The organism is Butyricimonas synergistica DSM 23225 (genome assembly GCF_000379665.1).
Taxonomy (GTDB): Bacteria; Bacteroidota; Bacteroidia; order Bacteroidales; family Marinifilaceae; genus Butyricimonas; species Butyricimonas synergistica.
Genome location: NZ_KB903367.1, coordinates 1 through 230,686, shown reverse-complemented (window position 1 = coordinate 230,686; position 230,686 = coordinate 1). Strand labels below are relative to the sequence as shown.

Genomic DNA, 230,686 nt, shown 5'->3' with positions numbered 1-230,686 from the left:
AAAAACTATACGACAATAATACTTGTGCTTTCAACTCCGGTATTATTTGATACCCCACGCTAGACTGAAAGGTAAAAGAATTCTGTTTCGTTATAGTCGAAGAATTTGCCATATCTTCCAATATGTTCTTCGGGTAATAATAAGTTTCCCCGTCAATCTCCTTTTCGATTTGATAATACCAGTAACTGCCATCATCATTACGTGCCGGTACGGCTCGGCTCGTGTTATAAGCAAATTCTGTTACGCCTACATCTTCGGGAATATACTTCCTTTTAGAAACACTTCCCTGTAACCCGAAACGTACTGTAAACTTGTCAAAGTTACCTGTTAAATTAACATTGGTCGAATACACCCGATTGCTCTCGCCTTTTACACTTCCCGAAACATCATTCAAACCGAGAGAAGCATAATATCTCAAAGTTGAAGAACCACCGGAAAGACTCAACGTGTGTTTATGCGAAAAAGCATCCTGCATGAGAATGTCAAACCAATCGGTATTCATTGTCTCGTATTTATCTACCAATGATTTATATTCGGTATACCCGATCTGACCTTCAATATAATCCCGATATGCTGCTTCATATCCCACCCATGAAGTAATCTTGGGATAAGCCAACCGATTCTCTATCATCTCTCGTGAAAAAGCAACACGTTCTTTAGAATTCATCACGTTCACGCTCCTGTCACTATATCTCGGACGCTGGGTAAAAGATCCTGCCACGGAATATGTCACGGAAGGAGGTCCTTGTTTACCGGCTTTCGTGGTTATCACGATAACCCCATTTGCGGCTTTCTTGCCATAAATAGCCGTAGCCGCCGCATCCTTCAACACGTCGATTTGCTCAATATCCTCCGGGTTCAATCCGGAAATAGCGTTACCTAACAAGTTCACGAAATCCAAATCATTCAGGGTCTCCGGATCCACATTTACCGGGTCTTCCTGTATCACACCATCAATCACCCAAAGCGGTTCCTGTGATCCTAGAATCGTAGACGTACCACGAATACGCAAACGAGGAGCAGCCCCAATCTGTCCCGAGTTCTGCATAAAGATCATTCCCGGCACGTGTCCTTCCAACATCTGGTCGATCGTTTGTAAACCGGGAGTAATAATGTCTTCCGCCCGGATAGAAGTAATCGCACTGGCATTCTTACGGGCATCAATCCGATGGTATCCCGTGTTTACCACCACTTCCTCCAACTCCGACACGGTTTCTTTCATCACCACGTTGATCGTATCTTTTCCCGTGTATTTTACTTCCTCGGTTTCCATTCCTATAAATGAAAAGAGAAGTGATAGATTATCCGTCCGGGGGAGGTTCAACGAGTACTGACCTTTATTATCAGTACTTGTCCCCATCGCCAAGCCCTTGACAATAATCGTTACACCCGGTAATACCACCCCTTTCTCGTCTTTCACCGTACCGGTAATACGAACCGATTTGACTTCAGTATCGGGTCCCACGGCAACTCTTCCGTTTCGCTCCGAGCAAGCCAATCGGGTTCCTTTAAGACACTCCTGTACAGCTTGCAAGACCGTTACATTCTTCAAGTCAACTGTAATTCTTTTCGTTTCCCGGGTTACTTCTTCACGCTTGAAAATAACATTGTTCTGGCTCAGTTTATTGATTTCCTCTAACGCCTGCAACACGGTTGCATTCTCCAATTTTAAAGAAATTACCCGTTGGTTTCTCTCTTGTCCGAGAGCTGAACTTGTCGTGAGCGAAACTGTTGTCCATAACATGCAAAATAATGTTAAACAACACCTCCACCAAACACGAAAGTTCAGAAAAAACTTTTTGTTCAGTTCTTTTTTCATAGATTTGTAAAATTAAAATGAAACACTATCCTTGTTTTTACAAGGTCTTTGTAAAATGGAGTGGTCCGCGAAACCTCTCCATTTTTTGTTTTCAACTTTCTGTTTTTAGATTTTATCTTTCACGTATACTACATTTTTTCCCATTATAAATCGGGGTCCACCCGTGTAAGTCAATGTTTCCAGTATAGATTCTAAAGAATCGTCCTTACTCAAACAACCACTAAAAGTATGCTTTCGGGAACAACCTTCATTATAAATAAATTTCAATCCATACCATCTTTCCAGCACCCGGGTCACCACCGTGATATTCTCATTGTCAAACATAAACTGCCCTTGTTTCCAAGCCACGTATTTTTCAGCATCCACCTTCTTCATCTCCATCACGTGCTCGTCTTTCTCCCATTCGCATTGCATTCCGGGTGTCAATATTACCGATTCGTTCTCATTAACCGCGGATACTTCTACTTTCCCAGTCAACAAGGTAGTATATACACTCTCTTCATTATCATACGCTTTTATATTGAACGAAGTCCCCAATACTCGAGTTCGAACCTCTTTCGTTTCCACGATAAAAGGATGCGCCGCATCCGGCTCTACCTCGAAATACGCCTCGCCTTTCAACTTCACCACCCGCTCTTCTCCAATAAAGTCTACCGGGAAATCCAATTCGGATTCCGCGTTCAACCATACCTTCGTCCCATCACTCAAGATGAAGAAATAGTCGCCGCCGACCGTAGTGATAATCCGATTACGCTCTTCCTCGACATGCGCTCCTAAAGTATCCTGCTTCCTCTCGTATGTCAATTGAGCATCTTTTTTTATAATAGTCGCCTGCCCGATGTATATACTGTCCGTACCTTGATGAGCAAGCCCAATAGTTTTTCCATCTGAAAGTACTAACATCACTTTCTCGTTCATCATTCGCTCCGGCTTATTCTCAACCAGAGTATCCGGCTTATCCTTCCCGTTATTCAAAAAGAAGAAACCAGCCAAAACAATCCCGACCAAACAAGCCGCACCAACCATCGCGTACCATTTCCGAAGCCCGCGTCGTGTACGCATCTTATTCTCTCGAATTTGTTTTTGAACCCGTGCAGAAATCATTTTTACATTGACATCAGCCTTTACTTCCGTTTCTGTCTCCAAGTACTCGATCATACTTTTCCCCGAAACAATCTTCTCGTACAAAAGCCGATGTTCTTCTTTCTCTGCCATCCACTTCTCAACCTCACGTTTCTCTTCTTTTGAAGCCGTTCCGAAGCGAATTTTCAAGATGATCTCTGCTAATATTTTTTCCTTATTATAGTCCATCATTCCACTGATATTTCCTTAAAGACACCAAGGGTATCCGATTTGTATGAATCGAAACACGATTTTTTTTCAAATTTTATTTGGAATGAAAAAAAATAACTATAATTGCATAGATTTCCTGTGACTGTAAAATTGATCTTCAATACAAACTAACCGATGAACGATCCTATTGAATTAGAACAATTTATACAAAAGCACTACACAACTATCTGTACGATCGCCCTGAAATTTGTCGGTTCATCCGACATCGCACAAGACATCGCACAAGATGTTATTGTCAAGTTCTGGGAAAATCGGAAACAATATAAAACCTTAGATTCCGTCGAAAATTTTTTGTTCATCATGACAAGAAATGAATCCCTCAACTACATCCGAAGTGTAAAAAGAGAGAACGAACGCTACAAACAAATTTACCCCGGCGAACATGACAACTCTGGTATTCTGGAAAGAATCATCGAGGAAGAAGCCAACCAAATATTAATCCACGCTATCCGACAATTGCCACCCCAAAGCGAACGTATCATCCTTCTAACCCTCGCTGGCAACAACGTGAAGGAAATTGCTGAAATCATCGGCGTTTCCGTCAACACCGTGCGCACCCTCAAATACGGCGCCATCCGTAAATTGCGAGAATACTTCATCGCCCGAAATTACAGGGCTGAATTTTAACCCAATTTCCGTCATTTACAAACAGAAATCAAGAAACAACCAAGTTTTGCCTTTTCAATAACATTTAAGCAACACTTGTCCCGTCAGGTGTTAGACAGGTGTTGCTCAAATGTTATACTGGAGTTGTAGCCCGTTCTCTCCCTTTTCTCGACCCGTTTTCGCCTTGTTCTTCCCGGGAAGCCCTCTCGCTCCCGAACCGTTTCAAATAATAAATCCATAGCATTTAATTTTTGATTACGTGACAAAAGTAAAGCGCCATACCCCTCGATACAACTATTCTATCCCGTTCACCGCGTCAACCGACCCGTTGCCTCTTTCAACCGACCGAACAATCCGTTTTCGCGGCGCGTTACCGACACTTGTAAAATTCAATTCTAATCACTAACTTTGTGATTGTTGAATGACTAACAAATAAAATGACACCATGAAATACTTGGATCCAAAGGCTGACCTGCCATTCAAATGCGTGTTCGGGGAACATCCCGACCTGGTGATGAGTTTACTCAACGCCCTGCTTCCTCTCGCTCCCGGGCAAGAGGTCACGGACATCGAGTACCTCCCCGCCGAGATGGTGCCCGATAACCCGTGGAAAAAAAACAGCATCGTTGACGTGCGGTGCAAGGACAAAAGGGGAAGGCAATTCATCGTCGAGATGCAAATGATCTGGTCGCAGGAATTCAAGTACAGGGTGTTGTTCAACGCCTCGAAAGCTTACGTGAGACAAATCGGGAGCGGGGAAAATTACCACCTGCTGCAACCCGTTTACTCCCTCAACCTCGTGAACGAGATTTTCGAGCCGGGGATGAAAGGATACTACCATCACTACAAGCTCGTGCACGACAAGGATTCCAATAAAGTCATCGACGGCTTGCAACTCGTCTTCGTGGAGCTGCCCAAGTTCACCCCGCACACGTACGCGGAGAAAAAAATGCAGGTCCTCTGGTTACGATTTCTTACCGAGATTGACGAACGCACCGTGTCCGTGCCCGAGGAGTTGTTAGCCAACCCCGAGGTCAACAAGGCTGTCAAGGCAATCGAGGAGGCGGCGTTCACCCCCGCGCAACTCCTCGGCTACGAGAAATTCTGGGATAGCATCAGTACCGAGAAAACCCTGTTCTACAGTGCCGAGCAGAGAGGGTTGGTCTGTGGAAGAAAAGAAGGGAGAGAAGAAGGGATAAAAGAAGGGAGAGAAGAAGAAAAAAGGACGATCGCTCGTAACATGAAATCATTTGGCATGACCCCGGAAGCCATCGCCCAAATGACCGGGCTATCCTTGGAAGAAATCGAGGCAATATAGTTTCAATAAACCCGAATCGCGAACCTATTCCGGGAGGATGTTTCCTGGGACGGGTTACACATGATTATTTGCTGATTTTGAAAGATTTAGATTTATGCAATCCTTTCACTTTACCTAAAAAACGAAAGCGGGAATGAAGGTCGTCGCGGTAAGCGGAACTTACCGGGAACTCCTGCTTGCCGATGTAAATCGTGTTGCCGATCACCCGGTCCACGAGGTCCAGGCAAACGGCGTAACCACGGTGAACCCGGGCGAATCGCTCGGGAGGAAGTGCCGCCAGCACTTTCTGCAACGGGTGTATCACGATGATTTTGGTACCATCCTTGAAATGAATGTAACAATAAGCCCGATCCGCTTGCAACCAGGCGATACTCGAGAACAAGACCAAGCGGTACGAGTCATTACTCCAAACGAAAATACGATCGTTCATCAAACGATCACTTACCACGGCGGCAGGTTCTGCCGGGAGGCTATTTTCTATCTCTATGTTATTTTGTTCCTGTGTCATAATCTTTTAATATTATGCCCCAGGAAACAAGCCTCCCGGCAGGTATCTTCCCCGGCTACTTTTCCCGAGTGTAAAAGAAGAACTCCCTGTAAACTAATTCGCCGGTTTAAACACGATGTCGGTGAGATCGCTCTCATTCCAGAACGATTGCATGAAGGAGAGGAAGCCGGCAGGGGTCAATTTGTCCACTACCTCCTCGAATTCCCTCGCGTCCGCCTGGTTCAGGCCGGTCTTGTAGTACAACACCAGTTTTTCCTGCCAGTAGACGTTGGTCTCGCGTGCCTCGCCCTCTTTCTTGCGGATGGAGTTCAACGCCATCATCAACTCGTCACGGGTAGGGGCTTGTTGGCACAGGCGTTCCAACTCGCCGAGAACGATTCCTTTCAGCCGGGCGGCGTTCAACGGGTCGCACTGGAATTCCACGGTCAGGTAATAGCGTGCCACTGGCTCGTGCACCACGCTCTCGTTGACGTTCACCGCGTAGGTGCCGCCCTCCTTCTCCCGGATGACGTTCATGCAGCGGGTCTGCAGGATGCTTTTCAACGCTTGCAGGCAAACGGCGTGGCGGATGTTATCCTCCATCTCCTTGCTCGCGCTCAACACCACGAACGAGGTGGGAAGCCCCATGAACTCGATCACGCGTTCCTGTTTCCCGCAGAAAGGTCTTATTCCCCTATCAATCCATTTCTCCCGGTCACTCGTTGACGGCAGGGCACCGAGGTATTTCTCCACCAGCGGCTTCAACTCCGCGACGGGAAGGTTTCCCGTGATGAAGAACGTGAAATCGCCGGCGTTCGAGAAGCGCTCCAGGTACACTTGCCCGACCTTGTCGAGGTCCACCTTCCCGAGGTAGGCGGCGTTCTTCAACAACGCACGCGGATGGCAACCGTTTTGCAAACGCTTCACGGTGTCCTGCAACACGTTCCTCCCCTGCATCCGGGATTGCATCAACTGTTGCGCCATCACCTTCCCGAACGCCTCCCGGTCAAACCGCGGTCGGGCGAAAGTCAGGTACACCAGTTGCAACAAGCTCTCCGCATCCTCCGGCAGGGCGGAAGCGGTCACGTACTCATTCAACTCCCCGAGGCTCGCCTCGCACTTTACCCCCTTGCTTGCCATCCACCGCTTCAACGTCACCGCATCGTGGTCACCCAACCCGCACGCCCACGCAAGCGGCACGGCCATTTCCACCGTAGGAAGCATGTCGAGGTCGTACAGGGAGGTCCCACCCGGGCTGTAAGCCTTCAACGACAACTTGTTGCACTCCAGGTCACTCTCGCGGTACACCACCTTTACCCCGTTCGCCAGCGTCCATTCCACGGCATCGAAGCCCGCCAACTCGCATTCCGAGGTCACCGGGCTGCCCGACGGTTGTTCCGCCAGCAACGGTTGCTCGTCGCCCGTCGCCGCTCTCTCGTGCCGGTAAGGTTCCACCACCCCGTTCTTCACCTCCGCCATGATGTCCTTCACCTCCTCTTCCATCAGGTGCCACGCCATCTCCGAACCGGAGATCACCACCGTCTTGTTGCCCGGGGTGTCCCACTCCGGCACTTTCGCGTTCACCTCCTCCACGGTCAGCGCCGGGATCAAGGTTTTCAGGAAGGCGTACTTCTCGTCATCCGCCACCAGCGGGGCGCCGTTCAGGTAATGATCCCTCATCGCCTGGCAGTAAGCGTCATGCTTCACCTCCCCACGGGCACGGTACCCCAGTTCCAGCTCCTTCAACAGCGACGCTTTCACCTCCTCCAGCTCGCCCGCCATGAAGCCGTGGCGCCTCACCCGCTCGTTCTCCATCAGCAACGCACGCAACGCCGCCTCGTCCTGCCCCGGCTTGGGCATTCCCCCGAGCTGGTAACTATAATACCCCCGCTTGAACGGGATGAAATTAATCCCCCCTCGCACCAGCGGGCAATCCGGCTGTGCCAACAGTCTCGCGAAACGTTTCCCGGTCATCGTGTTGAAGCACCGGATCAAGATCTCCTCTTTCAGGTAGGCGTAAGTGTTCTTCTCCTCCCGGGAGGGCTCGGGCACCATCGTGATGACGTTCAGGGTCGTGTAGTTGATCCCCGGGTCCGTCGCCAGGCAGTAGTACATCTCCTCGTGCGCCGGGATCTCGATCTCCGGACGGGGGGGGCGTTTTTTTCACCGCCGGGATCTTGGAAAGAATCTTCTTCACCCGGCGTTCCATCTGCTTCACGTCTATGTCGCCAACGATCACCACGGCGGTCAGGTCCGAGCGGTACCACTCGTGGTAGAACTCCCGGAGTTTCCGTGCGTCGATCGCCCGGATCGCCTCCGGTGTCCCCAGCGCGTCCCGGTCCGCATAAGGGGAGCCTTGCAGCAACACCCGCGCAATCTGGTCCTGCGCCCTCTTCTCGGGCGTGTTCAGCATGTTCCACTCCTCCTCTATGACTTTCTTCTCCCGGTCTATCCGGTCCTCGTCGATGGTCAGGTAATAGGACCAGTCGCGCAGGATCATCACGCAGGTATCCAGGAATCGCTCGTCGCCCGTGGGGACGTTGTTAAAAAGGTAAACGATGTGGTTGTCCGAAGTCACGGCGTTGATGTCGTGCCCGTACAGCACCCCGTGACGTTCCAGCGTCTTGATCATCTCCCGCCCGGGGAAATGCTCCGACCCCTGGAACGCCATGTGCTCCAGGAAATGCGCCACGCCACGCTGCCCGTCACCCTCTTCCAGCAGGAAGCCCGCGTTTCTCACCAGATAAAAGTTCGCCTGATTCCGAGGGCGGTCGTTGTGACGGATATAATACGTCATGCCGTTCGCCAAACGCCCCACGACCATTTCCGGGTCACGGGGTAATTTCTTTTCCAAATCCACTTGTGCCGACAAGCCCGCCATGAAAAGCAAGCTCACGACAAACAACAATATCGCTTTTTTCATGTCTGTTGATTAATTTTTCAATCTATGACAAGAGGAACGGGAGAGAAAGAAGGGGTTATAAAGTTTGTAAGGTCGAAAGTCCATAAAGTCAAAGGTCAGGGGAGTCCTTTGACTTTATGGACTTTACGGACCTTATGGACTTTCGACCTTACAGACCTGAATCGAAGGTTCTACTTTATGAACTTTACAAACTTTATAAACTCAGCGGACCTTCGGTTCCACCTCGTACTCCTCGACCGTGCCGGTTTCGGAGGAGAAGCTGACGCCGATGCGGTACAACCGGCGGGGGTCGTTCAGGTAGGGACGGGCGTAGCCTTTCTCCTCGATCTGGCGAAGGGCGTCGGCGGCGGTGCCGTCCAGCTTGAATTCAAAGATGTAGATGTACCGGTCTGTTTCCACGATGCAATCCACCCGGCCCTCGCTCTGCTGTTTCTCGGTGTACACCGTGTAAACGCTCACCAGGCGCAAGATCAGGTAGAACGTGTAATGGAAGTAACGTTCCCGCTCACGCTCGTTCTCTTTCCGGCGCATCGTGTAAGGGATGTCGCTCAGGAACGAGGTCAACAACACGCCGAACTCTTCCGGCTTTCCCTGCCTCAAGGCGACCACGACATGTTGCACCCAATTGTTTATATCCGTCCGGGGCTTCAAGTAATCCGAGGCGATCACGCTCAGGAAACCGTTCTTCACCTCGTTGTTCGGGAAGTCGAGCAGGAAGGTATTGTATTCGCGGTCATACCCCTTGATGGTCAGGTAACCGCTCTGGTAGATCATCGGTAACGGCTTCTCCACGTCTGCCTTGTAATCCACGAATTCCGGCGTTCGGTAATAACGCCCGGTCATCTCGTTCAGGTTTTCCCGCGTGTGACGCAACAGGCGAATCAAATAGGTCGGCGTTCCGCTTTTGAACCAGTAATCGTCTATCCGACCCGAATCGAAAGCGTTCAACAGGCTGAACGGGTTGTATATATCCACCATCTCTTCACCGAAATGATACCCGTCATATTGAAATTTCAACTGTCGTTTCATCTCCTCCGCACTACACTGCCTTCTCGCGGCAATGGCTGCTATCGATTCCGCGAAGTAACTTTCCATCTCCTTCTGGGTTATCCCGCAAAGCGACTCGTAACGGGGGTGCATGCTGATGTCTTTCGGTTGGTTGAAGCCGCTGAACACGCTTACCTGCGAGAATTTGGTCACCCCCGTCAGCAAGACGAATTGCAGGTGCTCGTCAGCGGCTTTGAATACCGAGTAGAAACCTTTCAGGATTCCCCGGTTGCGGTCTTCCAACGACATCCGGTTTTCCCCGACAACCGTTTCCAGTCCCGTGTCGAGGACATCCAAAATAGGCTTGTCATACTCGTCGATCAATACCACGGCACGACGTCCCACCCGCGCGTGAGCCTCTCTCAGTACTTGAATGAATCGCATTCCCCGATCTCGGCTTTGATCCGGAAGAATGGCGTAAGCCTTTTCCCAAGCAGAAATATGCTCCTCGATCACCTTTTCCAGCGTACCCTCCTCTTGAAAATCGCTCCCGTTAAAATCAATATGAAACACCGGGTATTCCAACCAGTCTTTTTCCAAGCGGTCGATTGCCAACCCCTTGAAAAGTTCCTTTCGCCCGAGAAAATAATTCTTCAAGGTCGATACCAAGAGGCTCTTCCCGAAACGACGGGGACGGCTCAAGAAATAGATTTTTCCTTCCTTCACGAGCGAGTAAATCATCTCGGTTTTATCCACGTAAACGTAACCATCTTCTATGATTTGGTCAAAACTTTGGATGCCTATCGGGTATTTCATTGCTGTACGAGTTTTTTATCTTGCAACAAAGGTACAATTTTTTTTGATTGAGGGGGGAGGACAGTTTATAAAGTTTATAAGAGCGAACCGAAGGTTCGGGTCCGTAAAGTCCATAAGGTCCATAAGGTCCATAAGGTCTGAAGGTCTGAAGGTCCATGGACCCTGCGGGCGCCTTGTTCACGGCAGCAGAGCTGCCGAAGACTCTGTCCGAAGGACTCCCGTGATCTTTAGACTTTACGGACTTTACAGACCTTATGGACCAGAACCGAAGGTTCTATCTTCGGTTCGCTTTTTCTCTCTCGTCCCAATATGTCAAAGAACTTGTTTATGCTTCGTTATTTTCTTTATAAAGACAATACCTTTCGGACAGGGATAAACCAAGTCGCAAAAATCGGTTGTTTTCCCGGCTCCGAAGCAATGTTTTTCAATTTCCCCATGTCAATCTTCATCTTCATGATTTTCCGGTACATGGCATTGACGTCCTGCTCTTTGATGCAAGTTTCAAGAGCTTTGTTGAATTTGATTTCGGCTTTAAGGATTTTGCCTTCCGGATTGAAATAAAGGTCGATACTCAAGCTGGTCTCTCTTTCTAGTCTTTCTATAAGCCTCCTTTTAAAAGAAAGCGTATCGGGAACCACTTCACGGGCAATACCAACGTCGGAGCGTTTTTTTTCTTGAAACTTCTTCAAAAGAATCGTTTTCAACGTATCGGGAATCACTTCACGAACAATTTCCTCGGATATCTTTCGTTCCTCGACACTGTCTATCTCAAAAGTAAACACTCCGGGGGAATACCAACGAAGAGAATCTCCCTTAAGCCCGTAACTAATGTACCCAAATACACTCTCCTCCTTTTCCAAAACTTGCGCCTGAAGCTCCGGCATGATACTCACGAAAAGAATAATGCAAAATAAAAATTTTAAGGTTCTCATGGCAATGGAATATAGGAAATGAACAATAAAAAAGTTTTTTATGGTCCGTAAGGTCGAAGGTTTATGGTGCTTTGTTGACGGCAGCAGGGCTGCCGTAGACTTTGTCCGAAGGACTCCCGTGCCCTTTGACCTTATGGACCTTACAAACTTTATTTCAGCAGCTCCGCCACTTTTTTCTGGAGTTGGGCGCCGCGGAGGTTCTTGCCGACGATTTTGTTGTTCTCGTCAAGCAGGAGAGTATAGGGGATGCTCATGAGGTTGTACATGCTGGCGATGGGAGAGCCTTGGGCTTTCAGGTCGGAGAAATGTTTCCAAACCATGCCGTCTTCCTCGATGGCTTTTTTCCAGGCGCGGGGATCGTTATCCAGCGAGAAGCTGATGATTTCCAAACCCTTGGACTGGTACTTCTGGTAGAGTTTCAAGATGTTCGGGTTTTCCTGCCGGCAGGGGTTGCACCACGATGCCCAGAAATCCAGCAATTTCAATTTGCCTTTCACCTGGTGCAGGGAGAGGGTGTCTCCCTCCGGGGTCATTGCCGTGAAATCAGGAGCGGTGCCACCGACCTCCAGCGACTCGTACAAGGCAATTTGTTGCGCGATCAATTTCCCGTAGGGACCGCCCTTGACCTCGTCCGTCAGGTAATTGTAACGTTCCCGCAGGCGTTCCAAGCCCACCTGCCTCATGGAATTGGTTATCACGTAAGCTGCCACGAACGATCCGCCATTGGCTTGCAGCAACTCGGTTTCCTGCTTCTGGGCCTTCTCCACGAATTTCTGGAATTGAGACTGGAGTGCCTGCAATTTAGGCATATTCTGTTCCTGGTAAGCTTTTTGCGCCTCGCTTTGCATCCGCTGTTGTTCTTGCTTGACGCTCGCGTTGATGGCATCAAACTGGCGGAGCAATTCCTGCGCCGCACCACCGCCGTCCACGTAGACCATCTTCTCGTTGGCGATCACGTTAAACACGGCGTTCTCGATCATCAGGGGAATTCTCGCTTTCGCGTCCGCCGTCATGATATACGCCGCCATCGCGCGGTCCACCCGCCCGGTGAACTCGAACTTGCCGCCCACCATATTGGTTGTGGCGAGCGTGTCGCCCCGTTCGCTGATCAACAACATTTTCCCGTCCGGCACCCCGGAGGTTTCCGCCGTGATTTTAAATCCTTCCTGCGCCCGGCAAAACGCGAAGGACGCCAATACCATTCCTATTAATAATACTATTTTTTTCATTTCCTTTTTTACCTAAAAAAATCATGTTCCAGTTGTTATTTTGCACGCACCCCGGGAGGGGGTGCGGCAAAATAAACCTATTTACAAACACACTATACGTCAGAAAGGAATCACGTCACCAAGCACGCAACCCGTGTTATTCCTATTGTAGCGGTCTTTCACCGTCAGGCGGATATAGCGGACAGTCTGTTCCTCGGCGAAGTTCAGCAGGCGTTTTTCGCCGCTGTTCGTCCCCAGGGTGTTCTCTTCCATGTGGCACGGGTACGTCCACGTCTGTCCGTCCGCGGACACCTGCACGATGACCGATTCCGGGAGGTAACCCTGCAAGGTATAGTCCACCTGTCCCTGCACGATTTTCAATCCATGGATCGTCCGGGCCTCCTGCATGTCAATGGTCAGGTTGTACGACCGCTGCGTCTCGCCGGTATTCGGTACCCACCGCGTCTTGGGATCATCGTCTAACAACATCTCCGCACGGAACCCTTCCGGGGTCTCCCCGGCGGGAGTAATGTCCACCGTCCAGCCCTCCGTGTCGAGCAACGCCAAATCCGGCCACAGTGCCGCCCCCATCTCGTTCACGGTGCCCTCGTACTTGTTGCCGCTGTAATCGGCTTGCACGAAGTTGTAACAGTCCCCGTAACCGGTGGTGTACACGTCGATGTCCATCCCGCCGTTCAGCTCGTTCAACACGTTCGCGCAGAAATACATCCGCTTCACCTTGGAATTATCGGTCAGCCGGACTGCCATTCCGTTCGAGTAATAACGGTTTTTGCCCAACACCAGTTTCTTGAGGTTCGGGAAGTAAAGGATGTCTTCCATCGACGCCAGGTCATAATCCAGTTCCAGCTCCTCCATCTCCAGCAGCTCGGGAGTAATCTCCCCGTAGCGTTCCATCAGCAGGTTCCTGAAATCCCCCATCATCGTCACGTTGCCTTTCGCCAGGGTACGTTCGGGGAAGGTGATCAGATCCGGGCAGCCTTCCAGGTATCCCTGGCGCGTCAGGACGATTTCTTTCGAGGGATCCACATCCCGCAGCAGGTAGTCCCCGGCGTCGAACGCCTCTTTCAGGTTGAAATCCTTCGCCTTGCCCTCCGTGTCCGTGTAGTGCAGCGTGAAATTCGCCATGCGCTCCCCATTCCACTCGTTCATGAACAGCACCAGGTTGTTCCTAATGAACACGTGTTTCAGGATACCGGTCGTGAACCCCTGCACCGATTCGTGGCCAAGGGAATAGGGCCGCCCCGTCGCTTCCAGGTTATTGGTGAGGGAGGTGTCCCCCGCCACCGACAGCGCCGCTACCGACACCGTGTAGGTGGCATCCGGCAATCCCTTGATTTCACACGCTTCGGCATCCGCCGGCACGATCGTGTCAAACGCGGACAATTCCGAAACGCAACGCACCAGAATCTTCTCCCGGTTGGGGTCGAGGGCATTCTTCCAGAACACGCGCAGGCACTCCCAGCCGCTTTCCACCTTCACGTCCGAGCAACGCGCCATGTAGCGCACGGGACCGTCACCCGCATAGTCGTCGTAAGTGTCTTTCAAATCTTCGCAGCCCGCGGCAAACAGCAGGGCAAGCATTCCCAATATGCAAATATATCTATGTTTCATCGCTTAATCTTTTTGTACGTAAACTTCCAATTCCTGGTAGGTAAAGATGTTCCTGAAGTTTCTGAATTGATCATTCCAAGTCGAATAATCGAAATGGTCCAGGCACTGCACCTTCACGTATTTATATTCCGTGCCGTCAGTCGGACAGGTCAAGGTCATGAACACGGGATCCGCCCGGTTCAGATTATCTTCCGTCAAATCCCCGATGGAGGAATGGCAGCTCCAGATATTCTCATACTCTGAATCAATCGGCTGATAAAAATCCGCCAGTTCATCCCAATGCTCCATGTCATTGGAACCGAACACCTTCACGTGAGAAGGGAGATAATCCTCCTGATTGACTACCGGATCAGGCAAATTGCCAGAATTCGTTCGCAACATGGCATACAGGCGCACGTTAGCAATCACTTTCGGTTCTGCCAGCGTAAGCACCACGTAACTGTTTTTGGAGTCCGCTTTGGTCATGTACGTGTAAAAATCATTTAACTCGCGATTTTTCAATCTTCCGTATCCTTTCACATCCCCGTCGATCAAATACTTGATTCCCAGCTGCCCCGCTACACTCCAGTCATCCGACGAGCCGCGCTCCTCGCTAAAGTTTCCCGGGTCGGAAACCGCCAGCTTCGTGCGCGGATACGGCTCGGTTGCCAAAATCTTCACGCCGGTGAACACGCGCGTGCGCACGTAATAGCCGTTGGCATCCACGGTCTTCACTACAATGGTGTTCTCGTCCTCTTCGCTTTCCACCTGGACAAACTGGTTCAGGCGTTGGGCGACCTTACAATTGGACAGGAACAAGGTGTCCCGCTCCTTCGTGAAAGGATTGATGCCCACCCGGAAGATGTCGATGCCCTCCCCTGCCGGCATTCCTTCATAATTCGCCTTCAGCATAAGGCCGTTCCAGACGTTCTCCACCCGGATGCTGTCGGCAACCGCGAACGCCGCAGAGGGCAAGGTGGAAAAGGTGCACTCCCGGGGGTCGGACTCCACGTTGTTGCGGTCCACCACCGTAATCCGCGCCGCCACTTCCTGCCGCGGGGCATTGAAACCGGACAGGACGAGCGAATCGCCATAAACACTCCCGTCCTTCATCTGTTCTTCGCCCTGTTCATTCACGTAGCGCACGCGCACGGCGTAGATGTCCGTGTTTTTCGGCAAGGCATAGCGCATCACCGCCCCGCCGCTCACGGGAACGAAAGTAATCCCCTCCGCCGGCACCGATGCATCGAAAACCGCCGCGTCATCCTCGCAGGCTGCCCAGGCACCCCACAGGAATAATATCGATAACCATTTGTATTTCATATCTTTTTTATCTTTTTTTGTTTATACTCCATTTTACCATCCCGGATTCTGTACGACGCCCGACACCATCACCTCCTGCGATTTGATGGGGAAGAAGTAATCCCGCGGCGCGATGAATCCCCGCAGCGACCAGGCGGGCACCGGTCCCTTGTAATCATTGTAGAAGCCTTCCTCCGAGTCGGCGACGATATTCCAGCCCATCTGCGGCTCGTTCAACACGTCGGCTTCCAGCCAGCGGCGGAGGTTCCAGAAGCGCTGCCCCTCGAATGCCAGCTCGATGTTCGTCTCGCGGCGGATAATCTGGCGCATGCCCACTTGGGTCGTGGCAAGTTCCGGATTAAGGGAATGCTCGCCCCACGCCTTTTTCACGTCCGGGATGCCGGCACGCGTGCGTACCTTGTCGATACCGGCATAGACGCGGTCGTCCGGGGTTTCGAGGTACTCGTTCCATGCCTCCGAGGACATCAGGTAGAGCTGCGCCATCCGGATAAGCGGCATGGGCAGGTCGCCCTTGGCATTCACGTTGCCGAGATAATTATCCACCACCAGGTCGGTGTAGATGTGCTTGATCAACCAATAACCGGTGAGGTTCTGGTTCGCGCGGGTACTCCGGAAGGAGAGGTCCGTCCCGAAATATTCGCCCTTGCGCGCCTCGATGACCCTCGGTTGCTGCTTTTCGTTGGCGTTGTCCTTGATGCATCCCCGCCAATTCATGCGGTCGCCGAGGATGCTGGCGTAAAAGCGCGGTTCGCGTTTCAGGTGCAGGTTGAGTACCTTTGTCCCTCTCGGGATAACCCGGTCGTATTTCGAGCGCGGCTCTTCGCCCATCTGGTAGCGTTTCGCGAACTCCCAATCCTTGTCCATGTCGATGGGCAGGCCGTTCTCGGTGTAATACATCTCCACCATCTTCATGGAAGGCGACATCGAACCGTCCGAAGGAGCCCGTTGCACCTTGTCGTTATAACCGGAAGCATTGAGGATGATCGGCAAAGTATGGGCGTGGAAAAAGTACCAAGCCATCATATCGGAATGCTGCGTTTTAGTTTGGAATACAATCTCCTTGCTCACGCTGCCGGGCGCCTGCACGGACTGTTCGATGTCCTTGAGCGTGTTGAGCAGCGGGGAGGCTTCTCCCGTGTTGCCCCGCACCAGCCCCCAGCCGGCATCCTCGCACACGCGGATTGCTTCATCGCACGCCTCGGCGGCACGACGCCATTTCTCCTTGTCGACCGACGTGCTGAACAGCGGTTCGCCCTTCCGGTTGCGGAAAGAGGAGTACGCCGAATTGCCGTTGAAGAGGGGCGATGCCTGGTAGACCAGCACCATCGCCTTCAGGGCGAGCGCCGACTCCTTGTGGAAGTATCCCTGGCGGGCAGCCGTTTTCTCCGCCCGCAGCGGGAGCACCTCTATCGCCTCGTCGAGCAACCGGACGATTTCATTGAAACAGGTGTCCACGTGGCTGCGCGGGAGTTTCATCTCCGATACACTCTTCTCCACCCCGATGGTCGTGGGCAGCAGGATGATCGGCCCGTATTTGCGCAACTGCTGGAAATAGAGGAACGCCTTGACCGCTTTCACTTCCGCCGTCCACAAGTCCTTCTCCTCCTGCTCCATGTTCAGCGTGTTGCCGATGTTCTCGAAAAAGGTGTTGCAATACTGGATGGTGGAATAATAGGAGGTGTTCGTCCAGGAATCGCTGATGGGGTTCAACGCCGACTGCACCCCGTCGCCGATCCGGAAACCGACGATCGGAGGGTTGAACGAACCCATTCCCTCCCGCAGGATATCGTTCCCGACCAGCTCATCCGCGCCGGTAAAGGCGAAATTGGAACAGAGGTTCGCCATGCCGGACATGTTCCGGTAACAGGTCGCCACCCAGCCGTCCACTTGGGCGCGCTGCTCGAAGATGGTCTCGACCGACTTGACATCGTTCTCCGGCACGATGTCGAGGTAATCGCATCCCGTCCACAGGAAGGCGGACAGGCAGGCGATGCTGATAATTTTTTTCATATAATTCATTTTCATGTAATTTGTTTTCAAGTTAGAAGCTAAAATTCAAGCCAATAGCATAGGTTTTCTGGATCGGGTAATTGAAACCTTCACCGCCCAACTCGACATCCCACAACTTGAAGTTGGTGATGATGAACGGGTTGTTGGCACGCACGAAAACCTTGACATTTTGCATCCGTATCTTGCGCTTCCAGGCGTCGGGCAGGTTGTACGCCAACTCCAGTGCCGTGCAGCGCAAGAAACTGCACTCGCGCATGAAATAGGTGCTCTTGTAAGCCGTCGGTGAACTGTAACTTGCCTCGTAATTTCCCTCTTCCTGGTTGTGGTAGGCAATGTTTTGAACCGACAGGCGGGGCCAGAGGGGATGGTTTTTCATGTTCCCGGGCGTCCAGTGGTCGTCGGCAATCGCCTGCAACACATTTCCACTATAGAACGGGGAGATGCTCCTCGGGTTGATGAAGAAGCCGCGCTTGCCGGAACCCTGGAAAGCGAAGTTGAACTCCCATCCCTTGTAGTTGATGAAGCCGCTGAAACCGTACGTGATCCGCGGGGTTTCGGGGAAGCCGATATGCACGGCATCCTTGATGTCGATGATCCCGTCGTTGTTCACGTCCCGGTAACGGATATCGCCGGGACCGTACTGCCCGCTCTGCGTGGGGGCGGCGGCAACCTCGGCGTCGTCGCGGAACAGCCCCTGGTCGATGTAACCGACCTGCTGCGAGATTTCATGCCCCGTCTTGCGTTGCCACTCGGGCGTGTCGGATGCCTCCTCGAGGCTCATGTAAGTCGCCTTGTTGTAGGTGAAGGTTCCGTTCAGGATAATCCACAAGTCGGGCGAGAAGGCGTGCTGGATCTTCCCGGAAAAATCGAGCCCCCGGGAACGCACCTTGCCGATGTTGTCGAGCTGCAAGCTCTCGACACCCACATGGGCGGGAATGACCGTCCGGTAGGAGAGGATGTTGTGGCGGATCTCCTGGTAAACGTCCAGGGTGAACTCACCGATGCCCTTGAAGAGTTTTGCCTCCACGCCGACATTCACCTGCTCGGCGATTTCCCATTTGATGTTCTCGTTGGCGTAATTCATGATTTTCCACCCCTTGGTCGAAGTTTCTCCGGGCTGCTGGGAATTTACATCGGAACTCACAACCTCCGGCAAATGGACAAAACGGGGTGTATTGATAATCCCGTCGTTCCCGACTTTCCCGTAAGAGGCACGCAATTTCAAGAAAGGCAGCCAATTGGCGGCACCCGCCATGAACGGCTCGCTGGAAATCACGTACGCCACGCCGGCGGCGGGGAAGAATCCCATCTTGTTCTTTTTGGCGAAACGCTCGGAACCGTTGTACCCGAAGCTCGCCTCCACGAAATAGCGGTCCTTGAACCCGTACGTTCCACGCATGGAGAACCCTAAATTCCGGTGTTCCACCGCCTCGAGGTACTTATTCGGTGCGGAACTCGTCGATTCCATGGCGTTGAGCACCGCCGTGAGGCTGGTCTGGTGGTCGCCCCACGCTGCCGTGTGGTAAGCGCGCAACTCGTAGGTCAGGCGGGTATCCATGTAAGATTGCTTATCACTGTCGAGCAAATCGATCGTCCGGTCACCCGAGGAAGGGTTCAGGGCATAGAGCTTGTGCACGCCCGTGGACTCGTCGAAACTTTGCAGCCGGTAGAAATAGGGTTTGGTAGAGAAGGGCATCGAATAGTAGCCCGACTGGCTCAACGCCACGCGGGCGCGCAACTCCAGTCCCTTCACCAGGGAAGAGAGGTTGTGGATGTATTCCAACTGGTTGGTCGTGCTGTACCGGTTCCGCTCCAGGTAACCCGCATGGATCTGCATGTAGGGGTTTTCCTGTCCCGTCACAGAGAACGCGCCGAAAAGGATATGCTCCCAGTTATGCTCCAGGTCGGCGGGATAGGTCGGGGCGAACCTCACGGGATCGGCTTCCAACGCCATTTTGTAAGCCTGCGCCACACTCTCCATGGGACCGTGGTATTTGTCCCAATTGGTCTGGCTGTTGTAGAGCAATTTGATGTTGCGGTGCAAGTTCACGTTCAAGTTGACGCGGAACGAGAGTGTGCTGTTCTTGATATTCACGTCGAACTCGTTCAAGCGGTCGGTCTTGAGCATACCCATGTCCCGGACATAGTTGACCGACGCGTAGTATTGCATCACCTTCGAACCACCCCGGATGTTGACGCCCAAACGGTGGTTGACGGACATATCCTTGAAGAGGATATCCATCCAGTCATTGGCGGGATAAGCCCACGACGGGAAACTCTTGCTCTGCCGGCGGCTGATGTCCAAGGCGGAGTAACGCGGCGTGGCAAGCGGGTCGCGCGCCATCAGTGCCTCGTTGTACATGCGCATGTAGGTCACGGGGTCAACAATGTCCAGTTTCTTCGTCGGCATGGAAGCCACTGCCTCGTAGCGGACGGAGGTATAGACGCTGCCTTCCTCCCCTTTCTTGGTGGTCACGAGGATGACGCCGTTCGCCCCGCGGGCTCCGTACATGGCTGTCGCCGCCGCATCCTTCATCACGGAGAAACTCTCGATATCCTCCGGAGCCATACGCGCCAGATCCAGCTTGGAGGACTCCACGCCGTCGATCAGGATCAACGGGTCGATGTTCGCCCCCGTCTGGAACGAGGTAATACCCCGGATGTAGAACTTGGTATTCATCTCCTCCTCGGTCAACGCACCGGGAAGACCACCCGTCTGCCACCCCACGATACCGGCGATTTTACCGGCAAAGCTAGTGGTCAGGTCACTGCTCGACGACTTCAAGTCCATCGGGCGCACCGTGGTAATCGCCGACACGACGCTCTCCTTCTTCTGCTGGCCGAAAGCCACGACCACCGTTTCGTCCAACTCCTGCACGTCCTCTTCCATCGTGATGCGCAACGTGTCTTTCGCCATCTTTTCGGTAAAGTCCAGCGTCTTCTTCTTAAACCCAATAAACGTGAACTCCAACGTTCCGCTCGTCATGGGCAAATCCAGGGCGAACCATCCTTGGGCATTCGTCGACGTCCCGATGGTCAGCCCGGAAACTTTCACCGTCACCCCCGGCATGGATTGCTTCTGCTTGTCGAAAACGTACCCTTTCACCCGCACGGATTTCGGTTTCTCGTCGTCGACCTTCTCCCGGATCACCACAACGTTCCGGTCAAAAGTAAATGCCAATCCCAACCCGGGCAACAACTCTTCCAACACCTTCCCGAGTTCCCGGTTTTCGGCTTTCACGCTGACCATCCCTTTCGTCTGCATCAAAGCGTAATTGTAGAAGAAATCACACTTCGACTGCTTCCCCAGTTCTTCCAACACCGTGGTTAATGCCACGTTTCGCATATCCACCGTCACTCTCGCATTTTGCGACAGCACACTGGCGCTCACTGACATACACACACCAAATAGTAAAACACTCAACAATTTCATAAACATTAACATTTTTCGCCATGACTTCCCATGGCATCGCCAAGCGCAATTTCGCCTTTTTTTCATAGTTTTGTATTTATAATTGTACATGATATACTTCCCTATCGGTGCAAATGAGTGGGAAAGTATATTTGATTAACGGCAGGTTGAAGATTGATCAGGTCTTCAATCTGTTTTTCTTTGCACGGTTATCGTGTTTCCTTTTATTATAAATTCAACATCTTGAGTTTCCTCCATTTTCTTCAACAGATAACCGATATCGTCATAACGCTTCAAGCGTCCCCCGAATTCCATGCGTTTCAAATCTTGGTTCTGGTAAAAGACATTCAAATCATACCACCGGGAAAGCACCTCCATGATATTCTCCAGCGGTTCCCGCTTGAAATAATAATACCCGTCTTTCCAAGAAGTGTACACCTCGGTATCCACCACGTTCACCTCCGCCTTCCCGTTTTGCTTGTCATACACGAGTTGCATACCGGGTCGTATCACTTGCTGCCCCGCTTTATAATTCACCTGCACGCTACCTTCCACCAGCGTCGCGGCAACGGTTCCCCTCTCCGGGTAAGCGTTCACGTTGAACGCCGTCCCTAACACCCGCACGTCAATCTCGCCCGCCTTCACGACAAAGGGACGGGCGGTATCTTTTGCCACCTCGAAATATCCTTCCCCGGTTAAAACAACTTCCCGCCGCTCCCCCGCGAACCGGACGGGATAACGCAACGAGGATCCCGCGTTCAAATAGACCTTGGAACCATCCGCCAACTGCAAATTATATTCCCCGCCACGGGGTACCCGAATCGTGTGGTACTCCACCTGCTCGTTCTTCTCTTCCGCACCATAAATTAGCATATTCCCGTTGCTCACCACCCGCGGGTTCAAGCTATCGGCAGCGAGCACCACTTGGGTGGTGGAATCCAAATGAACCACCTCTCCCCTCGGCAAAAGCAACTCCGCCCGCACACTCCCGGGAGTGATCCTCGCGGCAATACCCTGCGCGGAAGTCCCCTTTTGTCGCTCTCCTGCAAGCATAAAATAAGCCGCCATACCCAAGAACAAAGCAAAACCTGCCGCGACCGACAAGTGTCGAACCAACCGGACTCTCCCCCGTTGTTTTCTCACGATTTGCTCCACTTGTTCAAAAACAATCGCATTCTTCCGCCGCTGATGCAATTTCGCACCGGAAGAGGCTATTTCCCGAATCTCCCGTTCAAAACGAGAATTCCGCCCGGAAGCCTTTTTCCAGTTTTCCAAGATTTGCCGATCCTCCGCGGAAATACACTCCCCCGCAACAAGGTCTGCCAAAATCCGATCTATTTCATTTTCTTTCATTCTCATTATTATGGGTCGTTTACTTATATATCACCACACTTTTCATTTAGGGTGAAAAGAAAATGAATTTTTTTTTTGCGGCAAGGCAAAAAAAATTAATTAAAACACGCCCTCCACGAAGAAAAGCAAAATGGAAGAAAAAGATTCTTTATTCAAATGTTCCCGCAAAAACCGGAGGGCTATTTTCATTTGAGTTTTCACGGTATTCACACTGATCTGCAAGGCGTCGGCGATCTCTTGGTATTTCATATCGTCAAGAGCTGCCATCAAAAATATTTTCCGGCATTCGTCCGGCAAGCGATTTATCGTACGATACAACAACTCAATCTCTTGTCCCGCTTCCTCCTCCCGGAGAATACCGGGTAAAATATAATCATCAACGGAAGAATCATCGTGCATTTTACCCCGGCGATGTTTATCCCGGATATAATTAATCGTTCGAAACCTCACCGCCTGAAACATAAACCGGTCCAAATCCCCCTCAAAACTTTGCAATCGCCGGGAGAACCACAGGTGCACGAAACATTCTTGCACGATGTCTTCCGCTCCCTCCGCATCATGTACCATACGGTTGCAATACAATAAAAGAGGGTCGTAATAAACATCAAAAAGCAACTGCATCGCCACCTTCTCATCTCGTTTATACAATGACAATATTTTTTCACTACCCACCATGCCAATTCATGTTTAGTGCAAAATTAGCATATATTTTTATATTTCATTCAATATTGCCAGTATATCTAATGGAGATTCCGCGATATGGCAAGCCCCATTTGCCAGCAATTCCTTGCGATCCCGGAAGCCCCAAGTCACACCGACAGAAGTCACACCACTATTCACGGCTGTCTGCATATCCACCCCGGAATCACCCACGTAAAGCACTTCCTCTTTCCGGACGTCTGCCGCTTTTATAATATCATAGACAATCGTCGGATCGGGCTTGATAGGCACTCCCTCCCGTTGCCCGAACACGAAATCGAAAAGTCCTTCTCCAAAATATGCGGGGATAAGGGCTATGGTTGCTTCATGATATTTATTGGATGCCACGGCTAATAAAATACCTTGTCGTTTCAATTCCCCCAGCAACTCGGGAATCCCGGCATAAGGAGCCGTGAAATCCGCTTTATGCACGGCATAATACGCCACGAAATCCTCCTTAATCTTCATCACATTTTCCGGAGTCCGGGCAGTTTCCGGCAAAGCCCGTTCAAGCAATTTATCAATCCCGTTCCCCACGAAATAGCGATAGGCAGGCAACTCGTGTTCCGGGTACCCGTGCCGGCGTAATGCATAATTCGTACTTGCCGCCAAATCTTCCAGCGAATTCAATAACGTCCCATCCAGATCAAAAATCACCAATTTTATCATATCCTTTCCATACTACTAACCAACGCGAAAATAACATTAAAAAAAAGAAATCGCTATATTTGTAACACTTAATGCCGCTATATTATGAAATCTACATTTATGAAAGTGCTTCGCGTACTGGTGCTTGGTGTCGTTATTATCTTGTGCACAATCGGCTACCTCTTTAATGAACACACGTTGGTCAATTGGTTTACGCCCATACTAATATCTTTGATGATCGCCGTTCTCTCTACACCCTTCTATAAAATGTGGACATGGTTGACAGCGGGAGAAGATAAAATTCTCAATTTGCTTTGTCACGTGATTTGCGTGGGAGCTTTAAGCTATGCCTCGCTCCTCGCGGGCAACTATTACTGGGCTGACCCGGCATCCGAGAAAAAAGAGGAAGTAGTCGTGCAGAATAAATACCAAAAAACACGCCAGAAAACACGGCGGGTAGGCAGAGGCAGGTACGTGGCAGACGGGACACGGAAAGAATATTACCTGGACGTGGTTTTCGCCGACGGGATGAAAAAAAACTTGCACGTATCCCTCTCGACTTACAACAAAACCTCGGTAGGAAAAACAAAGGTACTGGCTTTGCAGAAAGGTTTCTTCGGACTTTCCGTAATAACAAAGGGATTATAAAACCACCAAGTGTTATATTAGCACGCCCCCATGAACCTTATAAACTTTACGAACTTTATAGACCTTATGAACTAAGGGCTGTGTTTCGACACAGCCCTATCTGCACGGGAGGAGAGGTTCGAACTCCCGACCCTCGGTTTTGGAGACCGATGCTCTACCAACTGAGCCACTCCCGTTTTTCGTGCTGCAAAATAAGGGAATTTTATCGAGAAAAACAACAGGGAGGGCAAATTAATGCTTATTTTTGTTTCCCAAAATAAGCAATATGACAAAAATTGTGGTAGGTCTTAGCGGAGGGGTAGACAGCTTCGTGACAGCTCTCCTGCTACAAGAACAAGGGTTTGAAGTAATTGGCGTCAATCTCAGGCTATGGGATTCCCCGGCATCCTTGGCACAAGAAAACGAATTGGATAATCTTTGCCACGCTACCGGGATAGAATTACTCCGGGTCGACGGCAGGGCTCTTTTCGCCCGTCAGGTTGTAGACCCATTCGTTAAAGGTTATCTTTCCGGAGTCACCCCCAACCCTTGTGCCATCTGCAACAGCTTTGTAAAATGGCATCTGTTACGCGTACTTGCAGATGATTTAAAAGTACATCATATCGCAACAGGGCATTATATCCGAATATTATCCTACAACCAGCATTATTACGTACATAAAGGCATCGACCCGAACAAAGACCAATCCTACTTTCTATGGGGTATCCGGGAAGAGATTCTCGCCCGTACGATTACCCCGCTGGGTGATTACACAAAAGCACAGGTAAAAGAAATCGCCGGACAACATGGCTACACCCGGTTAGCCACCAAACGGGAAAGCATGAGTATCTGTTTCCTTGAAGGCGGGGATTATCGGGATTTCATCGCCCAGCAACCCGACACGGCATCCTGTTTCCAAACGGGAAAGATCATGGACGAAATGGGTAACATGATTGGCGAACACGATGGCATTGGGAATTACACAATAGGACAGAAAAGAGGCATCCCTTTAAAAAATGGAAAAACGCAATATGTAGCGAAAATCGATGCCCGTAACAATCAAATTATCGTGTGCGATAAATCCTCTCTCTACCGCACGGAACTTCTCGTGAAAAACATCCATCTCATAGACCCTCAAGAGATTCTCGCGACAGACATTGAAGTAAAAGTACGCGGACTGGGACTAAACCCGCAAGGCTACGCTCAAATTTTCACACACCCGAGCAACTTACTTCTCGTGCGCCTAGCCGAACCGGCATGGGCTGTTGCCCCGGGACAACCTGTGGCATTCTACCGGGGCGACAGGGTTATTGGAGGCGGAATCCTAAGCGAACAGTAAAATTAACAACTGTGCCGTCAACACCCGCAAAAACATCGTGAGCGGGTACACCGTGGCATAACTTACCGAAGGCGCATCATTCCCCGCAATCCCGTTAGAGTACGCCAAGGCGGGTGGATCTGTCATGCTTCCGGCTATCAATCCCGTCAAAGTAAAATAGTTGATCTTGTATATTCCCCGAGCCACGATTCCCATGATAATCAAAGGAACGATCGTGATAATAAAACCATAACCGATCCATGCGTAACCGCCTTGATTGATTATCGTTTCCACAAAACCTTCTCCCGCACGCAACCCCACACTGGCGAGGAATAAAGCGATTCCCACTTCACGCAGCATCAAATTTGCACTCATCGTGGTATAAGTCACCAGCCCATACTGGGGTCCGAAACGGCTAACCAAGATGGATACAATCAAAGGACCTCCCGCTAATCCCAACTTCACGGGTTGCGGAATTCCGGGGAACGTAAACGGAATACTTCCTAACACAATACCCAGGAATATACCCAAGAAAATCGGCACAAGGTTCGGTTCCCGCAAGCGCCGCAAAGAATTTCCCAATACTTTGGAAACATTAGCGACAGCGGCTTCCGGTCCTACCACGGTCAAACGGTCACCGATCTGTAATTGCAGGTTAGGTCTTGCCACCAAATCCACCCCCGCGCGGTTCACCCGTGTCACGTTCACCCCGAAGCAATTCCTTAACCTCATATCCCCGAGCATCTTTCCGTTCACCTCGGCTTTTGTAATCGAAATTCTTCTGGACACGAGCTGTTTATCCAGTTTCTCCCACTCGACCTCAACCCGTTCGCCCAAAAAAGCAGTAATCGCATCAATATCTTGCAAAGCCGCCACGACAAGCAACTTATCCCCCGCTTGTAAACAAGTTTCAGAAGAACCAATCTCAATCCGGTCATTCTCGTGGCAAACACGGGAAAACACGAACTTCCGGTTAATCAAACGGGTCACTTCCATCAAATCCTTACCAAACAATGCCGGATTCGTCACCCGCACGGAAAATTGTTGCGCTCCGCTCCCTTTATCTCCATCTTCCCGTTCGAGGGCTTCATTTTCATTCTCCATTTTCACCCGGAAAATAACACGCATCAACATAATTGAACCAATGATTCCGACCACTCCCAAGGGATACGCGACGGCATATCCCAAAGCGATCGTGGGATCTTCCACGCCGGACGCATCCATATAAGCTTGTTGCGCGGCACCCAATCCCGGTGTATTGGTTACAGCCCCGGACAAAACACCTACCATTGTCGTGATCGGCAATCCGGTTACCACGTGAATAACATAAGTAGTTACCACCCCGAGCAACACAATCCCCATCGCCAACATATTTAAAGTCATCCCTCCCTTCCTGAAAGAAGAAAAGAATCCCGGACCGACTTGCAACCCGACCGAATACACGAACAGGATCAACCCGAATTCTTGCATGAAATGCAGAATATGCCCGTCCACCTGCATCCCGAAATGACTGCATATAATACCAACAAAAAGAATCCAGGTAATTCCCAATGAAATTCCCCAGATTTTTACCTTACCTAGTACGATTCCCAAAGCGATAACGATTGCGAACATCAACACGGAATGTGCAACCCCTTGCCCGAAAAATAAACTTCCTAACCAAGACATATTAATTTTAGATTTTAGATTGGATGATTGAAGATTGCCAGCTACCACGAATCACGAAATCGATTTCTTTTTATCTATTGAACGATGAAATTCTATATCATCCCGGAACAATTTCCGATACGTGATATACGTTTGTGATTGTTTCGCCCCGATATAATGCATCAAATGCATCATCTGAGGGTTGAAATCACCTACCCAGCTCAATTCCAACCAATCATATCTCTTTTTATCCTCGATCATTCTTTTACAGAAAGCATAGATCATGGCAGCCTCCACCCCTCGTCCCTGGTATTCCGCAGCAACTCCAAATATCAATCCCAAGGCAACACGTCCCGGTTTAAGATAGCGATAATACAAGAATTTCAAAATCCCCCAACCGCTAATTTTCCCATTCACGTGCTTCACGATATAGTTTAATTCGGGAATCGTGATAAAGAATCCTATCGGTTCACCCTTATAATAAGCGAAATAAAGCAAGTCAGGATCCAACACGGGTTTCAATGTTTTAAACAACACATCTACCTGCTCTTTCTCCATACCTGCCACCCCGTGCACATCTAAATTCCACGCCTTGTTATAAATAGTGAGAAAAGAAGATTTCGCTTGCTCCGGCGTCATCTCCCGGTAGGATGTAATCCGGTAATCCCCATTTTTCAACAACCTTTCGGATTTCCAGATTACCACCTCGGAAAGACTCTCTTTCACCATCGGCGTGCGATAAATATATTGCTTGAAATAATCACGGAACCCGTAATTCTCGAAGAAAGACACGTAATACGGGTGCGTGTACGGCATTTGAAACACGGGAGGTTTGAATCCATCCACCAATAGCCCCCACCATTCGTTGCGCTCCCCGAAATTCTCGGGTCCTTCCATTGACTCCATACCTCTTTCCTCCAACCACGTGCGACAACGGTCGAACAGCATAAAAGCAGCCTCCTGATCGTTGATACATTCAAAGAAGCCCATGCCTCCCACGGAATAAGTATCTAAATGACAAGCATCCCGGTCAATAAACGATGCTACTCGCCCCACGCATTTTCCACTTTCGTCCCGAAGCAGCCAGCGGGTGCATTCTCCATGCTTAAAGAAAGGATTCTTCTCTTTATCAAACACTTTCGTTATATCATTATCTAAAGGTCGTACCCAATTCTTGTCATCCTTATACAAGGATACCGGCAGAATCAAAAATTCTTTTGCTTGCTTCTCGTTCAATACCTCTTCAATAGTGTACTTCATATATTTATAGACTTACATTTTCTACCTTAACAGGCGGATGCACATGCGCCCGCAAACTATAAATTCCCCGTCGAATCCACACCACAATCATTGCTAACACGATCCGGGGAAGTATCAACCAACCGACAGGCAATCCCATCACCATAAACAACAAGGGATCTTCCAGTTGCGAATGGGAAATTGCCAAATGATGATTTAACAAATCTGCTTCCTGATGTGCCAGCTTTCCTTCCTTCGCACATTCCAACATGATCGCTGAACCGTAAGCTAATCCAACCGTGTTGCCCACGAGCCACAGGAAAGCCACATCCGGGTTCAACCCGAACACCCGCATCAACGGTGATAACATCGAGGAAAGAATCTTCAACACCCCGAATTCTTCCAGCACCCGCTGCAATATCATCAACCCGGTAATCACCAGCACAATCTTCACGCACAACAATAAACTACTCTCTAACCAATGGACAAGAGTTTCACTCAAGTTCATCGCGACCGCCGTTTCCGACAGCACCTTACCGCTCATCTCTGGCAATATCCAATTCAACACGATAGCCGCCACGAAACTTCCGGCAACACGCAAGAATATCATTCCCCGTGCCGACGACCCGGTCTTCTGCAAGACCAAAGTTTCCACGATGAAATTATGCGAAATCAAGCACATCGTCGCCATAATCAGGCTTTCCCTCACGGAAAAATCCAACGTGGCAAGCAACGCGATCACCGTGTATATATTGGTAAATATACTGGTTACAAAAACCAATGCAGCGTCCCCCGGTAAACCGATCAACGTGAACAAAGGTGCCGCAAAAGAAGATATATAAGGCAGAATATCAAAATACGAAAGCAATGTCACGAAAAGAGAAACCGGCAACATGATTTTCAAAAACCATATCGACGTCTTCATCGCCACAGGTACTGCCTTTCGCACACACTTCCAAAACCTCATAACAATTGAAAATTATCTCAGTTCGTCTGTCAACAAACGAATCTCCACCGTGGGACTGATTCGCTCGTACAGGATGTTATACACGGCATTCGTGATTGGCATATGCACGTTGAATTGCTCGTTTATCTCGTGAATGCCTTTCACCCCGAAATACCCCTCGGCAATCATCAACATCTCCATTTGCGCGGACTTCACGGAATATCCTTTCCCGATCATCGTTCCAAAGGTACGATTCCGGCTGAACTGCGAATAGGAAGTCACGAGTAAATCGCCGAGATAAGCGGAAAACTTAATATCCCGTTGCATCGGATGCACCGTGTTCACGAACCGCTCCATCTCCTGAATAGCGTTAGAAATCAATACCGCCTGAAAGTTATCCCCGTAACGCAAGCCGTGGCAAATACCCGACGCGATAGCGAACACGTTTTTCAACACGGCACCGTATTCCGTCCCGTAAATATCATCAGAAATAGTCGTCTTCACGTAAAAACACTCGAATAATTGAGCTACCGACCGGGCAACCCGTAGATTCTGGCTGGCAAACGTGAGATAAGACAAACGTTCCAAGGCTATTTCTTCCGAGTGACAAGGTCCGGAAATAATCACAATCTGTTCCAGCGGCACCTCGTATTGCTTGTGAAGAAACTCCCCTATGGTCAGATTCTCTTCCGGGATCAGTCCTTTAATCGCAGACACGATCACTTTGTCTTTCAAGGGGACGTGTAGCCTGGAAGTCACGACATTCTTCACGAAAGCACTCGGAATAGCAAACACGATCACGTCGGAATTCATCACCAGCTTGTCCAAATCGTCCGTGAAAGAGATTCGATCCAAATCGAACTCCACCTCGCACAAGTACCTCGGATTGTGCTTTAATACTTTAAAGGCTTTAATTGATTCGATATTTCGCATGAACCAATTGATATGCCCGTTATTCTCTGTCAGCATTTTTGCGATCGCGGTAGCCCAGCTACCTCCGCCCACGACACCAATCCGTGGTTTATTCTCAATTTCCATGATTAAACCAATTCTTTACTTCGTCTTGTGATAAAGTCTTTAAACCGAGTTTCATTTTTTTGTTCAACCCGCTTAATTCTTGATGCAATTTATTCGGATTCTCCACGGCTTTCAACGCCTCCACGGTTTGGAATCCGGCTTTACGCACCACGTCCACCCACTCGGCGGGGATACCCAACTCCACGAACTTCTCGTCCGGGTCGTTCACGACTACCTTCTCCGGTTTCATCTGCGGGAATAACAACACATCCTGAATAGAAAGACTATTCGTCAGGAACATACACAAACGGTCGATACCGATACCCATTCCGGAGGTCGGCGGCATTCCGTATTCCAACGCGCGCACGAAATCGTAGTCAATAAACATCGCCTCGTCATCCCCTCTTTCCTGAAGAGCCAGCTGGTCTTTGAACCGGTTCAACTGATCGATCGGGTCATTCAATTCCGAGTAGGCATTAGCCACCTCTTTCCCGTTCACGAACAACTCGAAACGTTCCGTCAATCCCGGATCGTTACGGTGCATTTTGGTCAACGGGGACATCTCCACCGGGTAGTCATAAATAAATGTCGGTTGGATATAATGTGCTTCGCACTTCTCCCCGAATATCTCGTCGATCAATTTTCCTTTTCCCATCGTCTCGTCCACCTTCAAACCAATAGACAAGCAGAATTCCCGAATCTCGTCTTCACTCTTTCCGGTAATATCAAACCCGGTATATTCCATGATAGCCTCGGACATTTTCACTCGCTTGAACGGAGGCTTGAAATCCACCTCGTTCTCCCCGAAGGTTGCCTTCGTCGTTCCGTTCACGGCAATAGCGGCAGCCTCGATCATTCGCTCCGTGGAGTCCATCATCCACAAGTAATCCTTGTAAGGCACATACACCTCCATACAGGTAAATTCCGGGTTATGCGTCCTGTCCATACCCTCGTTACGGAAGTTACGGGAAAACTCGAACACCCCGTTAAATCCCCCCACGATCAGACGTTTCAAGTACAACTCGTTGGCAATTCTCAAATAGAACGGTATATCCAACGCGTTGTGGTGCGTGATGAAAGGACGTGCCGAAGCACCTCCCGGTATCGCTTGCAACACGGGGGTTTCCACTTCCAGGCATCCCATTTCCGTGTAGAACTGCCGGATAGCGTTAATCATTTTCGACCGCTTGATAAAAACATCTTTCACCTGCGGATTCACGATCAAATCCAGGTAACGTTGGCGATAGCGCAACTCGGGATCTGTAAAAGCATCAAACACTTTACCGTCTTTCTCTTTCACGATCGGCAGAGGACGCAATGACTTCGACAACATGACCAATTCTTTCGCATGCACGGAAATCTCACCCATATTCGTGCGGAATACAAATCCTTTCACTCCTACGATATCCCCGATATCCATCAATTTTTTGAACACCGTGTTATACATCGTGCAAGCTTCATCCCGACTCACATCATCCCGACTCACGTAGACCTGAATCCTACCTTCGGCATCTTGTAATTCAAAAAATGAAGCCTTGCCCATGATGCGTCTACTCATCATTCGCCCGGCAATCACAACCTCTTGTAATTCTTCCGGTGATTTCTCAAATTTATCAAGAATCTCTTTAGAAAAGTGAGTTACTTTAAATTCCGGTGCCGGATAGGCATTGATTCCCAAATTTTTCAACTCGTTCAAAGAGTTCCGGCGAATAATTTCCTGTTCGCTTAATTCTGCAAGACTCATTCTTATATGCTTTAAAAGGTTATTTTACTTCAAAAATTAATGCGCAAAGATAATAAATAAAGCACAATAAAGAAAGGAAAAATGCAACACCTCCCAATATTCACATCTTTCCTCCTTGTTGTTAAAAAATCACTTTTCATTTTTAGCTTCCCCGTTATAAAACTGAAACACAAACGCATAGATTAACACACCGGAAAGCTGTTAAAAAATATAATCTTGTTTCTTTTGAAATCCCGAGGAAATTCTGCTTCTTTGTAGCAGAATAGGAGAAAGCAATAATGAAGAAAAGATGGGTTATCAACACCCCACCCGAGTGGGCAAAAATTGACACATTAGCTAAAGACTTGAATTGCAGTTATGTCATTGCAAACCTGTTACTTCAACGGGGAGTGAATACTGCAGAAGAGGCTCATGCTTTCTTCAATCCTACCCTCAATATGTTACACGATCCGTTCCTGATGAAGGATATGGACAAAGCAGTCACCCGGTTGGAAAAAGCGATCGGCAACGAGGAAAAAGTCATGATCTATGGCGATTATGACGTGGACGGAACGACTGCCGTTTCCTTACTTTACAAATATCTCAAGAACAAGTGCGAGAATCCGGAATATTATATCCCGGATCGTTACACGGAAGGATACGGGGTTTCCATACGGGCTATCGATTACGCGGCTGCAAACGGGATATCACTCATGATTGTCACCGACTGCGGGGTAAAAGCCGTGGAAAAAGTACGTTACGCCAAATCAAAAGGCGTGGATGTCATCATCTGCGACCACCACACGCCGGGGGATGAACTTCCCGAAGCCGTGGCAGTACTCGATCCGCAACGGAAAGATTGTAATTATCCCTACCGCTGGTTAAGCGGGTGCGGGGTCAGCTTCAAATTGGCACAGGCATACAGCCTGCGGCACAACCTCCCGATGTCCGACTTGTACAAGCTGCTCGACCTGGTTTGTGTCAGCATAGCCAGCGATATCGTGCCCATCACGGGCGAGAATCGCATCCTTGCCCATTTCGGGCTATTACAATTGAACCAAAATCCCAGCTTGGGACTGAAAACAATATTAAAGTTCTCCGGTATCGATAAAAATTTAACCATCAACGATATCGTATTCCGCATCGGACCAAAGATCAATGCGGCTGGTCGGGTTGAATCCGGAAACAAATCCGTAGAACTCCTGATTGCCGATGATATAAAAAAGGCCGCGGAAGTAGCGGGAAGTATCAACAATTTTAACGACCAACGCAAAAAACTCGATCACGACATTACCGAGGAAGCCTTAGAATATATCAACCAATCACACTACGATCAAACCCAAAAAGCGACCGTACTCTACAACCCGAACTGGCACAAGGGCGTCATCGGGATCGTGGCTTCGCGACTAACAGAATACTATTATCGCCCCACGGTAATCTTGACAGAATCGAATGGCTTGGCTACCGGTTCCGCCCGTTCCGTGGAAGGATTTGACTTGTATTACGCCATTTCCCAATGTAGCGAGTTCCTTGAGAATTACGGGGGCCACAAATATGCGGCAGGTCTGACTTTGAAACTGGAAAACATCGAACCTTTCAAGGCTAAATTCCAACGCATCGTGAGTGAAACGATCACGGAAGAGATGCTGACCCCTCAAATCAATATTGACGTCCAAATCAAGTTGAACGACATCACGGCAGACCTCTACGCCATGATTCAGAAGTTCGCCCCGTTCGGTCCGAACAACACAATTCCGGTATTCATGACCGATAACGTGACCAATTTCATGGGTTCGAAGCAAGTGGGCAAAAATAACGAACACCTCAAACTGGTAGTAGTCGATGACACACGCCTATGCAACGACCGGAGCGGCATCGCCTTCGGTATGGGTGAAGATTTCTCCCGTATCAGCAAAGGAGAATATTTCGATATATGCTACACCCTGCAAGAAAACGAATTCATGGGCAGGAGCGATATACAAATGATGATCCGTGACTTAAAATTCAAAGAAGAGGAGTAAAAATGCAATCTTTATCGTCCAAACTACTGGAAAAAGCGGTTGAACAATTTGCCTCCCTCCCGGGGATAGGGCGTAAAACAGCCTTACGCTACGTGTTGCATATGCTCCGGCAAAGCCCGGAAGACGTGAAGCAATTCACCGACAGCATTACTGCCCTAAAAGAATCCATCCGGGAATGCCGGCAATGCCACAACATCTCGGACGAAGATATTTGCGAACTTTGCTCCGATCCCAAACGGGACGCCCACACCATCTGTGTCGTGGAAAACATCAAAGACATCATGTCCCTTGAAGCCACGGGGCAGTACCGCGGGCTTTACCACGTCCTCGGGGGCATCATCTCGCCCATGGACGGCATCGGACCTTCCGACCTGCATATCACAAGCCTGTTGGAAAGGGTTGCCCATTCTGACGTGAAAGAAATCATCTTTGCCCTCCGTGCCACCATCGAAGGCGACACCACGGGATATTATATCTTCAAAAAACTTCCCCGCCGGGACGAACTACTGGTCAGCACCCTAGCCAAAGGCATCGCCGTCGGCAACGACCTCGAGTACACCGATGAACTCACGTTGGGACGCTCTATCGTGAACCGGGTAAAATTCGATTTGAACGGGTAAAAAAAAGTGGGTGTGTTTTGGCACACCCACATTCCACGATAAACACCCTCTAGTCCCCTATCACGATTTCCTCCTTATTTCCATCATCCCAATTACTTTCCATTCCGCCTGGTCGGACAAAATCTTCCCGCTCACCGATCTCCACGTCCTCGGTATTCCCCGTTTGCCAATCCCCCGGGAACACCTCGATCGTCACATCGGTTTCCTTGACTTCAACCTTATCCTTCGGCAATTCCTCCGTCTTCCCGGTTTCATCTTTCGTTTCCACCTTATTCACGGTCGATTCGAGTTGCCCGTCGCCGGAAGCACTCTCTTTCACCTCCACGCTCATAGAAACCTCCGTGTCCGGTTTAGTTTCCGCGACGACATTCACCACTTGAGCCAAAACCACCTCTTGCGACTCGTCCCTCGCGATAATATTACATTGGATATTATTGTCCTTCCCGGCACCGCTACCTTCATTCACCACGGCAATATTCATCGTTACTGAATAATTCTTGTCTTCACTATCCGCACGAGCCAAGCCACCTTTCGTCATCGTCACGAACACGGTTCCCGGTTCCTTCCATTCCGTGTCGCCGAAAGCCAGCGTCGTTCCCACGTTAGGCACAAGCACCCCCGCCTCGGTGATTTTGCCCGAATAGTCGGTCACCTGCACTTTCGTCGTCGAGAGCGTCCGCTTCACGGTAAGCTCCACCTTCGTGTCCTCGCCCCCCACGGTCAACGTATTTTGGGCAAAAAGCACGTCACCCAGCGGGGTAAAATTAGCCGCACCGTCTTTCCGTGTCAACTGAATTTTCATATCGGCAAGCGCCGTACCTACCGTGTTACCCGATATATTCGCATCATCGGGCACATTCCCGACAAAAGCTACCGTGTAACTCCCCTCGTCCATCTCCACGCTCTTAATTTCCGCCACGGAATTATACTTGTAACTGTTTTTTAATTTTCCCGACTGGTCGAACACGAACAGCCGCACGTGCGAAATAATCCCCTTCAAACCGGCATCATCCAAACTATTAATACCGCTCTTCAGTGCAAACTCCACCTTTGCAGGTCCTCCTTCCGGGGTATCCGGCACATCCGGTTCATCCGGTCCATCACTTCCCCCGGAACCGCCACAACCGCAAAAACCAAGCGCCAGCGATAACATCATAAATATATAGATAAACTTTTTCATACATCACATTTTAATGATTACTACTCGAATCATTTCCGATAGCCATTTATCGTAATTATTTTCTCCCGACCGGAATATCGTGAATTCAAATGCATCAATATTCGGCAAGATTCCTCGTTATCTAATAGTTCTAGACGTCCAGTAATTCTTCCGCTTCCGGCAAAATTCCCAGCATCCAATTCCACCACATTTCCACCGCCTTCCACGCATTCCCAATACACATCCCATTCCGTGTTTGAAGTTATCGTAAACGAGAAAGTTTCCCCGTTTGCCACATCAAGCGAATCCATGCTCGCATTGAATACTTCCTCTTTTTCTTCCTCTTGCTCAACGTACACCCGAGCCACATTACGCTCGCTCACGCTCACCTCGACCTCGCCATTTCGGGACCACCTCCCATACATATTCGGCTCCACTTTCACCTTCAACTTGGCGTTCCCTTTACCCGTCAACTGCCCTTCAGACGAAGAAAGGCTATCCCCATATAAAATTGTACCTTCCACCGAAGTCACCATCAAGAATCCTTCCTCGTGAACATACGGCAATCTGCAACGCCATTCGTTTTCTGTTTCAATCTCTATAAAATACTCTCCGCCACCCGAGGCAGCAAGAATACGTTCCGGAGTAACTTTCAATTTCGTTCCGTCCGGCTGGAAATTCTCAGATTCCGGGGCATAAACATACAAATTACCGGCATTATACCGCCTCAACAACACGGGAGGCAACTTCCCGGACAAATCAGGATTACGCGGCATATCCAAATCTCGCAAATTCACCAAACCGTCAAAAGAATCCGGAATAGAAGTAATTCCGCAATCATACAACATCAAATACTCCAGGCTACTCATTCCTCCCAACCAAGCCGGAAGTCCGCTCTGCCCAAAAACAGGAGAACTAATATCCAAATCGCTCAATTTCAAATTCTTTATATTCTCTATATCCGCAGATTGCATCGTGGTATTTATCAATGTCAATTCCTCGAGAACACTCCACTTGCTTACCGAAACCGGCACTTGGATTCGGCTAAAACCACAAAGCCCCAACTCACGCAAGGAACCGCCCGGTAAATCCCATACTCCACTCGGTAACTCGCAATTCGCCGCACCAACAAGGTACAAAGCTTTCAACTCTGTCAATTTATTGAAGCCCATCTCTATTGACGAAACACTCGCCAATGAGTACGCGGGGAAATACTCGCTATCATATACCTCATCATCTACGTCCTCCGGCACAGAAATAATCAACACCTGTAATTGAGTCAAATCTCCGATATGGGCAGGCACCTGTTTCAATGTTGTACTCCTGATGTCCAAATATTTTAACCCGGCAGGCAATTCAGGTAACGTGGTACTATTCACAGGAACACCTAACTCTTCCAAACTAGACATCTCTTTTATAAAAGCGGGGATTTCCGCCAAAACGCCATAATCAGGTTCTTGATCTGCACAATTGAAATACTTTAACGCAGTCAGATTCTTAAACGACTCCGGCAACCTCCAAACAGCCTGCACGGCAGACGCCCTTGCCCTTGTCCTCGACATGGTTTTCGACGCCACTTTCGCGGAACGGCTCCGACCATAATCATCCTCGTAATCATCCAAATCGGAATAACCGATGCCAACAACACGACCTTCGGCATTCAACTCTACCTCATACCACAAATTGATATTATCCGATTTCCAACTCCTAGACAACTCGACCCCAGCCGCTTTCATCACCTCCCGCAACTCCAGCAATGCAGCCTTGTCACTCTCTGCCACCTCGAGCATTGAGGGCAAAACCACATTCACAATTCCCGTGGTATCGATCACTACATTTTTCACCGGAGCGGGTAAAACATACAAACGGTTCCACTCCGCGTCTACTACATCAATATTCTGAACCGTGAAATTTCCACACTCCTGCCCCCCAAAAGAAGATAGGACAAGAGTATCCCCAAAAAACTCAAGTTTCTCCCATTCATCCCCTTTTCTTCCACGAATACCAAAAATCTGACCTTTTTCAGACATAAAACTGACAGAAACCTCCTGTATTTGATCCAAATCCTCGAACATGCCTCCCGTCGCCAATCTCACCGTCCATCCATCGACATAGAATTTTTCATTCGCGATAAGATCCTCACTTTCCGAACCTCCCCATTCTTCCACGCTCATCTCGATCTCCACGTCAAAAATATCACCAGTGACATTCACTTTCACGTTAATCGTGTGAATTTTATTCGCTTCTACCTTATTCTTCAACTCGGACACGTGTGTTTCGGGCACACCGTTCTTCACGACCACAAACTCCAAACGAGCCAAAGAATCGACACACGTGGGAAACGCTACCGCTTGCCCCTGCATCAATTCTCCGTTCTTGCTCATCGGTACCACCAACCGTGCTTTCGTGTCCCCGGGAGTCCCGTTGAAATTCACGGATTTCGGGGAACCTAACAAAGTTACGCTTTGTAACTCCACGCCGGCTTTCACCCCACTCACGTTTACATCCAGACGCCCCACCATACGGTTCAGCGCGGCATCACTCACCTTGTCCTCTCCCACCGTGATTTTATCCACGCCGGAAAAAATACTGCCGGGCATCACCACCTCGCCGTTTCCATCCGTTTGTAACGCAACAACAACATCATCCAACGAAGCTCCTTCCGACAACCCGCTGATCTGTTCCCGCCCCACGTTGAAAAGATAAGCAAACGTGTAGGTTCCCAAAGGCAATTTCACCGGAGCCACGTCCGCCAACCCGGCAAACTCTTTCTGTTGCGAGAAACTGCCGTCCTCGTTAAAAATCAACAAATGTAACGTTTCGACCTCCTTGCTCAACGCCTCTGCTGACAAACCGGCAGCCCTGCCGCTAAAAGTCAATGCAACTTCCTTTCCCGGGACGTTGCCTTCCAACTGATCTTCCCGGCAGCCCGTGAAAAACACGGCAGCCAATACAACAAGCGTATATAATATCCTTTTCATCTCTTTTGCTTTTAAATTTACAAATCCGAAACCGTTTCCTCGCAAATCACCGTATTCACGGCTTCCAGCGACCGAGCTTGGGCAGTAGCCTTATTCAAAGTCAGATTCAATTCCAACTTCTTATTCCGTTGTATACAATTCTTCGCCTCAAACCCGAACCTATATTCATTCCAGTTCTCGTCCCAAGCAATAATTTCCCCGAATACCGCTTTTTTAGTCGGGAACAAATAAAAACTTTCACCCACCTCCAAATCTGAAGAGTACATTTCCGGCATCAAAGAATAATCACCCAATAAAATGGGTTCTACCTCATAATAACACTGCATATCCAACCTCACGTCCATCCTAACAAACTCCGACGGGTTCACCACGTTCACTTTCAACTCTCCAACCAAACGCAACATCTCCACGGTCATTTTCTCGCTCGCCCCGTCAACCTTAATAAGACCTCCGAAAAGCTCGGGTAAACGACCGCCATTTCGCCAACGAAATTGAATGTCTTTGGGCGCATATGAATTAATAAACAATTCACATTCATCCTCTTCCATCACGTTCCCCAGTACAAGAAACGTGTGCTCACCCGGTTGTAAATCCTGGTAAACAATCTCCTCTCCTGCCTCGAAATAGTTCATTTCAAAGCTACCTCCCACGGGAACCCCCGTAAGTTCACACACGGCAGCAAGCATGCCCGTGATAATCATACTATCAACAGACCGCACTCCTAGCGCCAACCGACTCCCGGAAACCTCCGGTTGCCCTTCTTCATTTCCCCGGGAACAAGCCCCCAAGAGGAATAAACACAAAATTGCAACTAGAACTTTTCTCATAATTTTACGATTAAATTTAAATTTATAATTTACACAATATCAATCACTTAACAAATAAACTAACAAACAAAAAACACTTATTTACCGTAGTCGATCACCTCTCCCTCACGCTATCAAAAAAAGATCGTTTAATGATCGTTCGACTTGTAACAATCGACTCTTGTCGACAAAATCACAACTACCTGATTGTGAATTTTGAAAATAGAACCGGAAGCATTTACAAATAACAAAAAAAGTCATATATTTGCACATTATTAAACGATCTTTATTTGATTCTCAATAAAATAGCGGGTGTGTCATTGACACACCCGCTAACCTATAAAATTATAAGGTCATAAAATTCATAAAATCAAATGAATGCCGCCCAGCCCGACCTCACGAACCTTATAAACTTTTTATAACCTTTCTATCAACTGTTCCAATTGCATTTTCAATTTCGGGTCAGAAGGTCGCTTGGCATAAGCATCCACAATCTTACCCTCTTTATCAATAACAACAACCCGGGGAACCCCACGGATCAGGTAACTCTTCGCCAGAGCCGATTTAAAACCGTCCGGCACATTCAAATGATACTCATTCCCCTTCTTATCCTTCACCATTTGCCTCCAAGTCGCTAACAATTCGTTCCCAGAGTCCAAAGACATCGCGACAAACACGATAGGCTGCCCCTCCAACTCATCCGCCAATTTCTCCATGTAAGGCATCTCGGCACGACAAGGCACACACCCCGTGAACCAAAAATCCAACACCTGCACTTTCCCTTTAAAATCGGCAGAAGAATACTCCTTCCCGTTCACGTCCACAGCCTTAAACTCCGGCGCAGACATCCCCCGCACAATCATTTGATTCGCTTCCAGTGCCTCCCGGTAGCGGGCTTCAATCCTCGGCAATTGGGCAATTGCCACCGAATCGGTTATCAATCGCCGCACACTCATCACATAAGCGGGAAACTGATCCGAATACCCCTTTTGCAGCATCAAATCCAACAAATTCACCAGGAACAAGGAACGCACCTTCTCGTCCTCAATCCGTTTCCCGTAAACCTCCATAAAATGCTCCAACGACACCTCCAACATCCCCTCCTTTTCCATTCGCTCGAAAGCACCCACCATCACTTGAAACCATTTCGGCACCCGGGTAATCTGTGGATCATCAAACTTCAAATCCTTCAAAAAATCATAATAATCATCCGGCAACCGCACGGTCCTGTTCATAAACATAGCCATTAATGCCGGTCCCTCCAGCAATTGCTTGTAAACCCCGAACCTATACTTCAACTCCTGTAACTGAATAAACTCCCGCGGCAACCCGGACTCCCGCAACTTACCTATCATGCGCTCCAATCCCTGCCAATTCGCGCTCACCCACTCGGCAGAATACTTCTCCACCCCTTCCTCGGCTTCCCCGACAAAAGGATTCTCCGCCAAAAAAGCATTCTCCGCCGCGTGGTCACCTTTAAACGACACCCCGTCCTCGTTCTCCACGATCTCCACTCGCGAACCGGGAGTCAGGTACACGGAATAAAAAAACTGTTTCGTACTCACGTACCGGTAATACCCCGGTTCCTTCAACTCAATCTTCAACACGAGATTTCCCAAGGAATCCGGCACCACCTTCTCGTATCCATCCTTCTCCTCCGGCTGGAAATAAATATCCCCGCCTACCGATTTCGAGAACGTCACGCTCGTTCCCCGGGTATCCTCTTTTTGACAACTGGTTCCGGCAAAAGCCAGAACCAGTAACACAAACAACACTTTCACACCACAACTCATAAAGTAGTATTTTGAATTAAATCACTTGTTTCCATAGCATTTTTCGGGAAAGGCCATATCAACAACGGAGAATTCGGCTTCAACGTATAGGTCTTTATCGTCGTTTCCCCCGTGGTGGCATTTTTCATCACGTACTCTTTCGTCAACGTTTCGTTAAATTCCGCGCAAAAACGACGCATATCAAAGAACCCGTTGGAAGTAAGCAACAACTCCCGTTTCCGTTCATCCCGAATCAACCGGAATGCCTCCTTGGCATCCGCAGCCTCCGAAGCCTTGTATCCCGCGGGCAAGAATCTCATCTTCCTCAACTCGTCCAAATAGAACAACGCGTTCGTCTTGTCATCCTTCCGGGCATAACACTCCGCCACCATTAAATACACCTCGGACAAACGGATTCCACCGCAATTCCAATTGACTTTCGAGCACATGATCGACATCGCGTCTATTTCCGCCGTCTTGGGCTTTGAACCAGACACACACATCACATAACGCAAATCATTCGACTTGTCATACAGATCGACTAACGGCTTACGAATCATAGAAGGCACAGGATCAAATTGATTCAACCCGAACTGGTACAATAAATTCTCCGGGTCGTCAATATTCTTATATACACTCGTCATAAACATCGAAGGCATCATGCCAAGCAAAGGATTCTCCGCCACCAATTCCGCGTACAGAGCGGGCATATCCCACAACTTGTGATAATCCGATTTCAACGCCTCCAACCCGGCTGCCAGCGCCTCGTCAATCTCCCTCTTGAACAAATGCACCTTGGCTTTCAAGGCATACCCGAAATACTTGTCCGGCAGGAAAGCATTCTTCGCGCGCTCCGGCAAATCGGGCAATGCCTCCATAATATCACGTTCAATGACCTCGTACACCTGAGCCACCGTGTGCTGTTTGCTCTTCGCTTCCAGGTTCAACTCCTCGTGAATAATAATCCCGTTGTCAGTAGCCGCCGTATTTTTGTCATAGAACTTGGCAAACTTGTTCACCAGGAAAAAATAATTATACGCCCGCATGATTTTCGCCTGCGCCTTCCCCGTCACTTTATCCTCCGCGTTGCCCTCCGAATCATCGATATTCGATATAACCACGTTATACCGCATGATACGTTTATAACACGCGTCATACAACTCGTCCGTTTCCATGTAATCCGCCCGATTTTTGGTTTCATCCCAAAAGAAACCGATAGCAGACAGCGGGTCCTGGTAAGCCTCCAACGCGGGCATATTAGTACCACCTATCTCATTCGCCATGTACCAGAGATTTCCCATGTCATAATTCGGGCTCACCTCTTCCAGCAGACCGAGATAATCATCCGTGGAATTCAACACGGCCTGTCCTTTAGGCACTATATCCAAATAATTGTCACATGCAGCAAACAGCATGGTCAAACACAAACAGCCTATCGCAATATATCTTTTCATATTTCTCTCCCCTTAAAAATTTATATTCAAACCGAAAACATAAGTTGTCACTTGTTCCTGCGCGCGAGTTCCCTCGTTAGCATTGAAAGCCTCCGGGTCGATCCCCTCTTTATTCTTTGCCCAATAGAACGGGTTGTTCACCTGGGCACGCACGTTCACGTTCTTCAACTTCAACATACGCGTCCACTCTTGCGGCAAGGTATAAGAAAGCCCGATATTGCGGCACTTGATAAATGAAGCGCTCAACACGTGCATGTCGGCATACTTCCAGTGCATCTCACGGTCTACCGCCAACCCGTTCGGTCCCATAGACGGCACATCCGTGTTCGTATTCTCCGGAGTCCAGCGTTTCGCTATATCTTTATGCATATACCCCGTGATGTCACTATAAATAGAATACAACTTCGGCACATCATTACGCAACGAGTGACCTAAATAATACACGAATTTTGCGTTCAACTGCAAAGACTTCCACCTCAAATTCAACCCTAAAGCCCCGTTCCATTTCGGAGCCAATTGTCCTTTCGCCACCAAAGCCCGAATGTCATCCACAGCGGTATTCGACCGCACCTCGCCATTCTCGTCATACACCGAGGGATCGCCCGTTTCTGTCAATCCCGCATAACAATACGCATACACCGTCCCGTAAGTATCTCCCTCCAAATAATAGGAATACGGGGATTTCAACATGTAATCCGCGGCTGTCGGCGTGCAACCGACCTTCTTGATCTTATTCTTATTATATGCAGCTGTAAACATCGTGTTCAACGACCAGTCTTTCTTTTTCAACCAATCATAAGACAAACTCAGCTCCACACCCGTGTTCTTCATCTCCCCGTTATTCACGGTCGCTTCCGAGAAACCGTAAGACGGATCCAGGGACTTCTTCGCCAACAAATCGGAACTATATCTCCGGTACACGTCTAACGAACCGTTCAACCGTGCAAAGAACGAGAAATCAATCCCGACATTTAAAGACGATGTCTTCTCCCAGCGCAACAACTTGTTCGGAGCCACAAGAATATCCGTAATGTTCCCGTTACTCCAGGGAGAATTCAAATACACACCCAACAAATAAGGAGAAGAATTCTGATCCACGTTACCCGTGATTCCATACGTCAGGCGCAACTTCAACAAATCAAGGTAATCGGCATCCCGCAAGAAAGACTCGCCCGACACGTTCCAACTAGCGCCCAACGACCACAAAGGTCTATACCGGTATTTCGGGTCCGTACCAAAAAGGTCTGCCTGGTCCACGCGAATACTTCCGTTCAGCGTGTAACGTCCCAGGTAAGTATAACCGGCATTAGCATAAGCCGACACGTAACGATGCTTAGTATCACCATTCAAAATAAACTCGCTTTTCTTTCTCGGTGTAGCGCTATTCAACTGTCCGATCACCCCGTTTTGGGTCAAAGTCAACCAATCCACCTGCGCGGCAGTCAACTTGTCTTTATCATACCCGTACACCTCGCTCCCGGACGAACGCCAATGATCTTGTCGCACCTCGCCACCGACCAACACCGTGATATCATGGTCTTCACCTATCGTGGTCTGGTAATTCGCCTGTACCCGGAAATTATAAAACTCGCTCCGGTTGCTCTCTTTTCTGATATGTCCCCCATCCGGAATATTATACACGAAATTATTATACATGTTCTTGGTGGCAAACTCGTTGATCGTCTTACGCATCATGTAAGAATCCTGCTCGTCGTACCGGTCTTTATCCGTGTAACTTCTCTCGTACTGGAACTTCATACCTAAATCCAACCCCTTCACGATCTTGAAATCCGCGTGAGTGAACAACTTTAAATAAGTATCCCTCGTGGTTTGCATATTTTGGGTAGACGCCTCCAGCTCGTTGTATCCCATGAACTTCAATCCTTCCGTTTCATTTATATCCTGTGACAAATAATAATTGTGGAAATAATGGTACACCATATTCCCGTCATCATCTTTCAACCGCTCGTAAGGCATAATCTCGTCCGAACGATCCACACCCAAATCATCCACCGACACGGATTGTTTCGTCCGGGTGAAATAAGCATTGGCACCATAAGTCAACCGGAACCACTTCTCCAAATCCATTTCGCTCTTCAAGTAAACACTAAACCGCTTGCTATCTGAACTTTTGGCATACTGCCCGTAATCTTGGTAACGGAACGACACGAATAAATTGGAGTTCTCTCCTCCCCGGGCTATCGACAAATTGTAATCCTGCGTCACTGCCGTTTCCAACAACGCTTTCCGCCTCTCCTTTCGATAATCGTATTTGCGCATTTCATCCAACTTTTGCTCCAACTGCGCTTCGGTCAGATTTCCCAAAGACATCTCGTAATACAACTGCTCCACTCCCGTCAACCGGCTCGGGGTCGTCGGGTCATTCTTACTCGCGAAATAATCGGCAGGATTACTCTTGTAAGTAGGATCGCTCAACAGGAAGTCCCGCTCGAAATCAATAATATCGCCGGTAGACGCGTAATCCTGATACCCGAAACTCGGGAGCGGATACACGTAAAATCCGGCAGAAACATTCACGTCCGTGGTCTTATCTTTTGCCCGTTTCGTCACGATCACGATCACGCCATTGGAAGCCCGCACGCCGTACAACGAGGTAGCGGCAGCATCTTTCAACACCGTGAGCGACTCGATATCATCCGGGTTAATCGCGCTCAAGTCGACATTCGCCACCTGCCCATCCACCACCACCAGCGGAGTGGAAGACACCGCGAAAGACGACCGCCCGCGAATAGACATGATCCCCCCGTAATTCATCAATCCCGGGGTAATACCTTCCAGCTTCGTCATCAAATCGGTAGATTGCACCTGTCCCAATTTCTTGGAATTAACGATCACTGCCGAACCGGTCGACCTCTCACGCGAAATCGTCTGGTAACCCGTGGCAACCACCTCCCCCAACATCTCGGCTTCCTCCTCCATCACCACGTCCAACGCCTTGTCCGCATCTGCAATCACTTCTTTCGTCTTCATTCCCACGAAAGAAAATACTAGCGTCACGTTGCGTTCCTTCACCCGCAACTCGAAACGTCCATCGGCATCGGTAGCCATACCCGTGGTTGTACCCTTCACGACAACGGTCACCCCCGGCAATGGCACACCCTGCTCATCCTTCACTACACCTTTCACCCGCAATTCCTCGTCCTTCCGGGCGTCCTCTTTATACGAGATCACAAAAAACTCGCCCTCGCGATTATACTTGAAAGGCTTATCCTTCAACAAAATATTCAGGCATGCCTCCACATCCGCCCCATGCAACCTGGCAGTCACCTTATAGCGGTTCAAATCATCGTAATTAAAAATAAATTTACAACCGGAAGCCTCACTTAATTCCTTCAACGCCTGGGACAAAGACACCTCCTCGAAAGTCAGGTTCACCTCCCTATTTTGTGACGCCACCGACGCCACACTCGTGAAAATACACGAGGCCAACACGAATTGAACAAACACAATCTTCTTGATGATCCCGCCAATCCCGCGATTGCCAGAACCACTACCGTTCCATTTTTTCATCATAGGTAAGAATTAATTTAGGTTTCTATAATCCTGTTTTTGTAATAATTACACAATCATTTGCCCCTCTCGGACACGATCAAAGTGCGTCCGTCCAATCTCACGCTCACCCGGTTGGTTTTCGTCAACAAGCCCATGATCACATCGATGTCGCTATCCCTGCCGGACCAAAGTTCAAACCTGAGATCCTTCACGCCACTACCAACATACACGACATCAAAATCATACCACCGCTTCAAATCGTTCACGATCACCTCCAGGCGTTCATTCTCGTAATAGAAATACCCCTCCTTCCAGGCGATATATTTATGCACATTCACCTTCTCGATCAAGGGAACCGCCCCCGCCTCCAGGTGAGCGTTCTGTCCCGGAGTCAAAGCATACTCCGAATCATCACTCGCCCGCTTCACGGCAACCTTCCCCTCCACCAGCGTCACATCCACCTTGTTGTCCGCGTACGCCTTCACGTTGAACTCCGTGCCATACACCTTCGTCCGCACGCCCGACGCCACCACAATAAAAGGCTGGCGTTCGTCACGCGTCACGGAAAAATACCCCTCGCCCTTCAATTCCACCACTCGCCGCTCGCCCGTGAACACCGTGGGATACCTCAACTCGGACTCCGAATTCAACCACACTTCCGTTCCGTCGCTCAACACAATCCGATACTCTCCCCCTTTCGGGACTCTCAGCGTGTGGTAACGCACCTCGCCAACCTCCGTACCCGAGTACCTCACACCCCGCGTACTGTCGTCCGTCACGTTGACACCCCCTTCCTCCATAACCCGCATGCCGGATGACATTCCCAGAACAATCTCCCGTCCCGTTTCCGTGACCAGCACTGCCTGATTCTTTCCCGGTACCACGGCAGACCGCATCCCTACAATCACCTCCCGCCCGCTTTCACGCGACGGCATCTCGTTCATCAACCACCAACCGCTCGCGACAAGGATCACCACAACTGCCACCGCAGCAGTCCAACGATACAACACACGAGTCGGTGACGTCATTCTTCTCTTGAATTTCTCGAATTCACGCCTTACATCCACGGAATCGCCCACCTCCAACTTCAACCCCGCTTCCAGGTAAAGACGACACTCCTCATACAACTTTTTGTTCTCCGCATGGCTCAACCATTCCCGAACATACTCATCTTGCAATAATTCCGGATGATTGAGTACATTCAAGACAAATTCCAGTTGATCATTCTTCTCGTTCACTTTCATTTTTGTGCTTTTATATATAACACGTGAAGCACCCCGAATGATGTGGGTTAAAAACTAGATTTTTTTATTTTTTAACAAACAAAGTGTGTAACAACACGATTTCCTCACCCGTCAACTTCTCCCGTAACAGACTCATAGCCTTCGTTATATGCCACCTCACCGTGTTAATAGAAATATTTAACTCGTCCCCCGCCTCCTGATATTTTTTCTTTTCAAAAAAACACTTGCGAAATACTGCCGCCGTCTGCGCCGGCATATTCTCGATGACGCGCATTGCCTTCGCGAGCAACTCCTCGTGCTCCTCGTACTCCTCATCTGCCTCCGGTAAGGTTCGTTGGTACGCCAAAAACTTCTCCTTGGATTTCTCTCGTCGCAAAAAATCGAGCGACCGGGAACGGGTCAACGTGTACAACAAAGGACGTAATGAAGCAGAAGCATCCAGCCGCATAAAATTCTTCCACACGTACTCATACACGTCAGTGACAATATCCTTCGCCTCCTCCTCGTCCCGGACAAAACTCAAGGCATACACGTACAAATCTTTATAATAAGTATTGAACAAGTTTTCGAATATGTCTTTTTTCTGTTTATTCATAATGCGACTTTTCCCGTTCAAAAATAACAATTCCGGCATTCAATTCCAAATCATACCCTTTTCTTCCCCAAGAACTAAAGATTCGGGTGGGTTGTAGGCGAGTTGTAGGCGGGTTGTAGGCGGCATCGCCTACTCTTAGCCTACAGTTTGCCTACAGTTCGCCCACGTTTTAACAAGAAATAAGAAAATTTAATTCCCTCGAGTACCACGCCTCCCGGGGCAATAACCACCCTATCGCATACCGACCAGCTCCCTATACCCGAGAATTACGGTCAATGCACCTCTAATTTAAAAGCAAAAGGCAATAGCAGGCTTGCCTTCACCAGCAGGGTGCGCTTCTTCCCGACAAGAATCACGTCGAAGTCCGCGTGATAACGTTCGATGACCTCATACATGACTTGCCGGCAAGCCCCGCAAGGCGTAACGTACTCGTCAATCTCTACCCCTTTATCCCTGGCGGCAATAGCAATGGCAGCCACCCCGGTTTCGGGGTAAGCGGAACAGGCATAAAACAAAGCGGTACGCTCCGCGCAAAGCCCGGAAGGATACGCCGCGTTCTCTTGGTTCGAGCCGCAAACCACCTCCCCGTTATTCATCAACACGGCTGCCCCAACAGCGAAACCCGAGTACACGCAATAGGCATTTTCCGTGGCTTTCAAGGCAGCACGACACAATTCTTCGTACCCTCGCGGGTAAGATTCCCGGTACAGAAAGTAATCTATCTTGAATTCCGCTTTCTCCATTCTATTTTTTTTCGTAATTTTACCGCCAATATAAAACATTATCACGAATCATGAGCAAGATTTACGTCATTTTATTTCTTACTTTTACATGTGTCAACATATGCGGTGCATCTAACGATAGTCGAAAGGCATTCATCAAAAAATACAAATCCATCGCTATACAGGAGATGGATCGCACGGGGATTCCCGCCAGCATCAAGCTGGCTCAAGGCATACTGGAATCCGGCTGTGGCAATTCAAAGTTAGCGATAAACGCGAACAATCACTTCGGCATCAAATGCCACAACTGGAACGGCGCAAGCTTCATCATGGACGATGACAGCCGGAACGAATGTTTCCGCAAATACAGGAACCCGGAAGAATCATGGGTCGACCATAGCGAATTTCTGGTATCCCGCCCCCGGTACGCATCCTTGTTCAAACTTTCCAAGACGGACTACAAGGGTTGGGCAAAAGGTTTGAAGAAAGCGGGCTACGCCACGGCACCCGATTACGCGCAGAAATTAATCAAGATCATCGAAGAAGAGGAACTATACCAATTCGACAAACCCGGGAAAAGGAATCACAAAATCCCCAACGAATTGAATTACAAACTCGGCGATACCCAAAACTATCAAAGCCGGGTAGTCTATATCAATAATATTCCCAGCATCAAGGTGAAAAAGGGTGACACTTTTGAAGGCATCGCCCAGTATTTCGGGATTCCCTTGAAACGACTTTTGGCTTACAATGATAAAAACGAACTCTCCATACGCGAAGGGATGCACGTTTTCTTGAAAAACAAGAAGAACAAAGCCCCCAAGGGATACACCTTCCACAAGTGTCGCCCGGGGGACACGATGTACATGATCTCCCAGATATACGGGATCAAACTGGCAAAACTATTGCAATACAATTACATGGAGAACGGTGATAAGCCCCAACCCGGAGAAATGATCTCTCTAAGAAGGGCGGCACAATTATATTGAAAGGAACTCTAAATAATGGAAAAGACGAACGAATCATTCTTGAAACCCAACACGCTATTCGGCGGGCTGATCGGTGCCAGTTTTATTGTCGCTTCCCTGCTCTTCGTGTACGCGGGGAAAGGCATCGTGGCAAACCCGCAATTCAACAATATCACCATGATGTTGACCATATTCGGCATATTCATCGGGGTGAAAAAATACAGGGACGACCACCTCTCCGGCATCATCTCTTACGGGAAAGCCCTGTCTACCGGGATATACATCCTTGCCATCGCGGCATTGTGCAATGCCGTCTACACGTTTATCCTTTACTCCGCGGACGCGGAATTGTTAGCCATGTACAAAAAGGTTACACTCACGATCTTGAACGAGGTGTACAAAAACATGAATTTGCAAGAATTACTCAATAACAAATTAACTGAAATATTCTTTTCGCCCATCGTGATCGCGGTCGGTGAAATGTTCAATCGAATATTCATCGGGGCTGCCTTCACCCTCTTTATTGCCGGACTGGTAAAAAGAAAAACACCCCCGATTAACCCTCAACAATTCTAATCATGGATATATCTGTTGTTGTCCCGTTATATAATGAAGAAGAATCGCTACCGGAACTAGCGGCATGGATCAACCGGGTGATGGAGGCAAACCATTTCACCTATGAGATTATCATGGTTGACGATGGCAGCAATGATTCTTCCTGGAAAGTGATTGAAAAACTTTCCGCCAAAGACAATCGAATACGGGGGATTAAATTCCGCCGCAATTACGGGAAATCAGCCGCCTTGCATTGCGGATTCGAGGATGCCCAAGGCGAGGTGGTCATTACCATGGACGCCGACTTGCAGGACAGCCCGGACGAGATACCAGAACTCTACCGGATGGTTACGGACGAAGACTACGACCTCGTGTCCGGGTGGAAACAAAAGAGATATGACCCCATCACCAAAACCGTTCCCACGAAACTCTTTAACGCCACAGCCCGACGTTTCTCGGGAATCAAGCTGCACGACTTCAATTGCGGGTTGAAAGCGTATAAATGTGCAGTGGTCAAAAATATCGAAGTTTACGGGGAAATGCACCGCTACATACCGATACTGGCGAAACAAGCCGGATTTACCCGTATCGGGGAGAAGGTGGTACACCATCAGGCGCGTAAATACGGGGTTACCAAATTCGGGTTGAACCGTTTTATTAACGGATTCCTGGATCTGCTTTCCGTGACCTTTATCACGCGTTTCGCCAAAAAGCCCATGCACTTGTTCGGGGCGCTGGGGACATTGCTGTTCATCATCGGCTTTTGCTCCGCCGCGTGGATTGGCATCGAAAAATTAATTGCCCTTGCCGACGGGCTTCGGGCACCCCTCGTGGCGAACAATCCTTATTTCTATATCGCACTGACTTGCATGATCATAGGGACACAACTCTTCCTAGCCGGATTCCTGGCGGAATTGGTTTCCCGGAGTGCCAGCGACAGGAACGTGTACAGAATTGAGAAAAAAATTTAAAGATTTTCCATATTTTATTTTACCTTTGAGCGTTTGTGTGCAAAATCAACTTTTATAAATAAATCATTATGGTAGAAAAAATTCAACAAACTCTTAGAGATTCGGCAGCCATGCGCTGGATGGTTCTCTTGCTTCTAGCTTTTGCCATGTTCTGTTCTTATATCTTTATGGACATTTTATCGCCCATCAAAGACTTAATGCAGTCCACCCGGGGGTGGGACTCTACTGCATTCGGAACAATGCAAGGATCGGAAACATTTCTGAATGTCTTCATCTTCTTCCTCATTTTCGCGGGAATCATCCTTGACAAAATGGGGGTTCGTTTCACGGCAATCCTTTCCGGTGTCGTGATGTTGGTTGGCGCCACCATTAACTGGTACGCCGTGACCGAAAGCTTTCAAGGCAGCGGATTAGACACTTGGTTTACCAACAACTTGAATTACATCCCCGGTTTTGACGAATTGGGCATCTCGCCTTTCTACAAAGGAATGCCCGCGTCAGCTAAATTCGCGGCGGTAGGCTTCATGATCTTCGGGTGTGGTGTTGAAATGGCAGGTATCACGGTTTCACGCGGAATCGTGAAATGGTTTAAAGGTCGCGAGATGGCTCTAGCCATGGGATCTGAAATGGCATTAGCCCGTTTGGGAGTAGCCTCCTGTATGATCTTCTCGCCGGTATTCGCCAAATTGGGCGGCAACATCGATGTTTCCCGTTCAGTAGCTTTCGGTGTTATTTTGTTGCTCGTTGCGCTTATCATGTTCATCGTCTATTTCTTCATGGATAAAAGACTTGATGCACAAACCGGAGAAGCTGAAGAGAAAGATGATCCATTTAAAATCAGCGACTTGGGCAAAATTATGTCCAGTATGGGCTTCTGGTTGGTAGCTTTACTTTGTGTACTTTACTATTCAGCCATTTTCCCCTTCCAGAAATATGCCGTAAATATGTTGCAATGTAACCTGACTTTCACCTCGGTTGATCCCGATTCATTCTGGGCGACGAACACGGTGACGGTAATCCAGTATTGTATAATGCTTGTCGTTGCTGCCGCAGCTTTTGCCAGCAACTTCTCGAAAAGCAAAGGCATGAAATATGGTTTACTAGCATTAGCCGTCGTATCATTGATTATATTCTGTTACATGGGCTATATGCGCCAAAGTGCGGAAACCATATTCGCAGTATTCCCGTTGTTGGCTGTAGGTATCACTCCTATCTTGGGTAATTACGTGGACCACAAAGGTAAGGCTGCCTCCATGCTTATCATGGGTTCCGTATTACTTATTCTTTGCCATCTTACTTTCGCCTTTGTTTTGCCGGCGTTCAGAGGGGATGCCATTGGAGGAGTTATCGTAGCCTATATCACGATTCTCGTTCTCGGTGCAAGTTTCTCCCTAGTTCCTGCCTCTCTTTGGCCTAGCGTGCCGAAACTGGTGGATGCTAAAATTATCGGTAGCGCCTACGCGTTGATCTTCTGGGTACAAAATATCGGGTTGTGGTTATTCCCCTTGCTCATCGGTAAAGTTTTGGATAACACAAACCCTCAACTAGTAGCCGATTTACAAAGCGGTAAAATCACGCCTGAACAAGCCGCTATTTCTTACAACTACACTGCCCCGCTGGTGATGTTGGCTTGCTTGGGTGGAGCAGCCCTGATTTTGGGATTCGTGCTCAAAGCAGTAGACAAGAAGAAAGGTCTTGGATTGGAATTACCGAATATCCAAAAATAAACGAATTATCTTAAATCATATAAAGCCTTCGTCCTTACCGGCGAAGGCTTTTTTATTCTCTTCCCGGAAAGCTATCCAACTATTTTCTTAAATTTGCATCAATAAAAAGTAAACACATAACTTATTATCGATCATGGAAAATAGAATTACGAAACTTTTCAATATAAAATACCCGATCGTTCAAGGGGGTATGGTATGGTGCAGCGGATGGCGATTAGCTGCCGCTGTTAGTAATGAAGGCGGATTGGGACTTTTGGGTGCCGGATCGATGCACCCGGAAACTCTCGTGGAGCATATCCACAAGATGAAACAGGCTACCGACAAACCGTGGGGAATAAATGTGCCCTTACTCTACCCGGAAATAGACCGACTCATGGAAATCATCATCAACGAAGGCGTGAAAATCGTATTCACCTCCGCGGGAAGCCCCAAGAAATGGACTTCCCTGTTGAAATCACACGGCATCACGGTGGTACACGTGATTAGCAGTGCCCTGTTCGCCAAGAAATGTGAAGAAGCCGGAGTAGACGCTGTCGTTGCCGAAGGATTCGAGGCGGGAGGACACAACGGGCGGGAAGAAACAACCACCTTGACATTGATCCCGAACGTGGCAGAATCAACTTCATTGCCCGTGATCGCGGCAGGAGGTATCGCCTCGGGAAAAGCGATAGCAGCAGCCATGGCATTGGGAGCCGAGGGAGTACAAATCGGGACTCTATTCGCTATTGCCACGGAATCATCCGCCCACCCGGCATTCAAACAACGAGTGATTGACACGGACGAAGGCGGCACGATGCTGGCATTAAAGAAACTAGCCCCCACCCGACTCATTAAAAATGAATTCTTTGAACAAGTGAAAACATTGGAAGACGCCGGAGCCAACGCCGCACAATTAACCCAACTACTCGGGAAAGGCAGGGCTAAAAAAGGTATATTTGAAGGAGATATGGTAGAAGGAGAACTTGAAATAGGACAAATTGCTTCTATGCTTCACAAGGAAAAAACAGTTGCCGAGATGATACGCGACCTTATTGCCGATTTCAACGATACCATGGAAAAATTTGAAAATGTAAAAATGTAAAGATGATAAAATACACCCGCCATACCCTAGATAACGGCTTAACCGTTATTTGCAACACGGACACGAGTACCCCTTTCGTATCCGTGAATATTCTCTATAAAGTGGGGGCAAAAAACGAGGATCCAAACCGAACCGGATTCGCGCATCTTTTTGAACACCTGATGTTCGGGGGCTCAAAGCATATCCCGAATTACGACTACCACGTGCAGAAAGCCGGAGGGGACAACAACGCATTCACGAACAATGACTACACGAATTATTATATCACGATCCCGGCTTCCAATATCGAAACCGCCTTATGGTTGGAATCCGACCGAATGATGGCACTTGATTTCTCGCAGAAGTCACTTGACGTGCAAAGAAACGTGGTGATCGAAGAGTTCAAACAACGGTATTTCAACAACCCTTACGGGGATCTCTGGTTAAAACTCCGCCCACTGGCATACAAGGTACACCCGTACCAATGGCCCACAATCGGTAAAAACATCGACCACATCGCTGGAGCCACACTTGAAGAAGTGAAAGATTTCTTTCATCGTTTCTACGCTCCCGATAACGCGATTCTTAGTATTAGCGGGAATATCACGGATGAAAAAGCGCTGGAACTGGTGAAGAAATGGTTTGGGGACATCGCTCCTGCCAATTACACAAGGCAAGCCGTACCCGTCGAACCACGACAAACCGAGGAACGCCGCCTGGTCAGCGAGCACAACAAGGTCCCCGCTGACGCCATTTATAAAGTCTACCATATGGGCGACCGCCGTTCCGACAATTTTTACGCTTGTGATATCATATCGGATATCCTGTCGAACGGTCAATCCTCCCGTTTGTATATTAACCTGATTAAAAACGGGAAATTATTCTCCGAGATTGATGCCTACATCACCGGGGATATGGATCCCGGACTATTTGTTTTCTCCGGAAAACTATCCGAAGGCGTGGCAATCGAGGAAGCCGAAGCCGCTATACAAAGCGAAATCAATCATTTTATCGAAGACCCGATCACCGAACGGGAATTGCAAAAAGTGATTAACAAAACAGATGCCCGCATCTCGTACAGCGAAATCAATTACCAGAATAAATCGGCAAACCTCGCTTTCTTTGACTACCTCGGGGACATCGAACTGATTAACTCGGAGAGCAAGCGGTATCAAGTACCATTGGACACGTTAAAGCAAACAGCAAAAGAACTGTTTTCGATCGACAATTGCTCCACGTTGTGGTATCTCAAAGAAAAATAACATTAGCGCATTTATCATGAATAGAAATATAGAACCGCCTATTACCGAAATATCCCGCCCGACATTGTGGGAACACCGGCAAACCAAACTCTCCAACGGACTCGACATCGTGTACCTGCACGACCCGAACCAGGAAGTATTCAAAATTGACGTGATTGTCCCTACCGGAGGGTATTACCAACCCCAACCGATCGTGGCATCCACCATGCTAAGCATGCTTAACGAGGGAACCCGGTTACACACGTCTACCGAAATTGCAGAACTTTTCGATTACCACGGGGCATACGTAGATTTCAATTGCGGTATGCACAAATCGGAAATCAACATGATTTCCTTGAACAAGTATGCCAGAGAAACGATTCGTATGGTGGCAGAAATGGTGCTCGAAAGTATCTTCCCGCGAAAAGAACTGGAAATTTACATTCGCAACAGGAAGCAACAGCATTTGGTAAATATCGAGAAGACAGCTTATCTGGCACGCATGGAATTTATTTATCGCCTTTACGGGGATACACACCCTTATGCCAATCGCTTCACGCTCGAAGATTTTGACCGGGTCACACCCGACATATTGATGAAGTACTATAAAGAACGCTTTCAAGCATCCCATTGCCGCATCATGCTTTGCGGTAATATCAACGATACCGTTATCCGGGAGGTCAGCGAGGCTTTCGCACCCATGAGCAATCTTCCCTTGCCGGATACACAGCTATTTGATATACATCCTTACGCCCCGGGGAGATACCATGTAACGAAACCCGACGCCGTACAAACAAGCATCCGCATCGGCAAAGCGGGCGTTTCATTGCTTGACGAGGATTACACGAACTTCCAGTTGCTCAACATGGTGCTAGGCGGTTATTTCGGTTCCCGGTTAATGTCGAATATCCGCGAAGAGAAAGGCTATACTTATGGTATCGGTTCTTACAACGTCACCATGCCATTAGCCGCCTACTGGATGATTGCCACGGATGTCAATGCCGATCAAGCCGAAGCAACCATCGAAGAGTGCATGAAAGAAATCCGACGCCTCCAAACAGAACCTGTCCCGGAAGAAGAATTGCATCTCGTGAAAAGCTATTTCAACGGGGAACTATTGCGGGAACTTGATGGAGCCTTCGCCCAGTCGGATGCCTTGAAACACAAACTCAATTACGGGATCGACAACACGTTTTACCTTCGCACCATCGATCGCATCCGTACCTGCACGGCAGAGGACATCATGCGTATGGCAAACAAGTATCTCCAACCGGAAGATATGTATATCGTCACAGCGGGAAAATAAAAAAAAGAGGCTGAAAATTGTCTTTACAATCGAACAGCCTCTTCTATATAAATTCATTATTGTAACCGGAAATTAATCGGTACCGTATACGATACTCTCACCGGTTCTCCTCTTTGCGTTCCCGGAATCCATTTAGGCATATTTTCCACAACTCTTATTGCTTCCTTATCCAATAACTGATGAACAGAACGAAGAACTTTCACATTTGTGATTGTTCCATCTTTTTCCACAATAAACTGAACAGTTACACGCCCTTGAATTTTTTCTTTTTGTGCCTTCTCTGGATATTTTACATTTTTCCCCAAGTATTTATTCAAATCTCCCGGAAATTTCGGCATATCTTCCACGACTTGAAAAACATCATCATAATTCTTTGCCGCAGTAGTATCTAATGAAACCGAACTAGGATCTTCTATATCATAAACGGCATTATTCATCTTTATAATTAACTTTTTCTCGTCCTTCACTTCACGAAGCACCCCTCGTTTTCCGACATAAGAAAAATACAATTCTGCACCCGGTTCTACCATAATGGTAAACTCTCCTTTTTCATTCGTAAACGTTCCGATATTCGTTTCACGAATAACCACGATTGCATTTTTCAAAGGCTTATTATCGTGATCTACCACAATTCCTTTCACTGTAATAGAATCTTTCCCTATCATGCTCGAATATTCCTGGTTCAGTTGCACAATGGCCTGAACGTTACTGGATAAAACAAGTAATCCTACTACTGGAAATAGCAAAGCATACTTGAACAATCCCATTTTTGATGTCCTTTTTTTATTCATCATCATAATACGTTTTTTTAAAGGTGTCACGTTGAATTTATTAACTATTTGAGCTGCAGCCGAAGTACAAGTGAGGCGGAGAAGATGATACTGGTATGCTTTCCGGTCAAACCCGGCAGCCACTACCCGTTTATCCGCCAAGAATTCCAAATCACGCCGAATCTCCCGTTTCAATAACCATACGGCGGGATTGATCCAAAACAGAGCACACAACAATTCGGAGAACATCACGTCCAAAGAATGACACTGGTCCACGTGCGTCTTCTCGTGAGCCAGAATCTCCTGCAAATCATGTGATTCATACAAGGTCGGATTAATAAATATCCACTTAAAAAAAGAGAATGGAGTTGTATGATCCGGCAAAGCAATAACGGGAAGTGAATAACAAACCACCCGTTTGCCCTTACGAATCAACCGGAATATAGAAAATAATTGTATAAAAATTCGGATTGCCAAAACACCCACAACCAAGCAATAGCACCAGCACAATACATCAACAACAGTAAATTGAAGGCTAGGTTTATCCGGCTTTACGGTAATCTCCGGCAAAAAGACCGTGGTATATTGAGAAACCGCCTCTTGAATAACCGCTTTCTGTTCCTCTCCGAAAGTAAAAGGAATTAACGGGTAGCACAATGACAAAAAAAGAATGGTCAGCAAGCACACCCGACGAATCGTGAAGAAAGTATCCCGGCTAAACAAGAGCCGATAGAAAAGATAAAACACGATAAACGCTAAATTTATCTTCACCAAGTAGATGAATGTATCGCTCGTGAACATGGCTTCATGTATTTCATTGTTTTTCGATCAACCTGATAATCTCTTGCAAATCCTCTGTCGAAATTTTTTGCTCCTTCGCAAAAAAAGTCACCATCTCTTTGTATGAATTCTCAAAATAGTTCCTCACGACCCCCGACATAAACTTTGTTTTATATTCGTTTTCGTCCACAAGAGGGATGTACTCGTAGATGTTCCCGTGTTTCTTACTTGTCAGAAATCCCTTTTTCTCCAAATTCTTAACGATAGAAGCAACTGTCGTGTAAGGCGGCTTCGGTTCTTCCATCCGATTCAAAAAATCTTTCACGACGCCACTTTTCACTTGCCAGATAATCAGCATTACCTCTTCTTCCTGATATGTCAACTTTTCCATACGTTACTTATTTACGATTCTTTCGCAAATCTACGAAATTTTCGTAATACTCCAAATGTTTCGTAAATAAAAATCACGTATTATTTTTAATACTCTACAAATCAAACCAAAATGAATAGCGAAAAATATTATTGCCACTCGTACGAAAGATTTCTATCCATCAATCTAATCGGAAACCGACTGGTATCGTGTAAGAAACTCTAACCCGTTTACCTCTCTGAATCCCGGGTATCCAGTTTGGCATATTTCTTATTACCCGAAGAGCTTCAACATCTAATAAAGGGCGAACCGAGCGAAGTACCTTCGCATTCGTTATACTTCCATTTGTTCCTATAATGAATTGCACATAAACCCTACCTATTTTTTGCTTCAGGGCTTCCGCCGGATATTTTACAGTTTTACGGAGACATCTATATCACTCCACTTTCACCCATTTCACGGCATCGGCATAAAGCATCTGTCCTGCAGCCAATCCATTGTCATGTAAAACAAGTTTTACATCGCCGGGAGCAAGAACATATTTACCGACCGGAATCCAGTATGAAAAAGATTCAGCCTTAGCTTTTTCTTCACCTCCATCAGCATAACGAATCGTAACATTTCTTTCTATTCCCTTGGGTTCAAGAAAAATATCGTCTTTTACTTCCCCATGATGAAACGTGTAATGATGTAATGGCTGATTAGCAAACCATACCGGATCATTCAGAGCCCATTGATAGTAAACAAACAACTCGTACATACCTCCTTCTTGAATAGAAGCACTCCATTCCAATTTTGCTTTCCCCCCTCCAGCTCCCTTGCAATAAAAACTTCGCACAACATCACCATAAGACTCCCGATCAATAAAAAGAGCCCAACGGGGCAAAGGAGGGGAATGCTTACTATATTTCCGCTTTTCTAAACTACGAGAAAATAATAATTGTTCCTCAAAAATCCGAAATCCGGGATCTTCATTATCCACGATAATTATTCCGGGAGGGGGTAAAAATAAAGAAGTATCTAACTCAAAAACACCTGTATCTTTTGATGACGGGAGGGGGCGTAACTGAGACTCAAATCCATAATCTCCAGGATAATTTCCCGAAAAAATATAAGATAATTTATAACCTCTCCCCATTATCCCAAAATAATTTCTGGCATCATTTATTACCATCGGTAACGTGTCCACGGGAATACAAATATCCATACCTTTACCCAAAGGGATGAAAATACTTTTAAAAATCCATTCTTTCCAGCCATTTTTACGGTGAAAAACAAAAATCCGGTCAAAATCATGTTTGTTCTCTAAAAAAAATGAAGGACTAAATCCATCTTCTTGCCATAAAGAAACACAACCATCAAGATTTCCTTTATTCCAAATCTTAAAACTCAAATAAACAATTGTTTCCTCTCCCGAAGATGTAAAATAAGTATTCGGTTCTTGTATCACGAAACGAGGAATCCCTTTCTCATTATAACATTTATTCATCCACGGTAAAATATCGACTCTAGTTGACTCATAAAAATCCTTACACAATGTTTCCCCATCGATATTTTGATAACGATATTTATCAACAAAACCAGACATAAAATTCGAGAGTGTGTCCCAAGTCGTTTGTGTCAATATATACTCTCGCAATTGTTCACTCTTCAATTGAATAATGACATCCATCATATCAAAGGCATCCGGATCACGGATAGCTTCCGCAAGACTGTTGCGAGATAAATACTCCAATGCCTCCATCTCATTTAAAACTCGTGATCGATCGTGACGCTTAAAACGGGGATCCCAATCAAAAGCTGAAATAATCCCGTTCATGAGGGGATAATCTTTAGACAGAATAGAAAACAATTCCTGGGGTATCTTTGGAAAACGAGCACGAAGAAAAGGACGAAATTTTTCAAAAAAGAACTCTTCTTCTATTTTTAACAAATTATCATACACTGTACTTTGAGCTAACATTTCATTGAAATTTACTCTTACCCGATCCTTCTTTTCCGGGAAAAAATAAACCTCAGGGCAAGCGTAATTGGATATTGATTTCCACGGTCGTTGGAAAGACATATAGCCTAAAGGATGTTCCACCAGTACCATTTTATCAAACGGGTATTTCTCACGGCTAACGGTCAATTGGGGGATAAATCTCCACACCCTTTCCACTCCCCATTTTTTACCTTCATCCGACACATCCTGAATTCCCTGTAAAAGAGCCTTACCTTTCGTGTAGTAGCACTCGAAACGCCCGGAATCCGACTCAATACACATCCTCTCCAAATCCCCACAGACAAGGGATATGCCAACAAGAGGAAGATCATTATAAAAACAAATCGTATCACCTTGTACATTCTTCTTTCCCGGGGAAATAACCATTTGTCCGAATGGATTAATTACTCTCAAAGTATATATCGTGTAATCCGAAACTGCCAAATAAGGTTGAGTCATATTGACGACAGGTGCAGAAGTCGGATACCACAAGACCTCCGGTGTTATCAAAGTATAATCGGAAGTCAAGTACATATAATGACGTCCCGGGTTAAGAAAGAAATCCATTCTATCCAAACGATAAAAATTATCATCGGGAATGTCCGGATAACAAATATCAGAGGTAAGAGCCCCCCCGTAGTCCATCTCTAAAACACATTTCTCTTTTGTACCTAACGAATAAGGAACCAGCACGATCTGCTCATGTCGCCGAAAAGAATAATTCTTTCCTGAAATCCGTAACCCCGAAACATTCAGCCCCGGATTCAGGTAAAATAACAATGTATCAATAGTTTTCTCGTTCATATTCTCGATCTCAAGGCGACTAGAGGCAAGATATCTGTCTTTTTCTTGTCGAAAAGTAATATCATGAGTTCGGACACTTACTTTAGGCAACGAGTCATAATACTTATAGATTTCCACATAATTTTTCCGTACCTTATTCATTTGATAAAAAGGATACAAAAACAACCATGTACACAAAACAATCATACCCCCGGCAATTATTCCTATTTTACCTGTCCGGGATGACAAAAAAAGAAAATTACTCGCCCTTGGATATTTTCTAATAATAAAAACGATACAACAAAATGAACACGATACAAACATAAGTCTTTGTACCAAATAACTCCCTAACGCCGGATGTCCCACGATAGCGGAAAAGGTATTCGGGATCCCTGCCGCCAAAAAATCAAATGCCCCATGCAAAAAATGAGGGAGCAAGAGTACAGTACCTCCCCAGAAAACAAACAAAAAGAATAAACTCAACGCCTGATTTTTTATATATACCCTCACGAGAATAGTGAAGGCTGCCACAAAAAGAGTAACAGGCAAAGTCAAGGTCAAAAAATAAAACACGTAATACCCAAAATTACATACAGCTTTACTTGCAAAGAGATTTATAGCCCAAGCAATACCTCCTATCACCACTGCTAGCATCAAAAAGAATTGTACCAATGCCAAAAATTTACCCAAGATATATTCGGCATTCCCTATCGGACGAGAAAAAAACACGTCATTCGTATTGTATTTAATATCCCGCTTCAGAAAATCTCCTCCAAGAAACAACAACGCAAAAGACTGAAACACACAAAACAAATAGGCATTCACGTAAGGCATTGCTGCTGGAATATCTACCTGAAAAGGAAACGTTCTCCAAATACTATGTGCGAACAAATGAAAAGCGGATATTCCGATAATCCCAACAAAACACAAAAGCATAAAAGTAAAACTCCGGTTTATCAATCTACGCTCGTAACAAGCAACTAGCAATATATCTTGAAAATCCATGGTTACGTTTTTAATTTTACAATTACAAAAAAAAACGAAATAAAACAACCTTCCTAGAAAATATTCAGTTGTAATTAATCCTCCTTAATCGCCCACAATTTCAAATTTATTAAATAATTATTCTCAAATAAAGGTGAGATCGGTGCACCCAATTCTATAAGAATAGGTGAAGTGCCCGGTGAGGGTGATGAGCGATAAGTCCCATCATCTAGATACGTCAATTCTACCGAAGCATTCACTGTCACACTAAAACACACAGCAATGACAACAAACAATATCTTTTAATTATCAATCCTCTTTCCATATTTTTTGTTATTAATGGTACTAATAATTGTTGTTCTATCTCGTTTATTATAAAACACGAAATACCTAATAGCATACTATCATACAAACAAAATATAATAATAATTAACACATTATATATACAAAACCATTTCCCCTCTTTCCCGTATACCCTCTCAAAACGGGAAACATGAAAAGACTATTATTTATCACCGGACTATTACTTGCTATAACAATCATTCCGGTCAAGGCACAAAACAAAAAAGAAAACCGATTCGAGAAAGAATTTCAAAAAACATTAGCACTCGTCAACAGTGACAAATTCACCGTGAAGTTCTACATTGCCACCCCCACGGTACAAACCCTCTTTACCCCTCCCGGAGCGGGAAACAATATTGATATTGACCCAAAAAACTGTTATTTATGGGTACAGGACTCTCTCGTGAAAGCAAACCTTCCCTATTTCGGTGAGGGAAGCGTGAAATCCGGTTCACAACTAGATACCATCTCATTCCAAAACATCCTGTTTAGCCGAACCGTGAAAGTCTATTGGGAAGGGAAGAAAAAAGCAATAGCTTACCAGCTTACCATCGTATCCGGAGGCGATGTCTATTATTTGAATATGCACATTCAATATGACGGTACATGTTATCTCTATTTCAGCGATCGGAAACGCTCACCAATCAGCTATGTCGGTCAGATCGTTAAGCGAAAAACAGATATGCCATCACCAGGGCTGCAATAATTCCCGCTAAATCGGCAATCAACCCGCAAGGAATAGCGTAGCGGGTATTCTTAATGCCGACAGCACCAAAATAAACAGCTATAATATAAAAAGTTGTATCAGTTGCCCCTTGGAACGTCGAAGCTAGTCTTCCCGCAAAAGAATCCGCCCCGAAGGTATTCATCGTGTCGATCATCAAACCGCGAGCACCACTACCGCTCAAGGGTTTCATCAATGCCGTCGGTAACGCCGGGATAAAATCGGCATCCAAGCCACACGCCAGGCACAAACGTTCCAACCCTCCCATCAACATATCCATAGCCCCGGCAGCACGGAACACGCCCACAGCAACAAGTATCGCCACCAGATAGGGAATGATCTTCACCGCAATCGAGAAACCTTCCTTAGCCCCGTCGATAAAAGCATCGTAAACATTAATACGATGCCAGGCACCCATCGCGATAAAAGCCACAATAATAGAGAACAGGATCACGTTGCTGGCAACGGCAGACACCGTGGTAATCGTTTCTTTATCCAATCCGGAAAAATACCAGATCAACCCTCCCACGACCAGAGTTCCGCCGATCAAGTAAGCCATAACCACCCGGTTGAACAAATTCAGTTTCTGGTAAATCGCAACCGCTATCAGTCCCGCAAGCGTGGAAACATACGTGGCTAGAAGTATCGGAATGAATATATCCGCCGGATTGGCAGCCCCCATCTGCGCCCGGTAGACCATAACAGACACGGGGATAATAGTCAGACCGGAAGTATTCAGCACCAAGAACATAATTTGTGCATTAGACGCCCTATCCTTATGCGGGTTCACCTCCTGCATCTGTTGCATGGCACGCAACCCCACGGGTGTGGCAGCATTATCCAGTCCCAACATATTCGCCGCGATATTCATCATGATAGAACCGTATGCCGGACTATCGGGCGGTAACTCGGGAAACAATTTACGAAAAAAAGGACTAATCAACCACGACATCACCTTCACCGCACCCCCACGCTCCCCGATTTTCATGATTCCCATCCATAAGGTCAACACTCCCGTCAGTCCCAGCGAAATCTCAAACCCAGTCTTCGACATATCGAAAGTAGCTTTCACGATAGCAGAAAACACCTCCGTGTCACCCATGAAAAGTAATTTGCACAGAGCCACCAAAAATGCCGCTCCAAATAAGAATATCCAAATGTAATTGAGAACCATGATATCAATTGAAAATTGAAAATTGAAAATTGAAAATGACTTTCCCAGTCATTCTAATTCTCAATCTTCAATTATTTAATGTTTTGCCTTACAAGCCTTCACCGTGTTTTGCAACAAGGTGACAATCGTCATCGGTCCCACACCACCGGGAACCGGGGTTATATAAGAACATTTCGGAGCCACGTGATCGTAATCCACGTCACCCACGAGTTTCCAGCCTGTTTTGGTCGTTTCGGAAGGTAAACGATGAATTCCCACATCGACCACCACGGCTCCCTCCTTCACCATATCTTCTTTCAAGAAATGAGGGACACCGATTGCCACAACCAATATATCCGCCTGCAAAGTAATCTCTTTCAAGTTTGCCGTCCGGCTATGACACAAAGTCACTGTACAATTCGCATGCTTCGACTTGCGCGACATCAATATAGCCATCGGGGTTCCGACAATGTTGCTCCGTCCGACTACCACGCAATGTTTCCCTTCCGTTGGGATTTCGTAGCGGGCCAACAACTCGACAATTCCTGCCGGGGTTGCAGGCAAATAAGTCGGTAAATCCAACACCATGCGTCCCACGTTACAGGGATGGAAACCATCGACGTCCTTATCCGGATTGATACGGTTCAAAACTTTTTCTTCGGAAATATGCTTCGGGAGAGGCAATTGCACGATAAACCCGTCCACATCCGGGTCGTCGTTCAACTTGTCGATCACTTCCAGTAACTGTTCCTCGGTAATATCATCACCATACCTCAGTTCCGAACTTTTCATCCCGACCGCTTGACAAGCTTTCACCTTACTAGCCACGTAAGTCTCACTTGCCCCGTCATTTCCAACAAGCACAGCTACCAAATGAGGGACTTTCTTCCCTTCCGCCACGAAACGAGCGACCTCGTCTGCTATCTCCTGCTTGATCTGTGCTGAAATTTTTTTACCGTCAATAATTTCCATCGATCTTCTAAATTTATGATTATTTGATTCTGTGATTGGCGATTCAATGATTTAGTGATTTTCTATTTCCAATCACTAAATCGTAAATCACTGAATCACTTAATTCTTAGCGTCTTTTCATCGGTGCTTTCCCCATCATCTTACCGCCTTTTGACAGCATCCGCATCATCTTCTTGGATTCATCAAATTGCTTCAACAAGCGGTTCACATCTTGGATGGTGGTTCCACTACCCGTGGCTATACGTTTACGACGGGAACCGTTCAGCAATTCGGGATTCTCTCGCTCCGCCGGAGTCATGGAATGGATGATAGCCTCGACCCCCTTGAAAGCATCGTCGTCAATATCCACGTCCTTCAATGCTTTACCCACGCCGGGAATCATGGATGCCAAATCCTTGATATTACCCATCTTCTTGATTTGTTGTATCTGGCTCAGGAAGTCATTGAAGTTAAACTGGTTCTTGGCAATCTTTTTCTGCAATTTCTTGGCTTCCTCCGCGTCAAATTGCTCTTGTGCTTTCTCCACCAAAGAAACGATATCACCCATCCCCAAGATACGGTCAGCCATACGATCGGGATGGAAGACATCCAGCGCTTCCAATTTCTCGCCGGTTCCGACAAATTTGATCGGTTTGTTCACCACCGTACGAATAGAAAGGGCTGCACCACCGCGAGTATCACCATCCAACTTCGTCAGAATAACCCCGTCGAAATTCAAGCGGTCGTTAAACTCTTTCGCCGTGTTCACCGCATCTTGTCCGGTCATGGAGTCGACCACGAAAAGCGTTTCTTCCGGCTCTATCGCTTTCTTGATAGCAGCGATCTCGTTCATCATCTGCTCGTCAATAGCAAGACGCCCGGCTGTATCGACTATAACCACGTCTTTTCCGGTAGCCCGGGCTTCCTTCACGGCATTCAAGGCAATCTTCACGGGATCGTTATTCCCCACCTCGCTATACACAGGCACCCCGATCTGCTCTCCCAACACTTTCAACTGCTCGATTGCAGCCGGACGATACACGTCACAGGCTACCAGCAAAGGATGCTTTCCCCGTTTCGTTTTCAACAGATTTGCCAGCTTACCGGAAAACGTCGTTTTACCGGATCCTTGAAGACCAGACATCAAAATAACGGCTGGATTGCCCTTTATATTAATATCAACATTCGTACCGCCCATCAACTGAATCAACTCGTCGTGAACGATCTTCACCATCATCTGTCCCGGCTTCACGGCGGTCAACACGTCCATCCCCAAAGCTCTTTCCTTAACCGTATTAGTAAACTCTTTCGCTATCTTATAGTTTACGTCGGCATCCAGCAATGAACGTCTTACCTCTTTCAACGTTTCTGCCACGTTGATTTCGGTGATTTTCCCCTGTCCTTTTAAAATCTTAAATGATTTCTCTAACCTCTCCGATAGATTCTCAAACATAATTATCAATTGAAAATTGAAAATTGAAAATCGAAAATGCCAAGCATTAACAATCTCAATAATTCATTATTAAACTCCTAGATTATACATTCTCCGCAAAATTAGTATTTTTACCGGAAAACTCATCTATTTCATTTTCAATTTTCAATTTTCAATTCTCAATTACTTCCGGCTGATATTTTTTAAAACAACAAACGTTTTATCTATTAACGAGTTATCCACGACAACGGTAAACTCATTCGTCGAGGAAATCACCTCGGTCAAGTTGATTCCTTCCCACGACAACTCTTTCATGATACAATAATAAAAACCCGGTTGCAGGATATTCCCCTTGGGCAGTTTCAACGTCACGGATGAGAGTCCGTTCTGCTTGAAGATACATTGCTCCTCCTTGAAATACTCGTCCACCACGTTCTCCATCACCTCACTCACGACAAGGTTGGTTTCAAAAACACCCTGTACCATCGTGTAAAACACTTCCTCCCGCCGGGATATGGATTTCAGCACCCGTATATGACAATCGACCAACGTGTTAGAGTTCTTAAACGTGTAATCACACAGGTTACTCCGCAAAATAATGTCCCCCATGTTGTTCAACAATTTTTTTAACTGCACCTGCTCCCGTACTTGCAAATAAGGAGCCAACCGATTCAATGCCATCACGATAGCCCCTGCGTTCAACGGTTTACCCAACATCGTTTCCAACTCCGGCTGAATCTGTCTTGCCAATGCCGAAATATTGATAATCCCGGATGCCAGAGCTTCCGACAAATAAGGCTTATGCTTTACAACTCCTTCTACTGCTTGCGCTACACTCATCATATTAATTGAAAATTGAAAGTTGAAAATTGAAAATACTTTCTTGCACGACGAAATCTTAATATAGTTCAATCCACTCGTAGGAATTACCCGTGTAATCCATATAACGGATAAAATCATCCAGTTTTATTGCCAAAGATGCGTGATTGTCATTCGGGTGAAATGACAACTTTTTTGCCTCTTGCAAATGTTTGTCCAGAAACACATACACATGATGTTCCGCATCGTTCAACAAACCGAAAGGACTTACCGAACCGGGACGTACGCCCAGGTATTTTTCCATCCGTGCTTCCGAGGCAAAACTCAATTTTCCCTGCTTCAACATCTTTTCCATATCATGAATCGCCATACTATGGTCACAATGCAAGATAACCAAATAATGCCTGTCTCCTTTATGATTTCTGAAAAACAAATTTTTACAATGCGTACTGTCCAAATTCTTCCAGTACTGTTTTGCAATCTCTATCGTCGGTGCGGCAGGATGCTCCTCGTAATCAAACTCAATCCCCAATGCAGCCAACGTTTCGTATACTTCCTTTTGTCCAACCCGATTCATATCATTTTTGATTTATGATTTCCGATTTTAGATTCCTCCAATCGGACCAACACTCCATTTAACTTTAAACTCTAAATTCTAATCTTTTCGTTTCCCCTGCCATGTATCCAACACCCTTAATCGTTTATCCAACTTTGCCGTGAACTCGAAATTCTTCACTCCCCACTGTGGGGCGACTAAATATTCCGGCGGAGATTGATTCACAAACCTTTCCAGATACACATCCGGACGGATTCGCTCAATCACCTCTACCACGAAATCCAAATACTCTTCCAACGTGTATAAACGGAAGCTTGATGGATTCTCGGCATATTCTTCTGCCATACGGGTGCCCTTCACGATTTGCAACTGGTGCAACTTCAACACTTGTATAGGCAACTCACTCAACCGTACGGCTCCCTCCAACATCGATTCACGGCTTTCTCCCGGCAGACCGAAAATCAAATGTGCACCAATGGCTATCCCCCGGTTCGCGGTAGCGCGTATCGCCCATTCAGATGCAGCGAAATCATGTCCCCGGTTCACCTGTCGCAAAACCTCGTCGTTTGCCGACTCCACGCCGTATTCGACGCAGACATAATGATGCCGGGCAATCTCTTCCAGATAATCCAACACCTCATCATTCACCACATCGGGACGTGTGCCAATCACCAATCCCGCGATCATCGGGTGTGCCAAAGCCTCCTCGTATCGCTGTTTCAGCACATCCAAAGGAGCATACGTATTAGAATACGCTTGAAAATAAGCCAAGTATTTCTGATCCTTATATTTGCGCCCGAAAAACTTCACCCCCTCCTCTATCTGCCGGGTAATCCCCTCTACCGCCCGGCAATAATCAGGATTAAAACTATTATTATTACAGAACGAGCATCCCCCGGTTCCCTTACTTCCATCCCGGTTGGGACAAGTAAATCCCCCATCTATCGACAATTTCTGAACCCGCCCTCCAAAAAACGTTCTGAAATAAGTCGGGTAATCGTTGTATCGTTTTTGCTCTCGTTCAAACATCATTCTTTCCAAATAATTAACAGCCCGCAAAAATACACATTTATTTGTTTAAAATTTAACAGCAATCTCCATTTTTTATTCACCTCCTCGAAAATTTCTCATTCCAGCTCAACAACAAACGTTCGCGTAAATTTTAACTAAAACTCTCTATTCCTTTATTCAAGAAAAAAAATTATCTTTGCACTTTTAAGATAGGAATTTTAACAAAGAATGATCATATAAACAAACACTCCTGAATGTCAGGAGGTAAACGCAAAAAATCTAACAGAACTATGAGTACGAAGTACGTTTACACCTTTGGCGACGGAAAAGCAGAAGGAAAAGCAGACATGAAAAACCTGCTTGGAGGTAAGGGCGCCAATCTTGCCGAAATGAATCTCATCGGAGTTCCTGTACCAGCAGGATTCACTATCACGACAGAAGTTTGCACACTTTACAACCAGGAAGGACGTGACGCTGTTGTGAAATTAATTGAGAATGACGTGAAAGCCGGTATCGAGGCTACCGAAAAATTAATGAACGCTAAATTCGGTTCAAAAGGAGAGGCATTCCCTCTTTTGGTGTCCGTGCGTTCGGGAGCCAGAGTATCCATGCCGGGTATGATGGACACGGTGCTTAACCTCGGTATGAATGACGACGCCGTTAAGATCGTGGCAGAGAAATCAGGTAACGCCAGATTCGCCTGGGATTCATATCGCCGTTTCGTGCAAATGTACGGTGACGTGGTAATGGGTGTTGCTGCCGGAAAAGGAGAGCACAACCCGTTTGAAGTAGAAATCGACAAATTAAAAGCAGAGAAAAATATTACTAACGACACGGACTTCACGGCTGAAGACCTGCAAGAACTGGTTCGCCGTTTCAAACTTGTCGTTAAAACTAAAACCGGCAAAGACTTCCCCACTTGCCCGTGGGAGCAATTATGGGGAGCAATCTGTGCCGTGTTCGATTCTTGGATGACGGAACGTGCCGTTCTATATCGCCAATTGAATCAAATCCCGGAAGAATGGGGTACTGCCGTGAACGTACAAGCTATGGTTTACGGTAACATGGGTAACAATTCCGCAACTGGGGTTGCCTTCACTCGCGACGCCGCTACCGGAGAAGACATTTTCAACGGAGAGTACTTGATCAACGCACAGGGAGAAGACGTGGTTGCAGGTATTCGTACCCCGCAAGAGATCACGATAGAAGGTTCTCGCCGTTGGGCAAAAATGCAAAATGTTTCAGAAGCAGACCGCGTTGCTAAATATCCTTCCCTAGAAGAAGCCATGCCGGAAGCTTACGCCGAACTGAATGCCGTACAAGAAAAGCTGGAAAACTATTTCCACGATATGCAAGACCTCGAATTTACCATCCAAGACGGTAAATTATGGATGCTGCAAACCCGTAACGGAAAACGTACCGGTGCTGCCATGGTAAAAATGGCTGTCGATATGCTGAAACAGGGAATGATCGACGAACATACCGCCTTATTGCGTCAGGAAGCCAACAAGCTGGATGAACTTCTCCACCCCGTGTTCAACAAAGAGGCATTGAAAAACGCCCATGTTATCACCAAAGGACTTCCCGCATCTCCGGGAGCAGCTTGTGGTCGCGTCGTATTCTTCGCCGACGAAGCGGAAGAATGGAAAAACAGAGGAGAGAAAGTTATCCTAGTTCGTCTTGAAACCTCCCCCGAGGACTTGAGAGGGATGAACGTATCCGAGGGTATCTTAACCGCTCGCGGAGGAATGACTTCCCACGCTGCCGTTGTTGCTCGCGGAATGGGTAAATGCTGTGTTTCCGGTGCAGGTGAAATCATTGTTGACTACGCGAAACGCCACTTCAACGTGAACGGCACCATCGTTAAAGAAGGTGACTGGCTCTCTCTTAACGGCTCTACCGGTGAAGTTTACCTCGGCAAAGTCGCCACGGAAGACGCCACCTTGAACGAAGACTTCACAACCATCATGAATTTGGCAGAGAAATACACCCGTATGCACGTGCGTACCAATGCAGACACCCCCAAAGACGCTCGTAAAGCGCGCGAATTCGGGGCAAAAGGAGTTGGACTTTGCCGCACGGAACACATGTTCTTCGAGGGTAACCGCATCGACGCCATGCGCGAAATGATCCTTTCCGACACCGTAGAAGGTCGCCGTGATGCACTCAACAAAATATTACCCATGCAAAGAGGCGACTTCGAGGGCATCCTCGAGGCGATGAACGGCTTGGGCGTCACCATCCGACTGCTCGACCCGCCATTGCACGAGTTCACCCCGAACGAACCCGCTTCACAACAATATATGGCGCAGAAACTCGATATGCCGGTAGAACGCATCAAGGAAAAAGTAGACGCCCTTCACGAATTCAACCCGATGCTTGGTCACCGCGGTTGCCGTTTGGGTATCACCTATCCCGAGATCACCGAAATGCAAGCCCGTGCCATCATCGAGGCAGCCTGCAACCTGAAACTCCGTGGTCTTGATCCTCGTCCGGAAATCATGGTTCCGCTCGTGGGCAGCGTTAAGGAATTACAACAACAAGCCGGTATCATCCGCCGTGTTGCCGATCAAGTATTTGAGGAAAAAGGCGTGAAAGTCAACTACCTCGTGGGTACAATGATCGAGATTCCACGTGCAGCCATCACTGCCGACCAAATCGCAGAAGTAGCAGAATTCTTCTCGTTTGGAACCAACGACTTGACCCAAATGACTTTTGGATTCTCTCGTGACGACGCTGGTAAATTCCTTCCCGACTACATCAAGAAAGGTATCTTGAAAACCGATCCTTTCGCCGTTCTCGATCAGGAAGGTGTTGGTCGCTTGGTAGAAATGGGTGTGAAACTAGGACGCCAAACCAACGAAAACCTGAAAGTAGGTATCTGTGGAGAACATGGTGGAGAACCCTCATCCGTGATCTTCTGCGACAAGATGGGCATGAACTATGTATCCTGCTCTCCTTTCCGCGTACCCATCGCACGCCTGGCTTCGGCGCAAGCTGCCATCATGCACGCTAAAAAATAATATACATTATTGATATTTTAGGAAAAAGTGCCTCGAAACGAGGCACTTTTTTTTATCCGACAAACTCGAATATTTCCGCCGAGAGAAGGCATAATAATAAACATTCCCGACTTGTAACTTGTCAACAATAACCCTATCTTTGCATCAAATTAAATAAAAACGATATGCAACAAGATATAGAACATCCTGAAAATGACGCTTGCTACGAGGGATTAGCCGTCAACAAAGGAATAGAACAACCTGATCCGGTGAATCCGGCAATTGCAGAAAGACTGAAGCATCTCAAGAAAAAAGTTTTATCTGTCGACGAGTATATTGCCGGTATCCTAAAAGGAGATATCAACATCTTGAGCCAGGCAATCACGCTTGTTGAAAGTGCACGTATAGACCATCAGGCGATGGCTCAGGAAGTCATCAACCGCTGCCTCCCCAACACGGGAAAATCCATACGCATCGGTATCACGGGAGTTCCCGGTGCCGGGAAAAGTACCTTTATCGAAGCGTTCGGTAAATTCCTCACGAACGAGGGACACAAAATTGCCGTGTTGGCAATCGACCCGAGTAGCGAACGCTCCAAAGGAAGCATCTTGGGTGACAAAACCCGCATGGAAGAACTTGCTTGCGACCCTCACGCGTATATACGTCCTTCCCCATCGGCAGGCTCATTGGGAGGCGTTGCCCGTAAAACTAGGGAAGCAATGCTCCTGTGCGAGGCGGCAGGCTTTGACATCATACTGATCGAAACCGTGGGAGTCGGTCAAAGTGAAACAGCAGTGCATTCCATGGTCGATTTCTTCCTGTTGGTACAAATTGCCGGAGCGGGCGATGAATTACAGGGTATCAAAAGGGGTATCATGGAAATGGCGGACAGCATCATTATTAATAAGGCTGACGGCAATAACATCACGCGTGCCGAGCTGGCAAAAGTACAATTACAGAATGCCCTACACCTCTTCCCCCCTCACGAGTCGGGAGTGGAACCCAAGGTGATGACTTGCTCGGCTTACGAGAAAACCGGTATCCGGGATATATGGGAAAACATACTGCATTATTGCAGCGAAACCCAACAAAACAAGTATTTTGACGCACGCCGCAGCGAGCAATCCAAATACTGGATGTACGAAACTATCGACGAACAATTGAGAAACCGTTTCTACCAAAGCCAAAAAGAACAGATCAAGCTGGCAGAAGAAAAAGTACAAAATAACGAGGAAAGTTCCTTTGCCGCCGCATTCCGTTTGCTGGACAACTATTTCAAAAACGATACCAAAACACACGGGTAATCCTAAAGTGAAATTATTACTTTTCTATATCAAAATAACATTCCCGCAGTTTTAAAACTGCGGGAATGTTATTTTCGTCCACTTGCTCTCGGGGATGCTATTCGATGTAATTTACTTATAACAAGCAAATTAACACATCACCAACCGTAACAATAACAAATACCTACAACTCCGACACACGAAAGACAAAACAAAGACAAACTGGCTGAGGGAAAAAGTATTATCAAGTATTAAAAAATTTCTTTAAACGAACGATTAATTATCGTTTACTCTTCAGCTTCCGAGTAAAGATGTCAATAATTTTCTACAAATGCGAGTATTTGATTACCAGGTTAAAATAATATAGAATATTTTGCATGAATCTCATTAAAAATGTTTACATTTGACTGTCATTAATCGTTCATTTAATGATATGGGGATGGCGTGCAGCCTTCAGTAAAAAATAGAGCCCGCCTCTGGGTTGGTTGCGAATTTGTATGGGAAAAGAACATTTTATATTCTCACGGTATTGCTCAGTGATTCCGTGAGAATGTTCTATATCAACCAAACTAAGCCAACACGTAAATTTTACAAAAGAAACATAAACGCCTTCTATATCCGAATTTCCCGTGAATTCATACAAAATTCAACAGAAATCAACCATTACTATCCCCAAATAAAAATTTCAAAACCTTTTACTTAGACTTACGGAAATGAAGGAGAACAGCAGCCTGTTGGCAAGTAGCCCCACAAGTACTGATGATGTTTTATCTATAACCCAAATAATTAAAATACGAATAGCGTATCACTTCCGATACAATAGCATAAAAAAAGTTGTAGGTTCGCTGTAGATTCGCTGTAAGTTCGCTGTGAAAATACAGCGAACTTACAGCGAATCTACAGCGAACCTACAATTTACTATACGGTATTCATATGGAAGTGATATGGAAGTAAAATTGGAATAATAGGTGTAATCCCATTGTCAAAATCTGATGTTGAATACATTTTCTTATCTTCAACACGCATAATGGAATAAAATATTATACACGTATCGAGGAAAACTTTTATGTAGTATACAGAGAAAAACCTTGTTACATCCCGAAATCCGGGATATCCGCTACAATTCGGAAGCCACTCTCCGATGAAATCTCACCGCAAAAATGCTCGCAACCGTTTGTTATTGCCACGAAACGTGCCGCAAGAGATCGGTTGTACTGGAAGACTTGATCGAAAACAATTTGAGATAACGGTACGGAAGGCGCTTTACACTCCACGATAAGATAAGGATTCGCCTGGCGATCATAGCACACCAGGTCGAAACGCCGTTTCATGCCACACACTTGTATCTCTTTTTCCACAGCAATCAATTGAGCCGGATAATGCTTATATTCTATCAAAAAATGAATAAAATGTTGCCTTACCCATTCCTCCGGCGTCAGCACGACGTAGCGTTTTCGGATCATATCGAATATCCAGACCTGTCCGTTCTGCTTTTTCACCTTGTAATCAAAAGGAGGAAGGTTCAAACTTTTCACTTTATTCCACTTTTTATTTTTAACAAACTGCTATCCCCGTAACTCAGGAAACGGAAATCGTGCGTCAATGCGTAATGATATACCTTTCGCCAATCCTCCCCGATAGCCGCCGCAACTAACAACAGCAACGTACTTTGAGGCTGATGGAAATTGGTAAACATCGCCGTGATGACCCGATACGTGTACCCGGGTACGATGATGATCGTGGTCTTTGCTTTCAATAATTCTGTTTCCTGTTCATCAAACCACTCCAACAAGGCACTCATGGATTCCTGCACGCTATAAGACGAGGGCAAGGAATAAGCTTCCCATTGCCCCAAGGAATTAAAACCGGCATCACCCGATATTCGTTTTACCCCCATCCAGTAAAGACTTTCCAGTGTACGTACAGAAGTCGTTCCCACGGCAATCACCTTTTCCGGGTGGTTGAGCAAATGCGCCACGACTTCCCGCCGAACAGATATGTGCTCCGTGTGCATATCATGCCCCCCGATCGTTTCGCTCTTCACGGGGCGGAATGTCCCGGCTCCCACGTGCAAGGTCAATTCCTCTATCGTCACGCCCTTTTCCCGTAAAGCATCCAACACGGAGAGGCTGAAGTGCAATCCCGCCGTAGGGGCAGCCACGGAACCTTCATTCTTGGAATAAACGGTTTGGTAACGGATTTTGTCATCGTCTTCCGACTCCCGGTTCAAGTAGGGAGGAATAGGGATTCGCCCGCAGTATTCCAACACTTCGCTGAAACTAAGCGAAGTATCCCATGTAAACTCGACGATAACATCATTTTCTTCCCGTGATTTCCGGGTGGCAGCCAACTGATAATCTACCCCGTTCACCTGGTAGTAGCAATATATCGTTCCCTCTTTCCATTTTTTCAGATTCCCGACCATGCACTTCCACTCGCAGCGCCCGTAAGCGGCGAAACTCTGCACATAATCGGCAGGCAAATAAGGTTCAAGGCAGAACACTTCAATAATGGCACCTGTCGTTTTCCGGAAAAGCACACGGGCATAAATCACCTTCGTGTTATTAAATACCAGCATATGATCGGGTTGCAGCATTTCGGGAACATCACGGAAATGCCTTTCGCAGATCTCCCCGTCGTCATAAATCAACAATTTCGAGGCATCACGCCGTTCCAGGGGAAACTTGGCTATCCGTTCCTCCGGGAGATCGTACGTGTAATCTTCTATTCTAATTTCCTTCAAATTCTCGATTATTTCCGGAGAATTTTCAGCTGGCATTTTTTTTGTCATTCGGTAATAATATCTTACTTTTAAGGCAACAAAAGTAAAGATAAAAGGTAAAAACTAAAAGGCAAAAACTAAAAGTTTGATGAAAACGAAGAAAGATATTGTAGATGACTGGTTACCTCGTTACACGGGACGTCCCCTGGAAGATTTCTCGAAGCATATTCTGCTCACGAATTTCGACTATTACCTGGAATTGTTCGCGGAAAAATACAACGCTCCCATCTTGGGTGAAGACAAGAATATGCCCAGCGTGTCGTGCGACGGGATCACGATGATTAATTTCGGCATGGGAAGCCCTAACGCCGCCACGGTGCTGGATTTACTCACGGCGATAGAGCCGGAAGCCGTTCTGTTTCTCGGGAAATGCGGGGGACTGAAGACAAAGCATCACGTGGGCGACTATGTTCTGCCCATCGCCGCCATCAAAGGCGAAGGCACGTCAAACGACTACCTGCCCCAGGAAATCCCGGCACTCCCGGCATTCAGCATACAGAAATCCTGCTCCAAAGCCATCACACAGCACGGCAGACAATACTACACGGGAGTTATTTATACCACGAACCGAAGAGTGTGGGAATTTGACGAGCATTTCAAAGATTATCTCGTGAGTACCCGGGCTTTAGCGATAGACATGGAGACCGCCACGATCTTCACCGTGGGGTTCGCCAACCGTATCCCAACAGGGGCATTGCTCCTGATCTCGGACCAACCCATGATCTCGGACGGGATAAAGACAACGGCATCAGACAAGGTGGTCACCCAAAACTTCGTGCGGGAACACCTCGATATCGGAATAGAAACGATGAAAAGCATTCAAGAGAAAAATTATTCAATGAAGCACCTCATTTTTTAATAATTATATAGTACTTTCGTCGGCAAAATGGGAAATATGCTGAAAAGAATATTTTACGTGTTTTCGGGTATCGTTTTGTTGCTCTGCTCCTGTGAAAACAAAGCAAAAGAGAAACAACAAAACGTGAATCCGACAAGTGATCAGACCATCACGAATGACTCGACCACCAGGGCTAAATTCGAGATAAAAGACAAGTCTTTTAATTTCGGAGACTTGGCGGAAGGCGAAATCGTCACGCACACGTTCCATTTCAAAAACACGGGTAAAAAAAGCCTCGTGATTCAGAATATCGAAAGTAGTTGCGGCTGTACCACCCCGAAATACGACAAGAAACCTATTCCGCCGGGAGGCGAAGGAAAAATTGAAGTTGAATTCAACTCTTCGGGCAGATATGGTAAACAATACAAAGTTATTAATATCTTTGCAAACGTTCCTGAAAAGGTCGTGGAACTAAAAATAATTGCAAATATAAAAACTCAATAAAAAGTAGATTTATGAACACAATTTTTATGCTGACACTACAACAAACAGGCGCACAAGGTGGTGGCGCAAGTATGCAAATCATTTTTCTGATTCTTATCGTGGTTGTTTTCTGGTTCTTTATGATTAGACCGCAAATGAAAAGACAAAAAGAATTAAAAAAATACCGGGATGAATTGAAGAAAGGCGACAAGATCATGACTACCGGAGGCATCTTCGGGAAGATCGTGGAGATCAGCGATTTCACCGTGATTATTGAAGTAGAAAGCCAAGCCAGATTAAAAGTAAGCAAGGAAGCCATCATAAAAGACATGACGGACGTTCCGGTCGCTAAATAATACGATTATGCAAGTTACAAGTTCAAGTAAAAACCACAACTTGTAACTTGCAACCTGTAACCTGCAACAATAATTAAGTATGCGTGGTATTATTGATAAGATTATCGGCTTTTTCAAATCCCATCACGAGTTGCATATAAAACGCAACGTGATTACTTACGGGGTATGCCTTGTTATTGCCACGATTTTATGGTTCTTGAATACCTTGAACAAAGAGTACTCGACAGAACTTACCTACCCGATAAGATACGCCGACCTTCCCAAGGGAAAACTATTGGTTTCCGAACCTCCCAAGGAAATGACGTTGGAGGTAAAAGCACACGGTTTCACTTTATTGCGTTATAGCATAGGTACATCTTTTTTGCCCATCGTGGTCAACGTGAGTTCGCTTGTCGACAAAAAAGATTTACTGGAATACACGATTAACACGGAAGATATAAAAGAACGTATCGCCTCGCAATTAAATTCCGATATCAAGTTGATAAAAGTAAAACCGGAAACGATCACGTTCAAGTTTTCACAATTCGGAAGCAAGAAAGTACCCGTGATCCCGCAAGTCGACTACACGCTGAAACGGCAGTATATGCTAAAAAACAATATTTCAGTGATTCCCAACGAAGTGGAGATCAGCGGTCCCGCGTCTATTCTTGACACACTGAAAGGAGTTTATACCTCTCCGTTAAAGTTAAAAGAACTGTCGAAGGATGTGACCAAAAACGTTTCTTTTGAAGAAATTCCCGGGACACAAATCTCCGAAAACGGCGCAAAGGTAAAAATTGAAATAGAACGTTTCACGGAAGCAAAGAAGAAAAGCACTATTCACGTGAAGAATCTGCCGGACTCGTTATTGATTCGTTTGTTTCCTCAAAACATCGACTTCACTTTTGACGTCGGTCTAAGCCGTTACGAGTCGATTTCCGACACAAACTTCTCGTTTTCGGTGGATTACACGCAAATCGCTAACAACCCGGCTGCACTCAAGGTGACCGTGGATAAACAACCCGCACACATCAAGTCTTTAGTACTTATGCCCGAATCGGTTGAATACTTAATCGAAAAGAAAAAATAAGACCATGCTTAAAATCGGACTGACAGGAGGCATCGGCAGCGGAAAATCAACCATCGCCAAGATTATTGAAATATTGGGATACCCCGTGTATATCAGCGACCTAAGGGCAGCATGGCTGATGAATTGGGATTTGGAGGTTCGAGAAGCTTTAACGTCATATTTCGGGGATGAGATTTATTTACCGGGAGGCAGGCTAAACAGGCAACGACTCGCTTCCATCATCTTTAACGATAAAAACGCGATCACGGAAGTAAACCGAATTGTTCACCCGGCTGTCACCCAAGATTTTCTTGAGTGGTGCAGGGAACAAAAGAAGGACATTCTATTTTTTGAATCGGCAATCCTTTTTGAATCAAAGCTCGAAGGGCTGTTTGATTACATCATTTCAATTTCCGCGGACATGGAAACCCGCATCAAACGAGTGGTAGAGCGAGATGCCACGAAACGGGAGAAAGTAATTGAACGTATCAACAATCAAATGCCGGATAGCGAGAAATTGTCGAAATCGGATTTCGTGATTTACAACAACGATGACGATCAAATCGTAAAACAGATTTTGGCGATCATTCATCAACTAAACAACCTGAATAAAAATAGATAACACATTATGGCAAAATACGGAAAATGGATAGGCGGCGGATTAGGTTTCGTGATGGGAGGTCCCATCGGCGCACTACTGGGCTTTTGGATCGGCTCTTTTTTTGATTCCGCCACCGTTATCACAAATCAACAAACGTCACAAGACCCCGCATCCCGCCCGACAGGCAGGGGAGATTTTCTTGTCAGCCTCGTGATACTGGCAACTGCCCTCATGAAAGCGGATGGGAAAGTGACAAAGGGTGAACTGGAGTACGTGAAACGATTTTTCAGGGATAATTTCGGGGAAGAAGGTGAACGGGAAGCCCTTGCCATCATCAAAGACTTGTTGAATAAAGAAATCTCCATCGAGCAAGTCGCCATGCAAATACGCATGAACATGAATATTTATTCCCGCACGCAATTACTTTATTTCCTGTTCGGGCTAGCAAAAGCCGATGGCAACGTGTGTAACCACGAAATAGCCTTGCTGGACAGGATTGCCAATCTCCTGGGAATAGACTCGAACACGTACCAATCCGTCAAAGCAATGTATTATGACGATTCGGGTTCGGCTTACCAAATTTTGGGCATACCGGCTTCCGCCACGAATGAAGAGGTGAAAAAAGCATACCGGAAAATGGCTATCGAGAACCACCCGGACAAAGTTGGCTACATGGGAGAAGATATTCGCAAAGCCGCCGAGAAGAAATTTATGGCAATCAACGAGGCTTACGAGAAGATCAAAAAACAAAGGGGAATTAATTAAGACGAAAGTTTAGGAAAATATGCAAGATATCATAAATACACGTTGCGGTTGGAGCGGAACAGACGAACTATATATAAAATACCATGACGAAGAATGGGGCAAACTCGTTACCGATGACAAAGCTCTATTCGAGTTTTTGGTACTCGAAAGTGCTCAAGCCGGATTAGCCTGGATCACGATCCTCCGAAAACGGGAAGGATACCGGGAAGCCTTTCATCACTTTGACGTGCAGAAAGTAGCGCAAATGACATCGGAAGACATCGAACGGTTGATGCACTTTGATGGAATCGTCAAAAACAGGCTAAAAATCAATAGCACGATCAATAACGCAAAACTATTTATGGCTATTCAGGAAGAGTTCGGTAGTTTCTACAAGTACATCTTATCATTCTTTCCCTATCAGCCTCCTATTATCAACCATTTCAAGACCTTGAGCCAAATTCCCGCCACATCTCCCGAATCGGATGCCATGAGCAAAGACATGAAAAAACGAGGCTTCAAGTTCTTCGGTTCAACTATCTGCTACGCTTTTTTGCAGGCAGCCGGCTTTGTGAACGACCATTTGGAAGGCTGTTTCTGCAAAGCAAATCATACTACAAAGGCGTAACCGTTTCATGGCTTCCGGATTTGTACATTTTGCCCGTGTTCTTATTTTCGATTAGTCATTTACGTTTTGGACTTTAGCTTGTTGAAGTGGCACACAAGGAGTTTACCTGTTTCATCGTGTAAGTGCATCCCGTTTCCTTCACAATATCGGAACATGGAGCAATCGGCACACTCCCCCTGCCTAGCCCATTCTCTGTCACGAAAAGGTGCGAAACGCTCATTCCACACTTGCATAAAATCATCCTGATAGATATTTCCTTGATTATAATTCGCCCGAATGCTGGGACATCCCGAGATGGAACCGTCCACCCGGACAGAAGCGACAGAAATACCAGCATTACAATGGTAAAAATAATCCCGGACTTTCGCTTCATACCGACCGAGAAATCCTTCGCAAGCGAAGTTGAGTTGTATTTTATTCTCCCGACGGGTAGATTCGATAAAATCCAATACCGTTACAAATTGTTTGTCAGAAAGTTGTAACTCGGGAATATCCGCAGCACGACCAACCGGGAATATGGTAAATATACGCCAACGCCTCACACCTATCCCGATGAGATAATCCCGCAAGGCGGGCAATTGGTCGATATTGTTTTGATTTACGCAAGTCACCACATCCCAAATAATCTCCTCCTCACGGGCAAGCATCCGGATTGCCCCCGTTGCCTGTTGGAAACTTTTCGGGTGGCGACGAAGCCAATTGTGGGCTTCTTCCAATCCGTCGAGGCTGACCGTAATGGAGTGCATCCCGGCTTTCAGCAAAGAATCCAAACGTTGACGGGAAAGGTATAGACCATTGGTTACGATACCCCAAGGATATTCCCTGTTGTATAATTCACGCCCGCAAACTTCCAGATCATCCCGCATCAAAGGTTCGCCTCCGGTAAATATGACAAACACCTTGTGCGGGTTCACGTGTGGAGTAATGGAATCGACCACCCTCAAGAAATATTCTCTCTGCATATCTGCCTGCTCAACACTCGCCCGGCAATCACTGCCACAATGACGACAAGCAACATTGCAGCGCAGCGTGCACTCCCAAAATAATGTACGCAGTTCATGCGCCTCTTTTTGTTGCTGCCGTTTTGCCCGGAAGACCTCTAATCCCAAACGTTGACGAATTCCCGGTTTATTACTCATCTTTTTTCTCTTTTAAAACCACGGTGATTTCCTTTTCCGCATGTCCACGATACCACTCCCCATCATCTTTACTTGTCTTCAAATCTCCACGCAAGAAAGTAACTTTTAATGTATCCGGTTCATATGGAGGGATACCCGGTTGTGGGGTGATATCGTAAAATTGCATCTCGTAGCGAACTGTATCCGCGGGAAAATCATAAAACACACGTTCAAAATGACCTTCTCTGTCCGTGTACAAGGTATCCCGAATTTCCACAGTCATGATAGGTTGATCAGGAATAAAATTCTCCGTGGCAACTTGATAAAATTCACACTTAGGGATAACCACCCGAACTCCGGACAAAGCTTGTCCAACCTCGTTTTGTACTTTTCCTTTAATTGAAAAGGTTGTTGTCGGACTTCCATACATACACTCTCCTCCCGTGTCATCATCACAAGCTGTAAAGCCAAGCACTACCAGAAAAGAAGAAAGCAACCAACCCCAACTTTTACTCCAATAATTCTTTGATAATTCCATATCCTTTTATTTTTATATTAAAAGTTCAATCGTAATCCCAGCTGTCCCGTAAAATTGAAAGCATTTTCAGAACGCTTCGTTTCAACAGTTCCCTTGTAATCGAAATAGTAACAAATTCCTCCTTCCGCATATACCGAAACAAAACGGATAAGCGGGTAAGCAACCCCAACACGGGCATACGTCGTCCATAGCACTCCCGGGATACAAATATGTTCGTACCCGTACGAGTTTTTAAGTTTTCCGGCAAGGTTCACCTCTGCCAGTATTCCCGCATTAAAATAACAATATGGACGGGACCAATTGGTTAATCGATAATTCACAGAAACCGGCATGCCCAAGAAATGCAATGATTGTTTCTGAACAACCCGATCGCTCGATACATATTTCCATTTGGAACGCAAGTATGTATATGTCAATCCGGTTTGAAAACTCCAACGTTCGTTTATCGGGTAAGACAAAGATACCCCGAACGAAATAGGCATGGAATGTTTTACCCGGGTAGTTCTCTCCGGCAAATAACTAGGAGTCGAAGTTGCCCGGGATAAAAGGGGCTCATCTTCATCATTCGGATTGGAATTATCATTCCATACGTTATCCATCGCTGCCATATCACCACCATTATTTAGAGAAACTCCTGCTAATCCCATATTCCCACTGCCCACGCCAATACGCCATTTCCGAGGTGACTTCTTTACCAAAGGGGCATTAACATGACTAACTAACGAAATAAAGGATTTTTCCTCTTCACGAGGTGACAAATACAAGGTGCTATCAAGCGATGTGATAGTACATTCCTGCACAAATTGTTTCGATAAAACTTCTTTCCCGAGCACATAAGAAGGTAACTCGCTCACGCTTAAAGGTGCCACGTATAATTTGGCATCAGGTATTGAGAATAGAGGTATTGAATTACTCTTTTGTACCGCAGCAAGACCAGCTATATCATCTTCATCCGTGTACCACCAAAATAACACACCCCCTACCGCCAACAAGAATAAAGCGACCACGGCAGCGACACGACGTATCCATCCATGAACAAGCCGACGACGAGGAAGCCGGGCGGAAATTCCTTCCCAAGCAACTTCCGTCGGGCTATATTCCACATCGTACAGCCTTTCCCGGAAAATATCATCAAATCGCTCTCTCTTATCCATAATCAGTACATCTTTTTAATCATTTCCTGCAAACTCTGCCGGGCGCGGGCATATTGCGAGCGGGAGGTTCCTTCCGTAATATGAAGCATCTCTCCGATCTCTTTATGCGAGAACCCTTCGATAGCGAACAAATTAAACACCGTACGATACCCCTCGGGCAACTGCCGGATCATTTGCAGCATCTCCTGCTCTGTCAACGTTTCCAAAACCGAAGGTATGGTATCCTCGACATCAATCTCTCCCTCTATCACTTTAGAAAAAATTCTTTCTTTGCGAATCTTTTCCAAAGCGCAATTGATAAAAATCCTCCGCACCCATCCCTCCAAACTTCCGGCAGCGGTATATTCATTCAATCGGGTGAAAATCTTCACGAAGCCGTCTTGCAATAAGTCCCCAGCCGCATCCCGATTTCCGGCATAACGGATACACACGCCCATCATTCTGGGAGCGAAATATTCATACAGAAACTTTTGTGCTTTCGGATTACCTTTCCGGCATTCCTCAATCACCCACGCTTCGTCCATTAGTCTCGTTTATTTTCCTTTTCACAGGCAAGATGCAATTTTTTATTCAAACGTTGCACGAGGGCAATAAAAAATAAACAATTCATTGTTTTTACTTTTAAACATTGATTCGTATTTTTGCCCCTCATTAAAACACAAAAAGAAAGCAATATGTTGAAAGAAATTTTATCCATCTCAGGAAAACCGGGATTATACAAATTAATTAGCAATACATCGAACGCTTTAATCGTAGAATCATTACTTGACGGAAAACGCTTTCCTGCTTATTCTAACGCAAAAATTATTTCTCTTGAAGATATTTCCATATACACGGAAGATGAAGATATGCCCCTGAAAGAGGTATTCAAAAGAATATACGAGAAAGAAGAGGGCAAACCGGCAATCAATCACAAGGAATCTGCCGCGGACATCACGAACTATATCGACTCTGTCGTGCCGGAATACGATGCAGACCGGGTATATGTATCCGATATGCGGAAAATGATCCAATGGTATAACCTGCTGTTGGAAAAGAATATGCTGAACCTCGAAGAGGCCGAGGAAAAGAAAGAAGAAGAGAAGAAATAGTTTATAAAGTTTATAAGGTTTATTAAGTTTGTAAGGTTCTTTACTTTATCACTTTATAAACCTTATAGACTTCACGAACTTTATAGACAGCCATGGCAAACGATTATTTCCAATTCAAAAAGTTTATGATCCGTCAGGATAAATGTGCCATGAAAGTAGGTACAGACGGTGTTCTTTTGGGTGCATGGGCAGATCTGACGGCAGCACATCGTTTACTTGACATTGGAACAGGTACAGGGCTGATAGCCATCATGGCGGCACAACGCAATTCGACGATACAAATAGATGCCGTAGAAATTGACCCAGTTGCTTGCGAACAGGCGAAAGTAAACGTGCAAAACTGCCCGTGGAAAGAACGTATCCGACTTTTCCAAGGAAGGGTACAGGATTTCAAACCGACTTACCTGTACGACGTTATCACGTGTAACCCGCCTTTCTTTATCAACTCCACCAAAAATCCGGAATTAAACAGGGCACTCGCACGCCATTGCGAAACTCTCACTCACGAGGATATTTTAAACGTCGCGGAAAAATTATTGACCCCGGAAGGAAAACTTTGTGTTATTCTGCCGGTTCCCGAGACGGAGCATTTTATAACATTAGCCCAACCTCGTAAATGGTTTGTTAACAAATTTACAACAATTCATCCGACCCCGAACAAACCTCCGAAACGCAAATTACTGGAAATTTCAAGAAAGCAGGAACCGACTGAAAATAAAACTATTATACTCGAAATAGAACGTCATTTTTACCACGAAACCTACGCTCAATTAACAAAAGATTTCTATTTGAAACTATAAATCCGGGAGGGCATTTATTACATTTTGTTTGCCAGATTTAAATCTATATACACAAAAGATTAACGATCTATTAACTATTAAATCATGGAATACGCCCTATCTTTGTAATGTAGAAAACAGATAGAAGACACAGTTTTTTTTCATAAGTTTGTATGTTTAGGTTAGTAGTTAGTAATTAAATAAGAGATCGCCCCATCGGTCTCTTATTTTTTTATTACCTTTAACCGCATTTTAGGATGCAAATCATGTTGTTGTCAAATTTATATATTATTTATGCAAACCACTGTCTCTTTAGGAATAGATATTGGCGGCACCAATATCGCATTCGGAATCATCGATAAAAATGGGAATTGCCTGGCAGACGGCTCTTTACCCACAACAGCGTATAATACCCCTCAAGATTTTGTCCTGGATTTACACAAAACGGTAAATAAAGAACTATCCAAACTGGAGGTCAAATTGATTGGCATCGGCGTCGGCGCCCCTAATGGAAATTATTTCAACGGAACCATTGAAAATGCAGCTAATTTGAAGTGGAAAGGTACTATTCCTATGGTCGAATTGCTAGTAAAACAATTTGGCGTACCTTCCTTTATCACTAATGACGCAAAAGCTGCAGCAATCGGGGAAATGATATATGGCGGGGCAAAAGGGATGAAAGATTTCGTGATTATTACACTGGGAACCGGATTAGGTAGCGGTATCGTGGTAAATGGAAAACTTGTTTACGGACACGATGGACTGGCTGGAGAAGTCGGGCACACGCTCGTGTGCGGAGGCGACAGATACTGCAATTGCGGTCGCCGGGGATGCCTCGAAACTTATGCTTCGGCAACCGGAATCAAACGCACGGCTTGCGAATTGCTCGCCCTTGAAAATACACCGAGTGCTTTAAGAGATATTCCCTACACGGAAATCACGGCAAAGAAAGTATATGATGCAGCTCAAAAAGGAGACCCCATCGCACTCGAAGCTTTCAAGATTACCGGTGAACAATTGGGCAAAGCACTAGCAAACCTGGTTGCCATTATCAGCCCAGAAGCTATATTCCTGCAAGGAGGGGTTGCAAATGCCGGAGAATGGCTTTTCAAAACCACACAGGAACAAATGGAAGCCAATATGTTGTACGTATTCAAACAAAAAGTAAAAATATTACGCTCGTCCCTTCCCACGAATGCCGCTATATTCGGGGCATCCGCACTTGTATGGAATGAATTAAACGCTTAGAAATAAACATCATGAAAACACGACTCCTTATACTCCTGCTCTGTTCTATCGGGACGTTCACGTCCTGCCGAAAAGAAAAAGAAACTCGAGTTACGGACTACGTTGATCCATTTGTTGGAACTGCCGGGCAAGGGCATTGCTTCCCGGGAGCCGCCATACCATTCGGAGGCATCCAACTCGGTCCGGATAACCCACGTAGCGGTTGGGAGTGGTGTTCCGGCTATCATTACAGTGATAGCATTATTTCTTCGTTTTCACATTCACACCTGAGCGGTACCGGAATCGGAGACCTGCAGGATATTCGTCTTCTGCCGGTCACGGGTAGACCGCAACCAGGAGAAAGTGCCATCGACTTTATCACGTCCGGGTACGCCAAGTTCTCCCATGCTAACGAGATCGCGGAACCGGGATTTTATAGTGTGACCTTCGATAATGGCATAAAGACTGAATTGTCTGTCACTGCCCGTTGCGGTATGCACGCTTACCAATACCCGGCAAATTCCGTTTACGGGGTGACCTTGGATTTAACCACGGCTAGAAATTGGGATCGGACAGTGATGACCTCCATCAAGAAAATAAATAACCGCACGATACAAGGGTACCGTAAATCCACCGGTTGGGCGAGAGAGCATAACGTCTATTTCTTCATGGAATTTTCGCAGGACGTTGATGTTTGGGCGGGTAGCGATTCCTTGCAACTACTGAAGAACGGGCAGAAAATCGTTTCCGACAAAGGATACGCGTGGATAGATTTCGGAACTGTAACCAACAAAGTATTGGTAAAAGTCGGTATATCCTCTGCCAATTGCGAGGGAGCTGCAGCTAATCTGGACCGGGAACTTCCTCACTGGAGTTTTGACAAAGTGCGCCGGGAAGCCAAACAACAATGGAAACGGGCTTTATCTCGAATCAAAGTTGAAGGCGGAACAAAAGAACAAACACGAACATTTTATACTGCCCTTTACCACGCTTACCTTGCCCCCTACCTGTTCTCGGACGCACACGGGAATTACAAAGGTCCGGACGGGGAAATCCATAGTGTAGGCAAAGAAAACCAATATACCGTATTCTCGCTGTGGGATACGTTCAGAGCTTCGCATCCGTTATTCACCATCACGCAAAAAAACAGGGTAAATGATATGGTTAACTCGTTTATCCGGCATTACGAGGCCTACGGGTTATTGCCGAACTGGGAATTAATGGGTAACGAGAGCCATTGCATGATCGGCAACCACGCCATTCCGGTCATCACGGAAGCTTACTTGAAAGGCATACGGGGATATGACGTTGAAAAAGCTTACGAGGCGATGAAGGAAACTTCTCTTTCCAAGGGACACGGGTTGGGAGTTTTCCGGGAATACAATTATATACCTTGTGACTTGGAAAAAGAATCGGTATCCAAAACCCTTGAATTCGCATACGATGACTGGTGTATCGCGCAAATGGCAAAAGCTTTGGGCAAAGAAGACGACTACCTTTATTTCATGGAATCATCCAAAAACTACAAGAATGTGTTTGATCCCTCGACCGGACTCATGCGAGGCAAATTAGCCGACGGCAGTTGGAGAACCCCCTTCTCTCCTTTCTCTTCCACACACCGGGATGATGATTACACGGAAGGAAACGCTTGGCAATACTCGTGGTTTGTACCCCATGACATTGAAGGGCTCATCGCTTTGCACGGGGGAAAGGAAAACTTTGCACTCAAATTGGATAGCCTGTTCACACTTCCTTCTGTCATAGAAGGCAGTAATGCCTCTCCCGACATCAGTGGATTGATCGGACAATATGCCCACGGAAACGAACCTTCTCATCACGTGGCTTATTTATTTAACCACACGGACAAACCTTACAAAACGCAATATTATGTGGATAAAATCCGCCGGGAACTCTACACGGATCGTCCGGACGGGCTATGCGGCAACGAGGATTGCGGGCAAATGTCTGCATGGTACGTCTTTTCCGCATTAGGATTCTACCCGGTCAATCCCTGTGACGACAAATATCAGTTAGGAACTCCGATGTTTGAAAAAGTAATTATCAAACTTGGACAAGACCGCCGTTTCGTGATAAAAGCCAACCGGGAAAACGATCAATATATTTACGTGAAAAAAGTATTATTGAATGGAGAATCCCTAGATCGTACATGGATCACCCATGACGAAATCATGAATGGCGGAGAACTCGAATTTGAATTAAGTACACAAGAAGAAATTGAAAATTGAGCATCTGCATTTTCAATTTTCAACTTTCAATTTTCAATTGTTATGAAGAACATTGGGGTAATTCTAGCCGGAGGTTCCGGACGTCGCTTAGGCAGCGAACTACCAAAGCAATTTATTATTATTGCCGGGAAAACGGTATTGGCTCACACGTTGACAACATTCGAGGAAAACGAGCATATCGACGAAATCGTTATTGTCGTCCATAAAGATTACTTGAATGAAACACGGAAAATCGTCACTGCCGAAGGTTTCCACAAGGTAAAAATGATTATTCCCGGCGGAAAAGAACGCTACCACTCTACTTTGGCTGCTTTAAACGCCTACCCGAACGAAAAATGCAAATTTATCATCCATGACGCAGTCCGGTTATTCGTCACCCAGCACATGATCGACGATACAATCGAAGCCCTCGATCATTATCCGGCTTGTACAACAGCCATTCCTTCCACCGATACGATTCTGCAAAGTGATACATCCGGTCAATTCGTGAACAAGATTCCCGATCGCTCTACCCTATTTCAGGTACAAACCCCACAAGGTTTTCTAGTGGAAACATTACGCGAAGCTTATAATCAAGCATTAACAGACCCCCATTTCTTCAGCACGGACGACTGTGGAGTGGTAAAACGCTATTTGCCGGACACGGTGATCAAAATCATCGAAGGGTCGCCTTCTAATGTTAAATTAACTTACAAAGAAGATATTTCCATCATAGAACGACGTCTTTTAAGTTAGAAAAAGATACATTTGTCGCTGAAGAAGTATAGACGTGTATTAGATCGGCGCCATGAGAATTTTATTTGTAGGCATTCTTGTAATCTTGTTTTCTTTATCAGGGCAAGGACAAAAACGAGATATTGTATATAACGCATCATTATCGGGATTCGTTTCCACACAAAAGACATTACCCTTTTGGGCTGTAAGCAACCGGCATGGACTCATGCCAAACGGGAACGGTACTCTCCTCGAACTGGGGCTATATTCCGATTTCACGAACAAACATAAGATTCAATTCGCATATGGGATATCTGCCGGAGGGTATTTATCCCGCCCGGGAAACAAGATCATCTTAGACCAACTTTTCGCCAGTGCCCGTTGGCGCAATCTTCGTCTTGACCTTGGTATGATTCACCCGGAAGAGCAATATAACGGCGTTTCCTCCACCAATGGAGATTTCGTCCGATCAGGTAACTCCCGGACATTCCCCGGGTATAACTTGAGAAGTGAATTTATTAAAGTGCCCTTGACCAAAGGAATTATCGCCTTCAAATTCAATTGGGCTGATTACATGATGATTGACGATAGTTACATGAAAGACATCCGCCTGCACAATAAATCTCTCTACGTGAAAATCAAGCCTCATCATCGCCTGGAAATCATTGCCGGACTTGAACATTGGGCACAATGGGCTGGTAAACATCCTACTTTGGGCAAACAACCGGGTTCTTTCAGTGATTACTCTCGGATTATTTTCGCCGAAGGAGGAGGTGCGGGATCTACTGTTAGCGACTCGATCAATGCCTTAGGGAATCACTTGGGGAGGGAACATCTAAGAATTAATTATTTAGCAGACAATTACATCTTATCATTCTATCACGATATTCCTTTTGAAGACGGCTCAGGCACAGACTTCCGTTCCTTCCCGGATGGCACATATTGCTTTTATTATGGCTCAAAGAACCCCGAACAATGGATTTCTGATGTAATATACGAGTTTTATTACACGAAATATCAATCCGGTTCCCGGCATGATCGCCCAGCAACACCGGATGAAATTGCAAAACAAGACCCGAATAGTCATTTTTATGGCAGAAAAGTACTCGGGGGATGTGACAACTATTTCAATAACGGAGAATATGCCAATGGCTGGACGCTATACGGGCAAGTCATCGGTAGCCCGTTCATGACTCCCGGTTTAAGCGGTAATCTGATTAGAATTATCAACAACCGGGTCATCGCCCACCATATCGGAATAAAAGGTATGGCATGGAAAACCACTCCTTACAAGCTAATGCTCTCGTATTCCAAAAACTACGGAACGTATAAGGATAAATTCAATAAAGACCAATTCTCCGGAGCTTTAGAGGTAACCCTTCCCTTCCACAACTTACCATTCTCGGTAGAAACAGGTATTTATGGGGATTTAGGAAAACTTTTCAAAGACAATTTCGGATTCACTGTCAAACTCAGCCGAAAAGGGAAATTGCTTAAATAGAAGAAGGTTTATCACGGGAGAGATCATTTTCCAATTGAAAAAATATATCCCCGTAAAAATAAAACATCGCAAAAAATATCAACATCAAAGCTCGTGAATTTGCCCACGATAGAGTAACACATGAATTACTCACAACCAGGAATACACATATTATAGCAAGTATCAAGAACGAAAATTTCTTTCTCTTGATCATTCGATAAATCGACGCAAAAAACACAAAGAGGATAACCGACAATCCGACAATTCCTCCTGTAATCCAATATTGAAGAAAAGCGTTATTCACGTTATTGAATTGCGCAATATTTAGATCAGACGCCTCGTACCACGCTTTAATCCGATGTTTCGTCATGACTCCCAATCCCCATAATGAAAACTCGTCTAAATGCTTGAAGCTTTCTTTTATAAATGCTAATCTTGGAGCCAAAGTTCCTCCCACGAATTGACCATCCCGAACATTCCGCATCTCTATTTCCATCTCCTCTATCCGCTCCTCATACTTTTTCAAATCCGAAAGCAATACAAAAGTCAATACAACCAACAAAGTTCCTCCAAAAACCCAAACACGCCGCCAAAAGGAAAACTTTTTGAACAAATATATATTCATGACTAAAAAACCAAGTAAAAAGCCGAATATAGCTGATTTAGTAACCGTGAAAGAAAGGAATAACACGAACATCCAAAACATACAGATGACGCATATCTTTCTATTCCATCGCTTTTCTATGATTGTTAGGAAATAAGTTATTAACGCAGATACTGCCAAAAGCATAGCTTGAACCTCCAACCAATATTTACTTCCCAAGACAATCCTATTTTCCCCGAACCGATTATCATACAACATTCCCAAAGCCTCGCCCGGGGCTGTAAACAAACGGGTACCCGTTATCATGAGAAGAATATACAGATTCAACAATAAAGACCCCACGCAAAAATAAAAAAGGAAACGCTTCACCAAAGCCGGCGTCAACCAATCTTTCCATGTCACAACAAAAATAGGGACCAAAACAAAATTAAGAGCTAAAGCTTCAAACGTTCCGTAACTAGGCTTAGCGATAGGATTCCCCTTTAGTAAAACGATAATCGTATGCAATGAAAAGTAAAGTAAGAATGCCACGTTAACCCCAATGTACAATCGTTCTGACATTAAATTCGTCCATACCTGCTTTCCATTCTTCCACCACAATAACAGAACAAATATCAATAAAAGGAAATTGAAGACATTACCATACAACGGGGCAACACTTCCCAACAGGAAAGCAACAGAAAGAAAAAAATAGCTCTGAAACTTCACCATCCAGCTCATAATATACATTTGGCATACAAATATACAAGATATATCTATCTTATAGCATCTGAACGCCAAAAATATTAAACACGTATGAATTATAGAAGCCGTTATACAATTAAATTTCTTGGCACATAGGCAATTATTCATAATCCTGCACTTTTGTACCAAGCGCATCTAAATGTCGTTGTGGAACAAAAGGCGTTACGGAGGAACATTTGCACATAAAGATATCGCATTTGAATTCGGTTCTGCTATCAGTGTGCCTTTTAAGCTATATACACACCAATGCCATCAAGCACAACCTTGTTCCGGCAGAAGTCATTTCGGCGCAGGCAAGTATTATCTACGCCAACGAAACCGACGGGTTGAACGTGGCAATATTCGACATGACAGCAAAGCAATAGCGGGAAGAAAATCTCTGATTCATGGTCAAGTTCAGTAGAAAAGGGAAATAGCTTAAATAGAAGAGGGCTTATCACGGGAGAGATCATTTTCCAACTGGGAAAATATATCCCCGTAAAAATAAAACATCGCAAAAAATATCAACATCAAAGCTCGTGAATTTGCCAACGATAGAGTAGCACTCGAATTACTCACGACGAAGAACACACATAATATAGCAAGTATCAGGGACGAAAATCTCTTTCTCTTGATCATTCTGTAAACCGACGCAAAAAACACAAAAAGTACCGTTCCCAACCCGACAATTCCTCCTGTTATCCAATATTGAAAGAAAGCGTTATGCATATTAGTAAATGGTTCCAGATTCCAATCCGGCGTCTCAAACCACGCTTTAAGCCGATGTTTCGTCGTGACTCCCAATCCCCATAATGAAAACTCGTCCAAATGCTTAAAACTCTCTTTTATATATGCCAATCTCGGAGCCAAAGTTCCTCCCACGAATTGCCCCTCCCGCACATTCCGTATCTCGACCTCCATCTCCTCTATCCGTTCCTCGTATTTTTCCAAATCCGAAAGCAACACAAAAGCCAATACAACCGACAAAGCACCCCCAAAAACACAAACACGCCGCCAGAAAGAAAACTTCTTGAATAAACATATATTCATAACCAGGAAACCGAGCAAGAAACCGAATATAGCCGACTTGGTGACTGTAAAAGAAAGGAATAGCACGAACATCCAGAACATGCAAAGGGCACATATCCTTTTATTCCATCGCTTTTCCACGATTGTCAGGAAATAGGCAATCAATGCAGATATTGCCAGAAGCATCGCTTGAATATCTAACCAATACCTGCCTCCCAAAACAAATCGATTTTCCCCAAATCGGCCATCATACAGCATCCCCAAAGCCTCACCCGGAGCGGTAAACAGGCGGGTACCCGTCATCATCAAGAGAATATACAGATTCAATAGCAAAACCCCCGCGCAAAGATAGAAAAGGAACCGTTTTAGCAGCTCCGGTGTCAGCCAATCCTTCCACATCACGACAAAAATCGGGACTAAAACAAAATTAAGTGCCAATACTTCAAACATCCCATAACTAAACTTAGCCATGGGATTCCCTTTTAGCAAAACTATCACTGTATGCAATGAAAAGTAAAGCAAAAATACCACACTAACCCCTATATACAGCCGTTCCGACATGATATTCGCCCATACCTGCTTCGCATTCTTCCAGCACAACAACAGGAGAAATGCCAATAAAAGAAAATTGAAGACATTACCATACAACGGGGCGACACTTCCCAAAAGGAAAGCGACAGAAAGAAAAAAATACCCCTGAAACTTCACCATCCAACTCATAATATGCATTTTCCGTTTCAAATATAGTATATATCTATCTTATAGCATCTAAACAATAAAAAATAGTAAACACGTATAACATAAAGAACACGATATATAGATATTAACATAAAGAAGCTGGTATACGCTCTACTATTGATCTCTCATAATTATCATTTTGAAGCCTTTTTCGATGGGATATTTCATTCTTCTTGGCTTCATTGACATATTTCCCTTCAATTTGTATCTTATCCTTTGCTTTACGCAAAAACCACTCATATTCAATGTCAACGTGCCCAATATCGATTGCCCAATAACCTAACTTCGCCAAATCATAACTCAACACAGTTGCTGCCTGTCCCAATGCTATAAGGATCAATTTTTTGTCCCCGTATTTTACCGCCGCATTCATAATATCATCGTATTTTTCGTACGCATCTATCGCAGGACACAAAATACGTTGCATTGAACACACATGGTCAAAAAGATCATTATTTACCCCCAAACGGCTATACTCCCCCTCTATCAGGAGCACATCCTGCCCCGACCATATACGTTTGATTTTTTCCAGATAACCGTTACATCCATCCTTATTCTTGTACGTGAAATAGAATCGTGTAAACGAGGCATCATAATACACCCGCCCAGGTTTTACATACCGGGCAAAAACATCATATGCCTTTGTAAAATGGGCGAGCCAAAAAACTTTTGTACGTAAGTTCAAATTTTCTTGTGAAACGAGGGCATAAGGCAAACCTACAATATGATTCGGCAGTTCTACTGTCAGTACTTCTTGCAATCTTTCCGACAAAGAAACATTGTAATGACAGAAACCATTTCCTTTACCACGTATAAGGTTAAACTCTCCATCTCCATACCGACTGACTGAACAATGCTCCCGAAGTATTTTGTCCAAAGTTTCATCCGTTGACCTAATATCAGGAATAAAACCTAACGCTTCCTGCTTTTTTCGGAAACGTCGTCGATACTTCAAAAGACGAAAACTTAATTCCAAGTAATAGAAAATATTGTTCATCACACATCCTCCGACTTCTCATCTTTTAAATATTGATCTATTCCACTCTCACACCACGTTGCCTTTTCTGCCATCTTTTCAAAATAATATTTGAAATTTTTATCTCTATTTTGCATGAATTTATCCTCATGCCACAAATGAAAACCGATAGCCGCAAACTTCAAGGCTAATTTTTTACAACCAATATTCAATAGACGGATGCTAAAATCATAATCTTCCCCTCCCCAGCCGACATAATATTCATCATACCCGTTTATTTGCAACACGTCTTTTTTCCAGAAAGAAGTATTACACCCCAATCCCGGACGAGTTTTACGACGTGGGGCAAGATATTTCGCAAGCCATAGACAATGAATAGAATTTTCCCTCCGGGTCACACCCAAGGTGAAAAATCCCAACGAACGATATGTGCCGTTCCGACACAATCGCTCTGTTTCTGCTCGCGTGAGATTTACCCGTCCCCCTTTTATATAATATCCTTCTCGAGCACACGAAATATGATCCATTACAAAATAGGGATGTAAAACCATATCTCCATCGATTTGGATAATATACTCATACTTAGCCACGGCTATACATTTATTACGGATTTTAGCCACACGAAATCCGTCATCTTCCTGCCAAATATGCAACAGCGGAACCGGAAAATCTTTCTGAAAGCTTTCGATCAAAATTTTTGTATCATCTTTTGAGCCATCATCACCAATAATAACTTCAGCAGGAAGTTGTTTCTGCCTCTTTATACTCTCCAAGCATAACGCAAGAGCTGCAGGTCTATTATAAGTGGATATAATAAGTGATGTTTGTAACATTGATAACTTGAATTAACGATACAGTATGTTTTTAGCCATTTCTCAACCGATCAATAAACGATCGTTTAATGATATTAACATATGAAATATTCTGAATTTCCCGACAAAAAACCTAAACATCTAATTATTAGCACGTAAAAAATATCATACAAAAGGCTGACATGACGTAAAAATAATATATATTTGTAACGCATTAAACGATCGTTTAATCAGCTAACGACGCAAACAGAGCACAACAAAAACTTACGTATGAAAAACTACACGATCGGCTTCTATCTCGAAAAGTTATACTACTCTCCACAATTCGAACCTGTCATCAGAGAACTTATCAAACGGGAAATTCCTTATGTAGTGATTATCCCGAAAACAAGAGATCGTGACGAAATAAATCAAAGGGAAGAATCCATCAACTATTGTAAGCAAAATAACTTCACGTATTGCCTTGAGGAAGAAGATTGTTTTTGCAACGTACTCGTCTTCGGCAATACCCCCCGTCATATACACACGCAATTCAACAAATCAGCATTTATCAATCATGGTGTATGGGGAGGTAAGACTATGAACATAGAACCCGGTTTGAATGAAGTGGACATACGTTTTCTGGATGGCAAATTCTTAGAAGAATACCTATGTGAACTTTATCCCGAGAAAAAGCACATCTTCTACGCATCCGGTTATTCCAAACTGGATAATTACTTTAAACTAACGGATGATGACCGGAAAAAATTCCTTCTGGAACGTCATCTGGATATCAACAAAAAAACAATACTTTACGCTCCGACCTTTTACCCGTCTTCAGTGTTAAAAATGGGGAAAAAGTTCGCTGAAGACTTTGCCGATTGTAATATTATATTGAAACCTCATTCACATCTTTTCCTGCGTAAAAAATATCGAAAAGACTTGCACCGCCTTCAGTCATGGGCTGGTGCACCCAATGTTTACCTGGCAAATTTCAACGAAACCAATATTCTCCCGTTTCTTCATGCTGCAGACCTGTTAATCTCCGATATGTCAAGCGCCGTGTTTGAATTCTCCGGAGTCGGCAAACCCGCTATCATCAATATGTTCCTACACTATCGCCCCATAGACAGGCTATTTCCGCACAAAGTACGCAAACGGTTAGACATCTCAAAGTTTTATCTGTGGGAAGTTGGCGATACCCCGAAAAACTACAAAGAAATGGTACAATATGCTCGTGAAAATCTAGCTAACCCAGACAAAAACAAGACCAAACGGGAAGAATTATCCCGTTACGTCGTTGGTGAAGTAGACGGGAAAGTATCCGAAAGAATCGTGAATAAACTACTGGAACTAGCTAAAATTTAGATAAAATCGTGTATCTGTCCCGGATTGTCTTTGCCCGATCTGTAATTCGAGCAATCTCGTCACTCGAGAAATGAATATCATGTTCCATTTCCTCGATAATCTTCATACGGTCAAAAAACGTTCGTAGTTTCTCAAAATCATCATGATCCTGACGATAATCCCGTTCCAACAATAAATGTCCCCAAGCAACCTGTAACCCGTGCAAGGTCGTCCGAGTCGGGTAAAGATCATCTATCGCATGGCTGATTAAATGTTCCGCCCCACTCGCCGGACGGGAACTATTTGCCAACACCATCGCCAATCCAGAAATTACTAACCCATTCGCTAGATCACCAATAAAACGATCCGTACTGATATCATCTATCGAGTACGACATCACGGAATTGCCACTCAAAGCAGCCAATGTTAAAGCAAAATTATTGATATGTTCTCCATTCTCCACGTTCGCCAGTTTCCAATCTTTCACGGCACTGGCATTAGAAACCAAGTCTCCCACTCCTGCCAATAATAATTTTCGGGGTGACCTTCTTATAATCTCGATATCCGCAATTATCCCCAACGGAGCTTTCACCCCGAAACTCTGCTTTTTCCCCTTTTGCACAAGACGTGCAATGGGAGAATAAATCGCATCATTCGACAACGTGGAGGGAGCTGTAATATAACTCAAATTCAAATCATTCGAAATCATCTTCACGGCATCAATAACGCTTCCACCCCCGAAAGCGACTAAAAGCGCATCCTTATTCGTGATATTTCCCATGACTTCATGCGCCTCTTCGTAAGAACCACCTTGAATAAGCAGGATGTCATCAAATGACAATAAATCCACCTGTTGCTTGTAAAGTTCTTTCAACTCCGGTGAAGTGACCAGAATTTTCTCATTGAAAAAAATATGATTGCGCCGTAATATTTCATCCATATGGATGAATATATTTTCTCCTATCTCAAGGACAATCGGTACATTTATAATTTTGGAATACATTATTTCGTGCTTCTTATCTTTTCAACCAATTCCGACGTACTAATCCCTTTCGTGTAAGGCAAATACACCATCTCTACATGATGTTCCTCCAAAAACTCAGGCGTCACCCGGATTTGTTTCAAATATCCCTCTCCGCTCCAATCATCACCGTGCACGATAACATTAATCCCGTATTTCTTGATATATTCTTTATTATCGTATTCTCGAATAATAAAAGCGTCATCCACGTAACGACACGCTTTCACGACTTCCAGGCGGTCTTGTTCGGATAAAAAAGGTCGGCGTTTATAAGAAGCCACCATATCATCCCCATTGATCGCAACGATCAAACGGTCGCCCAATGCTCTTGCGCATCGTAACAACTCAACGTGACCGAAATGAAATAGGTCAAAAACTCCTATCACGTATACATTCTTCATACAATTCATTTTAGATACCACAAATTACGGCACCAAAGATAATGAATAATACGGTATCTACGTACTCTTCTTGATTTTTCTCAACATCCCGTCCAGCCGATCCCACACCTGCTCCACGGTAAGGCGATCAAACATTTCCCCATCCAACAACATTCCTCTTTCCGCCTCGGGAATAAAATCCAACGGGCTTATACCTTGATAACGTTCATCACGAGAAGGCAACCACTTTTGCTTGTTCACCCAAGGCGGGTATATCGCCAAGCCGGGAATCCCGCAAGCCTGTGCCATATGACGGGGACCACCCTCGTTTCCGAAAAAGAAATCTGACAGAGAGAGCATTGCAACTAACTTCCGCAACGAATCAGCTTCCACATTCACGAAAATATGTTTATCTCCCTCCATCTCGTCATACAAGGCTAATGCTTCAGCTTTTTCTTCCTTTGAATAATTAAAGATCAATTGCGCATTATACTTCCATACCAAGCGGGACAACACTTCTTTCATTTTTTGAATGTCCCACTTCTTATCAACCACACGGGTAAAAGGAGTACACAACACTACCAACCGAGAGAAATCAATCCCTCGTTCAACCATGTATCTTCTAAAACCATACCTCTCCTCATCAGTCACCTGAAGTTTGAAATCAGTCTCGTACACGATCTGTCCCTCCCGTTCCAGGGGTTTTACCAACAATAAATTACGGGAAACCTCGTCCAATTCCTCATATTGCTGATTCCTAACCCGATAATTATGAAAGAAAAGATTGTAGTATTTTCGGGTACCAATACGGTATTTCGTGCCCAAGGAAAAAATACTAAACCATAATGTCTTCAGAGTCGAACGCGTATCAACAATCACATCATAGCGTTCCTTGCGCATCAATCGATACACTTTCGCCAAGTAAGTAAAAAAATGATTATTCTCCCGGTCAGAAAACGTAATTACCCGATCGACATCTGGGTGATCCCGGAACAAAGGTTCAATAGATTCATTCACGACATAGTGAATCTCCGCGTCAGGAAAACTCTTTCGAATCGTACTGCAAATCACGACAGACAACACGGCATCCCCTACTCGACGAAAACGAATCACTAAAACCTTTTTTACTGGCATCCTAATTTTTCCTTTCTATATAAAACCGGATTCAAGTTCGGATCATTATACATTTTCATCTGCTTATAGACTCTCATGTATTTTCTTCCCGCCTCGATATCCTCTAAAAACTGATTAATGGCAACGATCAAATCATGTTTCTGTTCCAATAAAACGTACAACTTCATTTCACATTTCCTCACGTGCTCTTGGGTAACATTCACTCGCCTCACTTCCTGCTCCATGTGATATATCTTCAAGCACAAAATTGACAACCGGTCTAATGCCCAAGCCGGACTCTCCGTGTTTATCGTGGCATGAGGCAATATCTTCACCTCCTTGAATCTATCCCAGAAATAATCATCTATCAACTCAACCACATCCGTGCGCCACTGGTTCGATTCGTCTATCCGGCGTTTGATTTGTAAAGCATACCCAGGCTCAATGTCCGGGTCACGTACAATATCCTCCAAGTGCCACTGAACAGCATCTATCCAGTTCTTTTGAAACAGATAATATTCAATCGATCCATATTCATATGGATTTTCAGCCTCAACCTCCGTGTTATCCGTCACGTGATAACACGCTGTCGCCTTCTCAAAAATTTGATAACTCAATTCTGCAAATAACATGTGTCCCGTTCTCAATTGCTTGTTATATTTACAAATATAACAAAAAGTATTCCAATTTTCACTCCATTCACGATAAAAACGAAAATAAGCTATTTTCAAGAAACATCACTGATCACGCCAAGAAACGTATCACGAGGAAGAAAGGAATATTTACTGATATACAATCGTAAACAGAATATATTTTTTACCTTTGCAAAAAGATTTTAAAGGAATGGTTGCCTTTATACAACTGTGCGGAGAGATAATTACACCTATATCAATAAACGATCGTTTATTGATATCGTGTAAAGATACAAGATGTAACAAACAGCCATTTTCATAAAACACTAGAAATGAGAAAGCTGATAAAAAGGCAATAAACCATTAGAACGAATAATTTGTAATAAAAAGAGATACAAAAAAACGATGGAAAAAAGAGTTGCATACCTGGACCGTAACGAGTATAACTATGGTCCTGCGCCGGAGATCGGCGAAGTTCTTAAAAACTTTGATCCTAACAAATTATGCTTCTACACCCGGATCTACGACGAGGGTAAAAAAAGTATATTATCCGATTATATATCTGAATTGTACGGAATCCCGGAGAAACAAGTAATCTTAGGTTACGGGGGAGAGGACATTCTGAAACAAGTCGTTCACTGCTTTTTAGCTGGAGGCGCAAAACAGAAAACGTTACTTATCCCAAAATTCTCGTGGTGGTACTACAAATCCATCGCCGACGAGGTAAACGGGAGAACCATCTTCTATCCCCTGTTCGAGGAGGGGAATACCTTCAAGTATGATATCCAAAGCATTCGTGAATCGGTAGAAAAAGAGAAACCGGAAATGGTGCTTATGGCATCCCCTAATAACCCGACAGGCAATTCGCTGACAAAAGAAGAATTGCACGAGATACTCTCTTTTATCCCCCGGGAAACAGTTATCGTGATCGACGAGGCTTACGCTTCATTCGCGAACAAAGATACCAGTTACATCAAACCCTTGATTGAAGAATTCCCGAATCTCCTAATCATCCGCACGTTATCCAAATTCTACGGATTACCGGGCTTACGTCTTGGATTCGCGTTCATGGGTGCCGATTTATCTACATTCCTGAATTATAGCACGAAATACCTCGGTTACAACCGGATCACGGAAGAAATCGGGATTGCCGTGTTCAAAGCCAGCGATTATTACCAAAACATCGCCGACTTGATGGCACAGGACAGAGAACTGTACATGAAGGAATTGAGCGGACTCGACGGGTTTAAAGTATATAAATCGGATGCCAACTTCATCCTGGTAAAATACCCGATTGCCATGAAAGCCAAACTTCAAGAAGCTCTTAAAGCCAAGGGATTAATCGTCAAATTCATGAACGAAGAAGACATCAACACGCATATGCGTATCACCTTGGGTACACAGAAGCAAAATCGACTAGTCATTGACACGATCAAAGAAGTTGCGCAAAATTTTAAATAGAACTTTCCGGTTCCGTCTTTTTATATAAAGGCGGAACCGATCAAGTTAAAAGCCAAATCTAAAATCGACATATGAAAGCTGTTATCCTTGCCGCAGGAATCGCCTCCCGTCTACGTCCCCTCACGAATGACCACCCAAAATGCCTGCTAAAAATAGGTAATCGTTCCCTACTGGAAAGAACCATTGATGGTCTGTTAATAAACGGGATAGATGAAATCGTGATCGTCACGGGCTACCTGAAAGAAATGATCGAAGATTTTGTCCGTGCGACTTACCCGAACCTTTCCGTGAAATTCATATATAACGAGGTTTACGCGTCCACGAACAACATCTACTCGTTGTGGTTGGCAAAACCGGAAGTATTACACGAGAAAGAAATCATCCTTTTGGATAGTGACATCCTGTTCGATCCTCTCATGATCAAAATCCTGCAAGATGCCCCGTACAGCAATTGCCTGGCTTTGGACGGTCACAAGTTAGGAGAGGAAGAAATTAAAGTCATCGTGAACGAGAAAAACCAAATCACGGAGATCAGCAAGACTTGTTCCATCGATAAAGCCATCGGCGAATCTATCGGTATCGAGAAGATATCAAACACGTACCTGTCTGCACTTTACGATGAATTGGGGCAAATGATCCTGCGCGAGGGGTTGGATAACGTGTTTTACGAACTCGCTTTTGAACGCCTGATTTCTCAAGGACACTATTTTTACCCCGTGGACACGAGCAATTATTTTTCCATGGAACTTGATACCGTGGAAGATTTTCAAGATGCTATCAATAGAATACCTAAACATTTACAATAATGCGAATCGTACTATTTTGTGAACAGAAATACGCCATTAACATTCTACAACCGATAGAAGAAGAGGCAAATAAAGAAGGCGGACACACGATCTTATGGTATGTCCGAGAACAAAATATTCCGAAATTTCCGCTAAAGGATGAAGTAAAATGGACAAACAGCATTCAAGATATCTATGATTTTTCTCCAGAGGCAATCTTTGTCCCTTGTAACATTGTCCCCTATTATTTGCCGGGAGTGAAAATACAGATATTCCACGGTTACGCAACTGAAAAGAAAGACCATTGGGTGATCCGTCGATACTTTGACACCTATTTCACTCAAGGTCCATTGTTCACGAAAGGATTTAAAGCCCTAGCTCAAAAATACAAGGATTTTGAAGTTGTAGAAACAGGTTGGCCTCGCCAAGATTGGATTTACAACAATCTACATACTTTCAATGCGGAAAAAAAAGCGCTACTAGAGAAACATGGTAAAAGCAAACTCGTACTGTATGCCCCCACCTTTTCGCCTTCCCTTACCTCCCTGCCCTTCATCAAAGAAGGACTGGTAAAACTGGCAAAAGAAAAAGATGTACTATTCATTCTGAAATTCCATCCCTTGACGAAAGCCGAATGGATGCAGGAATACAAAGAATTGGCGGCACAACACGACAATATACTTTGGATAGAAGACCACAACATCACGAAATATCAAATTATGGCTGATGTGATGATCAGCGATACTTCCTCCACCGTCTACGAGTTCCTGTTACTAGACAAACCGGTTATCACTTACAAGACCATCGCCAAAGACATCTATTGGCTTGACATACAAAACCCAGAGGAACTACCCGAGGCATTTGAAAAAGCACAACACGATGAAGAATACATCGCTCAACGGAAATGGATTATCGACAATTACGATCCTTATCTTGACGGTAAAGTTGCCCATCGGATGCTGGACGCTGCCAGGGATTATATCGCACGTCACGGAGTACCCGCAAAACGGAAAGTAAACCTTTGGCGTAAATACACGAGTATCAAGAAATTCGGAAAGATCAACAAGAAGTAAAATTTAGAGTGACCTCAATAAATACTTTTTTGACTTTTTCTTCTTTTCCTTACGGCGGCGTACCCGTTCGTCATGGTCATGCGTCCACTCTTTTAGCAAGCGAGTCATTTCCGCAGAATCCGAATTCGTCAACCGGGCGTATTCATCCGCAATAATATCAATCATGTCGTCCGTAGCGTTTAACCGACAGAAATTTTTCAACCCGACCAATGGCGGTATCGATATGAATTTTACTCGGTTTAAATCAACTAGGCTAAATTCGACCCCCTTCTCTGTTCGCTTTATCAATGTATTGCCCGGGGAATGGTCTACGAAATAGATGGATTGTGAATGGAAATAATGCGTGAAGCGAGTAAATTCCCGCAATATGAACTCCAAATCGGCAGGACGCTTCTCCCTCAAATCCCGAAATAAATAATCGTAATCAACTTGCTGTGAAATATAATAACTCCGGGTTACACCCCATACGTTCCTAAACACAATATAAGCCACAGGTTCAGGCGTTCCGATGCCCTTCTCTCGGAATAAATTAGCATACTCGAAAGACCGTAAAGCTTTGCCTTTCCGGATGTACGCGTAAGCGAATTGGTTCACCACGTTTGGTTTCTTGAAAGATTTCACGTTCACACGCAATCCTTCCACATCCAATATTTTAATCACGTTCCGATTATCCTCGATTACTTTCCCCTCCTCTTCAAATCGGTGGGGAATATCCAAGATTGCGTTTTCCAGCGACTTATATTTCGGGTTAATCCGGTAATCTATCATTTTATCCGTTCGTAATTGATAAACGTGTAATCACATTCATTTTTCTCGTCCGCCTGATGTTCTTCCCGAAGCACCTCTTTCCATTTCTTCGGATCAACGGGAGGAATCACTGTATCTCCCTCGCATTCCTGATGCACAACGGTAAGATACAATCTATCGGCTTTATCCCACAACTCCTTGTAGATCGTTCCGCCCCCGGTCACGAATACCTCATCTTCCCCCTTCGTCAACTCCAACGCTTCCTCCACTCCACGAACAACCTCACATCCCTCTGCCTTATAAACCGGATTCCGAGAGATCACGATATTTCTCCGGTTAGGTAATGCTTTTCCCACGGACTCGTAGGTCTTACGCCCCATCAAAATCGTATGTCCTGTCGTCAACGCTTTAAAACGTTTCAAATCAGCAGACAACCTCCATACCAAACCATTGTCCCGTCCAATAACATTATTCTCCGCCGCTGCTACTATAATTGATAAAACCATGTTTCAATTTTAGATTTTGTGATTTTAGATTTCTCCACACAAGCTCTCGCTTATGCCGTAATTAATTTCATGTTCAATTCTGCATTTTCAATTAAACAGATATTGCCCCCTTTATATGCGGGTGCGGGTCGTAATCCTGCAATTCGAAATCCTCGTACTTAAAATCAAAGATACTTTTCACCTCCGGATTGATTATCATACGGGGTAAACGTCGAGGCTCACGGGTCAATTGCAGTTTTACCTGTTCGATATGATTCAGATAAATATGGGTATCGCCTAAGGTATGCACGAATTCTCCAGGCTTCAAACCACACACCTGAGCCATCATCAAGGTCAACAAAGCATAGGAAGCAATGTTGAAAGGAACCCCGAGGAAAGTATCGGCACTCCGTTGATAAAGCTGGCAGGACAGTTTACCGTTTGCCACGTAGAATTGAAATAACGCATGACAAGGCGGCAATGCCATATTCTCGATGTCCCCGGCATTCCAAGCACTCACGATCAGTCGTCGGGAATCGGGAGAATGCTTGATTCCCTCCACCACTTGCGTAATCTGATCCAAGAAAGTACCGTCAGCCTTTGGCCACGAACGCCATTGATAACCATAGATATGCCCCAAATCCCCATTCTCATCAGCCCATTCATTCCAAATTCTCACACCATGATCTTGCAAATACTTCACGTTCGTGTCGCCTTGCAAAAACCACAACAACTCGTATATAATAGACTTTAGGTGCAATTTTTTCGTGGTCAGCAAAGGAAAGCCCTCTTCCAGGTTAAAACGCATCTGATGCCCGAACACGTTCATCGTACCGGTACCCGTGCGATCTTCCTTTACCGTTCCTTCTTTCAATATTCTATCCAATAAATCTAAATACTGCTTCATAATAATTGAAAATTGAAAATTGAAAATTGAAAATGTGATTCCCAAGATTCAACCAAATGATTGAACAAAGATAGCGTTTAATTTTAGATTTTAGATTTTAGATTTTAGATTTCCATTGGACAAGCCTGATCTTATTTTGAGGTTTTATGCTTTTCAACTGGAAATCACTTTTAGGTTTTAACTTTCCTTATCATCATCAGACCATGCCGCACGGGAAGCAATACATTTTCCACGCGGGAATCGGCTTGCACCATATCATTGAATTCCAAAATTCCTTGGGTCTGGGCATCCAGCTTCACGTTAGGGTCTGCTACTTTACCATCCCACAACACGTCGTCGGCAATAATCATTCCTCCCGCTCGTACCTTATCAAACACTAAATGATAATATTTAGAATACTCCCTTTTATCCGCATCGATAAACACCAGATCAAACACTTCATCCAAACGGGGGATAATCTCGCAAGCATCCCCAACATGAAACACGATATGTTCCTCTAAACCGCTTTTCTCTATAAATCCCCGGGTAAAATCCTCCAATTCGTCATTCACATCAATCGTATGCACCACGCCTCCTTCCGCCAAACCGGATGCCATAGATATTGCCGCGTACCCCGTATACGTCCCGATTTCCAAAACCCTTCGAGCTCCGATCATCTGGCATATCATTTTCAAGAATTGCCCTTGCAGGTTTCCCGACAACATTCTCGGACGCAACACTTGCAAATGAGTCGCTCGAGAAAGTTCTGCCAACACCTCGCTTTCCGGCTCGCTGTGCATCAATATATATTGCTCCAATTCCGGATTTAACTCCAGCATACTACCTCCTATTTGTATAATAATATCGATTGTTGCTCCAAATCAAACACATCCTTTGCCACCTTCAATAATAGCTCCGGAGTAATCTCATCCACTTGGGCGTAAATATCTTCCAAACTATCCACCTTGTCGTAAATCAAGAAACTCTTCCCGATAGACAACATCAGGTTCTCGTAATTCTCGGAAGAGATCGCCAGTTGACCAACCATCTGAGCCTTCGCCCGTTTCAATTGCACGGGCCCCAACTTCTCCTCGTATAAAGCTCTCATCTCCTTCTTGCACAAACTCAAACATAAATCCGTATGCTCCGAATCACACCCGAAATAAATCATGGAAATCCCCGTGTCCGAGTAAGGCGTATAGGAAGCCTCTATATTATAAGCCAGCCCGTAACGCTCCCGAATATTCAGGTTCAAACGGGTATTCATACCCGCCCCACCTAACAAATTTATCAGCAGCGACAAAGCCAGCCGGTTATCCTGCGTGTAATCATAAGCGATATTTCCTATGATACAATGACTTTGGTACGTGTCCTTATCTATCTCCACGAAACGAGGCGTATAGATTTCCGGCTTAATACGGGTCTGCAAAGGAGTCCCGCTCGCGTAACCGGAAAAATATTTCTCCACCAGTCTGACCAACTTATCAAAAGCAATATCCCCCACGGAACTGATGACCATGCGATTCGGGAAATAATTCCGTCTCACGAAGTCAAGTACCATTCCCCGTGATATTTGCCCCACTGAAGCCTCATCTCCCAGGATATTCCGTCCAATCGGATATCCCGAGTAAACCAATTCCTCAAAATCATCAAAAATCAATTCCCCGGGATTATCCTTGTACGAGTTGATCTCGTCCAACACGACATCTTTCTCCTTCTCGATCTCTTTCTCCGGGAATACGGAATGAAACACAATGTCAGCGAATAACTCCAACGCCCGCTCGTAATCTTTTGCCATAAACGTGGCGTACACGCACGTGTCTTCCTTCGTCGTGTAGGCATTCAATTCACCCCCCACGTCCTCCAGGCGACTCAATATATGATAGGCTTTTCGCTTCTCGGTTCCCTTGAATATCACGTGCTCAATGAAATGAGCCATGCCAAACTCCCCCGCCTGTTCATCCCGACTCCCCACGTTGACAATCAAGCCGCAATAAGCAGCTTTATTCGGAACATAATTATGGATCAAGCGCAATCCATTCGGAAATATGTGTGTTTGATACATTTTATTGAATAAAAAGGCTTCCTCCCGACAAATTCAAATTCACTTTCCCCGAATATTTCTTATCCCCGACAAAACCCGTCTCCAACACGGCATTCTTGTTGGTAGTAGGCTTCGCTTCCAAGGTTACTCCTTGTGGCAATTCCACTTTCATATTTTTATTCCGGTTGATCTCGAGAGCGTACCCGCATCCTTCCATGAAAGTCAGACCAACTTTTGTAGAAGAACCCTTCACTTCCACCGATGAGAACGAGATGTTTACATTCCGCACGTTCAATTCCCCCCAGCGCATATCCATCCACAACCTGTCCCCGACATCCTGCACCTCGTATTTCGTGTAAAAAGAATTCCCGGTCAAATTCTCAATCATCCCCAAGTAGCAAGTTCCCCCGGAAGTTTTTAACGTGAGGTTATCCGCCTCCATCAATTGCAGGCTGGTAGAATTACAATCCAATTTCATATCCGTACCCTCACCGATCTTCACCTTGCATGACTTGAATTCGCCATTAAACATGGCTACTTTCTCCACGTCAAACTCCCCCTTGGACTGCTTCATCGAAAATTCACCCCCTAACACTGTGTTTGCCTTGAAATTCCCGGACACGATCTCGACACTCAAATCTCCCGTGAAATCCGTCATAGAAACACCACCATCTGTACTCAACAGACGTACTTTCTTCCCCACGGGAACTTTTATATGGTAATCCACGCTAACCGTAACCCCGGAAAAAGTTTGCTTCAAGCTCATATCCTTTTTAAATACGGACTCCACGTTCAACGCCGAACCTCGTTCTTTAGCTGTTATAGCGATATATTCAAGTATTTCATCCACTTTGGCTTTATTCTTTGCTTCCACCCACACTGTAGCAGTAATGGCAAACTCCTCTCCCTCCTGCCGCACGTCAATATTTCCATACCGGTTAGATACGATCAATTCATTAAAGGAAGCCGCCGGAAAACTTTGCTTGAATTCCTTGGTACCTTCTTCCGCCCACAGGTTTAGGGCAAACAAAAATGCTATCGTGATCAATATTATTCTTTTCATCTCATTTCATGACTTAATCAAACATCTTTTCCTCGTTCTCTTCCATCGCTTTGTATCTTGCAGCCAGATAAGCAATCATCCGGCTAAACGATTCCATCGCCATCGCTGTCTGCGAATTTATCTCTTTTTTTTGTAATCTCAACATCAAATGACCGTAAAGTGCATGGAGTGCCAATTCAACATCAGACACCTCCTCCGGCAAATTCGTCTTCCGACGGTAATCCAGCAAGTTATTCGCAGCCATCATGAACAACTGCTTGTATTTCATATCCTGCGCCTCGTGCAACAAGTAAAAATGCAATTCGGTCAGCTCATTCACCATGTTTTTAATTACCTGCAAATGACCGCCTTTCACGACCTCCTCTTTTTTCATCATCTCGATCAGGTTGTCATACCATTCCCGAATCTCCTTCCGGGTATTCTCGTCTACCTGAAATCGACTGACTACATTCTGCTCCAACTGCTGAATATCCATCGCCATCGCCCTCAACATATCCTCCACTTGCCACATATACAAGATATATTCAGCTACATTACTCTTCCTTTTTTCTCGTGCAATCAACATACTAATTAAGTGATTTAATGATTGAGTGATTACGTGATTATGATCAAGCGAAACGAAATCACTAAATCGCAAATCACAGAATCTCTAAATTTTTAAAATTCTTTGAGTTTATCTATCAACCTGCGATCTCGTTTGGTCGGTCTGCCCGTACCTCTATCCCGCGATTCAAATTGTGCATAAACACCTCGCAGGATGTCCAATTTCTCCTGGGGCGTAACTTCTTCCACGAAATCAACCGCCAATTGTGCAGACATCCGCTTATCCGTCACCTGCTTCACCATGTATTCCCGTTCGATCGGGGGGACCCGTACCTTTACAACATCCCCGACTTTTACATCCCGGGAAGCTTTCACATGTGCATCGCCAATAGACACATGTCCCTTGCCGCAAGCTTCTGCTGCCAATGAGCGGGTTTTAAAAATCCGAACCGCCCACAACCATTTATCTATTCTAACCTTTTCCACGGTCTATACATTTTGAATTTATCCAAATTGTAAATTTAGAATTTAAAATCGTCAAACAGAAATCAAAATCGTAAATTATTAGACAAGCTCATCGTTTTATCCACCCCGATAAAAACAAAATTTCCAATCACCTCGCCACAATGCTTAAACATGACAGGCAACCGTTCTTCTTCCTCGCCCGTCCATTCACCCAACACGTAATCCACTTGGCTTCCCTTGGGGAAATCATTACCAATCCCAAAACGCAGACGGGCGTAATCCTGCGTTCCCAGCAATTGATTAATACTCTTCAACCCGTTATGCCCCCCGTCACTACCTTTACTTCTCAAGCGAATCGTTCCGAAAGGCAACGCCAAATCATCCACAACCACGAAAAGATTAGACAACTCGATTTTCTCCTTCTGAATCCAGTAACTCACGGCTTTCCCACTAAGATTCATGTACGTGCTAGGCTTCAACAAAATCAGAGTACGTCCTTTCAATTTCACCGTCGCCACAGCCCCGTAACGCATATCTTCAAAAACAGCATTGGACGCCTTCGCGAAGGCGTCCAACACTCTAAATCCGATGTTATGTCGTGTATTCTGGTATTCGGGACCAATGTTCCCTAATCCCACAATAAGATATTTCATCTCTCTATTTTTTCAATGATTATTGAGCGTTCTGCGCAGCTCTTGCAGCTCTTGTCAATTTCACTTGAGCAACAACAACACTCTTAGCGTTCATCAACTCAACACCTTCCATGTGAACATCTTGTACTTTAATAGATTTACCTACACCTAATGAAGTAACGTCGATAACGATTTCATCCGGCATATCTTTCGGAAGAGCTTTCACTTTCAATTTACGGCTAATCAACGCTAATTTACCTCCGGCTTGAACTCCGGCAGCGTGTCCAGTAGTCTTAACAGGAACCTCGATTACAACCGGCTTATCCTCTGCAGTCTGATAAAAATCGATGTGCAATACCTTATCCGTTACCGGGTGGAATTGAATATCTCTCATAACAGCGTCATAAGACTTGCCATCAAGGTCAAGATTCACAAGATACACGTTAGGAGTATAAAGAAGTTTCTTCAAATCCCGATCTTTCACTGCAAAATGAACGTTAGCCTCACCTCCGTAAAGAACACACGGAACTTTTTCTTCATTTCTTACTGCTTTAGTAGCTTTTTTACCTAAATCGCTTCTTACTTCTCCTTTTAAATTAAATACTTGCATATTACTAATATTGCTTGTGCTACTCAAACGCGGATTGATGCCCCGGGGTTCTGAGCCGTATCCGTGTTCCCATCACACGTTTTAAAATTCCCCCCGTACTACAATTGCGCCGCAAATGTATGAATTATTTCTCAAAATAGCAACCCTATCAACGATCGTTTATCCCGAATTTTCACACGGCATGAATCACGTAATCGCTCAACTGGAAATCTCTGACCCTCTCCACTTTAAACTCCAAATTCAGGACTTTAACCTTTCCTCTCTCCACTTTACAATGGGTATAAATAAGAAATAATAAGCCTTTTTATCTTGGAAAAAGTTTTTTGTTTCAATTATAGATTATATTTTTGCGGCATTATTAACAAAAAAATTTTTAGAAATGGCTTACGTAATATCTGATGATTGTATTTCTTGTGGAGCATGTGAATCAGAATGCCCGGTAGGAGCAATCTCTATGGGTGATGATCACTACCAAATCAATGCTGATGAATGTATCTCATGCGGGGCTTGCGCTGGCGTATGTCCTGTTGGAGCTCCTAAAGAAGCTTAATCATCATAAAAAAGGAAAATTAAGCTGCCTCCCCGCGAGGCAGCTTTTTTTTATCCGTGTATCACCAAATCCATCCGCACATCCAATTCATCGACAGGCACTTCCTCCACGAATTGGAAATCAAAACAAATTCCTACCTTTCGAGCTGCACGGGTCTCTTTCAAAATCTTATCGTAATACCCCCGTCCCCGTCCTAGCCGGTTACCTTGACCGTCAAAAGCAACACCCGGCACGACAATCATATCAATGGCATCGTAATCCGTGTACAACTCCCCCACGGGTTCCAGTATCCCGAAAGCCTCTCCCGGCTTCAAGGATTCCATCCCCTCGAACACCCGCAATTCAAGGACATCCCCTTTCACGCAAGGAAGTAAAATCTTTTTCTCGCCAGCCCATTTCACCACGTAATCATGGGTGAATACCTCGTCGTCCATCGACCAGTATATTAAAACGGTACGCGCTTCTTGGAAAAAGATATTCTGTTCCAATTCATGCCAAAGCGGGCGTGACATCTCCATCTTCTGCTCCAAAGAATATTGACTCTTCAGAGCCTTTATCTGTTTCCGTAACTCTTTTTTATCCATAATCCACAAAACTTCATGAATAACATTCCATTATTTTGTGCAAAATTCGTACTTTTGCGACAATTAACAAAGTGAGCTGCCAAAGAGTTATCATTTTAATTTACCAACAGTTTCCACAAGGAACATAACGTGCAGAATACTATGAAAATAGCGATACCTCAGATCAATTATCACATCGGCGACATTTCCAAAAACAGGGATCTTATCATTGCCGCCATACAAAAGGCAAAATCAAAAAAAGCCGATTTGGTTCTGTTTCCCGAACACGCCATATGCGGCGCATATCCCCAAGACCTGCTCGAGAAAGAGTATTTCGTGAATGAATGTCGCCTTGGTATAGAAAAGATCGCGAAACAATGTTCCGGTATCGCGGCACTCGTCGGCTGTCCCAACCTAGATATGGAAGACGGGGTGCTATACAACGCCATGTTCTTCATGTATGATGGGGAAGTACGGGGTGGCGTCAACAAAACCATCCTGAGCGACTACGATATTTTTGACGAAAGCCGTTATTTCATAGCGGAAGAATCGAATACCCCCTTGCGATACATGAATCAGAACATCCGTGTCCTTTTTGACGAATACGAATCAAACATGGTTGAAAAAACTGACACGCTGATTGTTCACGTGGGACCGACTCCCTTCACCACCGAAAGCTACAATTACCGCAAAGAAGTCTTTTCCTCCATCGCGCAAAAAGATAAATGCCCCGTGATCGCGTTAAATCACGTGGGAGCCAACAGCTCCATTATATTTGACGGCAACACGTTAGTTTTCAATAAAAAAGGGGCACTCGTACACAAAGGGGCTTCTTTCGGGGAAGACCTTGTATTCATCGACACCAATACACTGGAAAATGCAACCCCGATAAAAGAGAAACCTCAAGACCGGATAGCACTCATCCACGATGCGCTCATCCTGGGAATCAAGGATTTCTTCCGTAAAAACGGGTTCAGTAAAGCAGTCATGGGACTCTCCGGGGGCATTGATTCAGCCCTTGTTGCCGCACTGACAGCAGAAGCACTGGGAAAAGAAAACGTGTTGGGCATCCTGATGCCTTCCAGCTTTTCGACAGACCACTCCGTGAAAGATGCCATTGACCTGGCAACAAACTTGGGTATCGCCCACGAAACCCTCGCCATAAAAGAGATATACGAGACTTTCCTCTCTACCCTAAAGCCCGTCTTCAAAGACAGTCCCTTCAACGTGGCGGAAGAAAACCTGCAAGCCCGTATCCGGGGAGCACTCGTGATGTCAATTTCTAATAAATTCGGGCACATACTACTCAATACCTCGAACAAAAGCGAGGCGGCAGTTGGCTACGGCACCTTGTACGGGGATTTATGCGGTTCCCTCTCCGTGCTTGGCGACGTGTATAAAACCGAAGTTTACAAACTAAGCCGCTATATCAATCGGGAACGGGAACTCATCCCGGAGAACACGATCACGAAAGCCCCCTCGGCAGAACTTCGCCCGGGGCAAAAAGACCAGGACTCACTTCCCGATTATGACACGCTGGACGCTATCCTCAAATTGTACTTGGAAGACAATCAATCCAAACAAGATATTATCAAACAAGGATTTGCCCCAGAAATCGTGGAAAAGACACTCACGCTGGTAAACCGCAACGAGTACAAGCGGGCACAATGCCCCCCGATACTCAAAGTCAGCAAAAAAGCATTCGGAAGCGGACGTCGTATGCCACTCACTGCCAAATTGTAAACCATCTGACCCAAAAGAGCCATGAGAACAATAAAAGACAAAGAACTACATAACAAGTATTGTAACATCTGTATTGACAGCCCCAATTCTCTTTTTGCCAATCTCGACGAAAGCAGTAAGAGTATCATCCGTCAGACCTCCATCTGCAAGATGTACCGGAAAGGTGATCTGATATACGAAGAGGGTAACAAACCATTCGGGTTACTTTGTCTGATTACCGGTAAAGCCAAGATCATGAAAAAAGGGATCGCCGGCAGGGAACAAATCGTCCGTATGGCAAAACCCGTCGGCTTCATTGGTTACCGGGCTTTCTTCGCCGAAGAAAACCACATTGCCTCGGCAGAAGCCCTGGAAGATTCCATTGTCTGTATCATGAAAACCGAATTGGTATTCGGCATCGTGCGCAGTAACTCGGACGTCGCCATGAACGTCATTCGGGCTCTTGCCACCGACCTCGGTTTTTCCAACCGCCGTACCGTCACCCTTACCCAGAAACACATCCGCGGACGCTTGGCTGAAGCCCTGCTCGTGTTGAAAGACACTTACGGTTTCGAGGACGACAACATCACCTTGAAAATCTGCCTTTCCCGAGAAGACATCGCCAACTTGTCGAACATGACGACTTCCAACGCCATCCGTACGCTATCCAACTTTGCATCGGAAAGCATCTTGGAACTCTCCGGCAAGCAAATCAAGATTATAGATATGGATGCCCTGGAAAAGGTTAGTGAAATGGGATAATTTTTAGAAACGTTCTTTTTCCATACACCGGCTCACCGTTTCGTAATCAAAACCCCGGCTCAAGGCAAAACGTATAAGTTTAGCTTTCCGCTTGTAAGGATCTTCGTCTTTTATACTTTTATTCTTCTGTCGCAACAAGGCAAGGCAAGTAGCATCCGTATCCTCCTCGGGCAAAACGGCAAGCGCTTGCTTGATGATCGAATCGGGCATCTGCTTCCGGCGTAACATTTGGGCGATCTTCAGTTTACCCCAACGATTGAAACGGAATTTATCTCGTGCATACGCTTCGGCAAAACGGGCATCATCTAGGAAATGATGTTTCACCAGAAACGCCATAATCTCCGCAACATCCTCGTCCGATAACTCCCAACGCCGTAATTTAGCCTCCACGTCCGTACTACAACACTCTTTCTTACTGCATTGCCCCGCTACTATATTTAAAGCCTTTTTCGCGTCCACTTTATCAAATTTAGAATTTAAAATCTAACATCACTGAATCCATTTCGCCTTTACCATTCTATCCCTCTCGTGAATATCCTTTCGTAACTCCACCTCCCAATAGCCCATTCCCTCCAACAACTCCACCATCTCTCGCCCGAAAGCCTCGTTAATCTCGAAAAACAAAAGTCCCCCGGGCTTCAAGTGCAAACGCCCGAACTCAGCGATTACACGATAGAATACCAACGGGTCTTCATCCGTCACGAAAAGAGCCCGATGCGGCTCGTATCCCAGCACCCGTTCGTGCATCAATGCTTTTTCCGACTCCCGCACGTAAGGAGGATTGCTGACAATCACGTCAAAATCCGACCAATCCCATCTCTCGTGATACAAAATATCCCGCTCGAGAAAGTTCACCTCTACCCCGTTCGACCGGGCATTCTCCCCTGCCTGGCGAAGAGCTTCCGGTGAAACGTCCACCCCGTGCAACTCCAATCCGGGCACCATCTTCCCCAAAGCCACGATAATACACCCGCTCCCGGTTCCCACATCCAACACCCGCTCTCCCGCTTTCAATCCGCTTTCCGCCACCCACATCACCAACTCTTCCGTTTCGGGACGAGGAATCAAAGTATCGCTATTCAAGTGAAAATCAACACCTAAAAATTCAGTTTCTCCTAACACGTACTGCACCGGTCGGTCCTTTTTCAGTTCTGCCACCACCTCGACAAAATTATCTACAAACCTTTCGTCCAATAATTCGTGTTTTTTAAGATGTATTTCTATATTTGTACAATGCAACATCTTACAAAAAAGATGTGAACACAAATATTTAATTTCATGCTCATTGTAGGTATCTTTTAGCTCCTGTAATGCGTATTGCTGTAAACCGAACATTGTATTCATAAAACAAAGATACGGTTTAATTGAAAATTGAAAATTGAAAATTGAAAATTAATTTCGTGAACTGGACGAATATTACGATAGATGTTGTAACCGTTTTGTATGTAATCACCATTTTGGTAATTATCTACACGATCATACTGGAAAACAGGAATCCGGTACGTACTCTCGCATGGATACTTGTTCTCGTTCTCTTGCCGGGTATCGGGTTACTGTTCTATATTTATTTCGGCATGAACTACCGTAAAGTCAAGATGTTCTCCATGAAAGGATTGGGCGACTTCAAATGGCTTCAGTACATGAGTGAAGACCAAAAACAGCGTATCCAAAAAGCCGAATTATTGAAAAAAAGCGACATGGAAGCGGTGAAACCTTTAATGACACTCCTTCTCAACAATAGCAAAGCCCTTCTTTCCCGCAACAACACGGCAGAAGTACTGAACAACGGGGAAGAAACTTTCGGTTCTATTTTCAAGGCAATCGCCAAGGCAAAAAAATACATTCACCTCGAATACTATATCATAGACAAAGGAGAACTAGGAGAGAAACTGAAAAGCCTGTTAATTACCAAAGCGAAAGAAGGCGTGGAAGTCCGGGTAATCTTTGATGACGTGGGATCATGGAAACTACCCAAAAGCTATATTCGTGAAATGCGGGAAGCAGGAATCCAAGTCTACCCGTTTCTACCTGTTCGTTTTCCCGTGTTCACGAACAAGGCAAACTATCGCAACCACCGCAAAATCATCGTTATCGACGGGGACACCGGATTCATCGGCGGTCTGAACTTCGCCGACCGGTATTTATACGGGCTACCCGGCATCGGCATCTGGCGCGACACCCATCTAAAGGTAAGAGGAGAAGCAGTTACCTCACTGCAAGTTGTGTTCCTGATCGACTGGTACTTTGTCCGCCAGGAACTATTACTGGACAAAACCGAATACCTCCCGAACAAGAAAGCCGACGGCAACGTAGTTATCCAGACCGTGGCATCCGGTCCTGACAGCGATTGGACATCCATACAACAAGCTTATTTCACGCTTATCAACATGGCAAAGAAATACGTTTTTATCTCTACGCCTTATTTCATGCCGGGAGAAACCACCATCAACTCGCTGAAAACCGCCGCCATGAGTGGCGTGGACGTCCGCATCATGATCCCCTACAAATCGGACTCCCTGCTAACGTACTGGTGCACCCGTTCCTATATTGAAGAACTGCTAGAAGCAGGTGTTCGGGTATTCCAATATCGCAAAGGATTCAACCACAGCAAAGTGATCGTCATGGATGGTCTGGTATCCACCGTGGGAACCGCCAACATGGACATCCGCAGCTTCGAGCAGAATTTCGAAGTTAACCTCATCCTTTATGATCGCAACGTCAGCCGCAAACTGGGAGAAGACTTCCTGAACGACCTCAAAGAAAGCTCCGAAGTCACCCTCCACCGGTGGAAATTCCGCCCAAAGAGAGACAAAATCCGGGAATCCCTCGCCCGCCTCTTCGCCCCACTGCTCTAGGTTTTCAAGAGAAATTCCCTGGATATTACTCTGAGAAACTCCCATAATAATCAATAACTCCCCGTGCACCGATCTGAAAAAAGAGAAACAAAGCCGACTCCACCCAACAATAACCCCTTAATACTCGAAGATTACTCAAGTATTTCCACGGGAACACACGAAGATACATATCCGATTCACCTGTATGCAAATCACAATCCCTCGAAATTTTCCATTCTAAAATAGATAATCTAACTTCTAAAATCCGTAGCTTTGTTTCACGATAAACAAAACCATTGGAAATTGCAAAACCCTCATTTTCAATTTCCAATTCTCAATTTTCTAAATTATGAAAGAGATTGCCAACATCATACAGGGGAAGTTACGACAAGGCATTCCGGTCGAAATCACGGAATACAGCCTTGACAGCCGTTCTGTTGTCGCCCCGGAACACACGTTATTTTTCGCCTTGACAGGAAGTAACCACAACGCCCACGATTATATACAAACGCTTTACTCCGAAGGGGTGAGAGCATTCGTTATCAGTGAAAATAGAAAAGAATTTGAGCATCTCCCTGAGGCAAACCTGATTATCGTGGAGAATGTCCTGGCAGCCTTACAACAACTGGCAGCCTACCACCGCCAGCAGTCGAAGGTGGAAGTCATCGGTATCACGGGAAGCAACGGTAAAACTGTCGTGAAAGAATGGCTCTATCAATTATTGGCAAACGACCATGCCGTGTACCGCAGTCCCCGGAGTTACAACTCGCAAGTCGGGGTTCCATTATCATTGTTGGGTATCGATACCAAAGCCGAAATCGCTATCATCGAGGCGGGTATATCCAAAAAAGGAGAAATGCAACGCCTGGAACAAATGATCCGTCCGGACATCGGCATCTTCACGCATCTAGGCGATGCGCATGACGAGAACTTCACCTCTCGGGAAGAAAAACTGGCAGAAAAAGCCCTTTTGTTCACCCGTTGCCAATGGGTCATCGGACAAGCGGGAAAAGCCCTGCAATTCATCCGCTCGCGAGTGCCCGCCAAAACCACCTTCTTCACCTGGGGAGAAGAAACAGAGGCAGATGTACAGGTGCGAACGGTAAATATAGCCCATGACCACCGGGAAATAAAAATCTCCCACAAAGGAACAACTTTTATTCTCGACATTCCCTTCCCGGACATCGCATCTTTCGAGAATTGCATGAACGCCGTATGCGTCTTATTACTAAAAAAGTATTCCCCGGAAGTCATCACCTCCCGAGTGGAGCAACTCTCCGCTATTGCCATGCGACTGGAAATCAAGGAGGGAATCAACAATTGCACCCTCGTGAACGACTATTACAATTCAGACCCTTCCTCGTTCCAACTGGCATTGAATATGCTGGCGACACAAGATGCCTCAAAAGAACGGGTAGTCATCCTTTCCGATTTTATGGACTCCGGCAAAGGCAGTGAAGACCTGTATCCCGCCATTGCCGAGATGCTCCGGCAAACGAATGTTATGCTGTTTATCGGGATTGGGAAGCACTTGAGTGACCATCGTTATGACTTTGCCCCTAATTCCCGTTTCTACGAGGACACGGAACATTTTCTAAGGCAGGAAGAACGGGAGAATTTCCGGGATCAAGTGATATTAATCAAGGGAGCTCGGGTATTTCAATTTGAATTTATCGCCGGATTCCTGCAAAAACAATCACACGGTACGATACTGGAAGTCGACCTAGACGCCATGGTACACAACCTGAATCATTTCCGATCCTTAACCGATGCCCACATTGCCGTGATGGTAAAAGCCTTTTCCTACGGAAGTGGTTCCCGGGAAATCGCCTCTCTGCTGCAATACCACCGGGTGGATTACCTTATGGTGGCATTTGCCGACGAGGGAATAGAACTGCGTGCCGCGGGAATCACCATCCCCATTGCCGTGATGAACCCGGAACGGGAAGCATTTGACAACATGATCATGTTCAATCTCGAACCAGAGATTTACGCCCTCGATATCCTGGAGGATTTTAATCAAGCGTTGCAAAAACACGGTATCAAGCGTTTTCCGGTACATATAAAACTGAATACCGGGATGAACCGTTCCGGTTTTGACGAACAAGACATCTCTCGATTGCTCGAATTCTTCGATTCGGAACGTTCCGTTTTCATCCGTTCCATGTTCTCACACTTAGCTGGAAGTGACGAAGCCGTGCATGACGAATTTACCCTGGGACAAATCCACCTGTTCGAGCGCATGACCGAACGCATTCAAGCCCGATTCGATTATAAAATCTGGCGCCATATACTGAACTCAGCCGGGATTGAACGTTTCCCCCAGTATCACTTCGACATGGTACGCCTGGGAATCGGGCTACACGGCATCAGTGCCACCCATGCAGACTTGCAGCCTGTAAGTAGTTTCAAAACTTACATTTCGTCCATACGCGATGTTCCAGAAGGACAATCCATTGGATACGGGCGCAAAAGCTATACTACCCGTCCCTCCCGTATCGCAGTGATCCCGGTAGGGTACGCCGACGGGTTAAACCGCCACCTGAGCAATCGAACCGGGGAAGTACACGTGAAAGGCAAGCGGGTCCCGATTATCGGTAACATCTGCATGGATACCTGCATGATTGACGTCACGGACACGGATGCCTCCATCGGGGATGAAGTCGAGATCTTCGGGAAGCATATTCCCGTGACGGAAGTCGCAGAGAAATTAGGCACAATCCCTTACGAGGTACTCACGGGCATATCGTTTCGCGTAAAACGGGTGTATTACAAGGAATAAATAAAAACTATCTTTGCACAAAATCTATATTAATAATATAACAAATCTATGAAACAAGGAATAACTCTTATCGCCGGCATAATGCTGCTTTTACAAGCCAACATCTCGTGGGCACAGTTCGACAAGTATTTCCACAACAAGACCTTACGTATGGATTACGCCCATTGCGGGGACAATCAAAGCGAAGAAATTTATTTTGAAGAACTTATTGAAGAACCCTACTGGGGAGGCTCTAAAACAAATCTGATAGACACCATGTTCTACGGGAATTACTACCTGAACGTGTACGATGCAGCAAGTAATCAACTTATTTACTCCCGTGGCTATTGTACTTTGTTCGGCGAATGGCAGACCACGGATGAGGCAAAAACCACCCGTCGCTACTGTTCCGAAACGGTCGTGATGCCCTTCCCCAAGAATGATGTCCGTATTGAAATTTGCAGCCGCAATAAAAAAGGAAAATTCGTGAAGAAATTCGAGTACAACGTGGATATTGACAGTTACTTTATCAAAAAAGACCGCCGTTTACAATATCCCTCGTTCGAGGTTCTCTATACCGGCAATTCCGCCCATAAAGTAGACATTGTTCTTCTTCCGGAAGGATATACCGCCGATGAAATGGAAAAGTTCAAAGCTGATTGTCAACTTTTCGCAGAAGGCTTATTCAGTCTTTCCCCTTACAAGGAAAATCGTAATCGCTTTAACATCCGTGCCGTACTCGCCCCTTCTCGTGAATCCGGCGTGGATATTCCCGGTGAATACATCTGGAAGAACACCATCTTAAATTCATCATTCTACACGTTTGATTCCGAACGTTACATCATGACCTATGATCACAAAAGCCTTCGTGACCTTGCCGGCAACGTTCCTTACGACTTCATTTACATCATCGCCAACACCCAAAAATACGGCGGAGGCGCTATCTACAACCACTACGGGATCAGCATCAACGGCAACCTGCACGCCGCAAAAGTTTACGTTCACGAGTTCGGACATCTTTTTGCCGGTTTGGGCGACGAATACGTGGAAATCGGTAGTTCTTACAACGATATGTATCCCAAAGGAGTTGAACCCTGGGAACCCAACTTGACAACCCTTGTCAATTTCAACAAGAAATGGAAAAATATGCTGGACAAAGACACCCCAATCCCCACACCCATCGACCGCAGCAACATCAAAAAACTTGGAGTCTACGAGGGTGGCGGCTACATGGAAAAAGGAATATATCGTCCCCGCCCCGATTGCTTGATGAACACCCTCTCCGGCAACGAATTTTGCCCGGTCTGTACCCGAGCCATCAAGAAACAGATTGATTTCTATACCCGATAGCATTCGCCATCGTATCAAAATCGTACCTTCAAAAGAACGTTTTTGGGTGTAAATTGTTCTTTTGAAGGTATAATTTTATGTATTCGCAAAACAGTAGGCGATAAATGGGCGAACCCGCCCAATAGTCGCCTATTAGTCAGCCAATAGTCAGCCAATAGTCACCCCATAGGGTAAAATAACCCATAATCAAGTATAGATTTCGCAACACACACATATTGATTTTATTCTTCCGAAACAAGCGTCACGTGCAAAGGATGCCGCACGACAAAACGGGCACCTCCCTTATAGTCTTTATCCACCCAAATATCACCACCCATCATGGTAATGGTCAGCTTGCAGATTGCCAATCCCAATCCCGTACCCTGCACGTATTCGTCCAATTTCTCGAAACGCTCGAACACTTTCTTCTGCTTGCTCTCGGGAATACCCGTTCCCGTGTCCGTTACCCGGAAATAAACACAGTTCTCTTCTTCGTTCACGTTAAAACTCAACGTGATAGTTCCTTCTGAAGTAAATTTATTGGCATTCGACAACAAGTTAATCAAAATCTGTTGCAACCGTTGGACATCCGTCCTCAACATATATTGCTCGCATGGAGATTCAAACACGTATTCCACTCCCCCTTGTTTCCCGTAACTCGTGGTCGCCAACACGCTTTGACAAAGCGAAACTATCTCCGTTTCCTCCAGGGAGAATTTCAAACGTCCCGTTTCCAAGCGAGATATATCCAGAATATCATTAATCAATCGAAGCAACAAATCCGAATTCTTCTGAATGATCTCCACGAATTCCTTACGGGTATCGGCATCATAATCATCCGCAACCAACACACTGGAGAAACCGACAATCGCGTTCAACGGCGTACGGATCTCATGGCTCATGTTAGCCAGGAAAGCGGATTTCAACCGTTCCGATTCTTCCGCCCTTTCCTTCGCCTGACGCAATTCGATCTCGACCTTTTTCTGCTTGGTCATATCCTCCAAACGCATCACCACTCCCAACAGGTTCTTCTCGTCATCAAAAACCGGATTTGCCAATATATACACGTAATAATTCCCTTGCTTCACGATCGTTTCCGCCACTTCTCCAGTCTTCATGGCTTGTACCGCCGGACAATACGAACAAGGCTTATCCAGATTCCTTAGAGCCTTGTAGCAAACTTTTCCTTTCGATGCCAGTACCTCTTCACTCGAGGCGACAAAATCCACTCCATTATGCCACTTGACCGTGAAATCGGGATTAATAAATTTAATCCCCGTGTTCACATTATTCAGAATAAGGGTATTATCCTTCTGGGCTTCCACCAAAGCATCCTTAAATCGCTTCGTGCGAAGATAAAAATACATCGCTATCACGAATCCCAACAATAGCACGATAAAGGCGAAAGCGACTCCCATGATCTCGTACCTGTATTCCTCGAAATAAGACGGCTTCTTGTTATACAAGACAGCCCCCTTCGTTACCTCTTTATCCAAGAAGCCCCCTTTTCTCAACTTCGCGTAATCAAAACAATACTCGTTAGGGATCATTTGTAACCCTTCTTTCAACAACAGAGAATCCGTTTGTTTCTCCAATCCCACGACCAGGCGGGCTATATCTTTCCCGACAGTCCGGTATTCCGGTACATATCCCCCGGTTGCCCAATATCCCATACCAATAGAAGTAATCGTAAAAGCAGGCAGGCTGGGGTTCGTCATCATCATCGAGTACGTGGCATTGCGCATAAAATAGCCGTCATTCTTATCCACGCGCCAAGTTCCCAACAAGATAGCAGTTTCTTTCGGTAATTTAGCAATTTCATCCGTCATCGAATAAACCGTATGCTTCCGACCGTCCAACAAGATCAAATCCAAATCCGGAAATTCTTCTTTCATCTCTTTTTTCACGAGAGCCTGCAAGGAAACACCGCCATAACTATTATCGGAAATAAAAGCAATATGCTTCATTTCGGGGTAAAACTCCAAAACCAACTTGACATTCTTCACTACATCGTACTCGTACGCAAAGCCCAAAATATGGAATTTCTTCACGCTATCGTCAACGACATCCACGCTCTCGGATTCCCAATTTTCCAAATCTGTCCCCGCTTCCGGCAAGAGAACCGCGTTACGGCTCACCATTCCCCCGACAATTGGAATATCGTGGGACACGAGTGAATCTTGTGACAGATAAGACGTCCAAGCCTCCTGCCCCAGCAGGACAATTGTCTTCGGTAAACTTTTGCCCGTGTATTTCGCTAAAATATCCTTCATCCGGGACTTCCACAAGGTGGCTTCGGAGAAACTTTTGCAGTTCATGTTCTCGATCGCGACAGCCGATTTGCCGCTCAAAGAATTATACTCGTCCAAAAATTCGGATATATTACGGGAAGTTTGTGAGGTCTCAGGATTATATGAACTGATAATCAGGATGAGGGAATCAGGCTTAAGAATTACTCCCGCCGCCGTCCAGTAAACGCACAACAAGAGGAACAATAAGCACATACGCTTCAAATATCCATATATATATTTGAAAAAGTCCAACATCTTCTTTTTAGTAACCTCACAAAGATATTAATTTTCACACAAAATCGAATAAAAAATTTCATTTCCTACAAAAAGAATATATCTTTGAGTTCAACCTAAATAGTTTCGTTTATGTCAAACATCGCTTGTATTGTCAATCGACTTGGAAAAGATGATATATTAAAAGATTATTTATTTTTTGAAAATACAACTATTTTACGCCAGCTGGCTGATTCCGTGCATACACCTTATTTCTTTTTATACACGAAGCATCCGGCGGCACGGCTGGGAGAATACGCCGAAGAACGTTTCATACAGATAGCCCGGGCAACCGGAGCGGTTATGCTGTATTCCGATTATTACACGGAACGGGATGAAACGATTTGCCCGCACCCGACAATAGAATACCAAGCGGGAAGCCTCCGGGATGATTTCGATTTCGGTTCGGTACTCCTTTTAAAAACAGAAACGTTCAGAAAGGTCGTTACCGAGATGGACACGGATTACCGGTTCGCGGCACTTTACGACCTGCGCCTGCGCCTTTCCCGGGAAGGGATGATTTTCCGAATTCCCGAATACCTGTACACGGAAGTGGAACAAGATACCCGCCGATCTGGGGAGAAGCAATTCGACTACGTGAATCCTCGTAACCGAGAGGTACAAATCGAGATGGAACAAGCCTGCACGGCACACTTGAAAGCCATCGGGGCATACCTCCCCCCGCGTTTCAAAACCATCGATTTGTCAAGCGTGCCATTCGAGGCAGAAGCTTCCGTTATCATTCCCGTGCGCAACCGGGAGAAGACGATTGCCGATGCCATTCACTCGGTACTCGCGCAACAAACGAATTTCAAATACAATATTATTGTCATAGATAACCATTCCACGGACGACACTACCAACGTGATCGCCGGCATCGCCGGAAAAGAGGAACGGGTGATTCACCTGATTCCCAGCCGTACCGACCTCGGCATCGGGGGATGCTGGACGCATGCGATCATGCACCCCGCTTGCGGGCGGTTCGCCGTACAACTGGATAGTGATGATCTTTATATCGACGGGCACGTGCTGCAAACTATTGTCGATACTTTCCGCGAACAACAATGCGCCATGGTGATCGGAAGTTATCGCATGGTCGACTTCAACCTTGAAGAAATCCCCCCGGGCATCATCGACCACCAAGAGTGGACTCCCGAGAACGGACGCAACAATGCCCTGCGCGTAAACGGCTTAGGCGCACCCCGAGCCTTCTATACCCCCCTGCTTCGGGAAATAAGAATCCCGAATGTCAGTTACGGGGAAGACTACGCTACCGCCCTAGCAATTTCACGGGAATACCAGATCGGGCGTATTTACGAGCCGTTGTACTTGTGCCGACGCTGGGAAGGCAACTCCGACGCCGACCTTGACATCCAACGTGTAAACCGGAATAATTTCTACAAAGACAAGATCAGAACAATTGAATTATTCGCAAGGATGCAACTGGAAACAAACTTCTCCGTCGGCTTTGCCGATACCTCCTCTATAAACAGAGGGAGTACCCCGAAGGGGGGAGGGAGTTTTAATCTAAAATTTAAAATCTAAAATCAGCATGTTCTTCGACCATTTCTTAGAAAACCAACTAGCCACGTGGCAAACAGCGAAAAACAATTACGACCGTTTAAAATACGTTCTTTATCGTACCATTAACTTTGACGGTTTTCAAATACGGATACAACACAACCCGGACAGAATACTATCGGCTGTGGCAAAAATAGACGAAGCCTCCTTGAAAGCGAGAGCTTGTTTCTTGTGTAAAAAAAATATGCCATCGGAACAACAGAGTTTCGATTACAACCCGACACTCGATATACGGGTGAACCCTTATCCAATATTCTCCCGTCATTACACGGTTCCGGCAAAACAACATATTCCCCAACTCATATCCGGACACTTGGGTGATATGCTGGATATTGCCCGCACCTACCCGGAATACACCATTTTCTACAATGGTCCCCGGAGTGGAGCCTCAGCCCCCGACCATTTCCATTTCCAATTGGCTCCCCGTCACGAGATGCCGTTGGAAACAGACGTGGTTCATTGCCCAAAGGAAACGTTACTCTCGGCGCCAGACAAGATCCTTGTCGTGGAAAGTATCGAAAACTATATCCGCAAAAATATCCTCATCCGTTCCGGTAACAAGGAATTACTTGAACAGACTTTTGCCGGCATATTAGACATAATCGGTAAAGTCACTCCGAACGACCCGGAACCCATGATGAACCTTTTCGCCTGGTATGAAGGCGAGGAATGGCAAATTGTCCTGTTTCCCCGTCGCCAGCACCGCCCGTGGCAATTCTTTGCCGAAGGCGATGACAACATCCTGTTCAGTCCGGGTTGCGTGGATTTCGCCGGGTTGATTATATCGCCCCGCAAAGCAGACTTCAATCGCCTCGACGCCCCGCTTCTCCAAGACCTGTTCGGGCAACTGACTCTCACGAATGAAGAATTCAATCATTTACGATCCATGATTTCCAACTCAGAGATCAATCACTTAATCGCTAAATCGTAAATCATGAAATCATTAAGTCTTTCTATCGGCATTCTCTTCGCCCCCGGCATCAAATTCCGTTTAAACGGTATCTACCGCAACGGGACACGAACTTACACGGGGGAATGTTTTGTTACCAAAAACACGGGAGAATTACACTTGTATACTCCGACGGGAGAAGAAACCGTATCCTCCGGCTTCACGCTCACGCCCGATGATTACGAGCACGCTGATTTCGACCTGTTGGATGTCGTTATCGGAATCCATTTTCATTGGGAACGCACGGAAAACCAAAAATTCAAAGGAGCATTACAGATATTAGACGAACAGCAGTATTTGACCGCGGTCAACATCCTCCCGCTAGAGGATTATTTACTAAGCGTTATCTCTTCCGAGATGAGTGCCACCTCTTCGCTGGAATTACTAAAAGCACACGCAGTCATTTCCCGTAGCTGGCTGATCGCGCAAAAGACTAAAAAAGAGCGGATGACCACGGGATACGAGTCCTGCATTCAAGACGAAGACCAATATATCCGTTGGTTCGACCGGGAAGACCACGACCATTTCGACGTATGTGCCGATGACCATTGCCAACGCTATCAAGGTATCAGCAAAGCGTATACCCCCGTCGTCCGGCAAGCCATAGAAACCACCCGGGGGGAAGTCCTCGCCTACAACGGGGACGTCTGTGATGCCCGCTTCTCCAAATGCTGCGGTGGGGTATCCGAACGCTTCGACAACACCTGGGAACCCGTAAATCATCCCTATCTCACGAAAATCATCGACAGCGCATCCCTTGCCTCTGTTCCCGACCTCTCGGAAGAGGCGCAAGCCCGGGCATGGATATTGTCTTCCCCGGATGTTTTCTGTAATACCCGGGACAAACAAGTACTTTCCAACGTGCTGAACGACTACGACCAGGAAACACAAGACTTCTTCCGTTGGGAAACATCCTACACGACCAAAGAATTGTCCACCCTCGTGAAAACGAAGCTAGGCATTGATTTCGGCACGATCACCTCGATCGAACCCCTGCAAAGAGGCGTATCGGGACGCATTATCCGGCTTCGGCTTACCGGCACGAAGAAAAGCATGACGATCGGCAAAGAGTTGATTATCCGCAAAGCCTTTTCCCCGTCACACTTGTATAGTTCAGCCTTTATCGTCGAAACCGAGAAGAACTCTTCCGGCACTCCCGCCCGTTTCACTTTCAAAGGTGCCGGCTGGGGACATGGTGTCGGTCTTTGCCAAATCGGAGCCGCTGTCATGAGTTCCCGGGGATATAGCTACAAAGAAATACTGATGCACTATTTCCCCGGCAGTGAAATAATACAATTGAAAATGGAGAATTGAAAATGACAACCAAATCACATAATCGGCAATCGCCCAATCGTTCGATCTCTTCCTCCGGTTGGTCGTGGATCCCCACGTTATACTTCGCCCAGGGACTTCCCTACGTTGTAGTCATGACTCTCGCGGTCATCATGTTCAAACGCCTGGGGATAAACAATACCGATATTGCCCTTTACACTAGCTGGCTCTATCTCCCGTGGGTCATCAAACCCTTGTGGAGTCCACTGGTCGACATTGCAAAGACGAAACGCTGGTGGGTAATATCCATGCAACTCCTCATCGGGGGCGGACTTGCCGGAGTGGCTCTTACCTTGCCGGGACCTCATGCATTCCGCTATGCCTTGGCTTTCATGTGGCTTCTCGCTTTCAGTTCCGCCACGCATGACATCGCCGCCGACGGCTTTTATATGCTCGGGCTGGACACGAAGAAACAAGCCTTTTTCGTGGGAATCCGCAACACGGCGTACCGTATTGCCATGCTCACCGGGCAAGGACTTATCGTCATGTTCGCCGGGTGGCTCGAGAAGACCTACTCCACCAGACTTCCCGAGGAAATTGCAGTTCTCCGGGCATGGTCGCTCACCTTCTACCTGTTGGCGGCACTCTTTGTCTTGCTCTTTCTGTATCATCAGTTCATGCTTCCCAAACCCGCAAACGACGTGCCCGTGAAAAACGGCAACCCGCTGAAAGCCTTCTTTGAAACCTTCATCACCTTTTTCCAAAAGGAAGATATCATCGCCGCCCTAGCATTCATCCTGTTATTTCGCTTTGCAGAATCGCAACTCGTGAAAATAGCCTCTCCCTTCCTGTTAGACCACCCGGAAGTAGGCGGACTGGGCTTAGACACCATGCAAGTCGGCACCATATACGGCGTGGTCGGGTTGATAGCCCTCACCGTGGGAGGCATCCTCGGTGGCATTGTCATGGCAAAAAACGGATTGAAACATTGGATATGGGGCATGACAATCGCCATGAACCTCCCCAATCTCGTGTACGTGTACCTGGCATTCGCCCGCCCCTCAGCCATGTGGCTCATATCCTCCTGTGTCGCCGTCGAGCAGTTCGGCTACGGGTTCGGGTTTACCGCCCTCACCTACTTCATGATGCTTTTCAGCAAGGGACAACAACAGACCGCCCATTACGCCATTTGCACGGGTTTCATGGCTCTGGGCATGATGCTTCCGGGGATGATTTCCGGCTACATACAGGAACTCGTGGGATACCAAAACTTTTTCCTCTGGATCATGCTTTGCACGATTCCCGGTTTCATTGCCGTGAAATACATCAAGATTCCCGCTTTAAAATAAAGTCCTGTCAACCTCGGGAACAATACCCAGGGTATACAGGTACAAACAAGCGAGAAATAAGGTGTTTTTATCGTTTTACTCGCGAATTATCCTTGGAACAACTACGCTCCCGAAGGACTTTGCACCGAAGTTGTTCCGAAGATGTACCAAAATTGTTCCCCGTTCTAAGCCTTATTTCTCCCTATCCTCACCGGGAATAACCCGAATAACGATCCTCAACATATTACTCCTTGATTAGCTTCAAGGATTTAACGCCAACCCGCGCGGTCAACCATGACGTCAATTGCTCTTCTTCCCTGATCGCCAAAGGCTTCTCTAAAGACACGATAGCAATGGTCAGCGTATCGACACGGGCTGAATCCACCGCGCTACGGATCACTTTCGAGATTGCGATATTCTTCACCGAGGGATAAAGAATCTTTATCTCCGGGCTTATCTGCCGCCCGATCGTGTCATACAACAGGTAAGACTCCAAACGGGAACGCAATTGCACGATTTCCTTCTCCTGTGAAGCTATCCGCTGCTTGTTTTGCATATAATAATCCTGCAACAGCATATTGCTCACGTCATTTTGCAGACCGACATCCTCTTTTCCGAATCCTTGATGAACCAGCAAAGGAATATCGCCCAAACCGTATTGCAACATCTTTTCCTTCAAGGAAACGATCACGTCTTCCGAAATCTCTTTACCGATCAAAGACACTTCGATACAACGATCCGGTTGTTCCGCCTTGACGATTTTATCGACAACCAAAGTGCCCGGGAAATTGAATTCATTCTTTATAAACCGGCTGGCACTCATCTCGAATATATTCGTTTTCACCATGTTATAAGTGATATACACGCTGGGAACCATCGTGAGAAAAATGATCGTGTACACGATACGATGCACTTTTTTCTCCCGTTCCTTATCCATGAATTTCTTTTTCGAGAAATGCATCAAACGGACACCTAAAGTGGTGGCAACCGCGATGAATACCGAGTTGATCGTGAACAAGTAGAAAGCCCCGAAGAAATAACTCAGGTTACCACTAGCCAACCCGAAACCCGCCGTACACAGGGGAGGCATCAATGCCGTGGCAATAGCCACTCCCGGGATCACGTTGCCCTTCAATTTCGTGGCGGAAGCCACAATTCCCGCCATCCCGCCAAAAAAAGCGATCAACACGTCGTATATCGTGGGAGTCGTACGTGCCAGCAATTCCGAACGAGCCTCGTTCAATGGAGATAACAGAAAATACAGGGTAGAGGTCAACACGCTGAATATAGTGGCAATCATCAGATTGCGGAACGCCTTCTTGATCAACTCGAAGTCATTGATCCCCACGCCTAACCCGATTCCCATAATCGGACCCATCAAGGGCGAAATCAACATGGCTCCGATAATCACCGCCGTGGAGTTCGTGTTCAACCCCAGGGAAGCAATAAACGTGGCGAATATCAACACCCACAAATTCGTCCCCCGGAACTCTATCCCTTTTCGTATCGATTCTACGGTATCTTCCTCCCGTTCTTGCTCTTCCGACGGATCAAGTATCTGGCGCAAATACACCCGAAAACGCTGCAACAAACTCATCATAATTGTCTATATTAAATAAAGTCTATAAGATCATTAAAGCCCGCAAAATTATAAAATTATTTTACATCACGCTTCATGACCTTATAGACTTTATGGGTCTTACGACTTTATTGTCTTAAAATGTAATTTTCAATCTCAGCGAAAAAGTACGCCCGAAACCGTAGAAAACTTTCGCGGATGCTTCATCATGTCCTTTACCATCCTCGGCGTCGGCAATATACTCCTTATCCAAAACATTATTCAGGTTACCGGAAATCATCACCCCGAAAAGTTTTCCCACCGGGAAACGGTAGCTGACGTTCGCATCGAGCACGCCGTAAGCGGGCATCCTCCAAGGGGACTCGTAAGTATTCTCGGCACCCAGATTATATCCCAAGGAGGGAGTAAACTTAGCGTAGTTTCTAGCGAAATGGGAATAGTCCACGCCCACGTGAAATCCTTTCAGGAATTGGTATTGTCCCCCTAGGGCAAAAGTCGTCTGCGCGGAATTACCCACCCGCACATCCTTCAAATTTATGATATTCAAGGCATGATCCTTTCCCCCGATCTCGCTCACCTCATTGCCCTCCTTATCCACCGGTCTGCCGGACGAATTATAAGCATAGCCTTTACCATTGCCGTTCCAATGCCAATCACCGATAGAGAACATTCCGGTAATCTTCAAGTCTTTTACCGGACGTAACACGAAATCCAACTCGATCCCCTGATGCAATGCATCCAATCCAGTCAGGTTCACTCGCATACGATACCCGTTCATTTCAAAGAAATTCGCCATAGTTTTATCCGTCCATGCCGTGCGGTACAAATTCACGTTAGCATCCAGCCAGACGGAACGATACCCGTATCCCAACTCAAAAGTAAATACTTTCTCGTTCACGGCATCCGGATTCGTTTCATTACTTACATCTTGTTGCAAGAACACCCCGCCCTGCATATAAGGGGCACGGGAAAAATACCCGATATTCGCGAATACATTATGATTCTCCGTCAAATTATAATTAGCTCCTCCTTTAACAGTGTAACCCAAGAAATTTTCTTTATCCGATTTTGCCTCATCTTTAGGATAATAGAAATGGTCTTCTCGCCAATAAGTTATATTTGAAAGCGATCCGGCAACAAACACGCTCAATGCATCCCGATTGTACTCTCCTTGCGCGAAGAATCCCTCTTGAAGCATATACCCGTCATAGTTCCGGTAAACGATATCTCCTTTTTTCAATTCCTCGTTCTGCCAAAGGTAATCATCAGCTTTGTATTTCACCTTCATCCGACTATCGTCAATGAAATACCTTCCTCCATACAAATCCACGATTTCATTATAATGCTTTCCCTTGTAATAACGTAAATCAATACCTCCATACACGTCAAAATACTGTCCCACTTTCGTCGTGTAAGTAGAAATCAGCCCGTACCAATTATGCTCATTCTTACTCATTGCCATAATCATCTCCGAACCGGTAACACTCGCGCTATTCACGTTATAAACAGCATCATAATTAAAAGTGCCATCCGACCTTCTGAACTCCGTCCTCGTGGGTGCCCCGTTAGAAGTACCGAACCAGTCGTATTTATGCTTTGCATTGTTCGTCCGTCCGCCATAACCGCCGCCTCGACCCAAAGACATGTAAAGCACGTTCGAAAGGCTTGACTTCTCGTTGATCTGCCAAAGGTGATTCAAAGAAACTTGCGGTTTATGGTATTTATTATAAGCTGACACTTTCCGTACATTCTTTCCGTCCCGGGTTGCAAAACCATAAGAGGGATTGAATCGGGTATCATCCAATTCCTTCCAAGCCTTTATGGTCATCTTATCATTTCTATTCCGCTGGTTGTGCCACTGGGGAGCACCAAGCGCTGTCAAAGACAACTCGTGATTCTCGCCCAGCTTCTTGGAAATATTAATAAAATAAGAATAAGCCACGAAATCGGTTCCTTGTATATACCCGTCACCCCAAGTTCTCGACCCGAGAATAGACATTGCCCAACCCTTCTCGCTCAACCCGGTGGAGGCACTGAACGCTACTTTGTTGTACCCGTCATTTCCCACGCTATAAGCGACAGAAGCCCCGCTCTTCACGTTGGTCGAGTTCGTCACGATATTGATAGAACCTCCGACAGACGGCACGGATACTTTGGAAGCACCCAATCCCCGCTGCACTTGTATCACGCGGGTCACGTCTGACAACCCCGACCAGTTAGACCAATAAATGCCCCCCCACTCCATCTCGTTCACGGGCACACCGTTCACCATCACGGCTATATTTTCCGTTTCGAATCCCCGAAGATTGATACGCCCGTCGCCAAAAGCTCCGCCATCCTTCGTGACGTACACGCTCGGCGTGCCTTTCAATATCTCGGGGAACTCCTGTGTCGATAATTTATTCTCAATATCCGAAGCTGTTATCACGGACAACGCTACCGGAGTCTTCCGGTCTATTGCCAACGCTCCTCTCACGACCACGTCCGACAGCCCGATCACCTCCGGCACCATCTCGACCACTCCTAAATGAACCTCTTTACTACTCACCACGACCTCCTTGTTTACCTCGACATAACCGACACACCGGAATCGCAACATGACTTTTCCCTCTTTTTTCAATTTAAGTTCAAAATATCCGGTCGTATCTGCTACAGTACCACCGGAAATACCTTCCGCGTAAACAGTAGCACCCGCGAGCGCCTGACGAGTTTCCGCATCCAAGATTCTACCCTTGATTACCCCCTCTGCCATAACTTCCCATGATGTACAAAATAAACAAACAAGCCCACCTAACACCTTCAACAATACGTTACGCATAAATTTTTCTTCTATGAATTACTAATTTGTAGCACAACACTTTAACACCTCACTACATAGCGTCAACTAGGAAGCGAAGATAGTGATAAAAACAGCATTTCATAGCATTCATTGATTTTTTTACAGTCTTGTTCTACAAACAAAAATGACCGGAAGAAACATTCTGTCCTCCCGGTCATTTTTCACACACCCGATTCTACCTCAATAAATCCTCCAGTTTCGGGTTCTTCGCCTTAATCATCCCGTCCGCACCGATCCAGTAAACGGTCGGGACAGCCTTCACTTTATAAACCTTCTTCACATCACTTTTTTCAAACCCGTTCAAATCCGCCAATTGTATCCACGAAATCTTATCCTGCTTCACTGCTTCCAACCATTTTTTCTTATCGTTATCCAATGAAACAGAAATAACTTCGACCCCTTTTTTCTTCAACTCCTTGTAATGCTTGTTCAACTCTTTATTCTTGCTCCGGCAAGGTGCACACCACGACGCCCAGAAATCCAACAATACTTCCTTTCCCCGGAACGAGGACAAACGAACCTTTTTCCCGCGGGCATCGGTCAGTTCAAAATCCGGAGCCTCGCCGATCAGCTGTTCCGCTTTCAACTCCTCGAACTTGTTCTGTATTTTAGTTCTCAACTCGGATTCGGGTAACCTATCTCCCAACGCTTGAAGCGCCAGGGCAAAAGTATCATAATCGTGTTCCAAACGAAATAAATTCTCGTCCAATAACTCTAACCCCAATTGACTGCCTTCCAATTGCTTCAAGCCATTCAAAAAGAAATCCGTTCTCTTCTGGTATTCTCGCCCCATCTTCTCCGAAATCTCTGCCTTTTTCAACACATCCTCTATCTCGCAATACCCCGCAGCTTCTCTATTATACAGTTCGTCCATTTCGTCCAAATCCCTTTTAATCGAGGCATACCGCTCTCCCAACAAATACCTCTCCACATTTTTCCGAACATACGCACCTCTCAATCCCCTCTCCAAGATAACCCCCTCCGGGGATATTAAAATCATAAAAGGTATCCCGTCAAAATCGTATAACTTCCACATAATGCCATCCGAATCATGCAACTGCAAGTAATCCACTTGCTCTTCTTCCACCGCTTTGCGCCATGCTTTTTCCGAATTATCCACGGATAACCCGATCACGACCAACCCTTTATCGCCAAATGACTCGTACACGTTCTTCACGTTCGGGATTTCCTTGCGACAAGGTCCGCACCAGGAAGCCCAAAAATCAATCAAGACATACTTTCCCCGCAGCGAAGATAACTTCACCAAATTACCATTCAAATCCTTCAACTCGAATTCCGGTGCCACACTTCCCACTGCTGCCGCCTTTACGCGAGCTATTCTTTCCATCATCATCCGAAGCGGATAGCAATCCCGGATACTAGTGTCGAATTGACTCACGATCTGCTCTAACTGTTCCACGGGAGCCTCCCGGTAATTCTCATGTACAATAACCGCCAGCATCTTGCTAGTCCGATTCTGGGGTATCATCGCCAAAAAAGCCTCGGCTCGAGCTCGATATAAAGAATCAAGCCGATCACTTGCCCGTTTCAACACACGCAAATTCTCCTCGGTCTGGTTCACCATATTGTACTCGTTGAACGCCTCGTTATATGCCTTTCCCGCAACATCCAACTCTTTCTCACACGGATTTTTCGCCAACAACCCCTCGTACTCCGCCATCGCGGATGAACCCTTTATCTTTTCTCTTTTCAAACTTCCTTGCTCGATTTTCGCCTCCACCCGGGTATGTTCCGTGTCTATATATAAATACATCGTCGGGATCACCATCGAAGGACCTAAATCCCCTAAATCCGGCACGTAAATATAATAAGGACGGGCATCCCCGACTTCCACGCTGACCCTCATGTCGAAACGATCTCCATTTCCCTTTACCCTTGCCAGTTCTGTTCGGTAATCCGAATCCAGCAACACCACTTCCCGTCCGGCAAGCCCCGCAATTTTTCCCGATACTCTCACTCGTTTTTCCATGCCGAATAACAGAATCGGCAAAAACACAAACGCACATACAAACAATACTATTCCTTTTCTCATATCTTTCTGTTTTTATTACATTCTTGCCCGAGAATCGTTTACTCGGGCAAAAATAAAAAGTAATTATCTCGGATTTTGCTCGATACTGTTATTTAGTAATCGTACTTTAGCCGCTATCGGGAACATATACCGGTTGGAGTTAGGTTCCAACGTGTAAGTGGTTTCTTTGAACTGGCGGGTAAGCGTCCGGGTGTATATACCCTCTTTCGCCAACCGTTTCATGTCAAAGAACCGCAACCCGGCATACACCAGTTCCCTTTGCCGCTCCTCCAGCACCACCTCCAACAGGCGATCCGCCTCAACATTTTTCAATTCATAATCGCTCCCCTCGACAAAACGCTTGGCTCGCAAGGTGTTCAACACGGACAATGCCTCCTGACTTTTCTTCCGGGCAAGGCACTCCGCCTTGATCAACATCATCTCCGGCACACCGATATTAAAATCTAATTCTTGCAAAAACAGAGGATAAGGTTCATCTATCGGCTTCCCGAACCCGTCCAATGACGTGAAATTAAACTTGTAACGTAAATCCGCTTCCCGATCGAAAATAGCGAGCAACTCCGGTGACATACAGCAAGATGTAAGCATCGTCTGAAAACCGGAGGAACGATACATCAACATCTCGGGTGACTCCATCGCAACCGGGCGATTATTTATCCCGCTGGAAGGTTTTGTCTCATTTTTAAAACTGAACGTATTATAATCCACCAACTTGCTATTCAATTTCAACGCCTCTTCTGCGTTCTCCAACGCCGCGTCATAATTCCCGAAATACAAGTTCACGCGTGCCGCCAAAGCGTATGCCGCCACCCGGGGAAGATGGTAAACCGAAATGCCTTCCTCCGGCAAATCCAACGCCACGTCTTTCAAATCCTCCAATATCCGAGCCACCACCTTATCGGAAGTTGCCCGCTTCACTTTCACCTCCAAATCCGGTTCCAACACCAACGGCACGCTCAAATCCGTTCCCGCTGTTTCCGGGTCGTAGGCTGGCGCATAACACGAATGCAAATACCAGTAATAGTACGCCCGGTTTACCCGTGCTTCCGCCATCACCCGCGCCTTGTCGGCATCCGAACCGCCCGTGGCGCCCGGTGTTTCTTGCAACACCAAATTACAAGTATAAATAATCTCGTAAGCATTATTCCACGTTGCGTCATCTTCCTCATCTCTATAAAATTCCTCTTGCCAGGTATAAGCCTTTCCCTGATCTGACATTATATTTCCGGTCAGCCGTTCTTCCGTCATGAAAATCAAATCACTACATATATCTGCCAAGGGATAAGCCCCTCCGATATTATGCGAATCTCCTATCAACTCCTCGAAATCCTGCACCTTCTCCGGCAACAACTTTTCCTTGGGTGTCACATCCAAAAACGAATCACATCCATACAACAAAATAACCGCTAAAACTATACTATATATCTTTTTCATAACATCCTAATTTAGCAAATTAAAATTCCACTCTCAAACCAAACGTAAACGATGGCGCCTCGCTCAATCCCAGCGTGCCGTGAATAGGATCTACCGCCTCCGGGTCAAAACCTTCCTTATTCTTCGTCCACATCCACACCGTGTTCGCTTGCGCCGTTAAACTTACCCGGGAAAACGGTGATTTTTTTACCAATTGTTGCGGTAATTCATAATTCAATGTAATCTCGCGCAACCGGATAAAATCTCCCTTTCGAACACTATTGGACGAATAAGTCGTTAATTTTTCACGATCTCCATCAAAATACTCCCAAGTCAGCGTTGCCGGAATGTCCGTTTTCGCTTCATCGCCCGGCTTCATCCAGCGCTTACCGACAAATGCACTCAAATCACTATTATCCAACGGGTTCATCGTCGGGTAAGCGATACGGAACACATGACCGAAATTGTAAATAAAAGAAAACATCAACGTCAAATTCTTGTACTTGAAATCCGTCGAAAGACTTCCGCTATATTTCGGGCGATAAGTCCCGTTACACTCGATGGACTCTGCCACGGGCGTGCGGGTCTTATTCCCGTCCGCATCGTATGTTTGCGGATTACCGTTTTCATCCAACCCAGCCCAACGATAACTCCACAACGCTTCACGCGCATACCCTTCCGTGAATTTTATAACCCCGTGCGTACGATTATAATCCGGGTCACCGTCCGCAATATTATTCTTCGTGATCTTATTCTTGTTATAACCGAACACAAAATTCACGTGCCAACTGAAATCTTTCAACCTCAAGGCTTCCGCATTCAACTGCATCTCGAAACCCGTGTTACGCATATCTGCGGCATTAATACTACCTTCTTTAAAACCGAGAGTCGGGTCAATCTGCACTTTTCCCAACAAATCGTAACTGCGCTTGTTGTAATATTCCAACGTCATGGCAAGACGATCGAATAACCCGATTTCCACTCCCACGTTCAACGTTTTCGTGCGTTCCCACCTCAACTTCGGGTTGGGAGCATTGGAAACACGCGACATATAGGCTCCTATCGCACTATTGAAACTCCGGCTCACGCTCAACAACGGAGTGGAAGAACCACTACGGTCAAAATTACCCGTCAACCCGTAAGTAACGCGGGGTACCAATCGATTGATCACCTTGGATTGAAAGAAATTCTCCTCCTGCACGTTCCAGCTCAATCCGACCGACCACAGCGGATTGCGACGGTATTTCTTCGCCGACCCGAACAAATTGGATTCATCGATACGGAAAGTGGCACTTAACGAATAACGCAAATCATACGTGTAAACCGCCGACCCGTAATACGACACCTCCCGGTTGTCCATGAACGAGAATTTATTATAAGAACTGGCGTCATACCGATGTCGCCTGGACTCCCCTTCCCAGCTCACGATCCCGTTTTTGGCAAGCTCTTGTTCATCATATAATTGGTAAGTCAATAAATCATCATCATAACCTAATTTACGATACTTGTTCGATTCATTCGTGTGCTTGCGCAATTCAAATCCCCCGACAACATTCACGTAATGCTCGCCTTCTTTACCAAAACTACGGTTCAGCAAGCCCCCGATTTTCAACGCATGAGCGGTCAAATCCGTGTTCATCACGTCTAAAATATCACCCATCGGCAAATGATTCACGATCTTCCCGTCCTCCACGTTTGTCATATAATTCAACCGATCCCGGACATAATACGACTCTAGATCCTGCAAATTTTTATTCTTGCTATGCGTACGCTCGTACTGGTAATCCACGTTTACCTGCAAACCGTCGAGGATTGTAACGTCAACCCCCAACTTCGTCCGCAAACTGAATTTACTTGTCTTGTTATTCGCCAAATCCACCTCATCCAATATATTAAAACCGTAATCTTTATAGCCTTGCTCCATCAAATCCTGATTTGTTTCTATATTAAATTTGGTATAATCCTTCACCCGGTTGCCCGACTCGTCCACCAGCAGTTGATAAGGCAGAATGGAACTGACCTCGCTTGCCACGTCATATCCTAAATTTTCCTTACCGTACACCGCGTTAATATCGGCTCGCACCTTCACCCTCGGCGCCACCGAGTAACTGTTCTTGGACAAAATATTGATCGTCTGTTTATCGCTTCCATCCTTGTACACGGAATTCTCCCCGGTATAACTTCCTGACAAGAAATACGAGAATTTCTCACTTCCTCCGCTCAAAGCCAACGTGTGATTGTGTCTTACAGCCGTGCGCAACAACTTATCCTCGATCTGTTTCTTGTTAGAGATCTTTCCCAATGCCGCCAATTTCTCCTCCAGTTCATCCCGACTGATCTTACCGCTCTCGTAATCAAAAATCAAACCGTACGAAGGCGAATAGCCGCTTGAACTACCTTGGTATATTCCTCCAAATATCAATTCTTTGTCAAACACCTCCAGATCATAATCCACAACCGTCTTCGAGTCCGCCCGGTTCAGGTCGCCGAAATCCGGCTTCATCATCAAATTCACGTTCCCGGAATAAGACAACTTGCTCTGACCGATAGCCCCTTTTTTCATCTCGATCACGATCACACCGTTCGCCGCACGCGTACCCCATATCGCGGCAGCAGCGGCATCTTTCAACACGGTAATTCGCTCCACGAGATCCATGTTCTCCGGCAACTCGTCCACCTCGAACCCGTCCACGATATACAACGGTTTGGTACCCACTTTCTCGGAAATCGTGCTACCACCCCGGATACGCACGTCGTTATTGTAAATTGTCAAACCGGGAACCTGTCCTTCCAACAATCGATTCAGCCCGGCACTTCCCCGCAATTCGATCGCCTGCGGAGAAATCGTGGAAAACGACCCCGTCGTATTCACTTTTTTCAACGTCTGGTAACCCGTACAGACCACTTCGCCCATTTCCTCCACGTCCGGCTCCATGAATACAATCAGTTCCGTCTCTTTACCCACTTTCACCTCCCGGGACTTCATCCCGATAAAAGAAAACGACAACACGACCGTGTCCCTCTTAGGCAACTCCAAACGGAATTTTCCCGAGGCATCCGTTGCCGTGCCGATAGTCGTTCCTTTCAGCATAACGGTTACCCCCGGCAATATATCCCCGCCTTTCTCCTTCACGGTTCCCGTGATCACGACTTTTTTCGGTGCATCCTCTTTTACTTGAGGTGTAATCACGATCACGTTGTCAACCACCCGATAGGATAACGGTGTTCCCTTCAAAATTTCTTCCAATATCGCCTCCACGCTTGCCTCCTTCACGGAGAAACTCACGTTGTAACGATTCACCTCGTTATCATTGTAGAAAAACTCGTAATCACTCACCCGTCCCAATTCCTTCAGAACAGAAAGTAAATTTTCCGACTTCTTCTCCATCGTCAGTTTCGTGTTTTGAGAATAACTCATTGCCGAAACCGATAACATGGTACATAACAGCAAACAAAAATAAATCTTCATAACCAATAACATTTTTCGCAGGACATGGTTATCCCAGACCCACAAGTTTGATTTTTTTTTCATAACTTTGTTGAGTTAAATTGTTTTACAGAATCAATTTACATGATACACGAAAGGTGTTCGTAGCGCCTCTCGTGTTTTTTCATTGTATTATCACTACACTATCCTTTACTTCAAAAGAAATATTAGTCGTCATTTCCATAACCTTCAACACTTTGGAAACATCCTCGTATTTCGGGATCGTACCCGAGAAAAACTTCTCCTTCATTTCCGGATTCTCGATTCGGAAATCAACATTATACCAGCGGGCAAGACGCCGCAGCACGGTTTCCAACCCTTCGCTCTCGAACGAGAAGCGATCTTTAATCCAAGAAGTGTACAATTTAGTATTCACCTGCCGTACATCCATGCGGCGGTTTTCCCACACACCCTGCTCTCCGGGCGACAACCTGACAGCTTGCCCCAACTCCTCCGCGTCCAATTCCACGCTCCCCTCAACCAGGGTTGTTGTCACCGCACTCTCGTCCGGGTATGCCGACACGTTGAACGAAGTTCCCAGCACCCGCACATCCACGCCCCGCGTAACCACCACGAAAGGATGTTCACGGTCATGAGCCACGTGGAAATATGCCTCTCCTACCAGTTCCACCTTCCGCATATCTCCGGTAAAATGAGCCGGGTAACGTAACTCGGAAGCACTATTCATCCATACCTCCGTCCCATCGTCCAACACGATCTTGTACTCCCCTCCTCTCGGCACCCGCAGGGTATGAAATGACGGCATTTGAGAATTCCCGGTTAATTGGTATTTCAAATTACCGCTTTCATCTATCGTCAACCTCTCCCGTTCCCCGATCAGGATTGTCGTGTCTTTCATCCCCTTCAAGGGCAACACGTTCCCGTCTTCCAGAACCAGCACCGCCTGTGTTTCCCCGGGATTAATCGTGACAGGTGCCACTTCGGCTATTTTCACCCCTTCCTCCTTCGGTTGCAAGTACCAAATCGCACCCGCCACCAGTAACACCACGGCAGCCGCGGCATAAGCGATCCACTTCCTCAACAGACTTCGCTTCTTCACCTCCCGTTGCCCCATCTCTGCCGCCAACCGTTCCCAGCATTTTCCCGTGTCAAAAGAAGCAAATAACCGGACATCATCCCTCAGCATCTTTTCATCCCGCAAATCCTCCACCAACCGACGATGGTGCTCGTTCTCAGCCATCCACTCCCGAAGCACGTCCAATTCCTCCCCCGAGAGTTCATCTCTCAGGGATGCCGCTATCAAATCGTGTATTTCTTTCCGTTGCTTCATAAAATCTTCTTTACTTTACACCTGAAACACACTCATTCGACAAATGGGTGACAAGGCGACAAAAAAAATAAATACCAACAACCAATTTTTAGAAACCGGGAAAGAACATCCCGACGTAAACGAACAAATCGCCCAGGCGAACCCGCAGATAAGATTTTGCCCGTTGCTTCTGGGTCTTGATCGTGTTCAAAGAAATTCCCAACTCCTCGGCAATCTTTTTATCCTCTTGTCCGTCGATATAAGACTTTTTGAATATCTCCTTGCTTTTCTCCGGCAATTCGTCAATCGCTTCGAACAACTCCGCGATAACCTCGGCTCGGATTTGTTGGCAAAGGAAATAATCCTCATCCAATTCCTCCCGGTTCAAATTACGGTAATTCCGATCGCGTATCTCCAAATCCCGCAAGTAATTCAAGCAACGGTTCTGCACGCTATTATAAAAGAAAGTCTTTATCGTCTTGATGTTCGGGAAACCATCCCGCTCCATCTTCCAGAAAGAAAGGAATACCTCTTGCACAATATCTTCCGCCTCCTCCCCGTCCCTAACAACACGAGCCGCAAAAAAACACAAGGGTTTGTGGAAAGCCTCAAATAAAACTTGAAAAGCCTCTTGCTTTCCAAGCCTTAAACTTTCTAAAAACTCCTCCGATTGTATGTCTATAGCCTGCATCCGGTTCGTAATCTATTATTTAGATACAAAAATAATGATTATTTCGTCAATCCAAAATAAATATCAGACAACAAAAAAACGAGGCTTATTCGAAGCCTCGTTTTCAATCTTTCTATTTCTTCCAAAAGCTGTTAAGCTTTTTTCTTCGTGTTTACAATCACCTCGGGAAGACTAACGGGTCCGAAGATCGTGTCTTTTCCCACTTTTTGTACTTTGACAATTCTTGAATTTGCATTAAGATTCTCTTGCCCGGCATAAGCACACTCGATACCGTTGGTCTGGGTTTTTGCTAAACTGATACCGCCTACAAACAATGCTAACATTCCGATGCAAACTAATACAATATACTTTTTCATATCATTATTTTTTTAATTATTATTCTTATTCATTCTTGCCATATTGGCTTTTGCTTTTTCTTTCGATACAAAGGTAAGGCATTACTTAATGAAAATGAGATTATTACTGTTATACTTTAGTTGAGGTAAGGTTAAATATTTGTTAGGCTGAAAAATGACAACTATTTTTTAAGAATTACAATTCCACGCGATTAACACTGATAATCAATAGATACAGGTTCTTCCCCATTCCTGCCACCGTAGTTAACAAAATCCTAATTCGCCACCACATCCTGAAATTTTATAACAAATCGGTCAAGCAAAAAAAACGAACCGGAACAAAAAAATGTAGCGGACAACTCCCGGTTGTCCGCTACACGCAATATTCTATATTTCCACTTCCCCGTTACCGTATTTCCGATCCCGGTTTCACCTCTTTATCGGGAGTAACGAAAGAAAGAGAGCCGTCGACATTCTCCGCCATAAGAATCATTCCCTGCGACACGATGCCTTTCAACGGTTTAGGTTCCAAATTGACCAACACGCTGACTTGTCGCCCGATCACCTCTTCGGGCGTGTAATGCTCGGCAATACCCGAAACAATCGTCCGCTGGTCGATACCCGTATCGACGGTCAACTTCATCAACTTTTTCGTCTTAGCCACTTTCTCGGCAGCGATGATCTTGCCCACGCGGATATCCATCTTCATGAAATCATCGTAGTTGATATTCTCCTTCGCGGGGGCAGCCACGGCTGCAGCCATCTCGTTCGCTTTCTTCGTGGCAAGCAATTTATCGACCTGTGCCTGGATCACATCGTCCTCGATCTTCTCGAACAACAACCCGGCTTGCCCCAGCTCGTGTCCTGCCGCGATCACGCCGTCGCCCATCTTATCCCACTCGATCACGCCGATATTCATAAACTCACGCAACTTTTGAGAAGAGAACGGCATAAACGGTTCCATCAAAGTGGAAAGATTAGCTGAAATCTGCAAACAGATATTTAGTATCGTCTTCACTCGTCCCTCGTCTGTCTTGATGACTTTCCAGGGTTCAGTGTCGGCAAGATATTTATTCCCCAAACGAGCAAGATTCATGGCTTCTTTCAAAGCATCGCGGAAGTGGAACGTATCCAGGCTCTTCTCCACACGCCCGATGATTTGCGGAATCTCGGCAAGCACCTCCTCGTCGTAATCCGTCAACTCGCCCCGTTCCGGTACCAGATTATTAAAATACTTCTGCGTCAGCACCAAAGTACGGTTGATAAAATTACCGTAGATCGCTACCAACTCGCTATTATTGCGGGTTTGGAAATCCTTCCACGTGAAATCGTTATCCTTGGTTTCCGGAGCGTTGGCTGTCAGCACGTAGCGCAACACATCCTGTTTGCCCTTGAAATCCACCAGATACTCGTGCAACCACACCGCCCAGTTGCGGGATGTAGAAATCTTATCCCCTTCCAAATTCAGGAACTCGTTGGCGGGCACGTTGTCCGGCAATATATAAGACCCCTCGGCTTTCAACATCGCCGGGAAAATGATGCAATGGAACACGATATTATCCTTACCGATAAAATGGATCATGCGGGTTTCCGGGTCTTTCCAGTACTTTTCCCATTCCGGAGTAAGATCTTTCGTGGCAGAAATATACCCGATGGGGGCATCGAACCACACGTAGAGCACTTTTCCCTCGGCTCCCTCGATCGGCACGGGTACGCCCCAATCCAAATCGCGGGTCACCGCACGAGGTTGCAAACCGCTATCCAACCACGATTTACATTGCCCGTAAACGTTCGGTTTCCACTCCTTGTGCACCTCTAAAATCCATTCTTTCAACCAACTCTCGTATTGATCCAAGGGGAGATACCAGTGTTTCGTTTCTTTCAACTCGGGTTTGTTTCCCGTGATAGCGGACACCGGGTTGATCAAGTCGGTAGCGTTCAGGCTCGTCCCGCAAGCCTCGCACTGGTCTCCGTACGCCCGTTCGTTGCCGCAATGAGGGCAAGTCCCTATGATATAACGGTCGGCAAGGAATTGTCCCGCCTTCTCGTCGTAGAACTGCATGGAAGTCTTCTCGATAAATTTTCCGGCATCATAGAGTTTCTTGAAAAACGCGGACGACAACTCGTGATGCGTCTTGGAACTCGTGCGGGAATATATATCGAAAGAGATACCCAATTCCTCAAAAGAATCTTTTATGATCTTGTGATAACGATCGACAATATCCTGCGGGGTTACCCCCTCTTTTTGAGCCTTAATCGTGATCGGCACTCCATGTTCATCCGATCCCCCGATAAATGCCACATCCTCACCTTTCTTCCTCAAATATCTCACGTAAATATCAGCAGGCACGTAAACACCCGCCAAATGTCCGATATGCACGGGTCCATTCGCGTAAGGCAAAGCCGTGGTAACCAAATTTCTCTTGAACTTGCTCATATATTATTTAGAGTTTGTAAAGTTATAACGTTCATAAAATTCATAAAGCCAAAAGGAAAAAACTTTTACACTCCATGAAGTCGCGAAGTTAATAAAAATATCGCGAACATCACGTTAAAACCGGCACGCTTAATCTCAAGTCTCGCGTGTTATCTGTCCCCGCCTTTTTCCTGCTGGAAAAAAGTTGCCGCCCGCAGTTTCACGTTCTGCTGCAAGTTTCGGTAAAAAAAATTCAGTTCCACCACATGGTAGTTCCCCACGGGGAATAGTCCGGCAAGCGAAGGCGTATAGTACTCCTCCGGATTGACCCCAGATACGACCAAGGCTTTCGTTTCCTTGTCGAGGCACGCGCCAATAACGTGCGCCTGCTCGGAAGAGATGCTGCCGTCAGTCTTTATGAACACGCTCCCAAGATGGTCTTCCTTTGTAGCAGGCGTGTCATCGGTACGCCAATTTAGCGGGTTGATAGCAGCGCGGCTTCCGGCGAGCAAAGGCGGCAAGCGGTCAGGGGCAGAAACGGAGTTGAAGGTGACGAATACGCCCGTGCCCGAAGCATCGGCAGCGGGGAGCAAATAGGGCGACACGTCGCTGTCTTCCACTGGATAACCCAGCGGATAGGCGGCTATCATACGTGCATACAATTCATCGTCCATCTCCCGTTTCAGCAATTCGATAACCGCCTTCCCGCCTTGGCTGTGTCCGGCAAGGATGAAGGGGCGCCCCTCGTTCAGATGTTCCGTGTAATAACGGAAAGCGGATACGATGTCCTCGTAGGCAAGGCGGAAGCGCGATTCGATGACGGTGTCGCTTTTCATCCACGACTCGATGGTGATTTGCCGGTAGTAAGGGGCAAAGAAGTTAGCTTCGTCAGCAAAGATGCCTTTTGCCAGCCGCAAAGGACTGTCCACCGCAAGGCGGTGCAACTCGTTGCGGATGTCCATGTAGTGGCACGTGTCGCCGTTCTCGTCCACTTGGTCGAACACGCAGGTGGGAACGATGTAGAATACGTCATAGTCCTTTCCTGCAGAGTGCCCGCCGTCAAACCACGCTTCGGCTTGCACATAGTCCGGCGCATCAGGGAAAACACCACGAACCTCATCCTTTGTTTCACATCCAGACAGGATAACCGCCCATACAAGGAGGAACAAGGAAAGTAATTTCTGTTTCATAATCGTCTGTTTAATCAAGCCCCGAACAGGAGTCACCCTATGTGGCAGCCCGATTTCGGAACGGAGGCAAAAGTAATCATTTTAAGAAAATTATGCAACGAGAGTTCCCGCTAAATCATGGCATTCTTCCCCGTATTTTCTCCATGCTTTCTCTAACTATTATGCTATTGTTATTCTATTGTTGTTCTATTGCCATTCTATTAAAATAGAATAACAATATATTATAACTACTTTAGTATTATTCTTATTGGTAGAGAAGTCCCCCGTAAGAGTGGGAGAAGTCCCCTATAAGTCCGCCGCAAGCAATTCTATCAACAAAGTATATCGCATTTTCAAATTAAAAGCGTACCTTCGTACAATAAAACAAATTATCGCTATATGTTACGACCTATATACCTGCAACCGGGGGATAAGGTGGCGCTTGTTTCCCCCTCGGGCATCGCGACAAAAGAACAACAGGATGCTGCGACGGCTTTGCTTACCTCGTGGGGATTGGTTCCCGTGTCGGGAGAACACGTGCTAGCGCAACACGGGAGAATGGCGGGTACCGACACGGAACGCCTGACGGATTTACAAACAGCCCTCGATGCAGAGGACACAAGGGCTATCTGGTGCATGGCGGGAGATTACGGCATCCTCCGCATCATTGAAGATGTCGATTATTCCGTTTTTCAAGGAAACCCCAAATGGGTAATCGGGATGAACGATATCACGGTGTTGCACTCGAAACTACACTCGTTAGGCATCGAAAGTCTTCACGCACCCATGCCTTCAAACTTGCAAGAGACAGCACCCGAAGCCTTGACCCAATTGCGGAATTTCCTGTTCGGCATCGTGTCCACGTATGCCACGGACGCACACCCGCTCAACCGGATAGGACTGGCGGAAGCGGAACTTATCGGGGGGATGCTGACGTGGGTGCACAGCCTGCACGACATGCGAATCGAACATAACACACGGGGGACGATCCTGTTTCTCGAAGACCCGTCAGACGATATTTACCAGATCGACCGGAGTATCCGCTGCATGAAATACGCAGGCAAGTTCCAACACCTGGCAGGACTCGTGGTCGGGGAATTCGGTCGGAACAGCACGCCCGAATTCCGGGAAAAAGTATACCGCATCATCCACGAGACGGTGAGAAATTACACTTACCCGGTTTGTTTCGGGCTCCCGTCAGGACATGCGCGAGGCAATTACCCGCTGATACTTGGCGCAAACGTGGAACTTATCGTGCGACCCGACGGGGGAGAACTGAAGTTCCCATGACTCTTGATTCATAATTTATAACTTTAGATTTATAATGCTATTATTCAAATTTATAGCAACATTTTTAACTTGTATTTCCATGAATAATATTATTTATCCGGCAAATCTGGATACCTTATACCAGGCGATCGATGATCGCCAGACACAGGGGCACGCACCCGTTATCGGCATCACGGCAAATTTCGAGAACGGGAACTCCTGCATCGAACACTCGTACGTGATATCCATCCTACAAGCGGGAGGCATTCCCGTGCTCATACCCGTGCATAATGACATTGAAACATTACGGGCCACGATAGACACCCTCGACGGGCTAATGCTCACGGGAGGCGGGGACATCAATCCCCTGTACGGGAATGAAGACCCTATTCCCGCGTTGAAGGACGTGGACGCGGCAAGAGATCAATTCGACCTGACACTGGTAAAACTGGCAGCCGACCGCCAGATACCGATCTTCGGGATATGCCGCGGACACCAGATCATCAATATGGCGTTCGGGGGCACGAATTACCAGGATATTTACACGCAACACGGGCAACCGCCCCTGAAGCACAGCCAGACGATCAGCCGGGAGTTCGGCTCGCACCGGGTAAATATCGTGAAGAACTCAACGCTCTATTCCGTGATCGGGGAAGATGCCATCACGGTCAACTCCTACCATCACCAGGCGATCAAAGAGATCGCCCCCGGATTCCGGGTCACGGCAACTTCCGCCGACGGGATCATCGAGGCGATGGAAGGAATGCCGGGACACCGTATCTTCAGCGTGCAATGGCACCCGGAAAAAATGGCGGTACGCCCCGACGAACAGATGATGAAGTTGTTTAACTATCTCGTGAACGAGGCGACTCTATTTAAAAAGGCGAAAGAGATTCACCGGAATAGCCTGATCGTCGACTCCCACTGCGATACACCCATGAAATTCACGCCGGGATTCAACTTCGGTCAACGCCACGAGGAGGTGAAAGTCGACCTCCCCAAGATGCAGGAAGGCAGGGAAGATGCCGTTTTCATGGTAGCCTACCTTCATCAAGAGGGCCGGGACGAGAACGCATCGCGAGCCGCGACACAAAAGGCAATCGACATCCTGTACCAGATCACGGAACAAGTGAAGCAAAACCAATCACAAGTAGGCATCGCTTACAACGTGGACGATTTGCTCTACCTGAAAAACGCCGGGAAGAAAGCCATCTTCCTCGCCATCGAGAACGGGTACGCCATCGGGAAAGATATTGCCAATCTCTCTATGTTCAAAGACATGGGAATCACGTACATCACCCTGTGCCACAACGGCAGCAACGATATATGCGACTCTGCGAAGGGCGAACCGGAACATGACGGGCTGAGCAACTTCGGGCGGGAAGTGGTGAAAGAGATGAACCGCTTGGGTATCATCGTGGATATTTCACACGCCAACGCGAAGACCGTGCAGGACGTGTTGGAAATCAGCAAAGCCCCGATTATCGCCTCCCACTCGTCGGCAAGAGCGCTATGTGACCATCCCCGCAACCTGACGGATGACCAGATACGAGCCATTGCCGCCAAAGGGGGTGTGGTGCAAGTATGCCTGTACAACTGGTTCCTGAGTAAACAACCGAACCCAACCATCCTGGACGCCGTGGCTCATATCAACCACATCGTCCGCCTCGTGGGCATCGACCATGTGGGCATCGGCACGGACTTCGACGGCGACGACACGGAAAAACTGATTGGCTGCCGTGCCGCCAACGAGATCATCAACCTTACCGTGGAACTCCTGCGCCAAGGCTACACGCCGGAAGAATTGCATAAACTGTGGGGGGATAATATATTGAGGGTGTTGAACACGGTACAAAACTTAACCATCGAGTGACACTGTGACAATTGAAACGATACAAAAGATTTTAAAGCGTGAGCTGCCCGGGGCGGCGGCTCACGCACTCATGACTCCCGAACCTCATTACGTGAAGGGAGTGGAGGGAATACATCATCATTCCCCGGTAAACAGCGCCGTGCTCCTGCTTCTAATTCCATACCAAGAGGAATGGTTAATTCCTTTCATACAACGTACACCCGGGGGAAAATATCACGGGGGACAAATCGCCTTGCCTGGAGGGAAAGTAGAATCGGAAGACGAGAACGCCCGTGGTGCAGCTTTGCGGGAATGCCACGAGGAAATAGGCGTGGAAACGGAAGAAATCACGATTATCGGAAGCCTGAGTGACGTGTACATCCCGTTAAGTAACTTTAATATAACGCCCTTTATTGGAACTATTCCGAAAATGCCTAATTTTGCGCTCTCGAAAGATGAAGTCGAGGAAGTGATACTCATCCCATTAAATGATTTACTTGATGACAAGAATAAAACATCACGTTCGCTCTATCGGCACGATCAACAGATTGTTGCCCCGGGCTATAAAATTGGAAATCACTTTATTTGGGGAGCCACGGCAATGATCATCGCGGAACTCGAAACATTACTGAAAAACGAGCAATAACGACAGAAATACGATATGAAAAAGAAACGTTGTATTTACACCCTATTCCTCCTATCGTGCTGCATGGCTTGTAATATCTCCCCCAACCCGGGAATTTACAAATCCATCGCCCGTGAAACTTGGAACAGGGACAGTAATTACAAGTTCGAATTCAACATCACGCAACCGGGAACCTACGTGGTAAGTACCTGCGTCCGCCACACGACGGATTATAAACAACATAATTTAAGTTGCCACCTCACGGTTTCACATCCCGGTTTGATGACCGTCAAGATGAATCCGGATATTATCTTGGCAAATGAAAACGGAGAATGGCTCGGGCAAGGGCTAGGTGGACTAAAAACCATAGTACATCCTTCCGATCAAGTGCTCCACTTGGATTCCACGGGGATCTACACGGTAGAAATAAGCCATCGGATGAAAGAAAAAGAACTGAAAGGAATAAAAAACATAGGAATTAAACTCTCATTATATAAAATTAATGGCGAAGAATAAGCTGGCAAAATTTGCAGAAATGGAAACACTCGACAACGTGTTTCAACCCAAGCATGACGAGGTTTTCCGCACGGATTACAAGCTAAAAGGCAAATGGGGGGAGCAAGTGTTTGGCAACGGTCACCCGATCGTGTTGGAAGTAGGATGCGGTAAAGGCGAATACTCCGTGGGATTGGGAGAACTCTACCCGGAAAAGAACTTTATCGGTTTGGACATCAAAGGCGCCCGGATGTGGACGGGAGCCAAGATTGCTCAAGAAAAGGGGATGAAGAACGTGGCGTTCCTGCGAACCCATGCCGAAATGCTTGAATCGGTATTCGCCCCGGGGGAAATATCCGAGATATGGATTACCTTTCCCGACCCACAAATGGCGAAGGCTCGCAAGCGCCTCACGGGAACACGCTTTCTCTCGCTCTACAAAAAGATGTTGACGGAAGACGGCGTTATCCATCTTAAAACGGACAGCCCTTTCCTGTACCGATACACGGACGCACTCATCCGCCAGAACCACTTGACCGCGTTCGTCAACACGGACGACCTTTACGGGATGGGGCTGGATGACAAGATTCTTGGGATCAAAACCTTCTACGAACAGCAATGGTTATCGCGGGGGAAAAAGATCAAATACTTGAAGTTTACCCTATCCGGTTCCGGCGAACTCACCGAACCCGACATCGACATCGAGAAAGATGATTACCATAGCGAAGCAAGATTCATGAGTAAATAATTGAAAAATCTAAAATATGAAAGTTCTAATGGCGATGAGTGGCGGGATAGACAGTACGGTTGCCGCTATGTTGTTACAAGATCAAGGGTACGAGTTGGTTGGGGTAACTTACCGGGTGTACGATCAGATCTCGCAAGCCTGCATGGAGAAAGAGAAGGGATGTTGCAGCGTGAACGCGATCTTCGAGGCAAAACACATGGCGCAACAAATGGGCTTTGAACACCATATTTTAGATATTCGCCAGGATTTCAAAGATTTGGTGATTCGCAATTTCATCGACGAGTACCTGCAAGGGCATACACCAAACCCTTGCGTCCTCTGCAATTCCACGATCAAGTGGGGCAAGTTGATCGAAATGGCAGACGAACTCGGTTGCGACTATATCGCTACCGGGCATTACGCCCGTATCGGGCAACAGGACGGACGCTATTTCCTCCGCAAGGGCGTGGACGAAACGAAAGACCAAACTTACTTTCTATGGACTCTGACGCAGGAGAATCTCGCCCGTACCCTATTTCCCCTGGGAGAACTGACAAAAACCGAAGTCCGGAAAATCGCCCTCGACAAGGGACACGAGAAGTTATCCAAGAAAACCGAAAGCCAGGAAATATGCTTTATCCCGGATAACGATTACCGAACCTTCCTCGCCGAGAACGTGGAGAACTTTGCCGAAACATACGGTCCGGGATTATTTGTAGACACCTCCGGCAAACTCCTGGGTGAACATCGCGGGTTTCCCAATTACACCATCGGGCAACGCAAGGGGTTGGGAATCGCCCTGGGGCATCCCATGTTCGTGGTAGCGATCGACCCGAAGAAAAACGAAGTCGTGCTCGGCACCCGCGAGGAACTGACAGGCAAAAGCTTCCGGGCAAAGGACATCAACCTCATGAAATACGCCTCCCTCCCCGACGGCTTCGAGGTCAACGCTAAAATCCGTTACCGGAACCGAGGCGCACAAGCCTCCGTTTATCACGAGGACAACCTGCTGCGGGTGGAATTTCACGAGGGAATGGATTCCATCACCCCCGGACAAAGTGCCGTTCTCTACGAAGGCACAGATGTCGTGGGAGGTGGTATTATCCTTTAAATCAACCGTTCAGCTTGCTTTCAATGATCTTCGTCAATACATCCCGCAGCGTTCCTCCCATCGCCCGTACCATTTTCGGGACAAAGCTATTCGAGGTCATCCCCGGCGTGGTGTTCACCTCGAGCATAAAAATCTCGTCGCCCCGCACGATATAATCCACCCGGATGATTCCATCACACCTCAGTATATCGTAAATCATTGACGACAAGGTCTTGATCCGGTGTGTCAACTCGGGAGAAACGCGTGCCGGAATAATCTCGTCGGACATCTTGGGATCGTATTTTGCCTCGAAATCAAAAAACTCTTTCTTCGGGATCACTTCCGCTATGGGCATGGCAAAATCCAGATCCCCGGCTTTCACGACCCCACACGTCAACTCCGTCCCGTCGATAAACGTTTCGACCAGCACTTCCCGGCATAAGGCAAAAGCCGTCTTCAACGCCTCTTCCAGCTGCCCCGCTTCTTTCACTTTCGTCACCCCGAAACTAGACCCCTCGGCATTCGGCTTCACGAAACAAGGCAAGCCGACTTCCCCGATAATCTCGTTCACATCATACTCCATCCCCCGTGTCAGCATGACGGAATTTGCCACGTTCACCCCGAAGCTCTTCAAGTAAGTATTACACGTGTGTTTATCAAATGTCAATGCAGAAGCCAGAACATTACATCCCCCGTACGGCACACCCATCATATCCAGGTATCCCTGCAAGAGCCCGTTCTCCCCGGGATTCCCGTGTATGGTAATGTAAGCAAAATCAAACATGATCTTCTCCCCGTTCCTCGTGAAAGAGAAGTCATTCTTATCCACCGGATAAGCCTCGTCACCGATCTGCACGTGCCAATCCCTCCCTTTCAAGATAACAAGATACTTATTATACCGGGTTTCGTCCACCTGATCGAAAATATTATTCCCCGACTTGATCGAAACCTCGTACTCCGAAGAGTTGCCTCCTGCGAAAACTGCAATATTTTTCATACTAACCATTCTATTTAAAACCAAACACTTGGGTGTTTATAAATATCCCAACATTCAAACGAATATATCTTTCCGCAAAAGTATAAAAAAGAGAGAGGAAATTCATAAAAGGTTTATATTTTTGCAAGCCAAAAAAACGAGAATATGACGCGAGTAAACGACCTGACACGAGGAAGCATCAGCAAAGGGATATGGAGTATGGCTATTCCCTTAATCACAGCCTCTTTCGTCCAGATGGCCTACAGCATGACAGACATGATCTGGCTGGGACGCCTGGGAAGCGAAAGTGTGGCGGCAGTGGGTGTTGCCGGATTCTTCACGTGGCTGGGTAACGCCCTCTCGTTTATTAGTAAAGTGGGAGCCGAGGTCACCATCTCGCAATCCCTCGGGGCTCGTTCCGGCAAAAGAGCCCGGGCATACGCCAATCAAGCAGCCATGCTTTCGTCGATCATCGCGTTATGCTATGCCTGCTTCATATATATTGCAGCCCCCGCACTAGTCGGTCTGTTCCACCTGGAAGAGAACATATCCGCCCTTGCCGTGAACTATATGCGCCTGATTACCCCGGGACTTTTCTTCACGTTCAACAACAACACGTATAGCGGGCTGTACAATGGACAAGGAAACAGCAAAACACCTTTAAAGATCGTCGCTATCGGACTGGTATTCAATATTATTCTCGACCCCTTGTTAATATACGGTTTCGGCTTCATCCCGGGATTGGGAACAGCCGGAGCCGCTATCGCCACGACTTTCTCCCAGCTTATCGTGTTTGCAATCTTTATTCGAAATCTCTACTTCCGTGATTCATCGATCGGGAAACTCTACTATTTCGCAACATTACGTGCCCGTTTCGTGAAAAGGATATTCTCTCTCGGCTTGCCCGTCAGTATGCAGAGTGCCCTATTTGCCATGTTCTCACTTACTTTGGCAACCGTGGCGGCACAATGGGGACATATCGGGGTTGCCGTGCAAAGCGTGGGCGCACAGATCGAGGCAATTACCTGGATGACTGCCGCCGGGTTCTCCACGGCATTGGCAGCCTTTACCGGACAAAATTTCGGGGCACGCGATTTTGGCAGAATCCGTCTAGGATACCACTACACCCTAAAGCTGGCAGGAGGCATCGCCCTCGTGGCAACAGCCGCATTCCTCGTGTTCAGCAAAGAAATATTCGGTATATTTATCCATGAGCCGCAAACCCTGACAGCCGGAAGCGCCTACCTGAAAATACTTGCCATCTCGCAAGTATTTTCCGCCATCGAGCAAGTGACGGCGGGAGCCTTCAACGGGTGTGGCAGAACCACCCCGCCCGCCATCGTGGGCATCCTGCTCACCGGGGCAAGAATTCCTTTGGCATACTTCCTCGTGACCTTCCCCGCGTTAGGACTGAACGGCATCTGGTGGAGTATTTCTTTATCCAGCGTGCTCAAGGGAATAGTCCTCACGATATGGTACCTGTCATTCCAGAAAAAATTACAGAATGGCAATTACAAACCTACCGGTATCCTAGGGCAGATGCACGCCGTCGCTAGCCGCCTATGGCAGCAAATCCACTAAAGCCAAACGATAAAACTATTTGCAGCCCATAACTTTTCCGGTTCTTTCACGTATCCTTTATTGATTACAGAAAAAATTCTGTAATTTTTCGGCATAAAGATTGTTGAAATAAAAAATAAGGCTTACATTTGACAGCGCAAAAAGCAAACAAATAGCCAAAAAACGAAACGTATAACAATAAAAAATTACAGAAATGAAAGTAACAGTTGTAGGAGCAGGAAACGTTGGTGCAACATGCGCGAACTGCATTGCAGAAAAGGACATCGTGAATGAAGTTGTTCTTTTGGATATCAAAGAAGGCGTTGCAGAAGGGAAATCACTGGATATGTGGCAAACAGCCCCGATCAATCTTTATGATACCCGCATCAAAGGCGTAACCAACGATTACGAAGCAACTAACAATTCCGAAGTTGTAGTCATCACTTCCGGTCTACCCCGCAAACCGGGTATGAGCCGTGACGACTTAATCGCAACGAATGCCGGCATCGTAAAATCAGTAACTGAAAATATTATCAAACATTCACCGAACGCCAAGATCATCATCGTATCCAACCCGCTCGATGTAATGTGCTACTGCGCTTACCTGGCGGCAAAAATCGATTCCAGCCGCGTATTCGGTATGGCAGGTATCCTTGATACCGCCCGTTACAGAGCATTCTTGGCAGAAGCATTGAACGTTTCCCCGAAAGACATCCAAGCCTTATTGTTAGGTGGTCACGGCGACACCATGGTTCCGCTTCCAAGATATACCACCGTTGGCGGTATCCCTGTAACGGAATTAATAGACCATGACACGCTGCACGCTATCATCGAGAGAACCAAAGTAGGTGGCGGCGAATTGGTAAAATTGATGGGTACTTCCGCATGGTATGCCCCGGGTGCCGCTGCTGCTCAAATGGTAGAGGCTATCGTATGCAACCACAGAAGAGTATTCCCGGTATGTGCTTTATTGAACGGAGAGTACGGAATGAACAATATCTACTTGGGAGTTCCCGTAATCTTGGGCAAGAACGGTATCGAGAAAATCATCGAGGTAAAACTCGACAAAGACGAGCAAGAATTACTGGCACAATCTGCAAAAGCAGTGAAAACAGTAATGAACGTACTCGACGACATGAAATTATTTAACTAACAATAGTACTTCACGATCATTCTGTTAGAAAACCGTTCCGGGGCGCCGGGACGGTTTTTATTTTTGTCCTTTTCATTCCCCGTTCCAATTCATGCTTTATGGATACAACATCAGCCCGAAAGATCATATCTATAATCTGGCTAAATTGCTGATGGAAGCCGAATCCTCCTTCTGTCATTTCTCGAATGGCATCCTCTTTTGACCATCCTTGAAATACAACCCTGTACATGGCAATCACCGCCCCCGTACGATCGGAACCATGCCAGCAATGAACCAGTATCGGTCCCTTCCGATCCCGAATAATCTTCAATGCTTTCACGATATCTTTTTCATCAATTTTCGAGGCCCGAGTTTTCAAATGATGCAACTTTATGGTCGTTCCTTTCGCCTCATCTTTATCATCATGCCAATTCCGTAAATTCAACACCTCTTTTATCCCGTATCGTTCCAGCAGGATAAAATCAGTAGCCTTCGGCTGATTCGCCCGGTAGACACCCGTGTCAACACGATAAAAATTATCCAACCCGCTCCCCGGAAAAACAACCTTCTCGGCTTTCTGCCCAAAGCTCCAGAGAAAGCAACAAACTAAAAAAATCAACGCAATATATTTCCTCATAACCCGATATAAATTATCCGTTTAATACAAATTTATTAAAAATATAGGTTCTCACGTACACGTATTCGAAATTTATTTTTAACTTTGCAACGCAAAGAACTTTAAAACTATGGAAAACAAAGAAGCTCTCGACACATTGCACGACATCAAGAACCTCATGGAGAAATCCACGAAGTTCCTGTCCATAAGTGGCATATCCTCTGTACTGGTGGGCATTTACGCCTGTATTGGCACAGGTGTAGCATACAATCTCTTAAACGCCAATACTTCACAACGACTCATGCAAATATGCATCGTGGCTCTCGTCGTGCTGTTTTTTTCCCTGGTTACCGTGTTCACGATGAGTTACCGGAAAGCGATAAAAGTAAACCGAAACATCTTCACGGACAAATCGGTCTATCGGTTATTATGGAATTTCTTCCTGCCGCTATTTGCCGGAGGCGTTCTTTGCGTATCCCTGCTGTGGCATCACCATTACGGGCTGACCTCTTCCATCATGCTTATATTCTATGGGTTGTCATTAGTCAACTGCTCCAAATATACCTATTCGGACATTCGTTACCTCGGGTATGCCGAAATCTTTTTGGGACTGATCGACAGTTTCGTCGTCAACCACGCCCTCCTATTCTGGGTCATCGGTTTCGGGTTGCTCCACATCGCGGCAGGCATATACTTCTATTATAAGGTAGAGCGTCGCCAGGCATTATTCTCATCAAACACACGCGTGAACGCATGAAAGAAGTACTCGAAAATATCAACAAGGCTTTTGAAAGCAAAGCTCGGCTTGGCATCATGTCCGTGTTGATCGTCAACGAGTCGGTGGATTTCGTCACCCTCAAGAACTTGCTCGATCTCACGGACGGCAACCTTGCCAGCCACACCCGCAGCCTCGAGGAACTCGGGTACATCGAGTGCAGGAAACAATTTATCGGAAGACGCCCGAACACGACTTTCTCGGTCACCGAGAAAGGACGGGAAGCCTTCGCCAAACACCTGAACGCCCTAGAAGAATTTTTACAGAATCAAAACATATAATTTTTTTACCCTATTTACTTTGAAATACAAAGTTCTTTACAATAACAACTAAAAAATAAAACACCATGAATGAAGAAACCACAAATCCACAGAAAGAGAAAAACACGAAGAACCGGGACGCGATAACGTTGAAAATCCTCCTGATCGGGGTACTCATCGTCGTGCTGATTATCCCCATGCTTATGATCCAGAACCTTATCAGCGAAAGGGAAGACACCGCAAAAGATGCGACAAATGAAGTCCAACAAAAATGGAGCGGTCCGCAAACCATCATCGGTCCGATACTCACCCTCTCTTATACTTACAAGGACGAAGAAGGAAAAACGCTATCCGGTTACGTCAACTACCTCCCCGAACACCTGGACATCACGGGAAACGTCGCCACCCAAGAACTCAAGCGGGGATTATACGAAATCATCGTTTATAATTCTTCCCTGGAACTCCGGGGCAAATTCATCTCGAAAGATCTCCTCGCTACACAATTCTCCCGCGAAATAAAATGGAACAACAACGCCACACTCAACCTAGGGGTCAGCGACCCGCGAGGAATCAGCGAGCAAGTCAGCCTCACGTGGAACGGACAGGAATATAACCTCGAACCGGGCGTCGCCCCTTACAGCATCATCCACTCCGGCATATCCATCAATCTTGACGCCAGCCAACTATTCACCCCCGGCAACTCGATAGACTTCTCTATCCAGCTGGAAACGAAAGGCTCCGGTTCCATGCTTTTCGCCCCGATAGGCAAGACAACAAACGTGGCATTGACCTCCAATTGCCCGACACCGAGCTTCACGGGCGCTTTCCTGCCCTTAGAGAGGGAAGTAGCTCCCGATGGTTTCACGAGCAAGTGGAAAGTCCTTGAAATAAACCGGAGTTTCCCTCAAGTATTCAGATCATACCGTAGCGAAGCTGCCGACTGTTCCCGCGGAGAGATGAGTACGGTTCGAATAAACTCATCCATCACACCTTCCGTGTTCGGCGTAGATCTACTATTCCCCGTCGATCATTACCAAAAATCCACGCGTTCCGCTAAATACGCATTTCTCATCATCGTCCTGACTTTCGTGGTCTGCTTCTTCGTGGAGATCGTGCAAAACAAAAACATCCACCCGCTCCAATATTTACTGGTAGGACTGGCGCTCTGCCTATTTTACACGCTGTTGGTTTCCACCTCGGAACACATCAGCTTCACATGGGCATACCTCATCTCCGCTCTTGCCACCACCACGCTGATCACACTCTACATGGTCGGGATTCTGAAAATCAAGAAAACGGCACTCACCATCGGGGGATTGCTCGTGTGCTTGTACACCTATATATTCTTCCTGATTCAACTGGAAACCTACGCCCTGCTTGCCGGAAGTATCGGACTCTTTGTCATTTTGGCAATCATCATGTATTTCTCGCAGAAAATCAACTGGCACAATAATTAACGAGAAACAATCCACCACATACAGAGAACCCACTGTAAAACCAAAGAAGAACTACCCAAATCATACCCCACCCACGTTCTCGCTCCGTTTCTGCCGTAGAGATCCTATAATCTTTTATATAGAAACACAGGAGCACAAACGACACCGACACGACAGTGAGAGATGATTACCTCGGTTCTTCCACGGTTTTTCTACGGGTTCTCCACGGGTCTTCGGTTAAAACATTATTTTTGAAATTAACATCCTCATTTTTTGGATTTCACAGAAAATGCTTAGTTTTGTGCAAACGAAATTATATGGAGATAAAGATTCCGATAGAGGTCGTTGAGTTGGAAGACAATAGTTTCCACATCATCGCCACCCTGCAAATCGGTAGCATTGAGGGGGATTTTATTATTGACACGGGAGCGTCTGTCACGGTTATAGATAAACTGACACCGTTTTCCTATGAACCGCTGGAAGATGTTTCCGAGATTAACTCCGGGGGTGTGTGCGGAGAAATCAATGAAGTCGAGCTTGTGAATATCAACACCTTGCAAATCGGCGGGCACATGATAGAGAACGTGCACGCGGCGGTCATTGACCTCCAGTACGTGAATTCTCTATACGACAAACACCTGCACCGACGGGTTGCCGGATTGCTGGGAAGCGACTTTCTCGTGAAGCACGAGGCGATCATTGATTATAGAAATAAGGAGTTGACTTTAAAAGTATCTGCCTAATTGTATAGCTATTTTGAAAAAAATGTTATACTTTTGCGCACTAAATATTTTGTGTTAAAGCGAAAAATTGAAACATAAGTATATTATAAATTATTTAACAGATGCAGAATAAAGGAGCGATTACACTACTCGCTGTTGCATTAGCACTGGTGAGTCTTTATCAGTTGTTTTTTACTTATAAAACCAACCAGGTAGAGAAAGCAGCAAGTGAATTTGCGAACGGCGACCCGGCTAAAGAAAAGCGATATTTGGATTCAATCGCGAATCAACCGGTTTACAATTTCCTTGGATTAGCCAAGTTCACTTACAAGGAATGTAAGGAATTAGAGTTGAACCTCGGTTTGGACTTAAAGGGCGGTATGAACGTGACCATGGAAGTCGACGTGGTTGACGTGGTAAAAAGTCTTGCCAACCATAGTTCTGATCCCGCATTCAATCAGGCAATTGAGGAAGCCGTAAAAATGAGAGTTTCCAGCCCGAAGGACTTTGTAACCCTTTTCGGTGAGGCTTTTGAAAAAATTGCCCCGGGAGCGCAATTGGCTTCTCCGGCAATCTTCGGTACTCACGAGTTGAAAGAAAAAATCAAAGTGGGCGCCACGAACAAGGAAGTTCTCGACGTGGTTAGAAAAGAAGCCGAGGGCGCTATCGACAACACGTTCAATATTCTTCGTACCCGTATCGACCGTTTCGGTGTGGCTCAACCGAATATCCGCAAAGCAGATATTTCCGGAAGAATCATCATCGAATTGCCGGGTATCAAAGAACCGCAACGCGTGAGAGAGTTGCTTCAAGGAACCGCTGCCTTGGAATTCTATGAAACATATGACAACGCCAGAGGATTTGACGCGGGCGAGCAACCTTTTTATAATTACATAGCTCAAGCCGACCAAAAATTGGCAGAGATATTACAAGCTCAAGCTGAAGTTGAAGGAACTACCGACACGATTGCACAAGAGGGTGTAAAGCAAGAAGAGAACAAAGAATCGGCAATTCTTGACGCGATCAAAGGAGAGGCGGACTCACTGAAAAGCCTGGATCAAGCAAAAATAGCAAAAGAGCATCCGCTACTTGCATTATTGACACCTTACGTTTCACAACAAGGTCTGATCAACGGCTCTTGTGTAGGTAGCGCATTCCCGAAAGACACGGCAGCAATCAACGCGTATTTAAGAATGCCTCAAATAAGGGCTCTCTTCCCGCGTAACTCTCGTTTGTTGTGGGAAATGAAAGCAGATGAAAGAGGACAAATTTCTTTGCACGCGATCAAAATCACCACTCGTAACGGGAAAGCACCTCTTGAAGGAGATGCGGTTATCGATGCCCGCCAGGATTACGACCAACACGGCAAGCCGGTTGTTTCCATGTCAATGAACAGCGAAGGTGCCAAAACTTGGGCTCGCTTGACAAAAGACAACACGAATCGTAGTATCGCTATCGTTCTTGATGGTTTAGTGGCATCTTCACCTAACGTAATGAACGAAATCAAGGGAGGTAGTTCTCAGATTTCAGGTCGTTTCGACGTGAAAGAGGCTGGAGACCTTGCCAACATATTGAAATCAGGTAAATTGCCCGCACCCGCACGTATCATCGCTGACGAGGTAGTTGGAGCATCTTTGGGACAAGAAGCTATTCAATCCGGTATGTGGTCATTCATCATCGCTTTCGCATTGGTATTGGCATATATGTTATTCTTCTATAGCAAGAGTGCCGGCTTGGCAGCAGATATCGCTTTGCTTGCCAACTTGTTCTTCTTGTTCGGTATCTTGGCGTCCATCGGAGCCGTACTAACGTTACCCGGCATCGCCGGTATCGTGTTGACGATGGGTATGGCGGTCGATGCGAACGTGTTGATTTACGAACGTATCCAGGAAGAGTTACGCGCCGGGAAGGGGCTGAAACTCGCTATCAAGGAAGGTTACAACAACGCGTACTCGGCTATTATCGACGGTCAGTTGACCACCTTATTGACCGGATTTATCCTGTATTATTTCGGAGAAGGTCCTATCAAAGGTTTCGCAACCACGTTGATTATCGGTATCCTGTCTTCCTTGTTCACGGCGATCTTTATCACTCGTTTGATTCTTGAAAGAGCAGCATCGAAGAGCGACAATGTAACATTCACCACCCCGCTGACGGCAAACTGGTTGAGAAATACCAAATTCCCGTTCTTGCAGAAACGCAAAATTAGCTACACGGTGTCCGGTATCGTTGTTATCATCTGTTTTGTATCCCTGTTCACCAGAGGATTGGATAAAGGTATCGACTTCGTGGGAGGTAGAACTTACACGGTAACTTTTGCGCAAGACGTGCAAGTGGGTGACGTGGCTGAGAAATTAGCAGAAGTTTACGGAAGCGCTCCCGAGGTGAAAACGGTAGGAACTGCAAACAACGTGAAGATCACTACGAAATACCGGATCGAGGAAAGCGGTGCGGATGTAGATGCAAATGTTGACTCCTTGCTATATATAGGATTACAGGAAATTCTTCCCGCGGGAACAGACTACGAAACATTCCGTTCCGTGAACTTGCAACAAACCCAAAAGATCGGACCTGCAGTAGCTGAGGACATGACAAGAGCCGCTGTTTGGTCGGTATTGTTCGCCTTGATCGGTATATTCCTTTATATCATGGTTCGGTTCTCCAGGTGGCAATATGGCGCAGGCGCCGTTGTTGGTTTGGCTCACAATACCATTATCGTAATCGGAGCGTTCTCCTTGTTTGCCGGATTGTTGCCCTTCTCACTTGAGGTTGACCAGGCATTCATTGCGGCGGTACTGACCGTGGTCGGTTACACGATCAACGATACTGTGGTCGTATTCGACCGTATCCGTGAATACCGCAAATTGTACCCGAAACGGGATGACGAACAAGTTGTAAATGACGCATTGAACTCCACGCTACGCCGTACGTTCAGTACCTCGTTATCAACCATTGTCGTGCTGTTAGCTATATTTATCTTCGGTGGAGCATCCATCAAGGGATTCATTTTCGCCTTGTTGGTAGGTATCGTTGTCGGTACATATTCTTCACTATTCATCGCAACCCCGATCTCTTTCGATTTGACCAAAATATTCGGAAAGAAAAAAGTGGAAGAAAAGAAATAATTTTGATATTACATATCACGAGTAGCCCCCGATTTTCGGGGGCTGTTTTTGTTTCCGGGAATTTGTTGCTATCCACAAAATCAAAATTTGTTTTTTTGAAAGAAATATTGTACATTAACGCAATTCTAATTCATTGTGGTTATGAAAAAAATCGTCCCGCTCATCGTCTTAGCGCTTGACATCAGCCACAATCTTCGGCTCGTGAAAGTTAATTGCGAATCCAACAATCTAAAACAACTCGACGTATCCCAAAATCAACTCCTCACGGATATAAATTGCAGTTTCAATTTTATTCAAAATGCAACCCTTACCTACCTGGACTGTGAAGGGAACCGTTTCCACAAGATCGACGTTAGCAGCAACAAATTGCTGAACAGGATTATTTACACAAGATTTGAAGATTCATGCAAAGGGTTTATTATCAAAGTCAAACCGGATTACGTTGACGGAAGTATCAATCTATATCCCAGGTATAACAGTAAACTCCCGGAGAAATTAATTATACGGGTTTCCCAAAAGAAAAATAAGGATACACCATCAATTGACCGAGAAAAACTTACAAATTGAAAGTAAAAAACAGCAAATAATATTAAAGTTGCAATATAATTGGGTTTATTACAATAAATATCCTACTTTTGTAACGCAGAAAGTATCAACAGGATAATCGAACAACAAGTATGTCAAAGCGCCAAATCAGGATCTGTTTAGGAAGCTCTTGCTTTTCCCGGGGAAACAACACGAATCTCGGGGCGATCAAGAAATACCTAAGCGAAAATAACTTGGAAGCGGAGATCGATTTCTGTGGGCATTTGTGTGAGGAATTGTGCAGTAAGGGTCCGATTATTCGGATCGACGATAAAGTGTACGAAGAAGTGAATCTCTCGCGTTTATATAAAATCTTACAAGAAGAGTTTCCATGCAACTAAGACCTATCTACACGGAACCGGACAATTGCCAGGATTGCTACAAATGTATTCGGGAATGCCCCGTGAAAGCAATTCGCATGGAGGACAACAAAGCCTCCATCATTGAAGACCGTTGTATTTACTGCGGACACTGCACGCAAGTATGCCCGACGGGGGCTAAAAAGATTCGCGACGGGTTGACCCGGGCGAAACTGACCTTGACGCAAAACCCGAAAGTGTTGCTTTCCCTAGCTCCTTCATACGTGAGCGAATTCGAGGGGATTCATTCCAGCGTGTTGATCGCTGCCATCAAGAAATTAGGATTCACGGACGTTTCGGAAACCGCTCTCGGGGCGGAAATCGTGTCGGACAGGACGGAAAAGTTCCTGGAAGAGGCGGACAACGGGGTGTATATCTCCTCTGCCTGCCCAGTAGTGGTAGAATATATCCGGAAATACTCGCCGGAACACGTGCATAATATTACCCCGATCATCTCCCCGATGCTAGCTCACGCCAAGATTCTGAAACAATTGTACGGAGAGGACATCAAGATTGTGTTTGCCGGTCCCTGTATCTGCAAGAAACTGGAAGCCGACACGTTCAACAACCTAGTCGACGTGGTCATCACGTTCAAGGATTTGAAGAAATGGTTCGAGCAGGCTGAAATCAACCTGCACCAAATAGCACCAGGACAACCGGACGCCCACTTTATCCCTTACCGTTCGGGCATGGGGGCGTATTACCCCATCGAGGGCGGGATGTTGAAAGGATTGCACGAACCTAAAAAACAAGTACACAACATGGCTTTTTCCGAACTATCAACGGTAAAAGACGTGTTGAAATCTCTGGATACCCGACGGGAAAATGATTCTATATTTCTTGAATTACTGGCTTGCAAAGGCGGCTGTATCAACGGTCCCGCAAAATTGAGCCATATATCCCCGGCGTTGAAAAGATACGAGATTATACACCAATCCGAATTGGGGAATCCCAAGGACGATTTCAAATATATCGATTTGCAGATCCTGTTCTGCAAAGACCCGCATATCCAAGACCACGTCTACACGGAAGAAGAGATCAAGCAAGCTATGGCAGTGGTAGGCAAGACCGGTCCGGAGGACGAGTTGAATTGCAGCGGTTGCGGGTACGACACTTGCCGTGACTTCGCCATCGCCATGCTAGAAGGACGCGCCGAAGAAAATATGTGCGTGTCTTACATGCGGAAAATAGCCCACGACAAAGCCACCGTTCTTTTGCAAAAGATCCCGGCTGGCGTGTTGCTGGTTAATTCAGACCTGAAAGTCGTGGACATGAACCAATCCTGTGCCACACTTATGGGCGAAGACATAGCCTCGATATACGAGGTTTCCCCCGGGTTGAACGGAGTGCCGTTAAAGAATATTTGCTCTTACGAGGATTTATTCCATGCGGTACTGACCACGGGCAAAGAGATTATCGAACGGCAAGTGCGGGAAGAAGATCATACTTGGATTATCTCGATCTACAATATACAACCTCACCACATGGTGTTCGGGTTGCTACAAGACTTGCGGGAACCCTACGTGCGCAAGGAATGGATGCTGGAAAAGACCCAGGAAGTCATCAAGAAACACATGGAAACAGTCCAACAGGTGGCTTGCTTGCTGGGGGAAAATGCAGCGTTCACGGATGCCACGCTACGTACCGTTATGGAAGCTTACAAAAAGGATGACAAGAAACCACTCTAATTTCATTTGTTTTGAGAAATAACGGTAATTTCATCGAGGTAGACTTCTTCCAGAAGAACAAAGCAGGCAATATTGTTTGCGGGGATTGCTTCATGTCGCAAAAACTGAAAGGCGAGGGACGGGTGATCAGCGTGTTGTCTGACGGACTAGGCAGCGGCATCAAAGCCTGCGTGCTATCGACAATGACCGCTACCATGGCGATGAATTTCACTGCCATGAACGAGAGCATCTTCCGAACCTCGACGTCCATCATGAACACATTGCCCAAGGACATGGTGCGCAAAATCAGCTACTCCACGTTCTGCATTTGTGACATCGACTGTTTCGGCAACGTGAAAATCATCGAGTACGAAACTCCCTCGTATTATCTCTACCGTGACGGCTTTTTCGTGGATATACCCAAGAAAAAAATTCCCGTGGAACGGGAAGACTTGGAAAACACGTTCCTGTGGATTTCGGAATTCACGCTGGAAAAAGAAGACCGCATCATTTTCTTCAGCGACGGTGTCACCCAATCCGGCATGGGTTCGCCTAAGATGCCTTTCGGATGGGAAGACGGCGTGAAGGATTATGTCGCCGGATTAGTAGAACATTACAATGATATATCCGCCAAGGAACTCGCGCATAAAATCGTGAACCAGGCGGAAAAGAACGACGGGTACTCGCTGAAAGACGACACGAGTTGTTGCGTCATCTATATGCGGAAACCCCGTAACCTGCTTGTATGCACGGGACCTCCTTACGACGAGAAAAACGACAAATACCTTGCCAGCCGGGTTCGGGAATTTCAAGGCAAGAAAATTCTCTGCGGGGGAACCACTGCCACCATCCTTTCACGAGAGCTCGGGGCAAGCATGGAAGTGGACATGAATATCGTGGACAAGGAACTCCCGCCGATCTCCAAGATGGACGGAATCGACCTGGTCACGGAAGGAATCCTCACGCTCGGGAAGGTGGAACGCATCCTGACCGCCGGGGATATTGACCGACGCCGTGAAGCCGGACCGGCTGAAATGGTCGTCAGAATGTTATTGAATAGTGATAAGATCACGTTGCTCGTGGGAACCCGTATCAACACGGCTCACCAGGATCCTAATCTACCCGTAGAATTAGAAATCCGGAGAAACGTGGTCAAAAAAATAAAATTTTTATTGGAGACAAAATACCTGAAAGATGTAGAGATTATGTATATTTAGGGGCAAAATTCAAAACAAACGGCTTACATTATGGAAAAAGTAAATTTAAAAATATGCGTAGGCACCATGTGTTACGTCATGGGTGGCGCTGAATTAAGAGATGTTGTAGAATCTCTGCCCCAAAATATCATCGAACATCTGAACGTTAGTTATTCTCCATGCTTGGGATGCGGCAAGGGTGAAGAAACACCCCCGTTTATAGAGATAAACGGCAAGAGAGTCGCTGGCGTTAGTAAAAATAGTTTAATACGAATTATAAAAGAGGAACTTAGAGATGTTGTATGACAATTTTGCTATGCTCACAAAACGTGAGTTACTGATTAGAATTGTAAAACTTTTAAAAGAAAAAGATTTAGTAAACGGCGTAAAGTACATCCCGGTAGAAATGCGCCCCAGAAATAAAAAACCGATTAAATGCTGCGTGCATAAAGATCGTTATATCTTGAAGCACAAGATCATTTCAATCCTGGGATTCGAGATCACGGACGAGGAAATCGACCTGATCCCGCTAGCCGAGTTCGCCCAAAAAGCATTGGACAACAAGAACACGAAAGAGAACATTCTTTCCGTGGTTCACGAGGCTTGCAGTGCTTGTATGCAGTCACAGTATTTCGTGACCAACATGTGCCGTGGTTGCGAGGGACGCCCCTGCTTGATGAACTGCCCGAAGGCAGCCATCTCCTTCAAGGGAGGAAAAGCAAGCATCACGCAGGAAGATTGCGTGAGCTGCGGGCTCTGCTCCAAGGTATGTCCTTACCACGCTATCGTGTACACCCCCGTTCCTTGCGAGGAAGTTTGCCCGGTAAAAGCAATTACCAAAGGAGAGGACGGCACGGAACATATTGACAAAGACAAATGTATCTATTGCGGAAAATGTATGCAGACCTGCCCGTACGGAGCCATCATGGAACGTTCCAAGGTGATCGACGTGTACAAGAGCATCAGCGACCCGAACAAAAAAATCATAGCTATCCCTGCCCCGGCAATCTACGGGCAGTTTAACGCTACCCCGGGACAAATCCTATCGGCAATCAAGGCTATCGGGTTCGACGAGGTTGTGGAAGTGGCATTAGGTGCGGAAGACACCTCACGCAACGAGGCTGCCGAATTCCTAGAACGCATGCACGAGGGGAAACCTTTCATGACGACCTCCTGCTGCCCAGCATACGTGGGTTGGGTAGACAAACATGCGCCCATGGTGAAACCGTTCGTTTCGGACACGCGTAGCCCCATGGTGTACGCTGCCCGCCGAGTGAAAGAACAATACCCGGATGCCGAAGTGGTATTTATCGGACCGTGTCTGGCAAAACGTTACGAGGCTGAAATGTACGTACCGGAAGTTGACTACGTGATGAGCTTCGAGGAACTCGGCGCATTCATGGTCGCTTACGATATCAACGTGGAAACTTGCGAAGAGATGCCTTTGAACCCGGAAGTTACCAAATTCTCCCGCGGATACGCCCAAGCCGGAGGTGTCCGGAATGCCATCGTGGAAGCTGTCGGAAATGGTTACACCACCCTTTCCCTCGAAGGATTGGACAAGAAAAACCAGACCCTGCTGAAAATGATGCCGAAGAAACCGGAAGCACAGTTCGTGGAAGTCATGGCTTGCGACGGAGGTTGCGTCAACGGACCTTGTTCGTTAGCCCCGCTGACCCTGGCAAAACGACAGATCAAGAAGGCTTTGGAAAAATAAAATTTATCTATAAAATTAAAAACCGACCTCCGGATGTGGAGGTCGGTTTTTATTTTGCACCAACTTATTACTTTGTCAATTTACGATCTAGCATAAAGAGTAAAGCCTCGTAATGCGCCAAGGTTTCCCCACTCGCTTTAGTTAATTTGGATTCCAACAACCGTTTAATCCGCATACCAAAAGCATGAAGATTACTCTTGGAGTTATCGATAGCCGTCACGGACACGGCTCTTTGCCAACCGTAACCATACCCAAAACTTTCTAAATCGATCTCTTTCATCAAGCTGCCTATTCCCTGTTCCAGCTCGATCTCGCGTAATTTATCCGCAAACTGAGCCACAAGCCCGGTTTCGTCCAGCCCATAAGCCACGATATCGTCCACAGAAGGAGCAAAAGCATCATTGATAGAAGTGATTCCCAATAATCCGTTACCCTTCTCTTTCTCGGTGAAGGTTTCTGTGATCAGATCCACTGTAGCAGATTGCAACATCTTCTCACTGGAAGTTAAAGGACGATCTTTAATCACGTTCTCGAATACCAAATTATAGAAATCATCAAAAAATTCCTCGATCTTGTACGGATCGGAAGAGATATGAGAGGAAAGTAACACTCCTTTATACAAAGGTTTCAAACTATTCGCCAATGCCATCTGGAGCACGGGTTCCATGTTCACGCCCAGAGGAAATTTACGAGTCAATTCTTTGTTATTCAACCAATCCGAGTGTTTGAAATGATTTAACGCCCACTTTAAAGAAGCTTTCTGCGTAGCCCGTGGTACAGCCCGGAAGCGATCGCCGGGAGTCCCATCCTTCACCTCGGTCAAGTAAATTCCCCCGATATTGTACAAAGTATTCCGAATATAGCGATAGAACTGGTTGGCAATTCCTTGATACAAGGCATATTTGTGGGTTCCGTCGGAATCATCCTTGATCCAGTTATCGAGATTTTTCAAGATATACTGTAAATTTTTAATACCGTAATCACCCGCTTTCATTGGGTCATCGCCTAAATCTTCTTCCAAGGCGCTTGGGTCATAACGACTGAAAATTTGCTGACGTCCATAACGATACAACGGATCTCCGGCTTTTTCGTCTACCATTTTTTCCAAAATAGCAGCCTCTTCTTCCATATCTTTCGTCCCGGGGAAATACTGATAGTTCCATTTCACCATGTAATCATCATAGACACCTAAAACAGGAGGAGTTAATTTCACTCCTTTATCTCCCGGTTGTGCCACATAATTAAAACGAGCATAATCCATGATAGAAGGAGTCGTACCATACTTTTGCGTGAAACTTGCAGAACGCAAAGAATCTACCGGGTAAGCAGAAGATGCCGCCATATTATGCATAAAGCCTAAAGTATGTCCGATCTCATGAGCGACCACGTACTCGATTGACTCATCCATAATCTTTTTCGGCATTTTTTTATTCCGTACCGAAGGATCAACTTGTGCTGTCTGAATGAATCGCCAATTATTAATCATCCCCACAATATTGCTATAAACTAATACAGACGCATTCATAATTTCTCCCGTTGTCGGATCCACATACGAGGGTCCCATAGCATTGGCAATCCCCGTAGGCAAATAGCGGATACATGAATATTTCAAGTTTTCCGGGTCAAAATTAGGATCATCTTTCGGAAAATCCCGTACCTGCATCACGTTTTTGAAGCCGATCTTTTCGAATGACGCATTCCAACGCAACACAGCTTTCCGTATCGGCTCTTTCCATTCTTCCGGAAAAGCGTTATCCACGTACCACACAATCGGTTTCTTCGGTTCTACCAGCTTACCTTGTTTATAAGCCTTCTCATCCTTCGGCTCCAAACGCCAGCGGTGAGCCACAGAATAACTTTCAACGCCATCATTTTGCAAAGTATAATGTTCTTTGTTGGTTAAGAAAATACCTACCCGAGAATCACTCTTCCTCGGACACATCTTATCTTCCGGCAACAACAACAGCGAACGGGTTGCCGTAACGGTTACATCCATTTTTGCATACGTCATTCCCATGAACAACAATGACACGGTATGCGGCATCAATGTCCGAACGGTCAGATTGTCATCAAATGTCTTTATACTGGTGATAACGGACATTTTCGATTTCACTTTACCCGAAAGCCGGAATATTGAAATACTACTTCTAAACAGAGAGGAAAGACTGTTATCTTCTGCGAATAAACTGGTTACATCAAAAACGACAGCACTCTTGTCCGGATTGTAAGCAACAATTTTAAATACATCCAACACGGGGTCCAATGTATTTTCCCGTATAGCCTGACCTATATTCTGCTCCTTTCGGTCATACGTGGTGGTGGTATTCACTTGCCGCAAACAAATCAACGAATCCTCTTTCGTGAACCGGATATGTTCCATCGTCTTGTGTCCCATATCTGCCACGGCACTATTACTCGTTGCCGAAGGGGCTGATGAAAATAACATTTCTCGTCCCAAATAGGTCAACGGGAATTCAAAATAAAGCTTGTTATCAATCTTGTGTAAAGTTATAAAATTACTTTTCACCGTTTCAAAAGCCTTATCTTTAAAAAGTTTCTCGTATTCCGAGGGTTTCTTTTTCTCCTCGGGTTTCTTTACATCTTTCTTCACGTCCTTTTTCTTGTCGGACTTCTTGGGTAGTGTGTCAACCACAGTCAACAGTGCCCCCGGGCTCCCAACCGCATAAAGTCTCTGAAAACCAGGCAACATCATCAAGGTTACCACTAACAACATCATACAATTTTTCATACAATCCATTTTATACATTGATACAATAGGAACCCAGGGGATGCGTTTCGCATCCCTCCGGTAATCCCAATAAACATTAAAACTTCAAATTAATTTACTCCTCTGCTTTTTCTCTCTTGGGTAAAGTTTTTCCTGTCAAGACCTCTAAATCCAAATTATACACACGCTTCATTTCTTCGGCAAGCAAAATACAACGTTCCTTGCACGCAGGAGGGTAAAGGGAACTGGTTCCCTTAATCAGATAACGATCTATACTGCTTTGCGTTTGATTCAACAACCACAATATCGACTCCTTTACATCCACTTCCGGCGTTAGACTCTGGTTTTTACCATTCACTTTGTAATTGTATTTACCATGAAACATTCCTGCAGCCCGGGCATTAGCAGCTGTCTTTATTAATGTATAATCTATATTTTTAAATCCCTCTGGGGCTTCAAACTTTCCATAATCGCCTATAAACGTCCAATAAGCCGCATTCAATGCTTCCTTCAATTTATTCTTCTCCGAATCAGTCATATTCAATAAAGTCGCATTGATGCCCGTGATGGTCATACTTGTAGCCGTTGTCAGGTAACTTTCCGTTTTTAACTCCACAACCCCAGGCTTGAGAATACTCGTAGACCAATAGTACACCGAATCAGACAAGAACAGGTAACGCGGTAACCTTCCCTGTAAGAATTCGGCGGAATACAAGTCCAACCACAAGTCAAAAATTATATTTACCCCCGCCTCAACATTCTCCTCCTTGGGTAACACGATATGATAGTCCTGCAATGCATTCGTCACGCTCTGCACGTTCCAAAACGGATCGATCGTATCGTACTCGTACAAAATAAAGGTATCAAACTTCTTGTAGAAGTCCAGAATCCGGTCATCATACTCCGCATCTCCCTGCGGCAACGTGTACTTCATCGGCAGATGCTCGGACGGTTCGAGAGTATCCTCATCCTGATTACAACCGCTTATAATTCCCGTGCAAATGATGCACACGCAAAAAATATGGAAAAGAAAATTCTTATTCATAATTCTTCATTTTCATCGTTATAAACTCACTGGCAGGCGTTGTCCCGACAAACTCTTGTTCGGTTCAATTCCCGGGTTCAGATCCGTCACCATGGACGGGATATCCTGCACGTACATCGGGTCGGACTCTTCCAGAACATACACTTCTTGCGTTGTCCCATCCGGAGTCCATACTCTCTCCAAACGAGGCATCCCGTAACGCCTCAGATCAAACCAACGCTGTCCCTCGAAACACAATTCCTTGCGCCGCTCTAACTTGTAAATATCCAGCAACTCGTCCGCCGTTCCCATCTCCACATCCGGTTGTACCGTTCCATCCCGTGACACGTAACGTGTTCTCCGGAAGTCATTCAACAATTCAAGAGCCTCATCGCCAGCACCCTTATCTCCCTCCTTGTATTGCATCAACAAAGCCTCTATCGCATTCAAATAAGCCTCCGTAGCACGGAATCCCTGCCCGTAATTGATCGAATTCTTATTATACTTCTTCACGGAAATCAAATTATCTTTCAAGAAAAAGAAATAATCTTTCCGTTTATCGGTCAATCCATCCTCTTCAAAACAAGCGTACAATTTACTGGAAGCCATAAAAGCGTCCGAGAGAGATGAAGCATCCGAGTATCCCCACCAGTTCCTCCGGGAACCGAACAACCAGATGATATCCTCGTTCCCTTCCCGGAAAACATATTTTGTTTCATAATCACCCTCAGCCACCCCCGTGTAATCACATAAACTTTTCCGTTCCATCACGTAACGGGCATGTTTCAACGCCTCTTTCCAATTATTCATGTAAAGATAAATCCGCGAAGCCAACAAATGAGCCGGCAAATAAGTCACCCGGTACTTCACGGCTTCCCGTTGCTCCTTGTCCAACAACAACACCGCATTCTCGATATCCTCCACGATCAATTTATACACTTCAGCCACCGTATTCCGGGGGAACACCAATTCCCCGATCTCCGGTTGCGTGATAATGGGCACTCCCAAATTCACGCTGGGGTCGCTCTTCTTATCATTATAAGGCCACCCGTAAATATTCACTAGCTGGAAATAATAGAATGCCCGCAAGAAATAAGCCTGCCCTTTCAAGTAGTTCTTATCCTCATCCGTCCCCGTGGACTCATCCACGTACTTCAAAATCAGATTACAACCCAAGATGCACTCGTAATAATTTTTCCATGGAACGTACCCACCTGCATTATACGTACTCCCCTTGTCCTCTAGCACTTGATCTACCGCCAAGGGCTGCCAGGTGTAAAACAATTTCTGCCACAAATGCTCATCCTTGTATCCACTTCCAAGAAAAGAACTCTGTGGGAAAATATTCTCCACGTCATCATCCATATAGTATGTCATGTTATCCACATACTCGTTCTCAGCCAAATATCCCTCGTACAGTAATAACTCGCTGAAAGACTTCGTCGACTCCGGGGTTACTTCATCGGGTGGCGTTTTCGACAGGAAATCATCACACGCCCAACACAATCCCACGATGATCCATAATATATTTATCTTTTTCATCATGATACTCCTTTCCGTTAAATATTCAAATTAATAGAAAAATTATACGACGGCAATAACGGCACATTCATCGATCCCGTTTCCGGGTCTTGCTTTTTCAACCGCTTGTCCTTCACCACGAACAAATTCGTCCCGGTAAGTCCCACGGACATAGATGATACCCCAAGTTTAGACAATATATTCCTCGGTAACTTGTAAGATAACGACATCGAGCGACAACGCAAATAATCGGCACTCACTACCCGATGACACCCCTCATCCCACATCTTGAATAGCCCCCGGGAACCACCCGGATGCGTGTACGTGTTATTATTCATATTCTTCGGACCCAGAAATCCCGGCTTATCCGTCCATGCCTCGTCGCCTTGTTTTCTCCAGTGGGTAATGAACTCTGACGACAAATTCTGGTCAAACGTCGGAACCTTTGCCGCATCCATAGATGAAGTTCCACCCTGGTATACCGGACGCAAACGAGTCTTGGCGCCTAGGGCAAACGAGAACTTCGCGCTAAACGACAAATTCTTGTAGGACAAATTCGTGTTGAAACCTCCCGTCACGTCAGGATTCTTACTACCCGAGTACACCAGATACTTCGCGGCATCCAGTCGTAATTCCTCTTTCGTGTATCCGCTGTTCTCCCCGAAATCAAACACCGGGAGCCCGTCTTTATTCAACCCCTTGAAATTCCATGACCAGAATGAACCCACCGGGCGATTCGGGTAAGCCACAGAACCACTCAGGTAACTGGAATAGGATTCTGACCGGATATTACGTTCAATCTCGTTCCGGTTAAACGATATATTCGTGGAAATCGACCATGTTACGTCCTTCGTCTTCACCGCTACTCCACGCAACGAGAACTCGTACCCCTCGTTCGTTAACTTCGAGTCATTAAAATAATTTCTATATTTGTCGACCCCATATTCCAACGGGGCTTCCCTGTTAAACAGTACCTTATCCCCTTTCTTCAAGTAATATTCTGCCGTGAAAGACAACCTATTCTTCAACACCGCGATCTCCAACCCCAAATTAATCGTCCGGGTCTTCTCCCAATCCAAATTCGGGTTCGGCAGCCCATCTAGTGCTAACTGGAATTCTCCCAAGTACTGGTTAATCGCGTATCTACCCGTGAGGTACTTCGCCTTCAAACTCGGACTAACTCCATACACCACATTTCCCTGGAAACCGTAACTGGCTTTCACGCTCAATACCGAGAGCAGATTCTGTTCCTTCATCCACGTTTCTTCCAGAATATTCCAACGGGCGCTGGCACTCCATATCGGTGAGAAACGAAACTTTTTGTTCTGCCCGAAACGGTTCGTTCCGTCCACGCTGAAACTGGCATTCACCACGTACCGCCGTTTGTAGTCGTACACCAACGATGCCATCACTTTCACCGTATTGTCAATCCTGTCCTTTATCGTCACCTTGTGTTTCCCGGAAGAAGAACCATAGCTGTTTCCCAAGAACCCGGAATCATCTTTATTATACTCGTAAAATATCGAGTGCCCGCGATCCGGAAAATAACCGTACTCATCTGTCGTGAAACCGGAACTCTTCCGCGAAGTGATCTGCCCTCCACCAAGTAACGAAATCGTGTGCGTTTCTTGCCATGATTTATTATACCGTAACGTACCCCGCAACTCCCACTTCGTCATATTCTCATCCCGGCGTTGATAATATCCCCCGTAAGGGTATTGCGACAATTTTTCCTGCGTGCCCCCGATCGGCACTGCCCCGTAATCATATCCCCGCTTGTTCGCCATGTAATACGAACGTTCGGAAGCATACTTGATTCCCAAACTGCGGCTATCCATGTAAGCAAATATAATCTCTCCCTTCACCCCCTTGTATAGGTCAAGCGCCAAATTCATACTTCCGCTGAACTCTTTCGTGCGCCCTGTGTTGGAGGTTTCTTTCAATTCATTCAAATAATTATACGTCACCGGGTACTCGTATTCCACTTTCACCTCCTCGACGGTTCCCGAAAGTTTCTTCACGTCTTTCAGGTAATACTCGTCTGGCAGGATCGTCCGGGAAGTCGACAACGCGTAATTCATCGGGGTTGTGCTGAAAAATCCCTTCACTTTCCGATCCGAGTAGTTCACTTTCATATCTGCCTTCAACCACTTCGCCAACTGTGTATTCACGCACACATTTGCCGTGAAACGAGTGGATTGGTCGCCCTTCTGCGTCCCCCTGTCATTGGAATAACTCACGGAAGTATAATACGTCGACTTCTCGTTACCGCCGGACACCGACAGCGAATGATTATTACTGATACTATTCTCGAAGAGCAAATCGAACCAGTCTGTGTTCGCCCGCTCCCGCAACTTATACTCCCGCTCTGCATCCTCGTATGTTGCATTCCCGCTCAAGTAATCGATCATGACCTTCTCGAACCCGTAATTCGGCAACTTCTCGAAGATCATCCCGTCCTCGAACAACTCACGTGAAATAGCCATCCGTTGCTTCGAGTTCATCAAATTGGCAGACTTCCGGTAACTCGGTCTTTCCAAAAACTTCAAGTTTCCACTATAACTGATCGTCGTCTTCCGGGAGTTCCCTTTTTTCGTCGTCACCACGATCACCCCGTTTGCCGCCCGCGTACCGTAAATCGCCGTAGCTGCCGCATCCTTCAGAAACGTGATACTCTCGATATCCATCGGGTTCACTCCGGAAATCGCCCCCCCGAACATCGTGTAATCTCCCGCATCATTCAACATATTCTCCACGTCCTCGTTAGAAACATCTATCGGGCTCTCTTGGATAATCCCGTCAATCACCCACACGGGCGAAGCATTTCCCAACAATGTGGCAGTTCCCCGCATACGCATTTTCGGCAGGCTGGAAGTACTTCCCGAACCGTACGACAACATCAAGCCGGGAACCTCCCCCTGCAACATATCTTCCACGGAAGTACTACCGGGAACCATCACGTCCTCCATTTTTACCGAATACGTCGAGGCGGCAGACAAACTTTTGTCTATCCTTTGGTAACCGGTTACAACCACCTCGTCCACTTCAGCAACCAGTTCCTCCAGCACGATTTTCAACGGCTCATCTCCTTCCACGCTAACCTGCTGTTTCTTGAAGCCAATAAATGAAACCTCTAGCTTACATTCCTGCCCCTCGGGAACAATAATCGTGAAAACCCCGTCCTTATTGGTAATTCTTCCTAAAACACTCCCCACAACCTTGATCGTAGCCCCGGGTAACGGATTCCCGTTGTGGTCTACCACAACACCCGTCACCTTTCTCCCAACCGCGGGAGTCGACCGTTCCACTCTCTTGAACAACAAGTTTCTCCCGATCAGCTCGTATTTCATGTTAGATCCCTTCAAACAGGAATCTAACGCCGCTTCCATCAGAATATCCTTGAACTCGAAACTTCTCGATCCCAATTTCCGGATATCCCCGTCATAATACATGAATTCATAGGGAACTTGCTTCTCTATCAATTTCAAAATTTCAATCATCGGCATCTCTTTCACCGAAAGAGAAACCCGATATTCCTTTTTTTCCTGCGACCATACCGGTCCGGAAAACAACAGAATTAAAAGCAGCAGACAACAACGCTGCCCAAAACAACCCTGCCAAAATTGCCTGTTTCGATTTTTTTTCATAGATTTGTAATATTAATTGATACTGGACAAAGTCAACCGTTTAATCCCAATAAAACTATTTGACTTTGTCTTTTTCTTTTACCAACACGCTATTTCCTTTTTTCACAAATGTCACCACATTCATCCGCTGGAATACATCCAACACTTCCGCAATCGGTTGATCCCTGCGCACGCTTCCCGTGAACTCATAGTTCTTCAATTCCTCGCGCTCAAACACGAAACTAACGTCATACCATCTGGACAAAGTTCGCATCACGCTCTCCAAACGTTCGTGCTCGAACACGAAAGCACCTCTCAACCACGCCAACTCCCGGTTCAAGTTTGCCTCTCCCTCGTACAACACACCCCGTTCCACGTAAGCTTTCTGCCTTGGTTCCAGTACAACGTCTGTCCCTTTGAACGACACTTTCACCTTGCCTTCTACCAGTACTGTCGACCACTCCCGCTCCTCCGGGTACACCCGCATCATAAATGAAGTCCCCAATACCTCCGTACGGAAAGCACCGGCATTCACGATAAAAGGTCTGTTCGAATCTTTTGCTACTTCCAGATAGACCTCTCCACTCACCCGGATCTCCCGTTTCGATTTACCGAACGCCTCGGGGAAATAAACACTCGATTCCGAATTCAACCAGATCACGCTCCCGTCCGAAAGTTTCAATTTATACTCTCCTCCCCTCGGCACATCCAACTGATGATAGCGAACCTGTTCGTTCTTGGACTTGTCATCCTGATAGACCAATTCCCGCAAAGAATCCTTCACCACGAAATAATCGCCCAGCATCTTCTTATTCTGTCCCGTCCGATCCCCGATCTCAATCTCGTTACCGTCTGCTGTCTTCAAGATAGCCAGCACTTTCCCGTTACTTACCGGAACTGCTTTCTTCTCCGGTGAATATAATTGCAACCAAGCACCCAGACCAAGTAACACCAAAACAACTGACGCTGCCGCGTAATACATCCATCGTTTCACGAACCCACGTGCAGACTTCTCCTCGAATATACGTTTCTTCAACTCCTCGAAATCCCGTGCCACATCCACCTCGTGCCAACGCTCGTATCGCGACCGGAGATCCCGTTTCTCTCGCATCTTCACCAACATCTCCCGATGCCCCCGGTCTTCCCGCAACCATCCGGCTAATCGTGAACGTTCATCGGATGTCATTTCCCCGTCAAAGTATTTCTTCAACAAAGTGCTGACTATCTCGATCTCCTTGTATATATATTCTGTGCTCATAATTGTTTTTATTATAACACACGAAACTTCCCGGTTACGACTACACGAAACGATAAGTTTAATATTTTTTAACTACCAAGTCAGTGTTTCCAGATACCTAAATCCACCAAAGCTTTATCTAACTCCGTACCATGCAAATTCACGTACTCAATTCTTCCCTCGGGGTTCACCAACACGGAAAATGGGATCGCTGGGATACTATACGTTGACTTCAACACCCCGTAAAACCCATCCGGGTTACACAACTGCGTCCAAGGCATTTTTTCTTCCTCCATTGCCTTTTTCCAACGATCATCCCGTTTATCCAAAGAGATACTAATAAAATTCAACGCGTCTCCACAAATCTCGTGAATTTCCAACAAATGAGGTATCTCCTTCCGGCAAGGCACACATCCCGATGACCAGAAATCCAACAAATTATACTTCCCCGGCTGCACGTGTTCCGATAACATCACCTTATTTCCCCCCGTGTCAACCAATTCCACGTCGTAATATTTCATACCCCTCATCACTTGATGCACCCGTTTTTTCGCTCTCTCCTTAAAGTTCCGCATCAATTCGCTTTCAGATAATTCAGGAGCGACGTACCCGAACAGATTATTCAATTCCTCCGGGGTAATTCTATACCTCCATCTCTCGACCATTAAGATGATTACCTGCCCGATAACCACCGACTCCCGGTGTGCTTTCACGAATTCCTCCCCTACACGATACATCTTTTCCTCCAATTCCCTCATCTCCCCTTCCATTTGCAGTTTCTCCTCGAAACTCCACTCGGGTTGTTTATCCTTTGTCGTGAAAATCTTTCCCGTACGATGCCGCAAAACATCATAGCGCAACCGCAATTCCCGTATTTGTGACAAATACTCGTTATACAACTCCTGGGTAGCACCCCCCGACACTTTCACGCCCGTTTCCTCTCCCGTGAATTCCAAAATAGCCGGCATGCTGTCCAACACGCCTTTGAATTCCATCACCGAATTATCCACGAAAAAAGAGGCTATTTTCGCGCCGAAAGGATTCAACTTTTCACCTTTTACGATCAAACGGCAATATTTCGGTTCCTTCAATTCCTCGTTTTCCTTGAAAACGAACTTTCCGTCCCGTACTTCAGCCGAATCCGCCCGTTTCCCGGCGAAAACATCTTCCAGAAAAACAAAAGTTCCATCCTTGACACCCGAGAGCGTCCCCCGGATCTCGTAACCGACCTGCTTGCACGTGCACGCGCATATTGTCACGCATAAAATAACGACACTCAAACAAATTCTCATAACATTCCGATTTAATTCATGTATTCATTTTTCAATAAACACACGAACCTTCATCAAAATGACTACACGAGAAACGAAAAATTACAAGAAATTTACCAAACAGATAGAAAAACTCGTCAGATAATCCCTTAAAACGCTCCTGGCTCGTTGCTTATGCGTGAGTACCGTATTCACGGATATTTTCAATTTCTCCGCGATTTCCTCGTTCGACAACCCATCGACGTGCATCCACAACACTTCCCGCTGCATCGGGGGCAATGAATCTATTTTCCGGCACAGGAAATCATACGTTTCCTCCTCGACGGCAATATCCCGAAAAGTCGCCTCATCCTGCAAGCGAGCCAAGTTCTCCCGGTTCCGAAGCTCCACTTGCCTGTCCCGCAAATAATTAATTGCCCGGTTCCGCACCGTGGCATAAAGAAAAGCCTTCACGTGGGCTTCCTCCCGGAACGTGGCAATCCGTTCCCACATGGCAATAAAGGCATCTTGCACGATATCCCGCACGACTTCCGGGTCATCAATAAAACGCGTACCGAACTGGCAAAACAAACGCACGTGTTCCTGATGAAAAATCCGGAAAGCCTCCGGGTCCCTCTTCACCAGCTTGTCAATAGTATAACCTTTACCCTGAATTGTCATAGTCCTATTCCACGTTCTTGATTTTTCAAAAATAAGGAAAAAACAATCAATCGGTCATTTTCATGACAAAAAAATAAGAAGAACCCGGCAAGAATCAACTTTCTCTACACGTGTAATCACGCCTTTCACTCCACCATGGCGTGGCGGTATCCCTTGATCTTGTTCCACCCGCCGCGGGTGAAATCCGGGATGGCTACCGGGGCGCTGTTGTTTTCCAGCGAGATTTCCGTCAACTCGCCAAGGCAACACCATTCTGCCAGGTCGTACACGTCCATGTCCAGGGGCAAGCCGTTCCGCAGGCAATACACGAGGCGGTAGTCCATGATGAAATCCATCCCGCCGTGCCCGCCAACTTTCTTGGCTTGCTCTTCCAGTTCTTTCTGGATGGGGTGCTTGTATTTCTCCATCAGGGCCTCCTTCACGTCTCGCGACACGAAACCGTGGGCGTTCAGGTCCTCGTGGTCGGGCATCACGTCGGAAGAAACTTGAGAGGGTTGCAACGCGTATCCTTGCACCGGGTATTTGTTGGCGAAGCCTCTTGTACCCGTCAACTGGTACATCCGGCTATACGGGCGGGGCGACGTCACGTTATGCTGCATTTGTATCGTTTTCCCATTCTCCGTGCGGATCAGCGTGATGGTGTGCTGCCCGTTTTTAAAATCTTTCACGTCTTCTCCCGTTTTATTCTTGATATACTCGGGGGCGGACACGGCTTTCGTGTCCATGCTGACGAGGTAATTCATCTTGTCGCCGCGATGAATATCGAGCAACTGGCAGGCGGGTCCCATGCCGTGCGTGGCGTAAATATCGCCCCGGTGCTTCCGGTTATAGTCCATGCGCCAGTTGTTCCAGTAGTAAGCCCAGAACTCGTCCAGGTTATGGATATAAGCCCCCTCCACGTGAAGGATTTCCCCGAACACGTCATGCTGCGCCATATTCAAGGTGGTCAGTTCAAAGAAGTCGTACACGCAGTTCTCGAGCATCATGCAATGCAATTGCTTTTTCTCCGCCATATTGATCAGCGCCCATATTTCCTCCATGTTCATGGCGGCAGGCACCTCGATCGCCACGTGTTTGCCGTGTTCCATGGCGTAAAGAGCCATCGGGGCGTGGTGCAACCAATCGGTGGCGATGTACACGAGGTCGATATCTTCCCGCTCGCAGAGCTGTTTCCACGCGTCCTCGCTTCCCGAGTAACCCGCGGCTTCCGGCACCCCGGCTTTTCTCAATATTCCCTGTGTTTTTTCCACCCGCTCGGGGACAATATCACAGAGAGCCACCACCCGCGTTCCCGGGATATGGGTAAACCGCTCCACGGCTCCCGGACCGCGCATTCCCAAGCCGATGAACCCGACCCGCACGGTATCTAGCTTCGGGGTCACCAGCCCCAACACGTCTTTCTGTCCCGCCGGGCGTTCCGGCACGGGAGTTTCGATCATCATGCTTTTCTTCGGATTCTTGTCCGACACGCCACTCGAGCACGAGCAGATTATCCCGCAGAAGAAAGCCGCCAAAGCAAATACAAGAGTCAATTTTCTCATAAATTTCAAATTAGTTTCACAATACTCTAAACAACAACACGATTCGTTTGCAACGATTCAAGTCCTAAAAATAAGAATAATTATTAAAGATTCCTCGAGCGGATGTTACATTATTTTCATAAAATCCCTTTCAAAGCCTTTTTACACGTAAATATTCGTATATTTGTAGAAACCAATACACTTGCAAATATGAGCACGAATCAAAAGTCAGACACGGGAATCTACCACTCGTTGCGCCCGACGGCACGAATGATGACGGAAATCCTGGCATACGCCTGTTGTCCCCTGGACTACTGGTCACTTTATTCTGTCATGAGGCAATTTAGCCCAGAGGTAAACAGCCAAAAGTTCGAATCAGCCGTGAAAACGCTAAGCCAAAGGTTCCAAAAAATGAAAGTCACGGAGCAATATAACCGGAGGACATACGCGCTCGATCCCGTGTTTTCGCTACACGTGTTGCTGGAACTGGCGCGCGACGGTCGTAACCTGGAACAAGAGTTTCCCGACATCAAGTTCTGGAACAACGCCACCGTGGAGGGCAAAGCCTCACGGGAAGCGATACTGGATTACTGGCTGGAGAAAAAATTACCCGGTGATGCCCTGGCTATCGACCGGTACAGTTACACGAGAAAATTGATCCCGGCAACGGTACACGTCCCGGAACTCGACGGGATGGAATGCCTGATTCCCCCCTTTGACCTCGCGCTCGAGATATCCCGGGGCACGCTCGAGCGGATCGAAGCCCTCGCCCCGCGCCAGCTCGTTGACGATTGGATCGCCCGGTTCTCCGCGCCCGATTCCCTGGAGCCTGATACCCGGCACGCGCTAGAAAACGCGCGAGCGCTCCACTCCTGCCTGTTAACGGGGCAACTCGAGGAATTCCCCACCGGTCTTATCCACCGTTTCCGCGCGGATTACCAGCTGACGGGAATGTACCACCTCTACACGGGCAATTATCACGAGGCGCTCCAACTTTTCCACAGGGGAGTGAACGAGTTACGATACGGCTGGGAATACGATCAACCCCGCTTCTCTTTCTTCGAGTACGGGCTCGCGATAGCCTTGTCGCTCGCGAGCCCGGAACAAGGGATCGAGTATTACAAACACTCGCTAAAACTGAACCGGGCCGTGAGCGGGAAAAGGTGCACTCCCGTGGAAACACCCCACGTGCTGACATCCGTCATCCTGAGCGAGGACAAGCGAGAGAGAGTAAGAAGAATAGATTTTTCCCTGAAAGGGAAAGACGCACCCGCGCCCGACACGCTCACCGCCTTGCTGCTGCACACGCTGGCACGGCGTGATGAAACGGGCGACCCGCGCGTGATGAAAGGGGACGCGACGATGCTAAAGCGAGTCGCCGCCGCCGGGTGGAAACTGGTTTTACTGGAATGCTACGCGACAATGCCCGACAAGCAACCCGAGTACGAGGCTTTAAGCCGCGAACTGGGAGTGACGGCTCTCGTCACGAGAATATAATCATCGTCAAATCAACGTGATCGCGACAACGAACAAAAATGAGGCTGCCGTTTACCCGGCAGCCTCCCGCGTCTGTCGCCCGTGCGCCATTCACGCGTCAGCATCACCATCACTATTAATTGGGGCAAATAGGGGGAAGTTCTGAAATAACAACCGGGTCTAGCAAAAGATAAGTGACAGACCGGATACTCAATTTCTTTTCCTTGACAGGAGGAATTTCTACCGTGATGTGTACCTCGTTTTCCATAATACAGTATTAAAATAAAATTCATGTACCGAGTCTTTATCACGACAAAAAGAAACGTACCACGTTTCACGCTTCCTTCCCTCCAAGCTTCGAAACAATCAGGGAATTTCACGTAAAACGGGTACGCGTATTTTATATACACGTACGCCGTTACCGAAAGGTTACCCGATTGATTCGAAGCTTGGAGATAACCTTCGTTTGCCGTACAAATATTTTCAATCCAAGAACGTGCCGTGCACGCTCGTATCGCGAAGATATGAAAAGTTATTAAATAGTATCGCTTTATTTATTTAATTTCAACATCACTTTGTTTTTATTGTTGTTGTATCCTTTTCAAGATCGCCATACCTGATATCAATATCTTCCTCGTGGCCCTTTACCCATTCCTTTAACGTGGCGGAGTCTTGGGTCGCATTTTTTTCTTTGACCGGAACTCGGCTCCTGGTACATTTGTGTTCCTGTATTTTTTCCCGCCCCCGTGCGGCGGGAAAATTAACCTTACCCGATCCCGTACACCGCGACGGCGGGAGAGCAATGCTTTTTCTTCACGTCACGAGCCAAGCCGTAGACGACAATAGAAGCAATATCCCACTTGTCGGGAATTGCCACGGAAGTCGACCCGCTTTCCTCGCGTTTGCGCAAGGGGACGAGGATACAGAACTCGTTCTTCATGTCAAACACTCCCGCGAACACGTCATCATCCGGGTTCATTTTCGCCCCCACGACCATTCCTTCCTGCTCGATAATAATCTTTCGCGTTTCCTCGTTGAGGGTCACGGTGAGATCGGGCGAGTAAAGTGTCCCCCGGCTCAGCACGAGGTCAGAAAAATTCACCACCACTTCTTTCGTCTTGGCATCCCACGTCACGTTCTTCCGGTTGTAGTGCACGAAGTTATTGTACACCGCCGACGGCCCCGTGCACTTGCCGTGTTTCAACCCGACCGAGGTGATCGGGTCGAACATGCTTGACAAGCGTCCCAGGGTAGCCATGATATTTTGCTGCGCCACCTGCTCGTCGGTCATGTCGCCCGACGGTCCAGCCCCCTTGCGCCGCATATAACAATTTGAACCTACCATGTAGTAGACAACGTCGCCTAGCGCGTTGCTAATACCTGTTATTAAAGACAATAATATTTTTGGCATATTATCATTTTTTTAGTTTATTAAAAAATCCCCAATTAATCCCGCGTGAAACGGGCTAAATAGTCATGCATGAACGTGTCTTACACGGGTGACACGCCGCACGTGCACACAAACGCCTTCCCTTCCGGGAACATTCAAAAACTGGTTTGTACAGCCATATTTTAAACGATACCACAAGGTAATGTTTTATTGTTGAATAAAAAAATAAAAATGTTTCAAATTTTTATTTTTAACATCAGTTTAATTTTAATCACGACAATCTTCTTGCCATAATCTTGACACGTACCCGCCATCTTCCCGGGGGGATCCCGCTGGTTTCAATACAAGTTCAATACAAAACGATACAAAAATCAACGTTTTTGTATTGATTCTGTATGTTTTTCCATAATTTTGTATTGAAACCCACGGTTTACCCGCCGGAAGACTTCTAGTACGCGGCAAGGTGACAGGTACGGAAAACTAAAAAACAAGAAAGCATTATGCCGATTATTGACTTGGAAAAACTGGATAAATCACGCGGCAGGAAGACGGGAGATGATTTCCGCGGCGAGAATGACGGGATCGTTACGCGTAGAAGCAGGAGCGTGAGGCGCGTGCAAATGGTGAATCACGTTTGGACCGCCCTCAATATATTCAAGTTGCAACCAGCGTGGCAAAACGAGGCAAAGAGGCGAGAGATGAAAGGGAAAAATTTATTCATGCAAGAAACCTATTTCGCCTACGACGCGAATATGCGTATCGGCATGTATAACGCCATGCATTTCAGCACGGGAAACCTGGTGCGGCTTCGCAATCCCCGCCTGGTTGATAACGAGGACGGGAGCTGCACGCTCACGTGGCAGCCCAATGTCGAGGGGAAAAGGGCGTTTCTTGACGACCGCTTACGCGTGATTGTTTTGCGGGAGAGTAACCCGGATGTTTTCGCGGAGATCGCGGGGATCACGGCGCGGCGGGCGGATGGGCAAGTGACATTCCACGCACGCGATAACAAGGAATTGTCGGGTGCGGCACACTTGTACGCGTTTTTCATGTCGGCAGACGGGAAGGAGTTTTCGCCGGACGAACATTTCGTCAGCGGCTGGGATGAACCGGTCGCGTGATCTCGAGCGAGAGATGATGCCTCGCGGAAAGCGAAATAGAGAAGCCCGCTCGACGACAAAATCAAGCGGGCTTCTTTTATACTATCATACCGGGCATTTCTACCGGTTCGCTACAAGTGTTAGTCACCTAAAGTAGCCACCATCACGGCTTTGATCGTGTGCATGCGGTTCTCGGCCTCGTCGAACACGATGGAGTTCTCCGATTCGAACACTTCCTCGGTTACTTCCAAGCCGTTCATCCCGAATTGCTTGTAAACGTCACGACCTACTTGGGTTTCCAGGTTATGGTATGCCGGCAAGCAGTGCATGAATTTGCAGTTCTTGTTTCCTGTCAAATCCATCACGCGTTTGTTCACCTGGTAAGGAGTCAACAATTTGATACGCTCTGCCCATACTTCGGCGGGCTCGCCCATGGATACCCACACGTCGGTGTACAAGAAATCGCAACCTTTTACGCCTTCTTCCACGTTGTCGGTTATTGTCACCGTCGCGCCGGTTTCTTCTGCAATAGCCTTGCAAGTAGCCACCAGTTCGGCATCCGGCTGCAATTCTTTCGGGGCAACGATACGAACATCCATACCCATTTTGGCTCCACCGACCATCAAGGAGTTACCCATGTTGAAACGGGCATCACCGAGATAAGCGAAAGTCACTTTGTTCAACGGTTTGTCGGTATGTTCCATCATCGTCAGGAAGTCGGCAAGGATCTGGGTCGGGTGGAATTCGTTGGTCAAACCGTTCCACACGGGTACTCCCGCGTATTGAGCCAGCTCCTCAACGATAGCCTGCCCGAAACCGCGGTACTCGATACCGTCATACATACGACCTAGCACGCGAGCCGTGTCTGCCATGGATTCTTTCACGCCGATCTGTGACCCGGAGGGACCGAGATAAGTCACGTGGGCACCTTGATCGTGAGCGGCGACCTCAAACGCGCAACGGGTGCGGGTAGAAGTTTTCTCGAAAATCAAAGCGATATTTTTACCTTTTAAACGAGGTTGTTCGGTTCCGGCATATTTTGCCTTTTTCAGGTCGGCAGCCAAATCCAACATGTATTTGATCTCTTTCGGGGTGAAGTCCAACAACTTCAAGAAGTTTCTGTTTCTCAAATTAAAAGCCATAACTTTATTTATTTTAGATTTATGATTTTAGATTTTAAATTGAAAGGATTCTCCATGTTCCTTCCCGTTGTAAAATTTCGTCAAAAATACAACATCCAATCGAGAATAAAAAAACATTTTCAATTTTCAATTCTCCATTTTCAATTTTCAATTATCTTCTGTCGTCCTCGTATTCCATCGTGATCTTGGAACCGTAACGACGGTCTTCCAGCTTGGTCGCTTCCGTGATCACGGATTTCTGCCCGCCATTCTTCACGAAACGCAAGCAAGCGCGAATCTTCGGCGCCATGCTTCCCTCGGCGAACACGCCTTCCTCGAGGTATTTCATGGTATCGGCATAATCGAGGAACTCGAGTTTTTGCTGGGACGGTTTCTTGTAATCCTTGTAAATATAAGGTACGTCCGTCAGGATGTAGAACTCGTCGGCTTTCACTCTCGTCCCGACCATGGCGGAAGCCAAGTCCTTGTCGATGACGCCTTCCAGGGGTTGAATATCCCCGTTCTCGTCGATATACACGGGGATACCGCCGCCGCCGGTTGTAATCACGATGTTGCCTTCGCGAGCCAAACGCTCCACGAGGTCGGCATTCATGAAATCTTTCGGGTCCGGGGAAGGTACCACGCGGCGCCATCCGCCTTCTACCTTGATTTCTTCCTTGAAAATCCAACCTTTTTCCGCGGCTAATTTATCCGCCTCCGCCTTGGTATAGATTTTACCCACGCGTTTCGTGGGGTTCTGCATTGCCGGGTCGTTCTTGTCCACGATTACCTGTGACACCATGGAGATCACGTTGCGTTGCAAACCATGTTCTTTCAAGATATTACGCAAGTTACGCTCGATCATGTACCCGATCTGCCCTTGCGTGAAAGCCACGCAGGTATCCAGCGGCATTGCCGCGTTGCCATACATCTCGGCCCCGGCAGCGTTGTCCATGAGCACGTTTCCTACTTGCGGACCGTTCCCGTGCGAGATAATCAAATTGTATCCATCTTTAATCAAGTACACCAAATTTTCCAACGTGTCTACCGTGTTGGCATTTTGCTCCTCGATGGTTCCTTTCTGGTTTCCTCTTAAAAGAGCGTTTCCACCTAACGCGATTACCGCTAACTTCTTTTCCATTTCTAGTATTTTATTGTTATTCTTCTTTTTATCTATAAATTCTGAAAACACAAAGCTAATGAATTTAGTCACACGAAAAATAGGGAAAGTTCTTTTTTATTAATTTATAAAACACTGAAAATGAATGCGATGTATAAATATTCCCGCCGTTTTTATAAATATGCAGCGCGAAATCGTGATTTTACCCGTATGGAAAAAAATTACACGGGGATGCATCTTAACCATCTCTTTTTTTGTACCTTTGCATCATGCAAGACGAAAACAAAGAAACATCGAGGAATTTGTTTCAGCGATTTGCAAACAAATACACGATAGTGGGGCTGCTATTTGTTGTTTGGATCGCGTTGTTCGATAAATATAGTTTTATCGACCAGCTACAGTTGCGCGCGAAAATCAGCCAGATGGAGAAGGAGAAGAAATACTACCAGAAGAAGATTGAAGAGGACAAACGCAAGAAAGATGAGTTGTTGGGAAACAGGGATAACCTGGAGAAGTTCGCGAGAGAACAGTATTTGATGAAGAAAGAAAACGAGGATATTTTCATTATCGTAAAGGATTAGGGTATTGGGAAGAATTGTTGCTATCGATTACGGGAAAAAAAGGGTTGGCGTGGCGGTTACTGATCCATGCCAGATCATCGCCAACAGTCTCACGACGGTCAAATCACACGAGATATTACAATTTTTACAGGATTATTGCTCGAGAGAAAAAGTAGACCTCATTGTCGTGGGGCATCCCAAGCAAATGGACAACTCGGACTCGGAAAGTATGGCGTATATCAAACCGTTCCTCACCGCGCTCAAACGCAAATTCCCGGATATTCCTATTGTCATGTATGACGAACGCTTCACCTCTGTCTTGGCACACAAGGCGATGATCGAGGGGGGAGCCAAGAAAAAACAACGTCAGGATAAGGCGATTATCGATGCCATTAGTGCCACGATCATATTGCAATCCTACATAGAATCACAAAGAAATATGAATTTTTGATATGCTGTTACCTATTTACATTTACGGACATCCGGTACTTCGGAAGGTATCTGAAGACATTACCCCGGAATACGAGGGGTTGGGCAAACTGCTCGAGGATATGTGGCAAACCATGTACGAGTCGGACGGGGTAGGACTCGCCGCTCCCCAGATCGGGAGGAATATACGCGTTTTCGTCATTGACGGGAACCCGTTTGAAGAAATTGACCCGGACTGCAAGGGTTTCAAAAAAGCGTTTATTAACGCGCATATACTGGAACGCTCGGGGGAAGAAGTTCCCTTCAACGAGGGATGCCTAAGCATACCCGGCATTCACGAGGACGTGATGAGAAAAGACCGGATTAAAATTGCTTACCGGGACGAGAACTGGGAGGAACACGTGGAGGAATTCACGGGAACCCGTGCACGCATCGTGCAACACGAGTATGACCACCTGGACGGCATCGTGTTCACGGACCACCTGTCCGCATTGAAAAAACGCTTGCTGAAAGGGAAATTGAGCAATATCAGTGCCGGAAAATTTAAACAAAACTATCGGGTGGTTCTACCGAAACTGAAATAAAGGAGGGAGGGAGGTTCATGCATCCTATCCACTGGCACCGGTACCCGTACCTTTTCCTCGTGATCCCTTTGATTTCGGGTATTCTGGCTAGTGAATACGTTGCATTCGTCCCTTCCCGGATGATTCTTTACACGCTGATCGGTTCGCTGCTTCCGCTCTTTTGTGCTTCCCGGATGCCCCGGGGAAGATACTTTTATGCCGTTACATTTTTGTTCCTTTTCTTGACAGGCGTGTATTGCCACCGCCCCCTCGACCTTTCGTTTACTCCCGGGAAAGTTTACACGCTAGAGGGGCGTTGCACGCGGATCATACCTCCCGACAAGGCTGTCATCTCGTCGAACGGGATACAAGTATTTACACAATACGGAGATTCCGTTCGTTTTTCTATCGGGGATTCGCTTTTGCTGAATGCCAGGATTTATCCCTTGACTTCAAGCGGGAATCTACATGAATTCGACTACAACACGTACCTTCGCCATCAGGGTATCCAAGCAAGGTGCGTACCTCTCTCGCCCCCGAAACACACGGGGCACTCGGAAGACATTCGTTCCTTTTGCCATTCTTTACAAGAATCCCTACAACATAAATTAGCCGCAATTGTTCCTGACAGCACAACTTACAATCTACTCACGGCTCTCTGTCTCGGCAACCGCCAAAGCCTTGCCCCGGACACGAAACAATTATTCCAAGACACGGGAACCATCCACCTGCTCGCCATTTCCGGATTACACATCGGGGCAATCTATCTCTTGCTACTTTACGGGCTGCGCCTTCTCGGCTTCAAGAAACGCAAATACACGCTCGTGCTGATTCCCTTATTATGGCTGATCACGGGGATTACCGGATTGTCGCCCTCCGCTTGCAGAGCCGCCACGATATTGAGTTTTATTATCGTCGGGGGAGCATTTCAACTGGATTATGTACCACTGAATGCCATAGCCGCCGCGGCATTCTTCACGTTGCTTATACAGCCGGAACTGCTTTATTCCGTGAGTTTTCAAATGTCATATGCCGCCTACACGGGTATCACGCTTATCTATCCGTTGACTGTTATCAAGAAAAAAGACCTCCCGCCGGTTGTCCGGAAAGTTTACACCCTCCTTTGTATCAGTTTTTCGGCACAGATACTGACCCTCCCGGTTATGGCCTATCACTTCCACGTGATCAATTTGAATAGCATTCTGTTCAATCTCGTTGCCGTTCCGGTAGCGACATTGCTACTTTATCTTGGCATCGCGTTACTTGCTTTACCTGTATTTATAAGTGCATACCTCGCGATGCTCTTGACAGGGATTACATATGCCCTGCTGCATTGCCTCCGGATATTTTCCCGTATCGCCATAAACCTGCCGGACTTACACCCGACTATTTTCCATATCATATTGATATACACGATAGCCTTGCTAACCATTCTTTACCTGAGAAATCGCCAGCGACGGGGACTGCAATTACTTTGTGGCGCAGTTTGCTTACTCGTTACTTTTACTTACGGACATACCTTCTACCGGCAAAACCGGCAAGAAGTCGTCGTGTACAATCGTTACCGACACTCCACGATACTGTTAAACCACAAGGGATATTACACGTTTTTAAAAAACACGGACAATCCTTCACGGCAATTGGCTTACACGAGGGCGAATAAGTTACATCCGTTAAGAGGAAGCGATGGCTTTATCGGAAAGGGAATCACGTACGCGGACAACCAACTATACATACGCGAGCAAACAATCACCATAGCCGATCACCTTCACCCGGAGTTACCGGGGCAAGGCACCTTAATTATCACGGAGAATATCTATCCTCCCACGGAAATGACAAAGAATTCATATCCTCATCAAATCATTCTGGATCAATCCAATTCTCCCCGATGCACCCAAGCATGGGATGATTTTTGCCGCGAAAGACAAATCCCCTTGTTCAAGACAAAGGAACTAGGCTCTATCGTGATTCCCTTAGAATAAAAATTGCCACATTTTTCTATGTTATTCGGATTATAATTCTTTATTTTGCCAGTTGATTAACACTTAACAAAAATGGACATAGTAATAGCGGGAGCCGGAGAAGTAGGGACACATCTCGCAAAAATGCTTAGTAAGCAAGAACATAATATCATGTTGATTGACAATGACGAAGAAAAGCTGGAATTACTTGAAAACCAGCTGGATGTCATGTCTATCGTGGGATCATGTACCTCCATCGGCGCACTTAAAGATGCCGGTGTTCGCAAATGCGACTTGTTCATCGCGGTAAATCACCAGGAAGATCAAAATATCAACTCGGCAATCCTAGCCAAAAAATTGGGAGCGAAACAGACTATTGCACGAGTAAATAATAGTGAATACCTGGAAAATGAAAACACGGAATACCTGAAAATGATCGGCATCGACTCGTTGATCTATCCGGAACGCTTGGCAGCGGAAGAGATTGTCGCTTCACTAAAGCAAAGCGGTTCCCGGCAACTACACGAGTTCTCGGACGGTCGCCTGCAATTATTGGGTATCAAATTATGGGATAACGCTCCTGTCCTCAACCTCACCTTGATAAAAATGGCAGAGAGATACGGGGCACAACACTTCCGCGTGGTGGCAATCAAAAGAGCCGAACGCACGATCATCCCCAGGGGAAACGATTCTTTCCGTTACGGGGATCTCGTGTTCATCGTGACCAAACCGTTTTATGTCCCGAATGTTTTCGCCCTTTGCGGCAAATCCCAGTACGAGGTCAAGAATGTCGTCATCGTGGGAGGCTCCCGTATCGGGATAAAGACGGCTTCCTTGCTCGAGAAAAACTATAACGTTAAGATTATCGAGAAAGACCGGGAGAAATGTATCCTCATCGCCGATAAATTAAAATCGACCCTGGTCATCAACGGCGACGGTCGGGATCTTGCTTTGCTACGAGAGGAAGGGATTAAGAACACGGACGCTTTTATCAGCGTGACGCATTCTTCGGAAACCAATATCCTCTCTTGTTTATTAGCCAAAAAATTGGGAGTTAAGAAAAGTGTCGCGGAAGTAGAAAATATCGACTATATCGACCTTGCCGAGAACATCGGGATCGGAACACTGGTAAATACGAAATTGATTGCCGCCTCACACATCTACCGCTACACGATGAACGTGGACGTGAAACACTTGAAATTCCTCACCTTCTCGGAAGCAGAGGTATTCGAGGTTACGGCTGAACCCGGCTCCAAGATCACCCGGAAAACATTGGCAGACATGAGCTTTCCGGAAAATGCTACCGTGGGAGGTGTCATTCGCAACGGGGAGGCCATTATCGCCAAAGGGGATGTTCAGATTGAAGCGGATGATAAAGTTGTAATTTTCGCCTTGCCCAGTGCGGTAAAGAAAGTAATCAAATTGTTCCAAAAATGATTAACTTTAGGTTCATTACCAACATTATAGGAAAACTCCTACTCGTCGAGAGTGCCTTTTTGATACTTTGTATCATTGTTGCCGTGATATACCAGGAAAATGATATGATGGCATTCGTGTATTCTTCTGCCATTACGCTTGCAGCCGGAAGCCTGATGGCTTTCACTGTCAAGGTGAAAGATCGGGTACTTGCCAAAAAGGACGGATACTTCATTGTTACCAGTACGTGGGTGATGTTCACCATATTCGGCTGCCTTCCTTTCTTGTTCGGGGGTACCATTCCTTCCATTCCGGATGCCATATTTGAAACGATGTCCGGCTTCACGACAACGGGGTCAAGTGTCGTAAACGATATTGAAGCCCTACCGCACGCCACTCTATTCTGGCGTTCGCTGACTCAATGGATGGGGGGACTAGGAATTATCGTTCTGTTGCTGGCGATACTGCCAGGTCTGGGTATTGAGGGGCGCGACCTCTTTGTTGCCGAGGTCCCCGGTCCCACGCATGACAAATTCACGGCAACTTTCACTTCCACGGCACGGCGTATGTGGTATCTTTATATATCTCTAACGGCTGCAGAAACCTTGCTTCTTCTACTGGGTAACATGGACTTGTTTGATGCTATCTGCCACTCGTTCACGACCATGGCTACCGGGGGATATTCCACGAAACAGGATAGCCTTGCCTACTGGAATTCTTCTTACATCCAGTACATTGTCACCATATTCATGTTTATTGCCGGAACGAACTTCGGTCTGCTATACATCTCGCTTCACGGGAAAATACGAAAATTATTCCGTGATGAAGAGTTCAAACTGTACCTCTTCATTATCTTGATTTCGAGTGCTATCATAGCCAGCGTTTTGTATTTCAAAGGATACGACGATTTGGAATTAAGTATTCGGGAAGCCTTGTTCCAAGTCGTTTCGATCATCACGACAACAGGTTTTGCCACGGCGGACTACTTGTTATGGCCTCCTTTATTAGGGGTCATTATATTCGTACTCTTGTTTATCGGGGCTTGCGCGGGCTCCACTTCCGGTGGTCTGAAATGCATCCGACTGAATCTGCTATTCAAGAATTCGTTCATCGAGATGAAGCGAATCATACACCCCAACGGGGTCATCAATGTAAAGTACAACGGAAAAAGTATTCACCCGAACATCATGACAGGAGTCATGGGTTTCTTTATTCTCTACATCCTTATTTTCGGGATATCGAGCGTGATTATGTCTTTGTTCACCGAAGATATTGCCACCGCTTGCAGTGCCGTCATTACCAGCATGAGTAATGTAGGACCGGGATTCGGGGAAATCGGTCCCATGAGTAATTTCGCTCATTTGAACGATTTTGCCAAGATTTTCCTATCCATCCTGATGATGGTGGGACGTTTGGAAGTATTCACCGTGCTGGTATTATTCAGCAGAGCTTTCTGGAAAAAGTAATCGTTTATAAAATAAAAGAGAGGCTTCGTTCCGAAGCCTCTCTTTTATTTTATAACTCACCCAATCCCTGTCGGGAAACTACAATCTCGTCACCGGTACAATCTATCACGGTAGAAGGAACGTTATTCCCGTATCCTCCATCAATAACCAAATCGACCAGGCGACCATATTTCTCGTGAATCAATTCAGGATCTGTGATATATTCCTCCACCTCACCTTCCTCCGCCTTCACGGACGTTGTCAACAGCGGACCTCCCAATTCATCCACGATAGCTTGCACGATAAAATTTTTCGGGATACGAATACCGATCGTCTTACGTCTATTCATCAGAGCATTAGGCAATTTATTGGTAGCAGGCAACACGAACGTGAAAGGTCCCGGCAGATAGTGTTTCATCAACCGAAATTCCTCGTTAGTTACCTTAGCATAAGCCGCGATATTCCCCAAATCCTTACAGATCATGGAGAAATTAGCCTTTTCCGGCTTTACTTTGCGGATAGCCGATACACGCTGTACGGCTTTCACGCTATTAATATCACACCCGATCGCGTAAATAGTATCGGTCGGATAGATAATAACACCTCCATCACGTAAAAGCTCAACGATCTTTCGAATTTCCCTATCGTTAGGGTTATCCTCGAATAAACGTACAAGCATGATTGTAGATTTACGAGTTTACTTTCTTGTGGTCAGCCAGGAATGTTGCCAAACCGGAATCCGTCAACGGGTGTTTCAACAAACCTTTGATAGCGCTTAACGGACAGGTAGCCACGTCGGCACCAGCCTCAATACATTGTATAATATGTTGCGTGTGGCGGATCGAAGCAGCCAATACTTGAGTATTGAACCCATAGTAAGCATACATATCCACGATCTTCTCTACCAGCTCGATACCATCGCTGCTGATGTCATCCAAACGTCCCACGAAAGGAGAAACATAAGTCGCACCAGCCTTAGCTGCCAGTAAAGCTTGTCCCGGAGAGAACACCAATGTGCAGTTCGTACGGATACCTTTATTCGTGAAATATTTAATCGCCTTGATTCCATCGGCAATACAAGGAACTTTCACCACGATATTCGGATGCAAAGCTGCCAAAGCTTCCCCTTCTTTAATCATCCCCTCGTAATCCGTGGCAATCACCTCGGCACTTACGTCACCATCCACGATATTGCAAATCTCAACGTAATGTTTTTTACAATTCTCGTCACCTTTAATACCTTCTTTTGCCATTAATGACGGGTTAGTTGTTACTCCGTCCAATACACCAAGGTCATTTGCTTCCCGAATCTGGTCAAGATTTGCCGTATCAATAAAAAATTTCATCTTCTATTATTTTTTGCGTTTAACTTCAAAAATTATGGACAAAATTACAAACAATATCGGTAATCCAATCATATTTAGTTTATAAAGTTTATAAACTTCACGAACTGACTAGGCAATAAGCCCGAAAAGTATCCAAGCCACGAACAACGTGAACACCACGTTAAAAGCTTGTGCACCCAGGAAAGCATACGTGGAGCGGCGATTCTCGGAAGTTATCAGACTTTTGAAATCGGTTTCCAAACCGATTGACATGAAAGCAAGAGCAAACCACATCCCCTGTATATTTTTCAATATCGGTTTTGCTTCCGAAACGACCTCCGGACTCACGAGAAAAGAGAAGACGAGAGAAGCCGCAACGAATCCTAACACGAATTTAGGAAAACGCAACCAAATTACTTTCAACGTCGGTTTCTCTTCTGCCACATCCTTTTTCGAATACGACCAATAGATACTGATTAAAAAAGCAGCAACGCCCAAAAGCACGTTCTGCGAGAACTTCACGATCGTACTGGTTTGCAAGGCGACCTCTCCGTAGATAGCTCCCGTGGCTGCCACGGCTCCTGTTGTATCGATTGTTCCCCCAATCCAAGCCCCCGCCATATCTTCCGGCAACCCCATCAACTTTGCCAAACCGGGCATGATCAAGATCATCGGCACGGCGACCACCAACACGAGGGATACCACGTATGAAAGTTTCGTTTTATCACCCTTTATTGCCCCAGCGGTTGCCACGGCAGCCGAAACCCCACAAATGGACACGGCACTGGAAAGCATCAGTGACATCTCTTTATCAATCTTCATCTTGCGGCACAGCCAGAAGCAAAAATTCCATACAGTGAAAACCACCACGCAAGACTGAATCAGCCCCAACGCCCCGGCTTTCAACAAATCGTCGAAAAGTACGGAAGTACCCAATAGTACCAAACCGATCTTCACGAACAACTCAGAGGAGAGCGATTCTTTCAACCACTTGGGAATAGAAAACACATTACTAATAAAAAGCCCAATCAAAAGACTGAATATCACGGTTTCAAATCCCCAATCTTTCAAGAACTTATTCCCCCCTACCACCATAGCCAAGAGGGTCAGAAAGAAGACCACGGGAAAACTCGCAGCAACGGTCTTCCACTTTTTCCCGGCAAGACATCCTGCCAGTAATGCCATGAAAAACATGAAGCAAAAGACGATTAAAGCGTGCCCCACGTTATCCAAGGTAAACACTTTATTTATTAATGCATCGGCATCAGGCCAACTGAATGAAGGCCAATGCGGTTTCAATTGAAATACGATCAAAAGGATGATAAACCATCCGACGATAGTAGAAGTCCAATCTTCCGAAATCTTTAACTTGCTCATGTGGAAATCTATTAATTAGTGAATAATATACCGGGCAAAGTTACGATCGGAAGTCGAATGTATAATCCGTATTTTTACTGATTTACACTTAGTACATTTCCAGCATCCCCTTTATAGAGCCCAAGTAGTATTCTTTCCACCCTTCCACGATCTCCTCGAATACATCGTCCGGAATATTCGTGTGCTCCAGCTCCACCCGGGTCTGCGATCCCTCTTTTTTCAATTTCAAGGTCACGATGGAACGCTCCTCCGTCTCGCCAAAGAACCATTCTTGCACCAGCAAACGATTGGGCTTTACTTCCAAGTTCACCCCGCATATATCACCTTCCCACAAGGAAAAAACAAATCCTTCCTCCGCTTTCATTTCTGCAGGATAACCACTCCATATTTCTATCTGGAAAGGATTGGTCAACGCCGTGAACACTTCCTCCGGGTCTGCTGCAATATCTACCGTGTATTTAAAGTTCATCTTCTGTTATATGATAAAAGAAAAGGCTGATTGCTCAGCCTTTCCCTGTATATTTTTCTGCCTATTTTTTCGGGTATTGGGCATTCAATAAGTTTACAACCTCGTTGGTAATGTCAAACCCTTTTTGGGCAAACAACACGTTACCACCTAACGTTGTGCTCAGGATCAACTCATAGCCCCGTGATTTATTATAATCGGTAAGGAAGTCCGTGATGGCATCGTACAATTTACGATTGATTTCCATTTGTTCCCGTTGGGCATTCTCGCTCATCTCCTGTTGGAGTTTTTGCAGGTTTTGTTGTTTAATCAACAACTCGGTTTGAGCCTGTTCTGCTCTTTCACGGGTAAGGAATCCATTATTCTCCACTCTGCGTTGGAAATCAGCCACTTCCCGATCAAGATTCTTTGCCTTCACATTCAATTCAGTACGATTCGCTTCCAATTTCTTCAAAAACGCCTCGTTCAACTCCCTTGATTGAGTATAATTATTGAGCAAAGTGTCCATGTTAATGTAGACTATTTTTGCCTCTGCATTCACAGTTGCAACTCCGTCTTGACTGCCCGTACTCTTACCATTCCCGGAGAAATGTAATATATACAAAACGATTACAGCAATCAGCAATAACACATTTAATCCTATCGACAAATTCTTCATAAAAACGTAACTTTGATATTAATAAATCGATTCACTGAAAACTTTGCCCACACGTGGCTTGTTTCGAATACAAAGATAATCTTTCTTCTTTTAGTTATCCGATTTTTCTCTTTTTTCTATATAAAAAATTTTCTTTAACAGGTCAATTTCCTCTGTTCTTATCACTTTGCCTTTGTCCGCCATACGGCGTGCCCGCATCAAGCCCTGCAACGCGGTAAGCGTATTTGTACCGACACCCAACTTCACGTCGACCATGCCCTTCATCTCCACCCGACGGGCGAAATCATTGATTACCATTTTCTGGTTCATTTCCCGATCCATCTCTTTCACGGGACGAGATGCGGCATGAACTGCCTGATTCATATTATTACGGGCATTTATCAAGTTGGCGTCCATCTTGAATTCCTCCATGAAAAAACGAGGCAATACCATGACTTCCGCCAATTCTATCGTATCTCGTACCATAAAAATTCCCAGGAGATAATCGTCTTTTTTCAACGTGTCGGATACGACAACCCTTACACTCTCGAAACCGATATGCGAGAAGTATAGAGTGTCACCGACTTTCACGTGCACGGAGAAGCGCCCTTGTTTATCTACCCCCCGAACTGCCTGCCCCAAACGATAGACCGCCTCGGGCAAAGGCTGCACACTGTCACGGTCACAAATCACGCCTGTCAGAAATATACTCTTGTCACTCGTGTTTTGTCCCCGTAAACCCAAACATAAAAAGATCAAAAGAATAAGAAGACTACGCTCTCTCATTTTCTCTGGCTATCTCGGTGTTCTGTAAAATATTCAGCAACAACTCTCTAGCCCGAAACAATTGAGCTTTCACAGTCCCTAACGGAATCCCCAGCTCCTGAGCGATCTCCTCGTAAGAATATTCCTCAAAATAACGCAATTCAATCAACTTACGATAGCGCCCTTTCAACATGGCAACTTTCTCTCTCATGAACTCCGCCCTTTGGTTGCGAATCGTTTCCTCCTCCGGAGTCAACACGTCAGCCGGAATACTATTAATATAGCCGCGATCATCCGGATTGATGTCATCCTTATCCAAGGAAACAATCTTTGCTTTCTTCTTCCGGATAAAATCAATCGTGTTGTTGGAGGCGATTTTAAACAACCAAGTACTAAATGCGAATTGAGGAGAATAGTAATTCAAACTCCCGAAAGCCTTCTCGAAAGCTTCGAACATCAAATCCTCTGCGTCTGTCCTATTATTTACCATCTTCAGTATCATAAAATATACTGAATCCTTATACCTTTTAAATAACTCGGCATAGGCTTTTTCATCTCCCGTAATAGCCCTTTTCACGATCTTGTAATCGTAGAGGGCTTTCTCTGACAAGTTGTTTGTTAGCTCCATTTCCTCCTATTAAAAAATGAGTATCCATTCCAATACCATCGATAAACGAAACCGATAGTGCTAATAATAAACGAAGTTAGGAATAATTTTTTTTGTTTCAGACAAATAGCGCAAATATTTAACAATATAAAGTCTGTTAAAAATGCCACAGCCACTATCGCGAATATATATATCGGATATAGACCCATGATAACTAAATAAATAGCAAGTGCATAAAATAACAAACGCACTATCATACCTTTATCTGTCCCTAATCTCTCCGTCATTGTCAATCTCATCTTGCTAGCATAATAATATGATATTTCGTTTACGTCTCCTTTTTTGTCACTTTTATCAATTATCACGTATGTGTCCGGGATTTTTGTCATTTTTATTTTTCCAAACTTCGATAATTCCCTAACCATATCGTTATCGTATCCCAAATACGACTGAGAGTTCTTCGCAAACCCTCGATTACTGATGTAATACGATTTTCGGTAAGCCATGTTACATCCATCCCCGAAAATATATTTTTTATTTTTCACCAAAACCATCATTTCCAGGAAACGAAGAAAACGAAAAGCACGCCATGTAGCAACCAAATGTTCCTCCGGTTCGTAATTTGCATAACCTACAACCGCCGCGGTGTTTTTATCGAAACAAGCTTGCATGGTCTTTACCCAATGCATCGTGGCAGGCCTGCAATTTATCTCTGAAAACAACAGAATGTCGTATTTTGCGGCAAGCACCCCAATATTTATTGCCAGTTTTTTCGTGAAACGAAATTTCGTGTCAGGATAAATACGCGTACTCCTTAATTGTGGATAATCCTTCTGAATCTCTGCCAACACGTCCTGCGTGTCGTCCTCGGAACACTCGTCAACCACGATAACCTCGAATTTATCATACGCCTGCATCAGGAAACTAGGCAGATTCCTCCGCAATGCCTCCGCGTTATTATGGGCGGTAATAATGACAGACACGCCTTCCTGCTCCGGCTTATCAAGCGGTTTCCCTCCCCGGTACACGATAACAACCCGCCGGATCATCAGGTACATATAAACGCATAACAACATGAGCAATAGTATTGCCCAATACTTCAACATTCCCGATTCTTCCCAAAATACTTGCAAACTCTCCATTTCAAATAATAATATGTTTTCTCGATAAAAAACGGACAAATATAGTCACTTTAATAACGAAATTAACGTATTAATTAAATAATTTCATGTATATTAGTTCGATTTTACTAACATAAAGCTACTACAATTATGATACCACAAAAAACAAGAGGAATCATAGGAATACTCACCGGAGGAGGAGATGTTCCCGGTTTAAATCCCGCCATACGGGCAGTGACTATCAGAGCCTTACGCGAAGGTTACAAGGTTATCGGGATACGAAGAGGCTGGGGTGGTCTGATTGACATCGTGCGGGACCCCGAATACGACAACTCGAATAACTTTTTCGAGCTAACCGAAGAAATCGTGAACAAAGCCGGGCGCACCGGAGGCACGTTCCTTCACACATCAAGGACTCGAGCGTCCCATGTACCTAGAGCTAATGTCCCCAAGCACTTGCAAGACAAATACACGGATGACATCAACGACCTAACACCCGAAGTTCTTAAAAATCTCGAGTTCATGGGCATCGACTATTTAATTCCGATCGGGGGCGACGACACGTTGAGTTACGCTGTCCGCCTGAGCCAGGAAAGCGTCAAGGTGGTCGCCATTCCCAAAACGATGGATAACGACGTGCCGGGAACAGATTATTGTATCGGGTTCAGTACCTGTATCACCAGGACGATTGCGCTCACGCACGATTTGCGCACCTCTGCCGGGTCTCATGAACGCATCCTCGTTCTGGAAGTCTTCGGTCGCTATGCCGGTTTCACTGCCATGCTGCCCACGTTGGCAGGAGCAGCCAACCGTTGCATGATCCCGGAATACGAGTTCAACATTGAACGCCTGACAGAACTACTCTGCGAAGACCGCTTCACGAACCCGAGTAAATATTCGGTAGTCCTCGTGTCAGAAGGAGCTACCTTCTCCGGGGGCAACATGATCTTCCAAAGCGAAGAAACTGATATGTTCGGGCACAAAAAACTCGGGGGTATCGGTAACATGATTGCCGAACAATTGAAAAACCTTACCCCGCAATTCAACCACGGGCAGGTAATCAACACCATCACTCAAAAATTAGGCTATCTCGTGCGCTGCGGCGATCCCGATGCCCTCGACTCCATCGTCCCCATGGCATACGGGAATTTAGCCCTTGACCTTATAAATAAAGGACTACACGGACGCTTGGTCATCCTTCGTAACGGACGCTATGACAACGCCCCGATTGAAATCGTGACTAGCAGTAAAAAGCTGGTTGATGTTCAGAAATTTTATCACACAGAAAGGCTCCGACCGAAATACAACAGTTTCGAATTCATGCCACAAATGATATTATAAAAACAAACACCCCTTACCGGGGTGTTTGTTTTTAATTAATACTATCAACCTCCACGACTACTTCCGACTCCTCGATGACAGCACCTGCCGGTTGTTGGTTTTCATTATAATTGACAGCATGTTACAAAAAGGTGGGTCACCATCACGGCCCCACCTTGACAAATTTAGAATTTTCAAAAAATTGTTACGGAAATCATAACAATATCTTATGTAACACGTTAAAACTCACAAAAGAAATGCCTCCGGACTCTATTAAACTAAGATCCCACTCCGAATTTAATACGTGCATCGCACGCCGGAGGCAATCTCTTCCGCGCAATACACGTTCTTTTATCTTAATTCGAGTGGGATGCTGCAAATGTAAGCAATTAATTCCACAAACGACGAAAGTCGAACGCAATTTTCTTGCCTGAATTAATATCTAACAACATTATTTCTTATTTCGGATTTGGAAAAAAGAAAATCAATGGTTAGTTTTGTAGCCACAAAAGACAAAAAAGACATGATATACTATCAACACATAGCCCTTACGTGGTGGTGGCACCTCTTTAAACTTCATAGTAAACAATGAGGTTATGTGATTGTATTGCATAATTGAAAATATAGAGAGAGCCTATTGTTTACTGACAATAGGCTCTCTCTTTTTTATTCACCATTAAATCAAAAAACATGAAACAGATCAAGAAAATTTTGCTCACGGAGCAAGAAATGCCGACAACATGGTATAACATTGCGGCAGATATGCCAAACAAGCCCCTGCCGCCGCTCCACCCGGGCACGAAACAAGCGTTGAAACCGGAAGACCTCTACCCGCTGTTCGCCGAAGAACTGGCAAAACAAGAGTTTTCCATGGAACGCTACATCGAAATTCCCGACGAAGTGCAAGATTTGTACAAGATATGGAGGTCTACCCCTCTCGTGCGGGCATATGCGTTAGAGAAAGCACTCGATACCCCGGCAAAGATTTATTTCAAAAACGAGGGCACCAGCCCGGCAGGTTCACACAAGCCCAACACGGCTATCGCCCAAGCTTATTATAATTATAAACAAGGTATCAAACGAATCACCACAGAAACCGGAGGGGGACAATGGGGTACGGCACTTAGCTTTGCCTGTCAGCATTTCGGGCTAGACCTGAAAGTCTTCATGGTGAAAGTCAGCTACAACCAGAAACCTTACCGCAAACTGATGATGAACACATGGGGGGCCGACGTTATCCCCTCCCCGAGCAATCTCACGGCTGCCGGAAGAAAAATCCTGAGCGAGCACCCCGACTCCCCCGGAAGTTTAGGAATCGCTATTTCCGAGGCTGTAGAATTGGCGGCACAAGACCCGTTCACGAACTACTCGCTGGGTAGCGTGCTGAACCACGTGTTGCTACACCAAACCATCATCGGGGAAGAAGCCCTCCTACAAATGGAAAAAGCAGGAGACGAGCCGGATATCGTGATCGGTTGCTTCGGCGGCGGATCAAACTTCGCCGGAATCAGCTTCCCGTTTATCCGCCGCAACCTGAAAGGAGGCAAACACACGCGGGTTATTGCCGTGGAACCGCAATCCTGCCCAAAACTTACGCGGGGACAATTCCAGTATGACTTTGGCGACACAGTAGGACTCACCCCGCTGCTCCCCATGTACACGCTGGGACACGACTTCCAGCCAGCAAGCATTCACGCGGGAGGCTTACGCTACCACGGGGCAGGCGTACTGGTCAGCCAATTGCTAAAAGACCGACTCATGGAAGCCGTGGCTATCCCGCAACTGGAAACCTTCGAGGCTGGCATCCTGTTCGCTAAAACCGAGGGAATCATCCCCGCCCCGGAATCTACCCATGCCATAGCCCAAGCTATCCGGGAAGCCAAGATAGCCAAGGAAGAAGGGAAAGCCAAGACCATTCTATTCAACCTATCCGGACACGGCATGATCGATCTGTTCGCCTACGAGCAATACCTGGGAGGCAACTTGCAGAACTTCGAACTCTCCGACCGGGAAATCGCCCGTTCGTTGAATAAACTCGAGAATCTCATCTGAAGAGCATAGCTATCTGATTTTTTGCTACATTTGCAAAAAAAATCAGATAGCATGTTTTATACAGAACTTACTTTCCATATCACTCCCCACGTGGAGGACATCGCCGACGCGCTTATCGCCGAACTAGGAAACCTCGGGTATGACAGTTTCTCGTACTCCGACGATGGTTTCAAAGCCTACATTCCCTCGAAAGATTTCAAGGCAGAACAAGTTGAAGAAATGGAACTTCTCACTTTCTTCCAATCCTTGTACACCATAACCTGGGAGAGAGCCGAAATCGAAAATCAAGACTGGAATAAAATATGGGAAGAAAACTTCACCCCGATACTCGTGCAAGATCGCATCCTCGTGAGAGCTGGTTTCCACCCAACCATCGAAGGCATCGAGCATGAAATCATCATCGACCCGAAAATGAGTTTCGGAACCGGACACCACGCCACCACCGCACTGATGCTGGAAACCATTCTCGACATGAAACCCCGCTTCGCGGGCAAAAAAGTACTCGACATGGGTTGCGGGACTGGCATCCTTTCCATCATGGCAGCACAAGCCGGGGCAACCGACCTCACGGGTATCGACATTGACGACTGGGCATACAACAACGCCATGGAAAACATCGCCACCAACAAGGTTCGGAACATCCGTATCCTGATTGGCGATGCTACTTTACTGGACGGCAAAGACCGTTATGACATCATCCTGGCAAATATCAACCGCAACATACTGCTCAACGATATGCACGCCTACGTGAACGTACTGAACCCGGAAGGTTATCTCATCATGAGCGGTTTCTACACGGAAGATATCCCCATGATACGGGACGAAGCAGAACGCCTGGGACTCACGTACCAATCGCACAAGGTGAAAGACAACTGGACTGCCGTTATCTTTCAATACCTGTAACTCTGCAACTTGCAACCGGCAACGTGGCGAAGCCACCTGAGGGAACGGCGTTAAAAAAATTAACGCCGTTCCCTCAATCGTTAATATCTTAACAAGCACTTGTTTTTTCAAATTCATTGTGCAATATTTGCATCGTGAAAAACACAAAAGCAGAATGATGAACCAAAGTATAAATAAATATAAACACATGATGTGCATGCAAAGGCTCTTTGCAGGCTAACGTACTGTTGTGAAAAAAACTGACGAAAAAGCCTGTGTGAATACACGGGCTTTTTTTATGTGACAAAATGAACGATAAAACTAAAATAAGACTTATGAATGTATTAAAATTTGGAGGCACCTCTGTCGGTAGCGCACCACGAATCAAAGAAGTAGCAAAACTCATCTCGAACGATCAACCCAAAATCGTAGTACTCTCCGCTATGGCAGGAACTACCAACACATTGGTTGACATCACCAATTACCTGTATCGAAACGATCGCCAGGAAGCCCTGACCACGATACAAAACCTGGAACTCGACTACCTGATGACCATCAGCGAACTCTATGATACGGAAGCCTACAAGCACAAAGGCCAAGAATTCGTGCAAACGATCTTCACGTACCTCCGTTCCTTCGTCAATAAAGATTTTTATCCCCTGCAAGAAAAAGCCGTGGTGGCACAAGGAGAAATCATCTCCACCACCCTCACGCACTTCTACTTGCAGGAGCAAGGCATCCCCTCCACGTTACTCTCCGCTCTTGATTTCATGCGTATTGATAAAGATTGCGAGCCGGATTATTTCTACATCGAGCAAAACTTGAAACGCCTGCTCTCCAACCCTGCCACGGAACGCATCATCATCACCCAGGGATTCATCTGCCGGAACGCCTACGGCGAAATCGACAACCTGAAAAGAGGGGGAAGCGACTATTCCGCCGCCCTTATCGGTGCTGCCATCAAAGCCAACGAAATCCAGATATGGACAGACATCGACGGCGTGCACAACAGCGATCCCCGTTACGTGAAAAACACGAAACCCCTTCGCAGCCTGTCTTTCGACGAGGCAGCAGAACTCGCTTACTTCGGGGCAAAAATACTACACCCATCCAGCGTGCAGCCCGCCAAGAAAGCAAATATCCCTGTCCGCATGAAAAATACCATGAACCCGGACGACGAGGGCACCCTGATCACCAAGGAAAGCCCCGTGCGAAACTTTAAGGCTGTTGCCGCGAAAGACGGTATCACCGCCATAAAAGTAAAATCCAGCAATATGCTCTTGGCATACGGTTTTGTCCGGAAAGTATTCGAGATATTCGAGGCATGGAAAACCCCGATCGACATGATCGCCACCTCGGAAGTCGCTATTTCACTGACCATCGACAACACCTGCCACCTGGAAGACATCAAGAAAGATCTGACCAAATACGGCACGATCGAAGTCGAGGAAAACTTATCGATCATCTGCATCGTCGGCGACTGCTCCATCAACAACTACGGCTTAGCAGCCAAAGCCCTCACCGCCTTGCAAGACGTTCCGCTACACATGATCTCGTACGGGGCAAGCGAACACAGCATCTCCCTGCTTGTTAAACAGGAAGACAAACAACGCGCACTGGAAGCCCTTAGCGAGAGATTGCTGAATGAAGAGTAAACGAGTCCTTTAAGCCTATAAATCAAATTGAAAATGAATATAGAAACCATCAAAACATTCCAATCTTTAAAGACACCTTTCTATTATTACGATACCGCGCTCTTGCGGGCAACCCTCCAAGTGGCGGCACAAGAAGCAGAGCACCATGGCTTTCACCTGCACTATGCCATTAAAGCGAATGCCAACCCGAAAATACTGGAAATCATCCAAGGCTATGGCATCGGGGCAGATTGCGTCAGCGGCAACGAAGTTGCCCGAGCCACGGAATGCGGTTTCCCTGCCAATCGTATCGTCTATGCCGGGGTGGGCAAAAGCGACGAAGAAATCCGGCTAGCACTGAAACAGGAAATATTCTGTTTCAACTGTGAATCCCTACCGGAAATTGAAGTCATCAACGCCATCGCCGGGGAACTAGGCAAGAAAGCATCCGTCGCCCTTCGCGTAAACCCGAACGTGGACGCCCACACCCACCATTACATCACGACCGGGATCGAGGAAAACAAATTCGGGTTCTACCTCTACGACTTGGATCACGCCATTGCTGCCAGCCGGAACATGGAAAACATTAACCTGATCGGCTTGCATTTCCACATCGGCTCCCAGATCACCGACCTCACCGTGTTCCGGGGACTTTGCCTGCGAGTGAACGAGATACAGGCACGCCTCAAAGAGCAGGGTATCCTCCTCCCCCATATCAACTTCGGCGGAGGCTTGGGCATCAATTACGATTGTCCCACCTGCGGCTTGATCCCCGACTTCGCCTCTTATTTCCAGGTGTTCGCGGACTTCTTCGAAGCCCAACCGGGGCAACAGCTGCACTTTGAACTCGGACGTTCACTCGTCGGGCAATGCGGCTCTCTAATCTCCCGTGTCCTGTACGTCAAAGAAGGAAAACACAAGAAATTCGTGATACTCGATGCCGGCATGAACGACCTCCTGCGTCCCGCCCTTTACCAGGCATTCCACCGCATCGAAAACCTCACTTCCGTACAACCGCACGAGAAATACGACATCGTGGGACCCATCTGCGAATCCTCCGACTGTTTCGGCAAAGACCGTGACCTTCCCGCCACCCGCCGGGGCGACCTCCTCGCCATCCGCTCCTGTGGAGCCTACGGCGAGGTCATGGCTTCCCGGTATAATCTAAGAGAATTACCAGGTTCTTACTTTTCGGAATAAAAAATGAAGAGGTTGTGTCAAAACGCTGGCACAACCTCTTATAAAAATCTGAATCTACCTCTTATTTCTGCGTATTCTTTTTATCGTTCGGCTTAGCAATAGACTCACGCATACTGGTATCCGCCTCGATATTCTTCATTTTATAGTAATCCATAACACCGAGATTACCATTACGGAAAGCTTCAGCCATAGCACGAGGCACCTCGGCTTCCGCCTCGATTACCCGGGCGCGCATTTCTTGCGCCAAAGCCTTCATCTCGTGTTCCGTGGCGACAGCCATCGCACGACGCTCCTCGGCTTTTGCCTGGGCGATCTTCAAATCAGCCTCAGCCTGATCGGTTTGCAACTCGGCCCCGATATTCTTACCGATGTCAATATCGGCGATATCAATAGACAAAATCTCGAAAGCGGTACCGGAATCCAATCCCTTGTTCAACACCACCTTAGAAATAGAGTCCGGATTCTCCAACACTTCCTTGTGCGAACCGGCAGAACCGATAGACGACACGATTCCCTCGCCCACACGAGCCAAAATAGTTTCTTCCCCGGCACCACCGACCAACTGGCGGATATTCGCCCGCACGGTAACCCGCGCTTTAGCGATCAACTGGATTCCGTCCTTTGCCACCGCGGCAACGGGAGGAGTATTAATCACTTTCGGGTTCACGCTCATTTGCACCGCTTCGAACACGTCACGACCAGCCAAGTCAACCGCCGTGGCAATCTGGAAAGTCAAATCAATATTCGCTTTAGAAGCCGACACGAGGGCGTGCACCACCTGTGCCACGTGACCACCTGCCAGATAATGGGCTTCCAGAAGATCGCGATAAAGTTCCAAACCGGCTTTCTTCCCCTCGATCATGGCTCGCACGATAATAGTAGGAGGCACTTTTCTCCAACGCATCAACACGAGTTGCAACAAAGATACTTTCACGTCGGAAACCAACGCTTGAAACCACAATCCGATCGGAATAAAATAGAGTATCATCCAAAGCAGGAATAATCCCCCCGCGATGACCGCTACCAGAAAAAACAAACTATTATCCATCCTTTATTCTGTTTTTAATTTAACAATTATCTTATTTTTATACACCTTCACTACTACTACTTCCCGGTTCTCCTCCACGTACCCCGAGCGGGATTCCGCTTCCACCACGCTATCCCCGATCCGCACTTTCCCCATCGGAGCCAAACGCCCTTGCGCCACCCCGACATCACCTTCTTTGATCGAATCGTCGACACCTTCCACGGTACTATCAATCTGGCTATTCAATTGCATCCGCCTCCATGTCTTCGAGCGCAAAGCATACCACGTCACCCCGAACCCGCAAATCGCCGTCCCGAGCAAGGTAAAATGCCCCACGGTCGTGCCCATGGTGGAATAAGCCACGTAAATCGCTACCGCCACACAACCGATGCCAAGTATCCCGGCTACATTCACCCCGGGAAACACGAGAAACTCTAGAATCAACAGGACAAAACCTATCGCGATGAGCATGAATAACACGAACCACTCCATATTCAATATTTTTTGCTAAAGATACATTTTTTCGAGAAATATACACGCGTTATCACGCTGAAAAATTCAATATTTCTCCTTCCCTTCTCTTACCCTTCCGGCAAACATCTATCGATCAACTATTGATCATTTATCCATCATCTATTGTATTCGGGAATAGATGATGGATAAATGCCCGGCAATTCATCCCCTCGTGCCAGCCGGAAGGGCAAGAGAAGTGTACAAGAATAATATCACGATTAACGTGAATGTTCCAAAAAAATAATAACTTTGTGAGATTACTAATTGTTCGCATTATGGAATTACACGACAGGTACATACGATTTGACTGGGCCATCAAACGTCTACTCAGGAACAAAGCGAATTTCGGGGTACTCGAAGGGCTTTTAACCGTGTTGCTCAACAAAGAGATCCACATTATAGAGATTCTCGAGAGCGAGAGCAATCAACGACACGAGGATGACAAGTTTAACCGGGTCGACATCAAGGCACGCGACAACGAGGACGAGATTATCATTGTCGAGGTGCAGGTTACCCGCGAACTATACTATCTCGAGCGTATCCTTTACGGGGTTGCCAAGGCGATTACCGAGCACATCGAGCTAGGGCATATTTACTCGGAAGTGAAAAAAGTGTATTCTATCAGTATACTTTATTTTGACATTGGCAAGGGGGACGACTATCTCTATCACGGACAAAATTCATTCGTGGGAGTACACACCGGAGATTTATTACAGATCACAACGAAAGAAAAAGATACCATCACCCGGAGGCTTCCCTCGGAGATATTCCCCGAGTACATTCTCATCCGGCTAAACGAGTTTGACAAGGTAGCGGTAACCCCTCTGGAAGAGTGGCTCGATTACCTGAAAAACGGGCATATCCGTCCTGACACGCAAGCCCCGGGATTAGCGGAAGCCCGACAAAAATTAATCTATTACAACATGGACAAAGCAGAACGGGAAGCCTACGACCGCCATGTAGATGCCATCATGATCCAAAACGACGTGTTAGGCACGGCAAAGCTGGAAGGATTGATTGAGGGAAGAGCGGAAGGTAGAGCCGAGGGAAGGGCGGAAGGAAAGGCGGAAGGAAGAGCCGAGGGAAGAGCGGAAGGTCTTATGGAAGTAGCCCGCAATCTAAAAAAAATAGGCATACCTATTAATACTATCGTGGAAAGTACCGGGCTAACCATCGAAGAGATTAATAACCTGTGATATTCCCAATTGCCCACCCGACCGTGGCGAATGATGTAAAAACCGAAGGGTTGCCGAAAGTTGCCGGCAACCCTTCGGTTATATAATTTTTTTTCTATAGAAGATTTTTTCTACTAAACATTCGATAACATTTTTCAATAATACAAATATATTCCAACACCCCTCTCGCTCTTTCTATCAAAGCAAATTTCGACATTCGCCTTTCGCAAAGCTAAAATAGGTTAGCCTAAATTCTTTTTATTCTAACGTTTATTGTAAATTTGTGATGCGGTCACCCCCGTGAGTGTTTGTAAAATGCTAATTATTCTTTATATTTGTGAGTCGTTTAGAGAAATCGAAACGAAGACATTTTAATGAAAAGCGTTTAGTTTTATCCTTGTTTTGAAAATCGCCAGTTTTTATGCAGGAGGATAAACGGTACAAACGCTCATGCTTGCCATATATACAATTCTGTTTATATAATGGGCTAGCGTGGGGTGACTGTTTATTTCTGCAAAGGTGTTTGGCGATACCTCAAAACGGATAAACTGAGAGTTCCCACGCTATTTCTTTTATAGTAATTTACCTTCAGGGAATCGGGGTTACAAAAGTATGGTTGTATGTGGAATTTATTTACTCGTTTTTTCAAGTGCCGGCACTTGATATGGCTCTCGATCCTATGCGTTGCTTTCGCGGGATGCAACGATGATTTCGATGACAGTGAGTTACGCGACCAAATCGCGGATTTAGACGGGAGGCTCACCTCCCTCGAAAAGTTGTGCGCACAGATGAACACGAACATCTCGTCCATGCAGACGATCGTCAACGCGCTGCAGCAAAATGATTACATCACGGGAGTTACCCCCATCATGGAAGGAGGCAACACCATCGGATACACGATCACGTTCATGAAAAACAAACCGATCACCATCTATCACGGGAAAGACGGGAAAAAAGGAGAAGATGGCATTACCCCACGATTCAAAATTGAAAGCGGCAGGTGGATGGTATCACGGGATAATGGCAGCACATGGGAGGATGCCGGACAAGCCACGGGCGATCAAGGATTACCGGGTGTGGCAGGCATCACACCCAAATTAAAGATAGAAAACGGCAGATGGCTGATCTCGTGGGACAATGGCGCCTCGTGGGAAGATGTAGGACAAGCTACCGGAGATCAAGGGCAACAAGGGGCAGCAGGCATCACACCACAATTCAAAATCGAATTCGGGAACTGGTTCGTTTCCTTTGACCACGGGACAAACTGGAGCCTCCTAGGGCAAGCTACCGGAGATAAAGGGGAAGATGGAATAACTCCTGTTATCGGGATAAAACAAGACACGGATGGTATCTATTACTGGACATTGAATGGCACTTGGCTTTTGGATGACAATAACCAAAAAGTCAAGGCAGAAGGAACTGACGGTGCTTCGGGAGAAGGCGGGACTCCAGGCACCCCGGGGAAAGACGGCGTCACTCCTCTTTTAAGAATAGAAAACGCTTACTGGGAAGTATCTTACGATAACGGCACAACTTGGCAAACATTATGGCGAGCAACCGGTCCACAGGGGGAAAAAGGCGAACAAGGCATTCCGGGAAAAGATGGTGATTCTATGTTCAGCGACGTGGACTACACGAGCAGCAATGAATACGTCGTCTTCACACTCTCCGACGGTGAGCAGTTGAAAATCCCGACATGGTACGCTTTCGAGGAATTAAGAACAAAATGCAACCAAATGAACACGAATATTTCCTCGTTGCAAAGCATCGTAACCGCATTAGAAAAAAACGATTACGTCACGTCCATCACACCCTTGATGGAAGAAGGGAAAGCTATCGGGTACACGATTAGTTTTTCCAAAAGTCCGGCAATCGTTATCTATCACGGAAAAGATGGTCAAGACGGAGCCCCGGGAGAAGAAGGAATCCCCGGTCAGGATGGAACAACACCAATCATAGGCGTGCAGAAAGATTCTGATGGCATTTATTACTGGACATTAAATGGCGATTGGCTCTTAGATAGCTCTAGTAATAAAATCAAAGCGCAAGGAATTGACGGGAAGGATGGGGAAGATGGCACACCAGGAGAAGACGGCAATGATGGTACTCCAGGCGCATCGGGACAAAACGGAATTACCCCTCAATTGAAAATTGAAGAAGGCTACTGGTATGTATCGTACGAAGAAAGCGTATGGCAAAAATTAGGACCAAGCACAGCCGGTGGCGATAATGCATTTTTCGAGGACGTGACGGAAGACGAAGATTATGTACACATGACTTTAGGTAGTGGAACCCAAATTTCCATTCCCAAATATAAACCGCTTTCTATTACATTCAGTGTGACAAACAACATTCAAGTACTTCCAAATAAAACTTATACAATTACGTATACATTAAACGGTTCGGACTTAAAAACCGAAATAAAAGCCTTAGCACAAGACGGATTTCGTGCAGTAGTAAAATCGATTGACCACACACAAGGTGTCATTGAAATCACAACTCCCGCAACAATCTTAAACAGCGAAGTACTAATATTCATCTCCGACGGGAAAGGGTATACAACAATGAGATACATTAATTTTGTAGAAGGAGTTATGAATATTACAACAAAAAGTTTCACTGTTGAATATGGTGGAGGGGAAGTTACTGTTAACTTCCAGTCAAACATAGACTATACAGTGAAAATTCCCACAGAAGCACAAAAATGGTTAAGTATATCTGCTTCAAGCAGATATACTGAAATAAATCCTTATTTTATTCGATTTAAGGTAGAACCCAATAGTACAACAAATGGACCTCGGTCTGCAATTGTAAATATAGTTGATGAATTAAACACTATAATTGAAACAATTTCAATACACCAAAGAGGTGGAAGAACTCTAGTTATACAAATCCCATCTGATAAAACTCTTGAACAATCTATCACCCAAGATATCCGCACGATTGATGAATTAATTATTGCAGGTTCATTAACCCCTGAAGACTACGCCTTTATACAAACAATACCCAACTTGAATTCAGTTGATTTAAGTGGCATCACAAACACGGAAATACCTGAACGAGCATTTTACCGGAGCAAGGTCACCTCTGTTAAAATGCCGAATACAATAAAAACAATCGGTTCTTATGCATTTTATGAAAGCAAGATCACATCGCTAATCCTTCCCTATTCTTTAGAGCGCATAGAGGATCATGCATTTTCCAGTATCAAAGTAAAAGAAAATCTCATTATTCCAGAAACAACGATATTCATTGGTGAAAGTGCTTTTTCCAGTGCTTTTTTTGGATACGATTACAATAATGAACCCAAGTTTAACGGGACTCTAACGTTGGGAAGCAATTTAAAAGAAATAGGAGCACGTGCTTTTTGGGGGTGTAGGCTACTAGGTGATTTAATTATTCCTAATTCCGTACAAAAATTAGGAGAAAGTGCTTTTGAATGGGCCATGTACTTTTCAGGTTTATTAAAAATAGGAAACGGACTAACTACGATTCCAGCAAAAGCATTTAGTCATTGCCACGGTATAAAAGACCTCTCTATTGGTGAAAATGTAGCCGGTATTGGCGATGAGGCATTTCTAGGTTTGACTGGATGCACAGGAAATTTAGTCATTCCTGACAAAGTCGGAACTATCGGATTGAGAGCTTTTATGAATGGAAGTTTCACCGGATATTTACATCTCGGTCCAAATGTTCATACGATAAAAGAAGACGCTTTTGTACTCACACACAGCTACAATTCTGATGGGATTACCAATGAAGTTAAAGCTATGAATTTCTCTTATATAGAATTCAATCGTATTGCTCCTACAGATATGTTTATTTCCAAGGTCAGAGATGGAGAGTATAATTCTTTTGGATGTGCCAAACCCTACAATGACCCTGACAATGGAAAATATTCTTTGACAGGTACATTCCCTTCTGTATTATATATTCCAGAGGATGCTCGACCTAACTATATAATGGCACCTGGCTGGAAATATTTTACTATTATTACTAAAACATTCGCACAATAAAGCCAACAAAAAATGACAATCATGCAACAAGAAAGATTACTACAAATTTGGAATAAATACAAAGGCCAAATGACGTCCGAGGAGCTGAACACGATCCTCGAGCGGGGCATTTGCTACTCGAAGATAGAGAAGGCGCACCGGATTCTGGTGACGGGGATGAACCCGTCGTTCCGGCAGGGAGATCCGGCACGGGAGAATTTCGTGTGCGAGTACGAGTATCAAAGAATCGTGGAAGGCGGGGAAGACCGTTATTTTTTGGCTTTCGACAAGCTTTTTCCGGAAGCGTACAAGCGGGAAGTGGCGTACATGGATTTACTGAATTTCCGGGAAACGGATCAGAATACCGTGTGGAAGTTCTGCAAAGACCCGAAAGGGCTTGAATTCGTTGCCGAGAATTTGCGGTTGAACCAGCTTTTCATCGAGCAAGTGGTACGTCCACGCCTAATCATGGTAAAAAATAGAGGATCATGGTGTTTCTGGGGAAAGGAAACAAAGGCGAATGAAAACATCTGGATGGGATACCGCCTTGAACACTTGGAATCACTCCCTTGCGGTGATCTCTGCCGCATCACGGGGTTGATAGACCACACGGGGCGGGTGAGCCACGATTGCCTGTTGGAAACGAACTTGAAAGGCACGCTGGTGTTGTTCACAAACCATTTCCAATATTGCGCCACGGAGAAATTGCCCACGCCGGAATTGCTCGCACGGCTGTGCGGGATGATGTAAAATAACGAGGGGTTGCCGGACACTTTCGGCAACCCTCCGTTTATAACACGTTACTATTCAACCACAGGCGAAACAACGGATCGATTATCCGATATTTCGCCCCTCTTTGGTTTTTCACCCCTCTCTCCACGATTTTTTGATCTGTCATCATTTTCAAATACGGAGATATTTGCCCGTTCTCTTGTCCTGTCATTTCCCTGATTTCTTTCAATGCCAACCCCTCGTCCGCCATCGCCAATACCGACAGCAAGCGCTGAATTTGAATGACAAACGCATCATATTTGGCTTGATAATAGAGGTGAAAACAGTCGACCAATTTTTCCAAATCCACGTCAGCATTCGCGGATGATGCCACGATACCGGACACGACGAGCAAGGAACGTATGGTCCTTGGCACATACTCCCAAAGGCGGGTAAAACGCCCCCGCTCAACGTCTTGTCCCAACACGGAATCAATTGCACGCTCACCGACAGGACGGATATACAAAATCTTGAAACCGTCGAAAAAGGCAGACTTGTAGTCCGTGAAAAACGAGGAAACCTCATTGGCTGTAGCGATCAACACGGGTGCCCCGGCTTTGTTCAGCTTGCCCCTTAAATTGTAATGCTCGGCGTCATCCGTTCGCTGGAAATAATACTGGATATTATCAACAAACAAAACAATCCGACAAGCATGGTGAGCCTGCCACGAGATGAGATCATCGAAAACATTTCCAGACGAAGTGGCGAGATTCAAGCGTTTCGCACAACGCATCCAAATATCCTCGGAAGAAAACAACGCCTTGGCATCCATCAATACAGGGAATAAAGCTAAACGCTTATCTTTTTCGATAGCGTTCAATAATCTTTTAAGAAGATAGGTTTTACCGCTCCCGGGCTCCCCTATCACCAGATAGGGCTGTGCCGTCTTTTCGGTACCCTCTTTAGAGAGATAGTCGGAAATCGAAGAAAAAATATCCTCGTTAACCGCGATCGCTTGTTTCGCATCCCACGCGTAAAACCGCGGCGTCTGGTATAATATACTCATCTTTCGCATACTCATATTTTACACTCATTGAACAAAGGTGTTGAACCAATAATCTCTCAACAACGGGGAGCGGAATACCCGAACAGCCTCCTTTTTCATGATATAGCCATCGTTTTCCAACATTCTCAATACTTTACTCAACAGATAATCCATGTCCTCGACTCGCGAACTCTCTTGCCCGGTCATCAACATGTTCAGCAAAGTTTCACGACTTAACCCGGATGGATTGAAAGAGAGAGATTTCAAAATCTGCCGTGCCGGTATTTCCAATTCGCCATACTCGACCAATCTTTCGGACCATGTCGTCAAATAATTCTCTGAAACCAACTTATTGTACGCGATATCTATACTTTCCGTGGTCATCGCTTTCTCTTCATCATACAACTCGAGCAGTTTAGCGAATATAATCTGGATAAAATAAGGGATATTCTATAATAACTTATTCAACGTGTAATCAATTAACACATCATCCATACTCATTTGTTCGGAAGCACACAATTGTTGCAACAACCCGTGCGCCTCTTCACGAGTCAATTCATCCAAACTAAACTCGGTCAAATCATTTATAGTGTACCCCAAATCAAGATTAGACGTGAAATTACGAAGACCGACAGAACCACAAAATAACCAACGCACTTTCGTCCGGCTTATTTGTCGCAGACTTCTCAACCAATTCAAAATAAACGCCACCTTCTCCTGCCCACCCGAAGCCTTGCTAAGAATGCCAAGGAATAACGTCAACTCGTCAATCACGATAAAGGTGTCTTGCTCGTGATTTATCAACTCCTTCAAATTCTTGTAAAGTTCCTCCCGCTCCTCGTTTCGATTGAATTTTATATCTACAGGTCCTATCGATATTTTTTCAACACCTTCAAATAAAACCGTTAAACCTTTCGAAATCCCTGTTGTAATTTGTTTCCAAACACCACTTTTAGCAAAAGCCGCCACGACCATACGAAGAAAACCTTCTTCCGTAGCAACTTCCTCAAGATCGATATACACGCACTTCCAACTCTCGTACATTTTTTCAGCAATCAATCGCTTCGCCAATGAAGATTTACCAATACGACGCGGCGCCGATAACAATAATGAATGTCCTGAATCTAACAATTTGTTAGCGTGACGTATCTCTCTCGTTCTCCCCAAAAAATCCGTCCCCTCAACCGGAGGCCCTATTCTATTTGAAATACACATAGTTATCACTTAATTAAACTTACTGACAAATATACAAGATTTCTTATCTACTAATTCCCCAAAATGCACGTTCAATTCCACAATTAACCACCTATCTACCTGTATATTACAAAATATTTTTAACTCCCCTGCATTTTTTCTCTCGCAAAAGTGCAAATCTCACCTCTCGTGTAGTAAGATACCACACGTAAAGGTGAAACTTCAGGAAGAAGCCAAAGCCTTACCTCTCATCCAAGCGAGTTGGAGGGAGAATATTTTAATTAATTTCTAAATTAATAGAACTATGGCAAAAATTACTCCAGATCCAATAGCTAACTATTGGGGGCGTATTGGTAAGATCTCTTACTACATACGCGAATGCGAGAACATGGCTCGCAAAAGTTCATCTGCCGGAAAAGCTTCCGATTCCCCGGTAGCCGTTGCACAACGAATGAAGTTCGGAAGGTTGATTAAACTATCCCGGGAACTTGCCCCGGCAATCAAACTCGGGTTTCCCCAACACAAGAGAGGACAATCGTCGGCAAACACCTTCATGTCCCTAAACAAGGGGATTTGCACGGTGGAAGGCGATACCGTAACCGTGGACTACGAACAATTGCAATGCGCGCAAGGATCGCTCACGGAACCGGACATCACCGCCACGTACAACGCTTCGACTTCAAAAATCGTGTTCGAGAACACGAGCATGGAAGACGTCGCGTATTGTAATGCGGACGACAAAACGTACGGGGTGCTGGTGAACACCCTACGAGGCGGATGCCGGGTGATTCCTCTTCGCGAACGAGGGGAAAGCGGTTCGACAAGCGCCACTCTCCCGGCAAAGTGGGAAAAAGAACACGTGAAAGTGTACGTTTTCGCCACAAGTGCGAACGGGAAAATGGCTTCTCCATCTGTCTGCATCACGTTGGCAGAAGAGGCTTAACGCTAGAGAGGGGGGATCCCCCCCCTCTAGTTTATAAAGTTCATAAAGTTGAACCTCCGGTTCCTAAAGTTTATAAAGTTTCAAATATCACAAGATTATGGTTCATCATATTATCACCACTTTATATCTCATTGTCAAATATTTAAATTATTGTATTATGAAAGTAAAAGATTTTATCAACGGGCTATTTCAAGGAAGACACAACAACCTTATTTTCTACACGAGGGGCGACGAAACGTATGTCCGGCGGTATGCCATTCCCGGTAAAAAACGGAAATGGGAAATCGAGGGACGCAGTCCCAAGCAGCGCGCCGTGGCGATACGCTTCAAGGCGGTACAAGTTTTTTACATGACGTTCGCCAAACAGGTGTCGCCCGAGATCTGGCGCATAGCGGCAAAAGCAAAGGGACGATATGCCTCGAACATGTTTTTCTCGAAGAATTTTCACTGCTTCGGGGATGAAGGGGAAATCGTCGATTTCGAGAATTTCAAGTTCACAGCAGGGGCTTTACCTCTCCCCTGGAATCTGGAAATAACCGGGGAAGGTCCTCTATTCAAGGTCACGTGGCAAGAAGAACGGACGTGGAAGACCGTGGCAGGAACAGACAGATTACAAATAGGGGTATTATACGACAACGATCCCCGTATACCCCGGGTCGCCATCCAGGTGAAAGGGAGACGCGGAGAGTTGCATGGAGAATTTGCCCTTGACGAATCCATCGGGAAAAAGGCGCACGTGTACATTTTCTTCCGCGACGAAACCGGCACCAAGTTCTCCGCCAGCCAACACGTTCACGTGGAAATAAATTCATTATAACATGAATAAAAACTCGATCCATGAAATTCCAACGGAAAATTTCCCGTTGGAATTTCCTTACTATTCCGGTTCCCGATTTTCAATTCTCGATTATTATATTTTACTTTGTACCGAATTTTTCATTACTGACACGAGTGATAAATCAAGCACATAAAAGAGAGTTTGAATGAAATACACGGAATTGGACGACAGCGAAGAATTCTACCGCAAAGTAGAATACTACAACAAAACAAAGACCGAACAATTAAGTTACCATTATAAAGAAATACTGAAACTGTTGGGCGAAGACCCCGACAGGGAAGGTTTGGTAAAAACTCCTTACCGCGTGGCAAAAGCCATGCAATTCATGACAAGGGGGTATCACGAGAACCCGGAGGAAATCCTGCGGTCGGCTCTCTTCAAAGAAGATTACCGCCAGATGGTTATCGTGAAAAACATCGAGATTTATTCCATGTGTGAACACCATATGCTACCCTTCATCGGGCAGGCTCACGTGGCGTATATCCCGAACGGGTACATCACCGGGCTAAGCAAAATAGCACGGGTAGTGGAAGCCTTTTCCAGAAGGCTGCAAGTACAGGAAAGATTGACAAACGACATAAAGAACTGCATCCAGAACACCCTCAACCCCTTGGGCGTTGCCGTGGTGATCGAAGCACAGCACATGTGCATGATGATGCGGGGTGTGCAAAAACAAAACTCGGTGACAACGACTTCCGACTTCAGCGGTGCGTTCGAGAAACTCGCCACGCGGGAGGAGTTTATCCGATTAATCAGTAACAAATTTCATTAAGAAATAAACAGAACGAGTATGAAAAAAGCATTTGTTTTCCCGGGACAGGGAGCCCAATTCGTGGGAATGGGTAAAGATTTATACGAAAACTCACCCGAGGCAAAAGAATTATTTGAGAAAGCGAACGAAATATTAGGATTCCGCATCACGGACTTGATGTTTAACGGAACCGACGAAGACTTGAAACAAACCAAGGTAACCCAGCCGGCAATATTCCTTCACTCCGTGATTTTAGCCAAATCACTGAACGAAAAACCGGATATGGTAGCCGGGCACTCGCTCGGGGAATTCTCCGCGCTCGTGGCGAATGGAGCACTTTCATTCGAAGACGGATTGCGCCTGGTACACGCCAGAGCTCTCGCCATGCAGAAAGCCTGCGAGGCAACTCCTTCCACGATGGCAGCCATCCTCGGGTTACCGGATGAAACAGTTGAAAACGTACTCGCCGAAATCGACGAAGTTGTCGTGGCAGCCAACTACAACTGTCCCGGACAAATCGTGATCTCCGGCTCCATGGAAGGCATCGCCACCGCTTGCGAAAAATTAAAAGCGGCAGGGGCTAAACGGGCTCTCCCGTTGAAAGTAGGTGGAGCGTTCCACTCTCCCCTCATGGAGCCCGCCCGGCAGGAATTGGCAGACGCGATCAAGAACACGCATTTCTCCAAGCCCTCTTGCCCGGTTTATCAAAACGTGAATGCGAAACCCGTGTCCGACCCGGAAGAGATCAAACAAAACCTAATCGACCAGTTGACGGCATCCGTGCGCTGGACTCAAACCGTGCAGAATATGCTGGCTGACGGGGCTTCTTCATTCCTTGAAATCGGTCCCGGAAACGTTCTTCAAGGCTTAATCAAAAAAGTAAGCTCCAACGTAGAAACCGCGGGAATACAATAAGCATTATTTGCCCATGGCAAATATTACTGGTTGCAGGTTAAACACGAACTTGTAACTTGCAGAGCCGAAGGCTCAACTTGTAACCTGCAACAATTTTAAAGCCTCCCGATAGGAGGCTTTAAAATTTTATTATATCTTTGAACAAAGATAATTCTATAACATCGGATATGCTAAGTAATAAAAATAAAAAGCATCGTACTATTCAACACGTGTTCAAAATCAGTACGATCGTTATTATCTGCGGTATAATCGTTTTGCTACTTCCCAAAATAGAGGGGTTCAAATATTCTTACCAAAAAGGAATGCCGTGGAAATACGAAACGTTGATCGCCCCCATTGACTTCCCGCTACACAAAAGTTCAGAAGAAATCACCGCCGAAATCGAAAAAATACGGGAAGAACAACCTCCCATTTTCAATTACACGGAAGGAAGTTCGGAAGTACAAATCAACAAATTCGCCGAGAAAATAAGCGAATATAAAACCACAAACAACGGGAACGACATCAACAAAATCGTCAACAAGTTGCGGGATATATACTCCCAAGGGATTCTTTTGATGCCGGAAAAATTGAACACCAACAAAATTAAAAACATATTGATCGTCAAGGACGGTATCGCCAGGGAAGAGAAATTCGCCAATGTTTACACGCTGAAACAAGCGTACGAAACCCTCGTTGAATACGTGAAAAGTCTGCATTTGGCGACATCGACAGAGGAAAAGATACTCAGCATGGGATTGAATAACTATATCAACCCGAACTTGGAATACGACCTCTCCAAAACAGCCCTAGCTGTCGAAAGCAGTATCAAAAACATCACGCCCACCCAAGGCATGGTGAACAAAGGGGATATCATTATCTCGAAAAACGATCTGGTCACGCCCGAGGTATATAAAGTATTGGAATCCTTCCGGATAGAACACGAGCAAAGTCTAGGTTCAACCGTGGACAGGATCAGAATCACCGCGGCTCAAACCATCCTGACACTGATAGCGATACTCAGCTTCTCGATATTTCTTTACATATCCCGGAAAAGATTGTTCTATAACACGAAAGACTTCTTTTTCCTGTACAGCATGTTCTTGTTGACGATAGCCGTTGGAAGTATCAGTTATTTCCAAAACATTAACATACTTGCCATTCCGGTCTTATTTTTCCCGATTATCGTGAATATACTGTTTGGCACACGCCCGGCGCTCTATTTGCTATTAGGAACCACCATGCTGATCTCGTACTATGCCCCGAACAACTACATGTACTTCTTCATGCAGATTTCGGCAGGCATCGTGGCAATGTTCAGCCTCTCCCACCTGCAACGCCGGTCACAACTATTCATCGCGCTAGCGTTGATATTCGTGACCTACGTGCTCGTTTACGGGGCATTCACGCTCATACAAGAAGGGACGTTCTCACCGAAACACTTCTTCGCGATACTCTTGTTGTTAATCAACACGGCATTATTAAGTTTGATATATCCCGCCCTATACCTCGTGGAAAAACTTTTCGGGTACACCTCGGAAATCAGTTTGTTGGAATTTTCCAACCCGAACCATCCCGTGCTACGTAACCTCACGAAAAAAGCACCGGGCACCTTCCAACATTCCCTCATGGTTGCCAACCTGGCGGAAGAAGCGATATATCATATCGGTGGCAGCCCGCTGTTGGCACGTACCGGGGCATTATACCACGACATTGGGAAGACCTACAACCCGATCATGTTCATCGAGAACCAAACGGGAGGACTCAACCCGCACAGTTCCCTGGATTTTGACGAGAGCGCCCAAATCATCATCGGACACGTCACCCAAGGTTTGGAACTTGCTAACAAATACAAGTTGCCGGAAGCAATCAAGAACTTTATTCGCACGCATCACGGCAAAAGCAAGGTGAAATATTTCTACTACTCATTCAAGAACAAGTACCCGGATCGGGAAATAGACGAATCGCTATTCACCTATCCCGGACCCGACCCGGTGAAAAAAGAATGCGCCGTGGTGATGATGGCAGATGCCGTGGAAGCCGCTTCCCGTGCGTTGGAAGTAAAGGACGAGGAAAACCTGACAAACCTGGTAAACAATCTTATTGACGGTATGCTCCAGGAAGGCAGATTCGCCAACGCGGACTTGACATTCAAGGATATTTCCACCGTGAAACGGGTATTCACCGAGATGTTGATAAACGTCTTCCATGCCCGGATAGCCTACCCGAAATTACAAAAAAAGTCGTGACCTAAACATATTCATATATGACAACACAAAAGCCAATAACGATCAAAGACATTGCCGAAAAACTAAAGATTTCAGTATCCACAGTTTCCCGCGCATTGAAAGACAATCATGAAATCAGCGCAAAAACCCGCAAGAAAGTGCAGGATTTAGCCAAGCAACTCGGGTATAGACCCAACCCACTTGCCGTCGCGCTGAAAACACACAAAAGCCACTCTATCGGGGTTATCGTGCCCCAGATCGTGAGTACGTTCTACGCCACCGTGGTAAAAACAATCGAGGAAGTTGCAGATGGTTACGGGTACAATGTTTTGGTTATCTCCTCGAACGAAAATTTCCAGAAAGAACAAAAGAGCGTGGATGTATTACTGGCAAACCGGGCAGACGGCATCATCATGGCATTATCCCATGAAACAAAAGAATTCGACCACGTGAAACAGATCCAAGAATCCGGAATCCCCGTGGTTCTATTCGATCGTACAACAAGCTCCGTCGAGGGAGTATCGAGAGTTGTCACGGATGGGGTAACTGCCGCATTTCAAGCAATCCAACACCTTATATCGGTAGGCTGCAAGAAAATAGCCATTCTAACCGGACCGGAGCAAATCACAATTGGCGGGAATCGTATGAAAGGATACCTGAAAGCACTGGAAACCAACAACATCCCGACAAAAGAAAGCTATATCCGTCACTGCCCGGACTTCACCGTGCAAGCCGGTAAAGAAGCTACACTACAAATACTCGAAATGAGAGAAAGACCGGACGCCATATTTGGCATCACGGACGACCTGGCAATCGGGGCTATCGAAGCCATAAAAGAAAAAGGATACAATATCCCGGAAGACATTGCCGTGGTTGGATTCTCGAACACGAAACGTTCCCGGTACATGAATCCCACGGTAAGCTCTATCAACCAATTCCCGGAAAAGATTGGAAAAACCGCGGCAGAATTACTGTTCGAGCAAATCACGAACAGCAGGCACGCCAGGGTAAGAAAAGAGGTCGTCAATTGCGAATTGATCGTGAGAGAATCCTCCGACAAACATAATTAAATTATAACGGGTTCAAATGTAAAAACTTAACACCATTGATTAAAACGTTGTTAATTACTCGGTTAAAGATTATTAAAGCGGCAAATCATAGGTTTGAATGACTATTTTTGTAGAAATAAATAACAGCAGCCCATGGACGTCATTGTGGAAAAATTAAAAAAGTCTTTCGAGGGACATATTGCCGTGGATTCCATCTCTTTCAAAGCAAAGAGAGGAGAAATTCTTGGGCTATTAGGTCCTAACGGGGCAGGCAAAACAACCACGATGCAGATACTATCCGGGTACCTCTTGCCCGATCGAGGGAACATTAATTTCGGCGATTATTCCATCTGGAAACAAGCGGGCAAGATCAAAAAAGTTATTGGATACCTCCCGGAACACAATCCGCTGTACTCGGAAATGAACGTCATCGAGTTTTTGTTTTTCATCGGGAAGCTCCAGGATATCCCGAAATACAAAATGACGTCACGGGTTCTTGACATGATCCGCTTGTGTGGATTGGATAACGAAAAACACAAGAAGATACACGAACTGTCCAAAGGGTATCGACAACGCGTGGGAATAGCTCAAGCGCTCATCCACGACCCGGAAGTGGTTATCCTCGATGAACCGACGACAGGACTCGATCCGAACCAGATTTTCGGCATCCGGAAAATCATCAAAACCATCGGGCAGGACAAAACCGTGATCCTAAGTTCTCACATTCTATCCGAGATAGAAACCACTTGCGATCAGGTAATGATCATGAGCAACGGCAAAATCGTGGCAAACGGCACAACATCCGAACTTCGTAGGAAATCCGACTCGGACTACAGCCTGAAACTAGGAATCAAGGGTGACAGCATCCCCGTCATTCACGATGCGTTATGCTCGCTTCCGAATGTTTTACACGTGGAGCTCATTCAGGAGCAAAACTTCGAGCTCCAATGTAAACCTGAAGTAGAAATTGAAAGAACTATTTTTGACCTTTGTCGGGAACACAATTGGTATATCAGCGAACTGACTCCCGTGCAGACTAGGTTGGAAGATATATTTCGCGAAGTCACTCAAAACGAATAATTCATGAGCGCAGTTAATGTCATCATAGATAAAGAATTAAAGGTCGCTTTCAACTCATTGGCGACCTACATCATCTACACGGTTTTCTTTTGTATCACCGGATTCATTTGCTGGTTCTCGTGGAAAAACGTGTTCTATTCCGGACAAGCCTCCTTGAACTACTTGTTTAACGTGTTCTACTGGACGCTCTTTTTAATGATTCCCGTTCTCACCATGAAAAGCATATCAGATGAACGGAAAGACGGAACTTTCGAACTTTTGTTCACGAAACCGATCAAACCATGGCAATTCCTTTGTGGCAAATTCTTCGCGATACTCCTGCAAATCATATTTTGCCTGGTGTTGACACTACCCTACTATATCACGCTGACTTCTCTCGGGCACGTGGATCACGCCGCCGGAATTTGTGGCTACCTGGGATTAATTTTGGTCAGCGGTTGCTATATCAGCATGGGAATATTCGCATCATCATTGACTTCGAATACCGTCGTCGCCTTCTTCCTATCCTTTGCTATCGGGATCTGGTTCCAATTCCTTTTCGAATTTATTGCAGAATTATTCAACTCCGGTTTCTTGGCAGCTTTTTTCACGTATCTATCCATGGGAGAACACTTCGATGCCATACCCCGCGGGGTAATTGACACCAAAGACTTTGTATATTTTATCAGTATTACAACCATATTCCTTGCCTTGGCAAGGTACTTTATCAGTAGAACCCGAGCTTAATATTTGCCCCGTGATGAAAAACAGATTTATATACAACCCCACTTTCCTGATTTTATCACTCGTTGCGATAAATATTATCTCCTATTTTGTCTTTATCAGAATAGACCTCACGAGCAATAAGAAATATTCCTTGAGCCCCGTGAGTAAAAACATGGTAAAGAATATCGACAAGGATGTCACCGTGACCCTCTTCATGTCTGAAGGGCTTTCCCAGGATAAAATGAAAATGGGACGGGAATTCAAACATTTATTGAAAGAATACAAAACACTTAGTAACAAGGCATTCACTATCAACACCATTGTCCCGGACAACGATTCGAAAAAACTTCTTGCTCTTGAATCCGGCATACACCCCTTCCTACAAGAAAGCACGGAAAAGGATATGGCAAAAATTCAAAAAATCTACTTTGGAGCTGTTATACAAATCGATAATAAAAGATCGGTTATCCCGATTATCAGCCAGCATACCCCATTCGAATACGAAGTCACCCGTATGCTAAAAGAAGCATGCGACACCACAAAACCGACCATCGGTTTCTTACGGGGACACAATGAAACATTACTAGATAATATCAAACAAATCAGGCATGAACTTTCCCGGAATGCACATGTAGAACCTATGCTCATTGACCCGTTCATCGACCTGAACGAATACAAGGTGATCTGTATCGTGGGACCGAAAGACACTTATAGCAAGGAGGAAATAAAGCAACTTCAACAATACCTGAAACAAGGAGGAAGATTATTCATTGCCTTACACCATGCCATAGGACAAATCACCACGAACCAAAATAACGGTTTCATCAATCGTGTCGGTCTTGAGGATATGTTACAAGAATTTGGGCTTAAAATCAATTACGATTTCGTGGTAGACAACTATTGTGGACGGATTCGGGTACAATCACCAGGACCTTTTTTCCGGTATCATGACGAACTTACATTTCCGTACATGCCTACTATTCAAAAATTTAGCTCTCACGTGATAACAAACGGGTTGAATGCCATCTCCCTACTATTCGCGAGCAGTATCACCACCGTGAAAACCACATCTTCTTATACTTTTACCTCATTAGCAAGGACTTCCCCAATATCCGGGGTTCAAGAAGTACCCGTGTTCTTTGATCTTCAAAAAACATGGACAAAACATGACTACAATCGTCCCAACAGCACCGTGGCAGCCTTGTTGAATAATGAAGATGATAAAAGTGCCATTATTGTCGTTTCAAACGCCAGTTTCATGGAAGACAACGATTATGACGCACTTCTGCTGGATAACATCAGGTTTGCCATAAACTCTATCGAATGGTTGGCAGATGATTCCGGTTTAATCAAACTCAGGAACAAATACATCGTGAACCAAACTTTGGAACCGGTAAGCAATTCTTACCGGACATTCCTGAAGTATTTCAACTTCTTCTTACCGATCGTGATTATTTTGGGAATCGCACTATTTCAATACCGACGTTACAAGATCAAACGGCTAAGACGTTCCCAGGCAGGATATATCGATTAGGTGATTATTACTCACCTGATCGTTTAAACTTCTGGTATAAAGTATCGCTAACCTCACACAAAGGAGCCCGTAGTCTTTGACTGGCAATAACACCTTTCACGTGTAAAGCTGCCTTTACTCCTGCTGGATTTCCCTCTTCAAAAAGTGCCTTGAACATCTCCCCCAATTTCAAGTGGATATCCTTTGCCTCCCTGAATTCTCCTTCCAAAGCCAAATGCACCATAGAAGTAAACTCGTGTGGCATTACATTCGCAATTACCGATATTACCCCGCTTCCTCCAATAGAAACCAGTGGCAGAGCTATCCCATCGTCGCCAGACAAGAAAATAAAATTCTCAGGCATCCCGGCTATAATAGATGTAGCCTGTTCAAAATTTCCAGAAGCTTCTTTGATAGCAATAATATTCTCAAAATCATGAGCCAGCCGCAGAGTGATCGCTGCCGTCATGTTCACGGAAGTACGCCCCGGGACATTATACAAGATTACAGGTAGGGGAGAATGCTCGGCAATAGCCTTAAAATGATTGTAAAGCCCCTGCTGGGAAGGTTTGTTATAATAAGGAGTAACGCTCAATATTGCATCCCCCTGCTTCAAATAAGGCAATGTGGCAAGCTCCTGCACCACCTGAGCCGTATTATTTCCCCCAACTCCCAGAACGATTGGCAGTCGTCCGGCATTCTCTTCCACGATCACGCCCACGACATAAGCTCTTTCCTCTGCCGTCATCGTCGCAGCCTCGGAGGTTGTACCCAAAGCCACCAGATAATCGACACCACCGTCTATCACGTAATTTACCAAGTTCCTTAAAGAACTCTCATCTATATTTCCTATTTCGTCAAACGGGGTGACCAAAGCAACTCCTACTCCCGAAAACTTTTTCATTTCAATACGTATTTATCTTTGTGAATAACTTGAATAAACGATCAATAAAAATGTCTACACGCTGAACGTTAGCAAAAACAATATCATGCTCTATCCCTTCCCTAGGCATACCAACTTTACAAGCAGTCTTTGCGTATCGTACGATATAATCCCCCAAAACGTCTGGCTTCACGGATAAGTCGATAAATAATCCGTCTTTTCTCTCTAGCAATTCCTTCAATTTCATATCTCGGAATTTTCCTCCATAGAAAATAGAAGCTTCATCGGTATATAAGACCTTCTCCACACGTTCAAACACAGATTTAGACTGCCGTATAAAAGAAAGCAAGTAGACATTCATATGCTTTGCCAATAGTTTCTGGATTCGTTCTATTTCTGTCCAAGAAACATCTTCAGCTATCCAAAACAATGTACATTCCTTTACTGCCTCTAAATTCTGGAACGCCAATATCCTCTCGTCTTTGACGACCATATTTTTGATATGATGCTTCTTGAGTCTTTCTGTTATGTATTTAAGCATATTCTTTATCTGTACTTGAACAACCTAACACAAAAGTAGTAATAAAAACTATACGCACCTCCCTTTGTTATTTTTCAAACATAAAAAAAAGTATTTGAAAAAAAAGCTCTAAACTCTTGCATAAACAAAGAACATTCTCTACCTTTGCCACGCAAAATAAACAAGGACTCGTAGCTTAATGGATAGAGCACTTGGTTACGGCCCAAGAGGTTGTGGGTTCGACTCCCGCCGAGTTCACAAAAATCCCTTGAAAGACATCTTTCGAGGGATTTTTTGTATCTACACTCCTTATCAGCATTGCCGACTTCTCCTCTATAAACAGAAGAAAAGCTAGTGTCAAAATAAAGCGTCGGAACAAACAGAGAAATCATCAAATCAAAAGATCGGATTGTATTGGGATATATTTTAAAGAGGTGCTTTTTTAGAGCAAGAATTAAAATTCAAACAAAAAAGAGCGAGTCATTTGAACTCGCTCTCTCTAAATTTGGCATCGACCTACTCTCCCACCTTTCGGCAGTACCATCGGCGCTAACGGGCTTAACTTCTCTGTTCGGGATGGGAAGAGGTGGATCACCGTCGCTATAGACACCGTTTAATACCATTCAAAGTCGTTTCCAACTCACGTCACTCCAGCGTGGCACTCTTGCCAACCGTGACAAATATCTTTAAAGTCCATTATTCATTCATGCCTTCAAGCGATTGTTTTGACAATCGCTTGGAACGTTAATCGAATCATCTCA

191 protein-coding genes, 2 tRNA genes, 1 rRNA gene and 3 pseudogenes (1 of these 197 cut by a window edge) are annotated in these 230,686 nt (G+C 46.1%); 89 read left to right on the top strand and 108 right to left on the bottom strand.

What is annotated here, in order from left to right; genetic code table 11:
- Both A3CY_RS0113430 and A3CY_RS0113425 read right to left on the bottom strand, forming a co-directional pair.
- Positions 1 to 1,744, bottom strand: partial view of a SusC/RagA family TonB-linked outer membrane protein gene (locus tag A3CY_RS0113430; RefSeq protein WP_081619470.1) — the 5' portion only. It extends 1,919 nt beyond the left edge of the window; only the first 1,744 of its 3,663 coding nucleotides appear in the window; it begins with the start codon at positions 1,742 to 1,744; its stop codon lies off the left edge, out of view.
- A gap of 180 nt (positions 1,745 to 1,924) precedes the next feature.
- Positions 1,925 to 3,133 carry a FecR family protein gene (locus tag A3CY_RS0113425; RefSeq protein WP_018338443.1) on the bottom strand — a complete coding sequence of 403 codons (1,209 nt, stop codon included), beginning with the start codon at positions 3,131 to 3,133 and terminating at the stop codon, positions 1,925 to 1,927.
- A gap of 153 nt (positions 3,134 to 3,286) precedes the next feature.
- Between A3CY_RS0113425 and A3CY_RS0113420 the strand changes: the two genes are divergently transcribed.
- Both A3CY_RS0113420 and A3CY_RS0113410 read left to right on the top strand, forming a co-directional pair.
- Positions 3,287 to 3,799 carry an RNA polymerase sigma factor gene (locus A3CY_RS0113420; protein WP_018338442.1) on the top strand — a complete coding sequence of 171 codons (513 nt, stop codon included), beginning with the start codon at positions 3,287 to 3,289 and terminating at the stop codon, positions 3,797 to 3,799.
- A gap of 424 nt (positions 3,800 to 4,223) precedes the next feature.
- Entirely contained in the window at positions 4,224 to 5,096 is an 873-nt protein-coding gene (locus A3CY_RS0113410) for an Rpn family recombination-promoting nuclease/putative transposase (RefSeq protein ID WP_018338440.1), read from the top strand.
- A gap of 64 nt (positions 5,097 to 5,160) precedes the next feature.
- Here A3CY_RS0113410 and A3CY_RS0113405 read toward each other — a convergent pair whose 3' ends face one another.
- The 13 genes from A3CY_RS0113405 to A3CY_RS0113345 all read right to left on the bottom strand — a co-directional run bounded on the left by A3CY_RS0113405 (position 5,161) and on the right by A3CY_RS0113345 (position 23,526).
- A complete protein-coding gene (locus A3CY_RS0113405; RefSeq protein ID WP_018338439.1) occupies positions 5,161 to 5,604 on the bottom strand; it encodes a LytR/AlgR family response regulator transcription factor in 444 nt (147 codons plus the stop codon).
- 93 nt (positions 5,605 to 5,697) lie between these two features.
- Entirely contained in the window at positions 5,698 to 6,540 is an 843-nt protein-coding gene (locus A3CY_RS23325; RefSeq protein ID WP_240388162.1) for a M16 family metallopeptidase, read from the bottom strand.
- A 949-nt stretch (positions 6,541 to 7,489) separates the two neighbouring features.
- A complete protein-coding gene (locus tag A3CY_RS0113395) occupies positions 7,490 to 8,506 on the bottom strand; it encodes a M16 family metallopeptidase (RefSeq protein ID WP_026207655.1) in 1,017 nt (338 codons plus the stop codon).
- Positions 8,507 to 8,707: 201 nt separating this feature from the next.
- A complete protein-coding gene (locus A3CY_RS0113390; protein WP_018338437.1) occupies positions 8,708 to 10,309 on the bottom strand; it encodes an ATP-binding protein in 1,602 nt (533 codons plus the stop codon).
- Between the two features lie 344 nt (positions 10,310 to 10,653).
- A complete protein-coding gene (locus A3CY_RS21075) occupies positions 10,654 to 11,241 on the bottom strand; it encodes a hypothetical protein (protein ID WP_155828332.1) in 588 nt (195 codons plus the stop codon).
- A 149-nt stretch (positions 11,242 to 11,390) separates the two neighbouring features.
- A complete protein-coding gene (locus A3CY_RS21070) occupies positions 11,391 to 12,470 on the bottom strand; it encodes a TlpA disulfide reductase family protein (protein WP_081619467.1) in 1,080 nt (359 codons plus the stop codon).
- A 99-nt stretch (positions 12,471 to 12,569) separates the two neighbouring features.
- Complete coding sequence (locus A3CY_RS0113375; RefSeq protein ID WP_026207654.1) at positions 12,570 to 14,081, bottom strand: discoidin domain-containing protein; 1,512 nt, start codon at positions 14,079 to 14,081, stop codon at positions 12,570 to 12,572.
- Between the two features lie 3 nt (positions 14,082 to 14,084).
- Positions 14,085 to 15,383, bottom strand: coding sequence for a DUF4959 domain-containing protein (locus A3CY_RS0113370; RefSeq protein WP_018338433.1), 1,299 nt, complete (start codon positions 15,381 to 15,383; stop codon positions 14,085 to 14,087).
- Positions 15,384 to 15,416: 33 nt separating this feature from the next.
- Positions 15,417 to 17,393: a RagB/SusD family nutrient uptake outer membrane protein gene (locus A3CY_RS0113365; RefSeq protein ID WP_026207653.1), complete on the bottom strand. Its 1,977-nt coding sequence runs from the start codon at positions 17,391 to 17,393 to the stop codon at positions 15,417 to 15,419.
- Positions 17,394 to 17,424: 31 nt separating this feature from the next.
- Positions 17,425 to 20,826 (bottom strand): SusC/RagA family TonB-linked outer membrane protein, encoded by a 3,402-nt coding sequence (locus A3CY_RS0113360; protein ID WP_155828330.1) that lies wholly within the window; start codon positions 20,824 to 20,826, stop codon positions 17,425 to 17,427.
- Positions 20,827 to 20,991: 165 nt separating this feature from the next.
- Entirely contained in the window at positions 20,992 to 22,164 is a 1,173-nt protein-coding gene (locus tag A3CY_RS0113355; RefSeq protein ID WP_018338430.1) for a FecR family protein, read from the bottom strand.
- Between the two features lie 93 nt (positions 22,165 to 22,257).
- Entirely contained in the window at positions 22,258 to 22,833 is a 576-nt protein-coding gene (locus tag A3CY_RS0113350) for an RNA polymerase sigma-70 factor (protein ID WP_018338429.1), read from the bottom strand.
- A 36-nt stretch (positions 22,834 to 22,869) separates the two neighbouring features.
- Positions 22,870 to 23,526, bottom strand: a complete 657-nt coding sequence (locus A3CY_RS0113345; RefSeq protein ID WP_018338428.1) for an HAD family hydrolase — start codon at positions 23,524 to 23,526, stop codon at positions 22,870 to 22,872.
- A gap of 84 nt (positions 23,527 to 23,610) precedes the next feature.
- On the opposite strand from A3CY_RS0113345, the gene A3CY_RS0113340 reads away from it, so the two are divergent.
- Entirely contained in the window at positions 23,611 to 24,153 is a 543-nt protein-coding gene (locus A3CY_RS0113340) for a hypothetical protein (RefSeq protein WP_026207650.1), read from the top strand.
- Positions 24,154 to 24,256: 103 nt separating this feature from the next.
- Here A3CY_RS0113340 and A3CY_RS0113335 read toward each other — a convergent pair.
- A tRNA-Trp gene (locus A3CY_RS0113335) sits at positions 24,257 to 24,329 on the bottom strand.
- An 89-nt stretch (positions 24,330 to 24,418) separates the two neighbouring features.
- Between A3CY_RS0113335 and mnmA (A3CY_RS0113330) the strand changes: the two genes are divergently transcribed.
- On the top strand, positions 24,419 to 25,471 hold the full coding sequence (gene mnmA, locus A3CY_RS0113330; RefSeq protein WP_026207649.1) for a tRNA 2-thiouridine(34) synthase MnmA: 1,053 nt from the start codon (positions 24,419 to 24,421) through the stop codon (positions 25,469 to 25,471).
- Here mnmA (A3CY_RS0113330) and A3CY_RS0113325 read toward each other — a convergent pair.
- The 5 genes from A3CY_RS0113325 to lysS are packed head-to-tail and all read right to left on the bottom strand — an operon-like array spanning position 25,457 to position 32,043.
- Positions 25,457 to 27,118 (bottom strand): putative transporter, encoded by a 1,662-nt coding sequence (locus tag A3CY_RS0113325; RefSeq protein WP_018338425.1) that lies wholly within the window; start codon positions 27,116 to 27,118, stop codon positions 25,457 to 25,459. The genes mnmA (A3CY_RS0113330) and A3CY_RS0113325 overlap by 15 nt on opposite strands.
- A gap of 51 nt (positions 27,119 to 27,169) precedes the next feature.
- A complete protein-coding gene (locus tag A3CY_RS0113320) occupies positions 27,170 to 28,357 on the bottom strand; it encodes a hypothetical protein (RefSeq protein WP_018338424.1) in 1,188 nt (395 codons plus the stop codon).
- Between the two features lie 4 nt (positions 28,358 to 28,361).
- Positions 28,362 to 29,303 carry a nucleoside recognition domain-containing protein gene (locus A3CY_RS0113315; protein WP_040371786.1) on the bottom strand — a complete coding sequence of 314 codons (942 nt, stop codon included), beginning with the start codon at positions 29,301 to 29,303 and terminating at the stop codon, positions 28,362 to 28,364.
- Positions 29,304 to 29,315: 12 nt separating this feature from the next.
- The gene (locus A3CY_RS0113310; RefSeq protein WP_018338422.1) at positions 29,316 to 30,320 is read right to left on the bottom strand and encodes an NAD(P)H-dependent glycerol-3-phosphate dehydrogenase; all 1,005 of its coding nucleotides are present in this window, start codon (positions 30,318 to 30,320) and stop codon (positions 29,316 to 29,318) included.
- Positions 30,310 to 32,043 carry a lysine--tRNA ligase gene (gene lysS, locus A3CY_RS0113305; protein ID WP_018338421.1) on the bottom strand — a complete coding sequence of 578 codons (1,734 nt, stop codon included), beginning with the start codon at positions 32,041 to 32,043 and terminating at the stop codon, positions 30,310 to 30,312. Before lysS ends, A3CY_RS0113310 begins: the two co-directional genes overlap by 11 nt.
- A gap of 278 nt (positions 32,044 to 32,321) precedes the next feature.
- Here lysS and recJ point away from each other — a divergent pair, with 278 nt between their 5' ends.
- A complete protein-coding gene (recJ, locus tag A3CY_RS0113300; RefSeq protein WP_018338420.1) occupies positions 32,322 to 34,043 on the top strand; it encodes a single-stranded-DNA-specific exonuclease RecJ in 1,722 nt (573 codons plus the stop codon).
- A gap of 2 nt (positions 34,044 to 34,045) precedes the next feature.
- Positions 34,046 to 34,663 carry a recombination mediator RecR gene (gene recR / locus A3CY_RS0113295; protein ID WP_018338419.1) on the top strand — a complete coding sequence of 206 codons (618 nt, stop codon included), beginning with the start codon at positions 34,046 to 34,048 and terminating at the stop codon, positions 34,661 to 34,663.
- A 49-nt stretch (positions 34,664 to 34,712) separates the two neighbouring features.
- Here the strand turns inward: recR and A3CY_RS0113290 are convergent, their stop codons facing one another.
- The 9 genes from A3CY_RS0113290 to cdd all read right to left on the bottom strand — a co-directional run bounded on the left by A3CY_RS0113290 (position 34,713) and on the right by cdd (position 48,930).
- A complete protein-coding gene (locus A3CY_RS0113290; protein ID WP_018338418.1) occupies positions 34,713 to 35,843 on the bottom strand; it encodes a FimB/Mfa2 family fimbrial subunit in 1,131 nt (376 codons plus the stop codon).
- A 29-nt stretch (positions 35,844 to 35,872) separates the two neighbouring features.
- Positions 35,873 to 38,803: a FimB/Mfa2 family fimbrial subunit gene (locus tag A3CY_RS0113285; RefSeq protein WP_155828328.1), complete on the bottom strand. Its 2,931-nt coding sequence runs from the start codon at positions 38,801 to 38,803 to the stop codon at positions 35,873 to 35,875.
- A 17-nt stretch (positions 38,804 to 38,820) separates the two neighbouring features.
- Entirely contained in the window at positions 38,821 to 39,630 is an 810-nt protein-coding gene (locus A3CY_RS0113280; RefSeq protein WP_018338416.1) for a hypothetical protein, read from the bottom strand.
- A gap of 395 nt (positions 39,631 to 40,025) precedes the next feature.
- Positions 40,026 to 41,402, bottom strand: a complete 1,377-nt coding sequence (locus A3CY_RS21065) for a TlpA family protein disulfide reductase (protein WP_018338415.1) — start codon at positions 41,400 to 41,402, stop codon at positions 40,026 to 40,028.
- A complete protein-coding gene (locus A3CY_RS0113270; protein ID WP_026207647.1) occupies positions 41,399 to 42,835 on the bottom strand; it encodes a RagB/SusD family nutrient uptake outer membrane protein in 1,437 nt (478 codons plus the stop codon). The genes A3CY_RS21065 and A3CY_RS0113270 overlap by 4 nt, the downstream gene beginning before the upstream one ends.
- A gap of 12 nt (positions 42,836 to 42,847) precedes the next feature.
- Positions 42,848 to 46,369, bottom strand: a complete 3,522-nt coding sequence (locus tag A3CY_RS0113265) for a SusC/RagA family TonB-linked outer membrane protein (protein ID WP_018338413.1) — start codon at positions 46,367 to 46,369, stop codon at positions 42,848 to 42,850.
- 53 nt (positions 46,370 to 46,422) lie between these two features.
- Positions 46,423 to 47,592 carry a FecR family protein gene (locus A3CY_RS21060; protein WP_018338412.1) on the bottom strand — a complete coding sequence of 390 codons (1,170 nt, stop codon included), beginning with the start codon at positions 47,590 to 47,592 and terminating at the stop codon, positions 46,423 to 46,425.
- A gap of 64 nt (positions 47,593 to 47,656) precedes the next feature.
- Positions 47,657 to 48,187, bottom strand: a complete 531-nt coding sequence (locus A3CY_RS0113255; protein ID WP_169503654.1) for an RNA polymerase sigma-70 factor — start codon at positions 48,185 to 48,187, stop codon at positions 47,657 to 47,659.
- 272 nt (positions 48,188 to 48,459) lie between these two features.
- The gene (gene cdd / locus A3CY_RS0113250) at positions 48,460 to 48,930 is read right to left on the bottom strand and encodes a cytidine deaminase (protein ID WP_040371830.1); all 471 of its coding nucleotides are present in this window, start codon (positions 48,928 to 48,930) and stop codon (positions 48,460 to 48,462) included.
- 50 nt (positions 48,931 to 48,980) lie between these two features.
- Here cdd and A3CY_RS0113245 point away from each other — a divergent pair, with 50 nt between their 5' ends.
- The 7 genes from A3CY_RS0113245 (at position 48,981) to A3CY_RS0113215 (ending at position 56,737) form a co-directional block, all read left to right on the top strand.
- Positions 48,981 to 49,898 (top strand): glucosaminidase domain-containing protein, encoded by a 918-nt coding sequence (locus A3CY_RS0113245; RefSeq protein WP_018338409.1) that lies wholly within the window; start codon positions 48,981 to 48,983, stop codon positions 49,896 to 49,898.
- 15 nt (positions 49,899 to 49,913) lie between these two features.
- Positions 49,914 to 50,453: a DUF4199 domain-containing protein gene (locus tag A3CY_RS0113240; protein WP_018338408.1), complete on the top strand. Its 540-nt coding sequence runs from the start codon at positions 49,914 to 49,916 to the stop codon at positions 50,451 to 50,453.
- A gap of 2 nt (positions 50,454 to 50,455) precedes the next feature.
- Positions 50,456 to 51,403, top strand: a complete 948-nt coding sequence (locus A3CY_RS0113235) for a glycosyltransferase family 2 protein (protein WP_018338407.1) — start codon at positions 50,456 to 50,458, stop codon at positions 51,401 to 51,403.
- 68 nt (positions 51,404 to 51,471) lie between these two features.
- Positions 51,472 to 53,130 (top strand): MFS transporter, encoded by a 1,659-nt coding sequence (locus tag A3CY_RS0113230; RefSeq protein WP_018338406.1) that lies wholly within the window; start codon positions 51,472 to 51,474, stop codon positions 53,128 to 53,130.
- A gap of 133 nt (positions 53,131 to 53,263) precedes the next feature.
- A complete protein-coding gene (locus A3CY_RS0113225; RefSeq protein ID WP_018338405.1) occupies positions 53,264 to 54,211 on the top strand; it encodes an NAD(P)H-dependent flavin oxidoreductase in 948 nt (315 codons plus the stop codon).
- 2 nt (positions 54,212 to 54,213) lie between these two features.
- A complete protein-coding gene (locus A3CY_RS0113220; protein WP_018338404.1) occupies positions 54,214 to 55,452 on the top strand; it encodes a M16 family metallopeptidase in 1,239 nt (412 codons plus the stop codon).
- A 16-nt stretch (positions 55,453 to 55,468) separates the two neighbouring features.
- Positions 55,469 to 56,737, top strand: coding sequence for a M16 family metallopeptidase (locus A3CY_RS0113215; RefSeq protein WP_018338403.1), 1,269 nt, complete (start codon positions 55,469 to 55,471; stop codon positions 56,735 to 56,737).
- Between the two features lie 56 nt (positions 56,738 to 56,793).
- Here the strand turns inward: A3CY_RS0113215 and A3CY_RS21055 are convergent, their stop codons facing one another.
- From A3CY_RS21055 to A3CY_RS0113200, 4 genes and pseudogenes are all read right to left on the bottom strand, one after another.
- On the bottom strand, positions 56,794 to 58,308 hold the full coding sequence (locus A3CY_RS21055; protein WP_018338402.1) for a M56 family metallopeptidase: 1,515 nt from the start codon (positions 58,306 to 58,308) through the stop codon (positions 56,794 to 56,796).
- Positions 58,309 to 58,321: 13 nt separating this feature from the next.
- Positions 58,322 to 58,678: a BlaI/MecI/CopY family transcriptional regulator gene (locus A3CY_RS0113205; protein WP_018338401.1), complete on the bottom strand. Its 357-nt coding sequence runs from the start codon at positions 58,676 to 58,678 to the stop codon at positions 58,322 to 58,324.
- Between the two features lie 160 nt (positions 58,679 to 58,838).
- Positions 58,839 to 59,060 (bottom strand): annotated as a pseudogene (locus tag A3CY_RS22550) (energy transducer TonB); the annotation flags it as partial.
- A 33-nt stretch (positions 59,061 to 59,093) separates the two neighbouring features.
- Entirely contained in the window at positions 59,094 to 62,429 is a 3,336-nt protein-coding gene (locus tag A3CY_RS0113200; protein ID WP_018338400.1) for an ABC transporter permease, read from the bottom strand.
- Positions 62,430 to 62,901: 472 nt separating this feature from the next.
- Here A3CY_RS0113200 and A3CY_RS0113195 point away from each other — a divergent pair, with 472 nt between their 5' ends.
- Positions 62,902 to 63,456: a DUF4251 domain-containing protein gene (locus A3CY_RS0113195; RefSeq protein ID WP_018338399.1), complete on the top strand. Its 555-nt coding sequence runs from the start codon at positions 62,902 to 62,904 to the stop codon at positions 63,454 to 63,456.
- Here the strand turns inward: A3CY_RS0113195 and A3CY_RS0113190 are convergent.
- From A3CY_RS0113190 to A3CY_RS0113165, 6 genes are all read right to left on the bottom strand, one after another.
- Entirely contained in the window at positions 63,416 to 64,648 is a 1,233-nt protein-coding gene (locus A3CY_RS0113190) for a nucleoside recognition domain-containing protein (protein ID WP_018338398.1), read from the bottom strand. The two genes, A3CY_RS0113195 and A3CY_RS0113190, sit on opposite strands and share 41 nt — an antisense overlap.
- Before the next feature lie 75 nt (positions 64,649 to 64,723).
- On the bottom strand, positions 64,724 to 65,599 hold the full coding sequence (gene folD / locus A3CY_RS0113185) for a bifunctional methylenetetrahydrofolate dehydrogenase/methenyltetrahydrofolate cyclohydrolase FolD (RefSeq protein ID WP_018338397.1): 876 nt from the start codon (positions 65,597 to 65,599) through the stop codon (positions 64,724 to 64,726).
- 106 nt (positions 65,600 to 65,705) lie between these two features.
- Positions 65,706 to 67,031 (bottom strand): signal recognition particle protein, encoded by a 1,326-nt coding sequence (gene ffh, locus A3CY_RS0113180; protein ID WP_018338396.1) that lies wholly within the window; start codon positions 67,029 to 67,031, stop codon positions 65,706 to 65,708.
- Positions 67,032 to 67,193: 162 nt separating this feature from the next.
- On the bottom strand, positions 67,194 to 67,853 hold the full coding sequence (locus A3CY_RS0113175; protein WP_018338395.1) for a hypothetical protein: 660 nt from the start codon (positions 67,851 to 67,853) through the stop codon (positions 67,194 to 67,196).
- A 55-nt stretch (positions 67,854 to 67,908) separates the two neighbouring features.
- A complete protein-coding gene (locus A3CY_RS0113170; protein WP_018338394.1) occupies positions 67,909 to 68,406 on the bottom strand; it encodes a prolyl-tRNA synthetase associated domain-containing protein in 498 nt (165 codons plus the stop codon).
- A gap of 78 nt (positions 68,407 to 68,484) precedes the next feature.
- Entirely contained in the window at positions 68,485 to 69,417 is a 933-nt protein-coding gene (locus A3CY_RS0113165) for a TIGR01212 family radical SAM protein (RefSeq protein ID WP_026207643.1), read from the bottom strand.
- A gap of 269 nt (positions 69,418 to 69,686) precedes the next feature.
- On the opposite strand from A3CY_RS0113165, the gene ppdK reads away from it, so the two are divergent.
- Together ppdK and meaB are read left to right on the top strand one after the other, a co-directional pair.
- The gene (ppdK, locus tag A3CY_RS0113160) at positions 69,687 to 72,419 is read left to right on the top strand and encodes a pyruvate, phosphate dikinase (protein ID WP_018338392.1); all 2,733 of its coding nucleotides are present in this window, start codon (positions 69,687 to 69,689) and stop codon (positions 72,417 to 72,419) included.
- A 176-nt stretch (positions 72,420 to 72,595) separates the two neighbouring features.
- Entirely contained in the window at positions 72,596 to 73,702 is a 1,107-nt protein-coding gene (meaB, locus tag A3CY_RS0113155) for a methylmalonyl Co-A mutase-associated GTPase MeaB (RefSeq protein WP_026207642.1), read from the top strand.
- A 1,070-nt stretch (positions 73,703 to 74,772) separates the two neighbouring features.
- On the opposite strand, the gene A3CY_RS0113150 is transcribed toward meaB, so the two are convergent.
- Together A3CY_RS0113150 and A3CY_RS0113145 are read right to left on the bottom strand one after the other, a co-directional pair.
- The gene (locus A3CY_RS0113150) at positions 74,773 to 75,216 is read right to left on the bottom strand and encodes a type I restriction enzyme HsdR N-terminal domain-containing protein (RefSeq protein ID WP_018338390.1); all 444 of its coding nucleotides are present in this window, start codon (positions 75,214 to 75,216) and stop codon (positions 74,773 to 74,775) included.
- A complete protein-coding gene (locus A3CY_RS0113145) occupies positions 75,213 to 76,433 on the bottom strand; it encodes an S-adenosylmethionine:tRNA ribosyltransferase-isomerase (RefSeq protein ID WP_026207641.1) in 1,221 nt (406 codons plus the stop codon). The genes A3CY_RS0113150 and A3CY_RS0113145 overlap by 4 nt, the downstream gene beginning before the upstream one ends.
- Positions 76,434 to 76,551: 118 nt before the next feature.
- On the opposite strand from A3CY_RS0113145, the gene A3CY_RS0113140 reads away from it, so the two are divergent.
- The 7 genes from A3CY_RS0113140 to A3CY_RS0113110 all read left to right on the top strand — a co-directional run bounded on the left by A3CY_RS0113140 (position 76,552) and on the right by A3CY_RS0113110 (position 81,161).
- Positions 76,552 to 77,322, top strand: a complete 771-nt coding sequence (locus A3CY_RS0113140) for an AMP nucleosidase (RefSeq protein ID WP_018338388.1) — start codon at positions 76,552 to 76,554, stop codon at positions 77,320 to 77,322.
- A gap of 36 nt (positions 77,323 to 77,358) precedes the next feature.
- Positions 77,359 to 77,805, top strand: a complete 447-nt coding sequence (locus A3CY_RS0113135; protein WP_018338387.1) for a DUF1573 domain-containing protein — start codon at positions 77,359 to 77,361, stop codon at positions 77,803 to 77,805.
- Positions 77,806 to 77,816: 11 nt separating this feature from the next.
- Complete coding sequence (yajC, locus tag A3CY_RS0113130) at positions 77,817 to 78,140, top strand: preprotein translocase subunit YajC (RefSeq protein ID WP_018338386.1); 324 nt, start codon at positions 77,817 to 77,819, stop codon at positions 78,138 to 78,140.
- A 79-nt stretch (positions 78,141 to 78,219) separates the two neighbouring features.
- A complete protein-coding gene (locus A3CY_RS0113125; protein ID WP_018338385.1) occupies positions 78,220 to 79,209 on the top strand; it encodes a CdaR family protein in 990 nt (329 codons plus the stop codon).
- A 4-nt stretch (positions 79,210 to 79,213) separates the two neighbouring features.
- A complete protein-coding gene (coaE, locus tag A3CY_RS0113120; protein ID WP_018338384.1) occupies positions 79,214 to 79,810 on the top strand; it encodes a dephospho-CoA kinase in 597 nt (198 codons plus the stop codon).
- Between the two features lie 6 nt (positions 79,811 to 79,816).
- Positions 79,817 to 80,554 carry a TerB family tellurite resistance protein gene (locus tag A3CY_RS0113115; protein WP_018338383.1) on the top strand — a complete coding sequence of 246 codons (738 nt, stop codon included), beginning with the start codon at positions 79,817 to 79,819 and terminating at the stop codon, positions 80,552 to 80,554.
- Between the two features lie 19 nt (positions 80,555 to 80,573).
- Positions 80,574 to 81,161, top strand: a complete 588-nt coding sequence (locus A3CY_RS0113110; RefSeq protein ID WP_018338382.1) for a DNA-3-methyladenine glycosylase I — start codon at positions 80,574 to 80,576, stop codon at positions 81,159 to 81,161.
- A gap of 59 nt (positions 81,162 to 81,220) precedes the next feature.
- On the opposite strand, the gene A3CY_RS0113105 is transcribed toward A3CY_RS0113110, so the two are convergent.
- The 4 genes from A3CY_RS0113105 to A3CY_RS0113090 are packed head-to-tail and all read right to left on the bottom strand — an operon-like array spanning position 81,221 to position 84,495.
- Positions 81,221 to 82,300: a TIGR04133 family radical SAM/SPASM protein gene (locus A3CY_RS0113105; RefSeq protein ID WP_018338381.1), complete on the bottom strand. Its 1,080-nt coding sequence runs from the start codon at positions 82,298 to 82,300 to the stop codon at positions 81,221 to 81,223.
- Positions 82,293 to 82,817: a radical SAM-associated putative lipoprotein gene (locus A3CY_RS0113100; protein WP_018338380.1), complete on the bottom strand. Its 525-nt coding sequence runs from the start codon at positions 82,815 to 82,817 to the stop codon at positions 82,293 to 82,295. Before A3CY_RS0113100 ends, A3CY_RS0113105 begins: the two co-directional genes overlap by 8 nt.
- 17 nt (positions 82,818 to 82,834) lie before the next feature.
- On the bottom strand, positions 82,835 to 83,971 hold the full coding sequence (locus tag A3CY_RS0113095; RefSeq protein ID WP_018338379.1) for a porin family protein: 1,137 nt from the start codon (positions 83,969 to 83,971) through the stop codon (positions 82,835 to 82,837).
- Positions 83,972 to 83,973: 2 nt separating this feature from the next.
- Positions 83,974 to 84,495, bottom strand: coding sequence for an RNA polymerase sigma factor (locus A3CY_RS0113090; protein WP_018338378.1), 522 nt, complete (start codon positions 84,493 to 84,495; stop codon positions 83,974 to 83,976).
- A gap of 150 nt (positions 84,496 to 84,645) precedes the next feature.
- Here A3CY_RS0113090 and A3CY_RS0113080 point away from each other — a divergent pair, with 150 nt between their 5' ends.
- From A3CY_RS0113080 to A3CY_RS0113055, 6 genes are all read left to right on the top strand, one after another.
- A complete protein-coding gene (locus tag A3CY_RS0113080; RefSeq protein WP_018338377.1) occupies positions 84,646 to 85,062 on the top strand; it encodes a DUF5606 family protein in 417 nt (138 codons plus the stop codon).
- Between the two features lie 92 nt (positions 85,063 to 85,154).
- Complete coding sequence (locus A3CY_RS0113075; protein WP_018338376.1) at positions 85,155 to 85,862, top strand: tRNA1(Val) (adenine(37)-N6)-methyltransferase; 708 nt, start codon at positions 85,155 to 85,157, stop codon at positions 85,860 to 85,862.
- A 273-nt stretch (positions 85,863 to 86,135) separates the two neighbouring features.
- Positions 86,136 to 87,089 carry an ROK family protein gene (locus A3CY_RS0113070; protein ID WP_018338375.1) on the top strand — a complete coding sequence of 318 codons (954 nt, stop codon included), beginning with the start codon at positions 86,136 to 86,138 and terminating at the stop codon, positions 87,087 to 87,089.
- 11 nt (positions 87,090 to 87,100) lie between these two features.
- On the top strand, positions 87,101 to 89,314 hold the full coding sequence (locus A3CY_RS0113065) for a GH92 family glycosyl hydrolase (RefSeq protein ID WP_018338374.1): 2,214 nt from the start codon (positions 87,101 to 87,103) through the stop codon (positions 89,312 to 89,314).
- 42 nt (positions 89,315 to 89,356) lie between these two features.
- A complete protein-coding gene (ispD, locus tag A3CY_RS21050) occupies positions 89,357 to 90,049 on the top strand; it encodes a 2-C-methyl-D-erythritol 4-phosphate cytidylyltransferase (protein ID WP_018338373.1) in 693 nt (230 codons plus the stop codon).
- A 52-nt stretch (positions 90,050 to 90,101) separates the two neighbouring features.
- Complete coding sequence (locus A3CY_RS0113055) at positions 90,102 to 91,529, top strand: capsule assembly Wzi family protein (RefSeq protein ID WP_040371781.1); 1,428 nt, start codon at positions 90,102 to 90,104, stop codon at positions 91,527 to 91,529.
- Here the strand turns inward: A3CY_RS0113055 and A3CY_RS0113050 are convergent.
- The gene (locus A3CY_RS0113050; RefSeq protein ID WP_240388160.1) at positions 91,522 to 92,823 is read right to left on the bottom strand and encodes an O-antigen ligase family protein; all 1,302 of its coding nucleotides are present in this window, start codon (positions 92,821 to 92,823) and stop codon (positions 91,522 to 91,524) included. The genes A3CY_RS0113055 and A3CY_RS0113050 overlap by 8 nt on opposite strands.
- Before the next feature lie 193 nt (positions 92,824 to 93,016).
- Here A3CY_RS0113050 and A3CY_RS22740 point away from each other — a divergent pair.
- Positions 93,017 to 93,215, top strand: a pseudogene (locus A3CY_RS22740) (KilA-N domain-containing protein); the annotation flags it as partial.
- 58 nt (positions 93,216 to 93,273) lie between these two features.
- Here the strand turns inward: A3CY_RS22740 and A3CY_RS0113045 are convergent.
- The 3 genes from A3CY_RS0113045 to A3CY_RS0113035 form a co-directional block, all read right to left on the bottom strand.
- On the bottom strand, positions 93,274 to 94,584 hold the full coding sequence (locus A3CY_RS0113045; protein WP_026207639.1) for an O-antigen ligase family protein: 1,311 nt from the start codon (positions 94,582 to 94,584) through the stop codon (positions 93,274 to 93,276).
- 103 nt (positions 94,585 to 94,687) lie between these two features.
- Entirely contained in the window at positions 94,688 to 95,599 is a 912-nt protein-coding gene (locus A3CY_RS21045) for an SP_1767 family glycosyltransferase (protein ID WP_018338369.1), read from the bottom strand.
- Complete coding sequence (locus tag A3CY_RS0113035) at positions 95,599 to 96,411, bottom strand: glycosyltransferase family 2 protein (protein ID WP_018338368.1); 813 nt, start codon at positions 96,409 to 96,411, stop codon at positions 95,599 to 95,601. The genes A3CY_RS21045 and A3CY_RS0113035 overlap by 1 nt, the downstream gene beginning before the upstream one ends.
- Before the next feature lie 249 nt (positions 96,412 to 96,660).
- Here A3CY_RS0113035 and A3CY_RS0113030 point away from each other — a divergent pair, with 249 nt between their 5' ends.
- Positions 96,661 to 97,737: a CDP-glycerol glycerophosphotransferase family protein gene (locus A3CY_RS0113030; RefSeq protein WP_018338367.1), complete on the top strand. Its 1,077-nt coding sequence runs from the start codon at positions 96,661 to 96,663 to the stop codon at positions 97,735 to 97,737.
- Here the strand turns inward: A3CY_RS0113030 and A3CY_RS0113025 are convergent.
- Genes A3CY_RS0113025 through A3CY_RS0113010 form a run of 4 tightly spaced genes read right to left on the bottom strand, consistent with a single transcriptional unit; the run spans position 97,727 to position 100,862 of the window.
- Positions 97,727 to 98,719, bottom strand: a complete 993-nt coding sequence (locus tag A3CY_RS0113025) for an iron-containing alcohol dehydrogenase (RefSeq protein WP_018338366.1) — start codon at positions 98,717 to 98,719, stop codon at positions 97,727 to 97,729. The genes A3CY_RS0113030 and A3CY_RS0113025 overlap by 11 nt on opposite strands.
- Positions 98,719 to 99,138 carry an adenylyltransferase/cytidyltransferase family protein gene (locus A3CY_RS0113020; protein ID WP_018338365.1) on the bottom strand — a complete coding sequence of 140 codons (420 nt, stop codon included), beginning with the start codon at positions 99,136 to 99,138 and terminating at the stop codon, positions 98,719 to 98,721. Before A3CY_RS0113020 ends, A3CY_RS0113025 begins: the two co-directional genes overlap by 1 nt.
- Positions 99,139 to 99,195: 57 nt before the next feature.
- Positions 99,196 to 100,251 carry a glycosyltransferase family 9 protein gene (locus A3CY_RS0113015; RefSeq protein ID WP_018338364.1) on the bottom strand — a complete coding sequence of 352 codons (1,056 nt, stop codon included), beginning with the start codon at positions 100,249 to 100,251 and terminating at the stop codon, positions 99,196 to 99,198.
- On the bottom strand, positions 100,242 to 100,862 hold the full coding sequence (locus A3CY_RS0113010) for a DUF4254 domain-containing protein (RefSeq protein WP_026207638.1): 621 nt from the start codon (positions 100,860 to 100,862) through the stop codon (positions 100,242 to 100,244). Before A3CY_RS0113010 ends, A3CY_RS0113015 begins: the two co-directional genes overlap by 10 nt.
- A 405-nt stretch (positions 100,863 to 101,267) precedes the next feature.
- Between A3CY_RS0113010 and A3CY_RS0113005 the strand changes: the two genes are divergently transcribed.
- From A3CY_RS0113005 to A3CY_RS0112995, 3 genes are all read left to right on the top strand, one after another.
- Positions 101,268 to 102,323 carry a pyridoxal phosphate-dependent aminotransferase gene (locus A3CY_RS0113005; RefSeq protein WP_018338362.1) on the top strand — a complete coding sequence of 352 codons (1,056 nt, stop codon included), beginning with the start codon at positions 101,268 to 101,270 and terminating at the stop codon, positions 102,321 to 102,323.
- 71 nt (positions 102,324 to 102,394) lie between these two features.
- Positions 102,395 to 103,129, top strand: a complete 735-nt coding sequence (locus A3CY_RS0113000; RefSeq protein ID WP_018338361.1) for a phosphocholine cytidylyltransferase family protein — start codon at positions 102,395 to 102,397, stop codon at positions 103,127 to 103,129.
- Complete coding sequence (locus A3CY_RS0112995; RefSeq protein WP_018338360.1) at positions 103,129 to 104,181, top strand: CDP-glycerol glycerophosphotransferase family protein; 1,053 nt, start codon at positions 103,129 to 103,131, stop codon at positions 104,179 to 104,181. Before A3CY_RS0113000 ends, A3CY_RS0112995 begins: the two co-directional genes overlap by 1 nt.
- Positions 104,182 to 104,184: 3 nt before the next feature.
- Here the strand turns inward: A3CY_RS0112995 and A3CY_RS0112990 are convergent, their stop codons facing one another.
- The 10 genes from A3CY_RS0112990 to A3CY_RS0112945 form a co-directional block, all read right to left on the bottom strand.
- Positions 104,185 to 104,949: a hypothetical protein gene (locus A3CY_RS0112990; RefSeq protein WP_018338359.1), complete on the bottom strand. Its 765-nt coding sequence runs from the start codon at positions 104,947 to 104,949 to the stop codon at positions 104,185 to 104,187.
- Positions 104,946 to 105,434, bottom strand: a complete 489-nt coding sequence (locus A3CY_RS0112985; protein WP_018338358.1) for a dihydrofolate reductase — start codon at positions 105,432 to 105,434, stop codon at positions 104,946 to 104,948. The genes A3CY_RS0112990 and A3CY_RS0112985 overlap by 4 nt, the downstream gene beginning before the upstream one ends.
- 91 nt (positions 105,435 to 105,525) lie before the next feature.
- Positions 105,526 to 106,320: a thymidylate synthase gene (locus A3CY_RS0112980; RefSeq protein ID WP_026207637.1), complete on the bottom strand. Its 795-nt coding sequence runs from the start codon at positions 106,318 to 106,320 to the stop codon at positions 105,526 to 105,528.
- A 170-nt stretch (positions 106,321 to 106,490) separates the two neighbouring features.
- Complete coding sequence (locus A3CY_RS0112975; RefSeq protein WP_018338356.1) at positions 106,491 to 107,138, bottom strand: O-methyltransferase; 648 nt, start codon at positions 107,136 to 107,138, stop codon at positions 106,491 to 106,493.
- Between the two features lie 8 nt (positions 107,139 to 107,146).
- A complete protein-coding gene (locus A3CY_RS0112970) occupies positions 107,147 to 108,364 on the bottom strand; it encodes a M16 family metallopeptidase (protein ID WP_018338355.1) in 1,218 nt (405 codons plus the stop codon).
- Position 108,365: 1 nt separating this feature from the next.
- Positions 108,366 to 109,406 carry a DUF4097 family beta strand repeat-containing protein gene (locus tag A3CY_RS0112965; protein WP_018338354.1) on the bottom strand — a complete coding sequence of 347 codons (1,041 nt, stop codon included), beginning with the start codon at positions 109,404 to 109,406 and terminating at the stop codon, positions 108,366 to 108,368.
- Positions 109,407 to 109,419: 13 nt separating this feature from the next.
- Positions 109,420 to 109,971, bottom strand: a complete 552-nt coding sequence (locus A3CY_RS0112960; RefSeq protein WP_018338353.1) for a DUF4924 family protein — start codon at positions 109,969 to 109,971, stop codon at positions 109,420 to 109,422.
- 92 nt (positions 109,972 to 110,063) lie between these two features.
- On the bottom strand, positions 110,064 to 110,435 hold the full coding sequence (locus A3CY_RS0112955) for an RNA-binding S4 domain-containing protein (RefSeq protein WP_018338352.1): 372 nt from the start codon (positions 110,433 to 110,435) through the stop codon (positions 110,064 to 110,066).
- 62 nt (positions 110,436 to 110,497) lie between these two features.
- Positions 110,498 to 111,067 (bottom strand): aminoacyl-tRNA hydrolase, encoded by a 570-nt coding sequence (gene pth / locus A3CY_RS0112950; protein WP_018338351.1) that lies wholly within the window; start codon positions 111,065 to 111,067, stop codon positions 110,498 to 110,500.
- A gap of 19 nt (positions 111,068 to 111,086) precedes the next feature.
- On the bottom strand, positions 111,087 to 111,656 hold the full coding sequence (locus A3CY_RS0112945) for a 50S ribosomal protein L25/general stress protein Ctc (protein WP_018338350.1): 570 nt from the start codon (positions 111,654 to 111,656) through the stop codon (positions 111,087 to 111,089).
- A gap of 379 nt (positions 111,657 to 112,035) precedes the next feature.
- Between A3CY_RS0112945 and A3CY_RS22545 the strand changes: the two genes are divergently transcribed.
- Positions 112,036 to 112,206, top strand: coding sequence for a DUF362 domain-containing protein (locus A3CY_RS22545; RefSeq protein WP_071595998.1), 171 nt, complete (start codon positions 112,036 to 112,038; stop codon positions 112,204 to 112,206).
- Positions 112,207 to 112,256: 50 nt separating this feature from the next.
- Here A3CY_RS22545 and A3CY_RS0112935 read toward each other — a convergent pair whose 3' ends face one another.
- Positions 112,257 to 112,790 (bottom strand): 5-formyltetrahydrofolate cyclo-ligase, encoded by a 534-nt coding sequence (locus A3CY_RS0112935; RefSeq protein WP_018338348.1) that lies wholly within the window; start codon positions 112,788 to 112,790, stop codon positions 112,257 to 112,259.
- Positions 112,791 to 112,931: 141 nt separating this feature from the next.
- Between A3CY_RS0112935 and A3CY_RS0112930 the strand changes: the two genes are divergently transcribed.
- Together A3CY_RS0112930 and A3CY_RS0112925 are read left to right on the top strand one after the other, a co-directional pair.
- Complete coding sequence (locus A3CY_RS0112930; protein WP_018338347.1) at positions 112,932 to 114,512, top strand: NAD+ synthase; 1,581 nt, start codon at positions 112,932 to 112,934, stop codon at positions 114,510 to 114,512.
- A 21-nt stretch (positions 114,513 to 114,533) separates the two neighbouring features.
- Complete coding sequence (locus A3CY_RS0112925) at positions 114,534 to 115,253, top strand: Crp/Fnr family transcriptional regulator (RefSeq protein WP_018338346.1); 720 nt, start codon at positions 114,534 to 114,536, stop codon at positions 115,251 to 115,253.
- A gap of 3 nt (positions 115,254 to 115,256) precedes the next feature.
- Here A3CY_RS0112925 and A3CY_RS0112920 read toward each other — a convergent pair whose 3' ends face one another.
- Complete coding sequence (locus tag A3CY_RS0112920) at positions 115,257 to 115,712, bottom strand: regulatory protein RecX (RefSeq protein ID WP_018338345.1); 456 nt, start codon at positions 115,710 to 115,712, stop codon at positions 115,257 to 115,259.
- Between the two features lie 30 nt (positions 115,713 to 115,742).
- Positions 115,743 to 116,588 (bottom strand): peptide chain release factor N(5)-glutamine methyltransferase, encoded by an 846-nt coding sequence (prmC, locus tag A3CY_RS0112915; protein WP_240388161.1) that lies wholly within the window; start codon positions 116,586 to 116,588, stop codon positions 115,743 to 115,745.
- 50 nt (positions 116,589 to 116,638) lie between these two features.
- Between prmC and cls the strand changes: the two genes are divergently transcribed.
- The 3 genes from cls (at position 116,639) to A3CY_RS0112895 (ending at position 122,198) form a co-directional block, all read left to right on the top strand.
- Positions 116,639 to 118,108: a cardiolipin synthase gene (gene cls / locus A3CY_RS0112910; protein WP_018338343.1), complete on the top strand. Its 1,470-nt coding sequence runs from the start codon at positions 116,639 to 116,641 to the stop codon at positions 118,106 to 118,108.
- A 328-nt stretch (positions 118,109 to 118,436) separates the two neighbouring features.
- A complete protein-coding gene (locus A3CY_RS0112900; RefSeq protein WP_018338341.1) occupies positions 118,437 to 120,869 on the top strand; it encodes a bifunctional UDP-N-acetylmuramoyl-tripeptide:D-alanyl-D-alanine ligase/alanine racemase in 2,433 nt (810 codons plus the stop codon).
- A 48-nt stretch (positions 120,870 to 120,917) separates the two neighbouring features.
- Positions 120,918 to 122,198, top strand: coding sequence for a M64 family metallopeptidase (locus A3CY_RS0112895; protein WP_026207632.1), 1,281 nt, complete (start codon positions 120,918 to 120,920; stop codon positions 122,196 to 122,198).
- A 221-nt stretch (positions 122,199 to 122,419) separates the two neighbouring features.
- Here the strand turns inward: A3CY_RS0112895 and A3CY_RS23320 are convergent, their stop codons facing one another.
- Positions 122,420 to 124,723, bottom strand: a complete 2,304-nt coding sequence (locus tag A3CY_RS23320; RefSeq protein ID WP_018338339.1) for a sensor histidine kinase — start codon at positions 124,721 to 124,723, stop codon at positions 122,420 to 122,422.
- 111 nt (positions 124,724 to 124,834) lie between these two features.
- Between A3CY_RS23320 and A3CY_RS0112885 the strand changes: the two genes are divergently transcribed.
- The 4 genes from A3CY_RS0112885 to A3CY_RS0112870 are packed head-to-tail and all read left to right on the top strand — an operon-like array spanning position 124,835 to position 129,892.
- Positions 124,835 to 126,286 (top strand): glycosyltransferase family 2 protein, encoded by a 1,452-nt coding sequence (locus A3CY_RS0112885; RefSeq protein ID WP_018338338.1) that lies wholly within the window; start codon positions 124,835 to 124,837, stop codon positions 126,284 to 126,286.
- A gap of 7 nt (positions 126,287 to 126,293) precedes the next feature.
- Complete coding sequence (locus A3CY_RS0112880) at positions 126,294 to 127,253, top strand: DUF4922 domain-containing protein (RefSeq protein WP_018338337.1); 960 nt, start codon at positions 126,294 to 126,296, stop codon at positions 127,251 to 127,253.
- A 3-nt stretch (positions 127,254 to 127,256) separates the two neighbouring features.
- Positions 127,257 to 128,585, top strand: a complete 1,329-nt coding sequence (locus A3CY_RS0112875; protein ID WP_018338336.1) for a SpoIID/LytB domain-containing protein — start codon at positions 127,257 to 127,259, stop codon at positions 128,583 to 128,585.
- 2 nt (positions 128,586 to 128,587) lie between these two features.
- Positions 128,588 to 129,892, top strand: a complete 1,305-nt coding sequence (locus A3CY_RS0112870) for an MFS transporter (RefSeq protein ID WP_051082728.1) — start codon at positions 128,588 to 128,590, stop codon at positions 129,890 to 129,892.
- Between the two features lie 223 nt (positions 129,893 to 130,115).
- Here A3CY_RS0112870 and A3CY_RS0112865 read toward each other — a convergent pair whose 3' ends face one another.
- The 10 genes from A3CY_RS0112865 to A3CY_RS21020 all read right to left on the bottom strand — a co-directional run bounded on the left by A3CY_RS0112865 (position 130,116) and on the right by A3CY_RS21020 (position 147,180).
- Entirely contained in the window at positions 130,116 to 131,471 is a 1,356-nt protein-coding gene (locus tag A3CY_RS0112865) for a TIGR00341 family protein (protein WP_018338334.1), read from the bottom strand.
- 115 nt (positions 131,472 to 131,586) lie between these two features.
- The gene (locus tag A3CY_RS0112860) at positions 131,587 to 134,268 is read right to left on the bottom strand and encodes a TonB-dependent receptor (RefSeq protein WP_018338333.1); all 2,682 of its coding nucleotides are present in this window, start codon (positions 134,266 to 134,268) and stop codon (positions 131,587 to 131,589) included.
- Positions 134,269 to 134,464: 196 nt separating this feature from the next.
- On the bottom strand, positions 134,465 to 136,342 hold the full coding sequence (locus tag A3CY_RS22115; RefSeq protein WP_018338332.1) for a peroxiredoxin family protein: 1,878 nt from the start codon (positions 136,340 to 136,342) through the stop codon (positions 134,465 to 134,467).
- Between the two features lie 63 nt (positions 136,343 to 136,405).
- Positions 136,406 to 137,776: a RagB/SusD family nutrient uptake outer membrane protein gene (locus tag A3CY_RS0112850; protein WP_026207628.1), complete on the bottom strand. Its 1,371-nt coding sequence runs from the start codon at positions 137,774 to 137,776 to the stop codon at positions 136,406 to 136,408.
- A gap of 19 nt (positions 137,777 to 137,795) precedes the next feature.
- Positions 137,796 to 141,224, bottom strand: a complete 3,429-nt coding sequence (locus tag A3CY_RS0112845) for a SusC/RagA family TonB-linked outer membrane protein (RefSeq protein ID WP_040371776.1) — start codon at positions 141,222 to 141,224, stop codon at positions 137,796 to 137,798.
- Positions 141,225 to 141,366: 142 nt separating this feature from the next.
- On the bottom strand, positions 141,367 to 142,533 hold the full coding sequence (locus A3CY_RS21025; RefSeq protein WP_018338329.1) for a FecR family protein: 1,167 nt from the start codon (positions 142,531 to 142,533) through the stop codon (positions 141,367 to 141,369).
- Positions 142,534 to 142,621: 88 nt separating this feature from the next.
- Positions 142,622 to 143,203: an RNA polymerase sigma-70 factor gene (locus A3CY_RS0112835; RefSeq protein WP_018338328.1), complete on the bottom strand. Its 582-nt coding sequence runs from the start codon at positions 143,201 to 143,203 to the stop codon at positions 142,622 to 142,624.
- Positions 143,204 to 143,334: 131 nt separating this feature from the next.
- Positions 143,335 to 143,559, bottom strand: coding sequence for a hypothetical protein (locus A3CY_RS0112830; protein WP_018338327.1), 225 nt, complete (start codon positions 143,557 to 143,559; stop codon positions 143,335 to 143,337).
- Positions 143,560 to 143,944: 385 nt separating this feature from the next.
- Entirely contained in the window at positions 143,945 to 145,975 is a 2,031-nt protein-coding gene (gene metG / locus A3CY_RS0112825) for a methionine--tRNA ligase (protein WP_018338326.1), read from the bottom strand.
- Positions 145,976 to 146,124: 149 nt separating this feature from the next.
- A complete protein-coding gene (locus A3CY_RS21020; protein ID WP_148375243.1) occupies positions 146,125 to 147,180 on the bottom strand; it encodes a DUF3089 domain-containing protein in 1,056 nt (351 codons plus the stop codon).
- A gap of 342 nt (positions 147,181 to 147,522) precedes the next feature.
- On the opposite strand from A3CY_RS21020, the gene A3CY_RS21015 reads away from it, so the two are divergent.
- The 6 genes from A3CY_RS21015 (at position 147,523) to mnmA (A3CY_RS0112790) (ending at position 153,202) form a co-directional block, all read left to right on the top strand.
- On the top strand, positions 147,523 to 148,413 hold the full coding sequence (locus tag A3CY_RS21015; protein WP_018338324.1) for a S66 peptidase family protein: 891 nt from the start codon (positions 147,523 to 147,525) through the stop codon (positions 148,411 to 148,413).
- Positions 148,414 to 148,492: 79 nt separating this feature from the next.
- A complete protein-coding gene (locus A3CY_RS0112810; RefSeq protein WP_018338323.1) occupies positions 148,493 to 150,265 on the top strand; it encodes a gamma-glutamyl-gamma-aminobutyrate hydrolase family protein in 1,773 nt (590 codons plus the stop codon).
- Between the two features lie 4 nt (positions 150,266 to 150,269).
- Positions 150,270 to 150,890, top strand: a complete 621-nt coding sequence (locus tag A3CY_RS0112805; RefSeq protein WP_018338322.1) for an NUDIX hydrolase — start codon at positions 150,270 to 150,272, stop codon at positions 150,888 to 150,890.
- Between the two features lie 15 nt (positions 150,891 to 150,905).
- Positions 150,906 to 151,385: a gliding motility lipoprotein GldH gene (locus A3CY_RS22110; protein WP_018338321.1), complete on the top strand. Its 480-nt coding sequence runs from the start codon at positions 150,906 to 150,908 to the stop codon at positions 151,383 to 151,385.
- Positions 151,372 to 152,112, top strand: coding sequence for a tRNA (guanosine(46)-N7)-methyltransferase TrmB (gene trmB, locus A3CY_RS0112795; RefSeq protein WP_018338320.1), 741 nt, complete (start codon positions 151,372 to 151,374; stop codon positions 152,110 to 152,112). The genes A3CY_RS22110 and trmB overlap by 14 nt, the downstream gene beginning before the upstream one ends.
- Before the next feature lie 16 nt (positions 152,113 to 152,128).
- A complete protein-coding gene (gene mnmA / locus A3CY_RS0112790; protein ID WP_026207626.1) occupies positions 152,129 to 153,202 on the top strand; it encodes a tRNA 2-thiouridine(34) synthase MnmA in 1,074 nt (357 codons plus the stop codon).
- Between the two features lies 1 nt (position 153,203).
- Here mnmA (A3CY_RS0112790) and A3CY_RS0112785 read toward each other — a convergent pair whose 3' ends face one another.
- On the bottom strand, positions 153,204 to 154,178 hold the full coding sequence (locus tag A3CY_RS0112785; protein WP_018338318.1) for a D-alanine--D-alanine ligase: 975 nt from the start codon (positions 154,176 to 154,178) through the stop codon (positions 153,204 to 153,206).
- 144 nt (positions 154,179 to 154,322) lie between these two features.
- Between A3CY_RS0112785 and A3CY_RS0112780 the strand changes: the two genes are divergently transcribed.
- Together A3CY_RS0112780 and mdh are read left to right on the top strand one after the other, a co-directional pair.
- Positions 154,323 to 155,738 (top strand): MATE family efflux transporter, encoded by a 1,416-nt coding sequence (locus tag A3CY_RS0112780; protein WP_018338316.1) that lies wholly within the window; start codon positions 154,323 to 154,325, stop codon positions 155,736 to 155,738.
- Positions 155,739 to 155,931: 193 nt separating this feature from the next.
- Positions 155,932 to 156,870, top strand: coding sequence for a malate dehydrogenase (gene mdh / locus A3CY_RS0112770; protein ID WP_018338314.1), 939 nt, complete (start codon positions 155,932 to 155,934; stop codon positions 156,868 to 156,870).
- A 16-nt stretch (positions 156,871 to 156,886) separates the two neighbouring features.
- Here the strand turns inward: mdh and A3CY_RS0112765 are convergent, their stop codons facing one another.
- Complete coding sequence (locus A3CY_RS0112765; RefSeq protein WP_018338313.1) at positions 156,887 to 157,486, bottom strand: dual specificity protein phosphatase family protein; 600 nt, start codon at positions 157,484 to 157,486, stop codon at positions 156,887 to 156,889.
- 109 nt (positions 157,487 to 157,595) lie between these two features.
- On the opposite strand from A3CY_RS0112765, the gene A3CY_RS0112760 reads away from it, so the two are divergent.
- The 11 genes from A3CY_RS0112760 (at position 157,596) to A3CY_RS0112710 (ending at position 169,307) form a co-directional block, all read left to right on the top strand.
- On the top strand, positions 157,596 to 158,222 hold the full coding sequence (locus tag A3CY_RS0112760) for a hypothetical protein (RefSeq protein WP_018338312.1): 627 nt from the start codon (positions 157,596 to 157,598) through the stop codon (positions 158,220 to 158,222).
- Complete coding sequence (locus tag A3CY_RS0112755) at positions 158,219 to 158,521, top strand: winged helix-turn-helix domain-containing protein (protein WP_018338311.1); 303 nt, start codon at positions 158,219 to 158,221, stop codon at positions 158,519 to 158,521. Before A3CY_RS0112760 ends, A3CY_RS0112755 begins: the two co-directional genes overlap by 4 nt.
- 65 nt (positions 158,522 to 158,586) lie before the next feature.
- Positions 158,587 to 159,957, top strand: coding sequence for a cell envelope integrity protein CreD (creD, locus tag A3CY_RS0112750; RefSeq protein ID WP_018338310.1), 1,371 nt, complete (start codon positions 158,587 to 158,589; stop codon positions 159,955 to 159,957).
- Between the two features lie 296 nt (positions 159,958 to 160,253).
- The gene (locus tag A3CY_RS0112745) at positions 160,254 to 160,679 is read left to right on the top strand and encodes a retropepsin-like aspartic protease (protein ID WP_018338309.1); all 426 of its coding nucleotides are present in this window, start codon (positions 160,254 to 160,256) and stop codon (positions 160,677 to 160,679) included.
- Between the two features lie 101 nt (positions 160,680 to 160,780).
- On the top strand, positions 160,781 to 163,783 hold the full coding sequence (gene secDF / locus A3CY_RS0112740; protein WP_018338308.1) for a protein translocase subunit SecDF: 3,003 nt from the start codon (positions 160,781 to 160,783) through the stop codon (positions 163,781 to 163,783).
- A 141-nt stretch (positions 163,784 to 163,924) separates the two neighbouring features.
- Positions 163,925 to 164,350 carry a hypothetical protein gene (locus A3CY_RS0112735; protein ID WP_026207624.1) on the top strand — a complete coding sequence of 142 codons (426 nt, stop codon included), beginning with the start codon at positions 163,925 to 163,927 and terminating at the stop codon, positions 164,348 to 164,350.
- Between the two features lie 110 nt (positions 164,351 to 164,460).
- Positions 164,461 to 164,709, top strand: coding sequence for a (2Fe-2S) ferredoxin domain-containing protein (locus A3CY_RS0112730; RefSeq protein ID WP_018338306.1), 249 nt, complete (start codon positions 164,461 to 164,463; stop codon positions 164,707 to 164,709).
- Complete coding sequence (locus tag A3CY_RS0112725; RefSeq protein WP_018338305.1) at positions 164,700 to 166,415, top strand: [Fe-Fe] hydrogenase large subunit C-terminal domain-containing protein; 1,716 nt, start codon at positions 164,700 to 164,702, stop codon at positions 166,413 to 166,415. Before A3CY_RS0112730 ends, A3CY_RS0112725 begins: the two co-directional genes overlap by 10 nt.
- 11 nt (positions 166,416 to 166,426) lie before the next feature.
- Positions 166,427 to 167,611 carry a SpoIIE family protein phosphatase gene (locus A3CY_RS0112720; RefSeq protein WP_018338304.1) on the top strand — a complete coding sequence of 395 codons (1,185 nt, stop codon included), beginning with the start codon at positions 166,427 to 166,429 and terminating at the stop codon, positions 167,609 to 167,611.
- 30 nt (positions 167,612 to 167,641) lie between these two features.
- Complete coding sequence (locus A3CY_RS0112715) at positions 167,642 to 167,896, top strand: NADH-quinone oxidoreductase subunit NuoE family protein (protein WP_018338303.1); 255 nt, start codon at positions 167,642 to 167,644, stop codon at positions 167,894 to 167,896.
- Positions 167,886 to 169,307, top strand: a complete 1,422-nt coding sequence (locus A3CY_RS0112710; protein WP_018338302.1) for a monomeric [FeFe] hydrogenase — start codon at positions 167,886 to 167,888, stop codon at positions 169,305 to 169,307. The genes A3CY_RS0112715 and A3CY_RS0112710 overlap by 11 nt, the downstream gene beginning before the upstream one ends.
- A 67-nt stretch (positions 169,308 to 169,374) precedes the next feature.
- Here A3CY_RS0112710 and A3CY_RS0112705 read toward each other — a convergent pair whose 3' ends face one another.
- The 8 genes from A3CY_RS0112705 to A3CY_RS0112670 form a co-directional block, all read right to left on the bottom strand.
- Positions 169,375 to 172,056, bottom strand: coding sequence for a zinc-dependent metalloprotease (locus A3CY_RS0112705; RefSeq protein ID WP_018338301.1), 2,682 nt, complete (start codon positions 172,054 to 172,056; stop codon positions 169,375 to 169,377).
- A 94-nt stretch (positions 172,057 to 172,150) separates the two neighbouring features.
- Positions 172,151 to 173,080: a hypothetical protein gene (locus tag A3CY_RS0112700; protein WP_018338300.1), complete on the bottom strand. Its 930-nt coding sequence runs from the start codon at positions 173,078 to 173,080 to the stop codon at positions 172,151 to 172,153.
- An 18-nt stretch (positions 173,081 to 173,098) separates the two neighbouring features.
- Positions 173,099 to 174,604, bottom strand: a complete 1,506-nt coding sequence (locus tag A3CY_RS0112695; protein WP_018338299.1) for a RagB/SusD family nutrient uptake outer membrane protein — start codon at positions 174,602 to 174,604, stop codon at positions 173,099 to 173,101.
- A gap of 14 nt (positions 174,605 to 174,618) precedes the next feature.
- On the bottom strand, positions 174,619 to 178,227 hold the full coding sequence (locus A3CY_RS0112690; RefSeq protein WP_026207623.1) for a SusC/RagA family TonB-linked outer membrane protein: 3,609 nt from the start codon (positions 178,225 to 178,227) through the stop codon (positions 174,619 to 174,621).
- 55 nt (positions 178,228 to 178,282) lie between these two features.
- The gene (locus A3CY_RS0112685) at positions 178,283 to 179,464 is read right to left on the bottom strand and encodes a FecR domain-containing protein (protein WP_018338296.1); all 1,182 of its coding nucleotides are present in this window, start codon (positions 179,462 to 179,464) and stop codon (positions 178,283 to 178,285) included.
- Between the two features lie 80 nt (positions 179,465 to 179,544).
- Positions 179,545 to 180,735: a TlpA disulfide reductase family protein gene (locus A3CY_RS0112680; protein WP_018338295.1), complete on the bottom strand. Its 1,191-nt coding sequence runs from the start codon at positions 180,733 to 180,735 to the stop codon at positions 179,545 to 179,547.
- Between the two features lie 81 nt (positions 180,736 to 180,816).
- A complete protein-coding gene (locus tag A3CY_RS0112675; RefSeq protein ID WP_018338294.1) occupies positions 180,817 to 181,374 on the bottom strand; it encodes an RNA polymerase sigma factor in 558 nt (185 codons plus the stop codon).
- 125 nt (positions 181,375 to 181,499) lie between these two features.
- Positions 181,500 to 182,915 carry a Gfo/Idh/MocA family protein gene (locus A3CY_RS0112670; RefSeq protein WP_018338293.1) on the bottom strand — a complete coding sequence of 472 codons (1,416 nt, stop codon included), beginning with the start codon at positions 182,913 to 182,915 and terminating at the stop codon, positions 181,500 to 181,502.
- A 189-nt stretch (positions 182,916 to 183,104) separates the two neighbouring features.
- Between A3CY_RS0112670 and A3CY_RS0112665 the strand changes: the two genes are divergently transcribed.
- Positions 183,105 to 184,391: a hypothetical protein gene (locus A3CY_RS0112665; protein WP_155828324.1), complete on the top strand. Its 1,287-nt coding sequence runs from the start codon at positions 183,105 to 183,107 to the stop codon at positions 184,389 to 184,391.
- A 115-nt stretch (positions 184,392 to 184,506) separates the two neighbouring features.
- Here A3CY_RS0112665 and A3CY_RS23425 read toward each other — a convergent pair whose 3' ends face one another.
- Both A3CY_RS23425 and A3CY_RS0112660 read right to left on the bottom strand, forming a co-directional pair.
- The gene (locus A3CY_RS23425) at positions 184,507 to 184,638 is read right to left on the bottom strand and encodes a hypothetical protein (protein WP_262483880.1); all 132 of its coding nucleotides are present in this window, start codon (positions 184,636 to 184,638) and stop codon (positions 184,507 to 184,509) included.
- Positions 184,639 to 185,136: 498 nt separating this feature from the next.
- A complete protein-coding gene (locus tag A3CY_RS0112660; protein ID WP_155828323.1) occupies positions 185,137 to 185,781 on the bottom strand; it encodes a hypothetical protein in 645 nt (214 codons plus the stop codon).
- A gap of 479 nt (positions 185,782 to 186,260) precedes the next feature.
- On the opposite strand from A3CY_RS0112660, the gene A3CY_RS0112655 reads away from it, so the two are divergent.
- The gene (locus A3CY_RS0112655) at positions 186,261 to 186,881 is read left to right on the top strand and encodes a hypothetical protein (RefSeq protein ID WP_018338289.1); all 621 of its coding nucleotides are present in this window, start codon (positions 186,261 to 186,263) and stop codon (positions 186,879 to 186,881) included.
- Between the two features lie 119 nt (positions 186,882 to 187,000).
- Here A3CY_RS0112655 and A3CY_RS0112650 read toward each other — a convergent pair whose 3' ends face one another.
- Together A3CY_RS0112650 and A3CY_RS0112640 are read right to left on the bottom strand one after the other, a co-directional pair.
- Positions 187,001 to 188,002, bottom strand: a complete 1,002-nt coding sequence (locus A3CY_RS0112650) for an ornithine carbamoyltransferase (protein WP_018338288.1) — start codon at positions 188,000 to 188,002, stop codon at positions 187,001 to 187,003.
- A 151-nt stretch (positions 188,003 to 188,153) separates the two neighbouring features.
- Entirely contained in the window at positions 188,154 to 189,122 is a 969-nt protein-coding gene (locus A3CY_RS0112640) for a carbamate kinase (protein ID WP_018338286.1), read from the bottom strand.
- 248 nt (positions 189,123 to 189,370) lie between these two features.
- Between A3CY_RS0112640 and A3CY_RS0112635 the strand changes: the two genes are divergently transcribed.
- The 6 genes from A3CY_RS0112635 to A3CY_RS0112610 all read left to right on the top strand — a co-directional run bounded on the left by A3CY_RS0112635 (position 189,371) and on the right by A3CY_RS0112610 (position 195,496).
- Entirely contained in the window at positions 189,371 to 189,682 is a 312-nt protein-coding gene (locus A3CY_RS0112635; protein WP_051082733.1) for an FtsB family cell division protein, read from the top strand.
- A 4-nt stretch (positions 189,683 to 189,686) separates the two neighbouring features.
- Entirely contained in the window at positions 189,687 to 190,112 is a 426-nt protein-coding gene (gene ruvX / locus A3CY_RS0112630) for a Holliday junction resolvase RuvX (protein ID WP_018338284.1), read from the top strand.
- A gap of 1 nt (position 190,113) precedes the next feature.
- Positions 190,114 to 190,674 (top strand): peptide deformylase, encoded by a 561-nt coding sequence (gene def / locus A3CY_RS0112625; RefSeq protein ID WP_018338283.1) that lies wholly within the window; start codon positions 190,114 to 190,116, stop codon positions 190,672 to 190,674.
- 17 nt (positions 190,675 to 190,691) lie between these two features.
- On the top strand, positions 190,692 to 192,635 hold the full coding sequence (locus A3CY_RS0112620; RefSeq protein WP_018338282.1) for a ComEC/Rec2 family competence protein: 1,944 nt from the start codon (positions 190,692 to 190,694) through the stop codon (positions 192,633 to 192,635).
- Positions 192,636 to 192,707: 72 nt separating this feature from the next.
- On the top strand, positions 192,708 to 194,051 hold the full coding sequence (trkA, locus tag A3CY_RS0112615; RefSeq protein ID WP_018338281.1) for a Trk system potassium transporter TrkA: 1,344 nt from the start codon (positions 192,708 to 192,710) through the stop codon (positions 194,049 to 194,051).
- Positions 194,048 to 195,496: a TrkH family potassium uptake protein gene (locus A3CY_RS0112610; protein ID WP_018338280.1), complete on the top strand. Its 1,449-nt coding sequence runs from the start codon at positions 194,048 to 194,050 to the stop codon at positions 195,494 to 195,496. The genes trkA and A3CY_RS0112610 overlap by 4 nt, the downstream gene beginning before the upstream one ends.
- A gap of 49 nt (positions 195,497 to 195,545) precedes the next feature.
- On the opposite strand, the gene A3CY_RS0112605 is transcribed toward A3CY_RS0112610, so the two are convergent.
- From A3CY_RS0112605 to A3CY_RS0112570, 8 genes are all read right to left on the bottom strand, one after another.
- Complete coding sequence (locus A3CY_RS0112605; protein ID WP_018338279.1) at positions 195,546 to 196,154, bottom strand: L-threonylcarbamoyladenylate synthase; 609 nt, start codon at positions 196,152 to 196,154, stop codon at positions 195,546 to 195,548.
- A gap of 10 nt (positions 196,155 to 196,164) precedes the next feature.
- Complete coding sequence (gene fsa, locus A3CY_RS0112600; protein WP_018338278.1) at positions 196,165 to 196,821, bottom strand: fructose-6-phosphate aldolase; 657 nt, start codon at positions 196,819 to 196,821, stop codon at positions 196,165 to 196,167.
- A 108-nt stretch (positions 196,822 to 196,929) separates the two neighbouring features.
- On the bottom strand, positions 196,930 to 198,177 hold the full coding sequence (locus A3CY_RS0112595) for a YeiH family protein (protein ID WP_018338277.1): 1,248 nt from the start codon (positions 198,175 to 198,177) through the stop codon (positions 196,930 to 196,932).
- An 88-nt stretch (positions 198,178 to 198,265) separates the two neighbouring features.
- Complete coding sequence (locus A3CY_RS0112590; protein WP_018338276.1) at positions 198,266 to 198,646, bottom strand: SRPBCC domain-containing protein; 381 nt, start codon at positions 198,644 to 198,646, stop codon at positions 198,266 to 198,268.
- 61 nt (positions 198,647 to 198,707) lie between these two features.
- Positions 198,708 to 199,301, bottom strand: a complete 594-nt coding sequence (locus tag A3CY_RS0112585) for an OmpH family outer membrane protein (RefSeq protein WP_018338275.1) — start codon at positions 199,299 to 199,301, stop codon at positions 198,708 to 198,710.
- A 90-nt stretch (positions 199,302 to 199,391) separates the two neighbouring features.
- Positions 199,392 to 200,024, bottom strand: a complete 633-nt coding sequence (locus tag A3CY_RS0112580; RefSeq protein WP_155828322.1) for a peptidase associated/transthyretin-like domain-containing protein — start codon at positions 200,022 to 200,024, stop codon at positions 199,392 to 199,394.
- A gap of 28 nt (positions 200,025 to 200,052) precedes the next feature.
- Positions 200,053 to 200,673: an RNA polymerase sigma factor gene (locus tag A3CY_RS0112575; RefSeq protein WP_026207619.1), complete on the bottom strand. Its 621-nt coding sequence runs from the start codon at positions 200,671 to 200,673 to the stop codon at positions 200,053 to 200,055.
- On the bottom strand, positions 200,664 to 201,794 hold the full coding sequence (locus A3CY_RS0112570; RefSeq protein WP_018338272.1) for a glycosyltransferase: 1,131 nt from the start codon (positions 201,792 to 201,794) through the stop codon (positions 200,664 to 200,666). The genes A3CY_RS0112575 and A3CY_RS0112570 overlap by 10 nt, the downstream gene beginning before the upstream one ends.
- 129 nt (positions 201,795 to 201,923) lie before the next feature.
- Here A3CY_RS0112570 and A3CY_RS0112565 point away from each other — a divergent pair, with 129 nt between their 5' ends.
- The 5 genes from A3CY_RS0112565 (at position 201,924) to lysA (ending at position 208,861) form a co-directional block, all read left to right on the top strand.
- Positions 201,924 to 203,114 (top strand): 6-phosphofructokinase, encoded by a 1,191-nt coding sequence (locus A3CY_RS0112565; RefSeq protein WP_018338271.1) that lies wholly within the window; start codon positions 201,924 to 201,926, stop codon positions 203,112 to 203,114.
- A 669-nt stretch (positions 203,115 to 203,783) separates the two neighbouring features.
- On the top strand, positions 203,784 to 205,145 hold the full coding sequence (locus tag A3CY_RS0112560; RefSeq protein ID WP_018338270.1) for a TrpB-like pyridoxal phosphate-dependent enzyme: 1,362 nt from the start codon (positions 203,784 to 203,786) through the stop codon (positions 205,143 to 205,145).
- 51 nt (positions 205,146 to 205,196) lie between these two features.
- Positions 205,197 to 206,048 (top strand): 50S ribosomal protein L11 methyltransferase, encoded by an 852-nt coding sequence (gene prmA, locus A3CY_RS0112555; protein WP_018338269.1) that lies wholly within the window; start codon positions 205,197 to 205,199, stop codon positions 206,046 to 206,048.
- 314 nt (positions 206,049 to 206,362) lie between these two features.
- Positions 206,363 to 207,682: an aspartate kinase gene (locus A3CY_RS0112550; protein ID WP_018338268.1), complete on the top strand. Its 1,320-nt coding sequence runs from the start codon at positions 206,363 to 206,365 to the stop codon at positions 207,680 to 207,682.
- A gap of 33 nt (positions 207,683 to 207,715) precedes the next feature.
- A complete protein-coding gene (gene lysA / locus A3CY_RS0112545) occupies positions 207,716 to 208,861 on the top strand; it encodes a diaminopimelate decarboxylase (RefSeq protein WP_018338267.1) in 1,146 nt (381 codons plus the stop codon).
- A 61-nt stretch (positions 208,862 to 208,922) separates the two neighbouring features.
- On the opposite strand, the gene floA is transcribed toward lysA, so the two are convergent.
- Together floA and A3CY_RS0112535 are read right to left on the bottom strand one after the other, a co-directional pair.
- Positions 208,923 to 209,909 (bottom strand): flotillin-like protein FloA, encoded by a 987-nt coding sequence (floA, locus tag A3CY_RS0112540; protein WP_018338266.1) that lies wholly within the window; start codon positions 209,907 to 209,909, stop codon positions 208,923 to 208,925.
- A 3-nt stretch (positions 209,910 to 209,912) separates the two neighbouring features.
- Positions 209,913 to 210,380: an NfeD family protein gene (locus A3CY_RS0112535; protein ID WP_018338265.1), complete on the bottom strand. Its 468-nt coding sequence runs from the start codon at positions 210,378 to 210,380 to the stop codon at positions 209,913 to 209,915.
- 296 nt (positions 210,381 to 210,676) lie between these two features.
- Here A3CY_RS0112535 and A3CY_RS0112530 point away from each other — a divergent pair, with 296 nt between their 5' ends.
- From A3CY_RS0112530 to A3CY_RS0112520, 3 genes and pseudogenes are all read left to right on the top strand, one after another.
- Positions 210,677 to 211,597 (top strand): Rpn family recombination-promoting nuclease/putative transposase, encoded by a 921-nt coding sequence (locus A3CY_RS0112530; protein WP_018338264.1) that lies wholly within the window; start codon positions 210,677 to 210,679, stop codon positions 211,595 to 211,597.
- A 740-nt stretch (positions 211,598 to 212,337) separates the two neighbouring features.
- Positions 212,338 to 215,592: pseudogene (locus A3CY_RS23315) on the top strand (PL29 family lyase N-terminal domain-containing protein); the annotation flags it as partial.
- A 69-nt stretch (positions 215,593 to 215,661) separates the two neighbouring features.
- A complete protein-coding gene (locus tag A3CY_RS0112520; protein ID WP_240388158.1) occupies positions 215,662 to 216,321 on the top strand; it encodes a hypothetical protein in 660 nt (219 codons plus the stop codon).
- Positions 216,322 to 216,361: 40 nt separating this feature from the next.
- Here the strand turns inward: A3CY_RS0112520 and A3CY_RS0112515 are convergent, their stop codons facing one another.
- Genes A3CY_RS0112515 through A3CY_RS0112505 form a run of 3 tightly spaced genes read right to left on the bottom strand, consistent with a single transcriptional unit; the run spans position 216,362 to position 218,542 of the window.
- The gene (locus A3CY_RS0112515) at positions 216,362 to 217,357 is read right to left on the bottom strand and encodes an AAA family ATPase (protein WP_018338261.1); all 996 of its coding nucleotides are present in this window, start codon (positions 217,355 to 217,357) and stop codon (positions 216,362 to 216,364) included.
- 15 nt (positions 217,358 to 217,372) lie between these two features.
- The gene (locus A3CY_RS0112510; protein ID WP_040371770.1) at positions 217,373 to 217,732 is read right to left on the bottom strand and encodes a hypothetical protein; all 360 of its coding nucleotides are present in this window, start codon (positions 217,730 to 217,732) and stop codon (positions 217,373 to 217,375) included.
- A 45-nt stretch (positions 217,733 to 217,777) separates the two neighbouring features.
- Entirely contained in the window at positions 217,778 to 218,542 is a 765-nt protein-coding gene (locus tag A3CY_RS0112505; protein ID WP_071595997.1) for an AAA family ATPase, read from the bottom strand.
- Between the two features lie 283 nt (positions 218,543 to 218,825).
- Here A3CY_RS0112505 and A3CY_RS0112500 point away from each other — a divergent pair, with 283 nt between their 5' ends.
- The 9 genes from A3CY_RS0112500 to A3CY_RS0112455 all read left to right on the top strand — a co-directional run bounded on the left by A3CY_RS0112500 (position 218,826) and on the right by A3CY_RS0112455 (position 228,543).
- Positions 218,826 to 219,464: a DUF6266 family protein gene (locus A3CY_RS0112500; protein WP_018338258.1), complete on the top strand. Its 639-nt coding sequence runs from the start codon at positions 218,826 to 218,828 to the stop codon at positions 219,462 to 219,464.
- 157 nt (positions 219,465 to 219,621) lie between these two features.
- Complete coding sequence (locus A3CY_RS0112495) at positions 219,622 to 220,281, top strand: hypothetical protein (RefSeq protein WP_018338257.1); 660 nt, start codon at positions 219,622 to 219,624, stop codon at positions 220,279 to 220,281.
- A gap of 166 nt (positions 220,282 to 220,447) precedes the next feature.
- Positions 220,448 to 221,074, top strand: coding sequence for a GTP cyclohydrolase I FolE (gene folE / locus A3CY_RS0112485; protein ID WP_018338255.1), 627 nt, complete (start codon positions 220,448 to 220,450; stop codon positions 221,072 to 221,074).
- 18 nt (positions 221,075 to 221,092) lie between these two features.
- Positions 221,093 to 221,968 (top strand): ACP S-malonyltransferase, encoded by an 876-nt coding sequence (fabD, locus tag A3CY_RS0112480; protein WP_018338254.1) that lies wholly within the window; start codon positions 221,093 to 221,095, stop codon positions 221,966 to 221,968.
- Positions 221,969 to 222,135: 167 nt separating this feature from the next.
- Positions 222,136 to 224,196 (top strand): HD family phosphohydrolase, encoded by a 2,061-nt coding sequence (locus A3CY_RS0112475; protein ID WP_231932253.1) that lies wholly within the window; start codon positions 222,136 to 222,138, stop codon positions 224,194 to 224,196.
- 17 nt (positions 224,197 to 224,213) lie between these two features.
- Entirely contained in the window at positions 224,214 to 225,245 is a 1,032-nt protein-coding gene (locus A3CY_RS0112470) for a LacI family DNA-binding transcriptional regulator (protein WP_018338252.1), read from the top strand.
- A gap of 132 nt (positions 225,246 to 225,377) precedes the next feature.
- Positions 225,378 to 226,304: an ATP-binding cassette domain-containing protein gene (locus tag A3CY_RS0112465; RefSeq protein ID WP_018338251.1), complete on the top strand. Its 927-nt coding sequence runs from the start codon at positions 225,378 to 225,380 to the stop codon at positions 226,302 to 226,304.
- A 3-nt stretch (positions 226,305 to 226,307) separates the two neighbouring features.
- Positions 226,308 to 227,030, top strand: coding sequence for an ABC transporter permease (locus tag A3CY_RS0112460; protein ID WP_018338250.1), 723 nt, complete (start codon positions 226,308 to 226,310; stop codon positions 227,028 to 227,030).
- 13 nt (positions 227,031 to 227,043) lie between these two features.
- Positions 227,044 to 228,543 carry a GldG family protein gene (locus tag A3CY_RS0112455; protein WP_018338249.1) on the top strand — a complete coding sequence of 500 codons (1,500 nt, stop codon included), beginning with the start codon at positions 227,044 to 227,046 and terminating at the stop codon, positions 228,541 to 228,543.
- A gap of 7 nt (positions 228,544 to 228,550) precedes the next feature.
- Here A3CY_RS0112455 and dapA read toward each other — a convergent pair whose 3' ends face one another.
- Together dapA and A3CY_RS0112445 are read right to left on the bottom strand one after the other, a co-directional pair.
- Complete coding sequence (gene dapA / locus A3CY_RS0112450) at positions 228,551 to 229,426, bottom strand: 4-hydroxy-tetrahydrodipicolinate synthase (RefSeq protein ID WP_018338248.1); 876 nt, start codon at positions 229,424 to 229,426, stop codon at positions 228,551 to 228,553.
- Position 229,427: 1 nt separating this feature from the next.
- A complete protein-coding gene (locus A3CY_RS0112445; protein WP_018338247.1) occupies positions 229,428 to 229,946 on the bottom strand; it encodes a DUF6913 domain-containing protein in 519 nt (172 codons plus the stop codon).
- 164 nt (positions 229,947 to 230,110) lie between these two features.
- On the opposite strand from A3CY_RS0112445, the gene A3CY_RS0112440 reads away from it, so the two are divergent.
- A tRNA-Arg gene (locus A3CY_RS0112440) sits at positions 230,111 to 230,183 on the top strand.
- Between the two features lie 245 nt (positions 230,184 to 230,428).
- Here the strand turns inward: A3CY_RS0112440 and rrf are convergent.
- A 5S ribosomal RNA gene (rrf, locus tag A3CY_RS0112435) occupies positions 230,429 to 230,539 on the bottom strand.
- Positions 230,540 to 230,686 lie beyond the last annotated feature (147 nt).

Coding starts and splice junctions, on each gene's coding strand:
- A3CY_RS0113280 (WP_018338416.1), bottom strand. CDS start 39,630: ATGAGAAAAGTTCTAGTTGCAATTTTGTGTTTATTCCTCTTGGGGGCT.
- A3CY_RS0112495 (WP_018338257.1), top strand. CDS start 219,622: ATGAAAGTAAAAGATTTTATCAACGGGCTATTTCAAGGAAGACACAAC.
- A3CY_RS0112990 (WP_018338359.1), bottom strand. CDS start 104,949: ATGATAGATTACCGGATTAACCCGAAATATAAGTCGCTGGAAAACGCA.
- A3CY_RS0112460 (WP_018338250.1), top strand. CDS start 226,308: ATGAGCGCAGTTAATGTCATCATAGATAAAGAATTAAAGGTCGCTTTC.
- A3CY_RS0113100 (WP_018338380.1), bottom strand. CDS start 82,817: ATGGAATTATCAAAGAATTATTGGAGTAAAAGTTGGGGTTGGTTGCTT.
- A3CY_RS0112985 (WP_018338358.1), bottom strand. CDS start 105,434: ATGGTTTTATCAATTATAGTAGCAGCGGCGGAGAATAATGTTATTGGA.
- pth (WP_018338351.1), bottom strand. CDS start 111,067: ATGAAATATCTTATTGTGGGATTAGGGAACATTGGTCCCGAATACCAG.
- A3CY_RS0112520 (WP_240388158.1), top strand. CDS start 215,662: ATGACGTCCGAGGAGCTGAACACGATCCTCGAGCGGGGCATTTGCTAC.
- A3CY_RS0113005 (WP_018338362.1), top strand. CDS start 101,268: ATGGAAAAAAGAGTTGCATACCTGGACCGTAACGAGTATAACTATGGT.
- A3CY_RS0112860 (WP_018338333.1), bottom strand. CDS start 134,268: ATGCGTAACGTATTGTTGAAGGTGTTAGGTGGGCTTGTTTGTTTATTT.
- A3CY_RS21045 (WP_018338369.1), bottom strand. CDS start 95,599: ATGAACAATATTTTCTATTACTTGGAATTAAGTTTTCGTCTTTTGAAG.
- A3CY_RS0112830 (WP_018338327.1), bottom strand. CDS start 143,559: ATGAAAAAGTATATTGTATTAGTTTGCATCGGAATGTTAGCATTGTTT.
- A3CY_RS0112570 (WP_018338272.1), bottom strand. CDS start 201,794: ATGGAGAGTTTGCAAGTATTTTGGGAAGAATCGGGAATGTTGAAGTAT.
- cdd (WP_040371830.1), bottom strand. CDS start 48,930: ATGGAGAAAGCGGAATTCAAGATAGATTACTTTCTGTACCGGGAATCT.
- A3CY_RS0113420 (WP_018338442.1), top strand. CDS start 3,287: ATGAACGATCCTATTGAATTAGAACAATTTATACAAAAGCACTACACA.
- A3CY_RS0113345 (WP_018338428.1), bottom strand. CDS start 23,526: ATGATAAAATTGGTGATTTTTGATCTGGATGGGACGTTATTGAATTCG.
- A3CY_RS0113225 (WP_018338405.1), top strand. CDS start 53,264: ATGGAAAATAGAATTACGAAACTTTTCAATATAAAATACCCGATCGTT.
- A3CY_RS0112605 (WP_018338279.1), bottom strand. CDS start 196,154: ATGCTTGTACGTTTATTCGAGGATAACCCTAACGATAGGGAAATTCGA.
- A3CY_RS0112745 (WP_018338309.1), top strand. CDS start 160,254: ATGGAGATAAAGATTCCGATAGAGGTCGTTGAGTTGGAAGACAATAGT.
- A3CY_RS0113050 (WP_240388160.1), bottom strand. CDS start 92,823: ATGGTGAAGTTTCAGAGCTATTTTTTTCTTTCTGTTGCTTTCCTGTTG.
- A3CY_RS0112685 (WP_018338296.1), bottom strand. CDS start 179,464: ATGAGCACAGAATATATATACAAGGAGATCGAGATAGTCAGCACTTTG.
- A3CY_RS0113370 (WP_018338433.1), bottom strand. CDS start 15,383: ATGAAATACAAATGGTTATCGATATTATTCCTGTGGGGTGCCTGGGCA.
- A3CY_RS0112640 (WP_018338286.1), bottom strand. CDS start 189,122: ATGGAAAAGAAGTTAGCGGTAATCGCGTTAGGTGGAAACGCTCTTTTA.
- A3CY_RS0113270 (WP_026207647.1), bottom strand. CDS start 42,835: ATGAAAAGATATATTGCGATAGGCTGTTTGTGTTTGACCATGCTGTTT.
- A3CY_RS0112930 (WP_018338347.1), top strand. CDS start 112,932: ATGAAAATAGCGATACCTCAGATCAATTATCACATCGGCGACATTTCC.
- A3CY_RS0112935 (WP_018338348.1), bottom strand. CDS start 112,790: ATGGATAAAAAAGAGTTACGGAAACAGATAAAGGCTCTGAAGAGTCAA.
- A3CY_RS0112635 (WP_051082733.1), top strand. CDS start 189,371: ATGCAAGACGAAAACAAAGAAACATCGAGGAATTTGTTTCAGCGATTT.
- A3CY_RS21065 (WP_018338415.1), bottom strand. CDS start 41,402: ATGAGTTGTGGTGTGAAAGTGTTGTTTGTGTTACTGGTTCTGGCTTTT.
- A3CY_RS0113205 (WP_018338401.1), bottom strand. CDS start 58,678: ATGGAAAAGTTGACATATCAGGAAGAAGAGGTAATGCTGATTATCTGG.
- ispD (WP_018338373.1), top strand. CDS start 89,357: ATGAAGAACATTGGGGTAATTCTAGCCGGAGGTTCCGGACGTCGCTTA.
- A3CY_RS0113425 (WP_018338443.1), bottom strand. CDS start 3,133: ATGATGGACTATAATAAGGAAAAAATATTAGCAGAGATCATCTTGAAA.
- A3CY_RS0112850 (WP_026207628.1), bottom strand. CDS start 137,776: ATGAAAAAGATATATAGTATAGTTTTAGCGGTTATTTTGTTGTATGGA.
- A3CY_RS0112725 (WP_018338305.1), top strand. CDS start 164,700: ATGCAACTAAGACCTATCTACACGGAACCGGACAATTGCCAGGATTGC.
- prmC (WP_240388161.1), bottom strand. CDS start 116,588: ATGTTCGGTTTACAGCAATACGCATTACAGGAGCTAAAAGATACCTAC.
- A3CY_RS0113030 (WP_018338367.1), top strand. CDS start 96,661: ATGAAAAACTACACGATCGGCTTCTATCTCGAAAAGTTATACTACTCT.
- A3CY_RS0113195 (WP_018338399.1), top strand. CDS start 62,902: ATGAAAAGACTATTATTTATCACCGGACTATTACTTGCTATAACAATC.
- lysA (WP_018338267.1), top strand. CDS start 207,716: ATGAATATAGAAACCATCAAAACATTCCAATCTTTAAAGACACCTTTC.
- A3CY_RS0113220 (WP_018338404.1), top strand. CDS start 54,214: ATGATAAAATACACCCGCCATACCCTAGATAACGGCTTAACCGTTATT.
- A3CY_RS0113355 (WP_018338430.1), bottom strand. CDS start 22,164: ATGAGAATGAAAGAAAATGAAATAGATCGGATTTTGGCAGACCTTGTT.
- secDF (WP_018338308.1), top strand. CDS start 160,781: ATGCAGAATAAAGGAGCGATTACACTACTCGCTGTTGCATTAGCACTG.
- A3CY_RS0112945 (WP_018338350.1), bottom strand. CDS start 111,656: ATGCAAGTATTTAATTTAAAAGGAGAAGTAAGAAGCGATTTAGGTAAA.
- A3CY_RS0112710 (WP_018338302.1), top strand. CDS start 167,886: ATGTTGTATGACAATTTTGCTATGCTCACAAAACGTGAGTTACTGATT.
- A3CY_RS0112550 (WP_018338268.1), top strand. CDS start 206,363: ATGAATGTATTAAAATTTGGAGGCACCTCTGTCGGTAGCGCACCACGA.
- A3CY_RS0112560 (WP_018338270.1), top strand. CDS start 203,784: ATGAAACAGATCAAGAAAATTTTGCTCACGGAGCAAGAAATGCCGACA.
- A3CY_RS0112690 (WP_026207623.1), bottom strand. CDS start 178,227: ATGAAAAAAAATCGAAACAGGCAATTTTGGCAGGGTTGTTTTGGGCAG.
- ffh (WP_018338396.1), bottom strand. CDS start 67,031: ATGTTTGAGAATCTATCGGAGAGGTTAGAGAAATCATTTAAGATTTTA.
- A3CY_RS22115 (WP_018338332.1), bottom strand. CDS start 136,342: ATGAGAAAAGGAATAGTATTGTTTGTATGTGCGTTTGTGTTTTTGCCG.
- A3CY_RS0113410 (WP_018338440.1), top strand. CDS start 4,224: ATGAAATACTTGGATCCAAAGGCTGACCTGCCATTCAAATGCGTGTTC.
- A3CY_RS0113315 (WP_040371786.1), bottom strand. CDS start 29,303: ATGAGGTTTTGGAAGTGTGTGCGAAAGGCAGTACCTGTGGCGATGAAG.
- A3CY_RS0112650 (WP_018338288.1), bottom strand. CDS start 188,002: ATGGCTTTTAATTTGAGAAACAGAAACTTCTTGAAGTTGTTGGACTTC.
- A3CY_RS0113285 (WP_155828328.1), bottom strand. CDS start 38,803: ATGAAAAGGATATTATATACGCTTGTTGTATTGGCTGCCGTGTTTTTC.
- A3CY_RS23320 (WP_018338339.1), bottom strand. CDS start 124,723: ATGTTGGACTTTTTCAAATATATATATGGATATTTGAAGCGTATGTGC.
- prmA (WP_018338269.1), top strand. CDS start 205,197: ATGTTTTATACAGAACTTACTTTCCATATCACTCCCCACGTGGAGGAC.
- folD (WP_018338397.1), bottom strand. CDS start 65,599: ATGGAAATTATTGACGGTAAAAAAATTTCAGCACAGATCAAGCAGGAG.
- A3CY_RS0113080 (WP_018338377.1), top strand. CDS start 84,646: ATGTTGAAAGAAATTTTATCCATCTCAGGAAAACCGGGATTATACAAA.
- ppdK (WP_018338392.1), top strand. CDS start 69,687: ATGAGTACGAAGTACGTTTACACCTTTGGCGACGGAAAAGCAGAAGGA.
- folE (WP_018338255.1), top strand. CDS start 220,448: ATGAAATACACGGAATTGGACGACAGCGAAGAATTCTACCGCAAAGTA.
- A3CY_RS23425 (WP_262483880.1), bottom strand. CDS start 184,638: ATGGAAAACGAGGTACACATCACGGTAGAAATTCCTCCTGTCAAGGAA.
- A3CY_RS23325 (WP_240388162.1), bottom strand. CDS start 6,540: ATGCAGGGGAGGAACGTGTTGCAGGACACCGTGAAGCGTTTGCAAAAC.
- dapA (WP_018338248.1), bottom strand. CDS start 229,426: ATGAAAAAGTTTTCGGGAGTAGGAGTTGCTTTGGTCACCCCGTTTGAC.
- A3CY_RS22110 (WP_018338321.1), top strand. CDS start 150,906: ATGAAAAAGAAACGTTGTATTTACACCCTATTCCTCCTATCGTGCTGC.
- A3CY_RS0112875 (WP_018338336.1), top strand. CDS start 127,257: ATGAAATCATTAAGTCTTTCTATCGGCATTCTCTTCGCCCCCGGCATC.
- A3CY_RS0112835 (WP_018338328.1), bottom strand. CDS start 143,203: ATGCAGGCTATAGACATACAATCGGAGGAGTTTTTAGAAAGTTTAAGG.
- creD (WP_018338310.1), top strand. CDS start 158,587: ATGAATGAAGAAACCACAAATCCACAGAAAGAGAAAAACACGAAGAAC.
- A3CY_RS0113190 (WP_018338398.1), bottom strand. CDS start 64,648: ATGGTTCTCAATTACATTTGGATATTCTTATTTGGAGCGGCATTTTTG.
- fabD (WP_018338254.1), top strand. CDS start 221,093: ATGAAAAAAGCATTTGTTTTCCCGGGACAGGGAGCCCAATTCGTGGGA.
- mnmA (WP_026207626.1), top strand. CDS start 152,129: ATGAAAGTTCTAATGGCGATGAGTGGCGGGATAGACAGTACGGTTGCC.
- A3CY_RS0112530 (WP_018338264.1), top strand. CDS start 210,677: ATGGAATTACACGACAGGTACATACGATTTGACTGGGCCATCAAACGT.
- A3CY_RS0113025 (WP_018338366.1), bottom strand. CDS start 98,719: ATGTATTCCAAAATTATAAATGTACCGATTGTCCTTGAGATAGGAGAA.
- A3CY_RS0113175 (WP_018338395.1), bottom strand. CDS start 67,853: ATGATGAGTGTAGCGCAAGCAGTAGAAGGAGTTGTAAAGCATAAGCCT.
- A3CY_RS0112925 (WP_018338346.1), top strand. CDS start 114,534: ATGAGAACAATAAAAGACAAAGAACTACATAACAAGTATTGTAACATC.
- yajC (WP_018338386.1), top strand. CDS start 77,817: ATGAACACAATTTTTATGCTGACACTACAACAAACAGGCGCACAAGGT.
- A3CY_RS0113340 (WP_026207650.1), top strand. CDS start 23,611: ATGAAATCTACATTTATGAAAGTGCTTCGCGTACTGGTGCTTGGTGTC.
- mdh (WP_018338314.1), top strand. CDS start 155,932: ATGAAAGTAACAGTTGTAGGAGCAGGAAACGTTGGTGCAACATGCGCG.
- A3CY_RS0112975 (WP_018338356.1), bottom strand. CDS start 107,138: ATGCTGGAGTTAAATCCGGAATTGGAGCAATATATATTGATGCACAGC.
- A3CY_RS0112755 (WP_018338311.1), top strand. CDS start 158,219: ATGAAAGAAGTACTCGAAAATATCAACAAGGCTTTTGAAAGCAAAGCT.
- A3CY_RS0113325 (WP_018338425.1), bottom strand. CDS start 27,118: ATGTCTTGGTTAGGAAGTTTATTTTTCGGGCAAGGGGTTGCACATTCC.
- def (WP_018338283.1), top strand. CDS start 190,114: ATGCTGTTACCTATTTACATTTACGGACATCCGGTACTTCGGAAGGTA.
- A3CY_RS22545 (WP_071595998.1), top strand. CDS start 112,036: ATGGCTTACGTAATATCTGATGATTGTATTTCTTGTGGAGCATGTGAA.
- A3CY_RS0113140 (WP_018338388.1), top strand. CDS start 76,552: ATGAAAACGAAGAAAGATATTGTAGATGACTGGTTACCTCGTTACACG.
- mnmA (WP_026207649.1), top strand. CDS start 24,419: ATGACAAAAATTGTGGTAGGTCTTAGCGGAGGGGTAGACAGCTTCGTG.
- trmB (WP_018338320.1), top strand. CDS start 151,372: ATGGCGAAGAATAAGCTGGCAAAATTTGCAGAAATGGAAACACTCGAC.
- A3CY_RS0112670 (WP_018338293.1), bottom strand. CDS start 182,915: ATGAGAAAATTGACTCTTGTATTTGCTTTGGCGGCTTTCTTCTGCGGG.
- A3CY_RS0112500 (WP_018338258.1), top strand. CDS start 218,826: ATGGCAAAAATTACTCCAGATCCAATAGCTAACTATTGGGGGCGTATT.
- A3CY_RS0112960 (WP_018338353.1), bottom strand. CDS start 109,971: ATGTTGATTGCACGAGAAAAAAGGAAGAGTAATGTAGCTGAATATATC.
- A3CY_RS0113105 (WP_018338381.1), bottom strand. CDS start 82,300: ATGAGTAATAAACCGGGAATTCGTCAACGTTTGGGATTAGAGGTCTTC.
- metG (WP_018338326.1), bottom strand. CDS start 145,975: ATGAGCAAGTTCAAGAGAAATTTGGTTACCACGGCTTTGCCTTACGCG.
- A3CY_RS0113065 (WP_018338374.1), top strand. CDS start 87,101: ATGAAAACACGACTCCTTATACTCCTGCTCTGTTCTATCGGGACGTTC.
- A3CY_RS0113055 (WP_040371781.1), top strand. CDS start 90,102: ATGAGAATTTTATTTGTAGGCATTCTTGTAATCTTGTTTTCTTTATCA.
- A3CY_RS0113405 (WP_018338439.1), bottom strand. CDS start 5,604: ATGACACAGGAACAAAATAACATAGAGATAGAAAATAGCCTCCCGGCA.
- A3CY_RS0113165 (WP_026207643.1), bottom strand. CDS start 69,417: ATGATGTTTGAACGAGAGCAAAAACGATACAACGATTACCCGACTTAT.
- A3CY_RS0112590 (WP_018338276.1), bottom strand. CDS start 198,646: ATGAACTTTAAATACACGGTAGATATTGCAGCAGACCCGGAGGAAGTG.
- A3CY_RS0113110 (WP_018338382.1), top strand. CDS start 80,574: ATGCAAGATATCATAAATACACGTTGCGGTTGGAGCGGAACAGACGAA.
- A3CY_RS0113255 (WP_169503654.1), bottom strand. CDS start 48,187: ATGAATAAACAGAAAAAAGACATATTCGAAAACTTGTTCAATACTTAT.
- A3CY_RS0113320 (WP_018338424.1), bottom strand. CDS start 28,357: ATGAAGTACACTATTGAAGAGGTATTGAACGAGAAGCAAGCAAAAGAA.
- A3CY_RS0113115 (WP_018338383.1), top strand. CDS start 79,817: ATGGCAAAATACGGAAAATGGATAGGCGGCGGATTAGGTTTCGTGATG.
- A3CY_RS0112715 (WP_018338303.1), top strand. CDS start 167,642: ATGGAAAAAGTAAATTTAAAAATATGCGTAGGCACCATGTGTTACGTC.
- A3CY_RS0112730 (WP_018338306.1), top strand. CDS start 164,461: ATGTCAAAGCGCCAAATCAGGATCTGTTTAGGAAGCTCTTGCTTTTCC.
- A3CY_RS0113375 (WP_026207654.1), bottom strand. CDS start 14,081: ATGAAACATAGATATATTTGCATATTGGGAATGCTTGCCCTGCTGTTT.
- A3CY_RS0112475 (WP_231932253.1), top strand. CDS start 222,136: ATGCTAAGTAATAAAAATAAAAAGCATCGTACTATTCAACACGTGTTC.
- A3CY_RS0113235 (WP_018338407.1), top strand. CDS start 50,456: ATGGATATATCTGTTGTTGTCCCGTTATATAATGAAGAAGAATCGCTA.
- A3CY_RS0112980 (WP_026207637.1), bottom strand. CDS start 106,320: ATGAAGCAGTATTTAGATTTATTGGATAGAATATTGAAAGAAGGAACG.
- A3CY_RS0113310 (WP_018338422.1), bottom strand. CDS start 30,320: ATGGAAATTGAGAATAAACCACGGATTGGTGTCGTGGGCGGAGGTAGC.
- A3CY_RS0113125 (WP_018338385.1), top strand. CDS start 78,220: ATGCGTGGTATTATTGATAAGATTATCGGCTTTTTCAAATCCCATCAC.
- A3CY_RS0112445 (WP_018338247.1), bottom strand. CDS start 229,946: ATGCTTAAATACATAACAGAAAGACTCAAGAAGCATCATATCAAAAAT.
- A3CY_RS0113010 (WP_026207638.1), bottom strand. CDS start 100,862: ATGTTATTTGCAGAATTGAGTTATCAAATTTTTGAGAAGGCGACAGCG.
- A3CY_RS21055 (WP_018338402.1), bottom strand. CDS start 58,308: ATGTTCACGAGCGATACATTCATCTACTTGGTGAAGATAAATTTAGCG.
- A3CY_RS0113395 (WP_026207655.1), bottom strand. CDS start 8,506: ATGAAAAAAGCGATATTGTTGTTTGTCGTGAGCTTGCTTTTCATGGCG.
- A3CY_RS0113360 (WP_155828330.1), bottom strand. CDS start 20,826: ATGAAATTGTTGAGTGTTTTACTATTTGGTGTGTGTATGTCAGTGAGC.
- A3CY_RS0112895 (WP_026207632.1), top strand. CDS start 120,918: ATGAAACAAGGAATAACTCTTATCGCCGGCATAATGCTGCTTTTACAA.
- A3CY_RS0113015 (WP_018338364.1), bottom strand. CDS start 100,251: ATGCCAGTAAAAAAGGTTTTAGTGATTCGTTTTCGTCGAGTAGGGGAT.
- A3CY_RS0113095 (WP_018338379.1), bottom strand. CDS start 83,971: ATGGATAAGAGAGAGCGATTTGATGATATTTTCCGGGAAAGGCTGTAC.
- A3CY_RS0112885 (WP_018338338.1), top strand. CDS start 124,835: ATGTCAAACATCGCTTGTATTGTCAATCGACTTGGAAAAGATGATATA.
- A3CY_RS0113075 (WP_018338376.1), top strand. CDS start 85,155: ATGGCAAACGATTATTTCCAATTCAAAAAGTTTATGATCCGTCAGGAT.
- A3CY_RS0112665 (WP_155828324.1), top strand. CDS start 183,105: ATGAGCACGAATCAAAAGTCAGACACGGGAATCTACCACTCGTTGCGC.
- A3CY_RS0112455 (WP_018338249.1), top strand. CDS start 227,044: ATGAAAAACAGATTTATATACAACCCCACTTTCCTGATTTTATCACTC.
- A3CY_RS0112700 (WP_018338300.1), bottom strand. CDS start 173,080: ATGAATAAGAATTTTCTTTTCCATATTTTTTGCGTGTGCATCATTTGC.
- A3CY_RS0113020 (WP_018338365.1), bottom strand. CDS start 99,138: ATGAAGAATGTATACGTGATAGGAGTTTTTGACCTATTTCATTTCGGT.
- fsa (WP_018338278.1), bottom strand. CDS start 196,821: ATGAAATTTTTTATTGATACGGCAAATCTTGACCAGATTCGGGAAGCA.
- A3CY_RS0112970 (WP_018338355.1), bottom strand. CDS start 108,364: ATGTATCAAACACACATATTTCCGAATGGATTGCGCTTGATCCATAAT.
- A3CY_RS0112785 (WP_018338318.1), bottom strand. CDS start 154,178: ATGAAAAATATTGCAGTTTTCGCAGGAGGCAACTCTTCGGAGTACGAG.
- A3CY_RS0113390 (WP_018338437.1), bottom strand. CDS start 10,309: ATGAAATACCCGATAGGCATCCAAAGTTTTGACCAAATCATAGAAGAT.
- A3CY_RS0113365 (WP_026207653.1), bottom strand. CDS start 17,393: ATGAAAAAAATTATCAGCATCGCCTGCCTGTCCGCCTTCCTGTGGACG.
- A3CY_RS0113240 (WP_018338408.1), top strand. CDS start 49,914: ATGGAAAAGACGAACGAATCATTCTTGAAACCCAACACGCTATTCGGC.
- A3CY_RS0113170 (WP_018338394.1), bottom strand. CDS start 68,406: ATGAATCGGGTTGGACAAAAGGAAGTATACGAAACGTTGGCTGCATTG.
- A3CY_RS21015 (WP_018338324.1), top strand. CDS start 147,523: ATGTTACGACCTATATACCTGCAACCGGGGGATAAGGTGGCGCTTGTT.
- A3CY_RS0113035 (WP_018338368.1), bottom strand. CDS start 96,411: ATGTTACAAACATCACTTATTATATCCACTTATAATAGACCTGCAGCT.
- coaE (WP_018338384.1), top strand. CDS start 79,214: ATGCTTAAAATCGGACTGACAGGAGGCATCGGCAGCGGAAAATCAACC.
- A3CY_RS0112575 (WP_026207619.1), bottom strand. CDS start 200,673: ATGGAGCTAACAAACAACTTGTCAGAGAAAGCCCTCTACGATTACAAG.
- A3CY_RS0112810 (WP_018338323.1), top strand. CDS start 148,493: ATGAATAATATTATTTATCCGGCAAATCTGGATACCTTATACCAGGCG.
- A3CY_RS0112735 (WP_026207624.1), top strand. CDS start 163,925: ATGAAAAAAATCGTCCCGCTCATCGTCTTAGCGCTTGACATCAGCCAC.
- floA (WP_018338266.1), bottom strand. CDS start 209,909: ATGGATAATAGTTTGTTTTTTCTGGTAGCGGTCATCGCGGGGGGATTA.
- A3CY_RS0113045 (WP_026207639.1), bottom strand. CDS start 94,584: ATGAGTTGGATGGTGAAGTTTCAGGGGTATTTTTTTCTTTCTGTCGCT.
- A3CY_RS0113290 (WP_018338418.1), bottom strand. CDS start 35,843: ATGAAAAAGTTTATCTATATATTTATGATGTTATCGCTGGCGCTTGGT.
- A3CY_RS21070 (WP_081619467.1), bottom strand. CDS start 12,470: ATGAAAAAAATAGTATTATTAATAGGAATGGTATTGGCGTCCTTCGCG.
- A3CY_RS0113090 (WP_018338378.1), bottom strand. CDS start 84,495: ATGGACGAAGCGTGGGTGATTGAGGAATGCCGGAAAGGTAATCCGAAA.
- A3CY_RS0112620 (WP_018338282.1), top strand. CDS start 190,692: ATGCATCCTATCCACTGGCACCGGTACCCGTACCTTTTCCTCGTGATC.
- A3CY_RS0112695 (WP_018338299.1), bottom strand. CDS start 174,604: ATGATGAAAAAGATAAATATATTATGGATCATCGTGGGATTGTGTTGG.
- A3CY_RS0112655 (WP_018338289.1), top strand. CDS start 186,261: ATGCCGATTATTGACTTGGAAAAACTGGATAAATCACGCGGCAGGAAG.
- A3CY_RS0112780 (WP_018338316.1), top strand. CDS start 154,323: ATGACGCGAGTAAACGACCTGACACGAGGAAGCATCAGCAAAGGGATA.
- A3CY_RS0112610 (WP_018338280.1), top strand. CDS start 194,048: ATGATTAACTTTAGGTTCATTACCAACATTATAGGAAAACTCCTACTC.
- A3CY_RS0113245 (WP_018338409.1), top strand. CDS start 48,981: ATGAGCAAGATTTACGTCATTTTATTTCTTACTTTTACATGTGTCAAC.
- A3CY_RS0112515 (WP_018338261.1), bottom strand. CDS start 217,357: ATGCGAAAGATGAGTATATTATACCAGACGCCGCGGTTTTACGCGTGG.
- trkA (WP_018338281.1), top strand. CDS start 192,708: ATGGACATAGTAATAGCGGGAGCCGGAGAAGTAGGGACACATCTCGCA.
- A3CY_RS0112765 (WP_018338313.1), bottom strand. CDS start 157,486: ATGAGGAAATATATTGCGTTGATTTTTTTAGTTTGTTGCTTTCTCTGG.
- A3CY_RS0112870 (WP_051082728.1), top strand. CDS start 128,588: ATGACAACCAAATCACATAATCGGCAATCGCCCAATCGTTCGATCTCT.
- A3CY_RS0112675 (WP_018338294.1), bottom strand. CDS start 181,374: ATGACAATTCAGGGTAAAGGTTATACTATTGACAAGCTGGTGAAGAGG.
- recJ (WP_018338420.1), top strand. CDS start 32,322: ATGAAGAAAAGATGGGTTATCAACACCCCACCCGAGTGGGCAAAAATT.
- A3CY_RS0113265 (WP_018338413.1), bottom strand. CDS start 46,369: ATGATGAAAAAATGGAACGGTAGTGGTTCTGGCAATCGCGGGATTGGC.
- A3CY_RS0112595 (WP_018338277.1), bottom strand. CDS start 198,177: ATGAGCAAGTTAAAGATTTCGGAAGATTGGACTTCTACTATCGTCGGA.
- A3CY_RS0112585 (WP_018338275.1), bottom strand. CDS start 199,301: ATGAAGAATTTGTCGATAGGATTAAATGTGTTATTGCTGATTGCTGTA.
- A3CY_RS0112465 (WP_018338251.1), top strand. CDS start 225,378: ATGGACGTCATTGTGGAAAAATTAAAAAAGTCTTTCGAGGGACATATT.
- A3CY_RS0112900 (WP_018338341.1), top strand. CDS start 118,437: ATGAAAGAGATTGCCAACATCATACAGGGGAAGTTACGACAAGGCATT.
- A3CY_RS0112565 (WP_018338271.1), top strand. CDS start 201,924: ATGATACCACAAAAAACAAGAGGAATCATAGGAATACTCACCGGAGGA.
- A3CY_RS0113230 (WP_018338406.1), top strand. CDS start 51,472: ATGGTAGAAAAAATTCAACAAACTCTTAGAGATTCGGCAGCCATGCGC.
- A3CY_RS0113070 (WP_018338375.1), top strand. CDS start 86,136: ATGCAAACCACTGTCTCTTTAGGAATAGATATTGGCGGCACCAATATC.
- recR (WP_018338419.1), top strand. CDS start 34,046: ATGCAATCTTTATCGTCCAAACTACTGGAAAAAGCGGTTGAACAATTT.
- A3CY_RS0112660 (WP_155828323.1), bottom strand. CDS start 185,781: ATGCCAAAAATATTATTGTCTTTAATAACAGGTATTAGCAACGCGCTA.
- A3CY_RS21025 (WP_018338329.1), bottom strand. CDS start 142,533: ATGAAGCAACGGAAAGAAATACACGATTTGATAGCGGCATCCCTGAGA.
- A3CY_RS0112705 (WP_018338301.1), bottom strand. CDS start 172,056: ATGAAAAATTGTATGATGTTGTTAGTGGTAACCTTGATGATGTTGCCT.
- lysS (WP_018338421.1), bottom strand. CDS start 32,043: ATGAGTCTTGCAGAATTAAGCGAACAGGAAATTATTCGCCGGAACTCT.
- A3CY_RS0113000 (WP_018338361.1), top strand. CDS start 102,395: ATGAAAGCTGTTATCCTTGCCGCAGGAATCGCCTCCCGTCTACGTCCC.
- A3CY_RS0112505 (WP_071595997.1), bottom strand. CDS start 218,542: ATGTGTATTTCAAATAGAATAGGGCCTCCGGTTGAGGGGACGGATTTT.
- A3CY_RS21060 (WP_018338412.1), bottom strand. CDS start 47,592: ATGAAAGTGAACGAGAAGAATGATCAACTGGAATTTGTCTTGAATGTA.
- A3CY_RS0112965 (WP_018338354.1), bottom strand. CDS start 109,406: ATGAAAAGAATAATATTGATCACGATAGCATTTTTGTTTGCCCTAAAC.
- A3CY_RS0112845 (WP_040371776.1), bottom strand. CDS start 141,224: ATGAAGATTTATTTTTGTTTGCTGTTATGTACCATGTTATCGGTTTCG.
- A3CY_RS21075 (WP_155828332.1), bottom strand. CDS start 11,241: ATGAGAACCTTAAAATTTTTATTTTGCATTATTCTTTTCGTGAGTATC.
- A3CY_RS0113215 (WP_018338403.1), top strand. CDS start 55,469: ATGAATAGAAATATAGAACCGCCTATTACCGAAATATCCCGCCCGACA.
- A3CY_RS0113350 (WP_018338429.1), bottom strand. CDS start 22,833: ATGGTGGGTAGTGAAAAAATATTGTCATTGTATAAACGAGATGAGAAG.
- A3CY_RS0112680 (WP_018338295.1), bottom strand. CDS start 180,735: ATGAGAATTTGTTTGAGTGTCGTTATTTTATGCGTGACAATATGCGCG.
- A3CY_RS0112535 (WP_018338265.1), bottom strand. CDS start 210,380: ATGGAGTGGTTCGTGTTATTCATGCTCATCGCGATAGGTTTTGTCCTG.
- A3CY_RS0112760 (WP_018338312.1), top strand. CDS start 157,596: ATGGAAAACAAAGAAGCTCTCGACACATTGCACGACATCAAGAACCTC.
- A3CY_RS0113200 (WP_018338400.1), bottom strand. CDS start 62,429: ATGGATTTTCAAGATATATTGCTAGTTGCTTGTTACGAGCGTAGATTG.
- A3CY_RS0112995 (WP_018338360.1), top strand. CDS start 103,129: ATGCGAATCGTACTATTTTGTGAACAGAAATACGCCATTAACATTCTA.
- A3CY_RS0112470 (WP_018338252.1), top strand. CDS start 224,214: ATGACAACACAAAAGCCAATAACGATCAAAGACATTGCCGAAAAACTA.
- A3CY_RS0112865 (WP_018338334.1), bottom strand. CDS start 131,471: ATGATGAGTTTGTTGCAGCGTTTTCGGGTGTATTTGCGCCAGATACTT.
- A3CY_RS0113135 (WP_018338387.1), top strand. CDS start 77,359: ATGCTGAAAAGAATATTTTACGTGTTTTCGGGTATCGTTTTGTTGCTC.
- A3CY_RS0112880 (WP_018338337.1), top strand. CDS start 126,294: ATGTTCTTCGACCATTTCTTAGAAAACCAACTAGCCACGTGGCAAACA.